At 58.6% G+C, this 230,686-nt stretch carries 207 protein-coding genes and 1 other RNA gene (2 of these 208 cut by a window edge); 91 read left to right on the top strand and 117 right to left on the bottom strand.

Translation table 11 applies throughout. From position 1 onward, the window contains the following. Nucleotides 1-635 carry the 3' portion of a pirin family protein gene (locus ACXAD0_RS05350; RefSeq protein WP_475087328.1) on the top strand. It extends 244 nt beyond the left edge of the window, so the window shows 635 of its 879 coding nt (coding positions 245-879); its start codon lies beyond the left edge, outside the window; it ends in the stop codon at nt 633-635. Nucleotides 636-723: 88 nt separating this feature from the next. Here the strand turns inward: ACXAD0_RS05350 and ACXAD0_RS05345 are convergent, their stop codons facing one another. The 3 genes from ACXAD0_RS05345 to ACXAD0_RS05335 all read right to left on the bottom strand — a co-directional run bounded on the left by ACXAD0_RS05345 (nt 724) and on the right by ACXAD0_RS05335 (nt 3,064). Beyond that, the gene (locus ACXAD0_RS05345) at nt 724-1,446 is read right to left on the bottom strand and encodes a pirin family protein (protein ID WP_475087327.1); all 723 of its coding nucleotides are present in this window, start codon (nt 1,444-1,446) and stop codon (nt 724-726) included. 240 nt (nt 1,447-1,686) lie between these two features. Continuing rightward, nucleotides 1,687-2,007 carry a DUF1330 domain-containing protein gene (locus ACXAD0_RS05340; RefSeq protein WP_475087326.1) on the bottom strand — a complete coding sequence of 107 codons (321 nt, stop codon included), beginning with the start codon at nt 2,005-2,007 and terminating at the stop codon, nt 1,687-1,689. Nucleotides 2,008-2,179: 172 nt separating this feature from the next. After that, nucleotides 2,180-3,064: a fatty acid desaturase family protein gene (locus ACXAD0_RS05335; RefSeq protein ID WP_475087325.1), complete on the bottom strand. Its 885-nt coding sequence runs from the start codon at nt 3,062-3,064 to the stop codon at nt 2,180-2,182. A 148-nt stretch (nt 3,065-3,212) separates the two neighbouring features. On the opposite strand from ACXAD0_RS05335, the gene ACXAD0_RS05330 reads away from it, so the two are divergent. Then, nucleotides 3,213-4,223: an AraC family transcriptional regulator gene (locus ACXAD0_RS05330; protein ID WP_475087324.1), complete on the top strand. Its 1,011-nt coding sequence runs from the start codon at nt 3,213-3,215 to the stop codon at nt 4,221-4,223. A 31-nt stretch (nt 4,224-4,254) separates the two neighbouring features. Here the strand turns inward: ACXAD0_RS05330 and ACXAD0_RS05325 are convergent, their stop codons facing one another. The 12 genes from ACXAD0_RS05325 to ACXAD0_RS05270 form a co-directional block, all read right to left on the bottom strand. Beyond that, nucleotides 4,255-4,722, bottom strand: a complete 468-nt coding sequence (locus ACXAD0_RS05325) for a nuclear transport factor 2 family protein (protein WP_475087323.1) — start codon at nt 4,720-4,722, stop codon at nt 4,255-4,257. A gap of 240 nt (nt 4,723-4,962) precedes the next feature. Further along, nucleotides 4,963-6,849, bottom strand: a complete 1,887-nt coding sequence (gene parE / locus ACXAD0_RS05320) for a DNA topoisomerase IV subunit B (RefSeq protein ID WP_475087322.1) — start codon at nt 6,847-6,849, stop codon at nt 4,963-4,965. A 95-nt stretch (nt 6,850-6,944) separates the two neighbouring features. After that, a complete protein-coding gene (locus ACXAD0_RS05315) occupies nt 6,945-7,616 on the bottom strand; it encodes a YqiA/YcfP family alpha/beta fold hydrolase (protein ID WP_475087321.1) in 672 nt (223 codons plus the stop codon). Nucleotides 7,617-7,669: 53 nt separating this feature from the next. Continuing rightward, nucleotides 7,670-8,350, bottom strand: coding sequence for a hypothetical protein (locus tag ACXAD0_RS05310; RefSeq protein WP_475087320.1), 681 nt, complete (start codon nt 8,348-8,350; stop codon nt 7,670-7,672). 149 nt (nt 8,351-8,499) lie between these two features. Continuing rightward, nucleotides 8,500-9,303, bottom strand: a complete 804-nt coding sequence (locus ACXAD0_RS05305; protein ID WP_475087319.1) for a metallophosphoesterase — start codon at nt 9,301-9,303, stop codon at nt 8,500-8,502. A gap of 58 nt (nt 9,304-9,361) precedes the next feature. Then, a complete protein-coding gene (locus ACXAD0_RS05300) occupies nt 9,362-9,910 on the bottom strand; it encodes a DUF1249 domain-containing protein (protein WP_475087318.1) in 549 nt (182 codons plus the stop codon). Between the two features lie 114 nt (nt 9,911-10,024). Continuing rightward, the gene (locus tag ACXAD0_RS05295) at nt 10,025-10,702 is read right to left on the bottom strand and encodes an NUDIX domain-containing protein (protein WP_475087317.1); all 678 of its coding nucleotides are present in this window, start codon (nt 10,700-10,702) and stop codon (nt 10,025-10,027) included. After that, nucleotides 10,695-11,270 carry a DUF4136 domain-containing protein gene (locus tag ACXAD0_RS05290; protein ID WP_475087316.1) on the bottom strand — a complete coding sequence of 192 codons (576 nt, stop codon included), beginning with the start codon at nt 11,268-11,270 and terminating at the stop codon, nt 10,695-10,697. The genes ACXAD0_RS05295 and ACXAD0_RS05290 overlap by 8 nt, the downstream gene beginning before the upstream one ends. An 87-nt stretch (nt 11,271-11,357) precedes the next feature. Further along, nucleotides 11,358-11,909, bottom strand: a complete 552-nt coding sequence (locus ACXAD0_RS05285; RefSeq protein WP_475087315.1) for a DUF4136 domain-containing protein — start codon at nt 11,907-11,909, stop codon at nt 11,358-11,360. 69 nt (nt 11,910-11,978) lie between these two features. Next, nucleotides 11,979-14,351 (bottom strand): PqiB family protein, encoded by a 2,373-nt coding sequence (locus ACXAD0_RS05280; RefSeq protein ID WP_475087314.1) that lies wholly within the window; start codon nt 14,349-14,351, stop codon nt 11,979-11,981. Then, a complete protein-coding gene (locus ACXAD0_RS05275) occupies nt 14,344-15,036 on the bottom strand; it encodes a paraquat-inducible protein A (protein WP_475087313.1) in 693 nt (230 codons plus the stop codon). Before ACXAD0_RS05275 ends, ACXAD0_RS05280 begins: the two co-directional genes overlap by 8 nt. Then, nucleotides 15,033-15,701, bottom strand: coding sequence for a paraquat-inducible protein A (locus tag ACXAD0_RS05270; protein WP_475087312.1), 669 nt, complete (start codon nt 15,699-15,701; stop codon nt 15,033-15,035). Before ACXAD0_RS05270 ends, ACXAD0_RS05275 begins: the two co-directional genes overlap by 4 nt. A gap of 292 nt (nt 15,702-15,993) precedes the next feature. Here ACXAD0_RS05270 and ACXAD0_RS05265 point away from each other — a divergent pair, with 292 nt between their 5' ends. Beyond that, nucleotides 15,994-17,538 (top strand): TolC family outer membrane protein, encoded by a 1,545-nt coding sequence (locus tag ACXAD0_RS05265; RefSeq protein WP_475087311.1) that lies wholly within the window; start codon nt 15,994-15,996, stop codon nt 17,536-17,538. A 42-nt stretch (nt 17,539-17,580) separates the two neighbouring features. On the opposite strand, the gene waaA is transcribed toward ACXAD0_RS05265, so the two are convergent. Together waaA and ACXAD0_RS05255 are read right to left on the bottom strand one after the other, a co-directional pair. Beyond that, nucleotides 17,581-18,882 carry a lipid IV(A) 3-deoxy-D-manno-octulosonic acid transferase gene (gene waaA / locus ACXAD0_RS05260; protein ID WP_475087310.1) on the bottom strand — a complete coding sequence of 434 codons (1,302 nt, stop codon included), beginning with the start codon at nt 18,880-18,882 and terminating at the stop codon, nt 17,581-17,583. A gap of 113 nt (nt 18,883-18,995) precedes the next feature. Continuing rightward, nucleotides 18,996-19,919: a glycosyltransferase family 2 protein gene (locus ACXAD0_RS05255; RefSeq protein ID WP_475087309.1), complete on the bottom strand. Its 924-nt coding sequence runs from the start codon at nt 19,917-19,919 to the stop codon at nt 18,996-18,998. Between the two features lie 200 nt (nt 19,920-20,119). Between ACXAD0_RS05255 and ACXAD0_RS05250 the strand changes: the two genes are divergently transcribed. Together ACXAD0_RS05250 and ACXAD0_RS05245 are read left to right on the top strand one after the other, a co-directional pair. Next, nucleotides 20,120-21,244: a glycosyltransferase family 4 protein gene (locus tag ACXAD0_RS05250; RefSeq protein WP_475087308.1), complete on the top strand. Its 1,125-nt coding sequence runs from the start codon at nt 20,120-20,122 to the stop codon at nt 21,242-21,244. Nucleotides 21,245-21,246: 2 nt separating this feature from the next. Next, nucleotides 21,247-21,918 carry a YrbL family protein gene (locus tag ACXAD0_RS05245; RefSeq protein WP_475087307.1) on the top strand — a complete coding sequence of 224 codons (672 nt, stop codon included), beginning with the start codon at nt 21,247-21,249 and terminating at the stop codon, nt 21,916-21,918. A 39-nt stretch (nt 21,919-21,957) separates the two neighbouring features. Here the strand turns inward: ACXAD0_RS05245 and ACXAD0_RS05240 are convergent, their stop codons facing one another. Further along, nucleotides 21,958-23,022 (bottom strand): glycosyltransferase, encoded by a 1,065-nt coding sequence (locus tag ACXAD0_RS05240; protein ID WP_475087306.1) that lies wholly within the window; start codon nt 23,020-23,022, stop codon nt 21,958-21,960. Continuing rightward, complete coding sequence (locus tag ACXAD0_RS05235; RefSeq protein ID WP_475087305.1) at nt 22,991-23,914, bottom strand: mitochondrial fission ELM1 family protein; 924 nt, start codon at nt 23,912-23,914, stop codon at nt 22,991-22,993. The genes ACXAD0_RS05240 and ACXAD0_RS05235 overlap by 32 nt, the downstream gene beginning before the upstream one ends. A 231-nt stretch (nt 23,915-24,145) precedes the next feature. Here ACXAD0_RS05235 and ACXAD0_RS05230 point away from each other — a divergent pair, with 231 nt between their 5' ends. Continuing rightward, nucleotides 24,146-25,159 (top strand): glycosyltransferase family protein, encoded by a 1,014-nt coding sequence (locus ACXAD0_RS05230; protein ID WP_475087304.1) that lies wholly within the window; start codon nt 24,146-24,148, stop codon nt 25,157-25,159. 6 nt (nt 25,160-25,165) lie between these two features. After that, the gene (locus ACXAD0_RS05225; RefSeq protein WP_475087303.1) at nt 25,166-26,434 is read left to right on the top strand and encodes an O-antigen ligase family protein; all 1,269 of its coding nucleotides are present in this window, start codon (nt 25,166-25,168) and stop codon (nt 26,432-26,434) included. Nucleotides 26,435-26,631: 197 nt separating this feature from the next. Here ACXAD0_RS05225 and ACXAD0_RS05220 read toward each other — a convergent pair whose 3' ends face one another. The 3 genes from ACXAD0_RS05220 to tfpB form a co-directional block, all read right to left on the bottom strand. After that, nucleotides 26,632-27,582, bottom strand: coding sequence for a branched-chain amino acid transaminase (locus ACXAD0_RS05220; RefSeq protein ID WP_475087302.1), 951 nt, complete (start codon nt 27,580-27,582; stop codon nt 26,632-26,634). Nucleotides 27,583-27,703: 121 nt separating this feature from the next. Next, on the bottom strand, nt 27,704-30,583 hold the full coding sequence (gene glnE, locus ACXAD0_RS05215) for a bifunctional [glutamate--ammonia ligase]-adenylyl-L-tyrosine phosphorylase/[glutamate--ammonia-ligase] adenylyltransferase (protein WP_475087301.1): 2,880 nt from the start codon (nt 30,581-30,583) through the stop codon (nt 27,704-27,706). Between the two features lie 40 nt (nt 30,584-30,623). Continuing rightward, a complete protein-coding gene (tfpB, locus tag ACXAD0_RS05210; protein ID WP_475087300.1) occupies nt 30,624-32,399 on the bottom strand; it encodes a type IV pilus assembly ATPase TfpB in 1,776 nt (591 codons plus the stop codon). Nucleotides 32,400-32,554: 155 nt separating this feature from the next. Between tfpB and ACXAD0_RS05205 the strand changes: the two genes are divergently transcribed. The 3 genes from ACXAD0_RS05205 to ACXAD0_RS05195 all read left to right on the top strand — a co-directional run bounded on the left by ACXAD0_RS05205 (nt 32,555) and on the right by ACXAD0_RS05195 (nt 35,404). Next, nucleotides 32,555-33,232: a TIGR00153 family protein gene (locus ACXAD0_RS05205; RefSeq protein WP_475087299.1), complete on the top strand. Its 678-nt coding sequence runs from the start codon at nt 32,555-32,557 to the stop codon at nt 33,230-33,232. 12 nt (nt 33,233-33,244) lie between these two features. Then, a complete protein-coding gene (locus tag ACXAD0_RS05200; protein WP_475087297.1) occupies nt 33,245-34,519 on the top strand; it encodes an inorganic phosphate transporter in 1,275 nt (424 codons plus the stop codon). A gap of 87 nt (nt 34,520-34,606) precedes the next feature. After that, the gene (locus ACXAD0_RS05195; protein ID WP_475087296.1) at nt 34,607-35,404 is read left to right on the top strand and encodes a PhzF family phenazine biosynthesis protein; all 798 of its coding nucleotides are present in this window, start codon (nt 34,607-34,609) and stop codon (nt 35,402-35,404) included. A gap of 15 nt (nt 35,405-35,419) precedes the next feature. Here the strand turns inward: ACXAD0_RS05195 and ACXAD0_RS05190 are convergent, their stop codons facing one another. Then, complete coding sequence (locus ACXAD0_RS05190; RefSeq protein ID WP_475087295.1) at nt 35,420-35,890, bottom strand: hypothetical protein; 471 nt, start codon at nt 35,888-35,890, stop codon at nt 35,420-35,422. Nucleotides 35,891-36,025: 135 nt separating this feature from the next. Between ACXAD0_RS05190 and argE the strand changes: the two genes are divergently transcribed. The 4 genes from argE to ACXAD0_RS05170 all read left to right on the top strand — a co-directional run bounded on the left by argE (nt 36,026) and on the right by ACXAD0_RS05170 (nt 41,172). Beyond that, nucleotides 36,026-37,189: an acetylornithine deacetylase gene (gene argE, locus ACXAD0_RS05185; RefSeq protein WP_475087294.1), complete on the top strand. Its 1,164-nt coding sequence runs from the start codon at nt 36,026-36,028 to the stop codon at nt 37,187-37,189. Nucleotides 37,190-37,295: 106 nt separating this feature from the next. Continuing rightward, entirely contained in the window at nt 37,296-38,609 is a 1,314-nt protein-coding gene (gene argA, locus ACXAD0_RS05180; RefSeq protein WP_475087293.1) for an amino-acid N-acetyltransferase, read from the top strand. Between the two features lie 142 nt (nt 38,610-38,751). Next, nucleotides 38,752-40,587 (top strand): dihydroxy-acid dehydratase, encoded by a 1,836-nt coding sequence (ilvD, locus tag ACXAD0_RS05175; RefSeq protein WP_475087292.1) that lies wholly within the window; start codon nt 38,752-38,754, stop codon nt 40,585-40,587. Nucleotides 40,588-40,740: 153 nt separating this feature from the next. Further along, nucleotides 40,741-41,172: a PaaI family thioesterase gene (locus ACXAD0_RS05170; RefSeq protein WP_475087291.1), complete on the top strand. Its 432-nt coding sequence runs from the start codon at nt 40,741-40,743 to the stop codon at nt 41,170-41,172. Here the strand turns inward: ACXAD0_RS05170 and ACXAD0_RS05165 are convergent. Further along, a complete protein-coding gene (locus ACXAD0_RS05165; protein WP_475087290.1) occupies nt 41,160-42,056 on the bottom strand; it encodes a LysR substrate-binding domain-containing protein in 897 nt (298 codons plus the stop codon). The genes ACXAD0_RS05170 and ACXAD0_RS05165 overlap by 13 nt on opposite strands. Before the next feature lie 96 nt (nt 42,057-42,152). Between ACXAD0_RS05165 and ACXAD0_RS05160 the strand changes: the two genes are divergently transcribed. Beyond that, nucleotides 42,153-42,821 (top strand): type 1 glutamine amidotransferase domain-containing protein, encoded by a 669-nt coding sequence (locus tag ACXAD0_RS05160; RefSeq protein WP_475087288.1) that lies wholly within the window; start codon nt 42,153-42,155, stop codon nt 42,819-42,821. Nucleotides 42,822-43,006: 185 nt separating this feature from the next. Here ACXAD0_RS05160 and ACXAD0_RS05155 read toward each other — a convergent pair whose 3' ends face one another. Beyond that, on the bottom strand, nt 43,007-43,900 hold the full coding sequence (locus ACXAD0_RS05155) for a LysR family transcriptional regulator (RefSeq protein ID WP_475087287.1): 894 nt from the start codon (nt 43,898-43,900) through the stop codon (nt 43,007-43,009). Between the two features lie 147 nt (nt 43,901-44,047). Here ACXAD0_RS05155 and ACXAD0_RS05150 point away from each other — a divergent pair, with 147 nt between their 5' ends. Then, the gene (locus ACXAD0_RS05150; RefSeq protein ID WP_475087286.1) at nt 44,048-45,439 is read left to right on the top strand and encodes an alpha-amylase family glycosyl hydrolase; all 1,392 of its coding nucleotides are present in this window, start codon (nt 44,048-44,050) and stop codon (nt 45,437-45,439) included. Between the two features lie 197 nt (nt 45,440-45,636). Next, the gene (gene rimO, locus ACXAD0_RS05145) at nt 45,637-46,986 is read left to right on the top strand and encodes a 30S ribosomal protein S12 methylthiotransferase RimO (RefSeq protein WP_475087285.1); all 1,350 of its coding nucleotides are present in this window, start codon (nt 45,637-45,639) and stop codon (nt 46,984-46,986) included. Nucleotides 46,987-47,053: 67 nt separating this feature from the next. Here the strand turns inward: rimO and ACXAD0_RS05140 are convergent, their stop codons facing one another. The 10 genes from ACXAD0_RS05140 to lgt all read right to left on the bottom strand — a co-directional run bounded on the left by ACXAD0_RS05140 (nt 47,054) and on the right by lgt (nt 55,640). Further along, on the bottom strand, nt 47,054-47,836 hold the full coding sequence (locus ACXAD0_RS05140) for an energy transducer TonB (RefSeq protein ID WP_475087284.1): 783 nt from the start codon (nt 47,834-47,836) through the stop codon (nt 47,054-47,056). Between the two features lie 114 nt (nt 47,837-47,950). Further along, complete coding sequence (locus tag ACXAD0_RS05135; RefSeq protein WP_475087283.1) at nt 47,951-49,291, bottom strand: tetratricopeptide repeat protein; 1,341 nt, start codon at nt 49,289-49,291, stop codon at nt 47,951-47,953. An 11-nt stretch (nt 49,292-49,302) separates the two neighbouring features. Beyond that, complete coding sequence (locus tag ACXAD0_RS05130) at nt 49,303-49,926, bottom strand: energy transducer TonB (RefSeq protein WP_475087282.1); 624 nt, start codon at nt 49,924-49,926, stop codon at nt 49,303-49,305. 5 nt (nt 49,927-49,931) lie between these two features. Further along, on the bottom strand, nt 49,932-50,333 hold the full coding sequence (locus ACXAD0_RS05125) for an ExbD/TolR family protein (RefSeq protein ID WP_475087281.1): 402 nt from the start codon (nt 50,331-50,333) through the stop codon (nt 49,932-49,934). Between the two features lie 129 nt (nt 50,334-50,462). Then, nucleotides 50,463-50,990, bottom strand: coding sequence for a MotA/TolQ/ExbB proton channel family protein (locus ACXAD0_RS05120; protein WP_475087280.1), 528 nt, complete (start codon nt 50,988-50,990; stop codon nt 50,463-50,465). Between the two features lie 14 nt (nt 50,991-51,004). Further along, nucleotides 51,005-52,375: a MotA/TolQ/ExbB proton channel family protein gene (locus tag ACXAD0_RS05115; RefSeq protein WP_475087279.1), complete on the bottom strand. Its 1,371-nt coding sequence runs from the start codon at nt 52,373-52,375 to the stop codon at nt 51,005-51,007. Next, on the bottom strand, nt 52,372-53,154 hold the full coding sequence (locus ACXAD0_RS05110) for a DUF3450 domain-containing protein (RefSeq protein WP_475087278.1): 783 nt from the start codon (nt 53,152-53,154) through the stop codon (nt 52,372-52,374). The genes ACXAD0_RS05115 and ACXAD0_RS05110 overlap by 4 nt, the downstream gene beginning before the upstream one ends. Before the next feature lie 272 nt (nt 53,155-53,426). Beyond that, nucleotides 53,427-53,918 carry a dihydrofolate reductase gene (locus ACXAD0_RS05105; protein WP_475090313.1) on the bottom strand — a complete coding sequence of 164 codons (492 nt, stop codon included), beginning with the start codon at nt 53,916-53,918 and terminating at the stop codon, nt 53,427-53,429. A 24-nt stretch (nt 53,919-53,942) separates the two neighbouring features. Further along, nucleotides 53,943-54,776 carry a thymidylate synthase gene (locus tag ACXAD0_RS05100; RefSeq protein WP_475087277.1) on the bottom strand — a complete coding sequence of 278 codons (834 nt, stop codon included), beginning with the start codon at nt 54,774-54,776 and terminating at the stop codon, nt 53,943-53,945. 39 nt (nt 54,777-54,815) lie between these two features. Continuing rightward, complete coding sequence (lgt, locus tag ACXAD0_RS05095; protein WP_475087276.1) at nt 54,816-55,640, bottom strand: prolipoprotein diacylglyceryl transferase; 825 nt, start codon at nt 55,638-55,640, stop codon at nt 54,816-54,818. 90 nt (nt 55,641-55,730) lie between these two features. On the opposite strand from lgt, the gene ACXAD0_RS05090 reads away from it, so the two are divergent. From ACXAD0_RS05090 to mepK, 6 genes are all read left to right on the top strand, one after another. Further along, nucleotides 55,731-56,537, top strand: coding sequence for an NRDE family protein (locus ACXAD0_RS05090; RefSeq protein WP_475087275.1), 807 nt, complete (start codon nt 55,731-55,733; stop codon nt 56,535-56,537). Between the two features lie 318 nt (nt 56,538-56,855). After that, complete coding sequence (locus ACXAD0_RS05085) at nt 56,856-58,505, top strand: L,D-transpeptidase family protein (protein WP_475087274.1); 1,650 nt, start codon at nt 56,856-56,858, stop codon at nt 58,503-58,505. Next, the gene (locus tag ACXAD0_RS05080) at nt 58,502-58,834 is read left to right on the top strand and encodes a L,D-transpeptidase family protein (RefSeq protein ID WP_475087273.1); all 333 of its coding nucleotides are present in this window, start codon (nt 58,502-58,504) and stop codon (nt 58,832-58,834) included. Before ACXAD0_RS05085 ends, ACXAD0_RS05080 begins: the two co-directional genes overlap by 4 nt. 217 nt (nt 58,835-59,051) lie before the next feature. Continuing rightward, nucleotides 59,052-60,311 (top strand): L,D-transpeptidase family protein, encoded by a 1,260-nt coding sequence (locus ACXAD0_RS05075; protein WP_475087272.1) that lies wholly within the window; start codon nt 59,052-59,054, stop codon nt 60,309-60,311. Nucleotides 60,312-60,316: 5 nt separating this feature from the next. Next, on the top strand, nt 60,317-61,483 hold the full coding sequence (locus ACXAD0_RS05070; protein ID WP_475087271.1) for a L,D-transpeptidase family protein: 1,167 nt from the start codon (nt 60,317-60,319) through the stop codon (nt 61,481-61,483). Nucleotides 61,484-61,901: 418 nt separating this feature from the next. Then, on the top strand, nt 61,902-62,435 hold the full coding sequence (gene mepK / locus ACXAD0_RS05065; RefSeq protein WP_475087270.1) for a peptidoglycan L,D-endopeptidase MepK: 534 nt from the start codon (nt 61,902-61,904) through the stop codon (nt 62,433-62,435). A gap of 93 nt (nt 62,436-62,528) precedes the next feature. On the opposite strand, the gene ACXAD0_RS05060 is transcribed toward mepK, so the two are convergent. Together ACXAD0_RS05060 and ACXAD0_RS05055 are read right to left on the bottom strand one after the other, a co-directional pair. Then, complete coding sequence (locus ACXAD0_RS05060) at nt 62,529-63,704, bottom strand: imelysin family protein (protein ID WP_475087269.1); 1,176 nt, start codon at nt 63,702-63,704, stop codon at nt 62,529-62,531. A 41-nt stretch (nt 63,705-63,745) separates the two neighbouring features. Beyond that, complete coding sequence (locus ACXAD0_RS05055) at nt 63,746-64,411, bottom strand: histidinol-phosphatase (protein ID WP_475087268.1); 666 nt, start codon at nt 64,409-64,411, stop codon at nt 63,746-63,748. A gap of 331 nt (nt 64,412-64,742) precedes the next feature. Between ACXAD0_RS05055 and ACXAD0_RS05050 the strand changes: the two genes are divergently transcribed. Then, nucleotides 64,743-65,273, top strand: coding sequence for an RNA pyrophosphohydrolase (locus ACXAD0_RS05050; protein ID WP_475090311.1), 531 nt, complete (start codon nt 64,743-64,745; stop codon nt 65,271-65,273). A 56-nt stretch (nt 65,274-65,329) separates the two neighbouring features. Next, a complete protein-coding gene (gene ptsP / locus ACXAD0_RS05045; RefSeq protein ID WP_475087267.1) occupies nt 65,330-67,597 on the top strand; it encodes a phosphoenolpyruvate--protein phosphotransferase in 2,268 nt (755 codons plus the stop codon). A 126-nt stretch (nt 67,598-67,723) separates the two neighbouring features. Here the strand turns inward: ptsP and gcvH are convergent, their stop codons facing one another. The 8 genes from gcvH to ACXAD0_RS05005 all read right to left on the bottom strand — a co-directional run bounded on the left by gcvH (nt 67,724) and on the right by ACXAD0_RS05005 (nt 76,186). After that, entirely contained in the window at nt 67,724-68,113 is a 390-nt protein-coding gene (gene gcvH / locus ACXAD0_RS05040) for a glycine cleavage system protein GcvH (protein ID WP_475087266.1), read from the bottom strand. Between the two features lie 121 nt (nt 68,114-68,234). Next, entirely contained in the window at nt 68,235-69,323 is a 1,089-nt protein-coding gene (gene gcvT / locus ACXAD0_RS05035) for a glycine cleavage system aminomethyltransferase GcvT (RefSeq protein WP_475087265.1), read from the bottom strand. A 198-nt stretch (nt 69,324-69,521) separates the two neighbouring features. Beyond that, on the bottom strand, nt 69,522-70,688 hold the full coding sequence (locus tag ACXAD0_RS05030) for a CNNM domain-containing protein (RefSeq protein WP_475087264.1): 1,167 nt from the start codon (nt 70,686-70,688) through the stop codon (nt 69,522-69,524). A gap of 36 nt (nt 70,689-70,724) precedes the next feature. Next, nucleotides 70,725-71,714, bottom strand: a complete 990-nt coding sequence (locus ACXAD0_RS05025; RefSeq protein ID WP_475087263.1) for a rhomboid family intramembrane serine protease — start codon at nt 71,712-71,714, stop codon at nt 70,725-70,727. A gap of 45 nt (nt 71,715-71,759) precedes the next feature. Next, nucleotides 71,760-72,992 carry a UbiH/UbiF/VisC/COQ6 family ubiquinone biosynthesis hydroxylase gene (locus ACXAD0_RS05020; RefSeq protein ID WP_475087262.1) on the bottom strand — a complete coding sequence of 411 codons (1,233 nt, stop codon included), beginning with the start codon at nt 72,990-72,992 and terminating at the stop codon, nt 71,760-71,762. A gap of 52 nt (nt 72,993-73,044) precedes the next feature. Then, complete coding sequence (locus tag ACXAD0_RS05015) at nt 73,045-74,298, bottom strand: FAD-dependent monooxygenase (protein ID WP_475087261.1); 1,254 nt, start codon at nt 74,296-74,298, stop codon at nt 73,045-73,047. Continuing rightward, nucleotides 74,295-75,626, bottom strand: a complete 1,332-nt coding sequence (gene pepP, locus ACXAD0_RS05010) for a Xaa-Pro aminopeptidase (protein ID WP_475087260.1) — start codon at nt 75,624-75,626, stop codon at nt 74,295-74,297. Before pepP ends, ACXAD0_RS05015 begins: the two co-directional genes overlap by 4 nt. Continuing rightward, nucleotides 75,626-76,186, bottom strand: a complete 561-nt coding sequence (locus ACXAD0_RS05005; RefSeq protein WP_475087259.1) for a UPF0149 family protein — start codon at nt 76,184-76,186, stop codon at nt 75,626-75,628. The genes pepP and ACXAD0_RS05005 overlap by 1 nt, the downstream gene beginning before the upstream one ends. 231 nt (nt 76,187-76,417) lie before the next feature. On the opposite strand from ACXAD0_RS05005, the gene ACXAD0_RS05000 reads away from it, so the two are divergent. The 4 genes from ACXAD0_RS05000 to ACXAD0_RS04985 all read left to right on the top strand — a co-directional run bounded on the left by ACXAD0_RS05000 (nt 76,418) and on the right by ACXAD0_RS04985 (nt 77,947). Beyond that, entirely contained in the window at nt 76,418-76,621 is a 204-nt protein-coding gene (locus ACXAD0_RS05000) for a TIGR02449 family protein (RefSeq protein WP_475087258.1), read from the top strand. Next, nucleotides 76,621-76,977, top strand: coding sequence for a cell division protein ZapA (locus tag ACXAD0_RS04995; RefSeq protein ID WP_475087257.1), 357 nt, complete (start codon nt 76,621-76,623; stop codon nt 76,975-76,977). The genes ACXAD0_RS05000 and ACXAD0_RS04995 overlap by 1 nt, the downstream gene beginning before the upstream one ends. A gap of 156 nt (nt 76,978-77,133) precedes the next feature. Then, nucleotides 77,134-77,315: non-coding RNA, 6S RNA (gene ssrS, locus ACXAD0_RS04990), on the top strand. A 53-nt stretch (nt 77,316-77,368) separates the two neighbouring features. Then, complete coding sequence (locus ACXAD0_RS04985; protein ID WP_475087256.1) at nt 77,369-77,947, top strand: 5-formyltetrahydrofolate cyclo-ligase; 579 nt, start codon at nt 77,369-77,371, stop codon at nt 77,945-77,947. Nucleotides 77,948-78,154: 207 nt separating this feature from the next. On the opposite strand, the gene ACXAD0_RS04980 is transcribed toward ACXAD0_RS04985, so the two are convergent. Further along, nucleotides 78,155-78,298, bottom strand: coding sequence for a hypothetical protein (locus ACXAD0_RS04980; RefSeq protein ID WP_475087255.1), 144 nt, complete (start codon nt 78,296-78,298; stop codon nt 78,155-78,157). A 255-nt stretch (nt 78,299-78,553) separates the two neighbouring features. Beyond that, nucleotides 78,554-80,104, bottom strand: a complete 1,551-nt coding sequence (ilvA, locus tag ACXAD0_RS04975; protein ID WP_475087254.1) for a threonine ammonia-lyase, biosynthetic — start codon at nt 80,102-80,104, stop codon at nt 78,554-78,556. A 179-nt stretch (nt 80,105-80,283) separates the two neighbouring features. Between ilvA and rpiA the strand changes: the two genes are divergently transcribed. The 3 genes from rpiA (at nt 80,284) to ACXAD0_RS04960 (ending at nt 82,212) form a co-directional block, all read left to right on the top strand. Then, nucleotides 80,284-80,955: a ribose-5-phosphate isomerase RpiA gene (rpiA, locus tag ACXAD0_RS04970; protein ID WP_475087253.1), complete on the top strand. Its 672-nt coding sequence runs from the start codon at nt 80,284-80,286 to the stop codon at nt 80,953-80,955. Between the two features lie 41 nt (nt 80,956-80,996). Next, on the top strand, nt 80,997-81,641 hold the full coding sequence (locus ACXAD0_RS04965) for a transglycosylase SLT domain-containing protein (protein WP_475087252.1): 645 nt from the start codon (nt 80,997-80,999) through the stop codon (nt 81,639-81,641). Nucleotides 81,642-81,834: 193 nt separating this feature from the next. Continuing rightward, the gene (locus tag ACXAD0_RS04960; protein WP_475087251.1) at nt 81,835-82,212 is read left to right on the top strand and encodes a DUF4168 domain-containing protein; all 378 of its coding nucleotides are present in this window, start codon (nt 81,835-81,837) and stop codon (nt 82,210-82,212) included. Nucleotides 82,213-82,232: 20 nt separating this feature from the next. Here the strand turns inward: ACXAD0_RS04960 and ACXAD0_RS04955 are convergent, their stop codons facing one another. Next, nucleotides 82,233-82,559, bottom strand: a complete 327-nt coding sequence (locus ACXAD0_RS04955; RefSeq protein ID WP_475087250.1) for a helix-turn-helix domain-containing protein — start codon at nt 82,557-82,559, stop codon at nt 82,233-82,235. A 219-nt stretch (nt 82,560-82,778) separates the two neighbouring features. Here ACXAD0_RS04955 and ACXAD0_RS04950 point away from each other — a divergent pair, with 219 nt between their 5' ends. After that, entirely contained in the window at nt 82,779-83,813 is a 1,035-nt protein-coding gene (locus ACXAD0_RS04950; RefSeq protein ID WP_475087249.1) for an AraC family transcriptional regulator, read from the top strand. Nucleotides 83,814-83,868: 55 nt separating this feature from the next. Here ACXAD0_RS04950 and ACXAD0_RS04945 read toward each other — a convergent pair whose 3' ends face one another. Beyond that, on the bottom strand, nt 83,869-84,687 hold the full coding sequence (locus ACXAD0_RS04945; RefSeq protein ID WP_475087248.1) for a DUF937 domain-containing protein: 819 nt from the start codon (nt 84,685-84,687) through the stop codon (nt 83,869-83,871). A 542-nt stretch (nt 84,688-85,229) separates the two neighbouring features. Here ACXAD0_RS04945 and ACXAD0_RS04940 point away from each other — a divergent pair. Continuing rightward, on the top strand, nt 85,230-86,108 hold the full coding sequence (locus ACXAD0_RS04940; RefSeq protein ID WP_475087247.1) for a tetratricopeptide repeat protein: 879 nt from the start codon (nt 85,230-85,232) through the stop codon (nt 86,106-86,108). A 202-nt stretch (nt 86,109-86,310) separates the two neighbouring features. Here the strand turns inward: ACXAD0_RS04940 and ACXAD0_RS04935 are convergent, their stop codons facing one another. The 6 genes from ACXAD0_RS04935 to ACXAD0_RS04910 form a co-directional block, all read right to left on the bottom strand. Further along, on the bottom strand, nt 86,311-88,149 hold the full coding sequence (locus tag ACXAD0_RS04935; RefSeq protein ID WP_475087246.1) for a DUF5011 domain-containing protein: 1,839 nt from the start codon (nt 88,147-88,149) through the stop codon (nt 86,311-86,313). A gap of 340 nt (nt 88,150-88,489) precedes the next feature. After that, complete coding sequence (locus tag ACXAD0_RS04930; RefSeq protein WP_475087245.1) at nt 88,490-90,679, bottom strand: MltF family protein; 2,190 nt, start codon at nt 90,677-90,679, stop codon at nt 88,490-88,492. Between the two features lie 279 nt (nt 90,680-90,958). Continuing rightward, complete coding sequence (locus ACXAD0_RS04925; RefSeq protein WP_475087244.1) at nt 90,959-92,533, bottom strand: hypothetical protein; 1,575 nt, start codon at nt 92,531-92,533, stop codon at nt 90,959-90,961. Nucleotides 92,534-92,865: 332 nt separating this feature from the next. Further along, nucleotides 92,866-94,377 (bottom strand): sulfotransferase family protein, encoded by a 1,512-nt coding sequence (locus ACXAD0_RS04920; protein WP_475087243.1) that lies wholly within the window; start codon nt 94,375-94,377, stop codon nt 92,866-92,868. A gap of 91 nt (nt 94,378-94,468) precedes the next feature. Then, the gene (locus ACXAD0_RS04915; RefSeq protein ID WP_475087242.1) at nt 94,469-96,847 is read right to left on the bottom strand and encodes a TonB-dependent receptor; all 2,379 of its coding nucleotides are present in this window, start codon (nt 96,845-96,847) and stop codon (nt 94,469-94,471) included. Between the two features lie 123 nt (nt 96,848-96,970). Then, entirely contained in the window at nt 96,971-97,831 is an 861-nt protein-coding gene (locus ACXAD0_RS04910; RefSeq protein WP_475087241.1) for a carbon-nitrogen hydrolase family protein, read from the bottom strand. A gap of 296 nt (nt 97,832-98,127) precedes the next feature. On the opposite strand from ACXAD0_RS04910, the gene ACXAD0_RS04905 reads away from it, so the two are divergent. Further along, complete coding sequence (locus ACXAD0_RS04905; RefSeq protein WP_475087240.1) at nt 98,128-99,366, top strand: MFS transporter; 1,239 nt, start codon at nt 98,128-98,130, stop codon at nt 99,364-99,366. Nucleotides 99,367-99,409: 43 nt separating this feature from the next. Here ACXAD0_RS04905 and ACXAD0_RS04900 read toward each other — a convergent pair whose 3' ends face one another. The 4 genes from ACXAD0_RS04900 to ACXAD0_RS04885 form a co-directional block, all read right to left on the bottom strand. Continuing rightward, nucleotides 99,410-101,215, bottom strand: coding sequence for an aminotransferase-like domain-containing protein (locus tag ACXAD0_RS04900; protein ID WP_475087239.1), 1,806 nt, complete (start codon nt 101,213-101,215; stop codon nt 99,410-99,412). A 181-nt stretch (nt 101,216-101,396) separates the two neighbouring features. Continuing rightward, nucleotides 101,397-102,017: an HdeD family acid-resistance protein gene (locus ACXAD0_RS04895; protein WP_475087238.1), complete on the bottom strand. Its 621-nt coding sequence runs from the start codon at nt 102,015-102,017 to the stop codon at nt 101,397-101,399. Nucleotides 102,018-102,290: 273 nt separating this feature from the next. Beyond that, nucleotides 102,291-103,604 carry an omega-aminotransferase AptA gene (gene aptA / locus ACXAD0_RS04890; RefSeq protein WP_475087237.1) on the bottom strand — a complete coding sequence of 438 codons (1,314 nt, stop codon included), beginning with the start codon at nt 103,602-103,604 and terminating at the stop codon, nt 102,291-102,293. A gap of 100 nt (nt 103,605-103,704) precedes the next feature. Beyond that, nucleotides 103,705-105,150 (bottom strand): NAD-dependent succinate-semialdehyde dehydrogenase, encoded by a 1,446-nt coding sequence (locus ACXAD0_RS04885; RefSeq protein ID WP_475087235.1) that lies wholly within the window; start codon nt 105,148-105,150, stop codon nt 103,705-103,707. Between the two features lie 176 nt (nt 105,151-105,326). Between ACXAD0_RS04885 and ACXAD0_RS04880 the strand changes: the two genes are divergently transcribed. The 7 genes from ACXAD0_RS04880 (at nt 105,327) to ACXAD0_RS04850 (ending at nt 112,576) form a co-directional block, all read left to right on the top strand. After that, a complete protein-coding gene (locus ACXAD0_RS04880; protein WP_475087234.1) occupies nt 105,327-106,238 on the top strand; it encodes a LysR family transcriptional regulator in 912 nt (303 codons plus the stop codon). An 89-nt stretch (nt 106,239-106,327) separates the two neighbouring features. After that, nucleotides 106,328-107,119, top strand: coding sequence for a DUF6090 family protein (locus ACXAD0_RS04875; RefSeq protein WP_475087233.1), 792 nt, complete (start codon nt 106,328-106,330; stop codon nt 107,117-107,119). 461 nt (nt 107,120-107,580) lie between these two features. Then, nucleotides 107,581-108,168 carry a bactofilin family protein gene (locus ACXAD0_RS04870; protein WP_475087232.1) on the top strand — a complete coding sequence of 196 codons (588 nt, stop codon included), beginning with the start codon at nt 107,581-107,583 and terminating at the stop codon, nt 108,166-108,168. Nucleotides 108,169-108,253: 85 nt separating this feature from the next. Beyond that, nucleotides 108,254-109,471 (top strand): hypothetical protein, encoded by a 1,218-nt coding sequence (locus ACXAD0_RS04865; protein WP_475087231.1) that lies wholly within the window; start codon nt 108,254-108,256, stop codon nt 109,469-109,471. A gap of 9 nt (nt 109,472-109,480) precedes the next feature. Next, nucleotides 109,481-110,812, top strand: coding sequence for a hypothetical protein (locus ACXAD0_RS04860; RefSeq protein WP_475087230.1), 1,332 nt, complete (start codon nt 109,481-109,483; stop codon nt 110,810-110,812). Further along, nucleotides 110,802-111,500 carry an OmpA/MotB family protein gene (locus ACXAD0_RS04855; RefSeq protein ID WP_475087229.1) on the top strand — a complete coding sequence of 233 codons (699 nt, stop codon included), beginning with the start codon at nt 110,802-110,804 and terminating at the stop codon, nt 111,498-111,500. The genes ACXAD0_RS04860 and ACXAD0_RS04855 overlap by 11 nt, the downstream gene beginning before the upstream one ends. After that, nucleotides 111,500-112,576 (top strand): hypothetical protein, encoded by a 1,077-nt coding sequence (locus ACXAD0_RS04850; RefSeq protein WP_475087228.1) that lies wholly within the window; start codon nt 111,500-111,502, stop codon nt 112,574-112,576. Before ACXAD0_RS04855 ends, ACXAD0_RS04850 begins: the two co-directional genes overlap by 1 nt. A gap of 188 nt (nt 112,577-112,764) precedes the next feature. On the opposite strand, the gene ACXAD0_RS04845 is transcribed toward ACXAD0_RS04850, so the two are convergent. After that, nucleotides 112,765-113,199: a hypothetical protein gene (locus ACXAD0_RS04845; protein WP_475087227.1), complete on the bottom strand. Its 435-nt coding sequence runs from the start codon at nt 113,197-113,199 to the stop codon at nt 112,765-112,767. Nucleotides 113,200-113,477: 278 nt separating this feature from the next. On the opposite strand from ACXAD0_RS04845, the gene ACXAD0_RS04840 reads away from it, so the two are divergent. Continuing rightward, entirely contained in the window at nt 113,478-113,921 is a 444-nt protein-coding gene (locus ACXAD0_RS04840; RefSeq protein ID WP_475087226.1) for an HD domain-containing protein, read from the top strand. Nucleotides 113,922-113,934: 13 nt separating this feature from the next. After that, nucleotides 113,935-114,576, top strand: a complete 642-nt coding sequence (locus tag ACXAD0_RS04835) for a nucleotidyltransferase domain-containing protein (protein ID WP_475087225.1) — start codon at nt 113,935-113,937, stop codon at nt 114,574-114,576. 263 nt (nt 114,577-114,839) lie between these two features. Here ACXAD0_RS04835 and ACXAD0_RS04830 read toward each other — a convergent pair whose 3' ends face one another. Beyond that, a complete protein-coding gene (locus ACXAD0_RS04830; protein WP_475087224.1) occupies nt 114,840-117,608 on the bottom strand; it encodes a cytochrome c peroxidase in 2,769 nt (922 codons plus the stop codon). Nucleotides 117,609-118,697: 1,089 nt separating this feature from the next. Here ACXAD0_RS04830 and ACXAD0_RS04825 point away from each other — a divergent pair. The 4 genes from ACXAD0_RS04825 to ACXAD0_RS04810 all read left to right on the top strand — a co-directional run bounded on the left by ACXAD0_RS04825 (nt 118,698) and on the right by ACXAD0_RS04810 (nt 122,019). Next, the gene (locus ACXAD0_RS04825; protein WP_475087223.1) at nt 118,698-119,651 is read left to right on the top strand and encodes a hypothetical protein; all 954 of its coding nucleotides are present in this window, start codon (nt 118,698-118,700) and stop codon (nt 119,649-119,651) included. Between the two features lie 274 nt (nt 119,652-119,925). Continuing rightward, nucleotides 119,926-120,837: an alpha/beta hydrolase gene (locus ACXAD0_RS04820; RefSeq protein WP_475087222.1), complete on the top strand. Its 912-nt coding sequence runs from the start codon at nt 119,926-119,928 to the stop codon at nt 120,835-120,837. A gap of 69 nt (nt 120,838-120,906) precedes the next feature. Further along, nucleotides 120,907-121,461 carry a GNAT family N-acetyltransferase gene (locus tag ACXAD0_RS04815; RefSeq protein WP_475087221.1) on the top strand — a complete coding sequence of 185 codons (555 nt, stop codon included), beginning with the start codon at nt 120,907-120,909 and terminating at the stop codon, nt 121,459-121,461. 60 nt (nt 121,462-121,521) lie between these two features. Beyond that, the gene (locus ACXAD0_RS04810; protein WP_475087220.1) at nt 121,522-122,019 is read left to right on the top strand and encodes a GNAT family N-acetyltransferase; all 498 of its coding nucleotides are present in this window, start codon (nt 121,522-121,524) and stop codon (nt 122,017-122,019) included. Between the two features lie 34 nt (nt 122,020-122,053). On the opposite strand, the gene ACXAD0_RS04805 is transcribed toward ACXAD0_RS04810, so the two are convergent. Both ACXAD0_RS04805 and ACXAD0_RS04800 read right to left on the bottom strand, forming a co-directional pair. Beyond that, complete coding sequence (locus ACXAD0_RS04805; protein WP_475087219.1) at nt 122,054-122,782, bottom strand: CPBP family intramembrane glutamic endopeptidase; 729 nt, start codon at nt 122,780-122,782, stop codon at nt 122,054-122,056. A gap of 13 nt (nt 122,783-122,795) precedes the next feature. Then, nucleotides 122,796-123,395 (bottom strand): TetR/AcrR family transcriptional regulator, encoded by a 600-nt coding sequence (locus tag ACXAD0_RS04800; RefSeq protein ID WP_475087218.1) that lies wholly within the window; start codon nt 123,393-123,395, stop codon nt 122,796-122,798. Nucleotides 123,396-123,735: 340 nt separating this feature from the next. Between ACXAD0_RS04800 and ACXAD0_RS04795 the strand changes: the two genes are divergently transcribed. After that, nucleotides 123,736-126,273, top strand: coding sequence for a choice-of-anchor D domain-containing protein (locus ACXAD0_RS04795; protein WP_475087217.1), 2,538 nt, complete (start codon nt 123,736-123,738; stop codon nt 126,271-126,273). 68 nt (nt 126,274-126,341) lie between these two features. Here the strand turns inward: ACXAD0_RS04795 and ACXAD0_RS04790 are convergent, their stop codons facing one another. The 8 genes from ACXAD0_RS04790 to ACXAD0_RS04755 form a co-directional block, all read right to left on the bottom strand. Continuing rightward, nucleotides 126,342-127,103: a TerC family protein gene (locus ACXAD0_RS04790; RefSeq protein WP_475087216.1), complete on the bottom strand. Its 762-nt coding sequence runs from the start codon at nt 127,101-127,103 to the stop codon at nt 126,342-126,344. Between the two features lie 39 nt (nt 127,104-127,142). Then, nucleotides 127,143-127,529, bottom strand: a complete 387-nt coding sequence (locus tag ACXAD0_RS04785) for a SpoIIAA family protein (protein WP_475087215.1) — start codon at nt 127,527-127,529, stop codon at nt 127,143-127,145. A 158-nt stretch (nt 127,530-127,687) separates the two neighbouring features. Next, nucleotides 127,688-127,873 (bottom strand): hypothetical protein, encoded by a 186-nt coding sequence (locus ACXAD0_RS04780; RefSeq protein ID WP_475087214.1) that lies wholly within the window; start codon nt 127,871-127,873, stop codon nt 127,688-127,690. Between the two features lie 128 nt (nt 127,874-128,001). Then, the gene (locus ACXAD0_RS04775; RefSeq protein ID WP_475087213.1) at nt 128,002-128,718 is read right to left on the bottom strand and encodes an SIMPL domain-containing protein; all 717 of its coding nucleotides are present in this window, start codon (nt 128,716-128,718) and stop codon (nt 128,002-128,004) included. 102 nt (nt 128,719-128,820) lie between these two features. Then, the gene (locus ACXAD0_RS04770; RefSeq protein ID WP_475087212.1) at nt 128,821-129,144 is read right to left on the bottom strand and encodes a putative signal transducing protein; all 324 of its coding nucleotides are present in this window, start codon (nt 129,142-129,144) and stop codon (nt 128,821-128,823) included. Between the two features lie 189 nt (nt 129,145-129,333). Then, nucleotides 129,334-130,842: an aldehyde dehydrogenase gene (locus ACXAD0_RS04765; protein ID WP_475087211.1), complete on the bottom strand. Its 1,509-nt coding sequence runs from the start codon at nt 130,840-130,842 to the stop codon at nt 129,334-129,336. Between the two features lie 182 nt (nt 130,843-131,024). Next, on the bottom strand, nt 131,025-131,561 hold the full coding sequence (locus ACXAD0_RS04760) for an asparaginase (RefSeq protein ID WP_475087210.1): 537 nt from the start codon (nt 131,559-131,561) through the stop codon (nt 131,025-131,027). Between the two features lie 209 nt (nt 131,562-131,770). Beyond that, entirely contained in the window at nt 131,771-132,433 is a 663-nt protein-coding gene (locus tag ACXAD0_RS04755) for a fumarylacetoacetate hydrolase family protein (RefSeq protein WP_475087209.1), read from the bottom strand. Nucleotides 132,434-132,555: 122 nt separating this feature from the next. On the opposite strand from ACXAD0_RS04755, the gene serA reads away from it, so the two are divergent. The 3 genes from serA to ACXAD0_RS04740 all read left to right on the top strand — a co-directional run bounded on the left by serA (nt 132,556) and on the right by ACXAD0_RS04740 (nt 135,634). Beyond that, on the top strand, nt 132,556-133,788 hold the full coding sequence (gene serA, locus ACXAD0_RS04750; RefSeq protein ID WP_475087208.1) for a phosphoglycerate dehydrogenase: 1,233 nt from the start codon (nt 132,556-132,558) through the stop codon (nt 133,786-133,788). A gap of 215 nt (nt 133,789-134,003) precedes the next feature. After that, nucleotides 134,004-134,918, top strand: coding sequence for an EamA family transporter RarD (rarD, locus tag ACXAD0_RS04745; RefSeq protein ID WP_475087207.1), 915 nt, complete (start codon nt 134,004-134,006; stop codon nt 134,916-134,918). Between the two features lie 137 nt (nt 134,919-135,055). Next, nucleotides 135,056-135,634: an MSMEG_1061 family FMN-dependent PPOX-type flavoprotein gene (locus ACXAD0_RS04740; protein WP_475090310.1), complete on the top strand. Its 579-nt coding sequence runs from the start codon at nt 135,056-135,058 to the stop codon at nt 135,632-135,634. Nucleotides 135,635-135,667: 33 nt separating this feature from the next. Here the strand turns inward: ACXAD0_RS04740 and ACXAD0_RS04735 are convergent, their stop codons facing one another. From ACXAD0_RS04735 to ACXAD0_RS04725, 3 genes are all read right to left on the bottom strand, one after another. Further along, nucleotides 135,668-136,648 carry an alpha/beta hydrolase gene (locus ACXAD0_RS04735; protein ID WP_475087206.1) on the bottom strand — a complete coding sequence of 327 codons (981 nt, stop codon included), beginning with the start codon at nt 136,646-136,648 and terminating at the stop codon, nt 135,668-135,670. A gap of 153 nt (nt 136,649-136,801) precedes the next feature. Beyond that, the gene (fba, locus tag ACXAD0_RS04730) at nt 136,802-137,866 is read right to left on the bottom strand and encodes a class II fructose-bisphosphate aldolase (RefSeq protein ID WP_475087205.1); all 1,065 of its coding nucleotides are present in this window, start codon (nt 137,864-137,866) and stop codon (nt 136,802-136,804) included. Nucleotides 137,867-137,964: 98 nt separating this feature from the next. Further along, a complete protein-coding gene (locus ACXAD0_RS04725) occupies nt 137,965-139,128 on the bottom strand; it encodes a phosphoglycerate kinase (protein WP_475087204.1) in 1,164 nt (387 codons plus the stop codon). 215 nt (nt 139,129-139,343) lie between these two features. Between ACXAD0_RS04725 and ACXAD0_RS04720 the strand changes: the two genes are divergently transcribed. The 4 genes from ACXAD0_RS04720 (at nt 139,344) to ACXAD0_RS04705 (ending at nt 142,676) form a co-directional block, all read left to right on the top strand. After that, nucleotides 139,344-140,117 (top strand): alpha/beta hydrolase family protein, encoded by a 774-nt coding sequence (locus ACXAD0_RS04720; protein ID WP_475087203.1) that lies wholly within the window; start codon nt 139,344-139,346, stop codon nt 140,115-140,117. 43 nt (nt 140,118-140,160) lie between these two features. After that, nucleotides 140,161-140,361 carry a zinc ribbon domain-containing protein gene (locus tag ACXAD0_RS04715; RefSeq protein WP_475087202.1) on the top strand — a complete coding sequence of 67 codons (201 nt, stop codon included), beginning with the start codon at nt 140,161-140,163 and terminating at the stop codon, nt 140,359-140,361. Nucleotides 140,362-140,662: 301 nt separating this feature from the next. After that, the gene (locus ACXAD0_RS04710) at nt 140,663-141,481 is read left to right on the top strand and encodes a sulfite exporter TauE/SafE family protein (protein ID WP_475087201.1); all 819 of its coding nucleotides are present in this window, start codon (nt 140,663-140,665) and stop codon (nt 141,479-141,481) included. 37 nt (nt 141,482-141,518) lie between these two features. Then, on the top strand, nt 141,519-142,676 hold the full coding sequence (locus tag ACXAD0_RS04705) for a pyridoxal phosphate-dependent aminotransferase (protein WP_475087200.1): 1,158 nt from the start codon (nt 141,519-141,521) through the stop codon (nt 142,674-142,676). 283 nt (nt 142,677-142,959) lie between these two features. Here the strand turns inward: ACXAD0_RS04705 and ACXAD0_RS04700 are convergent, their stop codons facing one another. The 3 genes from ACXAD0_RS04700 to ACXAD0_RS04690 form a co-directional block, all read right to left on the bottom strand. Next, on the bottom strand, nt 142,960-145,542 hold the full coding sequence (locus tag ACXAD0_RS04700) for a TonB-dependent receptor plug domain-containing protein (RefSeq protein ID WP_475087199.1): 2,583 nt from the start codon (nt 145,540-145,542) through the stop codon (nt 142,960-142,962). Nucleotides 145,543-146,117: 575 nt separating this feature from the next. Then, complete coding sequence (locus ACXAD0_RS04695) at nt 146,118-146,339, bottom strand: helix-turn-helix transcriptional regulator (protein ID WP_475087198.1); 222 nt, start codon at nt 146,337-146,339, stop codon at nt 146,118-146,120. Further along, nucleotides 146,333-146,812, bottom strand: coding sequence for a hypothetical protein (locus ACXAD0_RS04690; protein WP_475087197.1), 480 nt, complete (start codon nt 146,810-146,812; stop codon nt 146,333-146,335). The genes ACXAD0_RS04695 and ACXAD0_RS04690 overlap by 7 nt, the downstream gene beginning before the upstream one ends. A 182-nt stretch (nt 146,813-146,994) precedes the next feature. Between ACXAD0_RS04690 and ACXAD0_RS04685 the strand changes: the two genes are divergently transcribed. From ACXAD0_RS04685 to ACXAD0_RS04675, 3 genes are all read left to right on the top strand, one after another. After that, on the top strand, nt 146,995-147,783 hold the full coding sequence (locus tag ACXAD0_RS04685; RefSeq protein WP_475087196.1) for a DUF2884 family protein: 789 nt from the start codon (nt 146,995-146,997) through the stop codon (nt 147,781-147,783). A 291-nt stretch (nt 147,784-148,074) separates the two neighbouring features. Next, complete coding sequence (locus tag ACXAD0_RS04680) at nt 148,075-148,305, top strand: DUF350 domain-containing protein (RefSeq protein ID WP_475087195.1); 231 nt, start codon at nt 148,075-148,077, stop codon at nt 148,303-148,305. A 10-nt stretch (nt 148,306-148,315) separates the two neighbouring features. Beyond that, complete coding sequence (locus ACXAD0_RS04675; RefSeq protein ID WP_475087194.1) at nt 148,316-149,146, top strand: transglutaminase domain-containing protein; 831 nt, start codon at nt 148,316-148,318, stop codon at nt 149,144-149,146. On the opposite strand, the gene ACXAD0_RS04670 is transcribed toward ACXAD0_RS04675, so the two are convergent. After that, nucleotides 149,143-149,700, bottom strand: coding sequence for a tetratricopeptide repeat protein (locus ACXAD0_RS04670; RefSeq protein WP_475087193.1), 558 nt, complete (start codon nt 149,698-149,700; stop codon nt 149,143-149,145). The genes ACXAD0_RS04675 and ACXAD0_RS04670 overlap by 4 nt on opposite strands. A gap of 445 nt (nt 149,701-150,145) precedes the next feature. Between ACXAD0_RS04670 and ACXAD0_RS04665 the strand changes: the two genes are divergently transcribed. After that, nucleotides 150,146-151,075, top strand: coding sequence for an SGNH/GDSL hydrolase family protein (locus ACXAD0_RS04665; protein ID WP_475087192.1), 930 nt, complete (start codon nt 150,146-150,148; stop codon nt 151,073-151,075). Between the two features lie 61 nt (nt 151,076-151,136). Here ACXAD0_RS04665 and ACXAD0_RS04660 read toward each other — a convergent pair whose 3' ends face one another. Continuing rightward, complete coding sequence (locus tag ACXAD0_RS04660; RefSeq protein ID WP_475087191.1) at nt 151,137-152,843, bottom strand: thioredoxin domain-containing protein; 1,707 nt, start codon at nt 152,841-152,843, stop codon at nt 151,137-151,139. Between the two features lie 176 nt (nt 152,844-153,019). Between ACXAD0_RS04660 and ACXAD0_RS04655 the strand changes: the two genes are divergently transcribed. Then, nucleotides 153,020-154,411 carry a M28 family metallopeptidase gene (locus ACXAD0_RS04655; RefSeq protein WP_475087190.1) on the top strand — a complete coding sequence of 464 codons (1,392 nt, stop codon included), beginning with the start codon at nt 153,020-153,022 and terminating at the stop codon, nt 154,409-154,411. Between the two features lie 19 nt (nt 154,412-154,430). On the opposite strand, the gene ACXAD0_RS04650 is transcribed toward ACXAD0_RS04655, so the two are convergent. Continuing rightward, on the bottom strand, nt 154,431-154,649 hold the full coding sequence (locus ACXAD0_RS04650; protein ID WP_475087189.1) for a DUF3565 domain-containing protein: 219 nt from the start codon (nt 154,647-154,649) through the stop codon (nt 154,431-154,433). Nucleotides 154,650-154,658: 9 nt separating this feature from the next. Further along, the gene (locus tag ACXAD0_RS04645; RefSeq protein ID WP_475087188.1) at nt 154,659-155,588 is read right to left on the bottom strand and encodes a winged helix-turn-helix transcriptional regulator; all 930 of its coding nucleotides are present in this window, start codon (nt 155,586-155,588) and stop codon (nt 154,659-154,661) included. Between the two features lie 201 nt (nt 155,589-155,789). On the opposite strand from ACXAD0_RS04645, the gene ACXAD0_RS04640 reads away from it, so the two are divergent. Genes ACXAD0_RS04640 through ACXAD0_RS04630 form a run of 3 tightly spaced genes read left to right on the top strand, consistent with a single transcriptional unit; the run spans nt 155,790 to nt 159,719 of the window. Continuing rightward, the gene (locus ACXAD0_RS04640) at nt 155,790-157,259 is read left to right on the top strand and encodes a carotenoid oxygenase family protein (RefSeq protein ID WP_475087187.1); all 1,470 of its coding nucleotides are present in this window, start codon (nt 155,790-155,792) and stop codon (nt 157,257-157,259) included. Nucleotides 157,260-157,269: 10 nt separating this feature from the next. Continuing rightward, nucleotides 157,270-158,502, top strand: coding sequence for an acetyl-CoA acetyltransferase (locus ACXAD0_RS04635; RefSeq protein WP_475087186.1), 1,233 nt, complete (start codon nt 157,270-157,272; stop codon nt 158,500-158,502). Between the two features lie 17 nt (nt 158,503-158,519). Further along, nucleotides 158,520-159,719, top strand: coding sequence for an acetyl-CoA C-acyltransferase (locus tag ACXAD0_RS04630; RefSeq protein WP_475087185.1), 1,200 nt, complete (start codon nt 158,520-158,522; stop codon nt 159,717-159,719). 64 nt (nt 159,720-159,783) lie between these two features. Here ACXAD0_RS04630 and ACXAD0_RS04625 read toward each other — a convergent pair whose 3' ends face one another. The 5 genes from ACXAD0_RS04625 to tkt form a co-directional block, all read right to left on the bottom strand. Then, nucleotides 159,784-162,183, bottom strand: a complete 2,400-nt coding sequence (locus ACXAD0_RS04625; RefSeq protein ID WP_475087184.1) for a zinc-dependent metalloprotease — start codon at nt 162,181-162,183, stop codon at nt 159,784-159,786. A gap of 244 nt (nt 162,184-162,427) precedes the next feature. Continuing rightward, the gene (locus tag ACXAD0_RS04620; RefSeq protein ID WP_475087183.1) at nt 162,428-162,889 is read right to left on the bottom strand and encodes a tRNA-uridine aminocarboxypropyltransferase; all 462 of its coding nucleotides are present in this window, start codon (nt 162,887-162,889) and stop codon (nt 162,428-162,430) included. A 73-nt stretch (nt 162,890-162,962) separates the two neighbouring features. After that, on the bottom strand, nt 162,963-164,663 hold the full coding sequence (locus tag ACXAD0_RS04615; protein ID WP_475087182.1) for a sulfatase-like hydrolase/transferase: 1,701 nt from the start codon (nt 164,661-164,663) through the stop codon (nt 162,963-162,965). A 162-nt stretch (nt 164,664-164,825) separates the two neighbouring features. After that, a complete protein-coding gene (gene gap / locus ACXAD0_RS04610; RefSeq protein ID WP_475087181.1) occupies nt 164,826-165,836 on the bottom strand; it encodes a type I glyceraldehyde-3-phosphate dehydrogenase in 1,011 nt (336 codons plus the stop codon). Between the two features lie 175 nt (nt 165,837-166,011). After that, entirely contained in the window at nt 166,012-168,012 is a 2,001-nt protein-coding gene (tkt, locus tag ACXAD0_RS04605; protein ID WP_475087180.1) for a transketolase, read from the bottom strand. Nucleotides 168,013-168,285: 273 nt separating this feature from the next. Here tkt and ACXAD0_RS04600 point away from each other — a divergent pair, with 273 nt between their 5' ends. The 4 genes from ACXAD0_RS04600 to metF all read left to right on the top strand — a co-directional run bounded on the left by ACXAD0_RS04600 (nt 168,286) and on the right by metF (nt 172,945). Beyond that, nucleotides 168,286-169,254, top strand: coding sequence for a metalloregulator ArsR/SmtB family transcription factor (locus tag ACXAD0_RS04600; RefSeq protein ID WP_475087179.1), 969 nt, complete (start codon nt 168,286-168,288; stop codon nt 169,252-169,254). Nucleotides 169,255-169,350: 96 nt separating this feature from the next. Continuing rightward, nucleotides 169,351-170,574 carry a methionine adenosyltransferase gene (metK, locus tag ACXAD0_RS04595; RefSeq protein ID WP_475087178.1) on the top strand — a complete coding sequence of 408 codons (1,224 nt, stop codon included), beginning with the start codon at nt 169,351-169,353 and terminating at the stop codon, nt 170,572-170,574. An 89-nt stretch (nt 170,575-170,663) separates the two neighbouring features. Further along, nucleotides 170,664-172,040 carry an adenosylhomocysteinase gene (ahcY, locus tag ACXAD0_RS04590; RefSeq protein ID WP_475087177.1) on the top strand — a complete coding sequence of 459 codons (1,377 nt, stop codon included), beginning with the start codon at nt 170,664-170,666 and terminating at the stop codon, nt 172,038-172,040. Between the two features lie 62 nt (nt 172,041-172,102). After that, the gene (gene metF, locus ACXAD0_RS04585) at nt 172,103-172,945 is read left to right on the top strand and encodes a methylenetetrahydrofolate reductase [NAD(P)H] (RefSeq protein WP_475087176.1); all 843 of its coding nucleotides are present in this window, start codon (nt 172,103-172,105) and stop codon (nt 172,943-172,945) included. 106 nt (nt 172,946-173,051) lie between these two features. Here metF and ACXAD0_RS04580 read toward each other — a convergent pair whose 3' ends face one another. Together ACXAD0_RS04580 and ACXAD0_RS04575 are read right to left on the bottom strand one after the other, a co-directional pair. After that, nucleotides 173,052-173,789, bottom strand: a complete 738-nt coding sequence (locus tag ACXAD0_RS04580; protein ID WP_475087175.1) for a hypothetical protein — start codon at nt 173,787-173,789, stop codon at nt 173,052-173,054. Nucleotides 173,790-173,974: 185 nt separating this feature from the next. After that, the gene (locus ACXAD0_RS04575) at nt 173,975-174,550 is read right to left on the bottom strand and encodes an OmpA family protein (protein WP_475087174.1); all 576 of its coding nucleotides are present in this window, start codon (nt 174,548-174,550) and stop codon (nt 173,975-173,977) included. Between the two features lie 386 nt (nt 174,551-174,936). Between ACXAD0_RS04575 and ACXAD0_RS04570 the strand changes: the two genes are divergently transcribed. Then, the gene (locus tag ACXAD0_RS04570) at nt 174,937-175,737 is read left to right on the top strand and encodes a hypothetical protein (protein ID WP_475087173.1); all 801 of its coding nucleotides are present in this window, start codon (nt 174,937-174,939) and stop codon (nt 175,735-175,737) included. 13 nt (nt 175,738-175,750) lie between these two features. Here the strand turns inward: ACXAD0_RS04570 and ACXAD0_RS04565 are convergent, their stop codons facing one another. The 5 genes from ACXAD0_RS04565 to ACXAD0_RS04545 all read right to left on the bottom strand — a co-directional run bounded on the left by ACXAD0_RS04565 (nt 175,751) and on the right by ACXAD0_RS04545 (nt 182,145). Further along, on the bottom strand, nt 175,751-176,398 hold the full coding sequence (locus tag ACXAD0_RS04565; RefSeq protein ID WP_475087172.1) for an HAD family hydrolase: 648 nt from the start codon (nt 176,396-176,398) through the stop codon (nt 175,751-175,753). Between the two features lie 135 nt (nt 176,399-176,533). After that, nucleotides 176,534-176,899, bottom strand: coding sequence for a hypothetical protein (locus tag ACXAD0_RS04560; RefSeq protein ID WP_475087171.1), 366 nt, complete (start codon nt 176,897-176,899; stop codon nt 176,534-176,536). Between the two features lie 56 nt (nt 176,900-176,955). Continuing rightward, on the bottom strand, nt 176,956-177,696 hold the full coding sequence (locus tag ACXAD0_RS04555; RefSeq protein ID WP_475087170.1) for a 16S rRNA (uracil(1498)-N(3))-methyltransferase: 741 nt from the start codon (nt 177,694-177,696) through the stop codon (nt 176,956-176,958). 76 nt (nt 177,697-177,772) lie between these two features. Then, a complete protein-coding gene (locus ACXAD0_RS04550; RefSeq protein WP_475087169.1) occupies nt 177,773-180,907 on the bottom strand; it encodes an efflux RND transporter permease subunit in 3,135 nt (1,044 codons plus the stop codon). 2 nt (nt 180,908-180,909) lie between these two features. Next, a complete protein-coding gene (locus tag ACXAD0_RS04545) occupies nt 180,910-182,145 on the bottom strand; it encodes an efflux RND transporter periplasmic adaptor subunit (RefSeq protein ID WP_475087168.1) in 1,236 nt (411 codons plus the stop codon). Between the two features lie 226 nt (nt 182,146-182,371). Between ACXAD0_RS04545 and ACXAD0_RS04540 the strand changes: the two genes are divergently transcribed. Beyond that, the gene (locus ACXAD0_RS04540) at nt 182,372-184,723 is read left to right on the top strand and encodes a Tex family protein (RefSeq protein ID WP_475087167.1); all 2,352 of its coding nucleotides are present in this window, start codon (nt 182,372-182,374) and stop codon (nt 184,721-184,723) included. An 84-nt stretch (nt 184,724-184,807) separates the two neighbouring features. Here the strand turns inward: ACXAD0_RS04540 and ACXAD0_RS04535 are convergent, their stop codons facing one another. The 6 genes from ACXAD0_RS04535 to ACXAD0_RS04510 all read right to left on the bottom strand — a co-directional run bounded on the left by ACXAD0_RS04535 (nt 184,808) and on the right by ACXAD0_RS04510 (nt 190,096). Then, entirely contained in the window at nt 184,808-185,929 is a 1,122-nt protein-coding gene (locus ACXAD0_RS04535; RefSeq protein WP_475087166.1) for an NADH:flavin oxidoreductase, read from the bottom strand. 191 nt (nt 185,930-186,120) lie between these two features. Continuing rightward, the gene (locus ACXAD0_RS04530; RefSeq protein WP_475087165.1) at nt 186,121-186,525 is read right to left on the bottom strand and encodes a hypothetical protein; all 405 of its coding nucleotides are present in this window, start codon (nt 186,523-186,525) and stop codon (nt 186,121-186,123) included. A 34-nt stretch (nt 186,526-186,559) separates the two neighbouring features. Then, nucleotides 186,560-188,272, bottom strand: a complete 1,713-nt coding sequence (locus ACXAD0_RS04525) for a phytoene desaturase family protein (RefSeq protein WP_475087164.1) — start codon at nt 188,270-188,272, stop codon at nt 186,560-186,562. Between the two features lie 124 nt (nt 188,273-188,396). Further along, nucleotides 188,397-188,699 carry a superinfection immunity protein gene (locus tag ACXAD0_RS04520; protein ID WP_475087163.1) on the bottom strand — a complete coding sequence of 101 codons (303 nt, stop codon included), beginning with the start codon at nt 188,697-188,699 and terminating at the stop codon, nt 188,397-188,399. 313 nt (nt 188,700-189,012) lie between these two features. Continuing rightward, on the bottom strand, nt 189,013-189,600 hold the full coding sequence (locus tag ACXAD0_RS04515; protein ID WP_475087162.1) for a hypothetical protein: 588 nt from the start codon (nt 189,598-189,600) through the stop codon (nt 189,013-189,015). Beyond that, nucleotides 189,584-190,096, bottom strand: coding sequence for an RNA polymerase sigma factor (locus ACXAD0_RS04510; RefSeq protein ID WP_475087161.1), 513 nt, complete (start codon nt 190,094-190,096; stop codon nt 189,584-189,586). Before ACXAD0_RS04510 ends, ACXAD0_RS04515 begins: the two co-directional genes overlap by 17 nt. A 245-nt stretch (nt 190,097-190,341) precedes the next feature. On the opposite strand from ACXAD0_RS04510, the gene ACXAD0_RS04505 reads away from it, so the two are divergent. The 4 genes from ACXAD0_RS04505 (at nt 190,342) to ACXAD0_RS04490 (ending at nt 196,246) form a co-directional block, all read left to right on the top strand. Continuing rightward, nucleotides 190,342-191,199 (top strand): hypothetical protein, encoded by an 858-nt coding sequence (locus tag ACXAD0_RS04505; RefSeq protein WP_475087160.1) that lies wholly within the window; start codon nt 190,342-190,344, stop codon nt 191,197-191,199. 47 nt (nt 191,200-191,246) lie between these two features. Next, nucleotides 191,247-192,356, top strand: coding sequence for a hypothetical protein (locus ACXAD0_RS04500; RefSeq protein ID WP_475087159.1), 1,110 nt, complete (start codon nt 191,247-191,249; stop codon nt 192,354-192,356). A gap of 153 nt (nt 192,357-192,509) precedes the next feature. Continuing rightward, nucleotides 192,510-195,041, top strand: a complete 2,532-nt coding sequence (locus tag ACXAD0_RS04495) for a TonB-dependent receptor (RefSeq protein WP_475087158.1) — start codon at nt 192,510-192,512, stop codon at nt 195,039-195,041. 65 nt (nt 195,042-195,106) lie between these two features. After that, nucleotides 195,107-196,246, top strand: coding sequence for a tyrosine-protein phosphatase (locus ACXAD0_RS04490; protein WP_475087157.1), 1,140 nt, complete (start codon nt 195,107-195,109; stop codon nt 196,244-196,246). 40 nt (nt 196,247-196,286) lie between these two features. On the opposite strand, the gene hutG is transcribed toward ACXAD0_RS04490, so the two are convergent. Both hutG and hutI read right to left on the bottom strand, forming a co-directional pair. After that, nucleotides 196,287-197,240, bottom strand: coding sequence for a formimidoylglutamase (gene hutG, locus ACXAD0_RS04485; protein WP_475087156.1), 954 nt, complete (start codon nt 197,238-197,240; stop codon nt 196,287-196,289). Next, nucleotides 197,224-198,453, bottom strand: a complete 1,230-nt coding sequence (gene hutI, locus ACXAD0_RS04480; protein WP_475087155.1) for an imidazolonepropionase — start codon at nt 198,451-198,453, stop codon at nt 197,224-197,226. Before hutI ends, hutG begins: the two co-directional genes overlap by 17 nt. Nucleotides 198,454-198,682: 229 nt before the next feature. Between hutI and hutC the strand changes: the two genes are divergently transcribed. From hutC to ACXAD0_RS04445, 7 genes are all read left to right on the top strand, one after another. Continuing rightward, nucleotides 198,683-199,408 carry a histidine utilization repressor gene (hutC, locus tag ACXAD0_RS04475; protein ID WP_475087154.1) on the top strand — a complete coding sequence of 242 codons (726 nt, stop codon included), beginning with the start codon at nt 198,683-198,685 and terminating at the stop codon, nt 199,406-199,408. A gap of 101 nt (nt 199,409-199,509) precedes the next feature. After that, complete coding sequence (hutU, locus tag ACXAD0_RS04470; RefSeq protein ID WP_475087153.1) at nt 199,510-201,183, top strand: urocanate hydratase; 1,674 nt, start codon at nt 199,510-199,512, stop codon at nt 201,181-201,183. Between the two features lie 72 nt (nt 201,184-201,255). Continuing rightward, on the top strand, nt 201,256-202,815 hold the full coding sequence (hutH, locus tag ACXAD0_RS04465) for a histidine ammonia-lyase (protein WP_475087152.1): 1,560 nt from the start codon (nt 201,256-201,258) through the stop codon (nt 202,813-202,815). Between the two features lie 132 nt (nt 202,816-202,947). Continuing rightward, nucleotides 202,948-203,280 (top strand): hypothetical protein, encoded by a 333-nt coding sequence (locus ACXAD0_RS04460; RefSeq protein ID WP_475087151.1) that lies wholly within the window; start codon nt 202,948-202,950, stop codon nt 203,278-203,280. 136 nt (nt 203,281-203,416) lie between these two features. Beyond that, nucleotides 203,417-203,881 (top strand): hypothetical protein, encoded by a 465-nt coding sequence (locus ACXAD0_RS04455; protein WP_475087150.1) that lies wholly within the window; start codon nt 203,417-203,419, stop codon nt 203,879-203,881. A 142-nt stretch (nt 203,882-204,023) separates the two neighbouring features. Then, entirely contained in the window at nt 204,024-204,815 is a 792-nt protein-coding gene (locus tag ACXAD0_RS04450; protein ID WP_475087148.1) for a 3-hydroxybutyrate dehydrogenase, read from the top strand. A gap of 101 nt (nt 204,816-204,916) precedes the next feature. After that, nucleotides 204,917-205,549 (top strand): response regulator, encoded by a 633-nt coding sequence (locus tag ACXAD0_RS04445; protein WP_475087147.1) that lies wholly within the window; start codon nt 204,917-204,919, stop codon nt 205,547-205,549. A 90-nt stretch (nt 205,550-205,639) separates the two neighbouring features. Here the strand turns inward: ACXAD0_RS04445 and ACXAD0_RS04440 are convergent, their stop codons facing one another. From ACXAD0_RS04440 to ACXAD0_RS04430, 3 genes are all read right to left on the bottom strand, one after another. Then, nucleotides 205,640-206,578: an alpha/beta hydrolase gene (locus ACXAD0_RS04440; protein WP_475087146.1), complete on the bottom strand. Its 939-nt coding sequence runs from the start codon at nt 206,576-206,578 to the stop codon at nt 205,640-205,642. Then, the gene (locus ACXAD0_RS04435) at nt 206,565-207,770 is read right to left on the bottom strand and encodes an MFS transporter (RefSeq protein ID WP_475087145.1); all 1,206 of its coding nucleotides are present in this window, start codon (nt 207,768-207,770) and stop codon (nt 206,565-206,567) included. Before ACXAD0_RS04435 ends, ACXAD0_RS04440 begins: the two co-directional genes overlap by 14 nt. 77 nt (nt 207,771-207,847) lie before the next feature. Continuing rightward, nucleotides 207,848-211,213: a hybrid sensor histidine kinase/response regulator gene (locus tag ACXAD0_RS04430; protein WP_475087144.1), complete on the bottom strand. Its 3,366-nt coding sequence runs from the start codon at nt 211,211-211,213 to the stop codon at nt 207,848-207,850. A 243-nt stretch (nt 211,214-211,456) separates the two neighbouring features. Between ACXAD0_RS04430 and ACXAD0_RS04425 the strand changes: the two genes are divergently transcribed. Together ACXAD0_RS04425 and ACXAD0_RS04420 are read left to right on the top strand one after the other, a co-directional pair. Then, entirely contained in the window at nt 211,457-213,619 is a 2,163-nt protein-coding gene (locus ACXAD0_RS04425; protein WP_475087143.1) for a TonB-dependent receptor, read from the top strand. A gap of 260 nt (nt 213,620-213,879) precedes the next feature. Further along, a complete protein-coding gene (locus ACXAD0_RS04420; RefSeq protein WP_475087142.1) occupies nt 213,880-214,056 on the top strand; it encodes a hypothetical protein in 177 nt (58 codons plus the stop codon). A 6-nt stretch (nt 214,057-214,062) separates the two neighbouring features. Here ACXAD0_RS04420 and pyk read toward each other — a convergent pair whose 3' ends face one another. Beyond that, on the bottom strand, nt 214,063-215,499 hold the full coding sequence (pyk, locus tag ACXAD0_RS04415) for a pyruvate kinase (protein ID WP_475087141.1): 1,437 nt from the start codon (nt 215,497-215,499) through the stop codon (nt 214,063-214,065). 199 nt (nt 215,500-215,698) lie between these two features. On the opposite strand from pyk, the gene ACXAD0_RS04410 reads away from it, so the two are divergent. The 3 genes from ACXAD0_RS04410 (at nt 215,699) to ACXAD0_RS04400 (ending at nt 218,049) form a co-directional block, all read left to right on the top strand. Then, on the top strand, nt 215,699-216,172 hold the full coding sequence (locus ACXAD0_RS04410) for an META domain-containing protein (RefSeq protein WP_475087140.1): 474 nt from the start codon (nt 215,699-215,701) through the stop codon (nt 216,170-216,172). A gap of 80 nt (nt 216,173-216,252) precedes the next feature. Further along, complete coding sequence (locus tag ACXAD0_RS04405) at nt 216,253-216,768, top strand: META domain-containing protein (protein ID WP_475087139.1); 516 nt, start codon at nt 216,253-216,255, stop codon at nt 216,766-216,768. Between the two features lie 336 nt (nt 216,769-217,104). Next, the gene (locus ACXAD0_RS04400) at nt 217,105-218,049 is read left to right on the top strand and encodes a hypothetical protein (RefSeq protein ID WP_475087138.1); all 945 of its coding nucleotides are present in this window, start codon (nt 217,105-217,107) and stop codon (nt 218,047-218,049) included. Between the two features lie 14 nt (nt 218,050-218,063). Here the strand turns inward: ACXAD0_RS04400 and smrA are convergent, their stop codons facing one another. From smrA to ACXAD0_RS04370, 6 genes are all read right to left on the bottom strand, one after another. After that, nucleotides 218,064-218,651: a DNA endonuclease SmrA gene (gene smrA / locus ACXAD0_RS04395; protein WP_475087137.1), complete on the bottom strand. Its 588-nt coding sequence runs from the start codon at nt 218,649-218,651 to the stop codon at nt 218,064-218,066. Between the two features lie 34 nt (nt 218,652-218,685). Beyond that, nucleotides 218,686-219,552, bottom strand: a complete 867-nt coding sequence (locus tag ACXAD0_RS04390) for an SDR family oxidoreductase (protein ID WP_475087136.1) — start codon at nt 219,550-219,552, stop codon at nt 218,686-218,688. A 50-nt stretch (nt 219,553-219,602) separates the two neighbouring features. After that, nucleotides 219,603-220,082 carry an acyl-CoA thioesterase gene (locus ACXAD0_RS04385; RefSeq protein WP_475087135.1) on the bottom strand — a complete coding sequence of 160 codons (480 nt, stop codon included), beginning with the start codon at nt 220,080-220,082 and terminating at the stop codon, nt 219,603-219,605. Between the two features lie 64 nt (nt 220,083-220,146). Further along, nucleotides 220,147-220,662: a protein-export chaperone SecB gene (secB, locus tag ACXAD0_RS04380; RefSeq protein WP_475087133.1), complete on the bottom strand. Its 516-nt coding sequence runs from the start codon at nt 220,660-220,662 to the stop codon at nt 220,147-220,149. A gap of 127 nt (nt 220,663-220,789) precedes the next feature. Then, complete coding sequence (grxC, locus tag ACXAD0_RS04375) at nt 220,790-221,050, bottom strand: glutaredoxin 3 (RefSeq protein ID WP_475087132.1); 261 nt, start codon at nt 221,048-221,050, stop codon at nt 220,790-220,792. A 39-nt stretch (nt 221,051-221,089) separates the two neighbouring features. After that, entirely contained in the window at nt 221,090-221,500 is a 411-nt protein-coding gene (locus ACXAD0_RS04370; protein WP_475087131.1) for a rhodanese-like domain-containing protein, read from the bottom strand. Nucleotides 221,501-221,819: 319 nt separating this feature from the next. On the opposite strand from ACXAD0_RS04370, the gene gpmI reads away from it, so the two are divergent. From gpmI to ACXAD0_RS04350, 4 genes are all read left to right on the top strand, one after another. After that, nucleotides 221,820-223,364, top strand: coding sequence for a 2,3-bisphosphoglycerate-independent phosphoglycerate mutase (gpmI, locus tag ACXAD0_RS04365; RefSeq protein ID WP_475087130.1), 1,545 nt, complete (start codon nt 221,820-221,822; stop codon nt 223,362-223,364). Continuing rightward, the gene (locus ACXAD0_RS04360) at nt 223,361-224,503 is read left to right on the top strand and encodes a murein hydrolase activator EnvC family protein (RefSeq protein ID WP_475087129.1); all 1,143 of its coding nucleotides are present in this window, start codon (nt 223,361-223,363) and stop codon (nt 224,501-224,503) included. Before gpmI ends, ACXAD0_RS04360 begins: the two co-directional genes overlap by 4 nt. 278 nt (nt 224,504-224,781) lie before the next feature. Further along, the gene (locus tag ACXAD0_RS04355; protein ID WP_475087128.1) at nt 224,782-226,131 is read left to right on the top strand and encodes a S41 family peptidase; all 1,350 of its coding nucleotides are present in this window, start codon (nt 224,782-224,784) and stop codon (nt 226,129-226,131) included. 104 nt (nt 226,132-226,235) lie between these two features. Next, on the top strand, nt 226,236-226,493 hold the full coding sequence (locus ACXAD0_RS04350) for a DUF6316 family protein (protein WP_475087127.1): 258 nt from the start codon (nt 226,236-226,238) through the stop codon (nt 226,491-226,493). Nucleotides 226,494-226,552: 59 nt separating this feature from the next. Here the strand turns inward: ACXAD0_RS04350 and hisF are convergent, their stop codons facing one another. From hisF to ACXAD0_RS04320, 6 genes are all read right to left on the bottom strand, one after another. After that, the gene (gene hisF, locus ACXAD0_RS04345) at nt 226,553-227,326 is read right to left on the bottom strand and encodes an imidazole glycerol phosphate synthase subunit HisF (RefSeq protein ID WP_475087126.1); all 774 of its coding nucleotides are present in this window, start codon (nt 227,324-227,326) and stop codon (nt 226,553-226,555) included. A gap of 5 nt (nt 227,327-227,331) precedes the next feature. After that, complete coding sequence (locus tag ACXAD0_RS04340) at nt 227,332-227,541, bottom strand: hypothetical protein (RefSeq protein ID WP_475087125.1); 210 nt, start codon at nt 227,539-227,541, stop codon at nt 227,332-227,334. Nucleotides 227,542-227,575: 34 nt separating this feature from the next. Beyond that, nucleotides 227,576-228,319, bottom strand: coding sequence for a 1-(5-phosphoribosyl)-5-[(5-phosphoribosylamino)methylideneamino]imidazole-4-carboxamide isomerase (gene hisA, locus ACXAD0_RS04335; RefSeq protein WP_475087124.1), 744 nt, complete (start codon nt 228,317-228,319; stop codon nt 227,576-227,578). Between the two features lie 55 nt (nt 228,320-228,374). After that, nucleotides 228,375-229,037 carry an imidazole glycerol phosphate synthase subunit HisH gene (gene hisH, locus ACXAD0_RS04330; RefSeq protein ID WP_475087123.1) on the bottom strand — a complete coding sequence of 221 codons (663 nt, stop codon included), beginning with the start codon at nt 229,035-229,037 and terminating at the stop codon, nt 228,375-228,377. Then, entirely contained in the window at nt 229,038-229,631 is a 594-nt protein-coding gene (hisB, locus tag ACXAD0_RS04325; RefSeq protein WP_475090308.1) for an imidazoleglycerol-phosphate dehydratase HisB, read from the bottom strand. 120 nt (nt 229,632-229,751) lie between these two features. Next, nucleotides 229,752-229,922, bottom strand: coding sequence for a hypothetical protein (locus tag ACXAD0_RS04320; RefSeq protein ID WP_475087122.1), 171 nt, complete (start codon nt 229,920-229,922; stop codon nt 229,752-229,754). Between the two features lie 226 nt (nt 229,923-230,148). Here ACXAD0_RS04320 and ACXAD0_RS04315 point away from each other — a divergent pair, with 226 nt between their 5' ends. Next, nucleotides 230,149-230,686 carry the 5' end (the start) of a TonB-dependent receptor gene (locus ACXAD0_RS04315; RefSeq protein WP_475087121.1) on the top strand. It continues 1,685 nt past the right edge of the window, so only the first 538 of its 2,223 coding nucleotides appear in the window; the start codon lies at nt 230,149-230,151; its stop codon lies beyond the right edge, outside the window.

Below are 230,686 nucleotides of genomic sequence, written 5' to 3'. Positions count from 1 at the left end.
TTTCCCCTGGCGACGTCAACTGGATGACCGCCGGAAAGGGGATTGTCCACTCGGAAAGAGAGACGCTGGAGGTACGCAGTAAAAGCCATAAGATCAGTGGCCTGCAGGCCTGGGTGGCCTTGCCAGAGGAACACGCAGAGGTTGAGCCAAGCTTCGACCATATTTCCAAGGCGGAATTGCCGCATTACCTGTTCGAAGGCACGATGATGCGGCTGATTATTGGCGACGCTTACGGAATGAGCGCCCGCATCAAGACCTATTCGCCGATGTTTTATCTCGACGTGGTAACCCAGGCAGGCAGCACGGTGCCACGCCCGGACCTTTCGAAAAGCGATAAAGATGAAGTCGCGGTCTATGTGATTGATGGCAGTGTGAACATTTCTGGAGTGCGCTATGGGGTTGGCGACTTTGTATTGCTGGAACCAGAGGACGAAGCGTTTATTGCTGAAGAGAATGCGCGCTATATGATTCTTGGCGGCAAGGACTTCGATAAACCCCCTTTTATTGACTGGAACTTTGTCTCTTTTTCTCGTGAACGTATCCAGCAAGCCAGAGAGGACTGGCAGGCCGGTCGCTTCCCCGAGATCCCTGGCGACAACCGCGAGTCCATCCCGCTAAAACCCGCCAGAGCATAATAGTCGACGACGATCTCTACCATCACTGCGGCCCCAAACCAATAAGGCGCAGATCATCTGCGCCTTATTTTTTGGTTTCCGCCCAGGGTCATGCCGGCAGATCAAACCATAGTGCGGCGAAGTCGGTACTCGCCGTTAGCGCCAGCGCGCGCGATCTGACGCTGCCGAGGCCATCTCCCGACCCGAGCTCCAGCATCGTGGCGTCGTTCACGCCGGGCGTATCGGTCTCTATCCCGACACTACCGCTTAACACATGCAGATACCCGTTACGGCGTTTATCCACATTTAATGTCAGGGAACCACCGGCCTCCAGGGCGAGGCGAGACATGCTCGCATCCTGATTCATACTGAGCGATCCATTCGCACCATCTGGTGTCACCAGAGGGGTAAGAGGGCCACTCTGTATTATTTTCTTCTGCGCATAGCTCGGTGCCACACCAAGGTTTTTCGGTTGAATCCAGATCTGTAAAAACCGCAATTCCGCGGTACGTGATGGATTGTATTCCGAATGGGTAATGCCGGTACCTGCGCTCATGCGCTGTACCTCACCAGCGGGAATCACAAAGTGATTCCCCATGCTGTCCTTGTGTTCAATCTGCCCTTCCATGACATAGGAGATGATCTCCATATCCCGATGCCCATGAGCACCGAAACCGCGCCCCGGGGCGACCCGATCATCATTAATGACGCGAAGGCTCGAAACCCCCATATGCTGGGGATGGTAATAGGAGCCAAAGGAAAAGGAGTGCCGGCTGCGGAGCCAACCGAAATTAGCCCGGCCCCGATCACTGTCGAAGCGTATATAATCCATAAATGTCTCCACTGTCCGAACGCCGCCGATGATTTGGCGACTGGTTATGGAGTCAACTTTACAGAGATAGCGGGCTATGAAATATCGGTTAAAAACGATCTAATCGTTCGAATTATTGCCTCGTACACTGCCAGCGTACCGCCGCCCTGCTTACCATTCTGGCACACCAATGGCAGATCACTGGGGCGATCGCTTCGTTAATAACCAACCTCCCCCGGCACGGTTTTACCCGGCAGAACGTCAGTCTTTGAGAATGGGCCGCAGGTCTTCAAGCTTGTCAAACAGGTGCCAGATATAATTCTTTGTGCCTTTTTCCCGATGTGGATGAAGATCCGTGAGCGCAGGGTCCGCGCAATAGTTGTCAAAAGCTTCTTTGCTTTCCCACTCCACCAGCACCATTACCGTCCGCGGCGTGAGATCTCCAAGTGCAGCCTCGCGAAATTTACCCAGCGAAATTACCTTGCCCCCATGGCGTGATACTTCCTTGACAGAGCGACGCGAATAGGCGAGATATTCTTCTTTATCTGCAACATCAAAAAGATTCAGTGCATAGACGGGCATGGTTGGCTCCTGCGCTCGTTAGTATGGGGCGATCACAACCTTCCCCGGGAGCAGACCATCATGGCTGATCGGGGGCGGCGCAGCACTATAAATATCGCAATACCGATCAGCACACAAGATCCACACCCGCAGGCGTCCTAGGCAAGGATTCGCGCTACAGGCTCCGGGGAAATCAGCCATCAACCGATTGGCGATTAAAGATCCCGATAATCGGTGTCCCATGACTACGTAAAACGGACGCGATTTGGCGATGCAACGCATGGTAGCGATAGAAAGGCACCCTGGGGAACAAATGGTGGACTGCGTGCATGTTTTGCCCGAGCCAAAACCACTCAAGCGGTTTCATCCAGGCCGGCACAATCAGGCTGTTGGTATTGGTATATCGCTGGGTGTCGCAATCCGTCAGGTGAGGACGATAGGCAAACCAGTAGGCCGTAAAGTAGCCACCGAGCAGATATCCCACCAACACCACCAACAGCGTACCCGACTGCGGCACTAGCAGAATAAACAGCAAACGCCAGCCGATCGAAAAACTCACCTCGAGACTGTAAATAAAGCGTTCCGTGGTGGAGGCCGGCGCCCATCGGGTACGCACAAAAAAGGTGTTTTGCAGCCACAGGTATTTGAGGATAGTGGCGACTGTCGCTCGCACTCCGCCGCCCAATCCCCGGATCAAATAGTCCGGGTCTTTATCAGGCTGATTGGTATGGCGGTGATGGGCCAGGTGCTCATATCGATGCGAGGTATAGGGCGCCATTATCAACTGAGCAACCGCATACCCGCAGAGGTCGTTCAACCACTTGCAGCGCGTATGGGAACCGTGAATATTGCCATGCACAGCTTCATGCAGCGGCGTATAGGACATATAGGTCAGGATGGCCATGAATACCGTTGCCAGAACAGGCGACAGTATCCCCAGTGCGAACAGCGCCAGATTCATGATGTACAGTGCAACCACCATCCCGGTGAGCCACACTGTCGGCCAGGCCATGTGACCCATATAGGTACGGGCGGTAGCGATCGCACGGGCATTCTGCTGCTTGAGCGTGTCGTTCATGGTTATTCTCGATTGTTTTCCTGAAGCTACTCGCTACCCTAATATGCCGGTGGTTCAACAACAGGATATCTGTGGCCATTCTGATGACCGAAGTGGCCTTTCGGTCGCTGGCTATCATTGCCTCCCACCATACGCTAGGATTTCGTCCATGCTGCCTCAGGACACCTTTCAACATCCCGCCGTCTTCAGCCAGGTGATTGTCAACTTTGCTGGCAGGCTCGGTGTGGACCGGAAGACTTGCCTGGACGGCACGGACATCCGTCCCGGAGAGCTGGAGAGCGGCGACGGGCTCATCTCCCGAGCACAGGAAATCCAGTTAATCGAGAACCTGATTACCGCGCTGCCCGATGAGCCGGCGCTCGGCTTTCAACTGGGTCTGCAATACTCCGTTTCGACGTTCGGCGCCTGGGGCTTTGCATTGCGTACCAGTCAGACGCTGCGCCAGGCAGCCAAGATCGCCTTTCGCTATTTACCCCTCAGTACCGCCTACTGTCGTATTCAGCAATTCGAGGAGTCGGGCAATTTCGGTATTGAGTTTTTCACCGAGTCGATTCCAGCAAACCTTCGCCAGTTTTTGCTCGAGCGGGATATGGCAACAGCTATCCGGTTAATCCATGAGCTCGGATTGGAAGGCGTAAAACTATCCGGATTACATTTTGTAGGTCCGCCACCGGACTATGCCAAAACCATCGAAAATTTGGCTGGGCTGAAGCCCACCTACCACAGCCCGCGCAACGCACTCACACTGCCGCTCGAAGAAGCCAACCGCAAGCTACCGACCTATGATGTCCAGCTGGTTAAGCTCATGAACGCGCAATGCGAAGAACAACTGCGAATTCGACAGCAACACGGCGTCGCCGGCCAGGTACGGCAGGAAATTTTGGGTTCGCTTGGCCTGATGGCGAGCCTGGAAGAGGTGGCGGATACACTGGCACTGTCTGCGCGCAGCCTGCGCCGCAGACTGGAAGAGGAAGGCACCAGTTTCCGCCAGATTCAGGATGAAGAGCGAAAGCAAATCGCTGCGCAACTTCTGAAAGGCAGCAGTATGAAAATAGAGGAAGTCGCCTACCATCTGGGATATGCAGACTCTGCCAGTTTCCAGCGCGCCTTCCGACGCTGGCATGGCTGCTCACCAGGCGCCTTCCGCAAGTCCAGCTGACTGAGGAAGTACTTTTTACATCCCCAGCGGTTTACATCTCCTTAAACGCTACCGATTCAGGCACTTTGTCTGCGTCAATTCGCGTAGAATGCATTTGCTCTATTTTCCATTGGCCATCCTCCTTTACAACCACTGCACTTTCGAGCCATGCACGCTCGACAGATTGATCGCCTTCCGTGATTGCGGCCTTGTTCCAATAATTGATCAGGGCCATGTCGCCGCTTACCGATTTCGAAATCAAACCGATGTAATTCTTTCTCTGGTAGTTGCCCGGCTTGACCGCCTCAATCAGTCTATCCATGTCCCAGACTTCACCATGCTCGAGCAGCACAAAGTCATCGGTTACTGTTTCGCACATGGCATCATGGTCAAATCTGGACAGTGCGGCAAATATCTGGCTGATCGGTAAAAAAGCATCTTCGCTCTCAGCATGAACCAGACAAGGAGCTAGACAAACCACCAGAGTAAACCACAGTGAACGCAGTAAACTTTTTTCCATGAAAATCTCCGGTAAATATTAAAGGGGATGTAAGCCAATTACACTTTAGACGGCAATCTGTGAACGCGGGCGACAAGCTAGAACACCAAAAATGAATAGCACAAACTGGCGAATAATCCCGTCCGAGGCCGCCATAAAGCTTCAGCGCTGTGCAATACGCGAAACGTGAACAAAGTCGCCAACAAAAAGCCCCGCCAGAAATGGCAGGGCTTTTCAAATGGACAGGGCGGAAAGGAAAGATCAGCCGACCTCTGCCAGATTCCCTTTTGTTTCCAGCCACTGTTTGCGGTCACCGGCGCGTTTCTTCGCCAATAACATATCCAGTAGCTGGTTGCTGTCATCACCGGAGTCAATGTATAGCTGCACCAGTCTTCGAGTGTCCGGGTCCATGGTGGTTTCACGCAACTGCAACGGGTTCATCTCACCCAGTCCCTTGAATCGGGTGACCTGGATCTTGCCCTTTTTCTTCTCCGCAGCAATGCGGTCGAGGATGCCCTGCTTCTCGGCCTCATCCAGCGCGTAGTAAACATCCTTGCCGATATCGATGCGGAACAGTGGCGGCATGGCCACATACACGTGGCCATTGGTGACCAGCGGGCGGAAGTGGCGCAGGAACAAAGCGCACAGCAGCGTGGCAATATGCAGGCCGTCAGAATCCGCGTCGGCGAGGATACAAATCTTGTTGTAGCGCAGGCCTTCCAGGTTATCGCTGCCCGGATCGACGCCCAGTGCTACGGCAATATCGTGCACTTCCTGGCTGGCAAGGATTTCGGCGGAGTCCACTTCCCAGGTATTCAGGATCTTGCCGCGCAGCGGCATGATGGCCTGGAATTCGCGGTCGCGGGCCTGCTTGGCAGAACCACCGGCAGAGTCCCCCTCCACCAGGAACAGTTCGGAGCGGGTCGTATCCCCGCTGGAACAGTCCGCCAGTTTGCCGGGCAATGCCGGACCCTGGGTAACCTTCTTACGCGCGACTTTTTTGGCGGAGCGCAGGCGTTTCTGCGCATTGCTGATACACAGCTCGGCAAGCCGGTCACCCTCTTCGGTATGCTGGTTCAGCCACAGGCTGAAAGCATCTTTGGCCACACCGGAGACAAACGCGGTGGCCTCGCGGGAGGACAGGCGCTCTTTGGTCTGCCCGGAAAACTGCGGATCGGCAAGTTTGGCACTCAGTACATAGGAACACTGCGCCCAGATATCTTCCGGCCCGAGTTTGACCCCACGCGGCAACAAGTTGCGGATCTCGCAATAGTCGCGCACCGCGTCGAGCAGCCCTGAACGCAGGCCATTCACGTGGGTACCGCCCTGGGCGGTCGGTATCAGGTTGACGTAGGATTCGGCGGTAATTTCACCACCTTCCGGCAACCACTGTACGGCCCAGTCCGCCGCTTCGGTCTGCGCGGCAAAGCTGCCGATAAACGGTTCAGACGGCAGGACTTCCCAACCCTGGTTAGCGGCGGCGAGGTAGTCCTTCAGGCCATCTTCGTAATACCACTGATCCGACTCGCCATCGATTTCATTGATAAACACCACGGTGAGGCCGGGGCAGAGCACCGCCTTGGCGCGCAGCAGGTGGCGCATATGGCGCACGGCGAACTTGTGCGAATCGAAGTACTGCGGGTCGGGCATGAAGCGCAGGCTGGTACCGGTGGTGCGTTTACCGCAGGTGCCAATCTCTTCCAGGTCAGAGGCTTTCTCGCCATTCTGGAAGCCCATGCGGTAAACCTTGCCATCGCGCTGGATGGTAATTTCCAGCACCTTGGACAGGGCGTTGACGACCGATACACCCACGCCATGCAGACCACCGGAAAACTGGTAGTTCTTGTTGGAGAACTTACCGCCGGCATGCAGGGTAGAAAGAATCACTTCGACACCCGGGCGCCCCTGCTCGGGATGGATGTCCACCGGCATACCGCGACCGTCATCGCTGACCGACAGCGACTGGTCCTTGTGCAGCACCACTTCAATTTTCTTGGCATGCCCCGCCAGAGCCTCATCCACACTGTTGTCGATGACTTCCTGAGCCAGGTGGTTGGGGCGCGTGGTATCGGTATACATACCCGGGCGTTTGCGCACCGGGTCCAGCCCCGTGAGGACTTCAATATCTTCAGCGGAATAATTGGCCATATTGTTATGTACTTCTGATTCAATTCGTGGGGTAAATCTGCCGAAAAATGCGCGCGGCAGCAAGGCCGGCGTGCGTCAGCCGACCAAATAACCGTCTAATGACGGCCGCGCTCGGCAAAAAGAAACTCGATAATGGGCTGGCAAAAGCGGTCAAAGCCCTGGAAACCGTGGTCGCCACCCTCTTCCACGGTCTGCCGCTGGCCGGCATAGAACGTCTCTGCCTCCCGGCAGTCGAGGGTTTCATCGCCGCGCTGGCCCAGTAGCCAATAACGTCCGCGCAACGGCGCCTGCACCTCGGCCTGCAACGCCGACATGCCGTCCACGTCGGCCTGCCCCAAGCGGTATTCACGCATTTCGCCACTATAAGGCGTCAGCGTTTGGCCGACATAGGCGGGCATAAAACGCGCCGGTTGTACCGCCGGATTCACCAGCACGGCTGGCAACTGGTAGCGCTCGGCCAGCCAGGTGGACCAGAAGCCTCCCATGGAGCTTCCCACCAATCCAACCGGGCGATCGTCCGACTGCAGCCTCTCGGCAACCAGAGTATCCAGCTGTTCCGCCACCTCCAGTGGGTGGGGTGACAGTAACGGCGCGACAAACTCAACGTCGGGCGCATGCCCCGTTACCCAGTCCTGCAGCAAGCGACATTTCAGGGATTCAGGCGAAGACAGAAATCCGTGCAGGTACAACAGCACGGGACGACCGGAAACCGATGCGCGCGTTCTGGATGCGATGGAGGACGGGGTAGGGACTTTAGCACTGCTCATAGGGCGGGATTATACCCGCCCGAGGGATCTGGCACAGCGGCGATCCGAGACGGTTAGCGCAGCGCGCGATCGAGACTGGAGAACGCGCGCAACAGGTCCATGCGCATATCGCCCCAGAAGGTCACGTTATTGAAGCGCTGCAGACGCCGGCCCGCTGAGGACTGGTCACCGATATCGCGACGGTCACTAAACTGCATCACCAGCTGTCCATCCCGATCATACAGGTTACCCGCCAGACGGGCGAAGGCAGCCTGTTCGGTGTATACCCGCCAGGTCCAGGAGGTGGGTTCCAGGGGCGCTGCCAGCGCGAGATCCTGCAGCTGCAACACCAGTCGATAGTCTGCTGCGCTGGGAGAATCGACCAGACGGCTGCCACGCGGTGCCAGAAACTGCTCGGCAACGGATTCCGCCATTAGCGCCTGCAATCTCTGCCGATCGCGATCATTCAGCTGATAATCCTTCGCCCGCAATCGCGAAGGTCCCGCCGGCAACTTGCGATAGTCAATTTGCAGGGGGTCGAGATAGACGCTGGCAGCACTCAGGTCAAAGGCAAACACTGCAGAGACACTGTCGAGGCCCGAGCGGCGGGGCAACAGGCCAGATGCGCCGGTCACCGGTGCCGAGTCGCTGCCCGACTGGCCACGCACAGCCTCTCGCTCGTCTACCCGATTCTGCCCCTGCTGCGCACAGGCCGTCAGGACGATCGGCAACAATAAAATAACCAAGCTTCGCACTACCCACTCCTCTTTACGACTATTGGGGCCACTCGATTTTTAATGGCGCACCCGTTCAAGCCACGGGTAAACGCGCGGCCACGCCGTTAAAACATTCAGTAGAAAATAATAAAGTGCGGGCGGAGGCCGGGATAGCCCCCGGACGAAGATCAATATCCAGAGGACGCCAGATCGACGTTGTATTCTGATACGACAACCCGACGCACGTCGGTTGCGTAGGTACCATCGGGATGCAGCTCAAACCAGCGATATCCCGGCATTTGCTCGTCGACAGCAAACGGGCCGCTACCCGGCGTAAACTGCACGGAAGTCGAGGGGGTCGCGTGCAAACCTATCGCACCCAGCTCGCTATCAAACTGCTGGTGCACATGTCCCCACACGAGGGCTTTCACATTGCCGGCGGCCCTGACCAGTGAGAGCAGTTTCTCACGGCCATCTTTGAGCATATGCCGGTCAATCCACTCACTGCCAACCTGTACCGGCTGGTGATGCATAAAGATCATAACCGGGTGATCGCGGCACTCTTCCAACAGTGCCTCGAGACGCAGCAACTGCTGGTCATCCAGACCGCCGCTAATCCGCTGCTCGACGCTGGTGTCGAGCATCAGCAAGCGCCATTCGCCCAGGGTCACAACTTCCGCGCAATATTTGCCACCCAGACGGTGCATCAGGGCCGGCTTGTCATGATTTCCAGGCAGCCAGTGCCAGGGAGTGGGAACATCGCGCATTTTGTGGAGAAAACGGCGGTAGGCGGCATCGGAGCCATTCGCACTGATATCACCGGTGGCCAGCAACATGTCCGCGTTGGGGCATTCGCTCGCAATCGCACGCAGGACCTCGTCCAGCGTATGACCGGTATCCAGCCCCAGCAGATGGTAGTCGGGCCGGCCGCCAATATGCGGATCGGTAAACTGCACCAACTGGTAACTGTTCTGTGCGCCTGCTTTACTCACTTACTCACCTATTTAGACATCCATGTCCGGAAACGACGACCGTGTCCAGAGAGCAGGATTACAACCTCCTGCCATCCAAAATCAATTCAAACTCAGAACGCGCATTGGCCAGACAGTGACCCAGCCACTCGCTGAGAAACCGATTCGCCTGCTGACGTTCGTCGGCACGCTGCATCTTCGCGTTAGGGTATGCCTCTCCCGGCCCCTTTGCGCCGATGTGCCCTTCACCATCCACAGCGACCACTTCCGCCATTCTGGCATCGTGATAGAGGCGGACCCGAATCTCCGGGGGCACAGCCCATGTAGATGACTCAGTCTCACCCTCTGCAACCGCAGACAGCTTCACCTCGGTGGTGTAACGGGAGCGATCCATCACCGTGACATCGAGGCGGCAGTGGGGCATCCGATAGCGCCACTGGTCCTTTTGCTCCAACGCCGGCAAAAGCTTGTGCAGGCGCAGGTAGTTCGCATCGCAATCAGCGTGGTAGGCCGGCAGATCCACCCGGTATGCCGACTTGCCGCCGCGATCAGCATCGCCGCTGATCTTGCGCGTATCGACTTTACGCCGCTGAAGGCCCGTCAGATGGGGCTTGCCCTCTACCGTCATTATCGACACTCCGGTTCCATTATCGCCGTGACTCACCTCTCAGTTTGCGCTCGAAATCGACGATTGCGCAAATTCTGCGGTGACCCGTTATCCCCGATCGGTATTACCAATCAGTCACCCGGCATGCGGCTGTATCCGATGCCGATTCAACTGCAGCCATTGCAGGCAGATGATGGTCGCCGCGTTGTCGGGGCCATCGCGTCCCCGGTCCAGCGCAGCAACCAGATCCTGCAGCGGAAACACGCGCAGGCGGATATCCTCATGTTCATGCGCCAGGCCGAAATAGCCCTCGGCATTGCGCAGGTCCAGGGTTGCGCAATACAGATGCATGCGTTCGCAGGTGCCGCCCGGGCTGGGGAAGTAACTGCTGACCGGGTAGAGCGCGGCTACTTCCTGCCCCGCCTCTTCCCTCACTTCGCGCCTGGCCACATCCTCCAGCGACTCCCCTTCCTCGGCCATACCGGCCACGACTTCGAGACACCAGGGGCTGCCCTCCCGCGGTGCAAAGCGATCCCCCAGCACGGACTGCCCCAGGGCGCCAATGCGGAATTGCTCGGTCAATGCCACGAGCTCATGCTCCGGGTCAAACAACAACACCCCCACGGCGTCACCGCGCACAAACAGTTCGCGTTCAAATGGTGCGCTCCAGCCACCACCAAACAGCTTATGACGCAGACGGACCTTCAGCAGGGAAAAGAAACCGCGATAGGCTTCTTCCTGTGCGGTAACTTCCACACTGTCCGCGCCAAATGGCGGCTTCAGTGCATTGCGGTCTTCAGGTTGATCACTCATAAGTCGTCCGTGTTCTCCGGTATTCCGCATTGAGCGGTGGGAACTGCTCCAGCATGTGCGCGGCCTCTGCGCGAAGCTGCTGGTATTGCTGAAGGGGGTCCCCCGAGCGCATTACCCGCGAGGGAACGCTCGACTGCCAGATAGGCGAGCTGTCGGCGTCCAGGATATCCAGCACCAGCGTATTTTGCCGATACTGCCGCACCCGGGCCGGAGATCGCCAGCCCAACCCAAAGTTCCTATATCCGCCGTATACGCCGAAACCATCGTCATAGACCGCTACTTTTTCCACGGCGACAAAATGCACACGAACCTGAAAGTCGGCAGTTTGTGGATCTTCTGCTTGCCGGTAGTTCACATCGAGCAATTCCTGCACCGCCTGACGGGCGCGCTTCAGTTCCAGTGGCGAGACTGGCCCAGTCGCAAGCGGGTCAAGCAGGTAGTAAGTACGCAGGGAGGAAAAGTCTGCTTGCGGGTCATAATCGACCCAGGGGCTCGGCGTCGAAGCGCAAGCAGTCATCAGTACAACTGAGGCAGCCAGCCAAAGGCGGCGCCACACAACAAGGCCCATTCCCGTCTCCTATGTCATTGAGAGCGGGCCTCCGTGCCAACGGCTCTAGTCTGCCGGATTCTCTCCGGTCCAAGGGGTTCCAGGCGGTCAGTATGCCGCCATTGGCAGGTCGCGTAAAAGTTCTCGAACGGCATCGGTCACGATGGTGCGACGCTGGCCTTTGTCTTCCGGACGGGTCATCAATTTGCTGGCACTGCCCCCCCAGATAGCGGGACCATTCTGGCGACCGATTTCCAGGGTCAGGCTTACCCGCGGCGCATCCGTGCGGGTAGGCAGTTCCACCACGCCGGCCTGGGCATTGCTGTCGAACTGGGCATCCCAGCTGGGACTGTGATCCTCCGACTCAAACGCTTCTTCAACCACCGCAACCTGATAATTCACCAGCATATCTGCCTGCGTGGGATCCATCACTTGCTGGTATCCGCGCGCCGCCATCTCGCCCGCGACGATGCCGCGCATTTCATCATCCAGTTCCACCAATTGCGCGGAGGCCTCCGGCACTTCCGCGAGCGCCGTTACTCCCCAGGCATAGGTAGAGAAACCCACCGGAACCTGCCCGTTATCAATCCGTTCCACTTCGGTGGAGGAGCAAGCGGCCAAGAGCACCAACCCCAAAACAGTGCCGATCAATTTCCACATGGTCATTCCTTTTCGCTAAATTCCGCTGGCTCCCGATCGAGGAGAGCCCTTACCAACGACGCGTCCGGGCTACTTCGAGTAACCGACACCGCTACATATTTCTATTTTAGGACTCCACAACAACCACTCGGGCTTTGCCTTCGGATAAAGTGGGTAGTGGCTCCCGGATTCAACCTCGCGCCCCATATATCCCGCCTCGGGCGTCGCCAACGCGAGTCCCCCGGCGATCAGGGCCTGCGCTGATTCGGTGTTGACTGTGACGCCAGTACGGAGGCCAAAGTTCACATCCACGCCACTGGCATTCCAGAACACCGTATTTTCCCGCACCAGTGGCTGATAACACGGCTCGATATGTACATAGATGTAAACGCGGTCTGCCAGTTCCCCCAACGTAAAGCCGGTCACTTCGCCAATCTGTACCTGGCGGTAATACACCGGGCTCCCTGCCGACAGGGAACCGCGCCGCGGGGCGTCCAGGATAACGGTCAAACCGGGCTGCATCATGGTCTCCGCGAGGTTCTGCTCGGGAGGCTCGGCCAGCGCGGTAAACTCGGTCTGTACCGGGCCATCCCCCGGCTCCAGTGCAAGATAGCGACCGCCAATCAGGGTTTCGAGGTTGGCGACGCCCTCGAGCCCAACTTTTGGCGACACCACCCAAAAACGCGTGCCGTTGCGCGCGAACTTCTCTCCACGCAAATACAGCTTCGCCGTCGCCCGCACGCTGGTCAGGTCAGCCCCCAGTCGCAGGCGTGTAATCTCTCCGACCTGCACGCCCTTGTAGCGCAGGGCAGACCCTTCCCGCAGCCCGGACGCATCCGGCAGGTAAACCCGTATCCGTACGCCTTCCTCCAGCGCCGCTTCACGGCTCGAATACAGGGGATAATTTTCGCCATTCTGTGCGGCCGATCCCCCCTCCTCGCCCCGGGGTACCCCAAAGGCAATGCCCCCGCGCACCAGCGTCAACAAGGAGTCCGCCTCAATTTCGACCCCGCTCAACCCGGCGCTGGCACGCAAACCGCTGATATTCCAAAAACGCGCGCCTCGGGTAACCAGGTGTGCATAGTGGGGCTCGATGACCACATAGACGATGACGCCATCTCCGGTCTCGTTCAACTCCATCCCCTGGACCTTACCCACCTCGATACGCCGATAATACACACCGGCGCCCCGTGTCAGTGAGCCCGAAGAGCGGGCAGTCAGCTGCAAGTGCAGGCCTGGCACCCGCGGGTCCCGCTGCGGTGCCGAGGCGCGTGCGGCATAACTGCGCACTGAGCGATTGCCGCGCCGCAGGTCCACCTCGATCCGGTTGCCCTGCAACAGGCCACCCAGGCCGGAGGAGATATCCAGCGTCGGGGCTGCCATCCAGAACCGTGTGTTCTCACTCAGCAGATCATCGGTAATCGGGTCCATCAGCACATCGACCTGCATGCCCTTGGCCTCCCGGCTTGCCTTGACCCCGGTGACCTTGCCGACCTGCACCCCCTGGTAAACCACCGTCGTGGATCCGGGCTGGACATTGACGCCGCGATCAAAATTCAGCTTCACCTTGATCCCGGCATCTGCATCGGCAAAGCTGTCATAGAGGCGGAACTCAGCACCATCCACCGCCAGGGGCGACTGGCGCTGATTTTCCGGTGTATGGAAACTCACGCCGCCAGCGACGAGGGCCGCCAGGGATTCGAGATTGATGGTCACGCCGCCGATGCCACCCTCCACCGAAAGGCCTGACACATTCCAGAAGCGGCTGCCACGATGCACCAGGTGGGCAAACTCCTGGTGAATAAACAGGTCGACCTCGACCAGATTGTCGTTTGCACTGAGGTGGTAATCTTCGATCTGCCCCACACGCAGCTGTCGGTAGTAAACCGGTGAGCCGCGGTTCAGCGAACCGAGCCGGGGTGCCTTTAACACGACGCGCAAACCCTCGCCACGCACACTGGCGGGTGGCCTTTCGACCGCGACAAACTCCCGCGTACTGGCACCACTGCCCGGCGACATCGCGATATAGTTGCCAGACAACAAGGTCTCCAGACCGCGTACGCCGGTAATCGAAAATTCGGGCTTCACCAGCCAGAACTCCGTGCCTTCCACCAGCAGGTATTCCGCACTGCGATTGAATTCGATCTCCGCCAGCACCCCATCACCGCCATTCAGGCCTTCCGCGGACGGCACCAGCTTAAAGTCCCGGACGACGCCAATTTCCACGCCGGCATATTTGACTACCGTCTTGCCGCGCATCAGGCCCTCACCGGACTGAAACAGGATATGCGCGCGCAGGTCTCCCTCGGTGTATTCCTGGTACAGCAGCCAGGCGGCAATCATTGCGGTGACCAGCGGCAAGATCCAGATCAACGGTAGCCCGCGGCTGCGTCGAATTTCGGCAGCATAGTGGGGCTCACTGGGTCGTTCCGGAGGCCTGGCCTCGGTACCGGATTCAGGCATGCCCGTCTCCACCCGCGGACTGGCGCACGCGTTCCCCGCCCGGGCCAATTCCCTCTTCGACATCCCAGATCAGGCGTGGATCGAAGCTGCGCACTGCCATCATGGTGACCACCACAACTGCGGCAAAGGCCGTACTGCCCGGCCCCGCCTCGACACTGGCAATAAACCCCATATTGACCAGCGCCATGAGGATCGAAATCATGCACAGATCAAGCAGCGACCAGCGTCCGATCGCAGAAACCACCCGATAGAGCTGCATCGACTGGCGCGGATCCATGGGCAGGCCCGTCTGCACCTTGAGCAGCAACAACACCAGCCCCACCAACTTCATCAGCGGCACCGCGAGGCTCGCCACGAACACGATGGCCGCAATCCCCCACAGCCCTACCTCGTACAGCTGCATGATGCCGCTGACGATGGTCGCGGGTTCTCCCGCGCCAAGATAGATCACGTTCATGATGGGCAACAGATTGGCAGGCAGCAGCAACAGAAAACCGGTAATCGTCAGGGCCCAGGTCAAAGCGATACTGCCGGCAATCCGCACATGCACAATGCCGCCACACCGGGGACAGTGACAGCGTCCGGACGGCGGCAGCTTTACCAGGGCGTGACAACTGAGACAGGCCGTACGGCCCTGCAGGCAGGCGACGGGTGGCGCATTTTTCCTTGCATTACCGTCGCTCAAGACAGTGCCTCCCGCACCGAGGCCAGGCGGCGACGCTCCATCCGGTTCCACACCGCCTGCTGATCGAAACTCAGTTGAGTCAGGTTCGACACCAGCATCATCGCCGCGAAACAGTAGAGTCCAGGTTCTATATGCATACGTCCCAGGTCATCCATTTTGACCAGCGCCACGAATAACCCGAGCATGTAGACGTCCAGCATGCCCCATTCCTTCAGATGCTCGTACCACCGCACAGCAAATGACACAGGGCGATCCATTGCCGCCCAGTGGCAACCGGTAGAAATAAAGCCCAGTAAGAGGAATTTCGCCAATGGCGCCAATACGCTGCAAAACAGCACCAGTGACGCCATAAAGTAATAGCCGTCACGGAACAGGGATTGCACACCATTGAACAGCGTAGTTTCTGCACTCACGGCAAAGACGGAAAAACTCAGCAAAGGCAGGGTTGAGGAAGGAATGAACAACAATAAACCCGCCAGGCTCAGCGCTGCGGTATGGCTGGTACCCCGGCGCGGATTGCGGTGCAGGGTGGCCTCGCAGCGCGGACAGCGCAGTTTGTTGCCGGGGGGCGCGAGGGCGATATCCAGCACGAGATCACACTCGTGGCAGGCGCGCTGCCTCAAATGCGGGGGCTGTTTCGGGTCGGAGGAAGGGTGCTGCTGCATGGCCGGAGTACAATCTGCCGAGAAAGCAGCGCTGTTGCTGCATCCATTTACCGACTTGGCCGCGTCAATCAGGGGACTGTCGCTCCGGCCAGGTCCACCGCTGCTGCGAATCGCGGGTCAAATACCAGTAACCGCACATTCGCTTCAGTTTAACGAAGATATACCATATTGCCGCGACCGTCGCCTCGACGCTTCTGTCGCCGTCGCGGTACACTCCCGCGACAACCTAGCCAGTGGGGAGACTGGCGGAGCGGAGCGCCGCTTGAAGACCTGCCTCAGGAAATTGAAACTGATGAAAAACAATGAAGTTGCCCCGTCCGCTCGCAAAGCGGGCCCCCTAAAGAAACTGCTCGCCGCAGCCGTCATTGGCTTCGGTGCCATGCAGGCCCAGGCTGACACGCTGTGGGACATCTATATCCAGGCCCTGGATAACGACCCGCAACTGGCGGCAGACCGCGCCGCCTATGAAGCGGGCCTCGAAGCCAAGAACATTGGTCGCTCTGCCCTGCTGCCACAAATTAACGGCAGCGCCGAACAAAGTAATACGTCTTCCAACCTCAGCACCACCCAGATCAACAATGTGGTAAGTCTGCCGGTTGCCACCACCAACAACGAAGACACCGATCAGCGCACTTACTCCGCTCGCTTGGATCAGGCGCTGTTCGACGTGAGTGCCTGGTTTGGCTATCGCAGCAGCAAGATGGTCAGCGAGCGCGCCGCCGCGGAATTCAGCGCCGACCAGCAGGAAATGATGCTGCGGGTGGCCAACAGTTACTTCGATATTTTGCGCGCCTTCGACGACCTGGAAACCGCCCGGGCGGAAGAACAGGCGCTGGCCAAGCAGCTGGAGCAAACCCAGCAGCGCTTTGAAGTGGGGCTGACCGCGATTACCGATGTGTACGATGCCCGCGCCGCACACGACAGTGCCGTCGCCCGCTTGTATGACGCGCAAGACATCCTGCTGACGTCTTTTGACGCGCTGTCAGTGCTGACCGGTGTCGAGCACGACATGATCTCCCCGCTGGAAAACAATTTCGTGGTTGCCCCGCCGACACCCATTGAACGCGGCGCCTGGGTCGATTTTGCCCTGACCAATAACTTCGACCTGAAAGCCTCGCGCCTGAACTCGGAAGCCGCGCGCTACAATGCACGCTCCGCTGCCGCCGAGCATCTGCCGACCCTGACGGGCTCCGTGAGCTACCAGCGGTTCGACCGCACCGGTGATTCCAAAACCCGCGGACCCGACCCGGACAATCCCAACCTTTTTGAAATCAGCAACAATCCGGTTGATATCGAGTTCGAAACAACGGTCACTGCGGTCACACTGAACGTGCCATTTTTCACTGGCGGCCGCATCAGCGCACAGCGCCGCGAAGCCCGTAACCTGGCCTTCCAGGCTGACGACCTACGCAACCTGACCGAGCGTAACACCATCCAGGACACCCGCGCCCTGCACCGCTCGGTGGTTACGGACGTGTCCCGGGTCAATGCGCGTGAACAGGCAATTATCTCCGCACGCAGTGCACTGGATGCCACCCAGGCCGGCTACGAAGTGGGTACCCGTAACATTGTTGACGTACTGCTGGCCCAGCAGACCCTGTTCCAGGCCCAGCGCGACTATTCCGCGTCCCTGTACAGCTACATCCTCAACACCCTGCGCCTGAAGCGCGTAGCGGGCATCCTCGCCCCGGTCGATCTGCAGGACCTGGATACCCGCCTGAACCAGGGCAAGCCGGTCTCCCGTGACCTGGCCTATCTGGGTGCGGTGATGCAGCCCGGTGGCGGCAATGGCACCACCGAAAGTATTGATATCGAGCGCGTCGACGAAGGCAAATAACGCGCCGGCGTACGGCCCCTTCCTGTCCACATCGGGATGGGGTCAGCGCACCCTCTCCGGGGCAACAACGCCCTCGACTTCCTCGAGCAAGCGCGCCAGCGCGCCACTATTCTCGGTCGCGACCTTTTGTCCGCGGGCACCCGCAGACCGCCGTTCCTCATCATGCTCCAGCCAGTAAGCCACCTGACTCGCCAGCTGGGGGGCATCTTTCACGACGACCATGGCACGGGCGTCAACCAGCATTTCCGCCACACGGGAAAAATTGTGCAGGTGTGGACCGCTGACCACCGGCACGCCCCAGGCCGCCGCCTCAATCATGTTGTGGCCACCGACAGACACCAGGCTGCCACCAACAAATGCCACGTCGGCCGCCCCATAAAACTTCAGGAGCTCTCCCATGGAGTCGCCCAGTACAATCTGGTCACGGGCATCGGGTACCGCGCCATCACTGCGCCGGGATACGCGAAAGCCCGCCTCGCGCGCAATACGGGCGACATCGTCAAAGCGTTGCGGATGACGCGGCACCAGCACCAGCAACAAATCGGGATACTTGGCTAACAGCTGGCGGTGCGCATCCAGAATCAGCGACTCCTCACCCGCATGAGTGCTGGCGGCAAGCCAGACCGGACGCCCACTGTCACCACCACCCCACTGGTGTGCGAGCGCCTGGGCTTCACTGGCAAGGCCGAGCCCAATGGTGAGATCAAACTTGATATTGCCACTGACCGCCACGCGGGATTCCGGCAGCCCCAACTGGACGAACCGCTCCGCGTCAGCCCGATACTGGGCCACCACACGGGTCAGGCGCGACAGCATACTGGCCGTCAGGCGGGCAAAGCGCGCATAACCCCGCGCGGACTTCGCACTCAAGCGCGCGTTGGCGAGAATTACCGGGACCTGTTCGAGTTCACACTGGCGCAACAGGTTCGGCCACAACTCGGTTTCCATCACAATCAGGAACGAGGGACGCTGGCCACGCAAAAAACGTCGCTGGCATTCGGGTAGGTCATACGGCAGGTAGTAGTGCAGCAGGCGACCGCCCAGCATCGGCTTGAGCGTCAGCTCCACGCGCTCAGAGCCCGTGGGTGTTGTTGTGGTCACCAGCCATTGCCAGTCGGGATGACGGGCAGCCAGTTCCTCGATCAAGGGCACTGCGGCAATGGTCTCCCCAACCGATACCGAGTGCACCCAGGCCAAAGGCGCCCTGCTGGCGCGCGCCGGTGCGCGCCCCAGTCGCTCGCGCCAACGCTGGCGGTACTCAGGTTGTTGGCGACCGCGCCACCACTGGCGCAGGAAAACCAACGGTAAGGTCAGGCGCAGTACCCAGGTGTAAATAAACTGCATATCGCGTCTTGGGAATGCTCCGGCTCAGATAAGGTCTTCGGACAGACGGACTCTGCCCCGGGAAGATTCTAACGCAGGAACATCTGTCTCGCAGCGACAGGTGCTACAGAGATTTAGCCCTGGTACTCGGCCGCGCGATAAAAGTCCGACTCTGCGCCGAATACACCGGATAACATCCCCGCCGCTCGACAGAGCCGCATCCAGGCGCGCGTTCGACGTTTGTACCCACCGGGCAACAGGGCAAGGATGCAGATCAATCCGGAGAACAGGATCTGGAATGTCGCCGATGCCGCTACCCCCAGCGCCGGCCTCCCCGCCAGGCACTTTTGCCGGGCGAGAGTAATACCCGCCGAATATTTGCGTCGTGACAGCCACCCCAGGGTCGCCCGATCAGGCGGCACCGTCTCGTAAACAACCGCTTCTGCGCAGTGCACAATTTCCGCACCATTGAGCCCAGCCTCGGTGAAAAACATGACGTCTTCGCCCCCGGCAAACGGACGCGACTCGTCAAAAGACAGGCCCATTTCGTCGACGACACACAGGGGTATCAATACGTTGTTGGTCGCGCAGTACTGCAGCCTTTCACCGGTTTTCCGTCGCTTGCGCGAGAAAAACATTGTGTAGTATTCCGGCACGGCTTCCGGTAACAGACTGATCACACTGCCACAGACAATTGCCCGGCCACCGAGCCCCTGGGCAAAACCAAACAGGTTCAGCAGCCAGTCCGGAGATGCCCATTCGTCATCGTCGAGGAACACCAGATAATCCGCACCGTGCTCCCGCGCCGCACGCAGGGCGCGATTGCGCGCAAACGGAATACCGCGACGAACCTCGTGGACATAGTGCAATGTGAGCGGGAAGGTTCGGGCGATGTCATCAACCACAGCGCGCGCTCTTTGGCCCGGCTCGTTGTCAATGACGGTGACAATAACTCGCGCTGCTTGTGGCAACCCGAGCGCAGACAAACTCACCAATGCGCGGCGAAGCTCTTCAGGCCGCGCACAGGTGCAAATACAGATATCTAGAACTTTTTCCAAATCGAATCCCAACGTCTACAACTTTGCTTCCTGACAGTCGAAGTGCTTCCCAGCACCAAACGTGGCTTTTGTCAGCCTATACCTCCAGTTTGGCGATGTCTATAATGCCGGCGCGCTGGATTGTCACGGCGGCCCGCCGTAGACGGCGCGCCATTGCCCTGCCTACAGCATCTTTTTTCAAGCCCTTCGCGAGTTTAGCTATGAAAATCATGCAGCTGCTCCCCGCGCTGAATTCCGGCGGGGTTGAACGGGGTACCCTGGACCTCGCCCGGGCACTGGTCGAGGCGGGCCATGAGTCACTGGTGGTCTCCAGTGGCGGCGGCCTCGTGTCGCAACTCGAGGCACAAGGGTCTCGCCATATCACCCTGCCCGTACACAAGAAATCCCTGGCAAGCTTGTGGCAAGTGCGTCCCCTCCGTCGCGTGATCGAGGCGGAACGCCCCGACATTCTGCATGTCCGCTCACGCGTGCCGGCATGGCTCACCTACCTCGCCTGGAAAAAGCTCCCGGCCAGTAACCGCCCGCGACTGGTCAGCACTGCGCATGGCCTCTATTCGGTTAATCGCTACAGCGCAATTATGGCGCGAACAGAGCAAGTCATCGCGATTTCAGAGTGCGTGCGTGATTACCTCGAAACCAACTACGCGCCAGACCTGCAAAAGCCCCCGGTCGTCATCTACCGCGGCGTCGACACGTCTGAATTTTTCAGCGGGCTAACGCCGCCCCCCGACTGGCGCAGCACCGTTGAAGCGGAATTCCCATCCCTCGCCGGCAAGCGCTGGCTGCTGTTGCCCGGGCGACTGACGCGCTGGAAAGGACAGGAGGATTTCATTCAGTTGATGCGACGTCTCAAGCAGGCGCGCCACGACATTCAGGGTGTCATCCTCGGCGGGGCGGAGAAAAACAAGGAACACTACGAGAGTGAACTCCACCAGCTTGCTGCAAGCGAGGGAGTTGCCGACCGGATAACCTTTGTCGGGCATCGCAGTGACATCCGCTACTGGTACAAAGCATCCGCGCTGGTGTACAACCTGTCCAAACGGCCGGAACCATTCGGCCGCACCGTAATTGAAGCGGCGGCAATTGGCACGCCAATCATCGGTTATGACGTCGGTGGTCCGGCGGAGTCTTTACGCGCCTGCTTTCCGCGCGGCATTGTCGAAAATGGTAACCAGGAGGCCCTCGCAGAACGCACACTCGAATTACTGGACAGCGATGCGCGCCCCGTACTGGACAGCGAGTTCACCCTCAGTACACTGGTACGCCGAACCATGGAGGTCTACCAGAACCTCCTCGAAAAACCGCAACCCTCCGAGAAGGCCTGAGCGTGATCGACCTGAGTGGCCAGCAACCTTTCGCCAGTGGTGGCAATCGCCTGTGCTTCAGACATCCGCAGGCCAAGCACCTGTGTGTCAAAGTCATGCGCCCGGGTCGCCTGGCAGAGTTGCGCGGTCGTGCGCCCTGGTACAAAAAACTGCTGAATGATCGCCAATTTGACGACAACGAACGCGAAGCGGATGGCTATGCGCAACGTGCGGTCGTCGGCGCGGCAGAAGACAGTCCGGTGTGGCGCCATCTGGCGCGCTGGCACGGCATCCATGAGACCAGCGAGGGCGCCGGCGCGGTGTCCGAGCTCATTCTCGATGAGGCCGGTGAGCCGGCCCCAACACTGGAAACCTATCTCGTCGATAACGGCCTGGACGACACTATTCGCGGTGCCATTGAACGCTTCGCCAGCTGGTTACTGGAAACGCGCGTACTGACCAAGAATATTTTGCCCCACAACCTGGTGGTGCAATGGCGCGAGGGACAGCCGGAGCTGGTGTTGATCGATGGACTCGGCAGCGCGAGCTTCCTGCCCCTGGCAGAGATGTCTGACACGGCGGCCACCAACTACATCCATCGTCGGATCTCCCGCATGTGGCGCCGGGTACATTGGGAAGTATCTGACCGCAGCATCCCCTGGAAAGAAGCGGAACGCCAGAGCCGCGGCGCTTGATGGCGTTCATCACTCGCGGTTGCCGGGCCGCACCGACGTTTATGCGTCCCCGCTGTCCTGGCCCGTAACGCCGTAAACAGCCCAGGTATCCCGCGCCATGGCATCCAGCGTCAGGCGCTGGCCAGCGCGCCGGAATGCCTCCTGATAGCTTTCCCGAAGCGCGTCCGGATTGGCCAGCGCATCACCGAGTACACTGGCGATGCCCGCAACGGTGTTTTCTTTCGTCAGCCAGCGCGCCGGAATATTCTCCGCAACATACCCGACCTCCGTGGAAACGACAGGGCAATCTGCCAGCAGGGCTTCGGCAACCGTATAGGGGCCACCCTCGTAGCGCGAGGCAATCACCAGTAAATCGGCCGCGCGATACCATTCCGGCACTTCTCGCGTAAATCCGACAAACCGCACAGACTTGTCGACACCCAACGTTTCCGCCAGCGCTTCCATTGACGCGCGCTCCGGGCCATCGCCAAGTAAATACAACACGGCCTCGCCGGTATCTGTGCGGGCCCATGCCTCCAGCAGCAAATCGATCCCCTTGGCAGGTACCAGTCGGGCCACGGAGATGACTGCGGGATGCCGCGCATCCAGCGCTTCAGGCCGTTGACCCGTCGGCGCTGGCAGCTCTGTACCATTCGGGATAATGGTCCAGTCCAGCCTGGAAATTTCGACGGCCTTGTGACTGACGGCGATACGCCGGCTGAAATGCTGGGCGATGTTATCTTTTGGGTTGGGCGTGTTGTGACGCGTGATGACGCAGCGCGCGGATATCAGCGGCTGCAGCCAACGCAAAAGGTAAGCCGGCTTGCCACCATGACCGTGAACCACATCAAACCGGCGACGACGGATCTCTCCCAACAGGGCCAAAAATAGCCGCGGGTTACGTCGACCCCGATCGGTATTGAGCGGTAGGAAATGTACCTGCGCGGGGAACAGGTCGCGGTAGCGCGAATGGGCAATGACGAAAATTTCGGCTCCGGTATTGGCCAGCTGCCAGCGGCACTGCTCCTGAACGTGCTTTTCCAGACCACCGGTTTCCTGACTGGTAAACAGATGACAGATGCGCAGGCGCGGCTCACTCATCGCATGCCGCTCCCTCTTGCTCATGATCAATACCCTTGCACAGGCCGCAGCGCCGCAACAGCGCGCGCGCACAAACTACCTGCTGGGAAAGCGGCGGCAACTTTGGCCCCGGCACACCGACACGGTCACTGATGCGCCCCTGGTCCACCAGACGCTGCACCGCGGCCCTCACCTTATTGGTACTCCGGCGACTGGGCAGCGGGATAATGCCCACTCGCGCCTCACTTTGCAGCGCTTCAAACACCATGGAAATACTATCCCCGGTCACCCATACCTGTTCGGCCTCCGACAACTGTTCTGCGATCCAGCCCGGCGGGCAGTCCTCCCAGTGCCATAACTCGGCATCTGCACTGGTGCAGCTGCGCAACGCGCCCTCCGGCGTGCGTCGGCTGTCAGACACCACCCATTGCAGCGGTTGCTGCTGGAGCTTGCTGAGCGCATTGCGCACTGCAATCGGATCCCAGGCGAAGTGCTTGCTGGGCCCACCCAGCAGGATCAATCCGCGACCCGCCCGGACGTTGTCGCGAGGCAGCGGCTCCGTTAACGCGCCCTGACTGAGAATGACATTGGCGAGTGGAGCGGGACGGTCATGCTCCGGAATAATGGCGAAATCAAACCAGGAGACCGGCAGGGAGGGACGCATAATGACAACGGTGCGACCACCAAATGCCCGGCGGGCCATCAACATGGGCCAGTGGCAATGGTGACCGGCGCCGATAATAAACTGCGGGGCGGGTAACTGTCGCAAACGCTTACTGGGGGAGCGCCAGGGCAACATGGTCCACTCGTCGCGGCCAATATCATGGGACACCACCGCGTCTTCGCCAAGGCACTCACGCAATCCGCTCAACAGAGCCGCGCTTTGCTTTTCATGGGCGCGGTTGCCGTCGACAAATCGCCAGATATTCAGCTGCAATGATGCCCCCGCAAACTCTGTGACCCGTTGGTTGAGAGGGCCTGCACCGCAGCCCTCCGGAAAAGTCGCGCCATGCTATCGCATGCTCTGGAGCTATTGAACCCCCGGGGGGGTACCGTATAATCCTGCAGCAGCTTATCACGCTTGCCAGCACGCTTTCGGCACGCCCCGACATCCGCAGATGGCATCTGCCGCGACCAGCCCTACCAGCCCTATCGAAGGTCCCCGCCTATGCGCATTATCCACGTCGACAACCACCAGCAACGTAAGTATGGACACACCCGGGTAAGCTGGGCGATCAAACTGTTCACCGGACTGGTGCGCGCTGGACACAACGTACTGGCGTTCAGTGATCGCGACGTCGCCGCTTTTGAAGCGCCACTGCGCATTCGCGAACTGGGTCGCAAAAAAGCCAATCAGCGCCTGCTGCAAACGGTGGAAGCTTTCGAGCCGGATCTGGTGATCTTTGGACACTGCGACATTATTGGCAATGAAACGTTTGCAGAAATCCGGCGTATGCGCCCCAACACGGTGATCGCCGCCTGCAATAACGATCCACTGTTTATTCCGCGCAATTCCGACAGCATCGCACGGCGCTGCGAGGTAGCAGACGCCATGTTCGTCTCCACCGGCGTGGAAGAGCTCAAGCGCTATGAAGGGAAGCGTGCCTCGCTCTGGCATATGCCCAACCCCGTAGACCCCTCTGTGGAAAGTGCAGACAACAGCGCCAACGCCGACCTCGAGGTAGACCTGTTATTTTGCAGCAAGGCGCTCGACCACACGGATCGCGGCGTACTGGTGAAGCACCTGCGCGACCATCTGCCCGCGGACTTTAATTTCCGCACACCCGGTATGTTTGGACAGCCGACACTGTGGGGGCGGGATTACGACCACATGCTCGCCAAGAGCAAAATGGGGCTCAACCTGAACCGGCAGGAAGGCTACCAGTGGTACTCGTCTGCGCGTATCGCCCAGCTGGCAGGCAACGGGCTCCTGGTATTCACCAACGCCGCCGCCCGCTTCGACGAGTTTATGCCAGACGAAACGCTGGTGTACTTCAAAGACCAGGACGATTTACTCGCCAAGCTGGTCGAGTTCCACGCGGACGATGCGCAGCGCAGGCACTGGGCGTCACGTTCGCGCGCGTTTTTCCACGAAGAAATCAATAACACATTGAATGCGCAATATATCGTGGAATCTGCTATGGGTATTCCATACAGTCACAACTATGTCTGGATGAAATAGGTCACTATGCTCGAATCAAGCAGTACGCCTCTGGACGGTTATCGCCGCGGAGGCGATGCCTGGGTACCGCGACTCTTACGCCTCTATGCCATCAGCAGCATTCTCGTACTGTGCGCTTTTTATCTCGCCCCCAAAGTGGCTGGCGTACAGACCACTTTCTACCTGACCATTCTGCCGTCGACACTGGCGCTGCTGTGCCTTCGCAAGGACTTCTCTTTCTTGCTCAGTGCCCAATTCCTGGCGTTCATATCGCTGCCAGTTGCATTGACACTGTCATCGCTGTGGGGCAACGGTGAAGCCGCCACAGTGACACGCGACCCCACCTTCTATCTGAAGCTCGCACTCTATTTGGCCCTGTTCTATTGCGGCCTGTACCTGGCGCGGGAACAGTTTGGTGCGCAACTATTCAGGGACTGGATCCTGTGCCTGATCCCCGTTGGATTGCTGTCGTGCATCGCTTCCCTTGTGTTATTCGCGCTCGGCGACGCCCCTGGGGGGCAGCGCATCGGCGGCATGTCGCTTGATGGCGATATCGATAAAACGGGGATGCTGTATGGCTTCTATTGCCTGTTCTGTTGCTACGGGCTGACATCATCGCGCGGTCTCTGGCGCGGCCTGTCGTGGGCGGGGCTGATTGTGGCGTGCTGCTATATCCTGCTCTCGCAAACCAAGGTACCCATCGTTATGGCTGCCGTCGCAGTGACTGCCGCCGCATGGATTACCCATTCCCGCCTGCTGAAGCTGCTGGTACTACTGGGGGTATTTGCCCTGTTCCCGCTGGCTTACTTAGTGCTCTTTGGTGACCTGCCGCTGCTGCATCGTTCTGCGGCCTATTCCATTCGGTTGGAACTGTGGAATGAGACCCTGCAGGAGTTCCTGCGCTCACCCTGGATTGGTTCAGGCCTGGTGCACAAGCAATTCCTGCAACTGGATGGCCTGCCCCACCCCCACAACTACCTGTTGGATATTGCCCGCTTCAGCGGTCTGGTCGGCCTGAGTGCGGCTCTCTGGCAAGCGGTGGCGGCATTGCAAGCGGGTTTTGTTCGCGGAAGCCTGCGTGACCCGCTGCATCTGCTGCTGGTCAGCTGGATGGGCTTTGGTGCCCTGGCGATGCTGGTCTACGCACAGCAACCACTGGTCAAGCCCGACTACATTTGGCTGTTCTATTGGATTCCACTGGCAGCGCTCCTGATCAACACGCAGCGCGGTGCTGCCCAGGCACTGTCGAAATCTCACCACAGCAGCCAGAGCCCCGCTGTCGCCAGCGCAAAATAAACCAGCAGCCTCTCAGGGAAATGTCGCCAGGTCAGGCGAAGGGGAAAGTAGAACCCGGAGTGAACATCCTGACCACCCCGGGCGATACCGAATGCGCCCTGTGAGCCGCATTCGGTGCGTGGCGAGGCCCTCCCTGGGCCCCGGCCTGCGGTGAATCCGTACACCGCAATCTGACTGGCCGCAAACGGCCAGGCGAATCAGGCGATGCGCGCCGCTTCAACAGTGTCCGTCACCGGTGACAGCCAACCAGCATGGGCAGCACTGCGCCCCTGCACCACGTCGAAGTAGAGGCTCTGCAGGCGACGGGTAATCGGGCCGCGGCGACCGGCACCGATGGTGCGACCATCGAGCATACGGATTGGCAGCACCTCGGCCGCCGTGCCAGTGAAGAAAGCTTCATCGGCAATATACACTTCGTCGCGCGTAATTCGCTTTTCGACAACTTGATAACCGCACTCCTTGGCCAACTCGATGACCGAATTGCGGGTAATGCCGTCGAGGCACGACGTCAGCTCCGGGGTATACAGTACGCCGTCAGTGACGATAAAGACGTTCTCGCCACTACCCTCGGCCACGTAACCTTCCGGGTCCAGCAATAGCGCTTCCTCACAACCGTTGCGAATCGCTTCCTGCAACGCCAGCATGGAATTGATGTAGTTGCCGTTGGCTTTCGCCTTGCACATGCTGATATTGACATGGTGGCGGGTGTAGGACGACGTGTTGACCTTGATGCCCAGCTCGCGGGCTTCCGGGGTCATGTAGCTCGGCCACTCCCAAGCGGCGACAATCACATGGGTCTGCAGTGCATCGGCACGCAGTCCCATGCCTTCCGATCCGTAAAACACCATCGGGCGAAGGTAAGCTTCACGCAGATTGTTTTCACGCACCACCAGACGCTGTGCTTCATTGAGCTGTTCGGCGTCGTAAGGCATTGCCATGTTCATGATCTTGGCAGACCGGAACAGGCGGCGGGTGTGGTCGTGAAGGCGGAAGATGCTGGCTCCCGCCTCGGTTTCATAGGCGCGGACGCCCTCGAACACACCCATGCCGTAGTGCAGTGTATGGGTCAGCACATGCACGCGCGCATCTCGCCAGGGAACCAGTTCACCATCAAACCAGATCAGGCCGTCGCGATCGGCAAAAGACATGGGGTTTCTCCTACAAAAAATCTATGCCCAGCCAACAGTCGCGCTGTGCCCCCCCTTCGGGGTGCGGGCAGCAGCAGGCGCTGGAGGCGGGGAGCCATGAAAAACTGTTTACTTGTGCAGGTCAGCTCTGCTCGAGGCCCGTCTCGCGGCCAAGCAATTGCTGCCAGTTTGTTTGCACGGTCTTTCTTTCCGCTTTGAAGTGGTCACCGGTTACCACTCCCGGCAGCTGTTGTAATGCCAGGCGGTGACCTTCAGATCGGTAGGCTTTGTAGGCGTCGATCAAATGTCCGGCTTGGTTAGCGGACATCAGGCCTGCCTCACTGAGGCTATCGAGAATGCGGATGTTGTCGGTATAACGCACAATCTCTGGCGCGCTCTGCGCCCAGGCCAAGGCCGCATATTGAACCATAAATTCAATATCGACAATACCACCCGCACCGTGCTTGAGGTCGAATGTTTCCTCATTGCTCTTATCGAGGTGCGCACGCATCTTATTGCGCATCGCCACCACCTCTTGGCGCAAATTTCCCTCATCACGAGGCTCACAAAGCAATGTTCGTCGCAGTGCGGCAAAAGCATCCTGCAACCTGGCACTACCGGCCACCGGCCGCGCACGCACCAATGCCTGATGCTCCCAGGTCCACGCACTTTCCCGCTGGTACTTTTCAAACGCGGCAAGGGATGTCACCAGCAAGCCCGAATTCCCCGAGGGGCGCAAACGGGTGTCCACCTCGTACAGTGGACCACTCAATGTCCGGGTCTGGAGGATATGGATCAGCCGCTGGGCCAGCCTGGTATAAAAAATCTGGCTGTCGATGCTGCGCTCACCGGACGTGGTCCCATGGGGCTGAGCGTCATGCACAAAAACAATGTCCAGGTCGGAGCCATGCCCCAGCTCGAGTCCGCCGAGCTTGCCGTAGGCAATAATGGCAAAGCGAGGATCTTCTGCAGACGCATCCACTGGCATGCCATGCTTTTCCACCATCTGCGCCCAGGCCAGCTGCAACGACTGCTGCAGGATGGCTTCCGCCAGCCAGGTGAGGGAATCACTGACCTTCATCAGTGGCAGCGCACCACTGACCTCCTGCGCGGCGATACGCAATCCCTGGCTTTGCTTGAAGTGACGCAAGCCCTCCATCTGCGCCTCGAGGTCATCCGGTTCAATGCGCAACATCTCGCGGCGCAGCTCGTCGGCAATATCGGCCGGTGTTGCCGGCGCCAGCAAACGGCGGGGGTCGAGCAACTCGTCAAGCAAGATTGGATGGCGCGCCAGCTGATCCGCAATCCATGGGCTGGCACTGCACAGGCGCAACAGCAGGTCCAGCACCGGCGGATTTTCATTGATCAACACCAGGTAGGCGCTGCGCCGCAGAACCGCCCGCACCAGGGGCAATACCCGCTCGAGCGCCAATACCGGTTGCGTGTGCTGTGCTGCGGTGGCCAATAACAGCGGCATAAACTGGTCCAACCGCGCACGCGTATCACTCGGCAAAGCCGCTACGCTGCGCTCGCCGGCGAGGTCGGACAACAGTTTCAGCGCCTGTTCTGCCGGATGGAATCCCGCATGCTGCAGGGTCTGTAGATTGGATTCCTGATTCAGCGCACTGGCACAACTCGCCCAGACGCTATCCCACTCCTCCACAGCCTCCGGTCCGGCAATTTCCTCTGGTGGAGAAATCACCGCGTCAAATTCCCGTGCGATGGAGGCCCGCGCTTCCGCGAGTTCTTCCTCCAGCGCCGGCCAACCGGAGCGGCCCAACGCAAATGCCAACTGCGCGAGGCGCTCAGGCTCTGTCGGCAAATCCTGGGTCTGCTGATCCCGATCTGCCTGCAAGGCGTGTTCCACGCGGCGCAGCAACAGGTAAGCCTGCGCCAACTCATCCGCGACGCCCGAATCCAGATGGGCATCCGCCTCCAACAGCGGCAACAGCTTTAACAAACTGCGCTCGCGCAAAGCCGGCTCGCGTCCGCCGCGAATGAGCTGGAAAGACTGCACGATAAATTCAACTTCGCGGATCCCGCCCCGCCCCAGCTTGATGTTGCCGGTGAGTCCGCGCGCGCGCACCTGGCGCTGAATCAGCGCTTTCATTTCACGCAGGGCATCAATGGCACTGAAGTCGATATAGCGCCGATAGGTAAATGGCCGCAGCATCTCCATCAATTCTGCGGCGTCTTCCTCGTTGCCGGCCAGGGGACGCGCCTTGACCATGGCGAAGCGTTCCCACTCCCGCCCCTGGGTCTGGTAGTAATCCTCGAGGGCGGCGAAGTGGCTGACCAGCGGGCCGCTATCGCCGTAGGGCCGCAGGCGCATATCCACACGAAACACGAAGCCGTCAGCGGTCATCTGGTCGAGGGATTTGATCAGGCGCTGCCCCAGCCGCTGGAAAAAGGCCTGGTTCTCGAGGCTCTTGTCGCCATCGGTGGCACCGGGTTCTGGATAGGCGAAAATCAGGTCGATATCGGAGGAGAGATTCAACTCGTGGGCACCGAGCTTGCCCATGCCCAGTACCAGCAGCGACTGCGCACGCCCGTTGGCATCGCGCGGCTCACCATAGGAAACCGTGAGATTGCGATGATGCCAGGCGAGCGCTTCGCGAATGCAGGTATCCGCCAGGTCACTCAGGCGAGCGCAGACCCGTGGGATATCCCACTGCCCGGCGAAATCGCGCCAGATCACCTCAGCCACCACGCGATTGCGCAACAGGCGCAACTCGCGGTCCAGCTCCTCCTGCGAGGTGCTACTGCGCAAGTCGCCGGGCTCGAGCCCCAGGTCGTCCTGCCGCACCAGTGCCAGCAACAGTGTCGGCTGACGACAGCACTGGGTCACAAAAAACTCCGATCCGATGAACACCCGCGCCAAACGGGAGCGCATCTGCTGATCGTGCTGTGCCAACTCAGCCAGCTCTGCGCACAGCACTTCATCCGCCGCCTCACACCAACGCTGCCAGCGTTCCTGCAACACCGGCAACAGTTCTGCGGGACAATCCTGATCGGTAAACACTCGGGGCTCTTCCTTAACTTCCCAAAAACCAGCGGCGTGGTTAAAACGCAATATCCGGTGGCGGCGCCACCCGCAAGACTTCGGCCACCGTGGTCAGGCCGGCCGCCACTTTGCGTGCGCCCGACAGGCGCAAACTATTCATCCCCTCGCGCATCGCCTGATGGCGCACCTGCTGCAGATCGCAGTCCGCCGTCACCAGCGACTGCACCGCCTCGGTAAACGGCAGTATTTCGTAGATACCCTGCCGACCGCGATAGCCGGTATTGCGGCAATCGAGACAACCTTCCGGACGATAGACGGTTTCGGGGCGCGGCGCCTTCCACGGGCGCGTCAGCGACTGCCAGTCTTCCTCGGAGACCGTATCCGGCTGCTTGCAGGAAGGGCACAGCGTACGTACCAGACGCTGGGCCATCACCCCCAGTACCGTGGACTTCAACAGGTAATGGGGCAGCCCCAGATCCAGCAGGCGCGTCACGGCGGTGGGGGCGTCGTTGGTATGCAGGGTGGAAATCACCAGGTGACCGGTCAGCGCGGCCTGCACCGCCATCTGCGCGGTCTCCAGGTCGCGAATCTCACCCACCATGATGATATCGGGATCCTGACGCATCAGGGTGCGGATGCCCGCCGCGAAATCCAGGCCAATCGAGTGGTGTACCTGGGTCTGGTTAAAGCTGTCCTCGACCATTTCGATCGGGTCTTCGATGGTCGACACATTCACCGCACTGGTGGCCAGCTGCTTGAGGCCGGTGTAAAGCGTGGTGGTTTTACCGGAACCGGTCGGACCGGTGACCAGCACAATGCCATTGGGGCGCGACAACATGGTTTGCCAGCGCGCCAGATCGTCGCCGCCGAGACCGAGATCACTATAGGAACGCGCCAGCACCTCCGGATCGAAAATCCGCATCACCAGCTTTTCACCAAATGCCGTGGGTAAAGTGGAAAGACGCAGCTCTACTTCGCTGCCGTCGGGGCGCTTGGTTTTGATGCGGCCATCCTGTGGCTTGCGCTTCTCCGCGACATTCATACGCCCGAGAATTTTCAGGCGGCTGGTGACCGCCGCATTGACCTCATCGGGCAGTTCATGGATCGGGTGCAACACCCCATCGATCCGGAAGCGGATGCGCGCCAGGCCACGGCGGGGCTCGATATGGATATCACTGGCGCGCTGGTCGAAGGCATGCTGCAACAACCAGTCGACGATATTGACGATATGCTGGTCGTTGGCTTCCGGGTCCTTGATGTTGCCGAGCTCAAGCAACTGCTCGAAGTTGCCGGAGGCGGAAGTGCCACCGCTACCGGATGCGCCGGAGATCGAGTTCGCCAGTGCATAGAACTCGACCCCATAGCGGAGAATATCTGCCGGGTCGGCCACCACCCGCTCCACGCGCCGGCCACTGGTGTGCTCGAGCTGCTCTTCCCAGCCACCACTGAACGGCTGGGCGGTGGCAACTACCAGCGTCTCGGGCCCGGCCTCGACACACAGGATCTGGTGGCGTTTGGCAAACTGGAAACTCATCACCTGGGTGATCGCGGCCACATCCACCTTGAGCGGATCGATATGCACCAGTCGGTGCTCGCTCTGCTCGGCCAGCCACTGACTCAGCGACTCGGCTGTCAGTACTCCACCCGGACCGGACTGGTCCGTCAGCTCGCAGCTGGCGATATAGCTGAGGGGGTGCATCTGCGCCTGTTCGGCGGTGCGCGGCGTGCCAATCAGGCCATTGGCGTCCTCACGGCTGATACGCCCCTGAGACACCAGATCCTCCAGCAAACCGCGCAGATCCAGTACCCGCTCCACTACTTTTCCTGGTGCCATAGGAAGAGTCCTATCATCTATTCTTTTCGTTGTCCGATGGCGCATTGTAGCCCGTTCACCGTCTGGTGAAAGTGCGCCAGTTATCCCGAATTACCCCATTCTGCCTACTTGCGGTACCATGCCGCCAAAATTGCACCCAGACCAAGGAGCTATCCATGCCCCTGTCCAACATTGCCAACCTGTTTGGCCGCTCCCCGATCAAGCCGATCAAGGAGCATATGGCCACGGCCCATGAGGCCTCGGCCGACCTGGTCCCGTTCTTCACTGCGTTGATGAAGGGCGACCTGGAGACCGCCGAACAGGTTCAGCTGCGGATCTCCGCCAGTGAGAACCGCGCGGACGACATCAAACGGGATCTGCGCCTGCACCTGCCGGACAGCCTGTTTATGCCGGTATCCCGCTCTGACCTGCTGGAACTGCTGCACGCCCAGGATGAAGTCGCCAATACCGCCCAGGATATCGCCGGGCTCGCGATTGGCCGCAAGATGGAAATCCCCTCAGCACTCCAGTCGCAGATGGAAACCTTTGTCGCCAGCGCCGTGGCCACCTCGGCCCAGGCACTGCGCGCCATCAACGAGCTGGACGAGCTGCTGGAAAGCGGCTTCGCCGGTCGCGAAGTGGATATCGCCCAGCGCATGACCGAAGAGCTGGACGATCTGGAGCGCCGCTCCGACAAGCTAGAAGTGGAAATCAGGGCGGCACTGTTCGCCATCGAGAAGGACCTCCCACCGGTAGACGTTATGTTCCTCTACCGGGTCATCGAATGGGTCGGTGAACTCGCCGATCGCGCCCACAGCGTGGGCAACCGTTTGCAGTTGTTATTGGCACGCTAAGGGAGCGTCATTGTGGAAATCCTAAACGAATACGGCATGATCCTGCTGATTATGGCCTGCGCCTTCGGCTTCTTCATGGCCTGGGGTGTCGGTGCCAACGACGTGGCCAATGCCATGGGCACCTCGGTGGGCTCCCGCGCACTGACCGTCAAGCAGGCGATCCTGATCGCCATGGTCTTCGAATTTGCCGGTGCTTACCTTGCCGGTGGCGAGGTAACCGCCACTATCCGCAAGGGCATCATCTCCTCGGATATCTTTACCGACCAACCCGAATTACTGGTGTACGGCATGCTTGCCGCACTGCTCGCTGCGGGCACCTGGCTGCTGATCGCCAGTGTCTTTGGCTGGCCGGTTTCCACCACCCACTCGATTGTCGGCGCCATTGTCGGCTTCTCGGCGGTGGGCATTTCTGTGGATGCGGTGGCCTGGGGCAAGGTCGGCACGATCGTGGCAAGCTGGGGGGTGTCGCCGCTGCTGGCGGGTACCATCTCCTTCCTGCTGTTCCGCAGTGTACAGAAGCTGATTCTCAATACGGAAGACCCCTTCATTAACGCCAAGCGCTACATCCCCTTCTACATGTTTGCCGTGGGCTGGATGATCGCCATGGTGACCCTGACCAAGGGCCTGAAGCATGTCTTTAAAGATGCCAATATCCAGCTGTCCTTCCTGCAGGACGCTGGCATCGCGGCGATTGTCGGCCTGATTGTCATGGCGGTTGGTATTGCCCTGATGAAGCGGGTCAAGCGCGATCCGGCGCGGGAGAAAGACAATCGCTTCGCCAATGTGGAGCGCGTGTTTGCCATCCTGATGATCTTCACCGCCTGCGCCATGGCCTTTGCCCACGGCTCCAATGACGTCGCCAATGCCGTCGGCCCGCTGGCGGCAGTCGTCAACACCGTGCAGATGGGGGCGGTGACTGCCAAGGCCACCATGCCTTCCTGGATCCTGCTACTCGGTGGTATCGGTATCGTGGTTGGTCTGGCGACTTACGGCTTCCGCGTGATGGCGACGATCGGCCGTAAAATTACCGAACTGACGCCGAGCCGCGGTTTCGCTGCGGAACTGGGCGCGGCGGCCACCGTCGTTCTGGCCTCCGGTACCGGCCTGCCCATCTCCACCACCCACACCCTCGTGGGCGCTGTTCTGGGTGTCGGCATGGCCCGCGGTATTGGCGCGCTGAACCTGCGCATGATCAGCACCATTGCGGCGTCGTGGGTAGTTACCCTGCCGGCAGGTGCCGGTCTGGCGATCATTTTCTTCTTCCTGTTCAAGGGCATCTTCGGCTGACCCTAGCCAGACAGGCAAGACACTGATAAAAGGGGGAAGCGGGAAACCGCTTCCCCCTTTTTTTCGACCACAAGATAAGGATTGCTCGTGGACCTGCCCATTTATTACGCCGATGCCTTCACCTCAACACTCTTCGGGGGTAATTCTGCCGCACTGGTACCGCTGGATACTTGGCTGCCGGACGACCTGCTACAGGCGATTGCCGCAGAAAATAACCTGGCGGAAACGGCGTATATTGTCGCCGAGGGCGAAGGCTTTGCCCTGCGCTGGTTTACCCCGGCGGTAGAGATTCCCCTGTGTGGCCACGCGACCCTGGCCACAGCCCACCTGCTGTGGACCGAACTGGGATATCAAAAGGATGACATCCGGTTTTCCACCATGAGTGGTGAACTCAAGGTAACCCGCTCGGCCGACATCATCGCGCTCGATTTCCCGGCCCAGCAACTGCAACCGGTCGAGCTGCAGCAAGCCTTCAGCCACGCCATTAACGCCACGCCACTGCGCGCGCTGGAACAGGTGGGGGGCAATGACTTCCTGATGCTGGAATTTGCCAGCGCCGACGAAGTGGCAGCACTGGCACCCGACATGACCGCGGTCGCGGCGCTGCCATACAACGGTGTCATCTGCAGTGCCCCCGGGCAGGGCTTCGACTGTGACATTGTCAGCCGCTTTTTTGCACCCGCCATTGGTATTAACGAGGATCCAGTAACCGGCTCCGCACACACCCTGCTGGTACCTTACTGGGCAGAGAAACTTGATCGGACACACCTGCAGGCGCGCCAGATCTCGGCACGTGGCGGGGAGCTTGACTGTGAGCTGATGGGGGAACGGGTCATCATGCGCGGCAAGGCTGTCACTTATCTGCGCGGCACCATTTCCGTTTAACCCCAGAAGCCTGTGTTACCAGTAATGGTAATGCAGGCATTCGTTGCGACCGGGCCCTCGCAGGCGCCAGATGATTTCCAACTGATCCGCGTGCATGAGCAACTGTACCTGGTAATTTTCTTTCTCTGAACCCGCATTTAGCTGCCCGGCAAAACCCTGTTCGGTCACCGGCACCAACTCGAGGGAGAACGCCGGCAAGCTACCCTGCAAATTTTGCAGGCACAAACCGTTTTCCAACAATGACCACTGATAAACGTTTTGCAGGGATAATTTCTGCCCGGCAGCGTTTTGAAACGACAATTGATCGACCTGGATGATGGCGCTGACATTGGCTTCGGCAGAATCGACAGCGCGCACCTCGACCGAGCCGCGACCATGCCCGCGCCAATCCGTGTCCGACCCGGGACCATTGCTGGCATTCAGCGACACTTCCCGCAGCTTTGCCAGACGCTGCCACAGCTGTGATATGACCCGCGAACCCGCCATGCATCATCCAGTCGACTTTAACGCCAGATCGTTCGTGTTAATTTCCCGGCCCTGACCAAGTGTATGCAACCCCACGGGTCGCTGCCGCACAGGCAAACTGCTACCCTGTTCGCGACCGTCAACAAGGAAGCCGTCATGGTCAGTCGAAGCGTTCCCTCGCTCAAGCAGCAACTACAGCAACTGGTCGCCTCGCCAAGTGTCAGTGCCACCGACCCGAAACTCGATATGGGTAATCGCGGCGTGGTGGAATTACTCGCCGGCTGGCTGGAAACCCTCGGATTTGCCGTCGAGCTACTGCCGCTGCCGGGGGCGCCCGACAAGGTCAACCTGATTGCGACACTGGGTGGTGATGGCGCAGCCGACGGTGGTCTGGTGTTGGCGGGGCACACGGATACGGTGCCCTACGATGACGGTCGCTGGCAGTCGGACCCATTTGCGTTACAGGAGCGGGATAACCGCTTTTATGGGCTCGGCAGTACCGATATGAAGGGCTTCTTCCCGATCGCCATCGAGGCCGCCAAGGCCTTTATCGACAAGCCTCTACGCAACCCCCTGATTATTCTCGCCACTGCCGACGAAGAAACCTCCATGGCGGGCGCGCGGGCACTGGTGGCCGCGGGCAAACCCAAAGCCCGCTACGCAATTGTCGGTGAACCCACCGGACTGCAACCCATCCGCATGCACAAAGGCATGATGATGGAATCACTGCGCATCGTCGGCCAGTCGGGCCACTCCTCCAACCCGGCCTATGGTGCGAGTGCACTGGAGGCCATGTACCGCGCCATGGGCGAGTTGATGGCGATCCGCGCCGAATGGCAAGCGCAATACCAGAATCCGGGTTTCGAAGTCGAAGTGCCCACCATGAACTTTGGCTGTATCCACGGCGGCGACAACCCCAATCGGATTTGCGGCGCCGTGGAACTCCAGTTTGATGTTCGACCGCTACCCGGAATGAAGCTCGAAGACCTGCGGGCAGAGTTGTCCCGCCGCCTGTCTCCACTGCTGACCGACAAAAAAATCCAACTGGAATACAGCCCGATTTTTGCCGGCACCGAAGCATTCCAGCAAGATGCCAGCAGTGAGCTGGTGCGCATTGCCGAGCAGCTCACCGGCAAGCAGTCCGATAGTGTGGCCTTTGCCACCGAAGCGCCGTTTTTCCAGCAGATGGGCATGGACACCATCGTGCTTGGCCCCGGTGATATCGACCAGGCCCACCAGCCCGACGAATATCTGGGGCACGAGCGTATCAACCCGATGGTGGAGATCCTGCAACAAACCATCGCGCGCTTTTGCCTGTAAAGCAGCGACGCGAGGTCGGCGCCGGTTTCACTTACCCGCCAGACTGCGCTAACCTGCGGGTCACTCGGTACATTTGACACTTTCTCCGATCTGACGGAACAGGATCGTGACGCACGATAACGCCTCTCTGAATTGGTTTCGCCACGCTGCGCCTTACATCAATGACCTGCGCGGCCGCACCCTGGTCATTGCCCTGCCCGGCGATGCACTGGCGCATGCAAATTTTCGCAATCTGGTGCACGACCTCGCACTGCTGGCGAGCTTGGGCGTACGCCTGGTCGTCGTGCATGGTGCCCGTCCGCAGGTAAACGCGGCGCTCGACGCACAGGGGCTGAGCAACCAGTTCCACGGCAATGCCCGCATCACCGATCGCGATACGCTGGAAGTCATCAAAGCCGCGGTGGGCAAACTGCGCTTCGATATTGAAGCGGCTTTTTCACAGGGCTTGCCGGACAGTCCCATGGCCCGCTCTGCGCTGAAAGTGATCTCGGGCAATTTCGTTACTGCGCGGCCAAGCGGCGTGCTCGACGGCGTGGACCTGCGCTGGACCGGGCAGGTGCGGCGTATGGAAGTAAACACCATCAATCTGGCGCTGGACCAGGGCGCGCTGGTGCTGTTGTCACCACTGGGGACTTCACTGACTGGCGAACTGTTCAACCTGAATTATCTGGACCTGGCTGAATCCGCGGCACGCTTCCTCGATGCAGAAAAACTTGTGCTGTATCGCGAACCGCCACAGCTGCTCGTCGACGGTGCAGTGGTCAACGAACTCAGCCTGGCACAGGCCGAGCATGCGGCAGAAAAAGTCGACAGTGAATCCCTGCGCTGTGCCGTGCGCGCGTGCAACGCGGGCACCCCGCGTGTGCATCTGCTGAGTTTTGCCCACGACGGAGCGCTGGTGCAGGAGCTGTTCCGCCGCGAGGGTACCGGCACCATGGTGTACCGCGATAGCTACGAAGTGATGCGGCGCGCGCGCATCACCGATGTGGGCGGTATTCTCGGGTTGATCCGGCCGCTGGAGAAACAGGGTATCCTGGTGCGTCGCTCACGGGAGAAGCTCGAGGCAGAGATCGATCATTTCACCCTGGTGGAAGTGGATGGCACACCAGTGGCCTGTGCAGCCCTCTATCCGATTGTCGATGACAACCAGCAAACCGTCGCTGCCGAAATCGCCTGCGTGGCCATCCATCCGGATTTCCGTGGCGGCGGCCGGGGCGCCAAACTGCTGCAACATGTCGAACGGCAGGCACAGGCACTCGGCATCCACGAACTCTACGTACTGACCACCCAGGCAGAGCACTGGTTTATCGAGCTGGGCTTCAGCCAGGTCGATATTGACGCGCTCCCCACCGCGCGCCAGGCCCTGTACAACGTACAACGCAATTCACGGGTTTTGCGCAAGCCACTGAATCCGCAGTAAACCGACTGCGGATTCTGCGGTTTTGCAGCAGGTCCATCCTAACGTCGGTAGCCAGCCGCCGTGATGGCGCGAAACCATCCCGGATTCCGGCATTTTTTGGTAAGCTGTCGCACCTGTTTTATCAGCCTGCCGGATTCCCGCTATGCCCGAGTATCGCTCCCGTACCTCCACTGCTGGCCGCAATATGGCCGGTGCCCGTGCCCTGTGGCGCGCCACCGGCATGAAAGATGAAGACTTCCACAAGCCGATCATCGCCGTAGCCAACTCCTTTACCCAGTTTGTGCCTGGCCATGTGCACCTGAAGGACATGGGGCAGCTGGTGGCGCGCGAAATCGAGAAGGCCGGCGGCGTAGCAAAAGAGTTCAATACCATTGCCGTGGATGACGGCATCGCCATGGGCCACGACGGCATGCTCTACAGCCTGCCCAGCCGTGAAATTATCGCCGACTCAGTGGAATACATGGTGAATGCCCACTGCGCCGATGCCCTGGTCTGTATTTCCAACTGCGACAAGATCACCCCGGGGATGCTGATGGCATCCATGCGCCTGAATATCCCGGTGATCTTCGTATCCGGTGGACCGATGGAAGCCGGCAAGACCAAACTGGCCGAGCACAAGCTCGACCTGGTAGATGCCATGGTCATCGCCGCAACGGATTCCGCCACCGATGAGGAAGTGGCGGAGTACGAGCGCTCCGCCTGCCCGACCTGTGGCTCCTGCTCCGGCATGTTCACCGCCAACTCCATGAACTGCCTGACCGAGGCCCTGGGCCTGTCGTTGCCGGGCAACGGTACCACGCTTGCCACCCACGCCGACCGCGAGGCCCTGTTCCTGCGCGCTGGCCGCGAGATCGTGTCGCTGGCGAAACGTTATTACGAGCAGGATGACGAAACCGCATTGCCGCGCACCATCGCCAACCGCGCCGCCTTCAATAACGCCATGGCGCTCGACATCGCCATGGGGGGCTCCACCAATACCATCCTGCACCTGCTGGCCGCCGCACAGGAAGGCGAGATCGACTTTACCCTGGCGGATATCGATCGCCTGTCGCGCAAAATTCCTCAACTGTGCAAGGTGGCGCCGAACACGCAGAAGTATCACATTGAAGACGTGCACCGGGCGGGTGGCGTGATGGCCATCCTCGGCGAACTGGAAGCCGGGGGCCTGCTGGATGCCTCCCTGCCCACCGTTCACAGTGCAACCATGGCCGACGCCCTGGCGCAATGGGATATCCGTCGCACGGATGACAAAGCGGTACACGAGTTCTTCCGAGCGGGACCCGCTGGCATTCCCACGCAGACCGCGTTCAGCCAGAGCACCCGCTGGGGGACCCTGGATGGCGACCGCGCAAACGGATGTATTCGCTCGGTAGAGCACGCCTATTCCGCCGAGGGTGGACTGGCGGTGCTGTTCGGCAATCTGGCACCGGATGGCTGCGTAGTGAAGACGTCCGGTGTTGAGGAAGAGCTGTGGCAGTTTGAGGGGCCGGCACATGTTGTCGAAAGCCAGGACACGGCGGTAAAAAATATCCTCGATGGCAAGGTCAAAGAAGGCGAAGCCGTGATCGTGCGCTACGAGGGACCCAAAGGGGGACCGGGCATGCAGGAAATGCTGTATCCCACCAGTTACCTGAAATCCAAGGGTCTGGGCAAGTCCTGCGCACTGATTACCGATGGCCGTTTCTCCGGCGGGACATCCGGGCTGTCCATTGGACACGTATCACCGGAAGCGGCCTCCGGTGGCAACATAGGCCTGGTGGAAGACGGCGACCTGATCCGCATCGACATCCCCTCCCGCACCATCGAAGTGGTGATCGACGATGCGGAACTGCATCGCCGTCGTGAACTGATGAATGCCAAGGATGCCCATGGCTGGAAACCGGTAGAGGAGCGTCCACGCAAAGTCAGTACCGCCCTGAAAGCCTATGCACGGCTGGCAACCAGCGCCGACAAGGGTGCGATACGCGAGCTCGACTGACCCACGCACGAAATGTCGGAAAAAGGGGCGCAACTGCGCCCCTTTTTTATTGGTAATTTTCCACCAACCGCAACGCATTTCGTCATTGCCCTCGGCAGACAATCTGGCAAAGTGCTTTTATGCAAACACGCTGAGAACAAAAAGGAACAGGCGATGACTGCCCACTACCGCAAGCTGGAAAACATGTATGCCGCGGCCCCTATCAATGAATTTTATCAGCCGCGACTAACGGTGAGTGAAGGTGTGGCTGAACTGGAAATCGCCGTCGGTGATCACCTGCATCACGCGGCCGGTGCCGTGCATGGCTCGGTCTATTTCAAGATGCTCGACGACGCCGCGTTTTTTGCGGCGAACTCGCTGGAAATGGAAACCTTCGTGTTAACGGCCTCTTTCACCACCTACCTGACCCGCCCAATCAGCGGTGGTGCCATGCGCGCGGTAGGTAAAGTGGTCAACCAGACCCGCACCCAGTTTATTGCCGAGTCGGTCGTGTACGATGAGCAGGGACGGGAACTGGGTCGGGGCAACGGGATTTTCGTGCGCGGCAAAGCCAAACTTGCCGACGTTCCCGGCTACACAGATTGATCCGCCTCACGCCAGTCGGCAAACGTCGCTAACAGGAAGTCGATTGCCGCGCGCACGCGCACCGGCAAATGGCGGTGATCGCTGTATACCAGCCAGGTATTCGGACCCGGTCCCCAGTGAGGCTCTAGTACCGGAAGCAGGCTGCCATCACGGGCAGCCTCGCCAAAACTGGAACGGGGAAGGTACGCAATGCCCAGCCCCGCCTGACACGCCGCAATCACACTGCGGCCGCTGTTCGAGCGCCAGCGCCCCGATACCCGCACCTCGACGTCTTCGCCATCGCGCTTGAAACGCCAGCGATTGTTATTGGCAATAATGCACTGGTGGTAGAGCAGGTCCTGCGGTTGCTGAGGCGTGCCATGTGCAGCCAGGTAATCAGGGCTGGCCATGCACATCAGCGCCCGGGCCACCAGCGGGCGTGCAATCAACTGTGAATCCTGCAGCTCGCCATAGCGCACCGCCAGATCAAAACCCTCCTCGACGAAGTTCACCAGTCGACTGTTGAAATCGACTTCGATTTGCAAGGCGGGGTGCTCAGCGGCGAAGCGCATCAGGGCGGGCGCCACATAGCGTTCGGCAAACTCACCGGCAGCGGAAACCCGCAGGTTCCCCTGCAGGGCCAGGCGTTGGCTGCCAATCTGCTCCTCAACCGCCTCCAGTCCATTCATCAGGTCCCGGCACTCGGCATAGTACTGCTGGCCAACCTCCGTCAGGCGCACCACACGCGTGCTGCGCGCGACCAGAGAAACCCCGAGACGGCCTTCCAACTGCTTTACTTTGCGGGACACGTGCGACGTCGATACGCCGAGCTGCCTGGCGGCTGCGGAGAAACCCTGGGTCTCAGCCACCGCGAGAAACTCGGGCAACCCATCCAACTGGGACATTATTGCCTCACTGCAATAAAGATTTTCAATTTGGCGGGATTATCCCATATCAGCCTTAAGCCTAATATGGGCCCATACAACAAAGGAGAGAAACCGATGACCAAGATTCTTGTGATTGTGACCAACAGCGCGAAATTGGGCGAGGCAGACGACAACGGCACCTATGCGCCGGAGCTCACCCACGCCCTGCACGAATTCAACCAGGCGGGATTTGACTTCGATCTCGCCTCTATCGAGGGTGGCAACGCACCGGTCTACGGGGCCGACATAGACGACCCGGTCAATCAGTCCATGCTCGCCGATGGCAGCCTGCTGGCCGCCATGGGCAACACCCGGAAATTGGCGGACGTCGATGCCAGCGCCTATCAGGGCATCTTCTATCCGGGCGGCTTCGGATTGCTGAATGACCTCGCCCACGACAAGGCGGCCGCCGCGATTACCGCAGCCCGTTATGATGACGGCGCAGTGGTAGGCGCCGTGTGCCACGGCCCGGCCGGCTTGCTGGAAGTTACCCTGGCAGATGGCAGCAACATCATGGCCGGCAAGACCGTGACCTGCTTTACCCGCCGGGAAGAGGAGGAGTTCGGCACCATCAACCAGATTCCCTTTGTATTGCAGGATGCGGTCAGCAGCAAAGCGGGACAATTCCACGAAGTGGATCCCTGGGGAGAAAATGTGCTGGTGCAGGATCGCCTGATCACCGGACAAAACCCGGCATCTGCTGGCGGCGTCGGCAAAGAAATGGTCAAACAACTCAGCGCCTGACGGGCAACAGTAACGGCCATAAAACCGCTAGTTCAAATTGCGCGGATACCGCTCTGCCAGAATGACGGTATCCGCAGGCAGACGGCTCCACGAGCTGACGGCTCCACGGGCTGACGGCTCCACGGGCTGACGGCTCCACGGGCTGACGGCTCCACGGGCTGACGGCTCCACGGGCTGACGCGCCTTCAATCGTCCGCTGGTGGTTCGGGTAGTACAAACGCTTTCTTCAGCTTTTCGAGACACAGCGTGACGCGATACGGACGGCTGCTCATTTGTGGATACAACAGGTAGATATCCCGTTGTTCGGCGGTGTAGTCGGCCAGTACAGGGATTAACGCACCGGATCGCAATTCGTTGCGAATCATGTACTCCGGTAGCCGGGCAACCCCCTGGTGCGCCAGCAACGCTTTTTTCAGCAGGTCATTGTCGGACGCCAGCAATCGCGCCTCGAGATCCACCCGCTGGCTTTTTCCCTCCCGGGTAAACGTCCAGAAGTGCCAGTGCGCCAGCGCCAGACAGGGAAGCCTGGCGAGTTCTTCCGGCACTGTTGGCCGACCGTAGCGGTCAAGAAACTCCGGCGTCGCACAGCACACGTAGTGAAAACGCGCGAGCCGCACCGCCACCATATCCTGCGGTGGGGTATTGGTGATACGCACGGCGAAATCGAAGTCACTGGTGATCAGGTTTTGCGTCTGATTGCCGGACTCCACCAGCAAACGAATCTCCGGATAGTCGGCCATCAACTCGCGCAGGACCGGCCACAGCAGGTGATTCGCCACACCCACCGGGGCCGTACACTTGACCTGGCCGGAAGGTGTGTCTTCCCGCTCATCCAACAGCGCCTTGGTCTCAATCCAGAACGAGGTCAGCTTGTCCGCCTCCCGGAACACGAGTTCACCGGCGGAGGTCAGCCGCATGGTGCGGGTGTTCCGCACCAGCAGCTGCTTATCCAGCTGCTGCTCCAGCTGCTTGATCTGGGTGGATAGATAGCCTTTGGATACGCCCAGATGCTCCGCGGCCCGCGTATAGCTCCCTTGCTTCACCACTTCGGCGAACAGTCGCAGACGTTCGATACTCATCGATCGGCAAACCCCAAGAACACCATTTAAAAACAAAGAATACTATTGTTTATATTTGTGAACGATGTTTTTTTGTCCAGCGGTTGTTCGGCAGCGGGAATCGCCAACAATAGCGCGTTCGATCCAACGCCATCCGGAAATCCAATAATGTTAAACGTGAATACAATGCGCTCCGCACTCGGCATGGCTGCCCTGTGCTTCGCCACCCTGCTCACTCCCGCTCTGGTGAACGCGGAACCAGGCAACTATCAGCCGCGCCCCTACGTCGAGCTGACACACCCGGAGTGGAGCAAGAATGCCACCATCTATGAGGTCAATATTCGCCAGTACACCCCGGAGGGAACCTTCGCCGCTTTCTCCGAGCATTTGCCGCGACTGAAGGCCCTGGGTGTGGACATACTCTGGCTCATGCCGATTCACCCGATCGGAGAAAAGAACCGCAAAGGCAATCGCGGTAGTTACTATGCCGTGAAGGATTACCGCGCGGTTAACCCGGAGTTTGGCACGCTGCAGGATCTGAAAGACCTGGTGAGCCAGGCGCATGATATGGGGATGTACGTGATCCTCGACTGGGTCGCAAACCACTCCGCCTGGGACAACCCGCTGACCGAATCCCATCCGGAGTGGTATACACGGGACCACAACGGCAACTTCCAGCCAACACCCTGGTGGGACTGGAGCGATATTATCGACTTCGATTACAACCAGCCGGGTATGCGCCAGTACATGACCGAGTCGCTCAAGTACTGGGTCGAGGAAGCCAATATCGATGGCTACCGTGCCGACGTTGCCGGCTTTATCCCCACGGATTTCTGGGATAACGCACGCCGCGAGCTCGACCAGATCAAACCCGTCTTTATGCTCGCCGAGTGGGATGCACGCGACCTGCACAAGCGCGCTTTTGACATGAGTTACGCCTGGGGCCTGCACGACGTACTGCACGAGGTGGCCAAAGGCCAAAAGAACGCCGCAGGCGTCTACTCGTATTTCGCACACGCGCTGAGCGCCTGGCCGGACAACGCCATCAAAATGAACTTTGTCGATAACCACGATAAGAACTCGTGGGAAGACACCATGTTCGATCGCTTTGGCGAATATCTGGAGGCGAGCATTGTGTTAACCGCAACCGCCGAGGGCATGCCGTTACTCTACAGCGGACAGGAAGCGGGGCTGGACAGGGTGCTGGCATTTTTCGACAAGGACGAAATTGAGTGGCGCGAACACCCGATTGGGGAACTCTACAAAAAGCTGTTTGAGCTCAAACATGAGAACCAGGCGCTGTGGAATGGCGACTGGGGCGGCAAGATGATTCCGGTCCCCAACAGCAATCCCGACAATGTGTTTTCGTTCGCGCGACAGCAGGGTGAAGACAAAGTCTTCGTGGTGATCAACTTCTCTGACACTGCCCAGCGTGCGACCTTCGCCGAAAATATCCAGCACGGCGACTATCGTGAGTGGTTCACTGGCGCGAGAAAATCGTTCGACCAGGAGACCGAAGAGTCTATCGAAGCCCACGGCTACCGCGTATACGTTCGTTAAACGATTGAACGGCAGGTTCCACGCAACGGTGGAGCCTGCGTAGCCGCCCCTTCCGCGCCCCAACCCAACGGTCTGCCAGCGGCAAAGTACGCGGTAAAACGCTTGTATCAGGCCAGTGCGTGCCGGTGGAATTTTAACCACCCGAAGCTTTCGGTATACTTGCCGCCTTTTCGTTGTTCCCGCACATAGGCCCGCGCATGTCTGATACCCCTGAAACCCAGAAAGTGGGCTTTGTTTCCCTCGGCTGCCCCAAGGCACTGGTGGATTCCGAACGCATCCTGACCAAACTCAAGACCGACGGTTACGAGATTGTTCCCTCGTATGAAGGCGCCGACGTGGTTGTCGTGAATACCTGTGGATTTATCGATTCCGCCAAGCAGGAATCCCTGGATGCGATCAATGAGGCCATGCAGGAAAATGGCAAGGTCATTGTGACCGGCTGCATGGGCAAGGGCAGCGACGCTGACCTGATCAAGCAGATCAACCCGGATGTACTCAGCGTCAGTGGGCCGGCCGATTACGACAGCGTCATGGATGCCGTGCATGAATTCGTGCCTGTCCAGCAGGAAAAACTCAACCCGCATCGTGAGTCCCTGGTACCGCCGGAAGGCATTAAGCTGACGCCCGGCCACTATGCCTACCTGAAAATTTCCGAAGGCTGTAACCACCGTTGTTCCTTTTGCATTATCCCGCATATGCGTGGTGACCTGGTCAGCCGACCTATTTCGGATGTGATCGACGAGGCCAAACAACTGGTGGCGTCCGGCGTGCGCGAGCTACTGGTGATTTCACAGGACACCAGTGCCTATGGCATCGATACCAAATTCAAGCTCGATTTCTACGAGGGGCAGGCACTCGAAACCCGCATGCAGGACCTGGCGGTGGCGCTCGGTGAACTGGGTGTCTGGGTGCGGATGCACTATGTGTACCCGTATCCGCATGTGGACAAAGTCATTCCGCTGATGGCCGACGGCAAGATCCTGCCGTACCTCGACATTCCTTTCCAGCATGCCAGCCCGCGTGTTCTGAAGCTGATGAAGCGACCCGCGCACAGCGAAAAGGTGCTGCACCGAATCAAGAAGTGGCGAGAGATATGTCCGGACCTCACCATCCGATCCACATTTATTGTGGGCTTCCCCGGTGAAACAGAAGAAGATTTCCAACAGCTGCTTGACTTCCTCGAGGAAGCACAACTCGACCGCGTCGGCTGTTTCCAGTATTCCCCGGTAGACGGTGCACCCGCCAATGATCTGCCGGATCAGGTCCCTGACGACGTCAAGCAGGACCGCTGGGAACGTTTTATGCAAACGCAAAAGCGAATCAGCGAAGCACGCCTGCAGCAGAAAATTGGACGTGTACTGGAAGTCCTGATCGACGATGTGGATGAGGAAGGGGCCATCGGCCGCACGCATGGCGACGCACCAGAAATTGACGGCGCCGTGTATCTGAATGGGGAGGATCGCCTGCAGATCGGTGACATTGTTGCGGTGAAAGTCGAGCACGCCGATGAATATGATTTGTGGGGTAGCGTCCTGGATCAGGAATGACTTTGTTTTTGTTTCGCAACAGAAAAAGCCCGGCATCCGCCGGGCTTTTTACTAACTCAACAACACGCTACTGGGCAATTCGATAGCGAATACGATTGCGTACACCGTGACGTGCCTGCGCAACGCCCTCAACCAGTTTGGGTTGAAACTTATAGCGTTTCACCGCGTTTAGCGCGGACTGATTGAAGACTGTTGTCGGGTTTCCGGCATTGTCATAGCCGCCGATAATTCGCGGTGACGTCACCGCACCCGTTTCTGTGATGGTGAATTCCACCACGACATAACCCTCCACTCCGCGCCGCAGCGCGCTAGCGGGATACCTCGCGGCAGGCCGGAATACCGGCACAGGATCCCGGTCGATCACAATACCGCCTTTGCCTTTCCCACTATCAACCACGGGTGGAGCAATCCCTATCCGCGTTGGGCTATCGACAGTTGTTGGCGTCACTTTGGGAACATCCGGTATCGGTTGCGGTCCTGCTGGTGGCGTAGGTTGCGTATAGCGCACCGGATCCGGAACCATCTTGGGCATGTGGATGTTTTCCACCTTGATAGTCGGCGGGGCTTTTGGCTCTTCATATTGCTGTGAAACCAAAGCGGCCATCAAACTCAGCAACAACAACGTCGCCAGGGCAGCCAAACCAAAGGTGCGGGCGAGATTACCAAAAGGAATGGAGGAAAAACGATCGGCAATGAGGACATCGGCTTTTGAGGAATAAGCTCTATCCATAACACCTCTCCTTATTTTTCTGGGTGTTGTATCGGCAGCAATGCCGCCGGGATTTGGAAAAAGCTGATCAGCCTGATTATTGTTATACACCACCTGATCGCGATTGCAAATAATTCGCAATTACAGGCGGCCATTTCATTAAGTTAGCCTGCACAAATCGAGCTTCACGCGAAGTAATAAAAAAGGCCGCGCATTTCTGCGCGGCCTTTTTCGTCTGAAGCAAGGAGCTGGAGATTAGATCGCCAGCTGCTTTTCGCGCTTCTGCTCAGCTTCCACGTAAGTGATCCACTGATTGGCAAAACGCTTGGAGCGATCGTCCTTGCGGGCTTCTTTCAAAGCTTTCAGGGCTGCGTCGTATTTCTTCAGGTTGGCGTTGGCCATACCCATGACGATATACAACTGGTCGGCTCGCTTGAGCTTGCCCTTCTTTTTCAGTGCTTTGTCAGCTGCCTGCAGGGCTTTCTCGTTCTGGTCCAGATCCAGGTAGATACCGGCCAGACGCGAGTAAATGTCACCCTTGTCGGAAAGCTGTGCAGCTGCCTCAAGCTCCGGAATAGACTTCTGCAGCTCCTGCGCCATCTGGTATGCCTGAGCGAGGGTTTCCAGATTCTTGGAAGTGCGCTTGATCTGCTTCTTGTCCATACCCTGCTTGATCACTTTGGCGCCCTTGAAAGGCATCTCGTGACCCATGTAGAGATAAGCCATATTCAACAGCTCTTTCTCTTTTTCCAGGGCACCGGCAACATAGGCCGCTTCTAGCATGTGCAGCTGGTCTTTCTCGCGCTTCTGTTCACCATACATACCGGACAGCTGCTTGTAGTACTCACCTTTCGGGTAGTGCTTTACCAGCTTCTCCAGGATCTGAGTGACTTTCTTGTAGTCATTGCGATCGAAGTACAGGAACCGCTGCAGTCCGTACCAGTTTTCCTTCGGCACCTTGCCGGCTTTCTCATCCATAGAGACCGCGGTGTTGATGTCCTCAAGCGCCTTGGCCTTATTGTCCATGGAGTAGTAAGCCTGACCACGCAACGCGTAGTCATCGGCAGTCACCTTTTCAGAAGCAGCAAACCACTTGTTCAAGTAGTTCAGTGCATTCGGGAAATCTTCGGTGACGAAGTACAGCTGTGCAATCGTCTTCAGGGTTGCCAGCTCAGTACCAACCGGGATGTTTTCAACACCCTGGGCCAGCACTTGCTTATAGGCATTAATCGCGTCGCGATAACGCTCCATGCTGTAGTAAACGAAGCCGTAGAAGTAGTACATCTGCGCAATTTCATACGCATTGTACTTCGCCTTACCGGCTTCCATGTCGCGCAGTGCTTGCAGGGCAGCAGGCCAGTTTTCCGCATCCGCGGCTTCCTGAACCTTACCCAGCTTCTTGAACACGTTCTCGCGCATGGCAGGCACCTTACGCGTCTTCTGGTTGCTCTGTGCTTCAGCCTGAGCGAACGATGCCTTTACGCCGACAGCTTCCAGCACGGTGACACTGACCGCTGGCGCCAACACCAGGGGCAGCGCGACGGACGTGCGCAGGACGAATTTGGACAAGCCTTTCGCCATGGTCGTCAAATTCATAAGCTTCCCCTTTAGTTCTTCGCCATGTTAAAGCTGATCTTGGTACGCACACCGGGTACTTCGATCGGCTGGCCGTCAACAACACGCGGCTTGTACTTGTACTTCAACGCGGACTTCATCGCCGCACTATTGAAGATAGTAGTCGGGTTACCCTTACTGGTGTAAGCCTCGACAACGCGCGGGTCACGTACGGAACCATTCTTGGTCACGGTGTACTCGACAATGGCATACCCTTCGATACCGCGCTGGAGCGCGCGACGAGGGTACTGCGGAGCTACCTTAACGATCGGCAGATAATCCCCTTCACTGGCGAAGCCACCGATGCCACCAACACTGATGCTGGCATTGGCGCGCGGCGCCGACATATTGATGGTGTTATCCAGGTTCGGATCATCGAACTCCGGCTCCGGCATTTCCGGCGGCGGAGTTTCCGGCTCGTCGGGTTTGTCCGGCTTGCTGGTGTCGTACTGGGTTTCGATCTTCTGCTCAGGCATGACGATATCGGCAACCTTGATCTGCTCCTCATCGTCAGGCTCAGTCATGTTTGCTTCAATCAGCAGATGCATGGTGAAGATCAGGCCAAAAGTGGTGGCGACTGCCAACCCCCCGGCCCCTGCTAGTCTTACCGGATTCATAGCTGTTAACTCTTCTCTGTCGCGATCGAAACTTTCTCGATACCAACCTTGCTGGCCGACTCGGCGATCAGCTTGATCTTCTCGATACTCGCCTTCTTATCGGGCTGAATTACCAGCCATCCCTTGGGGTTCTCGGCGAAGAGACGCTCCAGGGTGACTTTTACCAGGCGGTCATCGACCTTTTCCTTGGCAATCCAGATTTCGTCATTGTCGTTAATCGCTACCAGTATAGAGGCGGCCTTGAGTTCAGCGGTTGTCGCTTCCGGCTTCAACACGTCGACACCCGGCTCCTTAATAAAAGTCGCGGTGACGATAAAGAAGATCAGCATGATGAACACAACGTCCAGCATGGGCGTGAGGTCAATCGCGCCGGCTTCTTCTTCTGCCGTAGTTTGTTTCTTGCTCATAGCAACTCTCTTTGCGTACGTCCTCGCGAAGCCTGCGACTTCGCGGGAGTATCTGGCTTGGCTATACCTTCTGGGTCACCACAAAGGTGAGACCGTTCAGTCATCGCCTTCGTGGCAGCCTGTGGCGCCTTAATGATCCATCGTGAGATGGTCTTCCAGCAGCTGAGTCTCGCGTTCAGCCTTCCGGGTCAGGTAGGTGTTGGCAAATACGCCTGACAGAGCAGTTACCATCCCAGCCATTGTAGGGATAGTAGCCATGGATACACCACTGGCCATCTGCTTGGCGTCACCACCACCGGTAATCGCGAGCACCTCAAACACGTTGATCATGCCCCAGACCGTACCCAACAACCCGAACAAGGGGGCGAGGGCAACACAGGCCTGGATCATATCCATGTTGTCTTGGATCTTCTCGGATACCCGGGAGATCATCGCTTCACGGATACGATGGGCACTCCAGGATTTGCGCTCGGAGCGCTCTTCCCACTGGTCCATCACACCCTGAACGTCGGTCTTCAACCCCTTGTTGAAGTAGAAGATGCGTTCAAAGATCAGCGTCCACAATACGAAGGTCAGGCAAGCGATCAGAAGCAGTACTGGCCCGCCCGACGCCATAAAGGCGTTGACGGCGGCCCATGCGTCATTCAATGCGTGCATGTTGCCGCCTCCTGTTACTTACGCTCAGCGTTTTCTGCAACGATACCAGCGCTCTGCTCATCCAGGATGTGCAGGATGCGCTTGGCGCGGCCGTTCACGATGGTGTGCAGCAGAACGGTCGGGATCGCAACACACAGACCCAGAACGGTAGTTACCAGTGCAGAGGAGATACCGCCGGCCATTGCCTTGGGATCGCCCGCGCCGAAAATGGTAATCGCCTGGAAGGTGATGATCATACCGGTCACGGTACCCAGCAGACCCAGCAGCGGAGCTACCATGGCGATGATCTTCAGCAGGTTCAGGCCAGACTCGATCGCCGGGCGCTCTTTCAGAACCGCTTCTTCCATCTTCAGCTCGAGGGTCTCGCCGTCGATACCCTTGTTCTCTTCAGCAATCGCCAGAACACGACCCAGCGGGTTGTTGGTGTTCGGGGTGTCGGAGCGCAGCTGGGCATTAACCTTGCTGTTCACACCGGACAGAACGATCAGACGCCAGATGGCCAGGGCCACAGCAAAGAAACCAACGATGGTGATGATCAGACCAACCGGACCACCTTGCTCCCAACGCTCAAACAGGCTCGGGCTGTTAATCATGGCTTTCAGGTAAGAACCACCGGTCGGGCCAGTCGGGTCGATGCCGAAAGGAGAGAAACCAGAGGCTGCGTTCTGCAGATCCATCGCCATGGACAGGTACTTACCGTCAGGCTGGCGGATCAGCTCGGCCATTTTCTGGGATTCCAGCTTTTCCAGGTACTTGCCGTTGGAAACCAGGTTGAAGTTACCAACACGGACAACTTCCTGCTCAACCTGCTCACCGTCAGGCATGATCACAGTGCCGTTGAACTTGACAACCTTACCGGCTTCAACAGTTTCACGCTGCATTTCGTACCACAGACGCTCGATTTCCTCGATGGTCGGCAGCTTGGTCTGGGAGTTCATCTTGGCGATCAGCTGGTCCAGGAACGCTTCGCGACCCGGGTACTGAGCGGAAACCAGAGAACCCTGCAGGTTGGCACGCAGGTCACTGGCAGTAGAAGTCATGTGACCGAACAGCTCTTTCAGGGAGCCCATACGCTCGTTCAGCTGGTCGCGCTTGTTCTGCACTTCCACTTCCTGCTCCTGGTATTTGGCTTCCAGGCGCGCGGAGCGCTGCTCTTCTGCAGTGCGGGTGTTCTCAGCCTGACGCAGCAGGGACTGCTGGTTGGCCTTCTGACGACGGAAGTCTGCTTCGCGCTTTTTGTGCTCGGCAGATTCGGCGATCTTGGAGCCCTGAACCATCTTCAGCAGCTCGTCCAGGGAAGTGGCCTTGTCCTGGGCAACAGCGGAGACGCTGAACAGGCCAGCGGCCGCGACGGAAATTAGGCGCTTGGCGATAGAGGATTTCATTGCGCAGCCTCCGGAGCCGGGATCGGCATGGTCATGATGTCGGTAGTAGCCTGTTTCTTGGCGATCTTGAGGCCCTGCATGATGGCGCGACGGTACTCACCATCGTCGATCTCAACCCAAGCCTTCTGGTCTTTGTCGTAAGCCAGAGAAACTGTGCTGTCAGTGGTCTGGGCAACCAGCGCGATACGGCCGATCTGCAGTACGTTCACTTCGCGATCCTGGCCACCAAGCGGCAGAGTGGTGCGGTAGGTATCGATCTTACGGGCGTATTCAGCCTCGAAGTTGTACAGCTCCAGAATCTGGCGGAACTTCTCCGCAACAGTGATATCAGAGCGGTCCATGTTGTTCTTGACGTTCTCAAGGTTCGCCATGCGCTCTTCGATCTTGAACGGTGCGTCCAGAGCAATGAACTGCTCCAGGCCTTCGAGCATGCGCAGGATCAGCGGCTGGATCTGGCGCTCGATGACGGTGACGTTTTCAATGGACTCGTTCAGGTCGTTGATCACAGCCAGCTGGTTAGCGAGCTGCTTCTCGAGCTGGCGGTTGTACACGCGCAGGCCGTCGATTTCTTTGTTAACAACTTTGAAGTCCTGCAGCAGGCTGCTGGTTTCTTCAGCGATCTTGTCGATACGCTTCTGAGACGCTTGCGCTGCATTGGTTTTCTGCTGGCCTACGGCGAGCACTTTATCAAGAGTATCCGCAGTGGCTACGCTGCCGTAGAGTGCGCCGGCAGACAGCGCAGTGGTCAGCGCCACAGCCATGAATCGCTTGGTTTTCATTAGACCCCCCAGTGGGTTCGATATTTCACAACATGGTCGCGATGAGTTAGCTGCCACAATGCGGTTGGCTTTGGCTTGAAGACAGCTAAGAGCCGCACATTGTAAACAGCCGATTTGATTATTCAAATGCCGTTTGCCAGCACCCTCTACTCTGTGTAGTCAGGTAACAAGCAAGTAACACTTCCGGGTTATATGCACACAATTATGGCGCGCAATTACAGTTCTCTGACCTGCCCTTCCATGAATTCGTTCAAAAAATAGTCCGTTCGATGTTAATTCAACCTGTCGTACTGGACTAAACAGTAGTTGTATTCATCCTTGTCGGAGCGGGAAAAGGCGTTGCGCTCGGTTTCGGACCACCGGTCATCGATTGACGGGAAGAATGCATCCCCCTCGACTTCAGCATCAACTTCTGTGACGTACAGTCGCTGCGCCAGCGGCATGGCCTGGCGATAGATCTCGGCTCCACCGATCACCATCACCTCCGCGCTCCCCTGTGCAACCGCCGAGGCCATCGCCATATCCAGCGCCTCCTGCAGGCTGGTGGCAGAGCGTACGCCTTCGGCCGACCAGTCGGCGTTGCGCGTGATCACAATATTGTCGCGCCCCGGTAGCGGACGCCCGATGGACTCGAACGTCTTGCGCCCCATGACCACAGGTTTCCCCATGGTCACCCTTTTGAAGAATTGCAGGTCGCCCGACAGGCGCCAGGGCAGTGTATTTTCAATACCGATCGCGCCATTGCGCGCGACAGCGGCGATCATCGCCACAGGGATTGTCTTGCTCACTTAGATGGCCACCGGTGCCGGAATATGCGGATGCGCCTCATAGCCGCGCAGCTCAAAGTCCTCGAACTTGAAGTCAAACAGATCCTTCACATCCGGGTTGAGGTGCATGGTGGGGCTCGACAGCGGCGTGCGCGACAGCTGCTCCTCCACTTGCTCCATATGGTTGGAGTAGAGATGGGCGTCGCCGAACGTGTGGATAAACTCGCCGGGCTCGAGATCGCACACCTGGGCGATCATCAGAGTCAGCAGACTGTATGACGCGATATTAAACGGCACCCCGAGGAAGATGTCGGCACTGCGTTGGTACAATTGACAAGACAGGCGCCCATCCGCCACGTAAAACTGAAACAGCGCATGACAGGGCGCCAGCGCCATTTTGCCGGCCCGGGCATTGTCTGCCGGGGAGACGCCCTCATCCGGCAGGTCGGCAGGATTCCAGGCACTCACCAGCAGGCGGCGGGAATCCGGGCGGGTTTTCAGCTGCTGTAACAGCTCCTTGATCTGGTCGATATGGCGGCCATCGGCAGTAGGCCAGGACCGCCACTGGTGACCATAGACCGGACCCAGGTCGCCTTCTTCCGTAGCCCAGCCATCCCAGATGCTCACACCGTTTTCTTTCAGGTAAGCGATGTTGGTGTCACCATTCAGGAACCACAGCAGCTCATGGATGATGGAGCGCAGGTGGCACTTTTTGGTGGTCACCAGGGGAAACCCCTTGGCGAGGTCAAAACGCATCTGATAGCCGAACACGCTGGTGGTGCCGGTGCCGGTCCGGTCACTTTTGAAAGTGCCGTTGTCACGCACATGGCGCATGAGATCGAGGTATTGCTTCATCTATATATGTGTCTGTGTCAATCTTTTCAGTCAGATAAATCAGGCGCTACTGCCGGCCTGCTGCATCCGGCCACCCGCCAGCGGCTGGGTCCGGTAGCTCCACACCAGAATCGCCAGCCCCGCGAGCACCATCGGAATACTCAGCAACTGACCCCGGGTCATCCAGCCGAACAGGTCAAAACCAATGTGGCCATCCGGCTCGCGCACAAACTCCACCAGGAAGCGGAATACGCCATACAGGGTCAGGAACAGGCCGCCGACCGCCAACCTGGGGCGGGGCTTGCTGGAAAACCACCACAGCACGGCAAACAGCACCACACCCTCGAGGAAGGCCTGGTAAAGCTGCGAGGGATGTCGCGCCAATTGCTCGGGATCCCGCGGAAACACCATGCCCCAGGGGCCATCGGTTTGGCGCCCCCACAATTCCTGGCCAATAAAGTTACCCAGGCGTCCCAGGCCGAGGCCAATCGGTACCAGAGGGGCGACAAAATCGATCAGGTCAGGAAAAGTAGTGCCAATCTTGCGGGCATACAGCACCGTCGCCAGCATCACGCCAATCAGGCCGCCGTGGAAGCTCATGCCACCCTCCCAGACCCGCAGGAAGGAAAGAGGGTCTGACGCAAGTTCCGGCAGGTTATAGAAGAACATGTAACCGACACGCCCACCGATCACCACGCCGAGCGCACAATAGAGAATCAGGTCTTCGACTTCATCCTTGATCACCGGCGTCCACGGTTTCGCAGAACGCCGCACCGCCAGCCACCAGGCCGCGACAAATCCGGCGAGGTACATGAGTCCGTACCAGTGCACCTGTAAAGGTCCCAGTGAAAACGCCACCGGATCGATTTGAGGGTATGTCAGCATGGAAGGCCCGCTAGAATCGACAAAGCGCGTATTATGGTGGCAAAGGCCATGCCGGTGCCACCGTCAGGCTCGCCGAATCGGGAATAAACCATGTGCCTCCTGCTGTTTGCCTACCGGGTCCACCCCCAGTATCCACTGCTGCTCGCCGCCAATCGCGACGAATTCCATCAGCGTCCCACCGAAGCGGCAGCACCCTGGCCGCAAACCGCCATGGTGGCAGGCAAGGACCTGGAGGCCGGAGGTACCTGGGCAGGGGTCGCTCCCGGCAGAGTCGCCGCGGTCACCAATATCCGTGAACCACAGATGCCAGACCCGGCATCGCCTCGCTCACGCGGCGATATTCCCCGGGACTTCCTGCTCGGGGATAGCACCCCGAGTGCGTTCGCAGACAGCCTACCGGCGCAGCGCTTCCGCGGCTTCAATGCCCTGTTGTTTGACTTCCGCCGCTCCGAACTGATGTGCGCCGGCAACCGCCACCAGCCTTTCGCGTTTACCCCCGGAGTGCACGGCATCTCCAACGGAGCCCCCGACGCTCCCTGGCCCAAAGTCCGCAAGGGTTCCGCGAAGCTGGCCGCCCTGGTCAGGGCGATCGACGGCACCGTGACGCCCGGCAATTTTGTCGACCCGGCGCTGGACCTGCTGCGGGACGATGCGCTGGCGCCGCGTTCCGAGCTACCGATGACCGGGGTTCCGCCAGCGCTGGAACGGGCACTCTCACCACTCTTCGTGCACATCCCTGCCAACAGCCACGCGGCCATGCCCACCGGTCCTTACGGAACCCGGGCAAGCACACTGGTCGCGGTCGACCAAAATGGCGGTATCCAGTTCTGGGAGCAGGCCTATACCGCGAACCGACAACCGGGACCCATGCGTCACTTCACCCTCGACGCGCCCTGACGCCCGCAACAGGCCAGATGTCACCTCTAGCGCTGTCACTTACCGTGAAATGATTCTGATGCCAAGCAAATCCCGGATTTGTTGCCATACTTAGTTTCACGGGTGCAGCCATGTTGATATACGCGCAACATCGACAGCTTCACCCCGTCTAAATAAGGAAGGTCGCGCGGGATGCAAGACACGGGAGAACCGTCGATTAGGCACAATCGACGCATAACAGCAGCGGTTCCCCACAGGTTGGGAAGGTATGAACGATCTGGCGTCCTGCGTGCCCAAGATAATGTGGCACGACGGGCCCTGTAGCATCGCTGAGGTACCATGTCGTATTTCAACCCCGAACGTCGTAAACGCAAGTCCATTCTGCCGATGATATTCCTCGGCGGGCTGTGCTTTGCCACCCTGTTTTACGCTTTTACCGCAAACCAGCAAACGGTTCCGGTCCTGCCGGAAAATGCCGTGCGACCGCACCTGGTGCGCTGGCTCGTGGACAACCCGGAATCCTGGCCCGCGCAGGACCCGATCTTTAACCCTGCCGCCGTGCGACGTATCTATGAACGTACGGATTACCGGTTGTTGTGGTTCGACAACTACAGCTTGAGCGATACCGCCAACGACCTGCTGAAACAGCTCACTGCGTCCAGCTCGGGCAACCCCAGCAGCATGGTCGATTACCGCTATCACCTGGGCTATTTCGACCGAACGCTGCGCGACACCCCCCAGCGCCTGCAGATGGCCGCGGTACTCGACGTACTGCTGACCGACGCCTTCGTATCCTACGCACAGGATACCCAGCTGGAGAAAATGGCGCCGAAAGCCCGCCCGAAGCGCAATATCACGCCAGTGCACCACGATGATGGCGGCTTTGCCCTCGCGGGCTACACCCCGGGACGTCAATCGGATTATTCCGGGCGCAAGTACTTCCGCGGGTACAACCGTGACTACAACCGCAACGGTCGCTCGACCTCGAGCCGCGACCTGGCGACCCCGCCGCGCTATTACCGCAGCCAGCAGCAACGCGGCCTGCCGCCCCGCTATAACCTGCGCAACCAGAATCGCAGCAGTTATGGCCGCAACGGCAGCCAGCGCAACAGCTACAACCAGCGCAGTTATCCGCAGCAACGCCACTACTCCCAGCAGCGGGACTATTCGCGGCGGGACTATACGCGGCGCTACTATGGCTCCAACAGCGCCTCGCCCTCCAATGGCAGCGAGGGTCCATACATCCCCGATAACAAGCCATTTGGCAGTGATTCCGCGGCTTTGCGCGAGGAACTGGCACGCTATCGCAACATCGCCGCCAGTGGTCGCTGGCGCCCGCTGCCGGCCGGTCCGGCGATGACCATCGGCGCACGCCACGCCCATGTACCCCTGGTGCGCAATATGCTGGCGCTGTACGGGGATTACCGCACCTATGGTGGCGAGGCCAACAGCAACCGCTTTGACCGTCGCCTGCACGAAGCCGTCGTGCGCTTCCAGCGCCGCCACGGACTGAAACCCGACGGCATCGTCGGGCGCCAGACCCGCGCGCGCATGAACCTGTCTCCTACGGCACGCGCGCTCATCATCGAGAAGAACATCCGCCGCCGCGACAAGCTGCCGGCCAACCTCGGCGACCGATTTATTCAGGTCAATATTCCCGAGTACCGCCTGCACTATGTCGAGCAGGACCGGGTGCGGCTATCGATGAACGTGGTGGTGGGCAAAAAGCAGCACGCCACTCCAGAACTGACCACTCGTGTCAGCCGGGTCGTGTTCAACCCGACCTGGACCGTACCGCGCAGTATTCTGGTCAAGGAGATCCTCCCCAAGGCCCGCAGCAATCCGCACGGTATGGAGCGTATGGGCTATCGGGTCGTGAGCGGCAAGGGTGAGCACCTGCCACTGACCCCGAAGAACCTCTCTGCGGCTCAGGCGGGCTCCTACCTGATGCGCCAGAAAGGGGGGAGGAAAATATCCTCGGCCGGGTGAAGTTTGAAATCCCCAACAAGGACGACATCTACCTGCACGATACCCGCGCGCGTAGCCTGTTTGAGCTGACGGATCGCGGCTATAGCCACGGCTGTGTCCGCCTGGAGAAACCCCGCCACCTGGCTGAAGCACTGTTGAGCCCCCAGGGTGACTGGGACCAGTGGCGCATCAACCAATTGACGGTCGGTGACGAAACGACAGACGTACGCATGGAGCGCAATGTGAAGGTCTATCTCACTTACTGGACTGCCTGGGTAGACGGGGCCGGAGAGCTGCATTTCCGTCCGGATATCTACAGCAAGGATGGCCTGGAGGCGAACCAGTTCTGACCCGAATGATCAGCCATTCTCAACGTGACCCGTGGGGCGCCCGCCTACTCGCGCGCGGCGCCCCGCGACAACCACCCCGCCAAGCCTTGCCAGCCGTGGTTTATACCCTGAAAACAGGTCCCGTCTGACGCCGCATTACCCAATGATATAGGCGCAATCCGCACAGCAAGCTACCAATACGAGAGTTAACCCGCCCAATTGTCTCTCGGGGGTAGTTATGGGTTCCAACCTCGTTCAGCCGCATCATCACAGTCTCGCCAGCGGGCTCGGTCTCGCTACTTTGACGTTTTTCCTCGCCGTTTCGGCGCAATCCTCGCCGATTGTCGCCAAAGCCGCCGCTGCATCGACCACCGGCAAACCGGTCGCCGACGCGGGGACAGCGCCCCCACTCGGTGCAGACCCTTTCCTGCCTTTTGGTCGCCAGCATGTATTGATGCAGGAAGAGCTGACCCGCTACCAGACTCTGGCCGAATCCGATCTCTGGCAGCCTCTCCCCGCCGGCGGCTCACTGGCGCCGGGTGCGCGCGACCCGCGGGTACCCGCCCTGCGCAGCCTGCTCATGCAGTACGGGGACTTCGACATGAGCGATCACACGGATGACGCCGCAGCCCCCGACGCCTACGACGCTCGCCTGGTGGAGGCAGTACGTCGCTTCCAGCGCCGCAACGGGCTGAAAGCCACCGGGCTCGTGGACAATGCGACGCGCGCCCGCCTGAATACACCGCCCGAACGCCATGCGCGGATCCTGTCCGCCAACCTGGCGCGCCTGCAATACATGCCGCGGGAGTTCGGGCCGCGCTTTATCCTGGTGAATGTGCCGGAATATCGTCTGCGCCTGATGGACGATGGTGAAGAGCAATTCAGCATGCGCGTTGTGGTCGGCAAACCCAAACATGCCACCCCGCAAATCGCCACGCGTATGACCCGCATGGTGTTCAACCCCATCTGGCGGGTACCGCCCAGCATTGCTCTCAAAGAGCTGCTGCCCAAAGGCGGCGCCAGCCTGTCCGCCAATGGCTATCACCTGGTCAATCACCGCGGTCGCTCCATTCCCTTCACCCGCGGCAATATTTCTGCCATCCGCCGCGGTAAAGCCATGCTGCAGCAAAAAGGCGGTCCGGGTAATGCACTCGGTCGGGTCAAATTTGTGATCCCCAATCACCATGCCATTTTCCTGCATGACACCAACAGCAAGCATCTGTTTCGCAAGCCGGAGAGGGCCTTCAGCCACGGCTGTATCCGCCTCGAAAAGCCGATGGAGTTCGCCCGCCTGATGCTGGCAGAGCAGAATGCCTGGAGTGACGAGCGCATCGCGCGCTATCTGGGCACGCAGCGCACCCGCAGCGTGTCACTGAAAGAGACGATCCCCGTATACATTGCCTACTGGACCGCCTGGATCGATAGCGATGGCGCGTTGCGCTTCCATACCGATGTGTATGGACGCGACGACAGGGCCTCCATGGCAACCAGGGAGTAACTGCGATGAAGTGCGCCCTGCTCAGACACTTATTGCCCGCACGGGGCACCGGCCCCTGGCTCGCACTGGCGCTGTGCGCCGGCGGCGTCCACGCCACCCCAGTCTCTGATCCCACGAGCCTGGCACAAGCACTGCGACAGGAAGCACAGCGCTACCGTGCGCTCGTGCCTCGCTGGGAACCCCTGCACTTGACACGTTCCTTGCGCCCCGGCGAAAAGAGTGAAGCGGTCGCACAGCTGCGCCGCCAGCTGCAGCTGTACGGTGACTATCGGGGCTTGCCGGGGCCGCTCTCTGCGCCACAACAGGATCTGCTGCGCTATGACGCCGGCTTGCAGCTGGCGGTTGAAAGCTATCAATACCGTCATGGTCTCCCGGTCAACGGTATTGCCGGTACCGAAACCCTGCGGGAGCTGGCCGTTTCCCCGCAGCAACGGGCCCGCCAGCTCGAACTGAACGCCGATCGCTGGCAAAAGCTACCCAGCAAGAAAGAAAGTCGCTACATCCTGGTCAACGTGCCGGAATATCACCTGCACCTGGTGGAAGACGGACAGATCACACTCAGTATGAAGACGGTGGTGGGCAAGACCAGCTCGCGCACACCGGATATGAAAGGCCGCATCACCAATATTGTGTTTAACCCGACCTGGACCGTGCCGCGCAGCATCCTCCTGACCGAACTACTGCCCAAAGCGCGCAACAATCCCGAGGCCATGCACAACCGCGGCTATCGCGTGGTTGCCTATCGCAGTGGCAAAACGGCCCTCATCTCCGACGACAGCCTCTCGCGTGCCGCGCGCGGCAAAGCGACGCTGCGGCAAATCAGTGGCGCCGGCAATTCACTCGGCCGGGTCAAGTTTGTGTTTCCCAACCGCCAGGCCATCTTTCTGCACGATACCCAGGCCCAGAGCCTGTTCTCTCATCCCCGCCGCGCCTACAGCCACGGCTGTGTGCGTCTGGAACAACCTGAAGAGCTCGCCTATGCGCTGCTGGATGAGCAGGGCTGGGACCGCACCCGGGTCGCGCAGGCCACAACCGGCAGTGAACCGGTGAACATTCGTATCGAGAAACCCGTGCGCCTGTTTATCACCTATATGACGGCCTGGCTTGGGCGCGATGGCAAGATTCACTTCCGTCCGGACATCTACCATCGCGACCGGCCCGGCGCAGATTAGTCACACCAAAACGCCCCCATCGGTCCTCAGAGAGGCGCCAAACCGACACACACCACCGGGCTATCGGCCCTCAGCCCCCACCAGCGCCGGGGTCACCCCGGCTACCCGCCGGTTTATGCCCTAAAAACCCGTATTTGGAACTGGCCAGTCGAAGAAAAATAAAGTTTTGGCCGAATTTAACGAATGACAACGCTGTCTTATCCCGGCACCACAAACCGGCTGAAACACGACTGTTTCACGGCGTTTTCCGGTAGCACATTGGGAAATCTTTCCAAGATTGTTTTGCGATTCTTTTGTTATGACGCACTTCGGGTTTGTAACAACTGGTTATTTTTTGTACATTTAATCCCGTGCTCAACGACGCCACGGCGACCGAGAGACACAAAGAGATACACACTACGAGAGGCGGAAATAGGGTATGAAGAATCTTTCTAGACGCCGGTTCCTGGCTGTGACCTGTGCAACTGCAGCTGCTGTGAGCGCCGGCCCGACTTTTGCGAAAGTTGGAAATGCTCGCACTTTGAAAATGCGCAACCTGCACACCGGTGAACGGCTGAACGCCTCTTATTGGTCTGGTGGCGACTATGACAGCGCTGGTCTTAAGCAGTTCAACCGACTGCTGCGTGACCACCGCGCCAACGAAGTGACGCGCATGGACCCGAAGCTGTTTGACATCGTCTACAAGCTGAAGGAAAAACTGAACTATAACGGTGAGGTAGAGATTATCTCCGGTTATCGTTCCCCGAAGACGAACGCCAAGCTGCGTGCAGCTGGCCGCGGTGTAGCCCGCCGCAGTTACCACACCCGTGGTATGGCACTGGATATCCGCATGCCGGGTGTACCGCTGTCTAAACTGCGCAAGGCTGCGCTGGAACTGAAGGCTGGTGGTGTGGGTTACTACCCGAAGAGTAACTTCGTCCACGTAGATACTGGCCCGGTTCGTCGCTGGTAACAGCGGCCTACCGCAACCGATCACAAACCCCGGCCCAGGCCGGGGTTTGTCGTTTCAGGGACAAGCTCATCGTCCCGCCGGCGCCGCGCCCGGTTACCCCTCAACCGGCATAGACACCGGAGTCATATCCTCTTCACTGGCCTGCAGCACCTCCGCACCGGACATCAGACTGGCAATGTCTTCCAGCAGGTCGCGAGCCTGACCAAGCTGCTTGATTTCGGCCAACTCAATCGGATCCTCCATCCCCAGCAGCAGCGCGTCGAGCTGGGCAAACTTACTGGCCAGTAGCTCACCGTGGCGCTCATCCAGCAGCAGCGCTGCCAGTCCAGAGCCCTCCGCAGGCAACCAGCTGTCCTTCAGGGAGGTCAACATCGCCAGAATAGCGACCTTGGAATCACCAGAACGGCTACTCTCCACATCACTTTCCGAGCTCTCCGGTATGCGCCGCAGCAGCTCTTCATCGATTAACGCCAGGTGACTGGCGCGTATTTGCTGCATACGTGCCAGCGGGTCCAGGGCGAGAAAGTAGCGGGAAAGATCGTTGGCGCTGAACGGCAGGCGGCGGGCCAGCCCGTTAAAATCTTCGACCATTCCCTGGGCAATGAGTCGCGTCAGTTCACGGCGACGATTCGCTGACTGCGCCGCCGGCGCCTCACCCCCGGCTTTGGCGACGAACTGGTCGGGCGCACGCTCACTGGTTGGGCCCCACAGCATAATCTCCAGGGCATGGAACCCCGTGCAGGCCTCTTCATGCGCCGTCAGCCGGTGCTGCCGACGCAAGTTAGCCAGGGTCAGCTCGATGGCCGTATCGTTGACGATCCCGCTATCGGAATAGCCCGGTACCGTATCCAGATAGCCTGGCTGGACCGGCCAGCTATTCAGGGCCAGCAGCCACCCGCGCCCCTCGTCGGCGAGTTCCGGCGGCGCAAACGCGAGCTTCACCGCGGGTAACGCGGCAGAGAAAGCGCGATGCGCATCGAGCCAGGCCAGCTTGGCCGATTCCAGGGTGTCTTCGCTGGGCTGCTGCATGAGGGTCGCCACGGCGCGATCGAGACTTTCGACCGCCGCGCGGGCATCCGCCACCTGGGCTTCTCCGACCTGCCAGACCTGCTTGGAAAACGCCTCCGCTGCGGCGCGATCAATCTTTGCCGCAGGCATCGTGCGTTCCCGCTCCGGCTGCGCGGCTTTTTCCTGTTCACAGCCCGCCAGCGCCAAGACCGCGCAAGCGCCAATGAATACCCGGCGCGCCATACCCAATACTGACTTCACTCTCGCCCCCAATTCTGCCCCAAAGGTACGTTCCGACACTGTCAGGCCTCTTCCCGCAAACTGATCACCGGCCACCCACGGGTCTGCGCTTCCACACGGAGCCGATCGTCGGGATCTACCGCGACGGGATACTGCACCAGCTCCAACAGCGGCAGGTCATTAATCGAATCACTGTAGAACCACTTGTCCATCGCGCTGAAACCGGGGTTGTGTGCCAGCCACTGGCGCAGCCTCAGCACTTTGCCCGCCTGAAAACAGGGTTCCCCGGAAACACGTCCGGTGAACCGGCCATCCACTTCCTCGGGCTCTGTCGCCAGCAGGGTGTCTACGCCCAGACGCGCGGCAATCGGTTCCACCACAAAGCGATTGGTGGCGGTGATAATCATGATGTGGTGCCCCTGGCGACGGTGCTTGTCGATCAGGGATTCCGCGGCAGGCAACCAGATCTCTTCAATCACGTCCTGCATAAACTCACGCTGCAGCGCGTTCAGCTGGCCCCGGGAAATCTGCGCCAGCGGCTCGAGCGCAAAATCAAGATAGGCGAAGATATCCAGCTCACCGCGCTTGTACTCTTCGTAGAAGCGGTCATTGGCAGAGCGAAAGCGCTCACCGTCCACATGCTCACGGGCCACCAGAAACTCGCCCCAGGCGTGGTCACTGTCACCGCCAATCAACGTGTTGTCCAAGTCAAAAATCGCCAGCTGCACTGCTATCTCCCTGATTAACTATAGGTGCCCAACGAAACTTTTGCCGCCAATGCCACCGGAATTCGGCCCACATTATGCGGCGCCCAATTTTACCCTGCCGGGAACTCCTTCACAGGATCCGGTTCACTGAATTGCCGTGACACCCTCCACTGTGGAACAATGCCAGCAAGCGTGCGCGGCAACAGGCCGCGCAACCAAAGCATATGAGGACGGCATTTTGGGCGACGGCAAGGTTACACCTGCCGGGCGTAAAAATCGCCGCCGATCCGCCAAACAGTCCAACCGTGGCAACAGCGACAAGCGCAAAGGCCGCGGTGACAACAGCAGTAATATCGACGCAGAGGGCTTTCGCCCCAACGTCGGCATCATTGTCCTGAACGCCCGCGGGCAGGCCCTGTGGGCGCGGCGCATCGGCGGCAAAGACGCCTGGCAGTTCCCCCAGGGGGGTATTAATCCCGGCGAGTCTCCGGAACAGGCCCTGTATCGCGAGCTGTACGAAGAGGTCGGGCTGACCCGCGATCAGGTCAGCATGATCGCCTGCACCCGCGGCTGGCTGCGCTACCGTTTACCGCAGCGACTCGTTCGTGTGCGCTCTGAGCCCCTGTGTATTGGCCAGAAACAAAAGTGGTACCTGCTCAAGCTGGAAGCGCCGGAGAGCGCCATCAGTTTTGATAACGGTTATAAACCCGAGTTTGATCACTGGCGCTGGGTCAGCTACTGGCACCCGCTGGAGAAAGTGGTCAACTTCAAGCGCGAAGTCTACCGGCGCGCGCTGACCGAACTGGCGCCGCAGCAAATCCAGATGGAAAAACGCTGGCTGCGTGCACAGCAGGCAGGTGGCGATCCCGTTTCGTCCCAGTGACAGCGGGAAATCAGTGAAGCAGGCGGTAATTGGCCGCCCAAGGAGAGGAAGGCCTTTTGCTCGGATCTCTGCGCAGTATCGTTCAGGAAGTTAACGCCGCGCGCGACTTGCCCGCCGCTCTCGACATTATTGTGAGCCGTGTCCGCGAGTTTATGCACACGCGCGTTTGCTCGGTTTATCTGCGCGACAACCAGAGTGACTCCTTTGTACTGATGGCCACCCGCGGCCTCAATGAAGATGCCGTCGGGCAGGTCCACCTTGCCCTCGGGGAAGGGCTGGTTGGCAGCGTGGCCAACCGCGAAGAACCCATCAACCTGGAACGGGCCGAAGCCCACCCCGCCTACCAGTATTTCCCCGCCACCGGCGAAGAGCGCTTCAGCGCCTTCCTCGGCACGCCGATTATCCACCACCGAAAAGTACTGGGTGTCCTGGTAGTACAGCAGGCCGAGCAGCGTCGCTTTGACGAGGGCGAAGAGGCCTTCCTGGTGACACTGTCGGCGCAGCTGGCGGGGGTCATCGCCCACGCCGAGGCCACCGGCGCGCTCGCCGCCATCGGCCAGCAGCGCCACGAGGCCAAATTTACCGGGCAGGCGGCCTCACCCGGTGTCGCCATCGGTCGCGCCCACATCGTCGCACCAACCGCCAGCCTGGCTACCGTACCCTACACCTGCTGCATGGATGTCGATGCGGAACTGGCGCTGTTTCATCAGGCACTCGCCAATGCTCGGGACGAAATTCGCGCTGTTGGTGAGCGCCTCAAGAATGACCTGAACCGCGAGGAGCGGGCGCTGTTCGACGCCTATATCAGCATGCTCGACGATACCTCCGTCGCCGTTGAGGTCTGCGAGCGTATTCGCAACCAGCAATTGTCTGCGGGACGCGCCTGGGCGGAAGTCATGCTGGAACACGTGCGTCGGTTTGAGGCCATGTCAGACCCTTACTTCCGCGAACGCGCTGCGGATGTGCGCGACCTGGGTTCGCGTGTACTCACTCACCTGCATCAGAAGCAGCACAGCGAGCGGGATTTTTCTGACAACACCATTCTGGTGGGCGAGGAACTCACCGCGGCCATGCTCGCCGAAGTACCCCGGGAGAAATTGATCGGCCTCGCATCGGTCAAAGGTTCCGGCAACAGCCACGTTTCCATTATCGCCCGGGCCATGGGCCTGCCCGCGGTGATGGGTGCGCAGGAATTTCCCTACGAGCGAATCGATGGGGCCGACCTGGTGCTGGACGGATATCGCGGCGAACTCTATGTGCATCCCGGTGCCGAACTTCGCAAACGCTACGACAGCATCGTCGAAGAAGAGCGCGAGCTCGCCAGAAACCTCGATCACCTGACCGACCTGCCGGCAGAAACCGCCGACGGACATCGCGTGCGCCTGTGGGTGAATACCGGACTGATGGCCGATGTTGTGCGCTCGCTGGAGCGCGGCGCCGAAGGGGTGGGCCTCTACCGTACCGAAGTCCCCTTCCTGCTACGCGACCGCTTTCCCTCCGAAGAAGAGCAGCGGGAAATCTACCGCGAACAGCTCGAGGCCTTCGCACCGCGACCGGTCACCATGCGCACCCTCGACATTGGCGGCGACAAGGCGCTGGCCTACTTCCCCATTGAGGAAACCAACCCGTTCCTCGGCTGGCGCGGTATCCGCGTGACGCTGGACCACCCGGAGATTTTTCTCGGCCAGGTGCGGGCCATGATGAAAGCCAGTGTCGGGCTGGACAACCTGCGCATCATGCTGCCCATGATCAGCGGCGTGGGCGAGGTAATCGCCGCCCGCAATCTGGTGGAACGCGCTCACTCTGAACTGCTCGACGAGGGCTACCAGATCGGCATGCCACCGCTCGGTGTCATGATCGAAGTGCCCTCGGCGGTGTACCAGGCCCGCGAGCTGTCCGCGCTGGTGGATTTCATTTCCGTGGGCAGCAATGACCTGACCCAGTACCTGCTTGCCGTGGACCGCAATAACAGCCGCGTGGCGGACATCTACCACTCCCTGCATCCGGCCGTATTACGCGCGCTTAAAGAAGTCGTGGATGCGAGCCACGCGAGCCGGACCAAAGTGGGGATCTGCGGTGAACTGGCGGGAGACCCGGGTGGCGCCCTGTTGCTGGTTGCCATGGGCTACGACGTCCTGTCGATGAGCGCGACCAACCTGTTGCGGGTCAAGGCGGCCTTACGCGCGGTCAGCAAAGCCGATACCGATCAGCTGCTGGATCAGGTGCTGCAGATGCAAAGCCCCGAAGATATCGAGGAAACCCTGCGCAATTACCTGAAAAATGCCGGGCTCAAGTCTCTGCTGCAACCGACTGAGCACAGCTGACCACTCGCGCAGATCTCCCCTGCATACTTTTCCCGGCATAAAAAAACCGCGCGGTTGAAACGCGCGGTTTTCTCATTCCAAGCCGCGACAAGCAGCTTGCGAAAGCACTCAGCTCCCTGAACCCAATCAGCCTTCGTCGGCTTCCGCCTGGTAGGCCTCTGCATCCAGCATCGCGTCCAGCTCGCTGACGTCGCTGGGCTTCACGCGGAAAAACCAGCCATCGTCATACGGTGAGGAGTTGACGGTTTCCGGCGCATCTTCCAGCGCTTCGTTCACCGCCACGACTTCACCGGAAACCGGAGAATAAATGTCACTGGCCGCTTTAACGGACTCAACGACACCCGCCTCTTCACCGGCGGCAACGCTGGCACCCACTTCCGGAGTCTCGACATACACAACGTCACCCAGGGCTTCCTGAGCGTGATCACTGATACCGACTGTGACGGTGCCATCTGCTTCCAATCGCGCCCACTCGTGACTGGAAAGGTACTTCATCTCTTTGCGAACTTCGCTCATTCTGGAATCCCTCGATCTAAGCTTCTGAATTTGTTGAGCTGCCCCTGGGCTGGCGCGCGATGATAGCGCCTAAAGCCCCCTGCATGCCAATGGCATCGGCACCCGCTGACTGACGCCAAAGTCAGACCAGGGATTTACCGTTGCGTACGAAACTGGGCTTGGTCACTCTGACCGGCACCTGCTTCTTGCGAATTTCCACCTGGGCGGTTTCTGCCACCGTGGCCGGCACCCGTGCCATGGCAATGGAAAAGCCCAGCGTCGGAGAAAAGGTGCCACTGGTGATGATTCCGGGGGTATCGCTGCCATCGACGGTAACCGGCTGGCCCGCGCGTAACACGCCGCGCTCTTCCAGTACCAGGCCGACGAGCTTTTCGGCGACGCCCGCCGCTTTCTGTGCTTCGAGTGCACTGCGACCGATAAAGTCGCGATCTTCCGGCTGCCATGCCACCGTCCAGGCCATATTGGCGGCCAGTGGTGAGGTCTCATCGTCCATTTCATGGCCGTAGAGGTTCATACCGGCTTCCAGTCGCAACGTATCGCGGGCTCCCAGACCACACGGGGCGACCCCGGCCTCCGCCAGTGCCTGCCAGAACCCTTCGGCATCATCGGCGGGCAGCATGATTTCCACCCCGTCTTCTCCGGTATAACCGGTACGCGCCACAAACCAGTCTCCGCGCGCGACGCTCTGAAAGGGGGTCAGGCCGTCGATCAGGGCCGTCCAGTCAAGCCCCAGCACTTCCTTGACCTTGTCCATGGCCTCGGGCCCCTGGATCGCCACCATCGCCAGTTCGGGACGCTCTTCCAGCGTCACACCAAATTCCGCCGCCTGACGGTTCATCCAGACCAGGTCCTTTTCGCGGGTCGCGCAGTTCACAACCACGCGATAACCCGGGTCAAGCAGGTAAACGATCAGGTCATCGATGACCCCACCCTGCTCATTCAACATCCCGGTGTACAGCGCCTTGCCGGGCTTGCCATCCAGCTTGGCCACATCATTGGCGAGCAGCTTGCGCAGGTAATCCCGCGCGCGCTCACCAACAACATCCACGACGGTCATATGGGAAACATCAAACATTCCCGCGGCGGTACGCACCTTGTTGTGCTCTTCCAACTGCGAACCATAATGCAGCGGCATATCCCAGCCACCAAAGTCCACCATCTTGCCACCCATGGCAACGTGCGCGTCATACAGAGCGGTTTTGTTTCCCATCACCCATTCTCATTTCAGCAATTCGAAAGCGGCGTATTCTAACGAGCGCACCGCCACACTGACCAGATGCCGATCTCCTGCAAGCCTAGCAGCCTGCGAGATGAAACACTGCTTCGCTCTCGCTCCGCCGACAAAGATGCGGAAGACTCGCTTTGGTCGACACCAACTGACGGCCACCACCCTGTGCGGGCGGGGTTCTCAACCTTCCTTATCGGGCTTGTCCGGCTTCTCTGGCTTTTCCTGCTGCGCCGTCCCCTCTGCGGTGCGGGGATCCGACTCCTCGCCGCCATCTGCGATGGTGTCCGCCGATTCATCGTGTACTTTGAGTCCGTAGCGCTTTGATCGCCAGCGCCACAGGCGCTTGGCCAGCTCCTGACGGTCTGGCGTCTTGTCCGCCTCGTCGACGATCTCTTCCCCCAACAGGGTTTCGAGCAAATCTTCCAGAGTGACCAGTCCCTCCAGACGCCCATATTCATCGATCACCGCACTGATCTGCACGCGCCGGGCCAGCATCTTCTGGAACGCCTGATAAATTGTGGCGGTTTCCGGCAACATCAACATGTCTCGACGGAAACTGGACAGGCGCTCGTCGGTAGCGCCGCGCGCATAGGCCAGCATCAAATCTGCCTTGAGCACAAAACCGACAACGCAATCGGGGTCCTGCCGCTCGTAAATGGGAATCCGGGAAAAACGGCTTTTTTCCAGTTCCTCATAAGCGTTGCCGAGCGTGTCCTCCTGGGAGAGGGAAAACACTACCGTCCGCGGTGTCATCACTTCCCGGACGGAGTGATCGCGCAGGGTAAAGAACAGGTTGCGCAGGATGCTCGATTCCCGCTGTTCGAGCTGTCCCTCTTCCTCGCCCAGCTGTGCCATGACCGCAAACTCTTCGCGGCTGAAGCCCGTCAGGGTCGGGCCGTGGGCGAGCCCCTTGGTCATCCACTCGGACATCTTTACGAAGGGGTACAGAATCCAGACCAGAAAGCGCAATACGTAAGCGGTTGGCGGCGCCAGCTGACGCCAGTAAACCGCGCCGAGGGTCTTCGGAATGATTTCGGAGAAAATCAGAATAAGCAGGGTCAGAATGGCGGAAATCAGGGTGATGTACTGATTGCCAAAAACGGCCTGTGCCTGCGCGCCGGCCCCCGCCGCACCGGCCGTATGCGCCACCGTATTGAGCGTGAGGATCGCCGCCAGCGGCGCATTGATATCGTCTTTCAGTTTGCGCAGCAATGGACCCGCGCGATGTCCCTCCCGCTCCATCAGGCTCACATAGGGTCGCGTCACACTGAGAATGACCGACTCAGCGATCGAGCACAAAAAGGAAAAGCCCAGCGCGATCAGGACATAAATAATCAGCATTACCATGACGGGTATGCCCTCTGTGTATCGATAATCATTATTTTATTCCGCCCTCTTTTGCCGATGTGCCGGTGAGAAACGACGGCGCCCGCCACACGCGACATAGAACACCGCCATTAACATTCCAGCGATAAAACCACCCACATGCGCCGCGTTCGCCACCCCCACTCCAAACACCAGGGTGATCAACCCACTGGCACAGAGCAGCAGCCAGCCAACGGCAACCAGCACGAGGCCCTGCGGGATGTCATGCCAATCCTGGCAACTGCGCTGCATCACAAATACCGCCCCCACCAGCGCATACACCACACCGGACATGCCGCCAAAAGGGGTATTGGGCTCCCACGCGTACTGCAGCAAATTGGACGCAATGCCACCGACCAGCACCAGCAGGGCAAACGCCAGGGTGCCCGCGCGCGCCTCCAGGGGCCGCCCCAGAATCCACACCCCCAGGGCATTGAATAGTGCATGCGGCAACGAGAAGTGCACCAGTGCCGGCGTCCACAAACGCCAGTATTCCCCCTGGCCCAGATGCCAGGCCAGCGAAGAATTTGCCCAGCTAAAATCGGCAGCCCGATTGGGGAAAATCATCACCAGCTCCCGAAACCCCTCCTGTCGCAACAACAGGAACCCGACAATGCACGACACTGCCAATAGCAGTGAAAGCGGCGTGCGCATTAAAGGCCAGCTGGGAGGTAAGTAGGCCCTTACATTTTTTGCGGAGGGGGATTCAGCGGCGGCCGCTGGATGCGACGCATCCCCCGCTGCACCACCAGTACTGATATGGACATCGTCCCCCTGATTGACCGCCCGGGGTTCGATACGCAACGCAGACAACTCAAGCTCACCGGCAAGCCAGCTATCCAGCAGGGACTGCATGACCTGTGCAAGACGCGGATCCGGTGTCGACAAGCGCTGACAGTTGCGCTCTTCAGTAATGCGCATGGGCAACTGGCAACGCTGAATAAACTGCGCCAGCTCGCCGAGATCCTTGGCAAGGGGAAATTCCCGAATGGTAATCCAGTCAGTCACGGTGGTTTTCTTAACTTGTACTCGGGCGCTTGCCGGAGGAGGGCCTCAAATGGCCATGGCCCGCAGGATAATACGTTTTTTCAACAGGGGACTGGCATCCACCACACTCAGACCGGTATTGCGCAACCAGCGCCAGTGCAGCTGGCCAGCACCAAACAACGATTTGAAAGTACTCATGGCTTTCAGGGTTGCGGCATTATCCCCACGACGGCGGCGTTGATAGCGCGCCAGTACCGAGGCATCCGCCGGCTCCAGGCCCCGCTTTAGCGCCCGGGTAATTTCCTCGGTGAGGATACGCACATCCTGCAGTCCCAGATTGGCGCCCTGGCCCGCCAGTGGATGGATACTGTGTGCTGCATCACCGATCAAAGCGGCACCCGGCCCGTGATAACTCTCCGCATGACGCGCGCGCAGCGGAAAGGCAAAGCGTTCGCCGACACTCTCTACCGCACCCAGGCGTCCCTCGAATGCTTTCTCCAGATTCAATGCAAAGGCGGCATCGTCGAGCATCATCAACTCGCGCGCCAGAGGCTCGTCTGCAGACCAAACCACTGCACAGTGCTGCTCATCTCCCAGCCCCTCGAGCGGGAGGAAGGCCAGCGGGCCCTCTTTCAGGAAGCGCTGACGTGCGGTATGCCCATGCACCTCTGCGCAGCGCGCGACACAGACAATAGCGGTCTGGTGATAATCGGTTTCTGTACAGCGAATATGCAGGAGATCGCGCACCTTGGAACGCACGCCATCGGCACCGATCAACAGGCGGGTTTGTAAAACTTCCGGATTGCGCTCGGCGCCTTCCACATCGTTAATGCGATCCGTGCGCGGCTGCAGATGCCATAAACCACAGTCCCGCCACCAGCTCTCGAGGCGGAATCCGGTCAACAACTCCACGTTCGGCAAAGATGCCACACAACGCTGCAACGCACGATTCACGACGCTGTTTTCGACAATGTGGCCAAGGTTGGGCTGCTGCACATCGCGACTGGAAAAATGCACCGATCCGGTACCGTCGGCATCCCAGACCTGCATGTCGGTATAGGGACAGGCGCGTGCGCCAATTTCATCCCACGCACCCACCTCTTCCAGCATCTCGCGGGAGGCCTGGGTCAATGCCACAACCCGGGGGTCATACAGATTTTCTTTTACCTGGGGCAGGTCAGGGGCAGCCTCCAGTACGGCAATCTGCAATTGCGGATGCCGAACCGCGAGCAGTGATGCCTGCGCGAGGCCAATCATTCCGGCGCCAACAATCGCTATGTCCAGTCGCTGTCTGTTCATACTGTGCAGATCCCGTGCAGTTACCGACGTCGCGCGTCAGCTGTGCGCTCAATTAAAGCCCAAATCCCGCCGCCTGGCCGGCAAACCCCGATCGCAACGCCGGCGACAACGCCAGACCGAGTAATCCCAACTGGCGCGCTCCCTGCAAAGGGACCGCCGCGGACGAGAACAGTGCCGGCACCCGGTTGCTGAATTCTACGGTGAGCAACTGGTCGTTCTCGCGCTGCTCACCGTAAGCTTGCATCAGGGCCAACCGCTCCGCGGCGGAATCCGGCAAACCACGCTGTTCAATCAAACGCGCCAATCCGTAGCAGTCGCGCAACGTCAGGTTAAAGCCCTGCCCGGCGACCGGATGCAGAAAGTGGGCGGCATTTCCCAGCAGCACCAAATCTCTGCGCCACTGCTCCCGTGCCAGCGACAGGCTCAACGGATAGCTTTGCACGGCGGCACATCGTTCAAAGCGCCCCGCGCGCCAGCCAAAGGTTTTCTGCAGGCGCTGCAGAAATTCCGCCTCTGGCAGAGACTGGAGATGGGGCGCATCCGCACTGGGACAGGTCCACACCAGCGCCATCCGATGCTGGCCATCGCGGGGCGGCAAGGGCAACAACGCCATGGGACCGTCGGGCGTAAAGCGCTCATAAGCCACACCGCCGTGATCGCGCTGAAGGCCTATGGTAGTGACCAGCGCATGCTGATCGTACTCAATTTTGTCGGTGTGGATCCCGAGTGTCTGGCACAGGCTGGAATCCGCACCATCGGCAATCACCAGCAAGCGGGCCCTCAGGCTATCCGGGACAGGCTCTGACGACTTTTCCGCGCACGCCAATTGCAGGCTGACCTCTCCGGGCGCAATATCCACACGCGTGACCGCCGCCGGTGCCAGCACGGTGACGGCGGTCTGCATCAGCGCCTGATACAGGACCGGCCCCAGCGCGGCATTCTCAATCACCGCCCCCAACATGCCATCGAAGTTTGCGCGAGGCTGCTCTTCGGCGTTCAGCGAGACACCCAGGCTGTGTCCGCGATCACTCACGGCAACACGGGATATGGGCGACGCAAATTGCTGCAGTGCTGACCACACCCCCATCTGTTCGAGCATCTGCAGACTGCCGGCGGATAGTGCGGTTGCCCGGGTATCGAAGCTCGGCAGCACCACACTGGCACCAGGCTCCGGCAGCGCACGCCGCTCCAGAAGTGCGACCGACAGTGCCGGACAATAGTGCGCCAACATCAATGCGAAACTGGCACCCGCCATCCCGCCACCGACAATGGCAATATCCACCGATTGTGGCTGTGTGGCTGTCACAATAGCGCCTCCTGAATTTCACCGCGGCGAATCGCGTATTCCACATCTGTTACCGACTTGGGAGCGCCGGCGGATAACACGCGACACCCGTCCCGGGTCAGGGCCACATCATCTTCGATGCGAATGCCAATTCCACGGAATTTTTCCGGGACACGATCATCTTCTGCGCCAATATAAATACCGGGTTCCACGGTCATGACCATCCCCGCTTCCAGCTGTCGCCACTGTCCGTGCACGCGGTAATCTCCCACATCGTGCACATCCATACCCAGCCAGTGGCCCGCTCGATGCATATAAAACCGCCGATATTCCCCGGCCTCTATCAGCCCTTCGACGTCACCTTGCAACAACCCCAGATCGACTAGCCCCTGGGTCGTCACCCGCACGCTGGCAAGGTGCGGAGCATTCCAGTCGTTGCCGATGCAAACTGCATCAATGGCCGCCTGCTGCGCGGCAAGCACGACTTCATACAGGGCTTTCTGCACACCACTGAAGCGCCCATTCACCGGGAAAGTGCGCGTCACATCCGCGGCATAACCGCGATACTCACAGCCGGCATCGATCAGTACGAGGTCACCATTTCGCAGCGGCGCATTATTGCTGCAGTAATGCATCACCAACGCGTTTTCCCCACCGGCAACAATACTGGGATAAGCTGGCTCGCGTGCGCCGGCATGGGCAAAGGTATGCAAAATCTCCGCTTCCAACTGGTACTCGTATTTGCCCGGCCGACAGGCCGCCATGGCCCGCGTATGGGCATGCGCGGTTATCTCTGCGGCACGTTCCAGCAGACGCAGTTCCTGCGCACTCTTGAACAGGCGCAAGTCGTGCAACAGGCGATCGAGATCCACCAGCTCCGGCGCACCGGAACTTCCCGGCGCCCGCTCGATTCTCTGCAAGTAACTTTGTAGGCGACGGTCGAGCTGGGGGAACCTGCCCATGGTGTAATAAATTGAGCTCCGTCCTTCCAGGAGCCCGGGGAGAATATCGTCCAGATCACTGATCGGAAAAGCGTCGCACAAGCCACATTGCTCTGTCGCACGCTCCGGCCCCAGGCGGGGACCATCCCACATTTCTTTTTCGGCATCGCGCTCGCGACAGAACAGCAACTCCTGCCCCTGACTGCGTCCGGGTGCCAGCAGCAACAGGGCCTCCGGCTCCTCGAATCCCGTCAGGTAAAGAAAGTCACTATCCTGCCGGAACGGAAAATAGGTATCGCGCGAACGCAACTGCTCGCACGCTGCAGGCACAATGGCAACACTCCCTTCATCGAGCGCGTCGATAAGACGTGCGCGGCGGCGTGCAAATTCAGCCCGACTAATCCCCATCAGTGCACCGTGCGCCCACCTGCAGCGGCATCTTTCGGAGCACTCACTTCGGTGTAAATCGTCAGCACTGCCACACGCACGTATTCTTCGACCTGCAGCAGCTGTTCTTCACCTTGCTCGACGTCACCGGCGGACTCGGCGTCGATCTGCGCGATGGCGCCAAGATCAGACAGCGCCTCTTCACTTTCGGCCCGCAATTTCACTTTGCTGTCCCCAACGCCGAAGCCGTGCAAAAAGCCGCTGCACCACTGCCCCAGAGACTGGGCTCTCACGCCGATATCATCTTCCTCCGCCAGGAGTAGCTGAAAACCAAAATCACTGTCGGAGAGGGATTTCTGCGCATCGTCCGCCATAGTTTTCAGTTGGCTGAGTAAATCTGCTGGGAGTGCATCCAGGTCCAGAACCTCGGAAAACTCACGCTCCCAGCGGGCAGCGTCGGGCTTTGCGCCGGCACATAACAGTCCACAGGCGAGACCATGCAATTCGCTGGGGCTGGCATCACCGCCGGCGGCTAAAATTGCATTGGCGAGCTTATCGAATAGGTCGGTAGAGAAAGTCATGGATACTGTTCAATAACAAGGCACACTGTTTGAGGAATGCACAGACTGATGATAAATAAGCCGCCCCAGGTCAGAGCATGCAAACTGCACCGTTTTGTCCTGCAATTTTGTGATGGGCTGTGACCGCCGAGAATTGACCCGCCGCCGCAACCGGCAATATAGTAGCGGAATAACTTGCGGTGTGTCGTGCTGTATAGGGAAATCCCAGCCGCTGATTAGAATTCAGGAATTATGGACAAGTTACAAGCGCTGGAAAACACTGTGGATTCGCTGATTGCCCGCTGCGAACAACTGGCAGTGCAAAACCGCGAATTGCGCGAGCTGGAAAGTGAATGGCAGCATGAGCGCCAGCGTCTGATACAGAATAATGAGGCCGCCCGTACCCGGGTCGAGGCCATGATCAACCGCCTCAAGGGGCTGACAAAAGATTCCTGATGGATGATTCAGTTGCAACGCAGCAAGCGGTCACAGTCTCGATCCTCGATAAAGAGTATCGGGTAGCCTGTACCGACGATGAGCAAGCGGAATTGCAGGCTTCTGCACGCCTGCTGCACGAGCGCATGTCAAACATTCGCGCCAGTGGTTCTGTCATCGGCCTGGAACGTATTGCCGTGATGGCCGCCCTGAATATCGCCCACGAACTCATCCAGGCAAAGGCGGAACTCACCCGGGTCCCTCTCGAGCAGGAAATGCTCAGCCGACTGCAGGACAAGGTCGAGTCAGCCCTGAAAGACATTGAGCTCCCGCCCGACGTTTCAGTCGAGGCTGCAGAAAGCGATCCTGTCGACTAAGTATTTCCTGGCACGTTTTTCGCGCGCAGGCTGGTCTGTGACCAGAGGTCGCGAGCGGTCCGCACTCCCCCACAGTTCAGATCGCGATCGGCAGCGCCTCCTGCAATTTTACGACCCACAGCTTTCGCCTTTTCCGCGCTGGCGAGTTATAATTTTCATACCCTGGGCTTGTTGGCCAGATGACTATGTCCTCGAGCCGATAATGTTACCCTGGGAGTTTCCAGCGGATGCTGGTGTGCAAGTCCGCCGCGTAGCGGAAAGCCTAATGTATCCCGGCGACCCCCACCTTGAACCCTACGGTTCAAGGCTACGTCTTCAGCCACATGCTCGGGGCTCTTAACTTCTCTTCCCGCTTTCGGGACTTACCCTCTGTCTGGAACCGTGTCGTCTGATGAGCTTCAGCAAGGCAGAATTACGTCGCAAGATGCGTAGCGCCCGTCGCCAGCTCTCCCATAATCAGCAACGCCTCGCGGCCCGTTCGGCAACTCAGCGACTCGCTCGTCACCGTTACCTGCGCACGGCGCGGCACATCGGCATCTATTGGCCAATGGAAGGTGAGCTCGACGTCCGCGGTCTGGCCGGCCTGCTCCCCGGTAAACATTTCTACCTGCCGCTGCTGCCCGCAGAACCCCGCCCGCACCTGCGTTTTCGCCGCTGGCATGGGGGCACACTCGAGTTCCGCAACCGCTTCGGCATCCCTGAACCGCTCAAGGGACACAGCCTGTCGCCCATGCAGCTCGATCTCGTGCTGGTGCCCCTGGTGGCATTCGATCGCCAGGGCGGGAGACTGGGTATGGGCGCAGGGTTTTACGACCGGACATTCGCGTTCAAACGTGCCCTGCCGGGCGCCGGGCCATTGATGGTGGGCGTGGCGCACGAGTTACAGTGCGTGGCAGACCTCCCCACAGACAGCTGGGATATTCCGCTCGCCGCCGTCGCGACAGACCGGTCCTTTTACCAGTGCCGCTGACCCACGCTGTCGTAAGACCATAGAAGCTGTCGCGAGACCATAAAAAAGGCCGAACACTCGCGTGTTCGGCCTTTTTCAAATCTTTTTGCGGGCGGAGCGGTATCACCCCCGACAGCTCCAGTCACCTGTACCACTGCGAACTTCACAGCGCATTCAGGCTCCTGAACCTGACAACCACACTGACGGGACCTGTTACATCGGCCTTGATCAGCGCGTTACCACTCCCTGTTGTAGCGCCGCTGGAGGTCGTTCCGACTCCTCGGACTGAAAAACGTCCGTAATTCCGGAACTACTCAGCAACACCCCCGCAACAAAGACAATCACGGCGATCGTCATTGCATCGGGTTTCATGGGACCATCCTGTTGGACTTATATTCTTGTTATCTGTGGCCACGGGGACCACTGGATCTGCAACTCACCGCGCGTTGGACTCCGCTCAACGCAAAAGTTCATTGCTTGGTGAAGATACTGTATTAGCGTCCAAATAGTAACCGGCGACCGGTCACTTTTTGCGAATTTTGTCGCAATTTCGCGCAAAAAAATTCGACATGCCAGTCACTCTGGTCTACCCATCACGCCAAAATGGCCCACACCTCGTAAATACCTTTACTTTTCCCCGCCCGCTACTGGCGCCGTATCACTCGACAAGAAGAAGCGATAGGCGACATTGTCCGTTTCATCCCAATACCGAAACTGCAGCTGGTCCAGTAGCGCCGCCAGCTGGGGCCGCTCATCAGGGCGCACCTGCATGCCCACCAGCACCCGACCGAAGGCCGCACCATGGTTGCGATAGTGAAACAGGGTGATATTCCAGCGTCCGGCCAGCCGTTCCAGAAATTTGCGCAGGGCCCCAGGACGCTCGGGAAACTCGAATCGGTAAACCACTTCATCCGCAAGGCCGGGTGCACGTCCTCCCACCAGGTGACGGATATGCAGTTTGGCCATCTCGTTTTCGGTCAGGTCTGCCACTTCATAGCCAAGGGCCTGCAGTCCGGCTACCAGCTGGCCGCGATCGTCATCGGAACTGACCTGCAGACCGACAAAAATATGCGCCTCTCCACTGTTGGCATAGCGGTAGTTGAACTCGGTAATCGCGCGATCGCCGAGGTCCCGGCAAAACTGCAGGTAGCTGCCGGGTTTCTCCGGGATGGTGACCGCGAGGACGGCTTCACGCTTCTCACCAATCTCGGTGCGCTCGCTGATATAACGCAGGCGGTCAAAATTCGTATTGGCACCACTGCAAACTGTTGCGAGTACCGCATTGCGGCTGCCCGTCTGCTCGACATACTTTTTCAACCCGGCCAGCCCCACGGCGCCCGCGGGCTCAGCGATTGAACGGGTATCCTCGAAAATATCCTTGATCGCCGCACAGATCTCATCGGTGCTGACTGTAATCACACCGTCGATGGTCTCCCGCAGCACCCGGAAGGTTTCCTCACCAATCTGGGCCACGGCGACGCCGTCTGCGAACAGCCCCACTTCGGGCAGCCGCGCCCGGGTATCTCCATCACCAGCCAACGCTGCCTCAAGACAGGCCGCATCTTCTGGCTCAACCGCGTACACCTTGATCTCGGGGCGCACATATTTGATATAGGCAGCCATGCCGGCGGCGAGCCCACCACCACCTACCGGGATAAACACCGCATCCAGATGCCCTGAGTGCTGGCGAAGCAGCTCCATCGCCACCGTACCCTGCCCGGCGATCACGTCAGGATCGTCGTATGGATGAACGAACACCAGCCCACGCTCTTCCACCAGCTGCCTGGCGCGCGCCGCTGCCTCATCAAAGGTATCGCCGTGTAGCACCACCTCGGCGCCGCGCATCCGCACCGCGTTTACCTTGATCTGGGGCGTGGTCTTGGGCATCACGATGGTGGCCCGCACCCCCAGTTGCGCTGCACCGAGCGCCAGCCCCTGGGCATGGTTGCCCGCAGACGCCGCAATAACGCCCCGTGCACGCTGCTCCGGCGGCAGCTGCAGTAATTTGTTGTAGGCGCCACGTATCTTGAAAGAGAACACCGGTTGCAGGTCTTCACGCTTCAACAGAATACGGTTGTTAAAGCGATGGGACAGCTGCCGCATCGGTTCTACGGGGGTTTCGATGGCGACATCGTAAATGCGCGCGTTTAGAATGCGCTTGATATAGGACTTCGGCATTGGGTGAACAGACGATGCTGGCGACTAGGTGTTACGACCCCGCCCCAATCAGGGCGGTACAGGAACGTCAGTCTAATCTGCCAGCAGCATAATTACCACCAAATTGCCCCGATAGCGCGAATTACTGCCTCGCAAATTACTGCAAGGCGAAAATCATTGCACAGGAACCCGCTCGGCATATGACTCAGGACGAACTCAAGCAGGCGACCGCCAAAGCCGCCATTGATTACATCACCCCAAAACTGGAACCCAGCTCCATCGTGGGTGTGGGCACAGGCTCCACCGCCAACTACTTCATCGATTACCTTGCGGACATCAAGGGCCTGTTCGATGGTACGGTTGCCAGCTCTGAGGCCTCTGCGGAGCGACTCAAGTCCCACGGGATACCGGTGTACGACCTGAACAGTGTCGATGGCATCCTGGTCTACGTCGATGGCGCGGATGAAACCAACCCGGCGCTGAAGCTCATCAAAGGGGGCGGTGCCGCACTGACCCGCGAAAAAATTGTTGCTGCCTGCTCAGATGAATTCGTCTGTATCGCTGATGAGAGCAAGTGGGTACAGGTGCTGGGTGCATTCCCCCTGCCGGTGGAAGTGATTCCAATGGCACGATCGCTGGTCGCTCGGGAACTGGTCAAACTGGGCGGGGATCCCATTTACCGCCAGGGCGTGAAGACTGACAATGGCAATGTGATCCTGGACGTCCATAACCTGAGCATTACCGACCCGGTCGCACTGGAACAGGCCATCAACAATATCACCGGGGTGGTCACCAACGGCCTCTTTGCCATGCGTCCGGCCGACATCCTGCTGCTTGGCACTGCCGATGGCGTTAAAACGATCACTGCATAATAAATCCAATAATTCGCTTTTGAGGGAGACCGTCGTACCCCATGCACAGCCTGTCTTATTCCGCAGCATCCAAGTCTGCCATCCGTCTTGTCACCGGACTGCTGTTTGCCATCGCCGTCAGTGGATGCGCCACCACACCGCCGAATGATCCCGGTGATATCTGCAGTATTTTCCAGGAGAAAAAGGGCTGGTATGACGCAGCCAAAGATGCGGAGGAGAAGTGGGGCTCTTCGGTGCCGACCATGATGGCATTCCTGCATCAGGAGTCCCGTTTTGTGCACGACGCTCGCCCTCCGCGCCGCAAAATTCTCGGCTTTATCCCCGGGCCGCGCCCATCGGATGCCTATGGCTACCCACAAGCCCTGAGCACCACTTGGCGCGCCTATCAACGGTCGAGCTTTAACTATGGCGGGGATCGCGATGACTTCCGCGATGCAATCGATTTTGTGGGGTGGTACAACAAAGCCAGCGAGTCGCAGTGCAAAATTCGCCGCAACGATGCCTACCATCTCTACCTCGCCTACCACGAGGGACATGGCGGCTTTAACCGGCGCACTTTTAACAGCAAACCCTGGCTTAAGGAGGTCGCCAAAAAGGTCTCTCGCCAGGCGAGCGTCTACCAGCGCCAGCTAAGCCGTTGCGAATCCTCGCTACAGCGCAGAAAAAAATTCCTGGGCATTTTTTGACGGATCAGGGGTGCGCGTTTATCCAAGACGTTTGGCGCCCCAGTTCTCATCACCAAACCAGCAGAGTCTAAACTGAGCGAACTAAGACGCGCTTCGCGCTCTGCGCAAGTCCCGCCTCAGTAGCCCTTATGCGACGCTGGGCGCCTCCCTTTTTGCAGCAAAAGCGTCCCCACTCAATGCGCCCGAGGTGCCCATGAAATTTTCCGCAATCGCCCTGGCTGCGCTCGCCCTGATCGCTGCCGCTCCGCTGGCGTCAGCCCAGACAGATGCCGCGCCAACCGCCACTGTAGCCAAGGCCAACTTCTCCGAGCCACAATTGCAGAGTTTCGCCAATGCTTATCGATCGATTGTTGCCCTCAGCCAGGAATATCTCCCCAAGCTGAAGGCTGCTGCCGATGCCAAGGAAGCTGAGGCGATTAATCAGGAGGCTCAGGGTAAGATGGTCGCGGCGATCAAACAGGCCGGCCTCACCAAAGAAAAGTATCAGGAGATCGCGGCAAGCCTGCGTGACAATCCCGCGCTAGTGGAAAAGATCAACGGGATGCTGCAAGAGAAACCCAAGCAGCAATAAATTCCTCTGCGTTCCTGCGCTCAGTCCAGCCGCACGCCCAGCGTGCGGCAGATTTCCCCCAGGTGTCGATGCACCCAGTCCCGATCGAACGAGCCCCAGTCATTCAAGCGGTAGTAACCATCGTTGTTACGCACCCCTTCCTGAACGAATTCCACCAACGTGCCATGTCCGGGTAATCCCTTCGCAATGATGTCCTGAACCGTGCGTCGCGGCCAGCCAGTAGATTCTTCCAGTGCCGGATTATTGGGTTTGGATAAAGACTCAATCAGATAGGCCACCAGCATGCGACGGCAGATCGTCGGATTGAGCTGTAAGCCGGCCTCTGGCGCTTTTGTTTCGCTTGTCATATCGGGCTTCCGTCCACTCTTACGCTCTTTGTACCACACCGACGGCAAACCCTCACCCCGATCATTCCAGCGGACAACACTGGCGGTAAAGCCCAAGTTCGCTGTCAATCACAACCAACTTTGGCCCGTCAGCTAGCTTTCCCCCGGTCTTTACGCATAATCGGTCGTCTCAACCGGTAACCATACCCGGCTATCCAGTGACAGGCAGGGAGCTGAACAATGGACAACACCCCGTCCCCTCTCCTCGATAATGATGTCGGCATTCCTGCGGCGGCAATTCGAGCGCATCTCGCCGGTGCCCAGTCCGCCGGGCTCGACTGTGCACGACTGTTGATCGATGCCGGCATTCCGGAATCGTTGCTGGAGTCCCCCAGGGGCTACGTTCGACGCGACCTTGTCGCCCGACTGCTGCGCCGTCAATGGGACCTGCTGGGCGACGAATCCGGTGGATTCCTCGCCCGCCCCTGGAAACCCGGCACTTTCGCGATGATGGGTCATGCCTGCATCAGCACGCCAAACTTGCGTCGTGCCCTGCTGCGCTCGGCACGATTTATGGCCCTGATGAGCGACGACCTGCACATTCGCCTGGTGGAGGATGGAGAGGAAGCGCGACTGCTTTTTCATCACGAAAATATTCGCCAACTCCCAGACCAGATCTTCGTTGAGTCCATCGCGGTCATCTGGCTGCGCTTTTTCAGCTGGCTTATTGACCGCACCATCTTGCTCGAGCGGGTGAACCTGGCGTACCCGCCTCCCGACTACAACGAAGATTACAGTGAGATGTTTCCCTGTCGGCACTACTTTGACCAGCGGGAAACAAGCCTCGTGTTCAATACGCGCTATCTGAACCTGCCGCTGCGCCGCGACGCGCGCCAACTTGCGGATTTTCTCGCCCAGGCACCCGAGTGCCTGCTCACGCAATATAAATCGGATAACAGCTTCACCGGGCGCATACGGCGAATGCTGTTACAGCAAGACGGCATCGAAAATCTTTCACTGGATGATGTGGCAGCCAGGCTATATATCTCGCCGCAAACTTTGCGTCGCCGCCTGAAAGAAGAAGGGAACAGCTGGCAGGATATCAAAGACTCGGTGCGCCGGGATATTGCGGTCTACCAGCTCCGCCAGCGTGAAGCAGCCGTTGCCGATATTGCGACCAGTCTCGGTTTCTCCGAGCCCAGCGCCTTCAACCGCGCCTTTAAAAAATGGACTGGCCTGGCACCTGGCGCCTACCGGGACAAATATCGTACCTGATGGCATCGCCAGACCGGCTACGCGGACGTCGCACGCCCGCATAGCCGATATGGTATTAAAAGTTCGGGGTTTCCGGCTGGGGTTCTTCCGGCTTGTCGGTCTCTTCAGGTACTGGGGGAATCGGCTCCACCACTTCCGGCGTCGCTGGCGTTTCTTCAATGATGATATCGGTGGTCTCCTGGTCCCGTTGCGCACACATACTCAGCGCGTATAGCACCGCCAGAGCAATCAACAACGGCCAGAACCACTTGGCAAAGCCCCCGCGCTTGGGTGCTGTTTCTCTCACCGACTGCGGCTCATTGTGACCATGGGTCTCCAGGTGTTGCCCCAGATCCTCGAAATCATGCACCCCCATCGTCGACAGTAATCCGTCGGGCAATATGCCTTTCAGAAACTGGCGCTGGCCAAACAATGCCTTTGCCAAGCCACTCATATCGAGCCCCTTGGCCTTCACCAGACGATTGAAAAGCGTCATGACGATAGGCGCAACCGTCTTGAGAAGACTGCCCCCTTTATCGCCCCCGAGCCCCAGCGCACTGGCGACCACATTCCCTACACCACCGGCTTTTGGGCCGAACAGAGAATCCAGTATGGTGCCACCTTGGGTTTGTAAATTGCCCATGCGCGTCGCATCGCCAAACAGGTCACCAATTGAAGAAAAATCGAGATCATCGCTTTTGGTGATCATATTGAACAGGGAGGCCAAGCCGGTCTTACTACTGCCTTTGTTCAGCATGCCGGCCAACACTGATGCCATCCCGGTCGTGACGGCCGACTGGCCCTGCCCCTCATCCAACCCCAGCGACTTGCCGAGTGCACCGATACCAGCGGAACCGAGTTCTTTTAAAGCTATTTCCAGGAAATTGTCCGACATAGTGCAACCTCGTCGCGTAAAACATTAATCCACTGCAATGAGTTTATGGCAAAGAGGGCGCCACATTAGTCTGAATTCGAATATGCGCCGCACACCTTGCATACTCGGACTTATGGTCACTTACTGCCTGCCCGGTCAGAGTCATACGCGACACTCGCGCCATTAATAGACACCCCACAGACAACGCATACGGCACGCTCCCCGCGCGGAGAATGAGAATAAAACCGCGTCTATATACAGCTGCCGTTGGGCTCCATTAATCTGCGATGAGCGCCTTAAACAGCGTCATGGCAGTTATCTGCCGCTAGGCAAAAAACTCTCCCGATGCGCGCCGCATTCGATAAGCCGCCTGAAAAAAAAGTCGAGCAGAATTGGTTGCAGAAGTTACGATTTCGAGTCATCGCAGACGAAGCGAATCGACTCAACCCCTCAAGCAACTCGCCGCTGAATCTCTAACTCTGGTCGCAAGCACGCAACTATTTCCCCCTGGTTCGCACTCATACTTTTGAGCGATCGGCGAACCACCAGTGAGGAAATGAAAAATGAAACGGAGTTTGATCGGGGCCATGTTGCTAATTCAGGCCGGCTGCGCCAGTCAGTTTGTGGACCAACATATCGAACAGCACCCATTCAACCCTGAACTGGTGGCGTCGCCTTACCTCGATGACGCTGCGCGTTCGAAAAGTGCGGAACAAGCCTCTCAAGAGTTAATGGAGATTTCCGCGGAGCTCAGACAATACCTCGACGAGTGGGCCGTCGGCGAGACACCGGAACAGCGCTTCAGCAATGTTTTAAAAAGCCTGCGGAAGCATGACTTCCAACTGAGTTATGATCTCGATGATACGCTGACCGCTTCGGATGCCTTTACGCAGCGGAGAGGCAATTGTATTTCCTTCGCCGCGTTAATCGTGACAGTGGCGAGAGATGTCGGTCTCGAGGCGAACTTCAATCGCGTGCAGTTCCCAATCGAACGCTTTAGTCGAAAGGGGCCCGGCGGAGGGACCTATGTGCAGAACGTACTCCATGTGAACACCATAGTTCACTATGAAAATCGCAAAGACATTATCGAGCTGAACTTTCTCAAGCCGGTGAGTGAGCGCATCAAGGAAATGTCTGATGATGAAGCAACGGCAATGTACCTGAACAACCTGGCGATGCATGCGATGTCTAGTAATCGTGTGAGCGAAGCGTTTCACTTTAGCCGCACTGCGCTGGAGCTGGACGAAGATGCGAGCTACCTGTGGTCCGGACTTGGATCAGTTTATCGTCGCGCCGGGGATCTCGGCAAGGCAGAAGAAAGCTATAGCCATGCGCTCCGGCTGGATAAGCGAAATGGGGTGGCGCTGCGCAACTTGAAACGTGTACATGACGCCCTGGGCGACGATCACGCGAGAGAACTTGCCAACAGGACATCTATTTAAAAGGAGTGAAACCAGGGCAGCAGAGCGTGCGTTAGTTTAACCGAAGGCACCATATTGTGGCAGTTGTTGCAGGTAGCACTTTAGCCTAAGTTGCTCAGCTAAAGTGCATCCCACTGGCTCTCGACTGGAGACATTGAGGGTTTTCGTCATCTATGCAGTGCTATGCGATAGCGAACCCCGCAGCGCTGTTACTCTTCTCCGCTCAGGGTTCACAGTTCCCTTGCCCGCCTCCATCGCCAGAACCTCCCGATGGAACCGGCGCCTCCGGGATGGCCAATTCACGCGAGAGATTGTCGCTGCAGTCACCAAGATCAGTAAAGACCCTTGCACTATCAAGGTACTCACTGCCGTCCGGATAAGAGGCATCCAGTCGACAGGAAACCGAGCCCTCATGATATCGATTCTGATAGGTCACAAGGTTGACGCCACCCAAACGTATCTGGGCTGGGCTCGGATCCACATCATCGATAAAAAACGTATTATTAAAAATTCCGGAGTATCGATGGCTCGCAGCCATTTCGACCATCGACGCACTGTCGTGTGAGGACAGCTGATCAGCATCATTAAAGTAGCTGTCGACGACAAAATTGAACTGAGGCGCCCAGTAGTCTGCTTCCTGAGTAGACCGATATTGCGCGCCATCAGCGAAGTTTTCCGGATCACTACCTTGCAGGGTTCCGCCACCGAAAGCGTTACGAAGCGCAAGACGGTGCTTTCCTCCTCTTCCACCTATGTGATTCCCCCGCATCCAGACATTGGACACCACGAGGCCCCAGGCACCCATGAAACGGGCATTGTGTTCAATGGCCGTTTTCGCCTCAACACCAACGATGCCGCCGTTCACCACCTGGCAGCTATTGACACAGGCGATATTCACATTGGGCAGATTATCCTCCTGCGCCATCAATTTCGTGTCGGACAAAAAGATACCGTAGGGCCATGGGATCAGCTCACAATCAAGGCTACCGGGATTTTTCAGACAATACTTTGTCGAGGCACTGAAGGCGAATCCACCGGTAAACCTGCCTGACGTCGACCAGTCCATATCCACATCGTGAACGGTCAACAGCGTCGAAGACATTCCCGCAGAGATCATGCCGGCCTTGATACCGGTCACGGCAACACCGTAAGCCCATCCATCCACCACCTCATCGTGTTTGTTCTTGCTCAGCACGGGATAAGATTGCGCCTGCGCATTAGTCGGGACCCGTTTGCCGCACGCGGCGACAACACCGATCTGTACAGAACCAACGACCGGCCGCTCACCCGCCCCAAACCGATCGAGAGTGACATTCTTATCCTGGTAGTCAGTGCAGAAACTGGAAAACTCCTCACCAGCGCGGAGTAATATCCGTTTCTCTGACAGGGTGCCCGGCAACGGCACGCTCTGCCGCTGGACAGCGCCCGAAGGGCAGCCATCAAAATTTTCCTGTGCGGAGACACAAATCGTACTCTCGCCCGGGTAATAGTCCTCTTGTGCTGCGACATCCACCAGGACGAAGGCATCTTCAAACTCACCATCCGGATTTTTTACGCGCACGCCAACGTTGTAAGTGCAGACGCCTTTGTCATACCGGCTGCTGGAGGCATCGCATACGAACGTGTGAATCGCCCTTGGGCTTGGGCCGATTTGCTGATTCTTCGATCGTGAGGTCGTCAAGAACTCACCCGATTCAGGGTCATCAAAGTTGAAGTGATAGGACAGCCACTGTCCCGAATTGCATGCCGCCTGATCAGCACCTCCAGACAGGTCGACGCAATGACTATCCTGAGAATCACCGGCGGAGAAATAGATGGTTTCCGGTGATATTCCGGCACGCCGCGTCAGTACCTTTATCGACGCATGTAACGTCTTTGACGGCTTATTTTGTCGACCATTGCCGAGTCGACCACGCTTGAAATGGGCCGTTCGCCCACTTGCGCCTTGCTTGATCGCCGCAGACATGCCTGCCATGGCGACACCACCATCAGCAGCTTGCGCGGCGTGAAAGGTCGATAGCAAAAGAAACGAAAAGCTAAACCAAGCAAACTTCTTGTACATCCCTGTTTCCTCAAATGACGACATAATTATCGGCAAATTCAGTCTAAGCATGCCCGCCTCACCGGACCGATTTCATCGAGAAAGTGTGCTCTGTCGACGATTCAGGTCGCGCGAAACGTCTCGCGCCCTGGCAGCAAGGCGGAGGATTACTTTGCCGGGCAGCATTTTTCGGGTTTTGCTTATGATTTCATCTTCGACTCATTGAGACTTATTTAAATGAGAAAAAGCCACTTAACATCTATTCGCTATATTCACGAAGCATGGCGACTGCTGATCGAAAAGACGTTGCTGTCGCCACTGTGCATTCTTGGAGTAGAGATCGATTGATCATTCATCGGATTTAAATACTCGATTGCTCTATCGCAAGGTATCCCATATAGCGCGCCCGAATTTCCCTGACATAGTTAACTGGCTCCTTTCCACGCACATAACCGAATCTGGACTGGCGATAGTATTTGGGCTGTGCGAGCAGTAGCATCGCATCCTCAACATGGCCAAACCAGCGATTGGGATCTTTACCCAGTTTACGTGCGAGGGCGCGTGCGTCGCGCACATGTCCATGGCCTGCATTGTAAGCTGCCAGGGTAAAGTAAATCCGCTCGTCAAAATCCAGCTCCGCGGGGAAACGCTGCTCGAGCCAGCCCAGATATTCAACACCCGCTCGAATACTGCTTTCTGGATCATAGAGATCCCCGATCCCCATTTGCGCCGCAGTGCGCGGCATGACCTGCATTAAACCCCGCGCCCCGGCAAAGGACTTTGCCTTCGGGTCAAATCGACTCTCCTGATACATCTGTGCGACAACCATTCGCCAGTCCCGGCCTGCAGCATCGGCATATTGTTGCACCAGGTCATCATAGGGCGACAAATCGGTAGCACTCTTCAGGCGCTGCCCCTGATGTCGGCGGATGCGTTTTTTCTCACGAAAGTACTTGTTGTAGGTAACATTGAAAAACAGGCCGCGATATTTCTTTTTCAGAAATGTGTCCAGCTGCTCGAGTAGGACAGGCTGGTCCTGACGTACTGCCCAGGCGATATCCTGCACTTCAGGCAGTTCAGCGACCACCGAGAAGTCCTCGCGGTAGGTCTGTTCAATCTTGAGCAAGTGGGAGTCTGCGACCGTCATTGGGTAGCGCCCTTCGGCGACCGCATCAATCAACTCTTCGGTTCTCGCGCCTTCGACCGGCACAATATCAGCAGATACATCGAGCTGATCCATGAGTGCGTTCAGGCTGGTAAAGAAACTGCTCTGCGGATTCACAGCGATCTGCTGTCCGGCCAACAGGTCACCGAGGGGCTGAGCCATTTCGCCAGACCACGCCGTGCTACCTATCAGCTGCTCACTGACCTGGAGATATGGCCGGGTAAACACCAGCCCTTGGTCCCGGCGCGCTTGCGTTACCGACATTGAAGCGGCAATAAGGTCGCCTTCGCCGGACTCCAGTGCTTCAGCCAGATCCACTGCGGGATCGGGCACGACCATACTCAGGCGGAGGCCGTGTTCGCGCGCGAACTCACGCAGCAGCTCGTACTCAAAGCCCATCAACTCGCCGCGCCAGATAAAATAGGAAGCGGGGTGATTACGGGTCAGCACGCGCAATGTCCCCGAGTCGCGAATATCCTGCCAATCTCTCCGGGATGCGCGTTGCGCGCGTGCCTCCAACAAATGTTCCGCGGTCAGGAACTCATTCAATGCGCGACGCAGCTGGTCCGCGTCGCTACGCACTCCCCACGCGATCGGACGCACACTGTCAAAAGCGTCGTTTACCGTGAGCGCCGGGTAGTGCGGCATCAGCGCTTCAGCCAGGTTACTGTCGAGCACAGTCGCGCGATAGCGCCCCTCTTCGACGCCCTGCAGCAGCAGATCATGGTCGGCAGGCTCTGCTACCAGCTCGACACTAAACTCCGAAAACTCCTGTTTGCGCAGGGTTTTTGCATAGGCGCTGCCTTCACGCACCGCGACCGGCAGACCGATAGAGGGCGAACCGGCGCCGGCCGGGTCGTCGCCAACAGGATTATCGGCCCGCGTCACCAGCAATTCGCGCACATGCTGGATGGGTCGACTGAAGGCGATCTGTTGCTCTCGCTCCGCGGTTACGGAAAAATTCGTGGCGATGAGATCCCCATCACCCGAGACCAGGGCGGGTATTAAATCCGCAAACGAGTCCACATAGACCCACTGCGGTTCAAGCCCCAGACCGGCAGCAAACTTCTCGGCCATTTCACTCCAGCCCTGCTGTGGCAACCCTTCACGGGGGAGTTCACTATCTTCGGCTCCACGTGGCAGCAGCAAGCGCAACACGCCCCGCTCCTGCAGTGCGGGAAGATCTCCGGTTTCGACATAGTTGACGAACTGGGGAGGGGACGGTTCGCGGGGCTGGTCGACCTCCGGGACTTCGACCGCATCGACCTGTGAGGCCGCGGCTTCAGGGCCGGGGTCTTGCTGTGTATCCCCACAGCCGCCCAGCACCAGCGCGACACAGACCAGCAGTACCCATTGCCACCCACCTCGGCCCGCGCTCAATTTCATGTGTTCATCCATCCGTATCATCGTCCTGATCTCTCCCCCGTTATGACATGCTCTCGGCGCGCTCTTCCTGAGCTGCCTTCACCCCCTGTTGAGCCGCGACACCTGGCCGCCAGACGCCTTCGCGGTCGCACATGGGCCTGTCGCGCATCGCCTTATGATGATTGAAGCCGCCGCAATTCGCTACTCTGCGGCCACAGGGCATGGCGCTATCCCGCTGCCTGACGGACAGGCAATAAAAAACCCGGCCAATGGCCGGGTTTTTTAAACTACTGGCAGCGATTAGCCTTTGCTTCGTCCCTGAGCCTGCTGCACCAGCTGCTTCTTGTCACCTTTCTTGGTTTGCTCCGGCTTCAACTTGGCCAGCATCAGCTTAATTTGCTGGTAATCATCCTCGTTGTTGAGCTCCAGCAGCAGCGGCTGGGCAACTTCAGCAAAGTACTCCGCATCCTGTCGGTTATACAACTCCTGGGCCATCCACTGGGCGATATGTACCTGACGGGGAGCGCGCAAGTAAGCCTGCTCCAGCATTTCCAGGTATTTCTCCTGCGGGTAACCCAGCATTTCCATACTCATCGCCAGTCCATACCAATGAGAGGCAACTTTGTCATCCTTATTCACCAGCTTAACGAACTGATCGCGAACCTGTTTCAGCGCCTTGGTATCTCGAGACTGACCCAGCATGCTGGTCTGACGAGTGAGACCAAGCCACGCCTGAGTGCTCATATACCAAACTTCATCACGCTGCCGGTTAGGAATACTTTCAAGCAGCTCTTTGGCGATCTCGAAGTTACCAATACGGGTTTCAGCATCAGCCTGAACCGCCGTCAGTTTGTGACTGTGCACACCATGGCTATGGGCATAGTGCAGCAGAGGTTCCAGACCCTGCATGTTATAGCCAGACAACACGAGGAACTGACCAACTTCTGCAATGGCATTCTGCTGGGACAGCTGGCGAACGTCCGGATTCACCTCGCGGAAATCCTGCGGGATAACACCACCCGCCATGCGGAATGAACCTTCACTAAATAAAGCCTCGTAACGCTTTTCAACATCTGCAAGTTTCACTTTCATGGTACGCTCCATCGCTTCGATGGGATCCGCACCATTGTTGTACTCACGCACGAACTGCTTGAACTCTTCGGTCTTGCCGCTCTCCATGATCAACCAGTGAGCCAGCATCCAGCCACTCGCATATACCTGCGCTTTCTCATCGTTGCTGGTATTGGATACGGTTGCACGCAGCAACTGCTCCAAAGGCATCGGGCTGGTATACAGTAAGGTCATGGCACGCTCTTCCGGAATCGCACCCAGCTGATAGCGGCCAGGCACCGGGAAGGTCATGGTAGACATGAACTCGGCGAAGCCCTCACTGTACCAATACGGGTAGTGAATGGTGTTGCCGCTGTAACTCAGGAAGTGCGTGTACTCGTGGAACAGAAACTCACGGGCCTGCAACTGACGCTCACCATTACGGCCATCCAGGTTCACCAGGGCATAACTACCCTGTGCGGTGGTATCAAACAGGCCATTGGTCATCTCCGCCAGCTCGGGACCAACCAGGCCGGAATAGGCCTGCCGATCAGCAGCGGCATAGATGGTCAGCTTCTGGCGCGGCGGCTCAGCATCAAGCAACTTCAGTGCAACAGAGCGATAACGCTCCAGATCGGCTGCCAGCGTCTTCACGGCAACCGGATCGCCATTGGTGACGATACGGAAGTTGGGGCTGTCCACCTGGAACCAGGTGTCTTCACCCAAGTTATGCGGGGCACTGCAGGCAGAAACGGCTACTGCAGAAAGAATTACTAACGTAGCAAGTGCGCGTGCGAACATATTCCTATCACCATGTGGGTTCATGTCGAGCCCTCCATGGCGAAATGTGAAGCACACACAATACCGGTTTTAGCTGTACAAAAAAAGAACAATTTTAGACAAGAACCCGGAAGACACCGGATTATTTGGGACCCCGAAGGAGATCCCGGTCAGAAAGACGTATGGACGCCTGGACAGCCAATTCGCGGAGCTTTCTTTCGACAAAACCACGGGATTACGCCGGATACTGGCCAGTCATACTAAATAAGTAGCAGAGTTCGGCAGCACGGAGTGGTGGTTTCCCCATCTGAAAAAGCGATTTTTCGCAGACGGCACTGCTAGCGCGACCAGTCGGTTTCGGCCTATATGGCGGACCATCAAAGCGCAATGCCGGCACGCTGCAGCTTCTCAGCGAGGGGGGCGAGCTGATTTTCATAATGACGCCAGTGCGCCACTGCCCGGGTATACAGGGGTTGCCGCACCTGGGCGGAACTGGCTGTACTCACAGCGCTGCGGTTGCGATGGAATTCGCCGCAGGCAGCCTCCCATTCAAGACCGGTACAGGCAACCAACTCAGCGGCTTGCCGATCGAAGTCATGCACCAGATCCTCATAGGACTGGAATCGGATGTACTCGCCCAAAGCGTCACGCCAGACCGCCTTCAGCTTGTCATACGCAATGTAGTAATCCGCGAGGTCATCGAGACTGTATGAGAAGGGGTATCCCATTTTGAACAGCGTCTTGAACATCGCGAAACAGGCGTCCAATGGATGACGCTCCATCCAGATCATCGAAGCCGCGGGCATCGACCTGGCAATCAGCGCCGCATAAAGAAAATTCAGCGGCGTCTTGTCGATATGTTTGCGTGTACCGGATCCTAACTGGGCGATACGCCCCAGATAGGCATCGGAGATTGTCGGTGGCGACCAGCTGGCGGTCTGCCTGACCAGAGCGTCCTTGGGCAGGCTTTTCCCGGCAGCTACCATCAACGCCAGCGGAAAGTCTGTGATTTCACCAAAACTGTCGCACTGGCTGTGACTGGAAAGAATCCGGTCGACCAGCGTAGTGCCCGATCTCGGCAAACCAAAAACGAAAACCACTTCATCGCCTGTTTGCGTCGAACAATTCCGCGCGTCGATCTGCCCATGATGTTCAGCGAGCAACCCCAGTACTTGCGAATCGGACTCGACCTGATACCGCAGCCCCGCTCGCCGAAGTGAAGCCCCCGCATGAAAATGCTGATAGGCCTGCTCGTATTCCCCCAGGTCTTCCAATTCCTTTCCCAGGGCATAGTGCAACTGGACCTGATCCATCGGCCGCAGCCCCGGTGATGCCAGCGCCTTGCGCAGCCTGTCGATATGATTGGCTTCATGGGTCACGCGGCGGATGCCACTCAGGACTTGATGCGCTTGCCCGTCATCGGGAAACTGCTGTAGCAGTGCCTCCAAAACTGACTCGGCCTCTTCCAGCGCACCCTGCGCCAGCAGGTTGGCGCCTAGATTGTAGCGGGCATCCCTGTCACCACCGCGCGCCAGTTCGCGATAGACCCCCACCGCGTCGGCAACCTTCTGACATTGTGACAGCAGCTCTGCGCAAGTCGCCAGATGCGCCGGATGCTTTTGCGCGCGCATTCGATATTCCTGTAGCAGAGCACTGACACTTTTGTGCTGGCCGAGAAAAATACGACAGCGAATTTGTATGGGAAAGAGAGCAAGGACATCGGGAAACCGTGTGCGCAAGCGATCTATCTCGGCATTCGCATCCGCAAAGCGTCCCTGGGACAGGCGTTGATTGACCGCATTCACCCCGGTACGCACAGTGCTATCATCTCTATTCAGCGGCTCTCCCGCCCGGCCCTTCGGAGTCGAACCTCTCACTGCCTGATCCACACACATTGCTCCTGCAAAAAAAATGGGGCGCACAGCGCCCCATTAAAACAACAAGCTACACATTTCTAAAGGTACTTCGCCTCAAGTTGGCTTAAAACGCCGCTTTGAAGTTGGCACCGATAGTGCGAGGCTGAACCATGAAAGTTTTGGAGCCGTTGCCAAAATACTGCTGCGACGGATCGGTCCCCATGTACTCCTCCTTGAACAGGCCGGTAGCGCCCTCCTCGTTCGTGATATTTTTCGCAAAGAGGGTCGCAGTCCACCAGTCACCGGATACACCGATATGCCCGTCAACCAGCGAGAAACCATCCAGCTCTGTGGCGAACCGGACACTGTCGCTGGCCGCATTGCTGGCATCCGACTGGTAATAAGCGGCCATGCGTGCCACCAGGTCGAGGCCATCAATACCGGTTGAAGTTCGATAATCAAACGCAGCAGTAAAGGTGTTTTCCGGCGTTCCGGGCAGACGCGTTCCGGCGCTTGCCAGAGCGCCGGAGTAACCGGGCGCGGTCAAATCGGAATCTAGTTCTGCCTGCACATGGGCATAACCCAGGGTATAGGCGAGGTTGTCACTGAGGTTACCCTGCAACTCAAGTTCTACACCGGATGTAGAGGCCTTGTCACCATTGGCGACCGCATAGAAACCCCACCAGGGTGTAGCAGTATTGACCTGTACGTTATCCCAGTCGACCGCAAACGCGGCGGCACTATAACGCATTCCCGCAACGGTGCCTTTCAGGCCAATCTCGTAGTTGATGACGCTATCCGACTCGTACTGTGCCCAGGCAGCGTCCTCGGCAAAGAACCCTGACGTGGGCGCAGCGTTAGAACCGCCGCGACGATAACCTTCCGAGATGGTGGCATACGCCATGGTTTCATCAGAAATATCGTAGGCCGCATTAACCTTGAAGAGCACACCATCATCTTCGGTCTTGCGGCTGTCATTCAGTACCGGGAAGATCGCACCGGATCCATAGGCCGGGAAGTCCATGTACACCGCTGACTCATACTCATTGTCGAACTGGCGTGCACCCAAGGTCAGGTGGAACTGATCCAGGTTCCAGGTGACTTCACCATAAAAGGCGAGTTCGGTGAAGTTGTCGTCGCGGGCATAGTCCCAGTCCATGTCACTGGCCACAATACCGGGCCCCCAGGCGGCGTCGGCCCACTGCTGGAAGCCTCGCACATAGCTCTGCTGCGCACCGGCGGTCTCCTGGTCGATATAGAATGCACCGACAATCCAGTCGAGGGATTCTGAGCCATTGGAGACGAGCCGCAGCTCCTGAATCAATGCGCTGTCTTCATACTGCCGTACCGCCTGAGCCATCGGACGGTTGTAGTTGTAATAGAAGGCACCAATCCAACCGTTCTGCGCGTAAAAGCCGGTGTTTTCGGAGATGGAATCACCGCTGTGATCGTAATCAGACGTGGAGGAGGTCAGGGTCGCAAAGCCCAGATCAATTTCCACTTCCAGGCTGGAAAGGTCTGCCTCACGACTAGATGGCTCAAGCTGGATCGAGCCATTTTCATACTCGTCGTACGCCTGGCCGAAACCGTCCAGGCCCTGAGTCTGCTGACGACGTCCGCCGATGTCGTCCTCCTGGGTCATGTGGGTAAACAGCACCTCAACATTGTCACTCGGCTGCCAGAGGGCCGCGAATTTCCCATAGGTAATTTCGACCGTATCCGCATCCTCAACACTGCGATAAGCAGCCGCCGGATCGAGCACGCCATTGGGCGCTTCCGGCACACCGGCGTTATCCAGGCGATAGACATTGACGTAATCCACCACACCGGCATTGTCGATAGTGCCGGCGGCAAGACGCACAGCGAAGGTGTCCGACATCGCAAGGTTCAGCACGGCATCGGTGCTGTAGTTCAAATCACCTGAGCCGTCAGTCGAGGAAATTCCCGCAGAAAAGTCAGCCTCGAATCCTTCTGTGCTCGGTTTGCGGGTGATATAGCGTACCGTGCCGCCCAGTGACCCGGAGCCATACAGGGTTCCCTGCGGGCCGCGCAGAACCTCGACACGCTCGAGATCTTTAAGGACGAAATTCGCATATACCGGCGTGCTGTTCACGTAGGTCGATACGGTTGGTGCAGCCGCAACGGAGTAATCCCCCAATGCCGCGCTATCCACATTCAAACCACGAATCATGATGCCGTTAATGACCCCGGAATTTCGGTTGCCACGATCGACTACCGCAACGCCCGGTATATTCCGCATCAACTCTGCCTGATCAACAATTTGTGCTTCGGCCACAGCGTCGCCGGAGACAGCAGAAATGTTGTACGGCACATCCTGCAACGTGGTTTCACGTGCAGTCGCCGTAACAACGATTTCTTCAATGGCCTGGCCATCCTGTGAAAACGCGTTTGCAGACCACGCAAACGAGCATCCAGCCGACACGGCGGCTACCGCGACGGCCAGTGATTTCCGATGGAAACTCTGGGTTTGGTTATGGTTCATGGTTCCCTCTGCTCTTGTCATAGTTATCGGCCAAACCGCGCCTGTCAATTGGGTAGTGTTTCGGGAGCACTGGCCACCACCGCAGCCGATTACGTCAAACCGCGCCCCATCGTTGTTGCTACATCAATCCGGAACCTTGAGTGGCCCCAGTTCCCCATAGGCCGGCGAAACTGCCCCGGCCTCATACTGTGGAAATTGAATACGCGTGTCGCGGAAGCTCTTCAGCACCTGTCCCAGCCCCTTCATGCCACGCTCGCGGACTCTTGCTACCTTTTCCAGGTTGATCTCGAAGGCGATCACTTCTTCCTCCACCGAGGCTTCGTGCAGGGTTTCACCCTCGGGCCCCACAATGATCGAACGGCCAACCCCCTGACCGCCCGCTGCGTTCACATCGACGATGTAGCATTGGTTGGTCACCGCGCTGGCGCGGACAATGGCCAGCTCATCTTCACGATCGATGGTGTCGGTCTTGGTAGGATGGATAATCACTTCCGCCCCGAGCCAACTGAGGGCCCGGGTGGTTTCGGGAAACCACATGTCGTAGCAGATCGATACGCCGAAACGCCCCACCTGCGGGATATCGAACACGAAAAACTGATCACCGCCGGTGACTCCTTTTTCGTAGGGCAGGAACGGATACATTTTCCGGTAGCGCCCGACAACTTCGCCATCGGGGTTGATCACCGGCGTGGTATTAAATACCGCGCTGCCACGCTTCTCATACATGGAGCCTGGCACCAACCAGATACCCAGCTCGCGAGCGCTGCGGCAAAAGGCCTCTTCTTCTGCTGAGGGCAGTTCGCGGGCATGCTGTACGCCGACACCGCGCAGTGCCAGTTCGCTGAGCACAATCATGCGTACCCAGGGGAAGCGCAGCTTGGTGCGCTGGATCCGCTGCAGCAATACCTCCAGGTTATCGGCTTCCTCCAGTTTCAGCTGCAGTGCCGCGATACCGAAAAGCCTGTTGTCCTGCGTCTGTTCCATAGCTCCGCGATGTCCGCTTTTGGGTCCGGCGAAAGGCCGAACGCTCAATCTGGATGTATCTTGGGAGAATCAGGACAGGCTCGATAGGTCCAGATTCGCAGATGCTGTGGGTCCAACGGGGCCAAAACCCCAAAATTTGCCCATAACCTCGTAATGTGGCACCACCCCGTGCAACGAACTGGCCCTATGACAGGAGGGCGGATGCTTTAGCTTTAGCACTGATTCGCCGTACACTGTGATTTCGAGTAATCCGCACGGCGGCCACACCCAGCAATCGCCAACCCGCGGGAGAGCGCATGAGTCAGCAAGCCATACAGAGTGCAGCCGTCGAGGGAGCCAACCGACCTGCAGCCCTCAGCGAGACCGGCTTTTTCCCAACGGTGGCATCCACAAGCTGGGCAGCCAGCCTGCTGCTCGCATTCCTGTCTTCAGCAGGGCTGTATTACGTCAATATTTTCCCGGTGATTGTGGATTCATTGATGGCGGGCGCGGGCCTCTCCAATGCCCAGGCCGGCGAAATCACCTTTGCAAATACCATCGGCGCGGTGATTGGGGCTTTCGTCATTTCCTTGCTGGTTAAGCATATTCCGCGCTGGAAACTGGCGGCGACGCTGCTATTGGTCGCTTCAATCTCGATGGATCTGCTAACCATCAGCCTGGCCAATATTGAGTGGTTGAAACCGCTGCGGCTGGTGCACGGCATTTTGGGTGGGGCGTTGGTCGGCCTGGGGTTTGCCGCGATTGCCCGCAGCGGTATCGCCGGCCGAAGTTACAGTATGGTCTTGCTGGTGCAGTACACCGGCGGCGCCATTGGCTTGCTGGTGTTACCCGGTATGGTCGCGCAGCACGGTACCTATGTACCGTTTTATGCACTGGTGGTATTCAGTACCGTGACCTTGCTGATGCTGCCCTTTGTCCCGGACTATCCCTTACCTCAAAACGCAGAAGAGACGCCCGCGCAGACCGCGGCACCGTCGCCAATCCGTGTCACCCCCATGCTAATCACACTACTGGCGCTATTCTGCTTCCAGTTTGCCAACATGGCCTTGTTTGCGTTTATTTTTGACCTGGGCAAATCCTATGGTCTGTCACTGGAATTTATCAGTGGCACACTGTTCTGGGCCAACCTGATTGCCATAAGCGGTGCGGCACTGGCAGCGATCACCGGGCAGCGCTACGCACTGGCAGGACCGCTCGCCATTGCACTGGCGGTGACCTTTGCAGGACTGGCCCTGTTTGCGCTCAGCAACATCCCCCTGATGTTTATTGTCGCCAACGTGGTGACCGGGATTACCTGGGCGTTCTGCGTCCCGTACTTACTCACGATGGCCTCGCGATTTGATGTCGCCGGACAAATGGGGGCTTTCGGTGGTTTTGCCTCGAAGATGGGACTGGCGTGTGGACCGCTCGTGGCCGGATATTTTATTTCCGGGGGCGGCAACTACCCGCAGATGATCGCGATCGCCTGTGCGCTGATCGCCCTCAGTGCCGCAGCGCTGCCTGCCGCTGCCAAGCTCGATCGGCAACAAGCCTGATGACGGGAAGATCGCACTGCGCCGACCAGAACGGTTCGATAAGCTATTCGCGCGAAAGAATGCCAGTGTCGATCAGCTGACCATCTTCGCTAAACCATTTGATCCGGTGCGCCTCAGCCACGACATAGAATGCCGCCTGACGACCGTATGACCAGGTGCGCCACTGGCGCACCCACATGTCGCCCTGTAGCCACCAGCGTCCGGTATCCGTCTCATCGACATCCACATCATTGCGGGCATAACCCAGCAGCGTACCGTCTTCCATCACCTGTACCCGGTAGGATTCTCCCAGGGCATTGGTACCCAACAACACTGCGCCGGTAAATTCCCGCTGGATGTCCGCGGCGCTGAGACGACGCCCGATGGCGCTCGCCAGCGTTTCCTCGCCCTGTGACAGTTCACCGTTAATCAATTGCGCCAGCATGCGGACACCCGCTTCGATACGATCGGTCTCGATGGCAGCAAAACCAATCCGCAAAGCGTTGTAGCCGCGAACGGTTTCCAGCAGCAGGCCGCGGCCCTCTGCCTGTTTCTGCAGTTGATCCGCATCGACTTTATCGGGCAACTCCAGCCAACACGCGGTACCGCAACTGGCGCGCCGCACCGTGAGTTTCGGCAGGTGGTGCATCAGAGCTTCACCCAGTGCACTCCAGCGTTCCCGCAGCTGCCGGGTAATACGGAAAGTCGCCGCATCGAGATGGCCAGCGCCGATAAACTTCGCCAGCAGCCGCTGGTTTACCGCAGGCACCCTTTCACGCAGGTTATAGCGCAATGCGCGCAGACGCTGAATCACGGGTTTGGGCGCCACGACAAATGCCAGCTGCAAGCCCGGATCAATCGCTCGGGGAAACTGGTAGAGATAAATCACAGACTCGCCGCCGGTTAAACTCTTCAGCGGCGGCAGTGGACTGCCGTGATAGCAGAACTCATGCTCGCAGTCGTTTTCAATGATCACCGCCCCGCGCTCACCAGCACGCTGTAACAAACGACGACGGCGTTCCAGACTTGTGGTGACGGCAGTGGGGTTATGGGCATTAGGCTGCAGATACCAGGTGTCACTGGCATCGAGTGCCGCATCAACAACAGGCCCGTCGCTGTCATGGGACAGCGCATGAATACCCGCACCCGTGCGTCGAAAAACCTCCTCGGTATTGGCGCAGGCGGGAATAACCATCGACAGGTTGCGTTCACTGCCAAGAAACAATTGCCCGAGCAGGTAGCAGGCTTGCTGAAGCCCGCTGGCCAGCAAAACCTGTCCGGGCTCTACATATATGCCGCGCCGCGGCAGCAATCGCGTGCAAATCTGTTCAATCAGTTGACGGTCGTCCTCGTTATCGCCCTGCGTTGCCCACTGCGCGACTTCGCGCGCACTATAGATATCGCGCGAGCAATCCCGCCATTCGCCACTGGCAAACAATCGCGGATCATACTCGTTGCTGACAAAGGGAAATGGATACTGGAGCCAGTTCGCGGGGCGGGCATGCAGCGCCCGACGGCTCACCGACACCGGATTACAGCGCTCACGCCAAAACGATTTATCCGCATCTTCCGGAACACTGCCAACCGCAGGGTCCGCATGACTGATGACGCCCTGGGCCTGTACCGTCTCGTTCACATAAAACCCGCTGCGCTCGCGGGTCATCAGAAAACCGTCGTCGACGAGCTGCTGGTAGGAAAGTACCACGGTGTTACGGGCAACGCCGAGCTGCTCCGCCATACGTCTGGACGAGGGCATTTTGTGGCCCGCAGGGATACTGCCAGAGAGAATCCCCTGGATAATTTTTTCGCGGATCTGTGACTGCAGGCTCTTGTCGGCCTGCGGGTCGAGAACGATCAGGGACTCCACCATAACGGGCTCGCTTTATTGGTATCTTTAGCCTGCAGGAAGACTGCAATTATCGTGCGAGTTAGCCAAATGATGATGCCCCCGCAGGGGCGTTGGATGCAAGTGCCAGCGCAACGGTTGGCGCCGACAGCATGAGAAAAGCGTGCCGGGGTGGTGCCGGACAACCCCGGCACCACCCCGATCGTCAGGTGGTGCTTGCCGGCTCGCCACGTAATTTGCGCATCCGGAACGCGAGTAAGATCAGGGGGATACCAAAAATGATGGCGTAAAAGCCGATCAGCCACACCAGTGCCAGTGCACCGGCCTCCGGCCGGAACAGAATCATCAAACCAAAGATAATGGAGATAATTCCGGCCAGAATGAGCCACCACTCGTGGTCAATCTCATTGCGCAGGCGTATTGCGCCGATCACTTCGAAAATGCCACGCACCAGCGCCCAGGCACCGATGAAAATGACCAGTACCAGCCCTGTCACTTGCGGGTACATAAAAGTCACCACGCCCGCGGCAATACTCACCAGACCCGCGACAATCAGCCACCACACCGGCAGCGACGAATGGCGGCCCTTTATCGCGGTCACAATTGCGAGGACCCCGTCGATCAGCGCATACACACCAAACAGCACGATCAGCGTGAGCAGGGTCAGGCCCGGCCACGCAAACGCGAGAATGCCGAATATCACCGCACAGACACCGCGCAGTAACACCAGCCACCAGTTATCGCCGAGCACTTCGAGAATCGGGCGATAGCCCTCAGGCAGATTATCGGGCGCTCCGCCCGGGGAAGAGGATTGTTCCTGAGCCATACAGCAGACTCCAATATGGTTAAGCCTGCCCTCAGTGTAGACGGTTATTTCAACCTGAAGCCAAGGAGCAGCAATCCATACCGCACTGCACCCCCCTAGCCCCAATCGATTGAAACCCCCAAGAAAAAAGCGACCCGTCACCACGGCTAAGGCCAACTCTGCAAAGCCTTTCACCGCGGCAACGGGCCGCTTGTTTTCAGTGTAGACGTTTACCGCGCCAGCACCGGGCGCGGCCGGGGAAATTACTGACGCGCCAGTCTATTCTGCTCGCCGTTATGCCAGCGCGCGAATGACCCCGCGCAACTGCTCAACGATCATATCGATCTCATGCTTCTCGATAATCAGCGGTGGGGACATACACAGCGCGTCGCCGATACCGCGGGCCATCACGCCCGCATCCCAGGCCGCCAGCGCCGCTTTGCCACCGAAGCGTCCTTTCAGGGACTCCGGTGCGCGCAGCTCGATGGCACCAACCAGGCCGTAATTGCGCACGTCGATGACATTGTCCAGGTCGGCGAGGCTGTGCAGCGCATCTTCCCAGTACTGGCCAATTTCTCCCCCGGCACGGGTCAGCAGCCCCTCGCGCTCATAAATATCCAGGGTCGCCATGCCCGCCGCACAAGCAACCGGATGCGCGGAGTAGGTGTAGCCGTGATAAAACTCCACCGCACCTTCCGGGGCAGCGCTGGCGACAGTCTTGTAAATTTCATCGTTGACGAACACGGCGCTCAGGGGAACGGTGGCATTGGTGATGCCTTTGGCCGAGGTGATCATGTCCGGTGTCACGTCCCACTCGGTGGCAGCAAACGCGGAGCCGGTGCGTCCCCAGCCGGAAATGACCTCATCAAAAATCAGCAGCAGGTCATGCTGATCGCAAATTTCGCGGATGCGCTTCAGGTACCCCTTGGGCGGCAACACCACACCACCGGCCCCGGAGAACGGCTCGATAATGACCGCCGCAATCTGGTCCGCACCGTGGAAGGCAACCAGGCGCTCGAGGTCTTCAGCCAGTTCGACACCGTGCTCGGGCAAACCGCGGCTGAACGCGTTGCGCTCAATATCCAGGGTATGGCGCATGTGATTGGCTTTTACCGGCTGGCCGAAGCTCTGGTAGTTGGCGGCGATACCACCGACAGAAATACCACCGAAGTTCACACCGTGGTAACCCTTCTCGCGGCCGATAAACATGGTGCGCGAAGACTTGCCCCGAGCACGCTGATACTGCAGGGCAATTTTCAGTGCGGATTCGACCGCCTCGGAGCCCGAGTTACCAAAAAATACCTTGTTCAGTCCGTCCGGCGTGTACTGCACCAGACGCTCCGCGTACTGGAAACTCAACTCGTGACCAAAATTGAAGATGGAGCTGTAATCGAGGGTCTTGGCCTGCTGATGGATCGCGTCGGCAATTTCCGAGCGACAATGGCCGGCATTGCTGCACCAGAGGCCTGCGGTCGCATCAATAATCTTGCGACCGGATTTCTCCATCAGGTAAATGCCCTCGGCGCGTTCGACAATACGCGGCGCCGCTTTAAAGCTCCGGTTGGGAGTAAAAGGCATCCAGAAGGCATCAGTGTTCAGTTCGGACATGTGTGTTCTCCAGGTTTCCCCGTTTTTCCGGTATTGCCCGTACGACAGTATGGCTACCGCCGCACGGGAAAAACGTATTTTCGGTTGGCGCTGAATCTAATCAGGCACCGAAGCAGCAGTACTTGGTTTCGTAGAATTCGGCCATGCCTTCGATCCCGCCCTCGCGCCCGATCCCGGACTCCTTGCAACCACCAAAGGGCGCCACTGTGGTGGAGAAAACACCGGCGTTACAGGCCACCATGCCATAGTCCAGGGCCTCAACCACGCGATTGGCACGGCGAATGTTTTCACTCATGACATAAGCGGCCAGCCCGTAAGGGGTATCGTTGGCCCGGCGGATTACGTCAGCTTCATCGGTAAACTTTTGCACTGGCGCCAACGGCCCGAAGATTTCCTCGCGGGCAATGCGCATGTCGTCATGTACATTAACCAATACGGTAGGTGCATAAAAGTTTTCACCGTGGGACAGGAAATCCCCACCCTGAATCACTTCCGCACCGGCCGCGACCGCATCAGTAACCAGTGCCTGCACGCGCTCCACCGCACGGCGGTGAATCAGCGGGCCAACCTGTACACCGGTATCCACGCCATTACCCACTGGTAACGCGGCCACCGCAGCGCGCAGTTTTTCCACAAATTCATCATGCACCGCTTCATGCACGTAAATGCGATTGGTGGAAACACAGGTCTGGCCAGCGTTGCGCATCTTGGTCGCAACACAGGACTGCACTGCGGTATCCAGGTCGGCGTCATCAAATACGATAAAGGGCGCATTCCCGCCGAGCTCCATCGACATTTTTTTCACACCAGCGGCGCACTGCGCCATCAGGATTTTGCCCACCGCCGTCGACCCGGTGAAGGTAAACTTGGCCACACGCGGATCCTGCGTCAGCACTTTGCCGATCCCGGCCGAGTCACTGCCCACCACCATATTGAGGGTGCCTGCCGGCAGCCCCGCTTCTTCGCCCAGCTGACACAGCGCCAGCGCAGACAATGGGGTTTCCGCCGCCGGCTTGATCACCACGGTACAGCCCGCTGCCAGTGCCGGCGCTGCCTTGCGGGTAATCATCGCGTTGGGGAAGTTCCATGGGGTGATACAGGTCACCACACCCACTGGCTGGCGGATGGTGTGCAAACGCATCGCCGGGTTGTGGGTCGGAATCGTCTGACCGTAGGCGCGGCGACATTCCTCCGCATACCACTCGATATAAGAGGCGCCATAGAGAATCTCGCCCTTTGCTTCCGCGACCGGCTTGCCCTGTTCCAGGGTCAGCAAGTACGCCAGGTCATCGGCGTTATCCACAATCAGCTGGTACCAGCGCTTGAGGACCGCCGCACGCTCGGCGGCGGTCAGCGCCTGCCAGGCCGGCATGGCCGCCTCTGCCGAAGCAATCGCGGCCTCGGCGTCTGCGGCCGAGCCGTTGGCGACCTGCGCCAGCAATTCGCCGGTGGCGGGGTTGCGCACATCCAGGGTTCCCGCTCCCTCGCGCCACTCTCCGGCAATATAATTCTGTTTCTTCAACAGGCTGGAATTGATGTTATCCATCGCCTAACTCCTTGCAAAATCGGCCTATCAAATGAATTTTGTCGATTCTGCCGGGCACCAGAGAGGATAAATAGTCAATTCTTTCGATATTAAATTCGGTATTATCAAACTTTAACTGATCGCGCCCGGACCAAAAGCGAACCAATAGTCACAAAACAAATGTGGAAAGACTGCGTATGAGCAAGACCAAGGCCCTGGGCGGCCGTATTGCCGATATCGACCTGCGCCTGCTGCGGGTATTTCGCGAAGTGGTGCGTGCCGGCGGACTGGCGCCCGCGGAAGTGGCACTCAACATCGGCCGATCCACCATCAGTCAGCACTTGTCCGATCTGGAAGCGAGACTAGGGATGCGCCTGTGCCTCCGCTCGCGTGGACGCTCAGACTTCAAACTGACACCTGAGGGCGAAGCCCTGTTTTCCGCCATTGGCGAGCTGGACAGCCACCTCGCGGCTTTCAAGAGCCAGGTCAATGCCATCCAGTCGCAGCTCACCGGCAGCCTACGCATCGTGTTGCCCGATGATGTTCTGGAAATGCCACAGCTTGATCTCCCTGCCACACTGGCAACCCTGCGTGAGCAGGCGCCACAGCTACAGGTAGATATCCAGCTGGCCGCCCCGCAGGAACTCGAACTGGAAATTCTCGCCGACCGCGCCGATGTGGGCATTAACCCGGTGCATACGCAGCGCCCGGGTCTGGATTACCAACCCCTGTTCAGCCATCAATCCCTTCTATTTTGTGGACACCAGCACCCTCTGGCGCAGAGCGCGCCACTGCGCGAAGAACAGCTCACGGAACAGGAGCTGGCCGCACCCAGCCATGCGGTCCTCTCGGGCGCCGCCCACCTTTACAGGCTGTTTCCCAGACGCTCAATCGCAAACCATATGGCGGCACGACTGGCGATGCTGCTGTCCGGGCACTTTATCGGCTTCCTGCCGGACTATCTGGCGCAACGTTATGTGGACAGCGGTCAGCTGGTGCCGCTGCTGCCCGAGCGTTTCCGCTATGAAATACAAAACGCCGCCACGTATAAGAGCAATTCGGCGCGCAACCCTGCGATCCGCCTGTTTCTCGACGCCCTGTCGACCTGACCCGGTCAACCGGGCAGAAGGCCCGGCCTATACTTGTGGTTCACAGAGGACGACCGGCGTTCGCGGTCGTTTCCGCAATAGGACCCACCATGAAGTTCAAGAAGCTGCGCTACTCCTTCTTACTGCAGCGCAAATTCAAGAACTACCTGTTTTACGCCTTCGGTGAAACCCTGCTCATCGTGCTCGGTATTCTCATCGCCCTGCAGATCAATGACTGGCACGACCGCCATAAGGACCGCGAGCTGGCGGGCAGCATCCTCAAAAGCATCCTTCGCGACCTGGAAGACGACCGTCAACAACTCCAGCAGATCATCGATCTGCAAGTCGCAAAAAAAGAGACGCTGACATCCATTCTCAACAGCGCCGCCAGCGGTGATGTCGGTAGTTCCGCGCTGGCCCGGTCCCTGTCGAACGAAACCCTGCAGCTGAACCCGACCTTCTTCCCGAGTATCGGTGCCTATCGCAGCGCCTCGACGTCCGGCACCATCAGCGCCGTCAAAAGCCAGACCCTCAAGCAGGCGCTTACCAGCCTGTATGGCAGGTATTACGAGCAACTGATCCATAACGGTAAACTGTACGACGCCTGGGTAGACCGGGTCGGGTGGGAAGGGCTCAAGGCCCGCGCGCTGGCCGCGCAGCAGCAAGCCGTTAGTCAGGCGGAACCAGACCCGACGGAGCCACCCAATGCAGTGCCCGATACCGCACGGCCGGTATACATTGATGGCACCGAAGTTCGCTATCCGCTGATCGCCGCTGCTGCGAAGTATCTGATCGCCCAAAACGATATATATTCAACCCGCGCCCAACAGACCCTCGATCGAATCCATCGTCTTGAAGCCCTGATTGAACAAGAGCTGGGACACTTGCGCCAGCGGGAATAAACGATGACTGCGTCATTACGCAGCAGGGATACTCTTCGGCAGCACTAAAGCGGTGCGATAAAAACTGAAAAGCTGTACACAAGTACTTTTGAGACCTGCATCACAAAAAGAGGTTTTCACGGGATTTTTTGTTCGGAATTGATGACACGGTTTTTAATTTAATTTGACAGCGCACCTCCGAAAATATTAAACGCGCGCACGAACAACTGACTAATCGACTCCTTCCAGCAAATTCCCTTCAATATTTCCTGCCTGCGACGACCAACCCTCTAGCTTGACGGCAAAAACCACCTTACTATCTATCGCGCGGTGTCCCCACCAAACAGATTTCTCCCTCACAGGATGGATCGATAGGTAACGCTGCTGTTACGAAGCCCAGCGAAAATGGGTGTGACCAAGTCCCAGAAGAACTCCCCGATGTTTGCGGAGCCAGCCAGCAATAGCCCCTGGAGGAATAGAGAATGGCTATCGACGATATCATTGAAAACAAGGACGAAAATGCAAAGTCTTTTATGGACAGCATAATCGAACAACCGCGTGCGCAGGGCAGCGCCACCGGTGCGGACCAGGACAATTCGGTTATCGGCAAGAACATCAAGTTCCGCGGCGAACTGATCGGTAACGAAAACCTGCACATCGAAGGTACCATCGAAGGCACCGTGATCATGGAAGGTCACAATCTTTCCGTCGGCGCCGGCGGCGAACTGAACGCAAACATTCACGCGAAGAACATCGTGGTCGAAGGCAAGCTGACCGGCGACGCGCTGGCAGACGAGCTGATCGAGATTCGTCGCACTGCGGCCGTTAAAGGCAACCTGATCGCACCGCGTATCAAACTGGATGATGGCGGTAAGTTCCGCGGCTCCATGGATATGGTCGATACCGAGTCCGAAATGAAAGAACGCCACAAGGAGTTCAAGGACAAGCTGGTACACCCCAGCCTGCCGCCAGCGACCGAAGCGGCCCCGGCCGCCAGCAAGCCCAAGTTCACCGCGCCGGCCAGCACGCCTGCAGCGGATAAAAACGACGGCAAAAACAAGGGCGAATAAGCCCGTCAGCAGTCGCTGATGATCTGGCGATCTTCCCAGGGAGGTCGCCAGAGCAATCAGCGCAGCCAGCGTTACGCAAGATCACATGCAGCATCACTCTTTCGGGCTCGCGGCCCTTGTCGACGAGGTCGTCTTACCCTGCTACCGCATTCTCGATCTCGGCCCACTCGCGACCGGCACTACGGAAGCGTTTCTGGAGCTGAATTGCTCCTGCCATATTGAAGACCTGGTCGAGTATCTCGAGGAGTCTCAGGGCGCCGAGGATCCGTGGCGACTGCTTCGCGAGCATCTGGTCCCCAAACCCGCGACGCGCAAATTTGACGTGGTACTGTGCTGGGACCTGTTCAACTTCTTTGAGCCCGAGGGCCTGAATTACCTGCTCGAACTGCTCGCGCCCAACCTGAAAGAAGGCACAATTTTCCATACCATGATGTATACGGGCAGCGTCTTGCCCGAACGCCCGGCGCGCTTTCGACATCTTGGTAAGTTTACCTTCGAGACCGTGGACGACCCCGACTACCCGCGGGCCACCGCACACCGCTATTCGACACTTTCCCTGACCCAGGCGCTGGACAAGGTCTCATTACGCTCGTCCGTATTGCAGCGGGAGGGCATGCGCAAGGATGTGGTGGAGCATATGTTCGAGTATGGACAGGCCACCACACAGGCAACGATTAAATCTGGCGGCGCCTCAGATGCCAGTGCCTATTTTTCCTCCGCCAATGGCACACCGGTATCTCTACCCGGGGTCGGTGAAGCACTGGAGAAAGCGCGCAAGTCCCCCTTCAGCAATGTGCTCGACTGCGGACCACGCAATGGGCGCAATGTCGATGCCCTGCAGCGCCAGGTGGGCGAACTGTTTGTGCAAGACCTCTACACCGCGATTGACTGGCAACGCCAGCGCGGCAGTAATTTTGCCGATGCTGTCACCACCGCCTTGCGCCAGTGCAGCCCGCCGTCCGGACTGGATACCATCCTGCTGTGGGACCTGGCGAACTTTTTCACACCGACTGAAATCACCGAGCTGAGCCATCAGCTGGTACAGCGCCTGAAACAAGGCGGCCGCCTGCATGTGGTGGTGTTGAAAAAAGAGCAACTACCAATGCGCCCGGCAAAGTTTGAAATCCAGGCGGATGGCAGTGTGCACATGGCAGCATCTTCTGTCGGCGCGTCTGCGCCCAATGTGCGCAACGTGACTGAGCTGATCCGGGCCATGCCGCCGATGAAACTGGTGGCCCAGGGACACGGCAAAATGCCCGATAGCAGTTTTTTCCATGAACTCACACTCCAGAAAATCGGTTAGGGTGGAGCAATGTCAGACATCCTTTACCTGTTCTTCTCACGACTGACGCCGGGTCAGGCTACTGAATTTTTTATCATTCTGATGCTTTGCCTGGCAGGAGCCAGCCTTGTGTGCCGCGTGGTCGGCAGAGGTCGCGGCTTTGTCGAGCAAACACCTGGTTTACTCACTTCTCTCGGGATCCTCGGTACGTTTGTCGGCATTATTATCGGCCTGTTCGATTTCTCCCTCGAGGATATCGATCGAAGTATCGCCATTTTGATGGGCGGCCTGAAAACCGCTTTTTTGACCAGCGTGGTGGGCCTGTCGCTGTCGTTGCTGGTGCGGGTTGTGACCCGCCTCATCCCCAGCGCTGGAGACCCGAAGCCGACGACTACCACCATTGACGATTTGAACCAGTCGATGGTGCGCCTGGGCGAGCGAATGGAGGCCGCGCTGGATCGTCTCGCCAGCGAGACCTCCACTGCACTGGTCAGGGAACTGTCCCGGGTTGTGGAGTCCTTCAACCAGAAGCTGCAAGTCCAGTTTGGTGAAAACCTGAATCGCTTTGCCAGCCAGCTGGGAGAACTCGCGCCGATGCTCGAGCAATCTTCCGCTCAGTATCGCGAACAGGCAGACCGGGTAGTGGACTGGGTGGCCCAGTGTGAGGCACAGCTGGGGATGCTGCAGGCTGAACAGGCAAACCTGCTGGCCCTGCACGACCGCATCGGTTTACTGCCATCGCTTTGCGAGGGGATCGCCCAACTTTCTGAAATGCAGAAAGCGCAGATCACCGAGGCGGCCCAATTACTGGACGCCCAACACAAAACTGCCGAGGCCATTGGCCAGCTGCTGCCTGCCCAGCAGCAAACGCTCGCCGACCTGGGGGCGCAGCTTGGCGCCACGCAGAAAGCGATCGACAATAACCTGGCAGCCACCCACAAGGTATTCAGCACCCAGGTCGATGCGATCGAGCAACGCTTTGCAGCCCTGGAGCAGCTGACCCAGCGACTCAGCCTGCTGGATCCCGCGCGCCTACAGGCGATGCTGGAGGAAGGCGCCGGCACACATCGTCAGGCGATGCAGGAGCTGGCACAGTCGATGGCGACCACCCATCGCGAGATGCAGCAGGCACTGGCCGAAACCATCCGTCAGGATATTGCCAACACCGCTCAATCCCTGCGTCAGCATTACGGTGCACTGGATGGCAAGGTCCGTGAGGAAATGGACCTGGCACTCTCGGGGATGGGCGAGGCACTGGCCAGTATCAGCGGCCAGTTTACCCGTGACTACCATCAGCTGATCGCACAAATGCAACGTATCCTGGCGGTGCCACTGCCAGAGGAAAATCGTCATGCAAGCTGACGCCGCACTCGGCAGCAACAGCGAGGATAGCGAGTGGCTGAGCCTCTCGGACCTGATGGCCGGGCTGATGATGGTGTTTCTGTGCATCGCTGTGGTCATGATGCGCTCGGTAATGGAAGAGCGCGAAAAAATCCGTGCACTGGCCATCGCCTACCGGGACAACCAGCTGGCGATCTATGAATCCCTGCTTGCAGAGTTTCGCGACGACCTGCCACGCTGGGGCGCTACTATCGACAAAGAGCATTTGGTCATTGCCTTCAATGATGCGGGTATGTTCGATACGGGTGCCACCGACATGAATGCGCAGGCGACCGACATGATGCGCGCGTTCTTCCCCCGCTATCTGAAGGCCATCGAGCCCTATCAGTACACCATCAGCGCCATTCACATTGAGGGCCATACCAGCTCCGAGTGGGGCGACGGCCAGGATCGCAACCGCAGCTACTTCAACAATTTGTCGCTGTCGCAACAGCGCGCCCGCGCGGTACTGGAGTTTGTACACACGCTGATTCCGGAGTCTGACGCCGCGCGAATGCGCGCGCAGGTGGCCGCTGTCGGCTACTCTTCCGCGCGCCCGGTGCGGACCGCCAATGGTAGCGAGGACGCAGAAAAGTCCCGGCGGGTCGCCTTCCGTGTGATCACCAACTCTGAAGCCCATATTAACCAGATACTCGAGGAGGCCCTCTAGTGGCCATGTGGAAAAAAGCCCTCGCCAGCCTGCGCGGCAGCACCAGTGAAATGCACCCGCAGGATGATCAGACAGTCGTCACAGCGATAGCAAACGAGACGCCAGAAGCGGCTCAAGCGGACACAACACCCCGGGCTTCCCTGGCGATTGAGTTGACGCAAGGTGTGCAGGTGACGATCGGGGATCTCGAGGAGCGGGGCCCGGGCTGGGTCTACCGTGGCCATCCGGTGATGTTGTTTGGTGCCGAAGTGCCAGAGGTTGCCGACGAAAGCGCACGGGAAGATTTCTGGCTGCGCGCCCATTTATTCTCCTGCTGCACTGCGCTCGACTCCGCCGACAGAACCGTATGGGCCGGGAACGATTTACAGCAGATTCGCACCGCGTTTCCCGGTAAGGACATCCGCCCCTGTCAATCATGCCTGACTACCGCCAACGTCGACGGCTACCGTCGAGCCAGCGCGCACGAGCGCCGCACCATCGAAGACCGCTTTGAGTTTACCGCCCATGTGCGCAGCTTCAGTCATGCCTACTTCGGCGAGCCAGCCACGCTCTGGCGCCCCGGCGATGAACCCACGGCTGTCCATGACCTGACCGCTGACACCGGTGAAGCCATGGCCTGCCCCAAGTGTGGCTTCCAGTCAGAAGACCAACCGTTCCAACTCTCTCCTGCTGCCGGAGAGCAGTGTGATATTCCGCCGGGTACCTGCCTGTCCTGTGCGCAGCAAAGCATCACCGGCTGCCTGTCAGTGGATAACTTCACTGAAATGGCCGGATCAGAGGCGCGCTTCCATTTTTTCCGGGAACGCTACGGCGAACGCCTGGAGCCGTCCTGGCAACTGACGGAAACACTATTACCGAACAGCTGGCGCCCGCTGGTGCAGGGGATTCAGGACCTGCTGGATCCACCACACTTGTTCCACGCCTTCAGCGAGGGGATGCCGCGCGCGGTAATGGCCTGGCCCGATATGCAGCGGGCCATCTTCGAAGACAACACCCCACTGGAAAACATCCCGACGGGCTGGACCTGCTGGACACGCGCGGAGATTTTGCGGGAGTTCGGCCTCAAGTCATTCTGAGCGGGTGCGCTATCCACAGCCAATGTGAACAGCAGGTTACCAACAGATTACATGGAAAGGGTTGTGTATAACGTTGGGATATCCGGCGGCGAACGGCACAGGTGGCCAGCTTGAGCGGGCGGGGCAAAAAATGTGCAGTGCCATTCGACGCAGTCAGCCGACCGTTTGATCGAAACCGCCAGCCAGAATCAAGGGCTCACAAAGTAGACGAGCCGTAATGTTGGCAACGACTCATCCAGGGACAAACGAAAACGCTCCCGGGTAAGCCTGGCGCGTGAGTCCCGATACGCCAACTCCAGCAGCTGGCCGTCCAACTGGCCGCACGTTTGGCCAACCCCAAACGCCTCGCCGCGCTTCAGACGATCCAGCGAGAGAATGCGCTGTGGCTGCGCGCCACCGTCCGCACCGACAATGCTGATGCCAACAATCCGCTCAGCATCCTCCAGTGACCGCAGGACAATTTCGGCCTCGCTGCCTTTTGATTGCCACGGGATAACAGGGGGCATAGGGACCACTGGAAACAACATCATCGATACCATCCTGCCATGACAGCGGAACGCAACGGACTGATCGTAAGCCCCTCCTGTCACGTCCAGCGTCTGATCACGTACCAGGCTGGTCAATGCACATCCCTGCAGCAATAGGATCGTGAAGGCCAATAAGAGCAGGCCTGCCCTTTTGGCCAATTTCCTGATCGTCCAGAGCTTCCGGACCATTGTGCGCCAGTCATCCCTGTCACGCTCGAACTCTTCCATGTTGCACCTCGGCACCCAGATCATCCACCCGCACGCGCTATAAGCATAGGAGAGCTTGCCGACATTTCATGGTGGGCATAGACTTTAGATTCCGGCATACAAGCGATGCTCTAATTCCCGGACAGCCAGCATCGACTGGATTCCTATTGCAAGACTACCTTCTCTCCCTGCTTTACGACCTCGACGGTGTGCAGCAGAACCCCAAATACCATCCGGAGGGCGATGCCCTTTTTCACTCTTTACAGGCCTTTGAACTGGCCCACCAACAATCTCCCGATCCACGACTGTGGGCTGCCGCCCTGATGCATGACGTGGGCAAGGCGGTGGAGAGCCGTGGCCACGAAACCATTGGGGCGGAGATGCTCCAGGGTGTGGTGTGCGAGGAAATTCTCTGGCTGGTCCGCCATCACCTGGACCTGATGACGGCACCACGCCGCACCCGACAGCGCTACGGCAACCAACCTCGGTTCATCCAGCTGCAGCAGCTGCGTCGCTTTGATGTACTCGGGCGCGACCCACTGGCCCGCGTCATGGAACCGGAGCAGGCCCTGCACATCCTCAAGCCCTATCAACACCTGATCGCGGCCTGAAACCGCCAGACCAATGAACAAGGAACAACGATTTCGCCACCTCATCATGCAGGAGGCCGCCCGACTCATGGTGCATGAGGGCGTGAAGCAGTACTTCGATGCCAAGCGTATTGCCGCCCGCCGTATTATTGGCAAGCAATACAAATACAACCCCAAGTACCTCCCGTCCAATGGGGAGATCTCTGACGCCGTGCATGCCCTCGGGCAACTGCCGGATCCGCAAAGCCACCAGCAGCGCCTGTTTCGCATGCGCCTGCTGGCACTGGACGTGATGGAAAACTTGCAGCCATTCTCACCGCGGCTGATCGGCTCCGTGAGCACCGGCAGGATTCGTGAGGGTAGCGACATTGACCTGCATGTCTTTACCGACGATATCGAGGTACTCGAGCAACACCTGCAGGCTCTCGACTGGATCTTTAGCCGGGATACCGTGTGCATCCGCGCGGGCAGCAAGCTGATTGAATACCAGCACATCCACCTGGACTTTGAGTACCCCGTGGAACTGTCGGTCTATCCCGAGCGGGAGATCCGCGTCAGGGGCCGGTCGAGTACCGACGGCAAACCCATCCTGCGTTTGAACGCCGGCAAAGTCCGACAGTTGATCATGGAAGAGCACTGGGAAGCCTACCTGCGCCGGAATGGCGAGCTCGACTAAGGGTGACGTCCCTTTATCCGCCTGTGAATAAAGCTGCACTCGGTGCACCAGGGGATTTACTAACAGAAAAAATGGAAAGAGCTGTGCATAACTTCGGGATAGTCATGGTGGTGTCATACGCCGCGCCGCCTGCAGCAAACTGCGTAGAAACTGGTCGGGCTACTATTTCGGCAAATAACACCCGCTCCGTGTGAGTTTCCACGGCGCAACAAAAAAGGCCCGCTGCACTGCAGCGGGCCCGGGTCTGCAAAGGTGCAGAGAAGTTAAGGAGCTAACGGAACGTCAACCTTCGATCTGCCATTGGGCTTGGCCACGCTGGGCATATCACAAGGCGCCGTCAGGTCGTTGGCCAGACCGGTCACCCCTTCCAGAATTTCCTGGAAGGTAATGATGCGCTTGTCGCTGCCACTGGCACCTACGGCCGGGATATCCACCAGCTTGGTCTTACCGTTGCTGGCGTGCCCGTTCGGCACACAGATCTGCGGATGGTCAAACTTACCCTGCTGGTAGGCAGCGCCCCAGTCGGTCAGTCCGGTTTCCATCATTTCGATCATGGCCGCCTCACGGTCTGCACCCACATCGACGATACGCAGGTCCGCATCGAGGTTATGCAGGTTCAGGTTAGCGAAGCCAAAGCGCTTATCCGCGTCCGCATCGAAGTCTACAACGGTCTTGTAGAACTCCAGCACCTGACGCAGGTTCATCTTGGCACCGTTATGCATGAAAGGACCGGTAAATTTGGTCATTCGCACAGAAGGCGTCTTGAAGAAACCATTGCGCAAGGCCAGCTCATCCAGGTCGACTTCGTCGTCGCAGATAAAGCCCGGTTCCGCCTGCAGCTCCGGATCACACGCCAGGCTCATCCAGAACGGTTTCGCGGTGAGATCATCCGGAGCGGTCGGCAGTTGCAGTCCACCGATCGTAACACCCGCACCAATCTCATCAGCAATCGCCTGAACGGCAGCCTTGCTGTCCGCATTATCGAACGGTGCCGGCAGGTCATTGGGCAGAATCGCGATCAACTGCGCCAACTGCGCCTTGGACAGCGGAATCAGAGCACCACTGGATGTGGTAATCGTCGCACCGAGACTCAGATCCTCAGGCGTCGGTCGCACGGCGATATTGTAGAAGCCAGCATCATAAACACCCTGATTTTCGAAAGTGTTCATCCGCTCGAGAATCGCCGGGGGCTCTTCGCCGGGCTCTGCATCTTCACCGCCAAAGCCCAGTGTGGCACTGACCGTAGCACCGGTAAACTCCGCTGAGGAGTGGCAAGCTGCGCAGCGCGTCGCACCTGCCTGGAAACGGCCCATCCCTTCATCGATATTCTCGATGGTGGCTGCGGCCGCCTCACAAACCCGGGAGGTATACGGAGGTGTACACCCACCGATTGGCTCACCTGCGGCAAGGGTTCCACTCTCGGGCTGATTAGGCGCATAGGGCGCTTCGTCACCAGTTTCCGCATAAGGATGGATGAACTCTGCAAACTTCATCGCACAGGCATGCTTTGCATCGTGCTCATCCTGCTCTTTGTTGCCGATCTTCGCCATCTCGGAGCAGTCTTCAAACGATACAGAATCGTCATCCGGCTGCAGTCCGGTCCAGTCCATCACCGTCACAAAGCGACCATTCACAATCTGGAAGCTCTGTTGCGGGGCACCGGCGGGTGGACGTCCCTTACCCACATCAAGGCGCACCAGCACACGACCATTGCTGTGTTCCATGATGGTTTCCGGGCCGTCGTTGCCATTCGGGTCGGAATCCAACATATCGCCAGCCAGCAGGTCGACAATGGTATTGCCTGTAGTCAGGGTCGCCTCATAGGCCTGTACCGCAAAGCCCCAGAAGAGATTAAAGTTCACTTCCATCAGAGTACGGTTAGGTGAATCAAAGTCATCACACTGATTCAGCGGAATCTTGGTGGTGAAATCCGGGGCCTGCAGGCAAATGTCGTTGCCGTTGCCATCACCCCAGAATTTCTCGACGAAGATGTCTTTGATGAGCTCGCCATACATCACGTCAGCGCCGCGCTTCTGGGTTTCTCCACCACCACAATTGACGTAGTCACCCAACAGTGAATCTTCACAGCTGATGTACTGGCCGTATAATGGCTGAGTATTCAGCAGCTTATGACCCAACTGATGGTTCGGCCCACCACCGCCCCCGCGGTGGATAAATTCCATCTCGAAATCGCTACCAATGGGACCCACTGCCTGCGAAGCAAGTGAAGACATGGGCCACAAACGGCGAACCTTCTCGACGTAGTCCCCTCCGGTATACACCAATATTTTTGCATCCGGATCGCGGAAGCCAAGGTTATTCACACCGTTGAAGAACAGGTCGGCGCGGCCATCCCAGAAGTTACGCTGATTAAAAATCGCGTTGTAGGTTGTCGGTGCATTGCGCGGTTCGACACGACGTACGGTGTTTTCCAAGCCTGCCGCCAGATTCGGGAATCCGTCGAAGGTGTCACCCAGATCACTGTCATCGAAGCCGTCGTCATCGATCAGCAGCGTACCGGCCTCGGAGACTTCAAACTCCACCAGCCCACCGAACAATGTCCCGCGCACACCTTGTGACGAGACCACGTCATTCACATCCTCGCTGGCATCTGGTAAGGAACCCAGCGGAACCGGATTACCGGGAGTACCATCCGACTGGTCAGGGGTACCCCCCGCGGCAATTACCGCTTGCTCGCTGACAGGTAGGCCGCGATTGGATCCTGCCCCACCGAAGTCACTGACGCTCAGCGTCGCATTCGGCCCCAGTAGCTGGTGCTTGGTATCCGGTCCGGTCGCCCGTCGCAGACCTGGGCTCATGCTATTGACCTTGCGAATATCAGCACCGGAATTGAAATGACAGGTCGCACAAGACTGGATGCCGTCACTGCCTACCTGCATGTCAAAGAAGAATAGTTTTCCCAGTGCCTGCAGTGCTTTGATATTGCCGGGCTCAGTAACTTGCTCCCATTCTGCCGGGTTAAACCCAGGCCCAGTACCGTCGAGCAGACCGAGCTCATTCACATCGGGCACTGTAATTTTACTGAGCGATGGCGGGGTAGCCGCGAGGGCTGGACCTGCGGCTATCGATAGGGATAACCCCCAAGCACCACCTCTTTGCATAAAAGTTCGAATACTCCGTCGCAACAGGCTCGGGCGTCGTTTGAAAGCGTCTGGAGGAGACGCTTCTAGCGAATCCACCGCTCTCTCTGATTTACCTTTACAGCTCGGCATAGCCAGCTCCCTCTAACTTCTCAACATCAAGTTACTCAAACCGCCGCGCCACGCTCTTCTTTCAAATGGAAAAATTCCCATGTAGAGAATTTTTCCTTTCCCGAAAAGGAAAAGAAAATTTGGGCCGACTAATAAAAACATAGGAGCTGACTAACAAAACACAACAACCCAGAATTAATCTCTTCTGAAAATGGGAATTTCGTGAGAAAACACTGAAAAAAATTGAGAAATATCTCTTACATAAAAACAGCGACGTTATTCAGCCTATCAAGAGAACACTTGAAAAATTATTTCTGAATACAGCAAAGAAAACTCAGATAGAAAAATGGAAACTCGTAATTTTCTCTCTAAAATTTTCGTCGCTATGATTTCGAAAAATTGAAAACTGGAAAAAACTCTCATAGCGTTTTCCAAAAACTTGCCAAACAAAATATTTCGGTAATAACTCAAATATTATTGCGCCAAAATTTTGCGAACCAATTCAGCCTTTTATCGCCAAGGACCTCTTTTAACCGTCCCCGAGGCAGAAAAATCCTGTATTTAAAATTTTTGGGCGCCATCGCGATATTCACGACTCTCTCGTGCACCGCTGCTAACACTTCCTTCCTATGGCGGAGGTTCGATATCGAACCAATAATGAGACGCATCTGATCGATTTATGCTCACCATGAATGTTTTACGATCAGATTTTGGCGGAAGTGGCAGGTATTGCATCGCTGATGGCATAGAGTGTTCCCTCTCCGATGGCTCCTATCCTGCTACTCCACGCCAACGCAGCGTGCCTGCTGGCGCTGAATCTTGTTTTTGACAGGGATAAGTCGTACTGCAAATACCGGATTCCTCCGCCTGGCATGTTGTTATGTAATTGCAGTTCTCGTGCTCTATTGCGTGCGCACATCAAAATGCCTTGCAGATTTCATTCTGAATTCGCAGGCCCAAACGTCGGAAGTAAAGGAGTTATTTCATGAAGACGTTTTCTTCGATCACAGTCGCTACTCTGGTTGCCTTCAGTGGCGCTGCCTTCGCAGCCAACAACACCGCGGTGCAAAGCAGGTTGGTGTTGCCAACCATGCGACTGCAGACCAGTCTGACCCCCTGACGGATGGCAATAACATCCTTCAGCTCCAGATTGGCGTTGGCAACAAGGCAACCGCCGTGCAAGAAGGCGCGCTCTACGGCAGCACGATCCATCAGGTCCAGCTGGGCTTCGGCAACAAAACCGATTCCACCCAAAACGGTGGCTATGGCAATACCGCAACGACTTATCAAGTGGGCCTGGGTAACAAGGCGTACACCTTCCAGATGGATACCATCAGCAACCATGCCAAAGTCGAACAGTACGGTATTGGCAACTACGGTGGCGTGACCCAAACCTGGGGTGAATATAACTACGGTAAGGTCGTACAGGACGGCAAGGCGAACAAAGGCCATGTTTTCCAGGGCTTTAGTGTTGGCTCGTACAGCTTGATCGATCAGGATGGTTTCTCTAACCGCGCATGGTCCGATCAGTACGGTATCGGTCTGGAATCCGAGATTTATCAGGACGGTGTCTACAACAAGGCATGGGTCACCCAGGCAGGCTGGTTCAACGACTCGCTGGTGATGCAAGACGGCGTTGGCAACAGGGCCACGGTTGGCCAGTATGGTGTTGGCCTGAGCCAGGTCACCTTCCAGTACGGTATCGGCAACAAAGCGGATACCCTGCAGGATGGTTTTGGCCACAACTCCTACACCATGCAGATTGGTATCCAGAACAAGCACACCACCATGCAGACTGGCTACTATGAGACTGCAATTGCGACTCAGGTCGGCATCGGCAACGTCGGCTTTATCTTCCAGTAAGTCCATTGGAAGTCGCGCTGGCTAGCCATTAGCCAGACCGCCAAAAGGGACGGGCCTAACGGTTCGTCCCTTTTTTTGACCGAAATAGCGGCGCTGGCCGAGAGTCCTTCTGCCATTTTTCGCGTCCTATCTACCCTTCACCAGCGACTTTCGGGTCAGCCCGGGAAATTTCCCGTTGAGCGCAGTGCGCAACTCACCCCCTCGGCAGGGGGATCCCCACCAGAATTGCCGTACGATAGGATTCCAGTAAGACACACCAGCTCTGGATATGACCATGCTTTCGAGAACGTTCGTGCTTTTAATGTCGCTGCTACTCGCGCCCCTCACCCAGGCAATGCAGGTCTCTGCCGGTAAACTGGTGACCTTGCCCGACCTCGGTTCAAAATATATCAAGCCACGCCCGGTGCATGTCTGGCTACCAGATGGATACCCCGATGGCGGCCCCTATGAAGTCCTGTATATGCATGATGGGCAAATGCTGTTTGACGATAAGACGACCTGGAACGGCCAGGAATGGGGTGTCGACGAGGTTGCAGCCAAACTGATCGGCGATGGCGATGCGCGGCCCTTTATCGTGGTGGCGATTGAGAATATCAGCGAGATCCGCCATGCCGAGTATTTCCCGCAGAAAGCCCGCGCGATGATGCCCGCCGATGCACGAGCCCAGGCGCACCCTTTCAACGACGCCAAACTCACAGCCGATAACTACCTCAAATTTATCGTCGAAGAGCTGAAACCCTATGTCGATGCAAACTTTACGGTTCACGATGGCCGCGAACACACGCACATCGCGGGCTCCAGTATGGGCGGCCTGATCTCCCTGTACGCGGTACTCGAGCATCCGAAGGTATTCGGATCCACTGCGGCAATCTCTACCCATTGGCCCGGGATCAAGCCCGGAGATGCCCTACCGGTTGCCGAGAGCATCCGTGCCTATCTGCGGGCGAACCTGCCCAAGCCCGGGACACATCGTTTCTACTTCGACCATGGTGATAAGACCCTGGACGCGCATTATCCCGCCCACCAGAAAAAGGTCGATGCGATTATGCGGGAAAAGGGCTATACCGATGCCGACTGGGCAACCCGTGCGTTTGAGGGTCACGCCCATGACGAGACGTCCTGGCAATCCCGCCTGGCGATCCCGCTTCTGTTCCTGTTCGCAGCAGACGCCAGCGCCCACCACTAACGGGACTTGTCGCGCGCCCCATTTGTGATATGTTCTGGGCTCCAGGTACCCACACCCCAGAACATATCCATGTCTTTTGACTATACGCCTGATCTCAGCGATGGTGTCGTGCGCCTTGAGCGACTGGCACCGGAAGATTTCCACGATCTGTATGCCGTTGCTGCCGACCCGCTCCTCTGGGCCGACCACCCCTGCAAAAACCGCTATGAGCATGCAGAGTTCGAGCACTGGTTTTCTGCTGCACTGGCGACTCCCGGTGTCATCAAATTTATTGAAGTGGCCTCCGGCCGGGTTATCGGCTCATCACGCTATTATGATTTTTCCCGTGACGCTGGAGAGGTGGCGATCGGATACACCTTCCTCGCCCGGGATCTGTGGGGTGGTGAATTCAATGCGCGGATCAAGCGATTGATGCTTGCACACGCTTTTCAGAGCGTCGGGCGAGTCTGGTTCCATATCGCCATGACCAATACCCGCTCGCGCAAAGCCATCGCAAAAATTGGTGCCGAGCTGGTGCATACAGAAGAGAAGTCCCTCGCAGGCCAGAGTGAACTGTATGGCTGCTTTGCGCTGCACCGGGACCAGTGGGCCTCCCTTCAGGCAGAATCCTCCATTGCCACCTGAGCAGGGGATAAGCGCAATACCATATTATTAAAACCGTCAGCCACATTGGGAGAGACCCCGTTGTCCACACCAGAGCCCGTCACTACCTACTATCTCGAATTGACCGCGGCGGACGCGATTCATGCAAAGCCCCAACCGGCCGGGCTAGAGGTCATTGAGGCAGAGGAAAAGGAGTTCCGCTTTAATCGCTACCTGTACCAGCTCGTCGGCGAGCAATGGCAGTGGGCCGATAAGCTAACGCTGCCCGACAGCGAATGGCAAGCCTACGCAGAAGCCGACACCCTGCGCACCTGGGCGGCGTATTACCGCGGCAGTATTGCCGGCTATTACGAGCTCGAACAACAGGCCGACGGTAATGTACAGATTGCCTACTTTGGTCTGGCACCCAAATTTATTGGAAAGGGCTTTGGTGGCTACCTGCTTTCCCATGCTCTGCAATCTGCCTTTTCCTGGGGCCAGACCCGGCGGGTATGGGTTCACACCTGCACTCTGGATCATCCCGGCGCACTGACAAACTATCAGAGCCGGGGCATGAAAATTTACCACAGTGAGACGTAGCGTCCTTTAAGCGACCCCGGATAAAAACCACTCCTTATGCAAGTGCACTGGAGCCGCCTGTCGGACTCTTTCCGCTACTTTTCATCAACCGATAACTGACCAGCCCGGCATACATATCGACCCAAACATGGAATAGTATCGGTAACAGCAGGCTATCTGTCAGGAGATAGACAAGCGTCAACAGAGCACCGACTATGCTGGTCCGCAAAATACCCAGGACACCCTGATACCAGTGCATAAGGCCGAAAGCAGCGATCGATAAACATATGCCCGCTGCAAAACCCAGCCACTGCGAAAAGAGGTTCATCAGATAACCGCGAAACAGAATTTCCTCTGTTACTCCCGCAGTCATAGACACACCGACACAAAACCATCGTGTCTCTCTCTGTGTTCGCGGCAGCAACCAGCCCAACTCCTGCATATGAACAGCTAACTTTTCCCGGTATTCGGAATCCGCAGACACTCTCCGAAGGTCGAAACAGCAATAGCCGATATAAGCGAGCAAAAGAACCAAAAATGCCGCATTGGGCCAGTCAACTTTCAAACTCAATCCTATATCGGGCACAGACAACATTCCGCCATAGTAGAGCGCAAGCGCCAGGACAGCGGGACACCATAGAGTGAGCATCGTGAACTGGTAATTGGCAACCTTCTTGGCAGGATTTTTCTTAAGGAGCTCCCTTTCCCGGGCGCCGAATACAGCCTCATAGACAGGCAATACGACTAACAAAAAAGCCAACAGGCTCATTTCCAAAAAATGCATAAACCCCTCGAAATCATGTAAGTGCGCAATGGATTAACCGGCGTTGCTCTTCAATAAACTGCTCTTCGTCACAATCCAAAACTGTTGCCTCATACAGATAGAAGCCCTGCATCGACAGGCAGAGGTTGAAGATACAAATCGCACTGCGACGCCGCAGCGCATTGCTACCCTCTGACTCACGCTCTCCCATCAGCCAACTGGCCAGCTTTTCCTGCAAGATCAGTGAGAAATCCTGTTGATAAGCTTTCCTGTCTTTCTCAGACAAATAGTCAAAGATATTTCTCACAAGCTGTTTATGCTCTCGGTAAGACAATCTTAGCAAGTTGATCAACTGTTCTATCCGACTTGCCAGATCAAATTCTACTGATGAAAACGCTCTCATAAACTCATTCAGACCCTGCGCTTCCTGCTCCTTAAGCAACTCCAGAATTGCGGGCAGGAGCGCCATCTTGCTGGAGAATCGCTTGTAAAAAGCACCAACCGAGCAGTTGGCGGAGATGACAATATCCTCCACGCTAATCTGCTCAAACGGCTCATTGGATAACAGTTCAATGGCCGATTGCAGTATGCGTTCGGAAGTTGCCCGGCTTCTCGCCTGTTTAGTTGCCCGCATGCCTCACTGTCCTCCGCGACTTCTGCACGAATTCTCCTTGCTGAAAAAGAGAATCGCAATCTACATTTGTCGATGATTCATTCCATTCTGGCACCACTCCCTCAAACGTTCTGGCACTATTTAGACGCCATTTTCCACCTACCATTGAATCTGGACCAATGCCGGCGCACTGGCTGGTGCTATACCGATTTCTCGCTTCGGCGCAAGGTTTATGGGCTAGATCGTTTTCGCGATCCCTTTTGGCGGCTTCGTTACCGGTGATCCCCACCAGACCGGCAAAGCTTGATCGCAGGCTTCGTTATAAAAAATCACGCGAAAATAACTCCAGGATACCACCCTCATGAACAGGCCCTACCACGCAACGCGCTATCGCTTGCCCGTCTTACTCACTTTGGGAGCCGGGCTGTTGCTGAGCTCCCAGCTGCACGCCGCGACCATTTTCTCCGACGACTTTTCCGATGGAGATGTCAGTGACTGGAGCAATAGTGGAAACGTCACCGCGTATAACAACGAATCTATCCGGCTACGTGCCACATCAACGGCATCCAAGGCCGTCTCGACTGCGGGCTATTCTGCGGTAAGTGCCAGTTTCGTGATGTCCGCGAGCTCACTGGAGAACGGCGAAAACTGTTTCGCAGAGATTTCTACCGATGGGGGTAGCAGTTGGTCAACAACGCTGACCATTTCCAACGGGCAGGACAACGGCACAAACTTCAGCGCAAGTGGATCACCTGCGGGTATCGACAACAATCCGCAGGTGCAGGTGCGCTTTCGTAGTAACGGCGGCACCACCGGAGACTATTGCTATGGCAAATCCGTAACCGTCAGTGGCACCGCCGGCGCCCAGACCGAGCCGGATATCGACGCACCAGCGTCGCTTTCCTTCAGTAACCTGACAACCGGGGCAAGTAATACGCTCAATGCGGTAATCAGTAATACCGGTAGCGCGGACCTGCAAATCAGCAGTGTCAGCAGCCCCAGCGCACCGTTTAGCCTGTTGGCTAATACCTGCAGTACGGTGAGTGCCGGGAATAGCTGTCAGCTCACCATTGAGTTTTCGCCCACTGTCGATGGTAACTTTAGTTCGTCCGTGACCGTGACCTCCAACGACCCGGATACGCCCAGCACACAGATCAATTTAACCGGCTCAGCCAGTACCAGTGGCGGTGGTGGCACCGTGACAAACTTCGATCCGCTCAGCGGTAGCGGCAATGTCTCCCGCACTGCGCTGACTGCCAATACGCTGCAAAACGGCAGTGATCCTGGCAGTCTGGTGAATTACACCCACTATGCGTTACCTGCCCAAGCGGCGATGCCGACGAATAATTTCGAGGGCAGCCTGGAACTGTTCGGGGAGGCCAGCGGTGGTGCCTTTGATGAGCAGAAGGATACCTTCCGCTACACAGGCAGTCGTGACACCACGCGCAAGCACCTGCCGGAATTCGATTTCGAACTGGTGCAGACCGGCAGTCATATTTTTCCGGTCCAGCGCGGCTCCATCACCAGCAACCATCCCGAATGGGAGTATGTACTGTCACCCGGACGTGTTTGGGACGAAAATGGAGATAATGGCTACAGCCGTGTAGCCCTGCCATTTGCCCTGCAGCAGAAGAACGCCAACTGTATCCACAACGGCGTCATGACCTTCCTGTTCAAGGATGACGGCTCGGTGTCGGACGTGGCCTACCAGATTGCCGGCGAGACTTGCCTGTATTTCCAGGTGGATATGTGGGGACAACTGGATGCCAGCTATACGCCAGACAGCGTAACCAATTCCGCTGGCCTGACCGCGGACTATCAGGCCGAGGTCAGTGGCCGTATGCCGGTCAAACCGCTGGCAGACCTGGCGACTGATTACCCCGGTACGGATCCACAGAAGTTTGCAGCGCCGTCTGGCAAGGACCCGGCGGCCCTGTCTCTGGTGGGCTTCGTCATCGATGGAACGCACTATACCGGTGGCTGCGCCACACGCCAGGGAACTTATCCGTTCTGTGAAGTGTTGGCGGTACCCTCTTATTCGGCTGCCAAGTCTGTTTTTGCTGGCAGTGCGCTGATGCGCCTGGAACAGAAATACAGCGGTAGCTTCAACCAGATAATCAGCAACTATGTGCCGGACTGTAATGCCAACGGCAACTGGGATGATGTCAGCTTCAACAACGTGCTGGACATGGGCACCGGTAACTACAAGCTCACCGGCTACATGAGCGATGAAGGGGCAAGTCATACCAATGATCTGTTCCTGCCCGAAGACCATGCGTCAAAAATCAGCTATAGCTGCACTGAGTATCCACGCAAAGCTACTCCTGGCACCAACTGGGTCTACCACACGTCGGATACCTATATCCTTGGTCGGGCGATGAACAATTATGTGAAGGGAATCGAAGGCAGCAATACCGACATCTTCACTGACATCGTTCTCGGTGAAGTGCTCGCACCACTCGGCGTCAGCCCCACGGCTGCCTTCACCCGCCGCACTTACGACTCAGCGCAACAACCGTTTGCAGGCTGGGGCCTGATGTGGCTGCGCGATGATGTCGCCAAGATTGGCAGCTTCTTTGCCAATGCCGGTGCCGGCAATAGCCAGTCTGTACTCGACAGCGCCGAGCTGGATGCGGCACTTCAACGCGACACAGGTGATCGAGGCCTCGACCCACTGGCAGACTATAAATACAATAATGGCTTCTGGGCCCATGAAATCAGCAGTAACTTAAGCGGCTGCAGCAATGACGTATGGCTGCCATTCATGTCAGGTTATGGTGGCATCTCGGTATTGATCTTGCCTAATAATAGTGTGTACTACTACTTTGCTGACGACGACGCCTATACCTGGATGGACGCAGCGGTAGAGTCGCATAGCATTCGCAGCCTCTGCCAGTAGTTCAACAACATCACATCCATAAAAAAGGCGATCCTTGTGGATCGCCTTTTTATTTTCAGCGCCAACCGTCAGCTGGCCCGCTTGGTATCGTCCACCAGGGCCTTGTGCAAATGCACTGGTTCGGCCTTTTTCGTGCGCAAGCGCAAGTTGAGCATTTCCACTGCCATTGAGAATGCCATCGCAAAGTAAATATAGCCTTTGGGCACATGTACCTCGAAGCCTTCGAGTATCAGGGTAAAGCCCACCATAATCAGAAACGACAACGCCAGCATTTTTACGGTAGGGTGGCGATCAACAAAATCCCCGATGGGCTTGGCTGCGATCAACATAACGATCACCGCCAGAATGATGGCAATGGCCATAATGGAAATCTGGTCAACCAGGCCTACAGCGGTAATCACCGAGTCAAGAGAAAACACAATATCGAGTATCGCGATCTGCACCAGTACCATCCCAAAGCTGGCTGCCACAACATTGCTGCCGCTCTCTTCTGGCCCCTCCAAACTGTTGTGAATTTCATGGGTCGCTTTCGCCAACAGGAACAGGCCGCCGCCAACCAGTATCACATCTCTGCCCGAAATTTCCTGCCCGAACAGAGTGAACCAGGGCTCGACCAGTCCCATGATCCAGACAATGGAAAACAACAGGACCAGCCGGGAAATCATGGCGAGCGCCAAGCCGATAAAACGCGCCGGTTCGCGCTGGTGTGCAGGCAAACGACCGACGAGGATGGAGATGAAGATAATATTATCGATACCGAGCACAATCTCGAGTGCCGCCAGTGTCGCCAGCGCCACCCAGGCTTCGGGGCTCGCAATCCATTCGAACATGCGAAGAGTCCTTGTTGATTATTTTTTCGTGCCGGTATTCTACGGCGCCTGTCCCAGCCAAACCATGGCAGCATCCTCTTCCTCGAAGAAATGGGCTTCGCCACCAATAAACCAGCTGCCCGCCTTTGCGGCAAACTCCTGCCATCGACGGTTACCCACAATGGCAATCCGTCGAAACTGGCGTCCGTGCTTTACGCCGAGCTTGAAGTCATCCCACGCAGCCCGCGGTTCCCAGCCCTCCATGTGCCTGGCGTCAAAAAACACATCTATCTGCGGATGATCGACGCCGGCAATGGCAGATTCCAGCATCGGCACCAGGATCTCGTAATCCTCATGTCGTAACTTGCCACTCGCGCGCAGGGTCAAAAAGAAATCACCGTCGATACGCTCCAACCCGATTGCCAGGCCGTGCCGTTGACTGCTCATTGGGGTCTCCTGAAAGCAACAGGGAAAAAGCCGCGACCAGTCAATGCATCTTTTGGTCGCGGGCCAGAGACGATCTGGCTACAAGCTATCAGGGAGTATAAAAGGGAGAGAGGACTTTGAAGGGGAACGGGCGACCTATATTCGCATCCGCTCCCAACTCACCTGAGAATTTCGACTATTTCGCGGGAGTGGTGCATCAGACGCACCAGCTCACCTTCGATGCTAATGGTCACCAGGCCATGCTTGTCCACTGGCTTGACGATCACGCCGTGGCGGTAGATATCTGCCTCGAGAATAGCGCCGGGCTGTAGCTTCTTTTGCCACCCCGGGGGGCAGTTCTCCACCGCGTGCCATCTTTTTCTGCAGGCCCGGAGGTACATCATCCTTGGGCTTGGCGGACACTGTGGCGGTGCCAATCGCGAGGGCCACCGCCGTGGCGACGACGAGTGATTGCTTGATCATGCTGCGATCCTTAATCAGACAGGTAGTACTCGATCGTGGAAACCACGCGCACCTTTTTGACATGGGGATTGTTCTTGTCCCGATCGCGGATACTGAACTGCCCCTGCGAAGCACGCTTGATCTTGCCCAACACACTATCGGAGTCCTCGGCGAATTTCTGTGCGACCTGTCGCGCCTGTAATGTCGCCTGTTCCACCATTTCCGGTTTGATAGCGTTGAGACCGGTAAACAGGTATTCCGTCTGTCCCTGATAATTGCCGGCACTAAAGGCGATTCCCTCCCGCCCCAGTTGCGCGAGTCCAGACATTGCCTGTCTGACGGTATCCACCGCCTCGGAATACACGGTTACTGTCTGCAACGCGGTATAACGGAATTCCGCCCGCTGGTTGCCACCATATTGCTGTGCCAACTTGTCGGTGACAGCGGGTGGCGACACGGTGATTGCCGTATCAGGGATCCCCTGATCGCCAAGAAACTTTTCGATCCGCGCACTGCGGGAGGCAATATCGCGGTACAATTGCGGCAGGTCATTGCCGGCAACGGTAAACTGGATCGGCCAGATAACGACGTCGGCAACCACTTCACGTTCTGCCAGGCCTTTGGCGGTGACCGTGCGATCATATGCCTTGAACCGATCCACCGCGCCGAGCAAACTCAGGCCGACAACGGCCAGTCCCACGGCGATCCAGAGTGGCAAGCCAAATAGTCGCAGCACTGCGTCGCGCATCGCTGATCTCCAAGGGGTGACTGACGGAATGAAGTGACTCTAGCAAATCAGGCTGAATCTTTGCTGAACCACCGCCGAAGTGAGCCCTCGCCGGCCCCAAAGCTAGGCCGCGGGCGGAATATTCCCCGGACGGGGAGTGCCGCAGTGCCAGCAAAAATCGAAGGCCTGTCCATTGGCTTCGCCGCACTGGGGGCACGGCCAGTCCACACCCGCGAGCTCCTCCTCGAGCAGACGCTCCGCCCTGTCAAAATCGCTCGCCTTCTCCACCCAAAGTTCGAGCCAGGCCTGGTGAGGGGCAATCTCACCGGTGGCGCCCTGGGCAAATTCATTGCGCAACCGCACGGGGATACCCGCCAGCTCCAGGCGGCTTTTCGCCAGCTCAACCAGCAGGCGATTTTCATGGGTGAACACCAGTTTGCCTTGCATCTGCATCGCCAGGTCATTCGCTGAGGGTTTCCCAGCCTCTCACTCTCGGGGAAAAGTTTCAAACTGGCTTTCGCCCTGCGTCAATGCCCCACACGTAACTGCCACCTTCGCATTCCTGCGTTCCAACTGCCGACAGCCATAAAAAAAGGCCGCACAAGCGGCCTTTCCAGAATCGACGAGCTGATCACATCAGGAAATGTCGATCCAGGTGGATTTCAGTTCGCAGTACTTGTCGAGGGCGTGCAGTGACTTGTCGCGGCCATTGCCGGACTGCTTGAAGCCGCCAAAGGGCACGGTGATGTCACCCCCAAAGTAATTGTTCACCCACACGGAGCCGGAACGGATATCGCGGGCCACGCGGTGGGCGCGGCCCAGGTTATTGGTCCAGATACCCGCGGCCAGGCCGTAGATGGAGTCGTTGCCAATCCGCACCGCTTCCTCTTCGCCTTCAAATTCAATCACCACCAGCACCGGGCCGAAAATCTCTTCCTGGGCAACGGTCATCTCTGTGGTTACGCCACGGAGAATCGTCGGCTCATAGTAGAGGCCGCCATCTGCCACCTGTGCCGGCTTGCCACCACACACCAATTGCGCACCTTCCTCCAGCCCCTTGGCCACGTAGTGCTCGACCGTGTCGAACTGGCCGCGATCAATCAACGCGCCCATCACCGTATTCGGGTCCTGCGGATGGCCGGGCATAAAGCGCTCGCTGGCTTTTTTGACCTTGGCAATAAACTCGTCGGCGATGGATTTTTCCACGAGCAGACGTGAACCTGCCGTGCAGGTCTCCCCCTGGTTGTAGAAGATGGCCAGGGCCGCTGCTTCTGCCGCCTTATTCAGGTCCGCATCGGCAAACACGATATTCGGGCTCTTGCCGCCCAGCTCCAGGAATGTCCGCTTCAGGTTGGACTGGCCGGAGTACTCGGTCAGGGTTTTGCCCACTTCGGTGGAACCGGTAAAAGTCAGGCAATCGATATCCATATGCAGGCCCAGCGACTTGCCCAGACTGCTGCCCGGCCCCGGCAATACATTGAGAACGCCATCGGGCAGGCCCGCGGCTTTTGCCAGCCCCGCCAGTTTGATCGCGGTCAGCGGTGTATTGGAGGCGGGTTTCAGGATCACACTGTTGCCGGTAGCCAGTGCCGGGCCCAGTTTCCAGGCGGTGGTCGACAGCGGGAAGTTCCACGGCACGATGGCCGCCACCACCCCGAGGGGCATACGGGTCACCAGACCGAGTTCGGACGGACCGGTAGGGGCAACCTCGTCGTAGACCTTGTCGGTGGCCTCACCATTCCAGCGAATGGTGGTCACTGCGCTGGGGACATCCACATTCATGGTGTCGCTGATCGGCTTGCCCGCATCGAGGCTCTCCAGCAGGGCAATTTCCACACGATGCGCTTCGATCAGCTCGGCAAAGCGCACCAGGATTTTCTTGCGCTCCATTGGTGGCATATCGGACCACACACCGGACTCAAAGGTCTCGCGCGCGATCTTGACCGCCAGCTCCGCATCTTCCGGTCCACAGCTGGCGATCTGCGCCAGTTCGCGGCCATCCGCAGGGCTATAGGTGGCGCGCGTAGCGCCGGAGAGGGCATCGACATACTCACCGTTAATAAAGGCGCGACCCTCGATCTCGAGGCTGTCTGCAAGCTCCAGCCATTCTTGTTGTGTTTGTGGGATCTTGTTCGTGTCCGACATGGCACACCTCAATAAAGTTGAATCATTATTCGGTTTATACCGAAAATGTGATCACAAATCAAAGGGCCATCGCCCGCAATGTTGCCAATGGTAGTACCGGCTCCGGATTTTGGCGCAGAGTCACCATTCCAGCGGGACCAGGTCATGTGCGCAGGCGCCGGTGTAAGTACCCGCTCACGCGCTCAATCCAGCCGGGCGACCGCCTCGAAAGTCCCGGTCTCCCGGTTTTTCTGCGCGCCCGGGATCGGGAAGACCCGGTTGTGGAACGCGATGTAGAACCCCGGTGACATCACACGCGCGGCCAGGAGCGCCTCGGTCACATTCTGCCGGGCATCCGAATCAATAAACCCCATGGGTTTCATCGCGCCGGTAAACACCACCGCCACCGGCGGCGTACCGAGTTTTTCGAAACAGAAGTCAGCGGTCACTGACATGGTATCGGTGCCGTGCAGGATCACGATGGGGTCGCCACTGGCGGCAGTGCGCTCGATCGCTTCGGCAATCAGGGCGCGGTCGCTGTCGTCCATTTCCAGCGAGTCCTTATTCAGCACACTCTCCAGCTCCAGGTGGGTATAGGGCAGGCGCAGACTGGAGATCAGCCCCTCGCGAATAATGGAGGCGCGGTTCTTGAGGGTGCCTTCCTCCTCACAGTAGCTCTTTTCGATGGTGCCACCGGTGGTAAGGATGCGGACGGTAGTGACGGGGTTGAGATCGGTCATCACGGTTCCCTGTTGGTGCTGAATGCTTGCCGGACAGGCAGGGCCTTATGGGCACTGCCGGAGTTATTGTGTGGGCCGGTAGGCCTGTCGGCGGCATCATAGTGCGGGCGGCGCACGCGGACAATGTTAGTCTGCGCCCCGTCTGCACGCCTCGCGCCCCTCACGTCCCTCGCGCCAGACCATGCAGAGCGGCGATGCCCCTTGCAGGGTTACTGCACTTCGGTCTCCACCCGCAGCCAGTCCTCTTCCAGTTGCAGCGCCAGCCGGTCACCGCTGTGCAGGGGACCGACACCGGCGGGGGTACCGGTCAGCACGACATCCCCCGGCAGCAGGCTGAAATAACCACTGATATAGGCCACCAGGTCCAGGATCGGCGTGATCATGTGCTTGGTCTTGCCGCGCTGGCGCAACGCATCATTCAGCCACAGCGAGTAACTGAGGTTGTCCCAGTCCGGCAACCAGTCGAGCTGTAAAAAGGGTGACAGGGGACAGGCACCATCAAAACCCTTGGCTTTTTCCCAGGGGTGCCCCGCCGCTTTCAATTCGGCCTGCAGGTCACGCAACGTCAGGTCCAGCGCCAGGCCCAAGCCGGCGATCGCCGCCGGTACCTCTGCGACATTGGCATCACACAGGGGCTGCCCGATCAGCAGGGCCAACTCTCCCTCGAAGTGACACGCGCCGCGGCCAACGGGCAGGTGCACAGGCTCGGCCAGATCCACCGCCGCGGTGGCGGGCTTGATAAACAGCAGTGGCTCTCGCGGCACCGGATTATCCAGTTCGGCGGCATGTTCCGCGTAGTTACGCCCCACACAGACAATTTTGCCCTGGGGTAGGTCGCATGTGCTGCCGCAGGTAAATCGATGTTGATACATTTTGGCTCTAGTAGGATGAATATTGCGTATAAAGCTTTTCAGGCCGCATGTGTTATGATCGCGCCCTCGCCGGATCCCGGTCTTCCCAATTGTATCCCGTTGCCATCGTCGAGAGAGTATTTATGGCTCCGCAAATCTCTTTGCAAAAAGACAAAATCCGTATTCTGCTGCTGGAAGGCGTACACCAGTCCGCCGTCGAACTGCTCGCTTCGCGCGGCTACACCAATGTGGAATACCTGAAAACGGCCCTGCCGGAAGACCAGCTGATTGAAAAAATCGCAGATGCCCACTTTGTCGGCATCCGCTCCCGCACCCAGCTGACCCGCAAGGTGCTGGAACAGGCCAACAAGCTGGTTGCCATCGGCTGCTTCTGCATTGGCACCAACCAGGTCGACCTGGATGCCGCCACTGAATTCGGCATCGCGGTGTTCAACGCCCCTTACTCCAACACCCGTAGTGTGGCGGAACTGATCATCGCTGAAACCATCCTGATGCTGCGTGGCATCCCGGAGAAGAATGCCGTGTGCCACCGCGGTGGCTGGCTTAAATCCGCGGTTGGCTCTTATGAAGCGCGCGGCAAAACGCTGGGTATCATCGGCTACGGCGCCATCGGCTCACAGCTGTCCGTGATGGCCGAGGCCATTGGTATGCGCGTGATCTTCTTTGACGTGGTCACCAAGCTGCCTCTGGGCAATGCCACTCAGGTGACCAGCATGGACGACCTGCTGGCACAATCTGATGTGGTCTCCCTGCACGTCCCCGAACTGCCCTCCACCAAGATGATGATGGGCGCGGAGCAGATCGCCAAGATGAAGCCCGGCGCAATCCTGCTGAATGCATCCCGTGGCACGGTAGTGGAAATTGAATCCCTGGCCGAAGCCCTGAAGAGCGGCCACCTGGCCGGCGCTGCCATCGATGTATTCCCGGTTGAGCCCCGCGGTAACGACGATGAATTCCTGTCACCACTGCGCGGTATCGACAACGCGCTGCTGACCCCACACATTGGTGGTTCCACCATGGAAGCCCAGGCCAATATCGGCGTGGAAGTCGCGGAGAAGCTCGCGCTCTATTCCGACAACGGCACCACCACCAGCTCGGTGAATTTCCCCGAGGTTGCCCTGCCCGGCCACGCCGGCGCCCACCGCCTGCTGCACATCCACAAGAATGTGCCCGGGGTACTCAGTGCGATCAACCAGGTCTTCTCGGAAAACGCCATCAACATTTCCTCCCAGTTCCTGCAGACCAATGAGTCGGTCGGTTATGTGGTCGTGGACGTGAATGCGGAGTACTCCGACCTGGCCCTGGAACAGCTGAAAAACATCCCCGGCACCCTGCGCTGCCGCGTGCTGTTTTAAATCACAACAGCGCCTGCGGGGCCGGTCTCTACTGGCCCACTCGCCATTTCTGCAAACTGTCGCGTGCGGCTGGCACAGCGAACAGTACAGCGTTAGAATCCGCCGCGCCGGGCCGCTTCATGCGGCCCGCGGTTTTTCTCCCTGCGCCCGACTCCTGTAGCCATTGTTCACGGCCAGTCTCGGGCCACTAACCGGCCTCGCGCCAAGGTTCACTCGTGCCGCAAAAAGATTCCGCTGCTACCGGCCTGCTGGCTGCCATTACCGCGTTCCTGATCTGGGGACTGGCTCCACTGTATTTCAAAGCCCTGGACGGTATTGCCCCACTGGAAATCCTCGCGCACCGCAGTATCTGGTCACTGGTGCTGGCGCTGATCATCATGATTGCCCTCGGCAAGCTATCGGGTATCTGGGCCACCCTGAAAAACAAAAAACACATGGCGATTCTGGCCCTGTCGACGGTACTGGTCGCCGCCAACTGGCTGATCTTTATCTGGGCGATTGCCAACGACCAGCTGCTCGACGCGAGTCTCGGCTATTACATCAACCCGCTGCTCAACGTCCTGCTCGGACTGATCTTCCTGGGCGAACGCTTCCGCCCGCTGCAGTGGCTGGCCGTCGCTGCCGCCTCCATTGGAATCGCGTATGAGCTGTGGCAGTTCGGCAAATTGCCCGTGGTCGCCCTGGCCCTGGCCCTGACCTTTGGCTTCTATGGGCTGGTGCGCAAGCGTGCCCCGATCGACAGCCTGACCGGCCTGGGCGTGGAAACCCTGCTGATGTTCCCCTTCGCGGTGGGCTACCTGATCTGGAGCACCAGCCCCACCAGTGACCTGATGAACAACAGCCTGTCCCTGAATGCCCTGCTGCTCTTCGCCGGCCCCCTGACATTGGTGCCGCTGCTGCTGTTTACCATTGCGGCCCGCCGGTTGAATCTGTCGACGGTCGGATTCCTGCAATACATTGGTCCGACGCTGATGCTGCTGGTGGCGACGTTTATCTTCCACGAGCCGTTCAACCAGGCCAAGCTGGTCACCTTCGGCTTCGTCTGGCTGGGCCTGACGCTCTACTCGATTGATGCCGTCATGCAGCGGCGCAAGCAGCGCCTGGCTGCGCCCGCCACAGCGGGCGCTTGACTCTGGTGCAGGGGTCATTCAGGCTCAGGTAATGCGTCCGGTGCGTATGCCCGGTCAATCCAAAACAGGGCTACCCGGAGGGACTGCAGTGACTCCATTCAAAGATGTTGTGACAGACCAGGGAAGCGTTTCGCGCGATCATGGGGGAACCCAGTGAGAAGGTGACGCGAAAGACACTGGACCATCTGGATAAACACTGCTTCAAGTTCATCGCCTCCTCCCCTTTCCTGCTGCTCGCATCCGCTGATGCAGCAGGCAATGCCGACGTATCCCCCAAAGGCGATCCGGCGGGATTTGTCCGGGTCCTCAATGAGCACTATCTCGCCATCCCCGACCGCCTTGGCAATCGCCGGGCCGACACCATCGAAAATATCCTGCAAAACCCCAAAGTGGGCATTATCTTTCTGGTCCCGGGCAAAACCGAAACGCTCCGCGTGAGTGGTACCGCACAAATCGTGCGCGACGAGGACCTGCGCCAGTCCATGGCAGTGAACGAGCGGGCGCCGGACTTCGCGTTTGTGATCCGTGTGGAGGAGGCCTTCTTTCACTGCTCCAAGTGCATGATCCGCTCGAAGCTCTGGGATGCACCGCATTGGGCGGAATTGGATGGACTGCCCAGCCTGGCCGAAACCATGGTGGATGCGGGCAAACTGGACCTCACCGTGGCAGAGATGCACGACATCGTCATCAACGACGAGAAAACCCGCCTCTACTGATACTCACCTGCCCCGGGCAAGCGCTGGCAGCCCCTAGCGATTCAGCCAATCATCTAAGGCGGTGAGGATCTGGTGGCGATAGGGCTGGGTCTCGTTGATCATCTGGTGACGGGCCCCGCGGATGATCACCCGTTTACTGTTGGGGAAGCGCGAGCGGATCGCGCGCATGTTGTAGCGCCACGACACGGTCTGATCTCCGGTTCCCTGAATCACCAGGATTTCCTTGTCGTTGCGCGCGGTGCGCGGGAAGGTTTTCAGCCAGTCCACCATGGCGCCCAGCCAGCGCATGGAAATGACAGGCGACTGCAGCGGGTCGCGATGGGCCTGGCGACGCGAGAACTCCACGTCGTGGGTGTTGATATTGAAGGCCCGGTTGGGCGCGAGACGCAGGAATTGCGCCAGATAAAACTGGTATTTGCGATAATTCCAGCCAGCCGGCCGCACCAATGGCGCCAGCAAAAAGACCTTGTCGAAGGGTTGCCAGCGACTGTACTGCATATGTGCCAACAGCGCGGCACCGCCAGTGCTCTGCCCGAGGGCATGCCAGGGTTCCGGTAATTTCCCGCGCGCCCTGCGCAACAGGGCCTCCATCACTTCCCGGTATTGCAGGAAGGTGTCGATGGCCACCTGCTCGCCACTGGACAGCCCATGCCCGGGAAAATCGAAAATGACCACATTCAAGTGGCGCTCCAGGCCAAAGCGGATCGCGGCACCATAGATACCGGTGTGATCGAAATACCCATGGCAGATAAACAGGGTGCCGCGCGGCTTTTCCACCAGCCAGTACTGGGCAACCAGCTCGAATCCGGCCGCGGCAAAGGTACCCACGCCGGTGCTCTGCGCCTGGGGAAACTGCAAATGGTAATACTGGCGGTATTCCTGCAGCGCCTGCGGCAGCGGCGCACGCGCATCAAAGTCGAGCTCGGGTAGCTCACGGCGTAACGCGGAAAAGTCTGGCCGGCGCAGCACAGGGCTGTGGGGCGCAACAGCGGAAAATTCTTGCAGTAGATCCATGACCCTATGGTACTGCATTTTGGGCGATTGGGAGCTTTTCTGCGCGCGGGATCTGTTGCGTGATCAGCGCCATGATCCCCCGCCAGATCGAATACCGCCAGCCCCCAACAAAAAGGGCACCCGCAGGTGCCCTTTTTTTACAGCGTTGCCCGATCAGTTGATCTTGGGCGCCAGCTCCCCGGAGTCATAGCGTGCAACCATGGCATCCAGGCTCAGCGGCCTGATCTTGCTGGCATTGCCAGCCGCACCGAAGGCCTCGTAACGCGCGATACAGATCTCGGTCATCGCCTTGGTCGCCACCGCGTAAAATTTACGCGGGTCGAATTCGGACGGGTTCTGGGCCAGGAAACGACGCGTCGCGCCGGTAGAGGCCAGACGCAGGTCGGTGTCGATATTGACCTTGCGCACACCGTGCTTGATGCCTTCGCAGATCTGCTCTACCGGTACCCCGTAGGTTTCCGGGATTTCACCACCAAACTCGTTGATCACCGCGAGCCATTCCTGCGGCACGGAAGAGGAACCGTGCATCACCAGATGGGTGTTGGGGATACGCTCGTGAATCTCCTTGATGCGATCGATCGCCAGAATATCGCCAGTCGGCGGACGCGTGAATTTGTACGCGCCGTGGCTGGTACCACAGGCGATTGCCAGTGCGTCGACCTTGGTTTTGGCAACGAAATCTGCCGCTTCTTCCGGGTCAGTCAGCAGCTGGTCGTGAGACAGCTTGCCCTCTGCACCTACGCCGTCTTCCTCGCCGGCCATACCGGTTTCGAGGGAGCCCAGGCAGCCCAGCTCACCTTCAACGGAGACGCCACAGGCATGCGCCATTTCAACGGTGCGTCTGGTGACGTCTACGTTGTACTCATAGGAGGCCGGGGTCTTGCCGTCTTCCTCGAGGGAACCATCCATCATCACGGAGCTGAAACCCAGCTGGATGGAGCGCTGGCAAACCGCCGGGCTGGTGCCGTGGTCCTGGTGCATTACCACCGGGATTTCCGGGAACTCCTCAATCGCCGCGAGGATCAGGTGACGCAGGAACGGCGCACCGGCATATTTCCGCGCACCGGCAGAGGCCTGCACGATTACCGGGGAGTCCGTCTGACGCGCCGCTTCCATGATGGCGCGCATCTGCTCGAGGTTATTCACATTGAAAGCCGGAACCCCGTAGCCGTGCTCGGCCGCGTGGTCCAGCATCTGGCGCATGCTGATTAAAGCCATGAATGTATCCCTTAGATTCTAATAGTTTCACGTCGTTTTACTGTAAGTGGTCACCCCGATCTCCGCCGGGGTTGACGCGAATGCGCTGACGCTCGTCGCTAGCCGTCAGCGCGGCTCTCCAGCATTACCACCGCAGGCAGAGGCTTGCCCTCTACGTACTCCAGGAAAGCACCGCCCCCGGTGGAAATATAGGAAACCTTGTCGGCGATACCATACTTGTCCACCGCCGCCAGCGTGTCACCACCGCCGGCAATGGAGAAGGCCTCGCTGTCGGCAATCGCACGAGAGAGTCGCTCGGTGCCACCACCGAACTGGTCAAACTCGAACACACCCACGGGGCCATTCCAGATAATGGTTTTCGCCTCCGCCAGGATCTCCGCCAGCTGCGCTGAGGATTCCGGGCCAATATCAAAAATCATGTCGTCTTCGGTCACTGCGTCGGCGGGCTTGGTCTCGGCCGCAGCAGACTCACTGAAAGCCTTACCGGTTACTACGTCAGCGGGCAGTGGAATATCGCACTGCTCCATCAAAGCCTTGGCGGTACCTACCAGGTCATGTTCGCACAGGGATTTGCCCACCGGCTTGCCGCTGGCGGCGAGGAAAGTATTGGCAATGCCGCCACCCACGATCAACTGATCGACTTTGTCCGCCAGTGTTTCCAGCACAGTCAGCTTGGTGGAGACTTTGGAGCCGCCGACAATCGCCACCATCGGGCGCGCTGGTTCGGCCAGGGCCTTTTCCAGTGCATCGAGTTCCGCCGCCAGTAGCGGACCCGCACAGGCAACCGGTGCAAATTTGGCAACACCGTGGGTCGATGCCTGGGCGCGGTGCGCGGTACCGAAGGCATCCATCACAAAGATGTCGCACAGCGCGGCATAGGCTTTGGCCAGCGCCTCGTCATCCTTCTTCTCACCCGGATTAAAGCGCACGTTTTCCAGCAGGGCGACTTCGCCGTCCGCTAGCTCGACGCCATCGCGCCATTCTTTCAACAGCGGCACTTCACGTCCCAGCAGCTTGCCCAGGTATGAGGCAACTGGCGCCAGCGAGAACTCTTCCGCGTACTCACCTTCGGTCGGGCGCCCCAGGTGGGACATCAGCAGCACCTTGGCGCCGCCCTTGATCGCCGCCTCGATAGTCGGCAGGGCCGCACGGATGCGCGCATCCGAGGTCACCGCACCCTCCTTGACCGGTACATTCAGGTCTTCCCGAATCAGTACCCGCTTACCCTGCAGGTCCAGGTCTGTCATCAATTTGACGGCCATCGCCAATCCCCTTCGCGTGAGTTGTGAAATCTTGTGCTTAAGCATGGAAAAGTGGGCGCGGATTATAACAACAGCGCTTGTAAACTGCTTACAAAACTGAGAATTACCGCGCTAAATCCAGCCCGTCCCGGTAGGTAGCTTTCCAAACATTGCCGCACCAGAGTCGAATACCTACCATGGTTGGGTAAACCCTATGCAACCAGCGCGCCGCCGCCATGACCAAACGTACCCGAATTCACTTTGAGGGCAGCCAGAAAGCGCTGCTCGTCGGTATCCTCGAGACCCCCAAAGACCAGCCACCCAGTCATCACGTGCTGTTCGCCCCCTGCTTTACCTGCGGCAAAGACATACTGGCGGCCTCCCGCATCAGCCGCCGGCTGGCCGAACTGGGCATGGCCGTGTTGCGCTTTGACTTCACCGGGCTGGGCGAGAGCGAGGGTAATTTCGCCGATACCAACTTCTCGTCCAATGTGGAGGACCTGGTTGCTGCGGCCGACTACCTGCGCAACCATCACCAGACCGTGGATCTCCTGATCGGCCACAGCCTCGGGGGGGCCGCGGTGCTGGCCGCCGCGAGTGAAATACCGGAGGCCCGGGCAATCGCCACCATTGCGGCACCGGCGGACCCCGAGCATGTCACCGGCCAGTTCGCCTGCGCGGTCGACACAATCGAAAGCAAAGGTCAGGCCGAAGTAGAGCTCGCCGGGCGGCCGTTTGTCATCAAGAAACAATTTCTCGATGACCTGGATCAGCAGCAAGCAGGCTATATCCATCACCTGCATCGGCCACTATTGATCTTCCACTCTCCCGCCGACCAGACCGTATCAATCGATGAGGCCGCAGACATCTACAATCAGGCGATGCACCCCAAAAGTTTTATCAGCCTCGACGACGCCGACCACCTGCTGACCGAACGCAAAGACGCGATCTATGTTGCGGAAACACTGTTCGCCTGGTCACAGCGTTATTTGCAGGTTGCCGACGAATAACCCCCCAGGCCATACCAATCCTCAAACGACGGGTAAACGTTCGATGGAAGCTTTGCAGGAAATCTCCGCACTGTGCCCCTACTGTAATGCCCCCATTTCACTACTGGTGGACACGACGATCAGCGAGCAGGTGTACACGGAAGACTGTGAGGTCTGCTGCCAGCCGATGGTTGTGCGTACGACAGTTTCACCCCAGGGCCATGTCGACCTTTCTGTCGTACGCGAAGACGATGACTACAGCTAAGCGCCACCGCCGATAACGCGGATATTTCTCGCCCGCCAGTCCCGTACTCCCAGGAGAAATCTGGCAGCCTATCCCCGGTAGCCTTCCCCGATAACTTACCCCGGCAGCTTTCCCCGGCAACTTACTCAGACCACTCTACCCGGGCCCGTCCGTTGAGTACGACAAATAGGCCGATGGGGTTTGGCATCGTGGCGTATGCCATTTGTCGCAACCGGCACTGCAATCCGGCCGAAATCTTTGATTTGGCATATTTAATGCTTTGTCCCCACTGACAATCCAAATATTTGGCAAAGGGGCCGGCATGAGCATTGAAGAAGTTTCTCTATTCATTCTTTTACTGTGTTTTGCCGGACTGGTTGCGGGCATGACGGCAGGATTGTTTGGCAATGGCGGCGGTTTCGTTGTCGTACCGGCACTATTGGCGGTTTTTCCGTTCCTGCCAAATACTTCAGAGGAATTAATGCGCGTGGCGGTGGGCACCTCGCTCGCCTCAATCGTCGTCTCTTCCGCACGCGCGGTGCAGGCACACCGAAAGCGGGGTGCCGTTGATTTTCAGGTACTGAGAGACTGGTCCCTGTGGATTTTGATGGGCGTCGCCGGGGGATTGGTCGTCGCCTCATTCACGGAAAGTGGCAGCCTGGTCTACATCTTCGCTACCGGTGTCCTGCTCTATTCCATTTACTTCCTGTTCCCCACACTGTTCGATGGGCTCAAAGGGAGAATCACCATGCCCACCGGAGTCGCGCGGGCCTCGCTGGCGAGCTTTCTCGGTGGATTTTCTTCGCTGCTGGGCATCGGCGGCGGCACCATAACGGTGATGACCATGGTGCTCTGCAACAGGCCGGTGCACCAGGCCGTCGCAACGGCGTCAGGTATCGGCTTTTTAATCGGACTACCTGGCGCCATCGGTTTTTTGATTATGGGACTGGGCAAAGAAGACCTGCCATTTGGATCAATCGGCTACATCAATATCCCGGCACTCATCGCGATATCCATTTTCTCCATTATCTCCGCCCCGATTGGCGCAAAACTTGCGCATAGTCTGGACGATTTTCACCTGAAAAGACTTTTCGGTGTTTACCTGGTCATTGTTGCTCTCGCCATGTACGCCAAAACCTGAGCCTTTGCTCCCTGCATAACCAGAAGAGGATACGATAATGAAAAACCGCATCAGCAGGCGACTGTTTCTTGGGGGAACCACCGCAACCATTGCCGCGGCAGCTACCGGCGGACTGAGCACCGCTGCCGTTGCTGCGTCGACGCAGCCAGCCAGACCAATACCGCTGTACGGACCCGCACCGGGCATTGCCAAATTGAATGCGAATGAAAATCCCTATGGGCCAAGCCCGGCCGCCGTACAGGCAATGGAAGCGGCCTCCAAGAAGGGCGCTTACTACGTATTCGATACTGCGCTACGCCTGCGCACCATGATTGCCGAGTTCCATGGTGTCACACCGGAACATGTCACCCTCGGTTCCGGTTCCAGTGCCTGCCTGGCGTCTGCCGCAATCGCGGCATCCAAGACAGGGGCAATCCTCGGCCCCGATTTATTCTGGGATACCACCGCACGCGTGGTTGAGGTGCAGGGTATCGGCGAGATCAAACGACTCCCCAAGCTTGAATCCCTCAAGATCGACCTCGACGCCATGTACAGTGCCATTGATGACTCCATCTCGATGGTACAGATTACCAACCCGAATAACCCCACCGGACTGCTGATTGATCCGGACGCCATGCGCAACTTCTGTATCAAAGCATCCAAGAAAACCATGGTGCTGGCAGACGAGGCCTACAATGAGCTGACTGACAACCCGGCCGCCAATACCATGGTCGACCTGGTTAAACAGGGTCACAACATTATCGTTGCGCGCACCTTCTCCAAAATCTATGGGCTCGCTGGCATGCGTGTGGGCTACCTGATTGGCGCTCCGGAAAAGATTGCCGAAATCGAGCGCTATGGCATGGGCTGGTATGGACTAAACCAGGCTGGCCTGGCAGCGGCCATCGCCTGCTATGAAGATCAGCAATTTATGGATTTTGCACGCAGCAAAGTAAAAGAAGCCCGTGAGATGGTCAGCGCCGCCCTGCAGGAAAACGGGCTGAGCGCACTGCCCAGCGTAACCAACTTTATGTTCGTCAACCTGGGAGATCTCAACGCAGAGACGTTCCGCCAGGAGATGGCCAAGGAAAACGTCTTAATTCGCGGCATCTATCGGGACTATACCAACTGGTCCCGTGTGAGCATGGGCTACCTGGAGGATGTCGAGAAGTACACGATGGCATTACCCAAGGTTCTGCACCGGATGCGCAGCTAACGCTTCTCTTTTCCTGTAATGCCGTAATGGTTTGCCAGCTGTCTTTACAGCTGGCTTTTTTATGCCTGCACATCATCCGTTTGGACAACGCCTGTCAACAACGTGCCCACCAGCAAGAATCCATCTCCTCGCCAGCGGCCGCCACACCCGAATCGGCGGACGCACATTAGCCGGACACGCGAACACTGGGCACCAGCCCAAGCCAAATAATCTCGTTGCATTTTTCACAAAAAAATCCCCGCCGTGGCGGGGACTTCTTGAGCATTAGTCTCTAAAACTTATTTTAGAAACTATAGTTCGCACGCACATAGTAGAAAGCGCCCTGCCAGTCCACCATCGATGCCGAAGAATAGATTCGGCCACAGCAGTAATCGCCGATCTCATCTTCTTCCGGGTATTCATCAAAGATATTGCGACCGCCGACAGTCACCGACGCACTCTCTGAGAATCGATATTTACCCTCAATGTCGACCATAACCAGCGGGTCGAACTCCTGGGTTTCGCCGGCATTGTAGTTCTCATAGGATCCATACCAGTTCGCTCGCGCCATGAATGAAAGGTCACCCATATAATGCATCGCACTGAGCACGGAGCGGAATTCCGGATTGAAATTCTCGAAATCGAACTCATCTTCCGCATTGAGATAGGCACTGGGATCGGAGGTAAATTCAGACTTGTTGTAGTTGAAGGATGCCGTCAACTCGGTGCTGCTACCGTCCCATTCGAGCCCGCCACTCAGCACAAGGTCAACGCCCTTGGTAGAAGTATCGAACGCGTTGGTAAAGTAAAAAACACCCCCGATCGATTCAGCACCCACCACACCGGCATCCACCAGCGCGAGGTAATTATCATATGCAGAACCACTGCCCATATCCGTGGAGACATCCAGGGTAGAGATGGCGTACGTCCTGTCCTCCACATCAATCTGGTACAGATCGATGGTCAGGCTCATCACGTCCAGATCTGCGGTCATCCCCAAAGTGAAGTTCGTCGACAGCTCGGGCTTAAGGGGTTCCGCGCCCAGAGCGGCGGCCACCGAACTACTGGCAGGAAACAGACCGGTCGCCACAGGGAAACCATTTGGCAGGCGCGTGGAGACATTAGTGGTGCCTTGCTGACCCGGGGTCGGCGCACGGAACCCGGTTCCCACAGAGGCTCGCAACCCAATCACATCCGACGCATCGAACTGACCCGCCAGCTTCCAGACCAGTTCGGAATCAAAATCGTCGTAGTCTTCATATCGCAGCGCCGCCTGCATAAACAACGATTCGGTCAAATCGGCACTCAGGTCACCATAGGCAGCATAGGAACGACGCTCATAGGTGCCGGAATACTCTGGTGAATATCCCGGAAAACCATTTGAACCAACGCCCACCACGGTATACACCGGATCATCAGGATTCGCGCAGTCCAGAGAAGACCCCTGGGCAATCACTGCGAGACCCGCTGACGTCGGCGTCATATCATCGGCACAAAAATCCCACGGATCCTGCGTCGCATAGGGTCCGGCCAGATAGGACTCTTCATTGCCACCGGTAATATCATAGGCCTCATCCATCATGCTGAAGCCAAATGCCGAAACCACATCGAGACCGGCAACTTCAATCTCCCGCGAGAAATCCGCCTGCAGCTGCATTTCTTCATTGGACAGCACACCGGGATTAAAAGAGGTTGGACTGTCCGGCCCCATCGACGGGTTGATGGTATTTGCCAGCACGTAGTCGATTTCGCTGTTGCCATAACGGGCGCTGAAGTCATAGGCGATGCCATTCAGCCATTCACCGCGAATTCCGCCGACGGCAGAATAGTCTGTCACCGCACCATTGAAACGCGGGGTAAAACCACCCGGGAATTTTTCCAGCGGGGTGTAGATACTGCCATCCGCCTCACGAAGATCCTCGATCGTGCCATTACCCGGATAGCGGTAGAAAAAGCTACCATCGGCCTCACTCTCCGAATAATTGCCAAACGCATACAGTTCCGAGCCATTCGCCAGCGCGTAGCCGGCATTGACGAACAGACGTGTCGCCTCCGCATTGGGCTGACCCCATGGCTGTACCACATCCCCCTCCAGCGAGGCGTTTTCAGTCGCAGCCACAAACGCGTCGTCTTCTGTGTAAACGGCATATCCTGCGGTCGGATCATAGATGGGGTTGTTCTTGTCGAGACAGAACCAGCTACCACAGTACTGTTCTGAACGGGAAGTAAAATCGGACTTGGCATATTCTGAAGAGATGCTGACAAAACCGTCGCTACCGAGGGGCATGCCGACGTTACCAGTGAAGGTGGTCTGGAAACCATCGCCCTCGATGTACTCGCCCATCTGAATACTGGCGTCACCACCTTCGGCATTGTCCTTGAGAATAAAGTTAATCACCCCGGCTATGGCATCCGAACCGTACTGTGCTGCGGCACCGTCACGAAGGACCTCAACAGTTTTAATCGCCGAACTGGGAATAGTCGCGATATCCGGACCCTGCGTGCCTGAACCGCCAATCTCGACCAGTGCTGCGCGATGGCGGCGCTTTGAATTGACCAGCACTAGAGTCTTGTCTGTAGGCATACCGCGCAGCTGAGCCGGACGAACAAAGGTTCCGCCATCACTGATCGGCTGGCGGGAGACATTGTAGGAGGGGACAAGTGTTTTCAGGACATCATTGGTATCGGTATAGGAAACGGATTCGATGGTGTCGATATTGAACACGTCGACAGGCACCGGCGAGTCCGACACCGAGCGCGGCTGTCCCCGCGTCCCTGTCACCGCCACTTCTTCAATTTCCTCCGCGGCATTGATCGCCGCCGGGAAGCCGACCGCCCCCATCGCGGTGATGATTGCGCAACTCAGAGTTTTCATTTTCAGGTTCATTGCCATATCCCCTTTGATTTTCTGTTCGAAAAACGGATCGCCTGCCATCCATTGCCATCCGGCAACGCAACTGGCCACTGTGTTTTTTAAAGCGCTGTTTACTGCGGGCAACACTCACCCCTCCCATGCACAGGATTGGAGCAAACAGGCTGCTTTCTTAGGTCACTGGAATGCGAGCGACTCGATGAATGTCGCTATCAGGAAAGGAGCAATTAGTGTGCCATTGCGATGGCGATGACTAGATGGGGACGCGTATTAAACGTGAAAATTGATTTGACCGAAGACGGGAAACGATCCTAAACCGTTAATTTATTTCATTTTTTATCACCTTGCCCTGAGTGCACTGAAAAATTGAATTCCGCAAAAAAATTTTAAAAAATGCTTTCCCGGAAAAATACATCACCGGCAGTTACTATCTGCCTACTAACGATTTTGCACGTCCGATGGCAAATCATGCGCTTTGTGCAATTTCAACAACGCCTATATTTAGTGCAGGAAAAAAAGCGAAACTGTGCGAAAGAGGACGGGAGAGGGATACGACCTGCATTACCCTGCCAGGTAATACACCCCTCCCTTTACTGAGCGCCGGCTATTTCATAAGAAAATACCACGTCAATGTCCCGCCGGAATGCGGCGGCAATCCGAAATGCCAGATCCAGGCTGGGAGAATAGCGATCGGCTTCCAGTGCAGAAATAGTCTGCCGTGTAACGGCAACGGCACGCGCAAGATCTGCCTGGGTCATGCCCGTCTCCGCGCGTAATTCACGCACGCGATTGCGTATTTGCCCTTTTACCATTCGCCGACACCACGTCGATAGAGAAACATCTGAACACCCGCCCGCGCGAGGCTGGCCAGCAGCAAGGCGGCGATCAACACATTCACTACCGCCAGCGCCGAGACCTTGCCACTCTGGTGATCGAACAGCGCCGCCACCGGATCCTGCTGGCTGTTGACCAGGAAACAAACGACGATAATCCCGACGGATAACAGGTAGTAAGCCACCCGATTGGCCACCGCGTCGATACGGTAGTCCCGCTCATCCATCAACTCCGCTTCGCTGGTGAGCGCGATGCCGCCGAACAGAATCGAGGCGACAATCACTACCGAGATAATGAGCCCAATCAATTCCGGGAGAAACGCCGCCAGGTCCCTGGGCGCGCCGCCAGCAAGTAACTGCGCGTAGTAGGTCGCGGCGACCAGCGTCACCACGAGTTCCGCCCAGATGTTTTTCTCCCGCGTGGACACTTCTGACCAAAATTTAACCAGCATCACCCTCTCCATGTAAAAAATACCCGACATATTTAAGCTGGGAATGAGCATGATGTAAACTATTTCTTACATAGAAAGGTCGAGCCGACTAAAAAATTTTTTTTCCGGGTGCATCCATCCCACCAGATGGCTGCGTCATAACAGGAAAGCAACATTGCAAACTCTACAAACAGGACCCCAACATGTGGAAACCCCTCGCGCTAGCCGCCGCCGTCGTATTCGCCTCCCCGGCAGCGCTCGCCGGCAATACCATCCACTTCGGTGATGACGACTCCTGCAACATCGACCTTCATCATGTGGTGCGTATTGGCCCCGGTTTCTTCGAAGCCCGTGAAGACAGTCTTGAGGGCGATCGCCTGTTCCACTACGCCGCCCCCGAGCTGCTCTATGTGGCCGGTGAAGGCGTGACACTGGACGAAGCCCAACAGGAAGTGATGGTGCGCTATTACGGACAGCTTCACGAAGCGAGCCGCAATGTCAGCCTGTTATCGATTGCCGCGGTGGATATTGCCCTGCAGGGCGTTTCCATCGCCATCACCGCGCTGGCAGGCACCGATCACCCCGACTCTATCGAGCTCAAGCAAACCATGGCGGATATCCGCCAACGCGCCATCGCACGCTACGACCAACAGGACGAGGTTTACGTATTGGGTGGTCCCGGTGTCGAAGACTTCGTTGAGCAGACCATCGGCGAGGAGCTGGAGCCCCGTATCGAAGAGATCGCCAAGAATTCCGCAGGCACTCTGGTATGGCACGCCCTGAAGGCCGCAGTGACCGGCGGTCGCAGCATCGAAAGGCAGGCAGAAGAGGCAGCGGAAGCCGCCGCAGAAGATATCGAACGCTCCGCCATGGATATTGAAGAACTGGCCAACACCCTGTGCAAACAGCTCGAGGCCATCGATGAAACCGAGCGCGCGGTGCACAAAGCCATTCCCGCACTGGCCCCATTCGACCTGGTATCACTGCCCTGAACCGACTTCTCTTGATCCCCTGGATCAGCCCCCCGCCTGGGCCGCCAATGTGCGGCCTTTTTTTTTGCGCGGCGTTTGCCAAGCGTTCGCCGCCGGCCGCAGACAATATGCTGTGGTGAGCCGCTGTCCAAGCATGAAGTCCTCCGGCGCCTGCGCGGCGGATGCAGACCACCGAATACGCCCGGGGCGTTTTTACGCGTCCGATGGATTTGTGTTCTAATCCGAATCCAACCATCGAATCCGCTGATATTTGCAGTCGGCATCGCAGCACGAGACCAGAGCACCCAAACTATGGAAATACAGTTTCTTTTCGCGACCCTGTTTAATCTCGGCATTAACCTGGTTTACACACTGCTCTCGCTACTGATTGGCATGGCGGCGTTGCTGGCGGTGGATAAAAAGCTGCTGAAGCATGTGAATATCGAAGAAGAGCTCAAGAATGGCAACATGGCAGTCGCCGTGTTCGCGTCAACGATTCTGATTTTTGTCGCCATTATCATCTCTTTCGGATTGAAGACCTGAGGTCAAAGCTGTGCGTACGTGGTTTCTGTTAGGGCTGGTGAGTATCGCGATGATGGCGCCCCATCTGGCGCTGCAATTGGGTGGCTTTTACGACAACACCACCCGACCGGTGAGTCGAGCGACACCGCCGGTCACCACAACCCCGCCCGAAATCAAAGCACTGACGTCACCAGCGAACAGCCAGCGAGGTGTAGTGCGCGTCACAGGCAGCAGCCAACCACTGACGGAAGAGCTGGTACGCAAAATGGTGGCGACCCGCTCTGACTACGACAGTGCTTTCGTCTCGATCTGGAACTGGCAGGGCATTGACGCCGCGACGGCTTCCGCCCGCGGCCTGGACGCGCAACATCACTTTGCCAACAGCTTTCTGGTGGGTTTCCAGCCGTTTGAAACCAAAGAGCTGTGGATCCCGCTCTACACCCTGGCGACACGCAAACAGTATCAGTACGACCACCAGCAGTACGGTGGACTGCAGGACATCTGGCAGACCTCAAGGCAGGCCTACTTCCTGCAGCGCGGCGATTGCGAGGACCATGCATTGTTACTGGCCGACTGGCTGATCAGCCTCGGCGTGGATGCCAGGGTCGCCCTGGGCACCCACAATGGCGAAGGCCATGCGTGGGTGGTGGCAATTATTGACGGTACAGAGTACCTGCTGGAAGCCACCAGCAAGCGGCGTGTGCGCAGCTGGCAGGCGATGCCGCTCGCCGCCATGGCGGAGGGCTATGAGGTCGAATTTCAGTTCAATCGGGATTTCTTCTGGGCCAAACGCGACAAGGCGTCAACCCGAAATTATCGCGGCGACCACTGGGTACAGAAGTCCCGTTTTATTCGCAGCTAGACCTCAGCCGCGCGAGCATCTGCCGATCGACCCAGGGCCCGCAGGGCTTGGCGCGCTTTCACCTGCAGACTCATCATCGCCATGGTACAACGCCGCGCTTCAGGCAGACGAAAGATCGACTGCAGTGTCTGTTCATGTGCAGCCAAAGCCAGTCCCCGCTCACCGGCCATCTCGAGTATTTCGGCGTGACGGAATCGCCAATAGGGTGAATCCCTGACAGACTCAGGCAGTCGTTGCAAATGGTCCACAGCTTCACTGTAAGCATCGGCTGCGAGCGCCCCCCCGATAAGCTCCTCGATGAGAACAGCCAGAGGACCATGACGCCCCACCCCCTCCAACAACACACATTCAATTTCTTTCAGAGGTATCGGCTGGAGTGCACGCAAGTTACGCGCCCGCATCAGGAAACGATCCGCTGAAGGATTCGGATCCAGTGTGAGCGCGCGGAAAAAAAACTGGTCGGCCAGCGCATGCTTTGCCCGCCCCTCCAGGTAACGCCCGATCAAGTACAGCTCCATCACCACGCCTGCACTGCGACTCTTTTGCTGCGCCATTGTTATCACGGGCTGTATCCCTTTACTGTCAGGGCGTGGTGCCAACCCGCGGAAGTAAAACAGCTTACTGACTTCAGGCCTCAATTGAACCTCCTGCTCTTCGAGTACCCGCCCAAACTTTTTTCTTTGCGCCCTGCGTTCCATCGGCACAACGGGCACTCTGGGCCTGAGCAATGACGCGGACATGGTGAATCCGTGAAGTTGTAGTGACGGCCAAGATCATTGATACGCCTCAATCAACGGCCGCTTGACGCGTGTTTTTACCCGACGGTTTTTCCGCGAAACGAAGGGGGCGACCAACATGGGACCGGTGTCGCAAATGTAAATGACGACTATTGGGTCAGCAGTCACGGAATGGCAAAACGCGCACCCCTGCACAACAATTCCTCCGTTCACCGATAAATGAAACTAATAACCCATAAAAACCACGATCGGAGAAATAATCATGCAGAAACCAACCCTGCTTGCTTCACTCCTGTTGTCTTCTCTCTTATCAGCGACCACTGCATTTGCCACCCCCGCCAAAGGGACCGCGGCCGGCGACAGCATCACCATGGGATTTGCCGCAGACTGTACCGGCAATACCTTTTTCACAGGCGGATTCTTCTGCCTGTTAGGCGGAGACCAACCAGAACACAGCTGGTTTGATGGCTGGGATTCCAGTGTCAACAGCGTGCACGACAAATACAAAGCGCTCGACCCCAATGTGGCTGCCAATAAAATCGCAGCGCGCTCCGGTGCGGAATTACGCGGTGGCGGGGACAGCTTTAGCGTTCAGGCCGACCGCATCCTTGCCGATACCGTTGTTGCTGATCACGTCGAAGTGGTACTGGGCGGCAACGACATTTGTAACCGGGATTGCGTCGATCCGGCGAACTGCGCAGATCCACTGTACTCCGATGCCGAGTGGCGCAGCTCGGTTCAGGCCGGCATGGACAAACTCGTCAATGGCCTGCCTGCCGGGTCTACCGTGGTACTGGGTTCGGTGCCCCGTATTCAGGACCTGCGCGGTGCCGGCCTGGCGAAGCAGAGTGGTAACTGGCGGGTAAATTGTGAAAGCGCCTGGTCGACTTTTGGCATCTGCCGTATTGCCACCGATGGCGGCACATTGAATGGCGAGAGTTTTGCAACGCGCAGCGCCGGCATCGCTGCCGCACAGCAACGCTACAATGAAATCCTCCAGGAAGAAGCCGCGGCTTACAATGGCACTAACGGAATCGAAGTTGTGGCCGAATATGCCGGACAGTCGCAAGCCAGTGTCGGTACTTTCCAGTTCGGCAAGAACGATATCGATGGCGGCGACTGTTTTCACCCGAGTGTCGGCGGGCAAAACAAACTGGCCGACCTGATGTGGAGTGGTAACCCCGACAAATAATTACCACATCACTTTTTTGCAGCAGTTACGGTGAACAGGCGGGCCTTGCGGCCCGCTTTCTCTAGCGAGCCTCTGGCTCAACTTCGCCTTCACTCCCCTCATCAGAGTTGTCACTATCATCCTCCGAATCGTTTTCCCCTGAGGCATCCGGGTCGCCACTGTTGTTCTCCGAGTCGCCCCCACTATCGGATTCTCCCGCGCCTTCAAAATAACCGCTTTCTTCCACCGTGTACTGCAAACGATTCGGCAGGCCGTTGCGCATAAAGGTCACATCGGTGACTTCGCCACTGGCCAGCGCATCGAGTAGATTATTCTGTCCGGCGTGCACCCATTCGTCGTTCACCCGCACCACCACATCGCCCTCTTCGAAGCCCAGTGCAGCAAAAAACTCATCATTTTCGATGCCTTCCAGCCGCAACAGGTTATGCCCATCGATCTGGTGCTCCGCGAGGACAAAGCGGGCTTCCAGGGCGGCGCGGTTCATCAGCTGCTGATGCAACCAGGCCTGCCCGAGCGGCAATACACCATCCGCGGGAATCAGCTTGCGAGACTCGCCATCGGGCTGTTCGATACGGCGCATGGTTTCGGCATCCCGCGCCCCCTTGCGGGTCAGGCGCGGCAAGTCCAGCGACTCTCCCTCGACGCCCTGCAATCGCAGTCGCTCCCGCTTTTGTTGGTTGAGCAGGATAACCAGATCGCGCTGTATGCTGACAAGCCGCACACCATTGAGAATTTCGTCACCGGGTTTCATTCGAACGGCATCTCCGCCATCGACACGAATCAATGCGGAGGAATTTTTAGCGATGGAGGACAGGCTGGTTCCTTCCAGCAACAGCGGCAGCCGGGTATCCGCAATCTGGTCAGCGCCAGACAGATAACGCGCCGCATCCACATGGCGACTGGCAGGATCAATACCGAGCCGTGTCAGCTCCTGCTCTATCCACATCGCATAGTGATCAAATGACTGTGGGCCACGAACATACAGTCCATTCACCAGGACAATCGGAACATTGTTAAAGCCGAACTGCTCCGCAATCGCGACGTCAGCCTTAATTGCCTCGGTCACTTCGCGATCTTCCATACAGCGCGAAAATGCCGTATCCCCAATGGAGAGCTGCGTGGCGAGCGTGGGATATACATCCGGCTGCAGGCCCTTTGATCGCGCATAGAGCCCATCATAATAGGGCCAGCGGACACCCTGCCTGGCAGCACAGCGCGCGGCCTGCGCCGCGGCATAGCCCTCGCGATGGAAGTGCATGGGGCGATCAAACGGTACCAGCGATACCCACCCCGGGAACGTGTCCAGCAGGCGGCGCAGTACGGTATGCGCATTGGCACAATGCAACGACTGGAACGAGCAGAATACCGCGAGCTTGACCGGCGCCTCGGGGTTACCCCTTGCGGATCTTCCCTCCAGTGCAAGCTGCACTCGCGGCGGGCGCGGATATTCCAGTAACCACTCTACCGGCGCGCCCGCAGGCATAGTTTCCTGTGCCTCCGCGACGAGGCGCTGCAGTTGCGCGAAACGCAGCTGATACTCGGCAACCGCCAGATCATGGCGCTGCAAACGGAGATGTGCATCCAGCTCTGCGAGCGTGATCGTCTCACCCCCAACTTGGGCCACCACTGAACTGCCACTGGCAGACACCTTCGGGCCAGAAACATCCCCCTGGTCGGACTGACTGCAACCCAGCAAGCCGGAAAGGATGACGATGAGTAAGACACGCAGTGCACGCGGAACTCGACACTGACAGACGATGTTTTTCATGACGCGCAGATCCATTATTGTTGTTCTGCGATCGAGTTTAGACGAACCTGACGGCAAGGCGCAGATCGTTGCGCCTTACAGTTGATAACCCCGACACAAATACAGGGAACTTCTTGCGCCACTGGGTTACAGTAATGGCCCGTGCAATCCAGACCGATCATCCGGTGAGACCAATAATGAACTTATCCCGCTGCAATCTTCTTTCCACGGTATCTCTCGCTTCTGTGCTGGCCCTGCCCGCTGCGGTTCAAGCGAACAACGAACCGGGGATCGACTCCGAACTGTTACGGACCATTCAAAGCGAAGTATCCGCAGATCGTATCGAGCGCGATATCGCTACCCTGGTGGGTTTTGGTACCCGACATACCCTGTCAGAAACCCAGTCTGCCACCCGCGGTATTGGTGCGGCCCGCCGCTGGGTCCACGACGAGTTCAATCGGATCAGCAAAGACTGTGGTGGCTGTCTCGAGGTTTACTACCAGTCGGATTTTTTTGAAGGAGAAGCGCGCATTCCCAACCGCACGGAAGTGGTCAATGTGATTGCGATCCAGCGCGGCCAGACCGATCCCGGACGCTACGTGATTATGTCCGGCGATATCGATTCACGCGTGACCGATGTCATGGATTTTACGTCCGATTCACCCGGGGCCAATGACAACGCTTCCGGCCTCGCCGGCGCACTCGAGGCGGCCCGGGTCCTGAGCAAACACCAGTTTGCCGGCTCTATTGTTTACGCGGGCCTTTCGGGCGAGGAGCAGGGGCTGTTCGGCGGCAAGGTCATGGCCGCCGAGGCGCGGGATAAAGGCTGGCGGATTACCGGTGTCCTCAATAATGACATGATCGGTAACATCTCCGGCATTAACGGCGTGATCGACAACACCACTGCACGGGTATTTATGGAAGGCACGCGCATGAATGAAAGCGCGGATGAAGCGCGTGCGCGGCGTTTTCGTGGCGGCGAACTGGATGCACCCTCCCGCAACCTGGGACGCTACATCGACCGAATCGCAGAAGACTATATGCCAAACCTGGATGTGATGATGATCTATCGCCTCGACCGTTTCGGTCGCGGCGGGCATCACCGTCCGTTCAATGATCTTGGCTTTCCCGGTGTGCGCATCATGGAGACCAACGAAAACTACAATCGCCAGCATCAGGATCTGCGCACCGAGAACGGCATTGAGTACGGTGATGTGATCGAAGGGGTCAATTTCGATTACGCAGCCAAACTCACCGCTTTGAACGCCCTGTCACTGGCGGCACTTTCCCGCGCACCGGCACCACCCCGCGACGTCACCATTGAAGGTGCCGTCTCTGCCGATACGACACTGAAATGGCAAAAAGGCAGTGCGGAAGACCAGAAGGTACTTGCCGGTTATCGGATTTACTGGCGCCTGACCGATGCACCCCAGTGGACCAACAGCGTGTACGTCGGTGACGTCAGCGAGTTCACCCTGAAAAATGTCGTCATCGACAATTATTTCTTCGGTGTGGCCGCGGTCAGCCAGGACGGCTTCGAAAGCCCGGTGGTTTTCCCCGGACCGGCAGGTAGCTTCTACCTCGACTGATCCCCCAACCCGGGCGCGCCTAGCCGGAATCCACCGACAGTTCCCGCGGCGCGCCCTGGTCGCACTTGAGGCAATTCAGCTCCACGCCCAGCATCTGCGCACGCCCTTCGGGTGTTTGTGTCCAGGTACGCACTTGCCAGGGCGGATCATGGCGCACATGCTGGCAGTGGCCACAGGCCAGTTCCGCCACCCAGTGCTGCTCTTCATCCAGGTGATATCCAGTGATGGGCTGCTGCATTGATGCTTCCTATCCCCCGGCAGGCGCGATACGTTCAATATCCCGCGGCCAGGGTTTTTGCCCACACTCACCACAGGTCACATCAATCACCAGCGCTGCGCCACAGGTCTTGTGGTGCAGTACCAGTGGACGCTCCGCCGGCGGCAGCTGCTGCTCCACCCACTGTCGCATCACCATCACCAACGGGTAGAGGGCACGGCCACGCGGCGCCAGCCGATACTCCCAGCGCGGCGGGTTGTCCTGATACGCCACCCGATCCAGCACTTCCGCTTCCACCAGAAAGCGCAAACGCTGGGTCAGGATATTGGAAGCAATCGACAGATGTCGGGAAAAATCATCGTAGCGGCGAATACCAAAGAACGCGGCAATCAGGATCAGCAAGGTCCAGCGATCACCGATCAGATTGCTTACGGTGACCAGGTCGCGGTCGACACCCGCCGCAGAGTCGCTGCGCCCGCGGCGCTGACCACCGACCGAGCGCAACTCATCGAACTGGGGCTGGAGTCCGCTGGCGAGGGATTGCCATTCGACCTCTTCCAGCCGCAATACATCACCACAGGAGCGGCACTGCGCGCGCGGGTGCAGTGCGTGCCCGCAAACCGTATGGTGCAGATTCGCGGGCAACTGCGCATCCTCCACCCAACGCGACTCCCAGGCCCACGCCAGTAGCGAAGCACCGAACAATTCCTGCCCCCTTGCCGTCAGCCGATATTCGACCCGGGCGCCGCTGCCATAGGCGCGCCGGTACAGCACATCCGCCTCAACCAGTGCGTTCAGGCGACGGGTCAGCGTAGCGCGGCTGGCGCCGGTATGCGCGCGAATGTCCTCGAACCGCCGCCGGCCGAGAAAAGCATCTCGCAGGATCAACAGGGACCAGCGGTCCCCAATCACGTCCAGGCCTTCGGCAACAGCGCGATTGATCAATAGTCCAGATTTCATGGCGCGATATTAGCGCATCCGCCGACGTTCGACACCGCCGGCCATTTGGTCTTTTAAATCATGCGACCCGACTGCCCCTCAATTGATAAAAAATGCGCCAATCGAAGTAGCAATTGGCCTATGGATCTTTTCAAAAGAATCTGTTTGTATTATTAGTCTCATAACGCAAGTAACTATTTGATCACACAGGGCAGCATCGGCATGGATATCAAATACAAGAACACGGTTCGCAATAGCCTCCAGCCCAGCATGCACCCGTACCTGAACGGGGCCTGGACGCCCAATTTCACCGAAGTGACGGCGACTGACCTGGAAGTCATTGGTGAGATCCCCCGGGATATTGACGGCGTGTATATCCGCAACACGGAAAACCCGGTCCATGAGGCCATCGGTGTCTATCACCCCTTTGATGGCGACGGCATGTTGCACGCCATGAGTTTTCGCGACGGCAAGGCCGAATATCGCAACCGCTTCGTACGCACCAAGGGCTTTGAAGCGGAACAGGAGGCGGGGGAGTCCATCTGGGCCGGCATCGCCAATAGCGTGCACAAGTCCAAGCGACCGGGCTGGGGAGCTCAGGGTTTTGTGAAAGATGCATCCTCCACCGATGTGGTCGTACATGGCGGCAAGATACTGTCGACGTTCTGGCAGTGCGGTGACGGCTATCGCCTGGACCCCTACACGCTCGAGCAGGAAGGTATCGCCGGCTGGGCACCGGTGGATGGTATTTCCGCGCACCCCAAAGTGGATGAACGCACTGGCGAGTTGCTGTTCTTCAATTACTCCAAGTATCCGCCCTACCAGCACTACGGGGTTGTGGATAAAAACAACAAGCTGGTGCACTACACACCCGTACCCACGCCCGGTCCACGCCTGCCCCACGACATGGCATTTACAGAAAACTATTCCATTCTGGTCGACCTGCCCCTTTACTGGGATGAGAACCTGCTGAAAGACAATATCCATCGCGCCGGCTATCACCCGGACCAGCCCACCCGTTTTGCCATTTTGCCCCGCTATGGCAACACCGAAGATATTCGCTGGTTCGAAGCGGCCCCCACTTACGTCCTGCACTGGATGAACGCCTATGAAGAAGGGGATGAGATCATTCTCGATGGCTATTTCCAGGATCAGCCTGTGCCACCCCCACTACCCGGCCTGCCAGAAAAAGTGAGCCGTATGATGGCCGGCATCGATATGCATTCGTTCCGGTCACACCTGCACCGCTGGCGCTTTAACCTGAAGACCGGCGAAACCCGTGAAGAACGCCTCGATGATCGCGTACTGGAATTCGGCATGTTTAACCAGCGCTATGCCGGAAGGAAGTCCCGCTATCTGTATTCTGTCTGGGGAGAGCCGGGTTGGTTCCTGTTTTCCGGCATGGTGAAACACGATCTGGAAACGGGAGAAAGCTGGAGCCTGCCGTTCGGTGAGCAACGCTACGGCAGTGAGTCTCCGTTCGCGCCGAGAGTCAACGCGCAGGATGAGGACGACGGCTATCTGGTGAGTTTTATCACCGATATGAAGGAAGATCGCTCCGAGTGTATTCTCATCGACGCGAAGGATATTGAGGCAGGACCAGTATGCCGGATACTCCTGCCCCACCGGATCTGTAGTGGCACTCATGCCACCTGGGCCGATGGAACAACTTTGCGCAGCGTTGATCAGTAGGAGCTTCTCCTTGGCCAGTGAACCAATCTATATTCTCGGTGGTTCCCAGAGCGACTTTGCCCGCAACTGGGCGCGCGAAGGGGACTCGCTCTACGACGTCTTTGCGCAAACGCTGCTGGCGGGACTCGAGAAAACCAAACTGGACCCCGCTGAGATTGAAGTGGGCCACGTGGGTAATTTTGTCGGCGAACTGTTTGCCGGCCAGGCTCACCTTGGTGGTTACTTTGGTGAGGTAGATCCGGGCCTGCGCTACCTGCCCGCGTCCCGCCACGAAGCGGCCTGCGCTTCGGGCACTATGGCACTGCTCGCCGCCATGGCTGACTTACAGTCGAAACGCTATGACCTGGCCGCCGTTATCGGCATTGAGCAGATGCGCAATGTGCCCGGACACACCGCCGCTGCCAACCTGGCGCCGGCGGCCTGGAACGGTCGCGAGTGGAGCGACGCCGAGTACCTGTGGCCCTGTGCCTTTGCCGAACTGATTGATATCTACCAGAAACGCCACGGACTCGACAAAGCGCATCTCGCGGCAATCTCGGCCAAAAATTTCGCCAATGCCAGGCACAACCCCAATGCCCAGTCCCGCCGCTGGCAATTGAGCGACCACAGCTTTTCTGAGGACGACAGCGCCAACCCTCCTGTCAGCGGCGCCATTCGCCGACATGACTGCGGACAGATTACCGACGGTGCGGCGGTGGTGTTTCTCGCCACGCAATCGCGCGCGCAGGCGTATGCCAATGCGCGGGGCCTGCGCATCGCAGATATCCCGCACATCAAGGGATGGGGCCATATCAATGCCCCCATGCTGTTTGCCCACAAACTGGAGCTGGCAGATCCGCAGGGCTACCTGTTTCCCCATGTGCACCAGCTGTTCGAACAAACACTCGCGCGCGCCGGCCTGCACAGCGTCCGCGATGTCGATGGGCTGGAAGTGCACGACTGCTTCAACATCACCGAATATATGATTCTCGACCATTGTGGGCTGCTGCCACCGGGCGAGGTTCACCGCCTGATCGAGGAGGATACGTTTTCTCCGGGTGGCACCCTGCCAGTCAACGCCAGTGGTGGCCTGATCGGTCTCGGCCATCCCGTCGGCGCGACGGGCGTGCGTATGGCACTGGATGGCTTCCGGCAGGTCATTGGCGACGCCGGGGAAAACCAGATCCCCAATGCGCGCAACCTGATGACCTTTAACCTCGGTGGCAGTACCACCACCTGCGCGAGCCTGATTATCGGGCGCTGAACAATAAAGAGATCCCTATGACGCACGCCAATATTATCGATACTGTGCGTATCCCCCGCGCCCGCAGCCACGCAGAAAACGGCGCGTACGCAACCGTCAAACCTGTTGCCCTGCTCGCGCCACTGTTCCACGCACTGGCGGAGCGCAATGCCCTCGACCCGCGACATGTCGACGATGTGTTGCTGGGTTGCTCCACCCAGAGCGGCGAGCAGGGTTCCAACATCGCCAAAATGGCGACCATGTTCGCAGACTGGCCCGACAGTGTCCCGGCAGCCACGATCAGCCGCTTTTGCTGTTCCGGTCTGGATGCAGTCAACAATGCCGCCGCACAGATTGCCGCCAACACCGCATCCGTCATGGTGGCGGGCGGCGTCGAGCACCTCAGTCGCGCACCCATGTTTTCCGACCAGGGCCCCTGGTACTCCGACAAGGAGGTCATGCGGGCAACACGGTTCATGCATATGGGCCTGTCTGCCGACCTCATCGCCAATCGTGAAGGATACAGCCGCAGCCAGCTCGATGAAGTCGCCCTGCAGTCCCAGCAGCGCGCGGCAGAAGCCAGCCAGGCCGGCCATTTCCGCGACTCGCTCATACCGCTGGCCGATGCCGCCGGCGGCGCGATTCTGTCCGCCGACAACAGCGTACGCGCTACCAGTATGGAGAAACTGTCTGCCCTGCCAGCAAGCTTTAGCGCAGCCGCGCCGCTCGGTCAGAAACTGGTGGACCGGCATTACCCGGGCACCCAACTCGACTGCCGGCATACCGCCGGTAACTCGCCGGCCCTGGTTGACGGTGCCTCACTGGTGCTCCTCGCCAGCGGCGACGCCTGTGCGACACTCGGACTCAAGCCCCGCGCCAGAGTGTGGCACTTTGCCAGCGCCAGCGACGAACCGGTGCAGATGCTCACCGGCCACCTGCGGGCCACGGAAAAGCTGCTGCGTGCCACCAGCCTGACCACCCGCGATATCGACCTGTGGGAAATCAATGAATCTTTCGCGGCGAGTGTGCTGAAATTTCGACAGCACTTTGACATCGCGTTCGAGCAGTTGAATGTGAATGGCGGTGCCATTGCCCTCGGACACCCGCTGGGCGCGACCGGCGGCATCCTCATTGGCACACTACTGGACGAGCTGGAGAGAAGAGACCTGCAGCGCGGACTGGTCGCCATTTGTGGCGGTGCCGGCGTCGGCGTTGCGACACTGATCGAACGTCACTGAACAAACCACACTTGCCAAAAAAAAGGACCGGCCGTAGCCAGTCCTTTTGCAGTGTTCGGCACCCTTAGATCGGTGACCCCGGCGGCATCGACTTGAGTTCGTCAGCCGTCGGGGCATAGTCGCCCGACAGGAACGCCGCAATGCGCTGTGCCTGATGATAGTAGTGTGCGTTGTAGCCCTGGGGGTCACGCCCGAACAGGCGCATTGCCCCAATCTCCTGCTGGATACGCGCCAGCTGCATATTGGCTTTCGCCCGCACGGACTCCGCGGCTTTCTGGTCGGCCGCCAGCAACATCAGTCGCTGTACATAGACATGGTTTACTCGCTGGTGCACGGAGGCCTCCAGCCCCTCATAGCGCACGCGCCCCAGAGCCATATCCGTGAGACTGTCGAGCACGCTGGCAAAACCCGGCTTGTCACCACGACGTGCAGACTGCTCATCCAGACGCGCGGCACGACCCGGCTCGAGCAAAATCGACAGCGTGTGATTTGCCGCTGCCTCACCGGCTGATACCGCATCAAATGCGACGCCGGTATTGGACGGGAAGCTTTCCCGGCTGCGACGGTACCCGTAGGCCTTTGGCGCCATCAGATTCAGGACCGATTCCGGCAGGGTCAGGAATCCCGGCTCCAGTGTCGCCAACAGGGCCTCAATCGCCTGCTGCTGGCGACCCGCTGGCACCACGGTGTAACTGGCACCCGCCTCGCCGTTATACAGGTAGTCATAATCCAGGCCGCCGATCAGTTTACCCACGGCTTCCGCCTGGTAGCGGTGGCCGTAATAGACAGGCACCAGGACTTCTTCAAGGTCAGACCGCGGTGCTTCCGGGGCAAGCGCATTTTGCGAGAAGCGCTCGAGGGCAAACTGGCGCAGCTCTACCATGCGCGCAAATTCCGCCAGCGGCTCTGCGCCGTTGTCCCACAAATGCGAGCCGGCGTGGGCATGGAGAATCTGGCGCGAGTCGGGATCGGAAATAAAGCGGATACCGCGCTCTTCGGCTTCGTTGATCACCGACGCCAGGAACTGTTCCTCACCTTCCTCACCGGCAATGCCATAGCCATAACGCACGGCGAGCTTGTCCCACTCTCCCATACCGGTGGCATAGGCCTGCTCGGGATGCAGCGTACTATTGGCGAGACTCACCAGCGGTGCCGGATAATCCATCACGGAAGCGCGGTCTTTTGTGCTGGCAATAAAGTTATGCGCGATGCCGAGGGTATGGCCCACCTCATGCGCGCTCAGTTGCCGGATACGTGCCAGAGCCAGAGCTTCCAGCGCAGAGGTATCCACCGTCTCCTCACCAAACGGCTGCAGAAGTCCCTGGGCAATCAGGAAGTCCTGGCGCACACGCAGCGAACCGAGGGTGACATTTCCCTTGATGATTTCACCAGTGCGTGGATCGACAATGGATCCTCCATAAGACCAGCCGCGCGTAGAGCGATGCACCCAGCTGATCACGTTGTAACGCACATCCATCGGATCCGCATCCGCAGGCAGCAGCTCCACCCGATACGCATCTTCAAAACCGGCAGCGGCAAATGCCTGCTCCCACCAGCGGGCACCATCCAGCAACGCGCTGCGCACCGGCTCCGGTACACCCGGATCCACGTAGTAAACAATAGGCTCGACAACCTTGTTGCTGCCGGCCTGCTTCTCCAGGCGATGGCGGTAGATCAACCGTTGATCCAGCGGCTCGTCAATAGCCGTGGCGTAGTCACGAAACACCAGAGGGAAATAACCACTGCGGCTGTGGAAAGCACGCGGCTGGTAACCCGTATCCGGCAGCGCAACCAGGGAAATATGCTGGCGCAGGGAGACCAGGGTAGGGGTCGGCACGACTTCGCGCAGGTAGTTACCCGGCTTGCTGCCGGTCAGGGTCAACTGGACTTCGAATTCACTGTTGTTGGGGAAGTTCCTGGTTCGCGGCAGGTACACCGCCGACTTGGATTTGTCGATGCTGTAACTGCCCTGCTCGGTCGCCTGCAGGCGCGCGGCAATGCCATGCTGGTCGCTCAACAGAAACGGGGTAAAGTCGATCAGCAGACGATCCCCGTCCCGGGCAACCGCTTCAAAGCCCCACAGCACGGAAGAGGCAAACGCTTCCCGCACCGCCTGACGCTCCGCCGCGTTGTCGGACTCGGCGCGATACTTCAGGTTCAGCTGGTGCAACAGCACCTTGTTACCCACACGCTCGAACTGAACCACCCGGTTGTCTCCGGCCTGATTGCGATCCAGTCCGACCGGGTTGGATCCCAGCCCCTGGGGCAGGCCACTGAGCAGCAGGAACTCGCGTTCGTACTGATCCACTTCCAGCAGGATTTTGCCACTGGCGTCATCCCAGTAGAAATCATAAAAGCCGGTTTGCTTCTGCATACCGCTGGTGTAGTCGGCAATGCTGCCCGCGTGCGCAGCCACGCTGAACAACACAATCAAAAGGGTACAAAGCCCCTGGCGAATTGACATATAGCCCCCTGCTTTATGGTGGGTGGTCGATTGTTATGGGATCAAGGCAATTATCAAGCCAGTGCTGCGGCGTGGACACCGCAACACGAATGCGCCAAGAGTACCAGCGACGCGGCATGGCGCGAAGCCACAATGGCGCTGAACCCGCGGTTGGAGAGCAAAAGCCTCTGAATCCCCGTTCCCGCGCGACAAAGTTCCGACCAAAGGGGCCAGGGCAGATCCCCGCAAGACCGGACCGCGCGAGTCAGCGGAGGGAATTGAATAGCGCGAATGCCTGCTCCAGGGATTCCGCAGCATCACTGCACCCCTTCTCCCGGAGAATCAGCGCGACGCTCTCGGCAGTGCACAGGCCACCCGCCACCTGATTGCGTCGGCGGACAAATTCAGAGGCACGGACAGGTTGCAGCAATACTTTGCGGGCGGTGTGCAGGTAGGGACTGCGGTTATACATCTTGCGCGCCTCCTGCCAGGTGGCATCAAGCAACACAAAGTGTTCGATCTCAGCGATGTCCGCGCAAACCGCATCGGGGGCGGGATATACCAGGGCGGTCGAAGTGAACTGGAAGGCCTGCACGAGCTCCGGATCGGGATTGGTGCGCTCCCAGAGCACACGCTCGACCTGCGCCTCCTGCATCGCCAGCACCAGCTGGCCGGTGTTATTGGGCTTGTCGAGCTCGCGGCGATGAGTCAGCAGGGTAATCTTCATACCGCGCATAAGACACTGAAAGCCCAACCGGCGCAATGCGGCATCGGCAAATTACCCTGTGCAGGCGTACGGCCTAAAGATCACTCTCGGTAAATGGCAAGGGCTGCTTGCTGACCTCCTGCGGATCAAACGGCAGATTTTTCTTGTCCACCGGCGCAGTATAAATTTTTATGGTTTCGGGCCGGACATTCTCCAGCCCGGTCAGGGCAGGCCCCGGCGTCGCGTCGGGACGGTTGGGATACTTCTTGATCCACAGCTCGTGACGCTGACGCTGGCGATTGAACATACTTTTCACGTGGAACTGCTCAATCATCTCGCCGTGCATTTCCCGGGGATCGGTAAACAGGTCATAGAACTCGTTTTTGGACAGACCCGGTTCGGCGTTTTTCCAGTCGCGCTTGAACCGGCCTTTCACGCCGGCAGCGAGATGAGGGCCCTGATAAATCATCACATAGTCACGTCGGCTGTAGCCGTCGCCATTCAGGAATAGTGCGGTCTGGTCAATACCGTCAATAATGCGATCGCGCGGAATATATTGTTTGGCACCGGCCAGGTTGGCGAACGTGGTATACAGATCGGTGACATGCAGGATATCGCCGACAATTTGTCCCGGCTTGATGACGCCGGGCCAGGTCGCCAACATCGGCACCCGCACCCCCCCTTCCGTAAAATCCCCCTTACCGCCGCGATACAGAGTCTCCACCATGCCCCGTGGCCCGTGATGAATAAAAGGACCATTGTCCGCCATTACGATCACCAGCGTATTTTCCGCTATGCCCTGCTGCTTCAGATGCGTAAATAGCCGGCCCATAAACGCATCAATTTTAACCAGCGCCTCGGCCATGACATTTTTATTGGCGGTAATCCGCTTTGCCTCCCGGGGATCAGGAAAGAAGGCCGTGGCAATAGGCTGATAGGAAATAAAAAACGGCTTTTTCTCTGCCACGCTTTTGTCGATAAAGGCGAGCGTCCGACTCTGTGACTCAGTTTCTATATCCCAGTAGTTTTTGATATCCGGTGGCGGCCCCCACTCCCGACTCGGGCCATTTTTAGTCCCTTCAATAGTCCACACAACCCCACGGGGCTGATGCGACTGGTCCAGGTCATACGGGTCTTCACCATGCAGCTCCGGAAACATACCTGTGATGATATTGGCCACCTCAGCTTGCGGAATCCACATACTGGGCACCTGGTTATACGGCGTGAAGAGCGCTTCGTCATAGCCCTGCTTATGGGCATAACTGAATTCCGTATCGCCAAGATGCCACTTGCCAAAAAAAGCCGTGTTATAGCCAGCTTTCCCCAGCACTTCTGCGATCGTCACTTCACCACTATCCATGCCGGAGTATTCGACCGGGAACGACACCGTATGCATACCGCTGCGTACGGCATAACGTCCAGTCTGGAAAGCCGCGCGCGTCGGCGTACAGGCTGGCTCGGTGTACATCCGCATAAAATTGATGCCGTCATTGGCCATCTGGTTGATGTTGGGCGTCTCAAAACCCCGCACGCGCTGGATCGCGGGAATCCCCACCTCGCCCAGTGCGGTATCGTCCCACATGATATGAATGATATTCGGCGGCCGCCCGTGCTGGCGCTTCAGTTCAGCCAGACGGGTATTCAGCTGCTCGTCTTCCTGTTGCCATTTCTCTCCAAACTGTGCTTCCAGGATATAGTGTTCCGCATCATGAATAATGGGTTCCGCAGCCACGGCGGCGCCCAGCAAGGCGCACATCAACCCCAGCAATAGAGAGTTCAACACAGAGAATGGCATAACGATCCACCCGAAGAGACAAAGCCGTTGGGGTGAATATAGAAGTGGGAGAAGGGTTTGCAACAGGATTGGGCGCCCGTCCCGTCACACGCAAAAAAACAGGCTGGCGCGAAGTTTATGGCCGGGTGCCGGCGCCGACCGACCTTATAGAAAAGGCGCCTGCTAGCGCCCCATCACCTGGACAACATCCAGCATTCGGTTGGCAAAACCCCATTCGTTATCGAACCAGATCAGGATCTTGACCAGCTTGCCGCCCGCCACCCGCGTCTGACTGGCGTCGACAATGCCCGAGCGCGGGTCGTGAATATAGTCACAAGACGCAAGAGGCTCCTCGGTGTAGCCGAGCACACCTTTAAAATCGTTCTGCGCAGCAGCGCTCAAGACGGCATTCACTTCTGACTGGGTAACGTCGCGGTGTAATTGCACGGACAGGTCAATCGCGGATACATTGACGGTGGGCACCCGCATGGCCTGCGCTTCAAAACGCCCCGCCAGGCTTGGCAAGATACGCTCGATGCCACGGGCAAGGCCCGTATCAACAGGAATAATGGAAGTGACCGCACTGCGGGTCTTGCGCAGGTCCGTGTGGTGATAGGCGTCGCTAACCGGCTGATCATTCATGGCCGAATGAATTGTCGTAATCACCCCGGCATCGATACCAAAGGCCTTATCCAAAGCCGCAATCACCGGCACGCTGCAGTTGGTGGTGCATGATGCTGCCGACACGATCGACTCTGACCCATCCAGCACGCCATCATTCACTCCGTACACGATGGTTGCATCCACATCGCGACTGGCCGGCTGAGAAAACAGTACCTTCGTAGCGCCCGCGTGCAGGTGAAGCTCAGCGCGGGCGCGCTCCGCAAAGCTCCCGGTACACTCGAGCACGATATCCGCCTGGTTGGCGCGCCAGTCAAGCGCCTCGAGCTGTTCGTGATGGGTGACCGCAATCGCGTCACCATTGACCAGTAAGGTGTCGTCTTTTACTGATACTTCACCGCCAAAACGACCATGTACGGAATCGTACTTGGTGAGATGGGCAATGGTGGCGCAGTCCGCGAGCTCGTTGATAGCCACAATTTGCAGATGATCACGGGCGCCGGTTTCATACAGAGCGCGCAGCACGGAGCGACCGATACGGCCATAGCCATTGATAGCAATTCTGGTGGGCATAATTTTCGCGGCCTCGAACAGCGATACCGTCAACTTCCTGGGTGCAGCATTCTAGCACTGGTTATGATCTGCGCGCGGAACAAGTGGTATACGGCGACAGGGCATATTGACGGGACCAATGAAAACAAAAAGCCCCGGTTTCACCGGGGCTTTCGTAAGGCTACACCGGAGTGCTTTACAGTAGCTTCTCGACGGTTTCCACAACATTGTCGACGGTAAAGCCGAAGTGCTTCATCAGCTCGCCACCGGGCGCAGATTCGCCGAAGCTGCTCATGCCAATGATGGCCCCATCAAAGCCGACGAACTTGTACCAGTAGTCCTGATGCGAAGCTTCAACAGCAACACGCTTGCGCACCGCAGCGGGTAATACCGCCTCACGATAGGCAGCGTCCTGCTCCATAAAGGCCTCGGCACAGGGCATAGAAACCACACGGATCTTGCGGTTGCTCAGCAGGCGCTGGGCTTCTGTGGCCAGCTCGACCTCGGAGCCAGTGGCAATAATGATCGCCTCCGGTGTGCCGTCACAGTCAGACAGGATGTAGCCGCCTTTTGCCACGTCAGCGAGCTGTGCTTCAGTGCGCGGTTGCGGCTGCAGGCCCTGGCGGGAGAATACCAGTGACGCCGGACCGTCTTTGCGTTCGATCGCAGCTTTCCAGGCAACCGCAGACTCGGTGGCATCACAGGGGCGCCAGGTGTGCAGGTTAGGCGTGGAGCGCAGGGCCGCCAGCTGCTCGACCGGCTGGTGAGTCGGGCCGTCTTCACCCAGACCAATAGAGTCGTGGGTATAGACAAAGATAACGCGCTGCTTCATCAGTGCGGCCATGCGCACCGCGTTGCGGGCATATTCCATAAACATCAGGAAGGTCGCACCGTAGGGCACGAAGCCACCGTGCAGGGCAACGCCATTCATGATGGCGCTCATACCGAATTCACGCACACCGTAGTAGAGATAGTTGCCGGATGCGTCGTCCGCGGTAATACCCTTGCAGCCAGACCACAGGGTGAGGTTGGAACCGGCCAGGTCGGCAGAGCCGCCGAGGAATTCCGGCAGCAGCGGGCCGAAGGCGTTCAGCGCATTCTGGCTGGCCTTGCGCGAGGCAATTTTCTCACCCTTTTCCTGGCACTCCTTGATGTATTCGGCGGCTTTTTCGGAGAAGTCTGCCGGCAGGTCACCCTGCATACGACGGGTGAACTCGGCCGCTTCTTCGGGGAACGCTTCCGCGTAGTCGGCAAAAATATCGTTCCACTCGTCTTCCTGTTCGGCGCCTTTGGCTTTCGCGTCCCAGCCCGCGTAGTGCGCATCGGGGACCTGGAAAGGCTCATGCGACCAGCCCAGGTTCTCGCGCACCAGCGCGATTTCATCGTGCCCCAGCGGAGCACCGTGGCACTCTTCGCGACCCTGCTTGTTCGGGGAACCGAAACCAATCACGGTCTTGCAGCAAATCAGCGTCGGCTTGTCAGTCTCGGCGCGGGCCGCTTCGATGGCCGCCTTGATGGCGACCGGATCGTGCCCATCCACCGCGGGAATCACATGCCAACCATAGGATTCGAAGCGCTTGGGGGTATCGTCGGTAAACCAGCCCTCAACTTCACCGTCAATGGAAATGCCATTGTCGTCGTAGAACGCAATCAACTTACCCAGACCGAGCGTGCCCGCGAGGGAGCAGGCCTCGTGGGAGATGCCTTCCATCAGGCAGCCATCGCCGAGGAAGCAGTAAGTGTTGTGGTCCACCAGCTCGTAGCCGGGGCGATTGAACTGCGCGGCGAGCACCTTTTCTGCAACGGCAAAACCAACAGCATTGGTAATGCCCTGGCCCAGCGGGCCGGTGGTGGTCTCCACACCCGGGGCGTAACCGTACTCCGGGTGGCCCGGCGTCTTGGAGTGCATCTGGCGGAAGTTCTGCAGCTCTTCGATCGGCAGGTCATAGCCGGTCAGGTGGAGCAGAGAATAGAGCAGCATGGAGCCGTGACCATTGGACAGGACGAAGCGGTCACGGTCGGCCCAGTTCGGGTTGGCCGGATTGTGCTTCAGATAGTCGTTCCACAGCACCTCGGCGATATCGGCCATCCCCATGGGGGCGCCGGGGTGGCCACTATTGGCTTTTTGCACGGCATCCATGGACAGGGCTCGAACGGCATTGGCCAGCTCGGTGCGGGACGGGTTAGGAGAAGTCATAGCGCTCTGCTCTCTAGGCTCGGTTTATTGACTCGGTTCAGGCCGGGTCTCGGGGAAACGGCCCACTGCGGATGGGCTGTCTTCAAAAGGAGGCGTATTTTCCCGTATCACGCGCTCTCACGCAAAGGGCGTCGGGCTGAAATCCACTATTCACGACAACTATTTTACTCGCGGGCGATCAAGTGCAAATTCAGTACAACCCCACCCAAAAATCTTTACACGACTATATCAAAATATTTTGATATTGCACTGACAACTGCTAGACTGCCCGCCATGTCAACGCAGGATCAGGAAACCACCACCCTCGCCGAAGAGGGCATTGCCGGACTCGCCGCCACTCTCAAGGCCGCGGGCGACCCCCTGCGTCTGGAGATCCTGCGCCTGCTGAGCCAGGACTCCTACAGTGTGCTGGAGCTGTGCCGCATCTTTGACCTGCGTCAACCGGCGCTCAGCCACCACCTCAAGGTATTGGCCCAGGCCGGCCTGGTGAGCAAACGCCGCGAGGGCAACAACCTGTTTTACCGGCGCAACGGCGGCGGCCAGGCACTGCGCGGGCTGTTCACCAGCCTCGACCAGCTGCCGCTGTCGGAAGGTCGTGCAGAGACCATCGCCGCCGTGAGCCAGGAGCGCGCCGAAGCCTCCAAGCGCTTTTTTGCCGATTACGGCAACCGTTTCCGCGAGCAGCAGGAACTGATTGCCGGCTATGACGTTTATGGCCCCCAGGTAGCCCAATTGCTGAATCCGGGGAAGTCCGCCCTGGAAGTGGGCCCAGGTGAGGGAGAGTTCCTCGCCGAACTGGCCCCGGTTTTCGACATGGTTGTGGCGCTGGATCTTTCCAGCACCATGCTGGAACGGGCACGCGAGTTCTCGCAGCGCCAGGGCCTGAAGAACATCGAGTTTGCCTGCGGCGATACCCGCGTGGCGGCTGAGCGCGCGGAGGGCGCCGACGCCATTGTGGTGAATATGGTCCTGCACCATACCCCCGAGCCCGAACAGATATTCCGCGACCTGGCGCAGGCTTTGCGCCCGGGCGGACAACTGCTGATTGCCGAGCTGCAGCAACACCAGCAGGACTGGGCACGCGAAGCCTGTGGCGACTTATGGCTCGGCTTCTCGCCGGAACAGCTGCAGCGCTGGGCCGAAGATGCCGGCCTGGAAGATGGCCGCAGCGTCTACAGCGCACTGCGCAATGGCTTCCAGATCCAGATTCGCGAATTTACCAAGCCGGCCAACCGCCGCTGATTTTTCTTTTAGATTTCGGGCAATCCCATCGATCTGCCCGGGCGTAACAGCCAGGAACAATTGCGCCGCGGGAGCGGCTTCAAAGGAGAGTTTCACATGAGTGAATACAGACTGTTTACCTCTGAGTCCGTATCAGAAGGTCACCCGGACAAAATCGCCGACCAGATTTCCGACGCGGTACTGGATGCACTGCTCGCCCGCGACAAGCATGCCCGCGTGGCCTGCGAAACCCTGGTGAAGACCGGCATCGCAGTCATTGCCGGTGAAATCAGCACCAGCGCCTGGGTGGACCTGGAAGACCTGGTACGCAAGGTGATCACCGATATCGGCTACACCTCTTCCGAGGTGGGCTACGACGGTGATACCTGTGGCGTACTCAACGTGATTGGCAAACAGTCGGTGGATATCGCTCAGGGCGTGGACCGGGCCAAGCCGGAAGACCAGGGCGCTGGCGACCAGGGCCTGATGTTCGGCTATGCCACCAATGAAACCCCGACCTTTATGCCAGCGCCGGTGTACTACGCCCACCGCCTGGTGGAGCGTCAGGCAGAGGCGCGCAAGTCCGGCCTGCTGCCGTGGCTGCGCCCGGATGCCAAGAGCCAGGTCACCTTCCGCTACGACGAACATGGCAAGCCCGCCGCGATCGACGCCGTTGTCCTCTCCACCCAGCACAACCCGGAAGTTACCCAGGAAGACCTGCGCGAGGCCGTGCTGGAGCTGATCGTGCATCACGTGCTGCCGGCGGAATTGCTGCACGAGGGCACCCAGTACCATATCAACCCGACCGGTAAGTTTGTGATTGGTGGCCCGGTGGGCGACTGTGGCCTGACCGGGCGCAAGATTATTGTCGATACCTACGGTGGCTCCGCCCGTCATGGCGGCGGCGCTTTCTCGGGCAAGGACCCGTCCAAGGTGGATCGCTCGGCAGCCTACGCCGGCCGCTATGTCGCCAAGAACATCGTGGCGGCAGGTCTCGCCGACCGCTGTGAGATTCAGGTGTCTTATGCCATTGGCGTGGCGGAACCGACCTCTGTCGCGATCGATACTTTCGGTACCGGCAAGGTCAGCGAAGAGAAGTTGATCGAACTGGTGCGCGAGAATTTCGACCTGCGCCCCTATGCAATCTCCAATGCCCTGGACCTGCTGCATCCGATGTATCAGCTGACTGCGGCCTACGGTCACTTTGGCCGCGAGCCCTTCGAGCACACCTACGAGTGGACCGACAGCGAAGGCGTACAGCGCAGCGAAACCTTTACCGCCTTCCCGTGGGAAAAGACTGACAAGGCCGAGGCCCTGCGCCAACAGGCCGACCTGGCTTAATTGCCGCGCCCGCCAGGGACCGGCAACCGAATTATCGCGGCACCCACAACAACCGGGTGTCGCAAAAAAGAGATCAAGAGATGAACCAGATGAGCACTGAATTCAAAGACTTTAAAGTGGCCGACATCGCCCTGGCCGACTGGGGCCGCCGCGAAATTGAAATTGCCGAAGGCGAAATGCCGGCACTGATGGCACTGCGTGAAAAGTATCACGCGGACCAGCCGCTGAAAGACGCCCGCATCATGGGCTGCATTCACATGACCATCCAGACTGCGGTATTGATCGAGACCCTGGTGGCTCTCGGTGCCGAGGTACGCTGGTCTTCCTGCAACATTTTCTCCACCCAGGACCACGCGGCCGCTGCGATCGCCGCGCGCGATATCCCGGTGTTTGCCTGGAAGGGCGAGACCGAGGAAGAGTACGAGTGGTGCCTCGAGCGCACTGTGGGTGCCGATGTTGCCGGCTGGCAACCGAACATGATTCTCGATGACGGCGGTGACCTGACCGAACTGCTGCATCGCAAGTACCCGGAAATCCTCGATGCCTGCCACGGCATCAGCGAAGAGACCACCACCGGCGTGCACCGTCTACAGGAAATGCTGCAGAAAGGCACCCTCAAGGTACCGGCGATCAACGTCAACGACGCCGTCACCAAGAGCAAGAACGACAACAAGTACGGCTGTCGCCACAGCCTGAACGACGCCATCAAGCGCGCCACCGACCACCTGCTGTCCGGCAAGCAGGCGCTGGTCATCGGCTACGGTGATGTGGGCAAGGGTTCTGCCGCTTCCCTGCGCCAGGAAGGCATGATTGTGCGCGTTTCTGAAGTCGACCCGATCTGTGCCATGCAGGCCTGCATGGACGGTTTTGAACTGGTCTCCCCGTACATCGATGGAATCAATACCGGTGAAGCGTCCGCTATCAACCGCGAGCTGCTGGCCAAGACCGACCTGCTGGTAACCACCACCGGCAACGTCAACGTGTGCGACGCACACATGCTGGCCGCGCTGAAAAATGGTGCGGTTGTGTGCAACATCGGCCACTTCGATAACGAAATCGACACCGCATTTATGCGCAAGAACTGGGAATGGCAGGAAATAAAACCGCAGGTCCACAAGATCGTGCGCGACGCCGCCAGCAACGACCACCTGCTGCTGCTCTCCGAAGGCCGCCTGGTCAACCTGGGCAATGCGACCGGCCACCCGAGCCGCATCATGGACGGCTCTTTCGCCAACCAGGTACTGGCGCAGATTCACCTGTACCAGGAGAAGTTCGCCGACCTGCCCGCCGACCAGAAAGTTTCTGCCCTGTACGTGAAAGTACTGCCGAAGAAACTCGATGAGGAAGTGGCCCAGTATATGGTTGAGGGTTTCGGCGGCGTCATCACCCGCATGACCGAAGACCAGGCCAATTACATCGGCGTTGATGTAGCAGGCCCATTCAAGCCCGAAAGCTACAAGTATTAATTGAACCCTTGCCCGGTTCCTGAACAGGAACCGGGCGACCAAGGGACTGGAATGACAGCGTTATGACCGACACCCCAAGAATCAGCTTCGAGTTTTTCCCACCCAAGACCCCCGAGGGCCGCGAAAAGCTGCACAAAACCCGTGAAACCCTGCAGGCGTTCCAGCCTGAGTTTTTCTCCGTCACTTACGGTGCCGGCGGCACCACCCGCGAAACAACTGCCGATATCGTTACCGGCCTGAGCCGTGACGGCATTTCAATTGCGCCGCACCTGTCGTTCGGTGGCGATAATGAGGAGATCGTACTCCGCCTGCTCAAGCAGTATCGTGAGGCGGGTGTTCACCGTATCGTCGCATTGCGCGGTGATATGCCATCCGGCATGGGTGCGGTGGCACAAATGGTGTATGCCAATGAGCTGGTGGCGTTTATCCGTCGCCACACGGGTGACCATTTCCATCTGGAAGTGGCCGCGTACCCTGAAATCCATCCGGAAGCGGAAAGCTATACCGCTGATATCGGCTACCTGAAGGGCAAGTTCGATGCGGGTGCTGACAGCGCGCTGACCCAGTACTTTTACAACCCCGACGCGTACTTCTATTTCCTCGACCAGTGTGAGAAAGCCGGCATCGATGCACCGATTTATCCGGGCATTATGCCTATTACCAACTTCACCAACCTGGCCAGGTTTTCCCGTAACTGTGGCGCCGAGATTCCACGCTGGCTACAACAGCGCATGGAAAGCTTCAGCAACCCGGAAGATGTGAAGAAACTCGGGCTGGAAGTGGTTACCGACCTCTGCGAAACCCTGCTTGAGGGCGGGGCACCCGGTCTGCATTTCTACACCATGAACCAGGTGGAGCCCACGGCAACGATCTTGCGCGCGCTCGAGCTGGGGTCGGCCGAGTAACGCTTCACTCGACACATAAAAAACGCGGGCAAGCCCGCGTTTTTTATTGTCTGCACTCCCGTTAAGGGCAGGTCAAACCCATCCTGGCGGCAGCCGTCCCATGTGGCTACGTCTTGGTCACGCGGGCCCAGACTTTACCCAGACCCACCGTCTTCACTTCATGCACTTCCAGCTGTGCACCGTGCTCCACCTTGTGTTGCACATCACCAAAATCATAACGGAACCCCTCGAGCTTCGGCGACTGGCTCATCAATGGCCGGCCCACATGGGAATCCACCTCTATCATATCGCCCGCCGCCGGCATGCCGCCGCTAAAGTGCTTGGTGGTCCAGCCACCAAAAGCAGACTTATGGCCCAGGTAAATCCAGCCGGTTTGCGGGCTTTCCACCTCCGCTAGTTCCAGGTCCTGGGCATCGTTGATGGCAATCGGCTGCAACGCATCACGCTGTGCCACCTGCGTCGGCAGCGCGATGGCCTGATTGCCGGCTGGCGGAGTCACCTGCGCTTCCGGGTTAACAGGATCCGCCGTTGCGCCCGGTGCGAACTGCTGAGCCGCATCCGGGTTCGCCATCCACAGCACGAGAATCATGATGGCCAACGGCCCGCCGGCTTTCAGATACGGTAAGGAAATCTGCACGAACCCCTGAAAACAGGCAGTAATCAGTGCGGCACCGAGGGCAAGCAAAATAGACAGGGGTAACTGCGCTTCGGCGTACTTGTCACCGAACTGGACCAGGAAGACCAGAGGAATACAACAGAGGACAATACCGGCAAAAAACAGAAAATAGGTATTGGGCGGCCGAACATGCGCTTCCTGATGCGGAGGCTGGGCGGGAGGGGTCATCGGCGGCTCCTTGCTGCGAGTCGATGCGGGTTTTTTCTTCAAGTAAACGGTATCGCAGCCCCCAACCGCTGCTACGACAACACAAGATCAAGGAGGATAAACGAATCGGCGCGCCTTCCACAAACCGGAAACAGGTCACGCCGCCCTGGCTGGCGGCGCGACACCAGGTGTGCCGACGACTGACATCACTCTTCCTGCAGCACACGCACCACGAGCCGGCGATTCTTTTTCTGCCCCTCCGGCGTGCTGTTATCGGCAATGGGGTCGGTATCCCCATAGCCCTGCGCCTGTACACGCTCCGGGTCGATACCGCGCTCAATCAGGAACTGGCGCACCCATTCCGCACGCCACTGGGACAGTTTCTGGTTTTTCTCCGGCTCACCTTCACTGTCAGTATGCCCCTCGAGCATGACGCGGATAGACGGATAATCGCGCAGTATGACCAACAGCGCCTCAACATCCGCAATCGTATCCATTTTCGGCGCGAACCCGCCCGGGTTGAACAGCACGCGCAAGATAAAGATGCCGTCGCTGGCATCACCGCTCAGATAGCGAACCATGGCATCGCCGAAAGGCGCCGCCTGTCGCGCCGCCTGCTCGCCTTCACTGTTAGTGACATTGGACAGCGGCTCGAGTGAATACTTTTTGTGGGGATCCTGACACCCACCGAGTATCGCCAGCGGCAGGGTAAACAGACCCACTCTCAATGGTTTGAGCCAGGGGGTGATTTTCCGCTGGGGATGAGTATCTGCATGATGCATTGTTGCCTCCAGATACGACGGTTCGATCGAAAGGGGCAGGGAAGGTCAAAAGAGGAACCCTACCAGGGCTCAACACATAGACACTCACTACCCTCCGGTTGAGCGCGACCCGACCCAACGATCCTGTCACGCTCGAGTCCGTTCTACCGATCGCTCTCCCTGCAAATCCCTATCGTAGTGTCGCCGCCCGGGCCGTCACCAGCCCGCGCCCACATCCAACCGCTGCACTGCACTTAGCCACGCGGCTTGCAACTGGAATCTGGTCAGTCACCATTTTGCGGCGCGGCAATCGATCCCTACGGGTACCTCACCGCCCACCCTAGACTTCCATGCTGATCGGTCTGCATCAGCGACAGACCGAAGGCAAAAACCTGTCGGAGGCGGTAATGGCACATCCCGAAGCCCGCTCAAACAGAAAAATATCGACGAGGCGCTGGTTCCTGGCACTGCTCTGCCTGGGGGTACCGGCAGCCGTGCTTGCCGGCCTTGCCCAGGCGCCCCGCGCAGAGAGCACGCAATTGCTGTCGGTGGCGCCAGACCAGATTCCCTTCGTTCCCGGAGAAAATATCCGCACCGAAATTACCTGGCGGGTTGCGAGTCCGGGCGGCGCGCAGTCGCCGCGCGGAGAATTCGTAAATCTGGCCAACAACACGGTGCTTGGCACGGGCGGTGCCAACCTGGTGCTATCCCGCGATACCGGCGTTCTCAGTGAGCGTCTCGAACTCAAAGCGGAACAGGCACGGGTATGGCAGCAACAAGGCATCAAGCGCGTGGGGTTCCGGCGGACGTTCAGTGGAGCGGCAGGGCGGATTTCCAGCAAGGTTGTGATCGAGCTGGGTCAACAGGGCAAACTGAAACAGCTCAGCGCAGTGCCCATCGAGCAGACCATTACGCCGAGTACGCGCCGGGTCATGCTGAAGTGGCAATTGATCGGTGACACCGACGATATTGAAGCGAGCTCCAATGTCGGCCAGTTTATGCTGGGCGACCGCACCATTCTCGCCAACGGCACCCCGCTGGTGAGTGGCGGCCGCACACTCGTCAACGAGACCGTCACCATTCCCGAAGGTCTGGTGCGCGACCTGTTAAGCCGGGGCGCTTCAGAGGTGCAGTACAGCCGAACGTTTGTCGACAGCGATAATCACCGTCGCAGTGCCACAGTGACATTCCGTCTGTTGGATCAATAAGCAGCGTGGTTTTTTACAGGAAGTCGACAACCGCCAGCAAATCACTGACCACCCGCGCACCCTCGGCCGCAAGCTGCGGAGCGCGATTAGGATGCGGGCTGTAGCCGACCACCGGCATACCCGCAGCTACCGCGGCACGGACACCCGCAATGGAGTCTTCCACAACCAGGCAGCGCTGCGGCTCAACCCCCATCGTCTGGGCAGCGTGGAGAAACAGGTCCGGAGCGGGCTTGCCACGACCAACATCATCCGCACTAAAGATGCGCCCGTTGAAATACTCAAACAGGCCGGTCTTGTTGAGGGTTAACTGCATTTTTTCGTGGGAGCCCGACGAGGCCACACAGCTGGCCAGATTCACCTGCAGCAAGTGATCCAACAGCCCCTCGATACCCGCAACCGGCAGCAATTCCTTGTGAAAGGACTCGCGGATACGCCGCTCGGTATTATCAAAGTAGCTGGCCGGCAGTGGGCCACCGAAGCGGGTCTCGATCTCCAGCAGGCAGTCCTGTGCGGGCCGACCACTGAATTGCTCATCGAGCTCCTCCGCCGTGACATTCATGCCCAGCTTATTCATTTCCTCTGCCACTATTCGACTGACAATAGTTTCGCTATCTACCAGAACGCCATCGCAGTCAAATATCACCAGCTCAGTGGCAAACATAGCAACCCTTCCACAATATTCTTTTACGCGACAAAGTCGGTACTCAAGTTTAGCTGCCCGCCCTGACCCATGACGCGCATAAATGGATATTCACGTCAGGACGGCGCGAAAGTGAAAACCCTGCGAGGCAACGCCTCAGTTCGCTGACAGCAACAGAATACCGACCAGTACACCCACGACAGCCATCAGCCGCACAAAGGTCTCATTGCCGTGGGCAATGCGGATTGCCAGCGCCTTGCTGCGCTCAAATCCGATAAACATCATGTAGGCGCCAGCCAACACCAACAAGACGCCAAGCACATTCAGCAGCATATAAAGGGAGCGGCCATCGGCAATCAATAACACAAACAAGCCGATCAGCACTCGCGCCCAGGCCGCGAAGGCAAACCCCGTCTCCGTGAGGCGTTCACTCAGATTGCGAGCGAGTTCGGGCTTGAAGGCCGTCGCCAACGAAAGTCCGATAATTGCCAGTCCCAGCAACCAGATGATTAATTTGATCATACGCTCCCCAACCCCCTGTCAGTTTGATACCGAAATACACTGCGCCGCCTGCGCAACTAAAAGTCACCCCACTGGTGCTGCAACACCGAAATCGCCGCAACGGGTGCCGTCTCGGTCCGCAACACACGCGGCCCCAGGCGCAGCGGTTGAAACTGGCGATCCATGGCCACGGCAATTTCATCTGCCGATAAACCGCCTTCCGGGCCGACCAGCAATAGCGCGGAATCGGGACGCCCGTGACGCTGCTCCAACTGTTCCAGGGTGACGTCAGTACGATGATGCAAGACCAGGGGCAGGTCGGCCTGTTGCGCCGCCTCCGGTAGATAATGCGCGAGCTTCTGTGGATCGGCAATTTCCGGCACCAGGTTGCGCGCACACTGCTCGCAGGCACTGATGGCGATCTGACGCCAGTGGCCGAGCTTTTTCTGCAGCCGTTCACCACTGAGCTTGACCTCGCAACGCTCGGTAAACAACGGCTGGATCCGCTGCACCCCCAACTCTGTCGCTTTCTGAATCACCCAGTCGAATCGATCGCCACGGGAAATGCCAATGGCCAGGGTCAGTGCGAGCGGCGACTCTCTTTCCGGTGTCGAGTAGGCCCCCAGACGTGCGCGCGCACGCTTGCCGGAAGACAGCAGCTCGGCGGCATACTCTCCACCCATACCGTCAAATAGCACCAGCGGACGCCCCGGCGCCAACCGCAGTACTTTGACGAGGTGACGGCTCGCGCCTTCATCCAGCTCGACTTCATCGAGCCCCGCCAGTGACTGGCGGCAATAGATACGCGGTATGCGCATGGCGTCTTTCCTCCCGACTGCAGATACAAAAACGCCGACTGGACGTCGGCGTTTTCATTGGATCGAAGCGGCTAGTTTAGGCCTTTTCGAGTGTCACAGGCAATTCGTCAGTGGGGGAACCGCGACGCAATTTCCCGCGCAGCACTTCAATCACCTTGTACAGGTTCGGTACCAGGATCAGGGTGACCGTTGTTGCAAACAGAACACCAAAGGCCAGGCTGATCACCATCGGGATCAGGAACTGCGCCTGAATCGACCGCTCGAACATGATGGGAATCAGGCCTGCAAAGGTCGTGATAGAAGTCAGGATAATCGGACGGAAACGATCCCGTCCTGCCTGCACTACCGCTTCCATCACCGCCATACCCCTCGCACGCAGCTGATTGATCCGGTCCATCAGTACCAGGTTATCGTTCACCACAACACCCGCCGCCGCGAGGAAGCCCAGCATCGACATGATGCTGATGTCATATCCGAGCAGCAGATGGCCGACGATGGCACCGAAGAAACCAAACGGTACGGCGGTCAGAATCAACAGCGGCTGGGAATACGAGCGGAACGCAATGGCCAGCAGCGCATAGATGGTAAAGATCGACAGGATAAAGAACGCGACAATCGCCCCGCCAAACTCTTCCTCTTCCTGCATCTCACCGGCAGTCTTCAGCGAGAAGCCCGGGAACTTTTGCTCCCACTCCGGCACCTGGTTTTCACGCAGCTGCTTGAGGATCTCATGGGCCGAGGCCGCACCCGGAGTCAGCTCCGCGCTGATGCGAACGGTACGCTCTCGGTCGTGACGACGGATTGTGGTATAACCCGGCACATACACCGCATCGGCAACCGCGCTGAACGGGATTTCGCCCTCATTGGTGCGAATGCGAATACGGTCGATCTGTTCTTCGCTGGCACGCTCCTCCTGCGGATACCGCACCATCACCCGCACGTCTTCACGACCGCGGGGAATGCGCTGAACTTCCTCACCATAGAAACCCTGACGCACCTGCTTGGCCACCTGCGAGAGCTCGATACCCATATTGGTGGCGTGGGGCTTCAGCTGGATCTCGATGTCCTGGCGCGCGCTGATCAGGTTGTCGCGCACGTCGTAGACGCCGGCAAAGCCGTCCAGCTGCTTCTTCACCGCATCGGCAGCGGCACGCAGTTCGGCCATGTCGCCGGACGATGTGCTGAGGTTAAGCGACATACCAGAGCCACCATCATTGATGGTGTGGGTAATCCGCATTTCCTCCACGCTGGCGGGCAGCTCACCAATGTATTCGCGCCAGCGCAGGGACAGGTCCTTGGAGGTCACGTCGCGCTGCTCGCCATCCACCAGCTGCAACAACACAGTGACGTTGCCGCGCCACAGGAAGGCCATGGTGTTCTCGACGAACGGCTGGCCGCCATTGAGCTTGAGCATTTCAGGGTCTTCAGCGACGCGTTCGGCAGCCCGCTCGAACTGCTCCATCACCCGCTGGGTCTCCTCAAAGGATTCACCCGGCGCCATGGTGGTCCGCAATTCCAGCAGGTCGGAAGGCACCTGCGGTGAGAACTGCGAGCCGATATAGCCACCCTTGAATACCGCAAAGGACAGGAACAGCGCCATCGTGAAGACCATCACCGTGGCACGACTGTTACTCAGCGATTTCTCCAGCAGCGGCAGGTAGTACTTGTCACCGGCCACTTTCATGCTATTGGCAAAGCGCGAACGCAGGTTCTGCAGCTTGAGCCCCAGGCCAGAAGTGGCTTTCTTTTCCGGCTTCATGCCCACCAGGTGCGCCGGCAGAATCAGCAGCGACTCCACCAATGAGAACAACAGGCACAGCAGCACCACCACCGGCAGGGACAACATCATCTGCGAGGTGACGCCCGGCAGGAACAGCATGGGCAGGAAGAACACCATGGTGGAGACCACGGCGAAAATTACCGGGGAAGCCACCTGCTTCACACCCTCTTCCGCCGCCTCGAGCCCCTCGACACCGCGGTCGTGGGCCGCATGCACCGCCTCGCCGACAATGATCGCATCATCGACCACGATCCCGAGAATCAGCAGGAAGGCAAACAGCGAGAGCATGTTGAGTGTCACACCGGTGATCGGCAGCAGCCAGAAGGCCCCCATAAAGGCGGTCGCGATACCAATGGTTACCCACATGGCCAGCGCCGGACGCAGGAACAGCATCAACAGGACGAAAACCAGCGCGAGTCCGCCCAGGGCGTTGCCGGCCAGCAGTTCCATACGGCCTTCATAGGCCTTGGAGAAGTCGAACCAGACCTCGAACTCCATCCCCGGCGGCAATTGCTTGCGCGCCTCAACCATAAAGTTATTGATGGCTTCGGCCGTGGCAACCACATCCAGCGGTTCACCCTGCAGCACGCGCAGGTTCATCGCCGGCTTGCCATTGAAGCGAATGACCGAGCCCTCTTCTTCAAAGCCGTCGCGAATCTCCGCCACATCACCGAGCAGGAGACGCGTACCGTCGGCACGGCTCATCAGGGGAATTTGAGCGAAATCATCGGCCGTGTAGGCCTGCCCACGGGTCTGCACCTGAATATCGCCACGGTCTGAACGCACCATACCGGCGGGCAGATCCAGCGACGAGCGACGCACCGCATTGGCCACATCGTCGAAGCTCAGGTTGTAGCGACGCAGGTCCAGCTCGGAGACCTCGATGGAGAGCTCATCGGCACGGTCACCCCAGACATCGACCCGGCGCACGCCGGGCAACAACATGATTTTGTCGCGCAGGTCGAGCGCGGTGTCCTTCAACTGCTTGGGAGACACCGGACCGCCGATGGCGATCATCATCATCTGCTGCTGCCACTCTTCCAGCGCCACTACCGGGCGCTCGATGTCCGAGGGGAAGGTATTGATGCTGTCCACCTGGACCTTGATGTCGTTCAGCAGGCGCAGCTCGTCATAACCATCAACGGCCTTGACCTGAACCGAGCTGCGGCCGCGGGCGGACCAGGAATTCACCTCCTTGATGCCCTTCACTTCAGAGATGGCCTGCTCGACCCGCTGGGTTATCTGCTGCTCGACCTCTGCCGGACCGGCGCCCGGGTAGCTGATGTTGACCTCGACAATGCCGGGGCTCAGGGTCGGGAATACTTCTCGGCCAATACCAGAGATCCCGAACAGGCCGCCGATGAGAATCATGATCATCAGCAAATTGGCGGCCTTGCTGTTCCTAACGAACCATCCGATTACGCCGTGCATAATTACTGTGCTCCCTGAGCCGCGCTGCCGACACTGGCCGCTGCGGGCTGTCCGTTACCAGACTCGCCGTCACCCAGCATCAGGCCAGCCGGCTTTTCATTGAGTGGGTTGGCAGAGATCGACATACCCTCGCGGGAATATCCGAGGCTGGAGACAATCACGCGCTCACCTGGCGCAACATCGCCAACCAGCCACACTTCGGTGTCCACTGCCTGCAGCAGCTCCACTTCTTTGAAGCGCAGCTTGTTCTCCGCATCCAGAACCATCAGGTGGGACCCCTCATGCAGCGCCTGGCGCGGCAGACGGATCACGTTATCGAGCGTCTTGCCGGCAATCTGGGCTTCCACGAACAGGCCATTGACCAGAGGGGCGTCGCCGCCGTAGGGGTCGCTGATCTGCGCCACCGCGTAAACAAAACGACTGTTGGGATCGATATTGGCCTCGGTACGGACCAGCTTGCCGAGCCACTCGCGCTGCTGGCTGGCGATCTGGGCAGTCAAACGCACCGCGGGGCCATTCTCGATGGACTGGCCCAACGGCAGGTCGAGCAACGCCAGCTGACGGTCAGTCAGCGGCAAACGCACTTCGGCGATACCGGTGCTGTGAATCTTGGCAAGGCGGGTACCCGGTGTAATGTACTGGCCGAGGTCCACGTAAGTCTCTACCACACGGCCGGCGAACGGCGCCCGGACCCGGGTGCGCTCCAGATCCAGCTTCGCCTGGTCGCGGTCGGCTCGCGCGGCGGAGACGGCAGCTTCAGCAGCGGCCAGCTGCGGCTTGCGCAGAAACAGCGCATTGGCCTCCTCACTGCCCAGGTTGCGCCACTCGCGCTTGGCCTGCTTGGCGCGACCCTTCTCCTGGGCCAGGGTGGATCTGGCGTTTGCCAGCTGGGATTCGGATCGGGCCAGCTGGAACTGGTAGTCGGCGGACTCAATCTGCAACAGCGACTGCTCCGCAGAGAAGAAACCACCGGCCACGAAGGCATTGTCGACCTTTTCAATGGAACCGCCGACTCGGGCGATCACATCGATCTCATGGCGCGCCCTGACGCTCCCCTGGCTGGGCACCAGCAGGGTTTCCCGTGAGGGGGTCACATACAGCACATCGGCGGTGGGCGGCAGGGCCGCCTTTGCCTCTTTCTCCTTCGGCTTTGGCGCCATGCTCAGCACGCCGGCGATGGTGGTCGCCCCGACGAGAAAAACTATACACAGCAGCTTGTTCTTACTTGAGATTTTCACTGACTATCCCATTGTTCAAAAAATATCTGGTTGCGCATTTTACGCGAGTTCGATCCTAAAAGATCAGATTGATCGGACAGGCCATCGCAGAGAACTGCGTCTCGCCGCAAACCTTCCGCACTGGCCCCCGGTCGCGCATAATGCGCATCCGGATTTTTGCTGGCGGCTGGCACTCTGATTCAGCCGTCCCTCGAAGTACACCCCGCTGAACGGATGTAAAAATAAGATGTTGGATATCAACGCCAGAATCGCCGAAGAACTCAATGTACGGGCCCAACAGGTCATTGCCGCCGTCAACCTGCTGGACGAAGGTGCCACCGTGCCGTTTATCGCCCGTTACCGGAAAGAAGTGACCGGCGAGCTGGATGACAGTCAGCTTCGTACCCTGGAAGAACGCCTCCGTTACCTGCGCGAGCTGGAAGACCGCCGCGCGGCCATCCTCAAAAGCATCGACGAGCAGGGCAAGCTCACACCGGAACTTTCCGGTCAGATCAATTCAGCCGACACCAAAAACCGGCTCGAAGATCTTTACCTGCCCTACAAACCCAAGCGCCGCACCAAGGGCCAGATCGCCATCGAGGCGGGCCTGGAGCCACTCGCGGACGCCCTGTTGGCGGACCCAACCCTCAACCCGGAGGAAGAGGGCGCCAAGTATACCAATACCGATCAAAAAATAGACACCCCTAAAGACGCCTTGGATGGAGCAAAGTTCATCCTGATGGAGCGTTTCGCCGAAGATGCCGAGCTTTTGGGTAAATTACGCGACTTTCTCAAGCGTGACGGCCAGGTCAAAGCCAAATTAATGGACGGCAAAGAGGAAGAGGGCGCCAAGTTCCGCGACTATTTCGAATACGCGGAAGACTGGTCCAAGGTCCCCTCCCATCGCGCGCTGGCGATTTTCCGCGGCCGCAACGAGGGTATCCTGAGCCTCAATATCGGCCTGGAAGACGACGATGAACGTCCGGCCACCGCTGGTCACCCCTGTGAAACCATGGTGGCCCGCCAGTTCGATATCGAAAACCATGGCCGCCCGGCGGACAAATGGCTGGGCGAGGTGGTGCGCTGGACCTGGCGTATCAAGCTGCTGACCTCCCTCGAAACCGACCTGATGGGCGAACTGCGCGAGAAAGCCGAAGAAGAAGCTATCAAGGTCTTCTCCCGCAACCTGAAAGACCTGCTGCTGGCCGCGCCGGCCGGCCAGAAAGCCACCATCGGCCTGGATCCGGGCCTGCGTACCGGGGTGAAAGTGGCCGTCGTGGACGCCACCGGCAAGGTGCTGGACCACACTGCCATCTACCCCAACCCGCCGCAAAACCGCCTGCAGGAATCCGCCGCCGTCATCGCGGCACTGTGCACCAAGTACGACGTGGGCCTGATTGCCATCGGTAACGGCACCGCCAGCCGTGAAACCGACAAGTTCGTTGGGGAAACCATCAAGCAGTACAAACTGACCGCGCAGAAAGTCATGGTGAACGAGGCCGGTGCCTCAGTGTACTCCGCGTCCGAATTTGCCGCGCGCGAGTTCCCCGACCTGGACGTGACCATCCGCGGCGCCATCTCCATCGCGCGCCGCCTGCAGGACCCGCTGGCGGAGCTGGTAAAAATCGAACCCAAATCCATCGGTGTCGGCCAGTACCAGCACGATGTTTCCCAGACCCAGCTGGCGCGCTCCCTCGACGCCGTCGTGGAAGACTGTGTAAACGGCGTGGGCGCCGAACTGAATTCCGCCTCTGCCCCGCTGCTCGCCCGCGTCTCCGGCCTGACCGCCTCGATCGCCGCTAACATCGTGACCTATCGCGACCAGAACGGCGCATTTAAGAATCGCGATGCCCTGAAGGAAGTCCCGCGTCTTGGGCCCAAGGCCTTTGAGCAGGCCGCCGGCTTCCTGCGCATCAACAAGGGCGAAAACCCGCTGGACCGCTCCGGGGTACACCCGGAAGCCTACGTGGTGGTCCGCCGCATTGCGGAGAAAAACGGGCGCGAGATCAACAGCCTGATTGGCGACTCCGCGTTCCTGCGCCGCCTGAACCCGGCGGACTACACCGATGAGCAGTTCGGTGTACCGACCGTCACCGATATCATTGCCGAGCTGGAAAAGCCGGGCCGCGACCCGCGTCCGGAGTTCAAGACTGCCAAGTTTGAGGAAGGTGTTGAACAGATCAAGGACCTGCGCCCATCCATGGTGCTCGAAGGCACGGTCACCAACGTCACCAACTTCGGGGCTTTTGTCGATATCGGCGTTCACCAGGATGGACTGGTGCACATCTCCGCGCTATCCGACAAGTTCGTCAAGGACCCACACGAAGTGGTGAAAGCCGGCGATATCGTCAAGGTGAAGGTGATGGAAGTCGACGTGGCGCGCAAGCGTATCGGCCTGTCCATGCGCCTCACTGACGAGCCCGGTGAGCAGGGCAGTGGTGGCGTCAAGAAAGGCGATCATCGCGAGAGCCGTCAGGCACAACGCCACAACCGCCAGAACCAGAACAGCCGTGGCCGCCAGCAAGGTGGTCAGGGTGGTGGGCGCGGCAGCATGGGCGACCTGCTGGCAGCAGCGATGAACAAGGGCAACAAGAAATAATTCGCCGGCCATCGGCACACGCCAATCATGCAATAAAAAAGGGCAATCCGTGGATTGCCCTTTTTTGTGCCTGTCGTACTGGAGTTACACCAGCTGCGCCAGCGCCTTTTTCTCGAAGGGCACCAGACTATCGGCGTCGGCGTTTACCACCTTGTGTACCCAGTCCGGGTTCGCAATCAGCGCTCGCCCAACCGCCACCAGGTCAAACTCCTCGCGCTCGAGTCGCTCCAGCAGGTTCTCGATAGAGGCAGGCGCGGCGTGTTCGCTCATATCGCGGGCGTCCTCATCAATAAAGTCTGCATCCAGACCGACACTGCCCACCGTAATGGTCGGCTTGCCCGTCAGCTTTTTGGTCCAGCCGGCCAGGTTCAGGTCGGATCCCTCAAATTCCGGCTCCCAGAAACGCCTTGTGGAACAGTGAAAAATATCCACACCGGCTTCCGCCATCGGCTGCAGGAACGCCTGCAACTCCTCCGGGGTGTTTGCCAGGCGCGCGGTATATTCCTGCTGCTTCCACTGGCTGAATCGCAGGATGATCGGGAAACCTTCGCCCACACGCGCGCGAACCGCGCGAATAATGTCCAGCGCAAAGCGGCTGCGGTTTTCCATGCTGCCACCATACTCGTCGGTGCGCTGGTTAGTGCCTTCCCAGAAAAACTGATCGATCAGGTAGCCGTGTGCACCATGAATCTCCACGCCATCAAAACCGATACGTTTTGCGTCCTCGGCCGCCTGGGCAAACGCTTCAACGGTTGCCGCGATCTCTTCTTTGCTCATCGCCACACCCAGTTCGGAACCGGGACGCACCAGGCCGGAGGGACTCATCGCCGGCACCGTGGCATCCGGGGCCAGCGCCCCCTCGCCTTTGGCCAGGCCGCGAATCGCACCCACATGCCACAGCTGCGGCACGATTTTGCCACCCGCGGCATGCACAGCGTCGACCACGTTCTTCCAGCCTGCCAGCGCTTCTTCACCATAGAAAAACGGCACATTGGCGTAGCCACCGGCTGCGGGACGCCCGACATAGGTTCCCTCGGTAATGATCAGGCCGACGCCCCCTTCCGCGCGGCGACGGTAGTAATCCACCACCTGCGGACCCGGGACATTACCCGGCGAATACTGGCGCGTCATCGGCGCCATGGCCACGCGCGTGGGCAGGGTCAGAGGTCCGAGAACGGTCGGCTGAATCAGGTCGGAAAGCGGCATAATCACTCCGGTTTCTGGTTGGCGCGCGCGTAAGATCGCGCGAGCTGGAAATCTGCAAAGCGGGGCATTTTACCAAAGCCCCCCGATTGGAGTTGGCCAAAGCGCGAACCCCGAGTCTCTAGGAAATTATCCCACGCGGCCAGACAGCAGGCTGACCGCGGGACATACGTACTGAATGGGATGGCGGACCACTACAAGCTTTTCAATCGATTGAAACGCAGACCGAAGAAACCACCCACCACCAGGGCGAGCGCAACATAACCCAGCTTGAACCACTGCTTCTGAGTCAGGCTGTCGAGGTCCAGTGGATTGATGTCAGTGGCTAGGAACAGCAGAGGCAGGGACAACAGTACTGCCAGCAACACCTTGCCGGAAAAACTCTGCCGGGTGCGGTTAACAAATCCCATCCCCACGTAGGCACCGAACAGCGCGCAGACAAACATGGCGACATCCAGCAGGTCCGACATGCGACGCATGTTCCGCAAATCGGACAAAACATGCTCCTGGATAAGCTCCACCGCGACCAGCATCAGCAGCGTGTAAAGACCCACCGCGGTAGCGGCACCCAGTGCGGTTTTCTTGGCGTCCTGAATCATCGTATTGCCCCCTGTCTACTCATGTTGCCGCCTACTAGGATGTCGCGGTATCCAGGCTTTCTGCACGCTGCCTGCTTGACCGCTTGCCCGAAAAAATATCGCGCAGTAAAGGCAGGCCACGCCGCAGGCCCAGTATGCTCTGTGCGGTGATGACGCCGCCAAACATGGCACCGCCCACGCCACAGCTCACAATATCCTGGCCCGTCAGATACAACCCCTTGATACGGGTCTTGGGCCGCAGCCAGCTCTGATCCCAGCGAGAGGGATCATGCTGCAGTCCGTAAATTTCGCCACGATCGTACGCACAAAAATATTTGGTCGACAGCGGCGTGGACAATTCGTAATAGTCGATCTTGTCGCGCAGGTGTGGGAAGTGTGCAAACAGTTTTTCTAGTAATCGCTGGCTGAACTGTTCTTTCAGCGCGTCATAGTCTTCACCGCGCTTACCCCAGGTTTCATTTTCCCACTGCTTGAACCACTCGTAACGTGCCGGCGCCACAATCTCGATGGTGGCACGCCCGGGATAGCGGCGCAGAAAATCGGGGTCCTTGGCAGAGGGGAATGAAATATACGCGAGCGGGAAATCCGCTTCCATATCCTCGAGGAAGGCCTGCACATCCCGATCGTAATCGGCACTGCTGTACAACCAGTAATTGGTCTTGGGTAGACCGAGCTCTTCCGCCGTATGCTGCAAACCAATGTAGAGACACAAGTGTGACATCGACGGCTCAACATTCTGCAGGTCGCGGTGATAACCTGCACGCTCGGCCGCACTCTGGGGCAGCAACCGTTCAAAGGTATTGAACACACCGGCGCCGGAAATCACGATCGGCGCCGTGATCTCGGTGCCGTCTTTCATACGCACGCCGCAGGCGCGGTTATTTTCCAGCAGAATGGTTTCCACTTCCGCATAAGTGAACACTTCGCCACCGGCGGACTGGATTTGCGGAATGATGGTTTCGGCAAAGCGGCTGGAACCACCGACGGGATAGTAGCCCCCGTGCAGGTAGTGTCGAGCAATCATCGCGTGAATGATAAAACTGCTCTCGGAGGGCGTCATGCCATTGTCGCCCCACTGTCCAGTCAACACGGCAATCAGTTCTTCGTTGTCTGTCAGCTCGAGCAGGACTTCACGGGTGGTTTTGAATACATAGCTGGGCAGGCGCAGGCGGCGCAACGCTTTCATCAACGGGCCGCACCAGCGCGGCAATACCTTCTCGGTGACCAGCATCGGCATAAACCGTGCGGCCTGGGCCAGACGTTGCAAATATTCTCGCAGCGCGGCCTCTTCACCGGGGAACCGCTTGAGCAGTTCCTGCACGAAGGCTTCGCGACCGGCGACCAGGTCGCAGTGTTGGTCACCATGGAATATCCGGTCATACACCGGATCCATCGGCGCCCATTCCAGGGTGCCCGCAGACAGGAAGTCGTACAGGTGACGGCTCATGGTGGGATGTTCACCCACATCGCCAATGTAGTGCACCCCCACATCCCACTCATAGCCATTGCGATCATAGGCGTGGGTCATGCCGCCCGCGGTGTAATGCTGCTCCAGTACCAGAACCTTCTTACCGGTATCGCTGAGTAATACACCGGTGGTCAGTCCGCCGATGCCGGAACCGATGATGATGGCATCATACGGGCCATCGAGACGGCTCGGGCGATAGCGCCGCCCGATTCGCAGGCGGCTCGGGCTCGGGGAGGATTTCTTCGTCGCGGGAGTCGGGCGGTCCGCAGGGGATTCCACAGTGATACACCTCGTGAATTATTGTTATTCGTCCCCCACCTTAGTCATTGCGCTCACGAACTGCAATGTACCCTTTGTATCAGCGGAGTTGTCTAAACCGCTCCGACCTGCCCAGCTGCACCCGTTACGCTCTGGTGGTGCCCTCGGACTCGGACTGGGGAGCCGCCGCGCCCTTATCCTGACCCTTCCATACGCGACCGGTCACCGCCCACCCGAGCAACGCAAACCAGGCAATCCAGGAGGCAATCGCCGGGACACACGCAAGGAAAATTTTTCCGGCATGCTGGCGATTGAAGATAAGTGCCAGCAAGGCCGGCAGGAACCAGATGACAAGGAAAAGCAACGCAAATACTGCCCCCCTGACAACACCCATCGTCTGAAATGCATTTAGCAGGTTCACCCACAATTGTTCGAGATCAGTCAACATAAAAATTTCCTTTTTGAAATACCGTCAGGCGCTCAGGAAAACAGAGAGAATCTGCTCACCAGGCTGCGCCGACTGAGCGACTTTAATCGGCGCGCAATGCGGATTGGGCAAATCGCAAACTGCCTCCCCACAGCCCACAATCAGCACAGCGAGTGAAACAAGCACTACCGGATAAATAACGAAAAATTTCGGTTCAGTTATTCGATTCCACACAGGTTCGTCTCCCGAGCACCTTTAACGTTTGATTTTTTGCCGCGGAATATTCAATTTTCCGTCAGCGCTCATCTGTGTAGTACCGGGGCGAAAAAAATCCTTACAGGTTTTTTTCCATTTCTTTTTGCAAGGCGTGCATTTTTTTTGTTTGGCGCGTGACATCCAACAGGACAGCCATACTCCAGATCGCCAAAATTCCAGTGGCACCCAGAATCATCCACAGGGTGCGCGCACCGAGAATATCGAAATGCGGTTCCAGCCAGCCGAGGCGCCCACCCAGATCCCACAGAACGAAGAACACGATCTCCACCGCAAATAAGATCCAGGTAAACCTGACCGTGCGCGCCCGCCCCCGCAGGCGACCTTCTGTCACCGCAAGGTAGCCGCGCACCGACTCTTCTGCCGGCTGCCAGAGTCCCTCGCGATTGCGCCACGAGAACATCAGCGCCCAGATCAGCAGCATCACGACAAAACCGAGCAACAGATACCCATCGACCGAGCGCAAACTGAACGAGAACCATCCCGCAAAAACCAGCAACCCCAGGGCCACCAGCCATTCCAGCGCCCAACCCACGCGCAGCAGCATCGCCTGGCGCCGGACTTTGGTCACCAGGGCTGTGGGTATGGGTGTCTCTGACTGCGCCTGCCACAGGCTCTCCAACTGATTCCAGTCATCCGGTTTCTGCATGATCTCCTCCCAATCGGGCGCTGAGCTTTTCCCGGCTGCGATTCAAACGCACCGCAACATTGGATTCGCTGATTCCCAGCACTTCTGCAATTTCTTCGTAACTTAACCCTTCGAGGCGCAGACTGACTGCCTGGCGCATTCCCAGGGGAAGCGCCTGCACGGCGCGCTGAAGGGCTTCCGCGCGACGCGAGGTCGCCAGGCGGTCGGCCGGCCCCGGCGCGCTGTCCACAATTTCCTCCAATGCGGCATCGTCATCCGCGCCCGGCCTGCGCCGCGTCAACTCGGTCACACTGCGGTTATGGGCAATTCGATACGCAAACGTCTTCAGGCTGGCCTCACCGCGAAAGCCGGGGAGTGCGCGCCAGATCGCCAGCCAGATATCCTGCAGCAGATCGTCGCGCTCAGCTTCATTGCGCACATAAGTGCCCGCGACCCGGGCAATGCCCTGGCCGAACTCGTCGACAAGTTGCTGAAATTGCTGGTCTCGCTGGCGCACCACGATGCCCTAACCCCCCTTTAATACCTAACAGTATCTGATTCAGCGAAAACCTTACAAAAAAGTTTCTGTATGCCTGCTGCCGCCCAGATCCGGCAGATACCGATGCTAAGTAGACACAACAATTATTCCTGTATCAGCCTCGTGCGCTGAGATATGACTATGCGGTGACATGTTAAAAAACCGTCACAAAGGGACGCTAGTATGGGGAGATATCTCGCCTAGAGAACCGCCGGATACACCCCGTGACCACACCAGAGCTCTTCACTAAGCGCAGGGCATTGATAGCCGTATTGATTAGCGCATTCATAGCGGTGGAGCTACTTCTGTTTCTCCCTGAAGTAGAGGTGCCGGGTGTACACCATTACAACGCCTATCGCTGTAGCTACAGCGCCACAACATCCAATAACAACGGCCTGACTTTTAGGGTATTCACCGTGACATCTGGCAATGTCAAAACCCTCGGTGATGCCCTGTGTTCATCCAGCGCGCTGGGTAAGCTGTACAACTACGTAGAGGTCAGTTGGAATGCGCGGGATTACCTCACCGCACCGATGCTGCTCGGCGAACACTACGACCTGATTTGGAGCCGACGCAGCCAACTAGAGGGCCTAGTTCCTGAGCTCGCAACCTATTACGAAGCAATTTGGGAGCCACCGAGTTACCCTGTGTACTGGGTTTCGGTCACAGAAAAACCTGTCGCTACCAAGGCCTACTTCACCGGAAAACGTATTGGCCTAATGCATGACGAACGCAGTCATAGCCACTATCTGGTGCCACACCATGCACTGAAGGTGCTGGGCCTGACTCCGGAGCCGCAGCAAATCCAGCAGTTCTCCAGTGTCGCGGAACTGTATAACGCTCTCGAAAATGGGACCGTTGACCTGATCAGCGATGGACCGTGGATCTCACGGACGTATGACGGCGGCCCCGTCCACAGGTTATTGATCGACGCAAACGTCGGATCCGGCTCCTGGTTCCTGCGCCGACAAAATCTATCCGGGCCCGCGCGCTGTGACATCGGTCGGGCACTAGCGACCTACTCTCGCGTTTTCAAGCAATTGGATCTTGACTGGCAGGAGCCTCAGTTATGCGACTCCTGAGGGGACTTGGGTGGGTAACCACTATTCTGCTCGGAACCGGATATACTGTGCTGTGGCTGATCCATTGGCAAGTTGCCGCGCAGATAGGGGAAATCGGCACACTTGAGCTGGCACCGCGCGTGGAACATGCTCACCGCTATGTAATTGAGAGCGACGGCACCAGTGAGCTTGTGCGCCAGAGCATGAACGAAAGCCTGCAAAGCCTCAGAGTATATAGCCACCTGCTCGAGCTTGGTCGCTGCGCGCTGTGGGTACCAAGATTGACAGAAAGCAACAAAAATACGGCGGTGCATTCTGTCAGCATCCCCTGGTCGGCCGGAGAAAAAATCCACGAATTCACCCTGAACTACAACTACACCTTTGACACGCCACACTATTGGATGATTCAGGCTGGCATTGTGCTGGTCTTTCTTTTTTTATGGGAGCAGCTACCAAAACCAGTACCGGATGCCCAGCGTAAGTGGCTTGCCGAGCTAGAAGCGGCTGGCGTGCCCCAAAAGCAAGCGCAATTATTTGTCTCGCAAGCCCCCCTATTTAATCAGAGGCAGGCTGAAGTCGTACGCGGGCTACTGGTCGCCGGCTACGATCTCGAGAAAATATCGCAATGGATCGATGAGTTTGGCACCGATATTCATCGCAAGGATTCCTTCGAACTAAACTGGCTCCTGCACTCATTGCAACTGACCAACAATTTTGCACAGAGTATGCAAGTGGCGGCATCCCCAGCAGTGATGCAACTATCTGCTACCAGTCAAGAGGTCACCGTACACGGGTTACCGATACCTCTGGCCAAGACTCCCTTTTTCTATCTCTATTGGTATGCCAAGCGCCGGGCACTCGCCTCTCCAGGGGAAGATGCGGACAGTAGCTGGATGGTCAACCCTTCTTCACACAGGCCGGAACTGAAGGTCGCCGAAGAGCTGGTGACTCTAATGGAGGAGTTTGGCGGCCATCGCAAGGCCATCAATGACCTGAAAGAAAACGGCCTGCGTGCAAAAATCCTTGATCAAAACCGGAATAAAATAAAGGAAGAGTTCCGACGCACATTGGGTGAGGCGCTGTCTGCCGACTTTTTATTCGAAGTGCAACGCGATAGTGCTAGCGGCAGGTCCCGCTACCGTTTGCGGTGCCCCGCGACACAGATTGTCCTGAGCTGACCAGCTTTTGGATGAGTTTTCCCATTTAGAGATATCTCATTCCTCTCCTGAGAGGTTTTTTTAACCTTTTCGTCACACCTGCAGCAAAAAATATCCCCCTGATTTTCATCGCGGCCAGTTGCTGGGCCGCGCAGCTTACCAAGGGGAACCATCGTGAAGCTCTCAAATTCTGCCAATCTATCTGCTCTGATTTCGATCAGTCTGGCCTCTTGTGCCAGTCCTGTGGTCATTGCTCAGGCCACACAGGAAAATTCGGAACTGGTCGAAGAAGTCGTCGTGCTGGGCAAGCCCATCCGAGATAGCCAGAAAGCGGCAATTGATGCCAAGCGCGACTCTGACAATTATGTCGATGTGATTTCTGCGGATACAATCGGCCGCTTTCCTGACCAGAACCTGGCAGATGCATTGGGTCGCGTCCCCGGGCTCGCCATCGAGCGCGATCAGGGGCAGGCACGCTACATTAACTTTCGCGGAGCGCCATTCCGTTATACCGCCATTGCGGTCGACGGCATCGACCTCCCCGGTGCCGAGAACGGGCGTATCCCGCGCTTCGACAGCTTCCCGGCAGTGATCACCAGCCGGGTTTCCGCCAACAAGGCGATTTTGCCGAATATGCCGGGTGAATCTGTCGCTGGCTTTATTGATATTGAAACGGCCAGCCCTTTCGATCGTGAGGGGTGGACTCTGTCCGCCGATATTGGTACCGGCACCCAACAGTTGGGAGACGGCGATATCCAGAAGTACTCAATGAAAACCTCCTGGTCCAACGAACAGTTCGGTTTCTCGCTGTTTACTTCCCATAACAGCCGTGCACAAATCACCGACAACCGCGAATACGATCTGGCAATTGACGAGGCCAGCGGTGAGCTACTGGTATACGAACTGGATTTCCGCAGCTACCGCATTGAGCGCGAAGACAATGCCTACGGCGGCCAGCTGGAATATCGTTTTGCCGAGGATACCGGGCGGGTATTTGTCTCAACCCTTTACAGCGAGTTTATCGACAGTGAGGAGCGCAACCAGTACTTGTTCGAGATTGGGGCTGGTGCCAGCGCAATCAACAGCCAGGTGGCGCCGGGGAGCAACGGCTATCAACCTCTGGCACTGGTCAGCCGTTTACTCGAAGACGGTGAATACAGCAACTCTACCGCCGCACATACTCTGGGACTGGACCTTGAACTGGGTAGCTGGTCGCTATCGTCGCGCCTGAACCTCAGTAACACCGAAAACAGCATCTTCCTGCCGATCCCCTACTCCGCCGGAGGCATGGCAGCGGTCAGCTATGACATGCGCGATTTGGAAGACCCGCAGCTGCAAGTGTTCGCGCCGTTCACTCAGGATGCCATGCCCCTGTCTGCCATTGAATATGCAGCGGACCTCGGCCTCGCCCTTCAGCAATCCCTCGACAATGACACCGTCAAATTCAAGCTGGATGCAGAAACAGAACTTGCCCTGTTTGACCTGGATGGTGAACTTGGGTTGGGCATACAACTGGATCGACGCGAGGCGAGTGGCGTAGGTTCCGCACTCAGTTTTGGAGCCTTCCCGGCAGACACCGTGGACATCACCAGTTTCGATACTGGCCGCACATGGGATACCGGCTTGAATAATTCCATCGGCGGTACTTACTACGACAATGCGGGCCTGTTCCAGGCGTGGAGTAATGCGGTCGGCGACGTTACCGCACCGGTAACACCTGACCAGATCATCGAAATTGACGAAGACATTGCCGCCGCCTATGCCATGCATACCACCGAGTTTACCTGGGGTAATCTGGTTGTTGGTGCACGTGTGGAAGCCACCGACTATGCCAGCGCCGGCATCGAAGGTAGTGTGAGCGACGACTTTATCAATGTGCTGCCAAGCGCCCATGCCAATATCGACCTCAGTGATGATCTCAAACTACGCCTGTCGGCCAGTTCCGGCATCAGCCGCCCGACCTACACGGAGTGGCGTGCGTCCGCTCGGGTCGACCCGACCAACCGCACTGTAGAGGGTGGCAACCCCTACCTGGAAGCCGAAGAAGCCTGGGGCGGCGACGCTTCGCTGGAATGGTACTTTGCTGATGCCAGTCTGTTTTCTGTTGGTGCCTTCTTCCGCAACGTTGAGAACGTCATCTATGCGGACAGCACCACCATTGACGGTGGTGACTACCTCGCCAGCGCTGCTGGTGAGAGCTGGATCTATACCGGCTTTGTCAATGGCAACAACGGGAACCTGCAAGGACTGGAACTGAATTTGGTTGGCCAGGCCGACAGCTTCCTGCCAGATGCCTTCAGCGGATTCGGTTTTAGCGGCAACATTACGGTACTCGATAGTGAATTTGATACGTTAAGTGGTACCAGCTTCAGCCTGCCGGGCACCTCCGACCTGATTTACAACGCCTCGGTATTTTACGAGACCAGCGACCTGTCGATCCGCCTGAACCATATGTATCGCGACGACTGGCTGTCGACTACCGAGAACGACGCCATGGCAGAGTACTGGGCCGGGCAGAGCCGTTACGACCTTTCCGCCAGTTACACCCTGCCACTCGAAGTCAACGGTGCACAACTGTCGATCTACGCCCAGGCCAACAACCTCACCGACGAAGTCGATGTACGTTATGAAGGTGACGCCCGCACGCCCAACCAGGTCGAGGGCTATGGCCGTCGCTATCTGGTGGGTTTCCGTATTAATTACTAACTGACATCGGGCGGCCCGGGCACTGATTGCCCGGGACCGCTACCATTCCCGCAAGGAGATTTACTGTGAAATTTTCAACCCTCGGCAGAACTGTTTCACTTCTTGCCGCCGGACTGATCCTGCCTCTTGCCAGCGGCTGTAGTCCTGAACAGGAGCAAGCTGTTGCTGCTGCCAAACCGAAAGCGGTGCAAGCCGTATCTGTGAGCGACTTACAGGTAAGCTATAAAAACGGCGCCTACCAACTCAACTGGCAAACCAGTGAGCCCCAGACCCCGGTAAAAATCAGCGTTATTGCCGGCAATGGTGAGCCGCGCCTGTTGAGCGAAAGTATCGACACCACCGAACTGTCCTGGCCCGCCACAGCCACTCAGCGCCACCAGTTTGTGGTCGAGAGCGCACAGAGCCGCTCTTCTGCTGCCACCCGCCTGCTACCCCTCGACGGGGGACGCAATTTCCGCGATCTGGGCGGCTATGAGACAGAATCTGGCCAGCGCGTTAAATGGGGCAAATTATTCCGCTCCGGGGTACTCGCCAACCTAACCGAAGAGGACTACCAGTACCTGACCAGTGTTGGCATCAATACGGTAGTCGACTTTCGCTCTACCACTGAGCAGCACGATGAACCCACCAGCTGGCAGGCCGGCGATATCAACCAGCTGCAATGGGATTATGAATTGGATATGGATATCGAAGCCATTGCCGGTATCCTGATGAGCCCGGGCGCAACCCCCGAATCTGTAAAGCAGATTTTTCAGGTAGGGTACTTATCTCTACTGGAGCAGCAGAAACCTGCCTACACGGAAATGTTTGATCGGCTCGCAAACGATGATGGCCCCCTTCTGTTCCATTGCTCCGCAGGTAAGGACCGCACCGGCATGGCCGCAGCCCTGCTGCTGACTGCACTCGGTGTCGAGCGCGATATCGTCATGGCAGATTATATGGCCTCGCAGAAGTACCTTAACTTCGAAGAAATGATGCAGCCACCGGAAAACCTGACGCCGGAACGCCAACGTCAACTGGAATTCTTCCAGCAAGTACCAGAAGAGTTGATTCGACCGCTGATGGGCGTTGACGAGACTTTTCTGCAATCGGCCATCGACCAAATGGAACAACAATCAGGATCTGTGCTGGCCTACATCCAGCAAGAGCTGCAAGTAAGCGACGAAGAGTTGCAGAAACTGCGTGAGCTTTACCTGGAAGGCTAAGCGAAAGCGTTATTGCCCGGGAATATGCCCGGGCAATACTCTAAGCCATACGTCCATTGGCAATCTGGAACAGCACTCGCGCCGCTGTACGCGCGCCGTGGTCTTCCACATCGAAGTACGGATTGAATTCCGCCATATCCGCCAGGCAGACTTTGCCGGATTCGAGTACCGCATCGAGCAAGGGCTCGAACAGCTCCATCGGCACGCCGCGGCCTGCGGGGGCGCTTACTGCCGGCATCACTGCCGCGGGAAACACATCCAGGCAGACGGTGAGGTACACCATGTCCACACTGCCCGCAAAACCCGCGATCCGCTCACGCACCGCGTCGATATTCCAACTGGTGATCTCACGATCCCGAATCACCCGCACCCCGAGCTCCGCCGCCCGGTTATACAGCGCAGGGGTATTGGCGTTGTCCGCGGCACCAACGCACATATAGTGAAATGGCTTGCCGTTGATTTCACACTGCTCGGCGATCTGGAAAAACGGCGTACCCGAGGAACCTTTCGGCGCGGGCACGCGCAAGTCCAGATGGGCGTCAAAGTTGATAATGCCCAGCTTCTTGTCGCGGTGCTGCTCGCGCATCCAGCGGGCAATCCCCTGGTAACTGCCAAACGCGATTTCATGACCGCCGCCCAGTACCAGCGGAAAATGTCCGCCGTCGAGCAGTTCGTTCACCCGCGCACCCAACAATGCCTGCGCGGACTCCAGGTCTTCTTTCTCGACCCGCACATTGCCCGCATCGTACAGCGGCGCATCGAATGTTGCCGGCAGGTTAGCCATCGCCAGACGCAGGATGCGCGGCCCCTTGGCAGCACCAATCCGGCCCTTGTTGCGGCGCACCCCCTCGTCGGAAGCAAACCCCAATACCGCCAGCCCCGGCGCACTGTCCTGCTGCAGGGGCGAAATGCGCTGATGCCAGCGCTCTCCCGCGCGGCCGTCCTCACTATCGGTACGGCCACTCCACAGGCGCATATCAGCCAGCTGTAACATCTTTGCCTCCAAAGAAAACCGTCTGCGGCTTGAGACCACCGACTTCATAGGCGAGTTGGTCCGGCGTATCCATTGGCCACAGGACCATATCGGCGCGCAGACCTGCGCGCAGCACGCCGCGGCTACAACAGAGTCCCAGCGCGCGCGCAGCAGAACGGGTCACCCCGGCCAGCGCTTCCGCCGGTGTCATGCCGAACAGATTGCAGCCCATATTCATCATCAGCCGCAGCGAAGCGATGGGACAACTGCCGGGATTCAGGTCAGTGGAAAGCGCCATGCACACACCGGCATCGCGCAACGCCTGGATCGGCGGCACCCGGGTTTCGCGCAGCGTATAGAACGCGCCCGGCAACAACACGGCGACGGTACCGCTTTCGGCCATCGCCGCAACATCCGCATCGGTAATGTATTCCACATGATCCGCTGACAATGCGCCGGCGTGGGCGGCCATTTCGGTGGCGCCGGAGCGGGTCAGCTGCTCCGCGTGCACCTTGACCGGCAGATCCAGTGCCTGCGCCGCCTTGATCACCCGTTCACACTGCGCCACCGTAAAGCCGATAGATTCGCAGAACATATCCACTGCGTCGGCCAATTGTTCACGGGCAACGGCGGGCAAAATTTCCACGCACACCAGATCAATGTACTCATCCGCGCGCCCTTCAAATTCCGGTGGCAGCGCATGGGCAGCGAGACAAGTGGTATTCACGGTGACCGGATTGTGCTGGGCCAGCCGGCGCGCCACCCGCAACTGCTTCAGCTCCGTATCCAGGTCCAGTCCGTAACCGGATTTGATCTCGACCGTGGTCACCCCTTCGGCCAGCAAGGCCTGCAGGCGATGTTCTGCCGTGCGGTAGAGTTCCTCCGCCGTCGCCGCGCGGGTCGCGCGCACCGTCGACAAAATGCCCCCGCCGGCGCGGGCCACCTCCTCATAGCTCTCGCCACCCAGGCGACGGGCAAACTCGCTGGCGCGGTGCCCGCCGTAAACCAGGTGGGTGTGGCAGTCGATTAACCCGGGGGTCAGCCACTGGCCCTCACCATCCACTACCCGGTCGCCGACGCAATCCGGCAGCTCGCGACGCGGACCAATCCACACGATGCGATCCCCGGTCACTGCCACCGCGGCGTCTTCAACCGCGCCGTAGCCGCCGACGATAGACGGGTCCATCGTCGCGGCATTTACATTGGTGATCAGCAGGTCGCAGCGCTCTGTCATAACTTTTCCGGCGGTAAATTCCCTATAACGATAGTTCGATCTCGGCACCTTGGCGCCAATTGCCTCCAATAACCGCAACCGGTACCGGAGGGTCCGGCGCCATAGGCCTGCAGGGCACACCACGCCTTGACAGGCTACCGCGAGATCACCATAGTATTATCTTGTATATACAAGCATATACAAGTGAAAATTTCTCAGAGTTCTCTTAGAGAGTGTGATTGGCGCAGTCATGAGTAGCCCAGCCAACCCCGGCGCCCAGGAGCCCCGCTACCTGGCCATCAAACGGCACATTCGCCAGCAGATCGAGGCTGGCGACTGGCCGGTGCATTCGCGTGTGCCCTCCGAGAACCAGCTGGCCCAGCAATTCGGGGTCAGCCGTATGACCGCACGACGCGCGCTGAGCGAGCTCACCGATGAAAAAGTGCTGGTACGCTCCCAGGGGCTGGGGACGTTTGTCGCCGAACCGGTACCCGCCGGCTCGTTGCTGGAGGTACGCAATATCGCCGATGAGGTATCCGCCCGCGGCCACGCGTACAGCAACCAGATCCTGCAGCTGGACGCACTGACCGCGCCGGCCAATGTCGCGCTGGCGCTGGGGCTGCAGGACGGCAGCCAGGTGTACCACTCGGTCATCGTGCACTGTGACAACGATGTCCCGATCCAGTGGGAAGAGCGCTTCACCAATCCGGCGCTGGCGCCGGAATATCTGCAGCAGGATTTTTCCCAAGGCACCCCCAATGCCTACCTGACACGGGTGGCGCCATTGACCGAAGCGGACACTACCGTTGAGGCCATCAGCGCGGAGGCCGACGTTGCCGCAGCGCTGGATATCGCCCCCGGCAGCGCCTGCCTGCAGGTCTGGCGCCGCACGATGAGCCAGAGCGGCATAGTCAGCTTTGCGCGCCTGGTACACCCGGGCAGCCGCTACCGGCTGGGCGCTCAGCTGCGCTTTTAACCATGAAAAATTGATCGACGCCGGGCACAACCCGGCATCGTTTTGACAACAAGGCTGACCGGCGACCCCGGCCAGCCACCGTCCATTTTGACGAGGTGACCATGACCGATAAACGCCACGACCCGAGCCGCGTGATCCGCGCCCCACGCGGCACGACCCTGAATGCCAAGAGCTGGCTGACCGAAGCCCCGCTGCGCATGCTGATGAACAATCTGGATCCGGATGTGGCCGAGCGCCCGGAAGACCTGGTGGTCTACGGCGGTATCGGTCGCGCCGCGCGCGACTGGGAGTGCTACGACAAGATCGTCGAAGTGCTGAAGCGCCTCGAGGACGACGAGACCCTGCTGGTGCAGTCCGGCAAACCGGTCGGCGTCTTCAAGACCCACGCCGACGCACCCCGGGTACTGCTGGCCAACTCCAATCTGGTCCCGCACTGGGCGACCTGGGAACACTTTAACGAGCTGGATAAAAAGGGCCTGGCGATGTACGGCCAGATGACCGCCGGCTCGTGGATTTATATCGGCTCCCAGGGCATCGTGCAGGGTACCTACGAAACCTTTGCGGCGGTCGCGCGCAAACACTTTGGTGGTGACCCCAAAGGCAAATGGATCCTGACCGGCGGTCTCGGTGGCATGGGCGGCGCCCAGCCACTGGCGGCCACCATGGCCGGCTTCTGCATGATCGCCGTGGAGTGCGATGAGACCCGCATCGACTTCCGCCTGCGCACTGGCTACGTCGACAAGAAAGCCACCAGCCTCGACGAAGCCATGGACATCATCAACAGCGCGATGGAAAAAGGCGAAGCGGTATCCGTCGGCCTGCTCGGCAACGCCGCCGATGTATTCCCGGAACTCGTCGCGCGCAACATCACCCCGGACTGCGTCACTGACCAGACCTCCGCCCACGATCCGCTGAATGGCTACCTGCCCAAAGGCTGGACCATGGAACAGGCCGCCGAGATGCGCCAGCGCGATGAGGCACTGGTCGTCAAGGAAGCCAAAAAATCCATGGCCATCCAGGTGCAGGCCATGCTCGACCTGCAGTCCCGCGGTGCCGCCACCCTCGACTACGGCAACAACATTCGCCAAATGGCCTTTGAGGAAGGCGTCGAGAACGCGTTCGATTTTCCCGGATTTGTACCCGCCTACATTCGCCCACTGTTCTGCGAGGGCATCGGCCCGTTCCGCTGGGCGGCGCTGTCCGGCAACCCGGAAGATATCTACAAGACCGACGCCAAGGTAAAAGAGCTGATCCCGGATAACCCGCAGCTGCACAACTGGCTGGACATGGCGCGCGAGCGCATCCAGTTCCAGGGCCTGCCCGCACGTATCTGCTGGGTTGGCCTGAAGGACCGCGCGCGCCTGGCACTGGCGTTTAACGAAATGGTGGCGAATGGCGAACTGGAAGCACCGGTGGTGATCGGTCGCGACCATCTCGACTCCGGTTCTGTCGCCAGTCCCAACCGCGAAACGGAATCCATGATGGACGGTTCCGATGCGGTTTCCGACTGGCCACTGCTCAACGCGCTGCTGAATACCGCCGGTGGCGCCACCTGGGTTTCGCTGCACCACGGTGGCGGTGTGGGCATGGGCTTTAGCCAGCACTCCGGCGTGGTCATTGTGTGCGACGGCACCGAAGCCGCGCGCAAGCGGATCGAGCGCGTACTCTGGAATGACCCGGCAACCGGCGTCATGCGCCACGCCGATGCGGGTTACGACATCGCCAAGAACTGTGCCCGCGAGCAGGGCCTCGACCTGCCGATGCTGAAGGACTGATAGAAAACGCTGTTCGACGACTGCGAATAAGCCGCCCCCGTTTTCGCATAACTATTTTTGGTGAAGAGAACTATGTACCAACTGGAAATTACCCCCGGCCAGCTCAGCCTGGCGCAGCTGCGTCGCGTCGCACGCGAACCTGTACAGCTGTCGCTTGCACAGAGTGCTTACCCGGCCATCGAGGCCTCCGCCCGAACGGTGGCGCAGGTCATCAATGAGGGGCGTACCGTCTACGGCATCAACACCGGATTTGGCCTGCTGGCCAATACCCGTATTGAGCAACACGACCTCGAGAACCTGCAGCGCGCGATTGTCCTGAGCCACGCGGCCGGCACCGGTAACTTTATGGATGCGGCCACCGTGCGCCTGCTGATGGTGCTGAAAATCAACTCCCTCGCGCGCGGGTTTTCCGGCATACGTCCGCTGGTGGTCGAAGCCCTGATGAAACTGGTCAATGCCGGCGTGTTCCCGGCGATTCCCGAGAAAGGCTCCGTCGGCGCTTCCGGTGACCTGGCCCCGCTGGCGCATATGAGTGTGGTACTGCTCGGCGAAGGCGAGTGTTTTGTCGACGGCGAACGCAAGCCCGCAGCCGAAGGCCTGGCCAGGGCCGGGCTCGAGCCCATCGTGCTCGCGCCCAAAGAGGGCCTCGCTTTGCTGAACGGCACCCAGGCGTCTACGGCCTTTGCCCTGCTGGGTATGTTTGCCGCCGAGGATTTGTTTGCCGGTGGCGTGGTAACCGGCGCACTGACACTCGAGGCCGCCAAAGGCTCGCGCCGCCCGTTTGACGATCGCATTCACGACGTGCGCGGCCAGAAAGCCCAGCGCGACGTGGCCGCCACGTATCGCGACCTGCTCGGTGAGGGCAGTGAAATCGGGGCCTCCCACGAGCACTGCGAGAAAGTCCAGGATCCGTACTCCCTGCGCTGCCAACCACAGGTAATGGGCGCCTGCCTGCAGCAGATCCGCTTTGCGGCCGAAGTGCTGCTGGCGGAGGCCAACGGCGTGTCCGACAACCCGCTGGTCTTTACCGATCCGGAGCACCCCGGCAATTCCGACATTATTTCCGGCGGTAACTTCCATGCGGAGCCGGTCGCCATGGTCGCGGACAATATTGCCCTGGCACTGGCCGAGATCGGCTCGCTGTCGGAGCGCCGCATGGCGCTGTTGATCGATTCCAACCTGTCTGGGCTGCCGCCCTTCCTGGTGGACAACGGCGGGGTGAACTCGGGCTTTATGATCGCCCAGGTCACCTCCGCGGCCCTGGCCAGCGAGAACAAGTCCCTGGCCCATCCGGCCAGTGTCGACTCGCTGCCAACTTCCGCCAACCAGGAAGACCATGTGTCGATGGCGACCTTTGCCGGACGCCGCCTGCGGGACATGGCCGACAACACCTGCGGCATCCTCGCGGTGGAGCTGCTGGCCGCCTGCCAGGGGTTGGATTTCCGCGCGCCGCTGAAGTCCACCGGCAAGCTGGAGGAAGCCAAGGCCGCCCTGCGCGCCCGTGTGCCCTTCTACGATAAAGACCGCTACTTTGCCCCGGATATCGAGCATGCCAAGCAGGTGCTCGCCGAGGCGGGCTATCTCAACCTGGTCGCCAACAGCCTGCTACCCAGCACCAGCGAGCAAGCCTGATCCGCTCCCACACACCGGCACCGGCGCAACCCGCGCCGGTGACCGGAAATCCCCAGATAAAAATGAAAAGTGCGCCACAGCTGCTAGGCTCATTAAAGACGTTTTACCCGCCAAAGGCGCGGAGGTCTTACAATGAAGCCGCTCATCGCTTCGACTGCCGGCAGGCGAGCTGCTGGCATGGCCGTTATTGTTGTTTGCACGGCAGTGCTATCCGCCTGTAGCAACCAGACCAGCTACACGAGTTACAGTGGCAGCAGCTACAGCAGCACCCACCATCCCAGTAGCTACTACCGGTCCAGCGGGGTCTACTACCACTGCCACCGCGGTGGCCACTGCCACAACACCCGTCACCCCAATTACTACTGGCAGGGCGGTCTCTATCGGCCCTACCCGTCCCATCGCCATATGGCGCCGCAATACCATTATCGCGAGCCCTATCCGCATACCTCACCGCGGCCGCGATAAGCGGGACGCCTTCACCAATCGATTTCACGATCAAAATGGGGCACCGCTCGATGCCCCGCTTTGAAACCCACTGGCGAGCGGCACTGGAGGCCGCACGGAATGCCATCCCGGACGTTCTAAAACTGGAGATATTGTCATGAGCAGACTCCTGAGAACCGGGCTTATTGCAGTCACGGTTTGTGCAGCACTCACCCTGGGTGCCTGTGCAACCGACGGCTACTACTCGTCCGGTGGTTACTATTCAAGTTCACCCTACGTTTATCCATCCAGCTCGGTATACCTGCGGTATTCCTCGCCGCGCTATTATCGCTATGGTGGCTACTACCCGCGCTACCGTTACTACGGTTATGCGCCGCGCTATCGCTACTATCGCCATAATCGCTACTATGGCGGGCACCGTTATCATCGCGGTGGTCACCGTTATCACCGCGGCGGGCACCGTTACCACCGTGGCGGGCATCGCTACCATCGTGGCGGTGGGCACCGTTACCATCGCGGCGGCGGTCATCGCTACCGCGGCGGAGCACATCGCTCCCATCGTGCAGGAGGACATCGCGGAGGACGTCACCATGGTGGCGGTCATCGCGGACGGCGCCGTTAATCAGCAATCCTCATACTTTGGTCATACAGACCACGACTCCCGTCGCTGCTAGGATTTTGCAAAATCGAGCAAGGAAGCTCTGCAGTCAGCCGGTCCAAACCAACTGGCTGCAGAGTTTGCAAAACAGCCGCGGGAGTTATTTGTGCAGCGGGACAATAATAAAAAGCCAGCGTTGATTACCGGTTCCACCAGTGGTATCGGTCTGTCCATCGCCCATGCGCTTGCCGCCAACGGTCACCCGATCATGCTGCATGGCCTGATCAGTGAAGCCGAGGGCAGCGCACTCCAGCAGGATTTCAGCCAAACCCACGGGGTACCCTGTGGCTTCAGCCGCGCTGATGTGTCCTCTGAAGAGGGCTGTACCCAGCTGGTTGCCGAAACCCGCGAAGCGGTCGGCAACCCGTCCATCCTGGTGAACAATGCCGGCATCCAGTTCACAGCCAGCCTGCACGACTTTCCCAGCGCCCAGTGGAACAATATTCTGGCGATTAACCTGAGCTCCGCGTTTTTCCTCAGCCGCGAGCTGATCCCGGCGATGCGGGAGGCGGGCTGGGGACGCATTGTGAATATTTCCTCGGTACACGGCCTGGTCGCGTCCGAACAGAAAGCCGCTTACTGCGCTGCCAAGCACGGCCTGATTGGGCTGACCAAAGTCACTGCGCTCGAAAACGCCAGAAGTGGCATCACCGCCAATGCCATTTGCCCTGGCTGGGTGGAGACACCGCTCATCGAGCCGCAAATCGAGCAGCTCGCGCGGGATCACAACGAAGATCTCGACAGTGCCCGCGCACGTCTGGTCGGCGCCAAGCAACCAATGCCCACCGCCACCTCACCGCAGGCCATTGGCGAGCTGGTACTTTACTTGTGTGGCGACTTTGCCAGCACCATCACAGGCACATCGATGCCGATCGATGGCGGCTGGACCGCTCAATGATTGCTGAACCGCGCTGTCCTTGCGTTCACAGTTGACTGGTCACAAGCATGACAGGAAACGCTACACTGTCCCCCGATAAAAAAAGTGACATGTGGTGCGCTGTGAGCTACCGACTTCTGATTGCCGACGACCATCCCCTCTATCGCGATGCACTCGCGACCACTCTGCAACAGTTCTTCAACCAGTCCGGCGAACCCGGTGAGCTGCTGCAAAGCGAAGACCTTGCCTCAACCCTGGCACAGCTGCGCAGTGCGGAAGTGGACTTGCTGCTTCTCGACCTGAACATGCCCGGCACCGAGGGATTCAACGGGCTGGCGCAAATCCGCAATGACTTTCCGGGCGTGCCGGTTGTGGTGGTTTCCGGCAGTGATCGCACCGCGGTTATCCAGCAGGCGGCCGCTTTCGGCGCCAGCGGGTTCCTCTCCAAAACCGCTCGCCCGGAAGAAATTACCGAATGCATCCAGTCGGTGCTGGCCGGCGAGCAATGGTTCAGCGCCGAAGCCCTGGAAGACACCTCTGCGGGCGCACTGGAAAGTCGCCTTGCCCTGCTTACCCCGCAGCAGCTGCGTATTTTTCATATGATTGCGCAGGGACAACTCAATAAACAGATCGCCTACGACCTGCAAATTACTGAGCCAACGGTGAAGAGCCATGTGACGGCGATTCTGCGCAAACTGGAATTACGCGATCGCAAGCAGCTGATCCGCGAGGCCCAGACCCTGGTGCAGACCTGACCCACGTCGGACCACGCCGCCAGGAAATACTCCACCGCAAACCTGCATCTTCAGGAAAAGACGGCCCCGGATGTGCTCCGGGGCCAACGATTATTCTACGCCCGCAACAAACTCTGCGACGTGACGATAGAAGCGCGCACAGGCCTCGGGCACCATGGACTCCATGTTCACAAATGCGTGCACCATATCATCGAAATGCAGGCTATCCACCGGCACACCGGCGTGCTGCAATTTTTCAACGTATTGCAGCCCCTCATCCCGCAACGGGCAGAATTCTGCCGTCACCATCAGGGTCTTTGGCATCTGCGCAGTGAAGTCCCAGTACAGCGGCGACGCTTCCCGGCGATTTTCCGCGCCCTGAAAATAGTTATCGAAATACCAGGCAATCTTGCCCTTTTCGAGCAGGTAGCCACTGCCGTTCTCTTCGATAGAGGGCTGCAACATGGTGTAGTCGAGACTGGGGTAAACCAGAACCTGTGCCGCAATCGTGTGCAGCTGGTGCTGCAGCAGTCCACAGGCGCTCGCGGTCATGGCGCCGCCGCCGGAATCCCCCATGAGGATCCAGCGGTCTTCCTGCTCGATCCCCTTGTTTTTTAGTACCGCGCCCAAACCACGGACCACGGCCAGTAAATCCTCTAGGCCAGCGGGGTACGGATTTTCCGGCGCCAGTCGATAATCGATGGAAATCACCCGCCGCCCACACTGCGCGGCAATGCGTCGGCAAATCGGGTCGTAGACCGTGACACTGCCCGCCATGTGACCGCCACCGTGGCTGTAAATAATCGACGGTCCCGCAGTCAAAGTGTCCGGTGTGTACACGCGCACCGGCACGGCATACTGGTGACCGGGCACCACCGTTTCAAACGCTGTGACACCTTCCTGCACCGCGGTCACAAAACCCGCGGTCAAATTGGCCAGCCCTTCGCGGGCGGTAATCGGGGTCGGCTCGACGCCAGCGGCCTTCGCCTGCGCCACCAGCGCATTTACCCCCTCCAGCCACTCGGCGAGATTTGGATCAAGCTGTCGCATTTTCTGCCTCCGCACTTTCCGGTTTCACGTCCGCTTTCTTACCGCTTTCCGGTAGCAGGAACGAGAAGATAAACAGCGTGGAAGAACAGGCAACCGCGAGGTAAGCCGCCCATGCAGGGTTGCCCGTGCTGTCGGCCAGGGTGCCGGCAACCTGATTCAGGACCGTGGCAATACAGTAGGAAATCGACCAGAACATGGCGAAGGTAACGGTGATTCGTGCCGGCGTCATACCCGGCAGCTCTTGCGGCAAGGTCACCAGCGCAGTCATCGGCAGGAACATAAAGAAGCCCGCCAGGGCAGCCGCACTGTAAGCCATCAACGGATTCGTGGTGACCACCATCAGAGACGCAAACAGCACCAGTGCCAGGCCCGCGTAACGCAGCACCGGCAGACGCAGCGGATAGCGCTTGGTCAGCATAATGCCCGCAACCGTACCGGCCATGCCCGCGGCAATCATCACCGCCGACAGATGATGCGAAGCCACCGCGAAGCCATCGATCAGCGGGAACAGGGCAAACACGGCGATATAACAGAACAGGATGCCGCTGTAGGCGAGCGGCAGCCACCAGTTGATGGATTCGGAGAAACCCTGCTTCATGGTATAGGTTTCGCCTTCCTGCGCAGCGCCGCCACCCAGTTCAAAGTTTTCGGCGGACAGCCACCACAGCACCAGCAGCGCAATCACCATCACACCATACAGCGCCACCACCGAAGACCAGCTGCCCAGCCAGGCAGTCAACACGGTGGTACTCAGTAGCGCGAGCAGGTTACCCGTATTGAACGCCGCGGCATTGATGCCATTAATCAGCGGGCGCTCCTCGGCGGAGAAGTAATGCAGGACCACCGGGTTGAAGTACACGATCGCCAGCGCACCACCCAGACCCAGCGCCAGGCGTGAGAGCAGCCAGCCGGTGTAATCACCCGCCAGTGCACCCAGACCGCCCGCGGCGATCAGCACCAGTGACAAGCTGAAGGCACGCTTGATACCGAGCCGCGTCAGCACCAGGGCGGCGGCCAGGTTACCGATAATTTTAGCGGCGGTAATCAGGCTGCTGCCGATCGAGGCATTGGCCATCCCGGACTCGCCAAAAGAGGACTGAATGGTGGGGGTTAACATCGCCCCGGAGACCCAGGACGCGGCGAACAGCGCATAGGCGCTGAACATCAGGATTTCGAGAATATATTTCTTCATTATTTTCTCAGCTTGATCATCGCTAATTTGGTTTTATCGGACGTTACCCACAGGGTGCGACGGGGTGCCTCCCCCCGCTATACGACCTTGGTCGCAGTTGCGACCTGTTCTTTTTCGGCCACGCGGTTCTGGCTGGCCTGCAGCAGGGCGCGCAGCGCTGCCGGACGCAGCGGCTTTTGCAGGAACTGCCAGCCGCGATCCAGGGCACGGCGCTTGACCTGGTCAGTGTTCTCCGCAGAAATGATGATGCAGGGCACTTCGCGCCCCCATCCGGCCATCAACTCCTCGGCAAGCTCGATGCCATCCTGGTTATCGTCCAGGTGAAAATCCATCAGCAACAGATCGGGCTGGGCAAACTGCCGGGCCTGATCGCGACCGCCGGCACACTGCACCCGACACCCCCAGCCGGCCATCAGCACCTGCATGGCCTCGAGAATGGCGGGTTCATTATCGACACACACGACATCGAGCTTGAGCGCCCGTTGCGCGCGGGTTGGCAGGCGCGTCGGCAATGCGGCGCGGTCTCGCTCCGCAATCGCGGGCAAACGCACCCGGAAGACACTGCCCTGTCCAGGCTGGGAAGCCAGGCTGATGGGAGAATCCAGCAAGCGGCACAGGCGCTCCACCGTTGCCAGGCCCAGTCCATAACCGTGCTCACGCTCGGCAGAGCCAAGCCGACAGAATTCGCGGAAAATATTCTGCTGCTGCTCACCTTCGATCCCGATACCGGTATCCCAGACCTCGAGTGATACGGCCCCACGGCGCTGACGCGCGACCACGAGCACGCCACCTCCACGGGTGTACTTCACTGCATTGTCGAGCAGGTTCTGCATCACCCGCCGCAGCATTTTTTCATCGGACATCACCCAGGCGTTGCTGGGCCGGTAGCGAATCTCAATGCCCTTGGCCTCGGCCGCAAGGCGCGCCTGCGCCACAACGTCGTCGAGCACGCTGTCCAGTGCCAGCGGCTGCAGGTTCGGGCGAATATCACCGGCATCCATGCGGGCAATCTGCAGCATGTCGGTGATCAGCTGCTCCGCCGCAGCCAGTGCGCGATCGGCACGGCCCAGCAAGTGGCGGCTGTCTTCATCCAGCGGGCGTCCACCCAGTGCGTCGAGGAAAAGTCGCCCGGCATTCAGCGGCTGTACCAGGTCGTGGCTCGCCGCGGCGAGGAAACGGGTCTTGCCGGCGCTCGCCGCATGCAGCTCACTATTCAGCTGCTGCAGTTCTGCGGTGCGCCGCGCTACTTTATGTTCGAGCGAGTCACGCACATCGGTCAGCTCGGCCAGCGCACGCTGGTAGTCGGACACATCGGTATACGTAGTAACAAAGCCACCGCCGGGCATCGGGTTACCGCGAATCTCCAGTACGGTGCCGTCGGTGCGGTGACGCTGCACCCGATAGGCCGTACCTGCGCGCAGGTGCTCCACGCGCTTCTGCACATGCATTTCCACCTCGCCCGGGCCGCACTCTCCGCGACCTGCGTTGTACCGCACCAGTTCGGCTACCGGCTGGCCGACATAAATCAGTTCTTTGGGGTAATTGAACAACTCGATATAACGTCGGTTCCAGGCCACCAGGTTGAGGTTCGCATCAACCACCGAAATACCCGGGTCAATATTATCGATGCTGCTCTGCAGCAGGCCGCGGCCAAACTGGTAGATGGCCGACGCCTGCTCGAGGGTTTGCGCACTGGCGTCCGCGCCGCTGTACTGGCGCACCAGCCGGCGTGCGGTGGTCGACCCGACAATACCGGCGAGGACTTTCTCGACCGTTTCGCGGTAGCTGGTCGCCGGCATCTCGGAACCGCTACCGGTTTTTTCTTCCAGTGCCTGCAGGGCACGACCGGCCGCCTCCTCACCAATAAAGCGCGCCAGCAGTTCGCGCAGCTGCGCCCGATCCACCGGGCCTTCGTCTTCAGAGCCCGACTGCGGGCGCAAGCGATTTTGCAGCAGGGAAACCACAAGCAGTGCCAGCATGTTGGCACCGAGGCCAAACACACAGGTGATCGACAGAGCACTCCACTCCAGCTGCAGGGCAAGTGCAATCTGGTCGGTGGTATTCAGGGCATCCGGCAGCGCCGACAGCGCCCACACGGAGGAACCGGCGAAGAGCCCTGCAAGCACCCCGCTGGCGCGCAGGCGCATCCAGTGCTTGGGCCAGAAAATGGCCGCAACCATGGCCGGCGCCAGTTGCGCCACCAGTGCCAGCGACAGCAAGCCGAAGGTACCCAACCGGACCCCCGCGCCAATCCACTCATTCACCGCAAACGCCGCCAGCATCACCATGGCTATAATCACCCGGCGTACACGACGCAGGTCGGAGCCGAGCATCTGGCTCTGCGGGCGCGCCTGCAGGCGCTGCACCCACCAGGGCACGATCATGGTATTGGCAATCATGGTCGACAGCGCGATGGTGGCGATGATCACCATGCTCGAGCCCGCCGACAGCCCGCCCACAAAGGCCAGCAACGCAAGGGTGGGTGAACCACTCTCTAACGGAATCCCGAGAACAAAACGCTCCGGATTGCCATAAGAGTCCGGCAGCCACAGCAGGCCGCCATAGCCCACCACCACGATGGCCGCCGCGAGAATGCCCAGGTATACCGGGATTAGCTTGCGGACGGTGCCGATATCCTTTTCACCATCGCTCTCAATCATCAGGATATGGAACTGGCGCGGCAGGCAGAACATCGCCGCCATGCCCAGTACCACCACCGCCAGGAAGCCGGTGTCGGCGGGCCGGCTCGCCGCGAGCTGCTCGACCCGCTCACTGGCCAGCACGGCGCGGGCGAAATCCGCTCCGCCATCAAACGCACCGTTCATGACGAACCAGCCAACCGCCACAAAGGCGCCGATTTTGATCAGCGCCTCGAACGCCACCGCGAGCAACATGCCATTGCGGTGGGCACTGCTATCAATATGGCGGGTGCCAAACAGCAGGGCGAACAGTCCCAGGGTCACACTGACTACCGCCGTGAGTAGTGAAGAACTGATTTCTACACTATTGGATAAAAGAAGGAATCCATCCGCGACAGCACGCAACTGCAAGGCGAGATAGGGCAACACTGCGACGAGCGCGAGCACGGCAACGGCGCCTGCCAGCCACTGCGAGCCACCGTACTGTGCGCTGATAAAATCGGCGATCGATGTAGAACCCTGCTGTTTGGCGCGGCGCACGAAACGGGCCAGCAGCGGCGCACCCACAACGAGCATCAGGGTGGCACCGACAAAGGTGGGCGGCACCAGCCAGCCCTCTTCAATGGCCTGGGCCGGTGTTCCGAAAAACATCCACGCGCTGGTATAGGTGCCGGCCAGCGCGAGCAGCAGCGGCTTGACAGGGCGCAGGCGCACGGCGGGCACCCGGTCGCCCCAGAAGGCAATGGCAAAAAGCAGCAGCAGATACGCCAGCCCAACTACAGCCAGCGACGTCAAGCTAAACAATTGAGTTCACCTTCGTTATTCTTGTGCCCAGCCGGGCAGTTGCTGGCTGAGGTACATCTCTCGATGCGACCCCTCTCCAGAGTCGCCATCCCACAATACCCCAGCGGTTGTTTTTTGTCCCCTGTCCCGGCGGGCCATAGCGTCATACCTTGGTCTAACAGGCAGGGTTTTCCAAAGTGGCTACAGTGGGTACCCAGCGATACCTATATAAAAACCATAATTTGGTGAATGGAGAGAACCGTTATGAAACCAATCAAGTTCCACCCCCTCGCTGCCGGCGTCCTCGCTGCATGCGGAACCACTTTTGCCTATGGCGATGCGGCCCTCGAAGAGATCACCGTGACCGCCCAGAAACGTGAGCAGTCTTTGCAGGAAGTACCGGTAGCCGTGACCGCCATCGGTGAATCCGCCCTGACAGAGAACGGTATCGTCGACATGACCGATATCCAGAAGCTCTCTCCCAACACCACGCTGCAGGTGAGCCGCGGCACCAACTCCACCCTGACCGCCTTTATCCGCGGTATCGGCCAGCAGGATCCGCTGTGGGGCTACGAGCCGGGTGTTGGTATCTATATTGATGACGTCTACATCGCTCGCCCGCAGGGTGCAGTGATGGATGTGTTCGATGTGGAGCGCATCGAAGTGCTGCGCGGCCCGCAGGGTACCCTGTACGGCAAGAACACCATTGGCGGCGCAGTAAAATATGTCACCAAGAAAATGACCGGCGACACTGAAGTGTCCATCGGTTCCAGCCTGGGTAGCTACAACCAGCGCGACCTCAAGATCAAGGCCTCCACCGGCCTGACCGAAAACCTGAACATCGGTGCGGCGATCGCCAGCTTTAACCGCGACGGTTTCGGTGAAAACCTGGTGACCGGCGAAGACCAGTACAACAAAGATATCCTCGCGGCACGCGTCAGCCTGGAATACTCCCCGAACGCCGACCTGTTCATCCGCTTCGCGGCTGACCAGACCACCGACGACTCCGCGTCCAAGCACGGTCATCGCTTCGGCACCGGTTTTGGCGGTGAGGCCGTACTCGACAGTGTCTACGATACCCAGTCCAACCTGCCTGCGGACAACCTGGTAGAAACCAGTGGCATGTCCCTGACCGCGGAATGGCAGCTGTCCGACAGCATCACCGTCAAGTCTGTCACTGCCAGCCGTGAAGGCGAAACCGAAACCGTGATCGATTTCGACAGCGTACAGGCAGCGGGCTTCGACGTGCCGGCGTACTACGACGACGAGCAGTTCACCCAGGAATTCCAGCTGATCTGGCAGGGTGAGAACGCGGATCTGGTGAGCGGCATTTACTACTACGACGGCACCGCCGCCGGTGGTTACGATGCGGTTCTGGAAGGCAATGGCATCACTGTGAATGTTCTGGGTGCGGTAGACACCGAAAGCATGTCTGCCTACGCGCACTACAACTGGCAGTTCGCCGACCAGTGGAACCTGAACCTGGGCGGCCGCTATACCCGCGACGAAAAATCTGCAGACGTTTACAACGCAGTGCTGCTGGGCCTCGGTAGCGAGCTGTCCCACGACAAGTACTACGCCGATACCCCGGACCCCGTTGTCCTGGCCGTACGTACCGACTACACCAACAGCGATTCCTGGGGTGAGTTCAGCCCGCGCATTGGCGTCGACTACCAGATCAGTGAAGACGCAATGATGTACGCCGCGTACAGCACTGGCTTCAAGAGCGGCGGCTTCGACATGCGCGGTGTTGCCACCAGCAACCCGCTCACCACCGAAGGCTACGCGCCGGAAACCGTACGCACCGCAGAACTGGGCTGGAAACTGGACGCACTGGATAATCGCCTGCGCCTCAACGGTGCCCTGTTCCGTGCCGACTACACCGACATGCAGCTGACCACCCAGCGCCTGCTGGACGACGGCACTACCGCCGGTGACGTACTCAACGCAGGTAAGTCCCGCATTCAGGGCATCGAGCTGGAACTCTCCCTGGCGATGACTGACAACCTGTCTGCCAATGCCAACCTGGGCTGGGTCGACGCGGAGTTTGTCGAGTTTATCTCCGGCGGTATGGATATCTCCGATACCCGCGACATGCAGAACACGCCGGACACCACTGCGATGGTTCAGCTGAACTGGTCCATGCCGGTCGCCGGTGGCGAAATGGTGGTAGTACCTTCGGTTTCCTACCGTTCCGATACCCAGATCTTCGAACAGCCGAGCATTCTCGATCAGGACGCCTACACCCTGGTGGACCTGACCGCGACTTACTACAGCCCGGACGGCAACTGGAACATCGGCCTGCAGGGTAAGAACCTGGCAGATGAGGAATATCGTATCGCTGGCTACAACTTCGGTGGCCCATTCGATACGGCGTTCTACGGTGCGCCGCGCACCATCGCGCTGACCGGTAACTACACCTTCTAAGTTCTCTCAGAAATTGCATCAAGCGGGAGTTCCTCGGCTCCCATCGCTTTGAGCAAAACCTTTGCCGCGGCCAGTAATGACCGCGGCTTTTTTGTTTCTGCGTCACGGGTTTTCCACGCCGTCCTCAGGGAGGGCCGGCGCATAACCGCACAAATTGGCGCGCCAAGCCTCATCCTGTCAGCTGATTCCCCTAGTCTGAAGAAAAGGCAATCAACAAGTGGCGCCCACCGGGTCGCCCGCCCACCAATGAGGTAAGCGACGTGCAGAAGTTATGCTGTATTCTGCTGGTTGCGGCCTTGGCGACAGGAGTTGCCGGTTGTGCCACCACAACCGAGCCCGCAGGAATTCCCAGTACCCTTTCCCTGAACGGCAAAGAGTTCCATTGCATGGAGCAGGAGCTGGAGAGCAAGATATTGGTGCGCTGCGTACGCTCCTGAACGGGGTTATTCTACCTCGACAATGCGCAGGGTATCGGTACTGCCGCCAATATCCTGATGGTAACCGCGACTGATCAGCACCGAATCCCCACGCTGTATCAGTTCGTGCTCCATCAGGTAGGCAATCGCCTGTCGATCCCGGGCGACGGCATCCATCCCTTCAACCGATTTCAGTACCGGGTGTACGCCGCGGTATAGCGCCACGCGGTTGCAGGTGGCGGGATGGCGACAGAAGGCGAAAATCGGGATGCCCGCACGTACGCGAGACATCAAGCGTGCGGTATTGCCGGTTTCCGTCTGGCAGATGATCGCGCGAATATCGCGGCAGTGGTTGGCGATGGTCATCGCCGCCATGGCGATGCAGGCATCACCCGCGGGGTAATTGTCCTGCATCGCCCTGGGCGGGCGCCGGCGGATACGATGCTTTTCTGCACCGACAATCACGTCGGCCATATGCGCAACGGTTTCCACCGGATAATCCCCGGCCGCTGTCTCCGCCGACAGCATGACTGCGTCGGTGCCATCCAGTACCGCGTTGGCGACATCACACACTTCTGCGCGCGTGGGCACCGGGCTGGAGATCATCGACTCCATCATTTGGGTGGCGGTGATGACCACTCGATTCAAATGGCGCGCACGCTTGATCAGATACTTCTGCACGCCCATCAGTTCGGCGTCGCCAATCTCCACGGCGAGGTCACCGCGCGCCACCATGATGATGTCACTGGCGCGAATCAGCGCATCCAGATGCGCTTCATCTGCGACCGCCTCGGCGCGCTCGATCTTTGCCACCAGGTGGGCGGTGCCACCGGCGTTACGCAGCAGGGTGCGTGCATGTTCCATGTCCGCGGCATCACGGGGAAACGACACCGCCAGGTAGTCGAGTTCCAGCTCGGCGGCGACCTTGATATCCCGCAGATCCTTGGCGGTCAGCGCCGGCGCAGTCAGGCCACCGCCTTTTTTGTTGATACCCTTGTTGTTCGAAAGCCAGCCGCCCACTTCCACGCGGGTATGCAGCGCGTCGCCGGCAACGCGTTCGACGCGCAACCGCAGGCGACCGTCATCCAGCAGCAGGAGGTCCCCGGATTTGCAGTCCCTGGACAGATCGGGATAGTCGACCGACACGCCCTCCACGTTGCCACCACCGGCAGTCCAGTGGGGATCCAGCACAAATTCTGCGCCGGGCTCCAGCTGCACCCGCCCCTCACTGAATTTACCCACGCGAATTTTGGGGCCCTGCAGGTCACCGAGAATCGCCACATGGCGGCGCTGACGGGCGGCCTCACTGCGCACCCGCTCTGCGCGGCGGCGATGATCGTCCGCGTCACCGTGGGAGAAATTGAGGCGAACGGTATCCACCCCCTCACCGATAAGCTGCTCGAGCACGCCAGCTTTGTCCGTTGCCGGCCCCAGCGTGGCGACAATTTTGGTGCGTCTGAGCATGTGACCCTTTCCCTGTGGCGACAAACGGCGAAAACACTCCCAAAGCATAGCTTGGCGCCAAAAGCGTCTTGAGGGCACCTGCGAACTACTAAGCTTCAATCAGGCCCCGCTGGAAGTGGCGGGCGCATTGTCGTGACGCGCGATCGGCAAACAGTCACCCCAGGGAACGGGGATAGCAGAGACAGGGAGCAGTGTGGGCATGAGCAAGGTAGTGCAGCTGTGGCTGGCAGGGCTGGCCATCGTAATCAGTGGCTGTATTGGCGTGGGCAATGACGAACCCCAGCTAACCCAGTCAGCGGGGAACATCAGTAGCGTGTGCGGCAATCAATGGGAGCTGAAGCGCCTGCGCCTCAATGGTGAGGTAGTGGGCATTGAGCGACTGAGCGATTTTACATTCCTCTGCAACAACGAAGGCAGAGTGATGGGCAAAAGTGGCATCAATACCTATGGTGGTGCGCTGCAGGTGACCGAGAATGGTTTGTTGCTCTGGGATACGGCGAGCTTTGTCTCCACCAAGATGGCGGGGCCGCCGCCACTGATGGAGCAGGAGACGACCTATTTGCGCGCCCTGTCCGGCACGCGCCAGGCGTTCACCAAATCGGGCGATTCGCGACTGATCCTGCGCGATCCGTCTGGCAACATTTACCTCGAGTATGTAAAGTCGTCGCCGTAAAAGTTTCCACAGCTTGAACCCCGCCACAGATTGCTGGGCGACAATGGGGTTAAATCTCTTGCAGTAAAAGAGATAACGCTATGTCATTCGAGAGAATTTCGCTGGTTGCGCTATCCCTGGCCGCCAGCCTTTTCGTACAGGGATGCGGCATGTTGGGTGCGGACTCTGCGGACCCACAAAATATGCGCGCGGACACCGACGAGGTGGCCGCTTCCACCCTGTGTGAATATCCGTGGATGCTCCACAGTCTTACCGTCGATGGCCGTGAGCACGATACCGGCCTGTTCTGGCGCAAACTCTGGCGCGACCGCCCCTACCTGACCTGTGATGATCGCGGCATTGTGCGTGGCAGCGCAGGCGCCAACCCGTTTACCGGTCGCTTCCTGCTGTCAGATGATGGCGCCTTGCGCTGGCCAAAGTCACCGCGGGTATCGAGCATGGGCGGGCCCCGCGACAGCAGCGAGCTGGAAAAAGATTTCCTGCGCGCACTGCCGCAAACCGATCAGCTGAAAATCCGCGGCGATACGCTGATTCTCACCGGAGACGCCGGTGCGATTCAGATCGAATTCCACCGCGCGGAAGAAATGCCCAAGTAAACACTTAGGCCGCAGCGGAACACTACCGACAAGCGACACCTTCGTATTTGGCCGTGACGGCCTTGCGACCCGCCTTTCAGCTCGCGTATCGCTCCGCGCACCCATAAAAAAAGCGGCCCCAGGGGCCGCTGTCATTCAGCGATTCAAAGAACGAAATTCAAAAGAGAAGAATGATTTCGGGACAAGCGCGTCTCCGTAATCTGCGTGCAGTTTAACGATGCAATATTGCAAGTCGATGACACCGATACCCTCACTGTAATTTGCTGTAATGACCGAAGGCTGTAAGTCAGCCACACCTTTCCGTACATTCGCAATAAACGGGAAGGAGCCCACAACGTGCCAAAGCCTGCACTCATTATCCCTGTGATCGCGGTAGCGATCACTTCGTTATGCGTTGCCAGCCTCGCCTATCCGAACGACGCCACGTCAGATAATTTCTGCCGCGAAATCGCAATCGGCTATACCGATGGGGACATCAATGGCGTCATCGGCGTGCGCCCAGACCAGCCCTTCGGCGGCCCTCCAATCAATTCCTTTTCCGCCCTTGGGGAAGACGATTTCGACCAGTACAACCTGCGTGGCCGCTATGACTATCGCCACCATCGTTTTTCTTTTGGGTATGATCGTACACGTCTGGATGGCAACACCACTGACCTCTGGCAAGGACGCTACCCCTCGAATCTCGCCACCGCACCCTCCAATATTTTTGCTGCGCCCATTGCGATACCCGCCCACTCTGAAACAGATCTGGATCTATATCGCTTCGGTTACCAATACGTGTTGGACACCGACATTGCCGGCAAGCGCCTGCAATTGGCACCGGGCGTCGAAGTGGCGGTCGTGGATGTAGAGTTTGATCTGGAAGTCTTGCCACCAGTTGCCATGCCATCGCTCAATGATCCTGCGATCCAGCCAACGTTTACAGGACAGATCGACGGGATATTTACCGGCGATGTACCCGCGGGCGTCATCGCCGTCGAGACAAAACTGGGTAGCAGCTACAACCAACCCGCATTGCGTTTTGGCGGCACTGCGGAGTTATGGTTGAGCGACAGGTTCTCCGTGGCGGCCGAGGTGTATGAGTCTATCGACACCAATGACTGGGCCCAGGTCAGCTCGCTCATGGCAAGCCTGCGCTTTTCTGCGCTGCGCAACCACAGAGGAGAAGTCTTGCTGGAACTGGGTGTCGGCCAGGAAACCCTGGACTATAACGAAGGCCGCGATGTTTTGCGGGCCGAGTATCGGGAACTGGTGCAGGGCAATTTGATCGTGCGCTTCTGAACCAATTTAAGGCGCTACCAGCGACGCTGGTGACGCTCCAGGTTTTCCTGTCGCTTGCGCTCACTCTTGCGCAGCAGTACGTAAGTGGCTCCGAGGCCGCCGTGGGGTTTCTGCGCACTGTGAAAGGCCAGCACTTCGTCGAGCTGGGGCAACCAGGCATTCACACAACTTTTCAGCAGAGCAGGCTGCTTGCGTCCTTCGCCCTTGCCGTGGGTAATCAACGCACAGCGAATGTCCGCCTCGACACAATCGCGGATAAATTCAAACACCGCACGGCGCGCCGCTTCGACCGTATGCCGGTGCAAATCGAGCCGCGCCTCCAGCGCATACTTGCCAAGCCGCAAGTTGCGGTAGACGCCGTTCTGCACTCCATCGCGTTTAAACTCCAGCGGATCGCGTGGATCCACTGGCTCGACAAATTCACCGCCGAGCGGATTCAATTCCGCCTGGGTCTCGGCCGTGGCGGCCTCGCGCCGCGCGCGCAGGTTCAGCTTGTCACTGGCATCTTCTTTCTTCAGCGCGACTTTGCGCTCACGCACCAGTGGTTTTACATCACCGAGTTCACCCAGCGCATTCTGGAACTCGTTCCGGTCATCACTCATGGCTTTCCCCCCGGTCAGCCTGTACTGCAAATCTTCAAGGGTCGACGAACAGGTCCACCATCAATGCTTCGGCATTGTCTGGATTGTGCGCGTAGCCCTTAAACTCTTCGACGCCGCGCTCGCGCAACAGATCCTCATCGAGGATCTGGCGGCCGGTGAGTTCGCCACCGAAGGTCGAGAGAATCTCATACGCCGCATCGGCCATAATCGCCGGCGTGCGGCTCTGTTCAAACATATCGCGGTTGCCCACCGCAAACTCGATCGCGGCCGTGGCCACAATGGTGCGCGGCCACAAGGTGGTCACGCTAACACCATCTTCCTTCAGCTCTTCCGCCAGGCCCATACTCAGCAGGGTCATACCAAACTTGGACAACGCGTAGGGGGCAAAGGGTCCCACCCAGCGGGGTTCAATATTGAGCGGCGGCGACAGGCTCAGGATATGCCCGTTATCGGACTGTTTCAGGTACGGCATGGCCAGATGCGCCGTCAGATAGACCGCACGGCTGTTCACACTTTGCATCAGGTCGTAGCGCTTCGGGGGCGTCGCAGCCACATTGGTCAGGTTGATCGCGCCGGCATTGTTCACCACTGCATCGATACCGCCAAATGTCTCGGCCGCCTTGGCCAGGGCATCCGACACCTGCTGCTCGTCCCTCACATCCACCTTGAGCGCCAGCGCCTTGCCGCCCTTGCATTCCACCTCTTTCGCCACCGAGTGGATCGTACCCGGCAGTTTCGGGTGCGGCTCATCAGACTTGGCCGCAATCACGATATTGGCCCCGTCTTCAGCGCACTTGAGCGCAATCGCCCGGCCAATGCCGCGGCTGGCGCCGGTAATAAAAATCGTGCGCCCCTCGAGGGCACCGGTATTGCGCGTCAGGGTTTCAAAGGATTCGCTCATGGTTATCCAACCTCGGTTTTGTGCTGCCCCGCGTACGGGAGCCCAACAGATTACGACGTCGATGTCGCCGTCGGTTCACTCACCACTGCCGCGCCATAGGTCTCGCGGAAGATGGGCGGCATGCGCCGCGGGCGGCCGCTGGAAAGCTCGATACACACCAGTTGCCACTTTGCGCGCAGGATCAACGCACCATCGGACTCACGAAACACCTGAAAACGCCGGGTGATATTGAGGCGACCATCCACCTCGGTGAGCCAGGTGCCGAACACCAGCGCATCCCCCTCCCTCGCGGCCAGTATATAGTCGTACTCGGCGTGACGGATTGCCATGCCACGGTCGAGCTCCTGATAGGCGGGCAGGTCCATGCCCAGCGCGACACTGTGCCCCCAACCCGTCTGCTCGCACCAGCGCACATACTCGATGTTATTGGCGTGATGCAGCCCATCCACATGCTCGGGCCCGACGATGACACGCTGGGTAAACGGCTGCGGCAAGTCCCATTTCAGGACCGATTCCGGACGATCTGACAAAACTCCCCTCCCTGAACGCAAAAAGGCCCCATAAAGGGGCCTTTGAGATCAGCGCGCCGAAAGATCAGGCGTCGCTGTTTTCCTGCTGGCCCTCGGCCTGCTGAGCGGCCTGCTGCAGGGCAGCGGCAAACAGCGCGTCGAAATTAATCGGCGGCAGCATCAGGGCAGGGAAAGAACCCTTGGTCACGACATTGTCGACCACTTCACGGGCGTACGGGAACAGCATGTTCGGGCAGGCGGTGTTGAGTACCTGCGCCAGCTGCTGGCCTTCGAGGCCCTGAATAGCGAACAGACCGGCCTGCTTCACTTCTACCAGGAACGCAGTCTCTTCACCCAGGTTAACGGTGATGGTGAGGGTCAGGCTGACCTCGTACAGGTCCTCGTCTACCTTCTCGGTCTTGGTGTTCAGCTCCTGGTTAACCTGGGGCTGCCACTGCTTCTTGAAAACCTCTGCGCCCATCGGGGTCTCGAAAGAGAGGTCTTTCAGGTAGATTCGCTGCATTGCGAACTGGACTTGGGGGGCTTCTGCGCCAGCTGCTGCTGCGCCGTTCTGTTCTTCAGCCATGTTACTGCCTGTCATTGATATTCGTTGAATTATGTATGCCTTCCCTGAGAAAGACTCCCTGTATGCTTAAGCAGATGGGGCCGCCCCAAACCATTTCAAGGGGCCGCGCGCGCAAATTGCCGCTTTTGTTGCCCGGGCCCAGTCAGGCCTGCTCTTTGAGCAACTGGTCGAGCTTGCCGCTGCGCTCGTGCGCCATCAGCTGGTCACAGCCGCCCACATGATAGTCGCCAATCCAGATCTGCGGGACGGTGCGCGCCCGCGCTTTGGCGGTCATCTCCGCGCGCAATGCCGGATTGCCGTCGACGGATATCTCCGTGTACTTCACCTTCTTCTTGTCGAGCAGGTATTTGGCCCGCACACAGAAGGGGCAGAAACGGGTCGTATAAATGACTACTTCAGGCATAGCGGGTACCACTCTTTCCCCGGACCAGCGGTCCGGTAATTAGCCCTTGACCAGCGGCAGGTTCTGGCCGCTCCACTCGGTCATGCCACCCTGCAGGCGACGCACCTCGAAGCCCTTGCTTTTCAGCAGGCGCCCGACCGCACCGGCATGCTGGCCCATCTTGTCGGCGACGATGACAGTCTTGTCCTTGTGTGGCTCCAGTTCGCCCAGGCGATCGGCAACCTCTCCATGGGGGATATTCACCGCGTCGACGATGTGGCCAGCACGGAAATCGTTCTTGTCGCGCACGTCCAGCACACAGGCGCCATCGCTGTTGATCATGCGAGTGACCTCGTGCACACCGGCGGGCACCCCTGCCTTGAAACGCTCAAGAAACACAAATGCATAGAGCAGGATGACCAACAGACTCACCAGCATCCACTGTTCACTCATAAAGACGAAAAAGTCCACTTCGCCCCCTTCTTTATATGGTTAGCGACCGGCGGATCCTATCGGCCAGGCATCTGCTGCCCGTTCAACCGGGCTGCTGCCAGCCAGATCCGTACATTATCCTTCGGACTTGGCGCGCAAAGGCTGCCGAGTCGGGAAAGGGCGGCAGTATACACGATCACAGCTGCGTCCGAGCCCACCGGGCACCCGCCAGCTCCGGCAGAATATGACCCGACATTCATTTGCTGAAATGCCCCGCTGACGATAGGGGACGAACAGGTTAAAATGCGCCACTCTCCGACACCCCGGTTTTACCAATCTCGCTACAGGACCCCGCGCCATGGCCGCTGAGCACACCAAACGCCCCCTCGTTCTGCTGATCCTCGATGGCTTCGGCCACAGTGACAGTCCGGAGCACAACGCCATCCACGCGGCCAACTCCCCGGTGTGGGACAGCATCTGGGCCAACAACCCCAAGACCCTGATCCAGACCTCGGGGATGGCGGTAGGACTTCCGGAAGGGCAGATGGGCAACTCCGAAGTGGGCCATATGACCCTCGGCGCGGGCCGCGTGGTGTACCAGAACTTCACCCGCATCAATAAAGCCATCAAGGACGGCGAGTTCTTCCGCAACCCGGCCTACACCAATGCCGTAGACCAGGCCATCGCCAGCAATGGCGCGGTACATATCATGGGCCTGCTGTCGGAAGGTGGCGTACACAGCCATGAAGACCACATCGTTGCTATGGTCACCCTGGCGGCGCAGCGCGGCGCCAGGGCGGTGTACCTGCACGCGTTCCTCGACGGTCGCGATACCCCACCGCGCAGCGCCGAGCCTTCCCTCGATCGCCTGACCCAGGTCTGCGACGCGGTGGGCAACGCGCGCATCGCCACCCTGGCCGGCCGCTACTTCGCCATGGACCGCGACCAGCGCTGGGACCGCGTGCAGCCGGTCTACGACCTGCTCACCCTCGGTGAAACCGACTACCAGGCCGAGTCCGCCGTGGCGGGCCTCGAAGCGGCCTATGCCCGCGACGAGAACGACGAATTTGTTGCGCCGACCCGTATCGGTGACGCAGCACCGATTGCCGATGGCGACGCGGTGATCTTTATGAACTTCCGCCCGGACCGCGCGCGCCAGCTGACCCGCGCCTTTACCGAGCCGGGCTTCGATGGCTTCGAGCGCCGCGCCACCCCCAAGCTGGCCGACTTTGTGATGACCACTGAGTACGCGGCGAACTTTGAAGCCAGCTGCGCCTTCCCCCCCGAGCCGCTGGTCAATTCCTTTGGCGAATACCTGTCTGGCATCGGCAAGACCCAGCTGCGCATTGCCGAAACCGAAAAATATGCCCACGTCACCTTCTTCTTCAGTGGCGGCCGTGAAGAACCGTACAGCGGTGAAGTCCGCGAACTGATCAAGTCACCGGACGTGGCCACCTACGACCTGCAGCCGGAAATGAGCGCGCCGGAAGTCACCGACAAACTGGTGGCCGCAATCGAGAGCGGCGAGTACGACGCCATCATCTGTAACTACGCCAACGGCGACATGGTCGGCCACACCGGTGTGTTCGACGCCGCGGTAAAGGCGGTGGAAGCGCTGGACGGCTGCGTCGATCGCGTAGTGAAGGCCGCTTTGAATGCCGGCGGCGAAGTACTGATCACCGCTGACCACGGCAACGTCGAAGAGATGTTCGATGCCGGATCCGGCCAGGTGAGCACCCAGCACTCGACTCTGCCGGTACCTTTCGTCTATGTTGGTAAGCGCCAGCTCAACCTGCTCGACGGCGGCAGCCTCGCCGACGTTGCGCCGACCATGCTGGCACTGATGGGCATTGAACAGCCCGCCGAAATGACTGGTAAAAGCCTGGTACAACTCGAATCATGAAGCGTTTTTTGATCGCGCTGGCCGCCGCCCTGGCCACCAGCCTGCTGACCCTGCCCGCATCGGCCCAGACCGATGCAGAGCAACAAGCCCGCCTGGAAGAGATCCGCCAGCGTATCGCCACGCTGCAGCAGGAACTCAACCAGGTACGCAGTGAGCGCGATCAACTGCTGAAAGATCTCGAGAACAACGAGCGCAGTATTTCCGAGCTGCACGAGCGCATCGACAAGATCAAGCGCGACATGCATAGCCGCACCAAGAAGCTGCAGGAGCTCAAGCACGAGCAGGAGCAGCTGGAAGAATCGCGGCGAAGTATGCAGCGGCGGGTCGAGCAGGAGATCGCCGCCGCTTACCGCCTCGGGAGACAGGAGCAGGTCAAACTGCTCCTCAACCAGCAAGACCCCCACCAGATCGCCCGCCAGCTCCGCTACCACGAATACTTCCTCAAAGAACGCAGCCGCGTTATCGACGACTACCTCGAGACCATCACTTCCCTCGATACCGTCAGCACCAGCATCGAGCGCGAACGCAATACCCTGGCAACGGAACGCAATCAGCTGGAAGAACGCCAGCAGCAACTGACCGGTGCGCAACGTTCCCGCCAGGCCACCCTGGATCGCCTGGCCGCGCGCCTCGCCGACAAAAGCGGAGAACTGAAGCAATTACAGGGGGACCGCAACCGCCTGCAGCGCCTGGTGGATGAAGTGGGCCGGGCACTGGCAACACTGGTCAATCCCGCAAGCGATCAGCCGTTTGCGAAACAGCGGGGACGCATGGAGTGGCCCACCAAAGGACGCAAGGCCAATGCGTTCGGTCAGCGGCGCAGCAACGGCATCACCTGGACCGGCGTTACCATTCGCGCCAATGCCGGCGATCGGGTACGCGCCATCCATCGCGGACGCGTGGTTTTTTCTGACTACCTGCGCGGCCAGGGCATGCTGGTGATCGTCGACCATGGTGATGGCTACATGAGCCTCTATGCCCACAACCAGTCACTCACGCGAAATATCGGTGAGTGGGTCGAACGCGGTGACACTATCGCCCGGGTCGGCAACAGTGGCGGCGTTGAATACAACGGGGTGTATTTCGAAATCCGCCGCAACGGCAAACCCATCGATCCCTCCGTCTGGTGCCGCCGCTAATCATCGCCGCGCTCCCCGGCACGCCACGGCCCACCCCGGGCTACACTGCTCCAAAGCGTGCGCCACTTCCCTCGTGGCGCACAGTGCGTCATCCAAACGCTACCCACTCGGCGTAAAGCAAAAGAACAGGGCGCCACATCGCTGGAGCCGAATCCCGCGACAGACAGCCGTCCTCCACGCTAGCCTGTAGAATTCACCGCCAAGTTGAAAACTTGCTGATGGGCTGCGGTCTACACTTTGCGAAAGAAGCGAAGAAATAAGGCAGAGGTTTCCACTCCATGTTCTCCCCCAAGGCGTTAACCACTTTTATTGGCGCAGTTGCCCTCTCCACACTGCCGATCATGGGACTCGGTGAAGGTAATGCGGCGTCAGAATCTGCCGAAGTTGCCGAGGGTCGCCTGCCGCTCGAAGACCTGCGCAGTTTCGCCAAGGTGTTCGAACAGATCCGCCAGGGATACGTGAATGAAGTGGACGACCGCACCCTGCTCGAGTACGCCATCAAGGGCATGCTCGAGGGCCTGGACCCGCACTCGTCCTATCTCGACCGCAAGTCTTTCGATGTACTGCAGTCGAACACTACCGGGGAATTTGCCGGCCTGGGTCTCGAGGTGGGCATCGAGAACAACCATATCACCGTGGTCACCCCGATGGATGACACCCCCGCTGCGCGCGCAGGCCTGAAAGCTGGTGATGTCATCCTGCGCCTGTCGGGCAAGTCGCTCAAAGGGGTCACCCTCGATGAAGCGGTGGAGCGCATGCGCGGCCCCCGCGGCACCAGCGTCACCCTGACCATCGCGCGCAAGGGCATGCGCGAACCCTTTGATGTCACCCTCAAGCGCGACACCGTGCGCGTGCGCAGTGTGCGCAGCAAAATCCTCGACGACGGCTACGGCTACCTGCGCATCAGCCAGTTCCAGGTGGGCACCGGCAGCGATGTCGCCCACGAGGTGAAAAAACTGCAGAAGAATGGCCAGCTGAAGGGCCTGATCCTCGACCTGCGCAACAATCCCGGTGGTGTCTTGCAGGCATCAGTGGAAGTTGCTGACGCGTTCCTCGAAGATGGACTGGTGGTGTATACCGAGGGCCGCAACGAGAGTTCCAACCTGAGTTACGCCGCCGAGCCCGGCGACCTGACTTCCGGCACCCCCATCGTGGTGCTGATTAACGACGGCTCTGCCTCCGCAGCAGAAATCGTTGCCGGTGCACTGCAGGACCACCGCCGCGCCGTGGTGATGGGTACCGAGAGCTTCGGCAAGGGCTCGGTGCAAACCGTGATTCCGATCAATAACGAGCGCGCAATAAAACTCACCACCGCGCTGTACTTCACCCCCAACGGCCGCTCGATCCAGGCGCAGGGCATCAAGCCCGACATCGTGGTAGAACGGGTCAAGGTCACCCGTCCGGAACGCCGCGCGCGCTCGACGGAAGCAGATCTGGCCGGCCACCTGAACAATGGTAACGGCGGCGCAGACAGCACCGCGGAAGATCGCCAGAAAGCGCGTGAACAGCGCAATGACTGGTACAGCGACGACAACCAGATTTTCGAAGCACTGAACGTATTGAAGGGCCTGAACCTGTACGCACTGCAGCAGCAGATGCGTCAGCAAAAAGTGGCCCGCACCGACTGAGAGCTGACCAGTCGCCCCCGGGCAGGGCCCGGTGTCCGGCAGTATCGATAGGACAGCAGTAGTTGACCGCAGGTGTGCAGTTCTGTGGTCTAGGGAAGGTGGTTATGCAGCAGTATCGCAGTGGCGAAGAGGGCTACAAGCTCCCTCTGCGCTCAGACCGTTTCTTCAAACTCCAGGACGACTGGTACTTCCAGGTCCGCGGCGGCGCCTGCTTCGGGCCCTATTGTTGCCGCGGCGAAGCCGCCCGTGCCGCGCGCCAGCTGTTTGGTACCAAGCCCAAACCCAAGCCCGTCGGCGGGGCAGAGATCCATCCTTTTGGCAGTCTGCGCGCGCGACGTTGGCGACAGCAGTTTCGCAACTGAGACCGGCGTTGATTGATCCCGATTGGCGCTTGAGCTAAACCTCTGGCGCCCGCCGAAAATCACACCCGCATTTCAATACCGGCAGATTGCATAGCGTCTTTGGCTTCGGCGATGGTGTATTCACCGAAGTGGAAAATGCTCGCTGCCAGTACCGCATCGGCACCGCCTTCGAGCACGCCGTCGGTCAGGTGCTGTAAGTTGCCCACACCACCAGAGGCGATCACCGGTACGTTCACGGCATCGGACACGGCGCGAGTCAGCGCCAGATCAAAACCATTTTTGGTACCGTCGCGATCCATGCTGGTGAGCAGGATTTCTCCCGCGCCCAGGTCGGCCATTTTCTTCGCCCACTCGACGGCATTGATGCCAGTTGGCTTGCGGCCACCGTGGGTGAAAATTTCCCAGCGCGGCTCGCCGTCGACATCCTCGACGCGCTTGGCATCAATGGCGACCACAATGCACTGACTGCCGAAACGCTCGGCGGCTTCACGCACGAACTCGGGATTTTTTACCGCTGCGGAATTGATCGCGGTTTTATCGGCACCGGCATTCAGCAGGTTGCGGATATCCTGCAGCGTGCGCACACCACCGCCAACGGTGAGCGGGATAAACACTTCTGCGGCCATCTTCTCGACGGTGTGCAGGGTGGTATCGCGGTCTTCGTGGGTCGCGGTGATATCGAGAAAAGTAATTTCGTCCGCACCGGCTTCGTTGTAGCGGCGGGCGATTTCCACCGGGTCACCGGCATCGCGGATATCGACAAAGTTCACGCCCTTGACCACACGGCCGGCGTCGACGTCGAGACAGGGGATAATGCGTTTGGCGAGACCCATAATAATTACGCTGCTCTGATGGTTCGTTCTGGTTCAGCCTGAACTTCGATCTGGACTTTAGTCAGTACTTCGGCCAGCACTTCGCAATTGGTGTAGTGGCGCCGGGCCACCGAAGCAGGCCTTTCGAAATCGCGTGCATACATCCCTGTAGCTCCGGCCGCGCCGTCCATGGCGCGGACGGTTTCGAAAGGGTGCTGCCGGTACTCAGGCTTCAATTTAACCTGCCGGAAAATAACCGGTGAAAATGTCTTAGCTTTTCCAGCTATCGCACAGCTTTTGCGCTTCAGCCAGGTCGAGCTTGTCTTCGTAAATCGCGCGACCGGTGATAGCTCCCGCTATTTTGCGGGAAGAGTCCCCGGCTTCCAGCAGCTTCTGGATATCTTCGATACAGCTGACACCACCGGAGGCAATAATCGGGACCTGTACCGCGTGTGCCATCTCCAGCGTGGCCGGGATATTCACACCCTGCATCATGCCGTCGCGGGCGATGTCGGTGTAGACGATGGAGCTCACACCGCAGTCTTCGAAGCGCTTGGCCAGTTCGGTGGCTTTCTGGTCGGACACTTCCGCCCAGCCTTCCGTTGCCACCAGTCCGTCTTTTGCGTCCAGGCCGACAATAATGTGGCCTTCAAACTCGCGGCAGGCTTCCTTGACCAGCTGCGGGTCTTTCACCGCGGCGGTGCCAATAATGGCCCAGGTCACGCCGGAATCGAGATAGCGCTCGATGGTCTTCAGGTCGCGAATGCCACCGCCGATCTGCACCGGCAGGTCCGGGAATTCTTTTGCGATCGCGGTTACGGCTTCACCGTTCACCGGGTTGCCGGCGAAGGCACCGTTCAGGTCTACCAGATGCAGACGCTTGGTACCCTGCTCCACCCAGTGGCGGGCAGTTGCCAGTGGGTCATCGGAAAATACGGTGGCATCGTCCATCTCGCCCTGGCGCAGGCGCACGCACTGGCCGTCTTTCAAATCGATCGCGGGGATAACAATCATGGTCAGGTTTTCTTAACGCTTGATTCAGAATTCTCTGGATATCGACAAGGCGTTGTTACGCCTTGCCATCCCAGTACACAAAATTTTTCAGCAGCTGCAGGCCGGCGTCGGAACTCTTTTCCGGATGGAACTGGGTAGCGAACAGGTTATTGCGGGCCACCGCTGCGGCGAGCGGCACACCGTATTCGGTGCGCCCGGCAATATCATCGCTGTTGTCTGCAGGTACATAAAAAGAATGCACGAAGTAAAAGCGACTGCCGTCTTCGATGCCCTGCCACAGCGGATGGTTGCGCTGCTGGCGTACCTGGTTCCAGCCCATATGCGGAACCTTTAACCTGGAAGCACCGGCAGTACGCTCACTGCCCTCTGTCAGATCACTGCCAAAAAACTTCACCGGCTCCGGAAAAATCCCGAGGCAATCCACCCCGTCATTTTCCTCACTGTGCGCCATCATGATCTGCATACCCACGCAGATACCCAGCACCGGCATACCGGCATCGATGGACTTGCGCAACAAGGGTTCAAATCCGGCCTCGACGAAGCCCGCCATACAATCGCGGATGGCGCCCACACCGGGGACTACCAGACGCTCGGCATCTTCGGCCTGCGCCGGCGTGGTCGCCAGCACCACCTCGGCCTCGGGCGCGACCTTGTGCAGCGCACTGGCAACCGAGTGCAAGTTGCCCATGCCGTAATCGAGGATCGCAATCTTGGTCACTTACAAAACACCCTTGGTGGAGGGCATGGTGCCAGCCATTCTGGGATCCGGGGTCAGCGCCATTCGCAGCGCGCGGCCGAAGGCCTTGAATACCGTCTCTACCTGGTGGTGGGCGTTGTGACCCTTGAGGCAGTCGATATGTAGGGTCACCAGCGCGTGGTTCACGAAGCCCTGGAAGAATTCGTAGAACAGCTCGGTATCGAAGTTGCCGATGCGCTTCTGGGTGAAGGGCACGCTCATCTCCAGGCCCGGGCGGCCGGAGAAGTCCACCACCACGCGGGACAGCGCCTCGTCCAGCGGCACATAGCTGTGGCCATAACGGGTCATGCCTTTCTTGTCACCCACCGCCTCGGTGATCGCCTTGCCGAGGGTGATGCCGATATCTTCCACCGTGTGGTGATCATCAATATGCACATCGCCCTTGCAGGTGATGTCCAGGTCGATCATGCCGTGACGGGCAATCTGGTCGAGCATATGCTCGAGGAATGGAACCCCGGTATCGAACTTGCCCTTGCCCTCGCCATCGAGGTTGAGGCTGACGCTGATCTGGGTTTCGAGGGTATCGCGATTGACGCTGGCCTTGCGCATAAGCAGTGCCGTCCTTCTGGTCTTGGGTTTGTGCACCCCTTCCGGGGGCCAATGCGGTAAGAGGCGCGAATTATACGGCCAAAATTCCTGAATGTGGCCCGATAGTGACACTTGAAACTTGATTCGTCACACGGTGCCCATATCATACGCACTATGGTACAGCTCACCCCCACTCATTCCCGCTTCTGGGCCAGCGTCGCGCTGCTGCTTGCGCTGCTTGTCGCCCAGCCGGTGTGGGCGGAGCATATCCACCTGGAGGCAGGCGAGTCCGAGCTGTGCGACCTGTGCTTCAACCATACCCCGGGCGCCACCGGCTCAGAGCTTCAGCTGCTGCCGCCTCAACCCCAATCCTGTCACGCGTTGGCCCTCAGCCCGCTCCCACTGGATTGCCAGCCGGAGCGACAAAGCGCCCGTGGGCCACCCCACCCCCTGTCACCGCAGTAATTACAACAATTGAAAATTTGAATTCGGCGTATAGCGCAGGCCAGTTGCCGTGCGCATGCCTCCGTGACAGGAACACACAATGTATAAGTCCAACCGACTGGCGCTGGCCATTGCCGGCACCCTGACCATTTCTGCAACTTCTGTAATCGCCCAGGAAAACGAGCGCCTGGAGCAGGTGTATGTCACCTCTTCCCCGCTGGAAAAGCCCGCCGATGCGGTTGCCGCGCCGGTCTCCGTACTGGCAGGTGAAGAGCTGCGCCAGCAGGCTGCGGGCACCCTGGGCCAGACCCTGAACAACCAGCTGGGCGTCGCCAATGCCTCGTTCGGCAGCGGTGTAGGCCTGCCGATCATTCGCGGCCAGGGCACCAACCGCGTCAAGGTTCTGACCGACAACATGGATGTGGCGGACGCGTCCAACACCTCCTCTGACCACGCCGCCAGTATCGAACCCCTGCTGGCCGAGCGCATCGAAATCCTGCGTGGCCCGGCCACCCTGCGTTACGGCAGCGGCGCCATCGGCGGTGTCGTGAACGTGATCGACGGCCGCATCCCCACCAGCCTGTCCGAGGAAACCGAGGGTGCCTTTGAACTGCGCCACGATTCCGGCAACAGCCAGG

The sequence above is a fragment of the Microbulbifer sp. ABF4_148 genome (genome assembly GCF_056158985.1).
The sequence above is the reverse complement of the archived record's forward strand: the minus strand, read 5'-3'. Positions and strand labels throughout refer to the sequence as shown.

Bases quoted from the DNA above. Each gene is read 5' to 3' on its own strand.
- ACXAD0_RS04700 (WP_475087199.1), bottom strand. From the start codon at position 145,542: ATGAACCTGAAAATGAAAACTCTGAGTTGCGCAATCATCACCGCGATG.
- ACXAD0_RS04985 (WP_475087256.1), top strand. From the start codon at position 77,369: ATGAGCTTCAGCAAGGCAGAATTACGTCGCAAGATGCGTAGCGCCCGT.
- argE (WP_475087294.1), top strand. From the start codon at position 36,026: ATGGTCAGTCGAAGCGTTCCCTCGCTCAAGCAGCAACTACAGCAACTG.
- ACXAD0_RS04560 (WP_475087171.1), bottom strand. From the start codon at position 176,899: ATGATCAAATTAATCATCTGGTTGCTGGGACTGGCAATTATCGGACTT.
- ACXAD0_RS04805 (WP_475087219.1), bottom strand. From the start codon at position 122,782: ATGCATTTTTTGGAAATGAGCCTGTTGGCTTTTTTGTTAGTCGTATTG.
- ACXAD0_RS04955 (WP_475087250.1), bottom strand. From the start codon at position 82,559: ATGACAAGCGAAACAAAAGCGCCAGAGGCCGGCTTACAGCTCAATCCG.
- ACXAD0_RS05225 (WP_475087303.1), top strand. From the start codon at position 25,166: ATGCTCGAATCAAGCAGTACGCCTCTGGACGGTTATCGCCGCGGAGGC.
- ACXAD0_RS04670 (WP_475087193.1), bottom strand. From the start codon at position 149,700: ATGGCGCAGCAAAAGAGTCGCAGTGCAGGCGTGGTGATGGAGCTGTAC.
- ACXAD0_RS04640 (WP_475087187.1), top strand. From the start codon at position 155,790: ATGGATATCAAATACAAGAACACGGTTCGCAATAGCCTCCAGCCCAGC.
- ACXAD0_RS04705 (WP_475087200.1), top strand. From the start codon at position 141,519: ATGAAAAACCGCATCAGCAGGCGACTGTTTCTTGGGGGAACCACCGCA.
- ACXAD0_RS04715 (WP_475087202.1), top strand. From the start codon at position 140,161: ATGGAAGCTTTGCAGGAAATCTCCGCACTGTGCCCCTACTGTAATGCC.
- hutC (WP_475087154.1), top strand. From the start codon at position 198,683: ATGAGTAGCCCAGCCAACCCCGGCGCCCAGGAGCCCCGCTACCTGGCC.
- hisA (WP_475087124.1), bottom strand. From the start codon at position 228,319: ATGATTGTTATCCCCGCGATCGATTTGAAAGACGGCCAGTGCGTGCGC.
- grxC (WP_475087132.1), bottom strand. From the start codon at position 221,050: ATGCCTGAAGTAGTCATTTATACGACCCGTTTCTGCCCCTTCTGTGTG.
- ACXAD0_RS04870 (WP_475087232.1), top strand. From the start codon at position 107,581: ATGGCTATCGACGATATCATTGAAAACAAGGACGAAAATGCAAAGTCT.
- ACXAD0_RS04760 (WP_475087210.1), bottom strand. From the start codon at position 131,561: ATGACCGATCTCAACCCCGTCACTACCGTCCGCATCCTTACCACCGGT.
- ACXAD0_RS04425 (WP_475087143.1), top strand. From the start codon at position 211,457: ATGAAACCAATCAAGTTCCACCCCCTCGCTGCCGGCGTCCTCGCTGCA.
- ACXAD0_RS04885 (WP_475087235.1), bottom strand. From the start codon at position 105,150: ATGGATAACATCAATTCCAGCCTGTTGAAGAAACAGAATTATATTGCC.
- ACXAD0_RS04695 (WP_475087198.1), bottom strand. From the start codon at position 146,339: ATGGTAAAAGGGCAAATACGCAATCGCGTGCGTGAATTACGCGCGGAG.
- ACXAD0_RS04765 (WP_475087211.1), bottom strand. From the start codon at position 130,842: ATGTCGGACACGAACAAGATCCCACAAACACAACAAGAATGGCTGGAG.
- rimO (WP_475087285.1), top strand. From the start codon at position 45,637: ATGTCTGATACCCCTGAAACCCAGAAAGTGGGCTTTGTTTCCCTCGGC.
- ACXAD0_RS05300 (WP_475087318.1), bottom strand. From the start codon at position 9,910: ATGACGGTAGAGGGCAAGCCCCATCTGACGGGCCTTCAGCGGCGTAAA.
- gcvT (WP_475087265.1), bottom strand. From the start codon at position 69,323: ATGGGAAACAAAACCGCTCTGTATGACGCGCACGTTGCCATGGGTGGC.
- ACXAD0_RS04625 (WP_475087184.1), bottom strand. From the start codon at position 162,183: ATGTCAATTCGCCAGGGGCTTTGTACCCTTTTGATTGTGTTGTTCAGC.
- ACXAD0_RS05070 (WP_475087271.1), top strand. From the start codon at position 60,317: ATGAAGTGCGCCCTGCTCAGACACTTATTGCCCGCACGGGGCACCGGC.
- ACXAD0_RS04910 (WP_475087241.1), bottom strand. From the start codon at position 97,831: ATGGAACAGACGCAGGACAACAGGCTTTTCGGTATCGCGGCACTGCAG.
- ACXAD0_RS04710 (WP_475087201.1), top strand. From the start codon at position 140,663: ATGAGCATTGAAGAAGTTTCTCTATTCATTCTTTTACTGTGTTTTGCC.
- ACXAD0_RS04725 (WP_475087204.1), bottom strand. From the start codon at position 139,128: ATGGCCGTCAAATTGATGACAGACCTGGACCTGCAGGGTAAGCGGGTA.
- ACXAD0_RS05315 (WP_475087321.1), bottom strand. From the start codon at position 7,616: ATGAGCAGTGCTAAAGTCCCTACCCCGTCCTCCATCGCATCCAGAACG.
- ACXAD0_RS04655 (WP_475087190.1), top strand. From the start codon at position 153,020: ATGAACTTATCCCGCTGCAATCTTCTTTCCACGGTATCTCTCGCTTCT.
- hutG (WP_475087156.1), bottom strand. From the start codon at position 197,240: ATGTTACAGCTGGCTGATATGCGCCTGTGGAGTGGCCGTACCGATAGT.
- ACXAD0_RS04645 (WP_475087188.1), bottom strand. From the start codon at position 155,588: ATGAAATCTGGACTATTGATCAATCGCGCTGTTGCCGAAGGCCTGGAC.
- ACXAD0_RS04570 (WP_475087173.1), top strand. From the start codon at position 174,937: ATGGCACATCCCGAAGCCCGCTCAAACAGAAAAATATCGACGAGGCGC.
- ACXAD0_RS04520 (WP_475087163.1), bottom strand. From the start codon at position 188,699: ATGTTGACTGATCTCGAACAATTGTGGGTGAACCTGCTAAATGCATTT.
- ACXAD0_RS04615 (WP_475087182.1), bottom strand. From the start codon at position 164,663: ATGCCATTCTCTGTGTTGAACTCTCTATTGCTGGGGTTGATGTGCGCC.
- ACXAD0_RS04405 (WP_475087139.1), top strand. From the start codon at position 216,253: ATGTCATTCGAGAGAATTTCGCTGGTTGCGCTATCCCTGGCCGCCAGC.
- ACXAD0_RS04980 (WP_475087255.1), bottom strand. From the start codon at position 78,298: ATGAAACCCGATGCAATGACGATCGCCGTGATTGTCTTTGTTGCGGGG.
- ACXAD0_RS04785 (WP_475087215.1), bottom strand. From the start codon at position 127,529: ATGAGCAGTCAACGGCACGGCCTGGCAATCGGGTTGGAGCGTATCGAC.
- ACXAD0_RS04650 (WP_475087189.1), bottom strand. From the start codon at position 154,649: ATGCAGCAGCCCATCACTGGATATCACCTGGATGAAGAGCAGCACTGG.
- ACXAD0_RS05090 (WP_475087275.1), top strand. From the start codon at position 55,731: ATGTGCCTCCTGCTGTTTGCCTACCGGGTCCACCCCCAGTATCCACTG.
- pepP (WP_475087260.1), bottom strand. From the start codon at position 75,626: ATGGGGATTAGTCGGGCTGAATTTGCACGCCGCCGCGCACGTCTTATC.
- rpiA (WP_475087253.1), top strand. From the start codon at position 80,284: ATGACTCAGGACGAACTCAAGCAGGCGACCGCCAAAGCCGCCATTGAT.
- ACXAD0_RS05085 (WP_475087274.1), top strand. From the start codon at position 56,856: ATGTCGTATTTCAACCCCGAACGTCGTAAACGCAAGTCCATTCTGCCG.
- gpmI (WP_475087130.1), top strand. From the start codon at position 221,820: ATGGCCGCTGAGCACACCAAACGCCCCCTCGTTCTGCTGATCCTCGAT.
- ACXAD0_RS04860 (WP_475087230.1), top strand. From the start codon at position 109,481: ATGTCAGACATCCTTTACCTGTTCTTCTCACGACTGACGCCGGGTCAG.
- ACXAD0_RS04800 (WP_475087218.1), bottom strand. From the start codon at position 123,395: ATGCGGGCAACTAAACAGGCGAGAAGCCGGGCAACTTCCGAACGCATA.
- ACXAD0_RS05190 (WP_475087295.1), bottom strand. From the start codon at position 35,890: ATGGCGGGTTCGCGGGTCATATCACAGCTGTGGCAGCGTCTGGCAAAG.
- ACXAD0_RS04755 (WP_475087209.1), bottom strand. From the start codon at position 132,433: ATGTATCAACATCGATTTACCTGCGGCAGCACATGCGACCTACCCCAG.
- ACXAD0_RS05280 (WP_475087314.1), bottom strand. From the start codon at position 14,351: ATGCCTGAATCCGGTACCGAGGCCAGGCCTCCGGAACGACCCAGTGAG.
- ACXAD0_RS04900 (WP_475087239.1), bottom strand. From the start codon at position 101,215: ATGGTGGAGTCCCTGATCGTTCTCGACCCGCAGGCCGACAAGAGCCTG.
- ACXAD0_RS05230 (WP_475087304.1), top strand. From the start codon at position 24,146: ATGCGCATTATCCACGTCGACAACCACCAGCAACGTAAGTATGGACAC.
- ACXAD0_RS04950 (WP_475087249.1), top strand. From the start codon at position 82,779: ATGGACAACACCCCGTCCCCTCTCCTCGATAATGATGTCGGCATTCCT.
- ACXAD0_RS04855 (WP_475087229.1), top strand. From the start codon at position 110,802: ATGCAAGCTGACGCCGCACTCGGCAGCAACAGCGAGGATAGCGAGTGG.
- waaA (WP_475087310.1), bottom strand. From the start codon at position 18,882: ATGCAGTTTATTTACACCTGGGTACTGCGCCTGACCTTACCGTTGGTT.
- ACXAD0_RS04575 (WP_475087174.1), bottom strand. From the start codon at position 174,550: ATGCATCATGCAGATACTCATCCCCAGCGGAAAATCACCCCCTGGCTC.
- ACXAD0_RS04350 (WP_475087127.1), top strand. From the start codon at position 226,236: ATGCAGCAGTATCGCAGTGGCGAAGAGGGCTACAAGCTCCCTCTGCGC.
- ACXAD0_RS05105 (WP_475090313.1), bottom strand. From the start codon at position 53,918: ATGATCGCCGCTGTCGCGCGCAATGGCGCGATCGGTATTGAAAATACA.
- ACXAD0_RS04795 (WP_475087217.1), top strand. From the start codon at position 123,736: ATGAACAGGCCCTACCACGCAACGCGCTATCGCTTGCCCGTCTTACTC.
- ACXAD0_RS04835 (WP_475087225.1), top strand. From the start codon at position 113,935: ATGAACAAGGAACAACGATTTCGCCACCTCATCATGCAGGAGGCCGCC.
- ACXAD0_RS04460 (WP_475087151.1), top strand. From the start codon at position 202,948: ATGAAGCCGCTCATCGCTTCGACTGCCGGCAGGCGAGCTGCTGGCATG.
- ACXAD0_RS04515 (WP_475087162.1), bottom strand. From the start codon at position 189,600: ATGCAGAAACCGGATGACTGGAATCAGTTGGAGAGCCTGTGGCAGGCG.
- ACXAD0_RS04905 (WP_475087240.1), top strand. From the start codon at position 98,128: ATGAGTCAGCAAGCCATACAGAGTGCAGCCGTCGAGGGAGCCAACCGA.
- ACXAD0_RS04915 (WP_475087242.1), bottom strand. From the start codon at position 96,847: ATGAACCATAACCAAACCCAGAGTTTCCATCGGAAATCACTGGCCGTC.
- ACXAD0_RS04815 (WP_475087221.1), top strand. From the start codon at position 120,907: ATGTCTTTTGACTATACGCCTGATCTCAGCGATGGTGTCGTGCGCCTT.
- ACXAD0_RS04940 (WP_475087247.1), top strand. From the start codon at position 85,230: ATGAAACGGAGTTTGATCGGGGCCATGTTGCTAATTCAGGCCGGCTGC.
- ACXAD0_RS04390 (WP_475087136.1), bottom strand. From the start codon at position 219,552: ATGAGCGAATCCTTTGAAACCCTGACGCGCAATACCGGTGCCCTCGAG.
- ACXAD0_RS05020 (WP_475087262.1), bottom strand. From the start codon at position 72,992: ATGAACAGACAGCGACTGGACATAGCGATTGTTGGCGCCGGAATGATT.
- ACXAD0_RS04875 (WP_475087233.1), top strand. From the start codon at position 106,328: ATGAAGTTCAAGAAGCTGCGCTACTCCTTCTTACTGCAGCGCAAATTC.
- ACXAD0_RS05220 (WP_475087302.1), bottom strand. From the start codon at position 27,582: ATGTCTTTTGCCGATCGCGACGGCCTGATCTGGTTTGATGGTGAACTG.
- ACXAD0_RS04320 (WP_475087122.1), bottom strand. From the start codon at position 229,922: ATGGTTGAAGCACAGGTCGCACAGCTCGGACTCGCCTGCCTCCAGGTG.
- lgt (WP_475087276.1), bottom strand. From the start codon at position 55,640: ATGCTGACATACCCTCAAATCGATCCGGTGGCGTTTTCACTGGGACCT.
- ACXAD0_RS04935 (WP_475087246.1), bottom strand. From the start codon at position 88,149: ATGTACAAGAAGTTTGCTTGGTTTAGCTTTTCGTTTCTTTTGCTATCG.
- ACXAD0_RS04620 (WP_475087183.1), bottom strand. From the start codon at position 162,889: ATGAAGATTACCCTGCTGACTCATCGCCGCGAGCTCGACAAGCCCAAT.
- ACXAD0_RS04770 (WP_475087212.1), bottom strand. From the start codon at position 129,144: ATGCAAGGCAAACTGGTGTTCACCCATGAAAATCGCCTGCTGGTTGAG.
- ACXAD0_RS04540 (WP_475087167.1), top strand. From the start codon at position 182,372: ATGTTGGATATCAACGCCAGAATCGCCGAAGAACTCAATGTACGGGCC.
- pyk (WP_475087141.1), bottom strand. From the start codon at position 215,499: ATGCTCAGACGCACCAAAATTGTCGCCACGCTGGGGCCGGCAACGGAC.
- ahcY (WP_475087177.1), top strand. From the start codon at position 170,664: ATGAGCACTGAATTCAAAGACTTTAAAGTGGCCGACATCGCCCTGGCC.
- mepK (WP_475087270.1), top strand. From the start codon at position 61,902: ATGAAGAATCTTTCTAGACGCCGGTTCCTGGCTGTGACCTGTGCAACT.
- ACXAD0_RS05130 (WP_475087282.1), bottom strand. From the start codon at position 49,926: ATGAATCCGGTAAGACTAGCAGGGGCCGGGGGGTTGGCAGTCGCCACC.
- ACXAD0_RS05075 (WP_475087272.1), top strand. From the start codon at position 59,052: ATGGGTTCCAACCTCGTTCAGCCGCATCATCACAGTCTCGCCAGCGGG.
- hutI (WP_475087155.1), bottom strand. From the start codon at position 198,453: ATGACAGAGCGCTGCGACCTGCTGATCACCAATGTAAATGCCGCGACG.
- ACXAD0_RS05325 (WP_475087323.1), bottom strand. From the start codon at position 4,722: ATGGAAAAAAGTTTACTGCGTTCACTGTGGTTTACTCTGGTGGTTTGT.
- ACXAD0_RS04550 (WP_475087169.1), bottom strand. From the start codon at position 180,907: ATGCACGGCGTAATCGGATGGTTCGTTAGGAACAGCAAGGCCGCCAAT.
- serA (WP_475087208.1), top strand. From the start codon at position 132,556: ATGGCTCCGCAAATCTCTTTGCAAAAAGACAAAATCCGTATTCTGCTG.
- ACXAD0_RS04735 (WP_475087206.1), bottom strand. From the start codon at position 136,648: ATGGATCTACTGCAAGAATTTTCCGCTGTTGCGCCCCACAGCCCTGTG.
- ACXAD0_RS04580 (WP_475087175.1), bottom strand. From the start codon at position 173,789: ATGACCCCTCCCGCCCAGCCTCCGCATCAGGAAGCGCATGTTCGGCCG.
- ACXAD0_RS05285 (WP_475087315.1), bottom strand. From the start codon at position 11,909: ATGTGGAAATTGATCGGCACTGTTTTGGGGTTGGTGCTCTTGGCCGCT.
- ilvA (WP_475087254.1), bottom strand. From the start codon at position 80,104: ATGCCGAAGTCCTATATCAAGCGCATTCTAAACGCGCGCATTTACGAT.
- ACXAD0_RS04435 (WP_475087145.1), bottom strand. From the start codon at position 207,770: ATGAAGAAATATATTCTCGAAATCCTGATGTTCAGCGCCTATGCGCTG.
- gcvH (WP_475087266.1), bottom strand. From the start codon at position 68,113: ATGAGCGAAGTTCGCAAAGAGATGAAGTACCTTTCCAGTCACGAGTGG.
- gap (WP_475087181.1), bottom strand. From the start codon at position 165,836: ATGCCCACCAGAATTGCTATCAATGGCTATGGCCGTATCGGTCGCTCC.
- ACXAD0_RS04685 (WP_475087196.1), top strand. From the start codon at position 146,995: ATGTGGAAACCCCTCGCGCTAGCCGCCGCCGTCGTATTCGCCTCCCCG.
- ACXAD0_RS05135 (WP_475087283.1), bottom strand. From the start codon at position 49,291: ATGAATTTGACGACCATGGCGAAAGGCTTGTCCAAATTCGTCCTGCGC.
- ACXAD0_RS04360 (WP_475087129.1), top strand. From the start codon at position 223,361: ATGAAGCGTTTTTTGATCGCGCTGGCCGCCGCCCTGGCCACCAGCCTG.
- ACXAD0_RS05165 (WP_475087290.1), bottom strand. From the start codon at position 42,056: ATGTCCCAGTTGGATGGGTTGCCCGAGTTTCTCGCGGTGGCTGAGACC.
- ACXAD0_RS05250 (WP_475087308.1), top strand. From the start codon at position 20,120: ATGAAAATCATGCAGCTGCTCCCCGCGCTGAATTCCGGCGGGGTTGAA.
- ACXAD0_RS05265 (WP_475087311.1), top strand. From the start codon at position 15,994: ATGAAAAACAATGAAGTTGCCCCGTCCGCTCGCAAAGCGGGCCCCCTA.
- ilvD (WP_475087292.1), top strand. From the start codon at position 38,752: ATGCCCGAGTATCGCTCCCGTACCTCCACTGCTGGCCGCAATATGGCC.
- hutU (WP_475087153.1), top strand. From the start codon at position 199,510: ATGACCGATAAACGCCACGACCCGAGCCGCGTGATCCGCGCCCCACGC.
- ACXAD0_RS04930 (WP_475087245.1), bottom strand. From the start codon at position 90,679: ATGAAATTGAGCGCGGGCCGAGGTGGGTGGCAATGGGTACTGCTGGTC.
- ACXAD0_RS05340 (WP_475087326.1), bottom strand. From the start codon at position 2,007: ATGCCCGTCTATGCACTGAATCTTTTTGATGTTGCAGATAAAGAAGAA.
- ACXAD0_RS05150 (WP_475087286.1), top strand. From the start codon at position 44,048: ATGTTAAACGTGAATACAATGCGCTCCGCACTCGGCATGGCTGCCCTG.
- ACXAD0_RS05295 (WP_475087317.1), bottom strand. From the start codon at position 10,702: ATGAGTGATCAACCTGAAGACCGCAATGCACTGAAGCCGCCATTTGGC.
- ACXAD0_RS05125 (WP_475087281.1), bottom strand. From the start codon at position 50,333: ATGAGCAAGAAACAAACTACGGCAGAAGAAGAAGCCGGCGCGATTGAC.
- ACXAD0_RS04455 (WP_475087150.1), top strand. From the start codon at position 203,417: ATGAGCAGACTCCTGAGAACCGGGCTTATTGCAGTCACGGTTTGTGCA.
- ACXAD0_RS04790 (WP_475087216.1), bottom strand. From the start codon at position 127,103: ATGTTCGAATGGATTGCGAGCCCCGAAGCCTGGGTGGCGCTGGCGACA.
- ACXAD0_RS05110 (WP_475087278.1), bottom strand. From the start codon at position 53,154: ATGAAAACCAAGCGATTCATGGCTGTGGCGCTGACCACTGCGCTGTCT.
- ACXAD0_RS04555 (WP_475087170.1), bottom strand. From the start codon at position 177,696: ATGCGCATACCGCGTATCTATTGCCGCCAGTCACTGGCGGGGCTCGAT.
- ACXAD0_RS04865 (WP_475087231.1), top strand. From the start codon at position 108,254: ATGCAGCATCACTCTTTCGGGCTCGCGGCCCTTGTCGACGAGGTCGTC.
- ACXAD0_RS04440 (WP_475087146.1), bottom strand. From the start codon at position 206,578: ATGCGACAGCTTGATCCAAATCTCGCCGAGTGGCTGGAGGGGGTAAAT.
- ACXAD0_RS04775 (WP_475087213.1), bottom strand. From the start codon at position 128,718: ATGCGCGACGCAGTGCTGCGACTATTTGGCTTGCCACTCTGGATCGCC.
- metF (WP_475087176.1), top strand. From the start codon at position 172,103: ATGACCGACACCCCAAGAATCAGCTTCGAGTTTTTCCCACCCAAGACC.
- ACXAD0_RS04945 (WP_475087248.1), bottom strand. From the start codon at position 84,687: ATGTCGGACAATTTCCTGGAAATAGCTTTAAAAGAACTCGGTTCCGCT.
- ACXAD0_RS04720 (WP_475087203.1), top strand. From the start codon at position 139,344: ATGACCAAACGTACCCGAATTCACTTTGAGGGCAGCCAGAAAGCGCTG.
- ACXAD0_RS04995 (WP_475087257.1), top strand. From the start codon at position 76,621: ATGGATGATTCAGTTGCAACGCAGCAAGCGGTCACAGTCTCGATCCTC.
- ACXAD0_RS05290 (WP_475087316.1), bottom strand. From the start codon at position 11,270: ATGGGCCTTGTTGTGTGGCGCCGCCTTTGGCTGGCTGCCTCAGTTGTA.
- ACXAD0_RS05270 (WP_475087312.1), bottom strand. From the start codon at position 15,701: ATGCAGCAGCACCCTTCCTCCGACCCGAAACAGCCCCCGCATTTGAGG.
- aptA (WP_475087237.1), bottom strand. From the start codon at position 103,604: ATGTCCGAACTGAACACTGATGCCTTCTGGATGCCTTTTACTCCCAAC.
- ACXAD0_RS04820 (WP_475087222.1), top strand. From the start codon at position 119,926: ATGCTTTCGAGAACGTTCGTGCTTTTAATGTCGCTGCTACTCGCGCCC.
- tkt (WP_475087180.1), bottom strand. From the start codon at position 168,012: ATGACTTCTCCTAACCCGTCCCGCACCGAGCTGGCCAATGCCGTTCGA.
- ACXAD0_RS05100 (WP_475087277.1), bottom strand. From the start codon at position 54,776: ATGAAGCAATACCTCGATCTCATGCGCCATGTGCGTGACAACGGCACT.
- ACXAD0_RS05330 (WP_475087324.1), top strand. From the start codon at position 3,213: ATGCTGCCTCAGGACACCTTTCAACATCCCGCCGTCTTCAGCCAGGTG.
- ACXAD0_RS05205 (WP_475087299.1), top strand. From the start codon at position 32,555: ATGCCCCTGTCCAACATTGCCAACCTGTTTGGCCGCTCCCCGATCAAG.
- ACXAD0_RS04880 (WP_475087234.1), top strand. From the start codon at position 105,327: ATGAGCAAGACCAAGGCCCTGGGCGGCCGTATTGCCGATATCGACCTG.
- ACXAD0_RS04895 (WP_475087238.1), bottom strand. From the start codon at position 102,017: ATGGCTCAGGAACAATCCTCTTCCCCGGGCGGAGCGCCCGATAATCTG.
- ACXAD0_RS05335 (WP_475087325.1), bottom strand. From the start codon at position 3,064: ATGAACGACACGCTCAAGCAGCAGAATGCCCGTGCGATCGCTACCGCC.
- ACXAD0_RS04965 (WP_475087252.1), top strand. From the start codon at position 80,997: ATGCACAGCCTGTCTTATTCCGCAGCATCCAAGTCTGCCATCCGTCTT.
- ACXAD0_RS04600 (WP_475087179.1), top strand. From the start codon at position 168,286: ATGTCAACGCAGGATCAGGAAACCACCACCCTCGCCGAAGAGGGCATT.
- ACXAD0_RS04565 (WP_475087172.1), bottom strand. From the start codon at position 176,398: ATGTTTGCCACTGAGCTGGTGATATTTGACTGCGATGGCGTTCTGGTA.
- ACXAD0_RS04660 (WP_475087191.1), bottom strand. From the start codon at position 152,843: ATGAAAAACATCGTCTGTCAGTGTCGAGTTCCGCGTGCACTGCGTGTC.
- ACXAD0_RS04680 (WP_475087195.1), top strand. From the start codon at position 148,075: ATGGAAATACAGTTTCTTTTCGCGACCCTGTTTAATCTCGGCATTAAC.
- fba (WP_475087205.1), bottom strand. From the start codon at position 137,866: ATGGCTTTAATCAGCATGCGCCAGATGCTGGACCACGCGGCCGAGCAC.
- ACXAD0_RS04960 (WP_475087251.1), top strand. From the start codon at position 81,835: ATGAAATTTTCCGCAATCGCCCTGGCTGCGCTCGCCCTGATCGCTGCC.
- ACXAD0_RS05155 (WP_475087287.1), bottom strand. From the start codon at position 43,900: ATGAGTATCGAACGTCTGCGACTGTTCGCCGAAGTGGTGAAGCAAGGG.
- secB (WP_475087133.1), bottom strand. From the start codon at position 220,662: ATGACAGGCAGTAACATGGCTGAAGAACAGAACGGCGCAGCAGCAGCT.
- ACXAD0_RS04925 (WP_475087244.1), bottom strand. From the start codon at position 92,533: ATGAACCCACATGGTGATAGGAATATGTTCGCACGCGCACTTGCTACG.
- ACXAD0_RS04630 (WP_475087185.1), top strand. From the start codon at position 158,520: ATGACGCACGCCAATATTATCGATACTGTGCGTATCCCCCGCGCCCGC.
- hutH (WP_475087152.1), top strand. From the start codon at position 201,256: ATGTACCAACTGGAAATTACCCCCGGCCAGCTCAGCCTGGCGCAGCTG.
- ACXAD0_RS05030 (WP_475087264.1), bottom strand. From the start codon at position 70,688: ATGGTAATGCTGATTATTTATGTCCTGATCGCGCTGGGCTTTTCCTTT.
- ACXAD0_RS04410 (WP_475087140.1), top strand. From the start codon at position 215,699: ATGAGCAAGGTAGTGCAGCTGTGGCTGGCAGGGCTGGCCATCGTAATC.
- ACXAD0_RS05240 (WP_475087306.1), bottom strand. From the start codon at position 23,022: ATGAGCAAGAGGGAGCGGCATGCGATGAGTGAGCCGCGCCTGCGCATC.
- parE (WP_475087322.1), bottom strand. From the start codon at position 6,849: ATGGCCAATTATTCCGCTGAAGATATTGAAGTCCTCACGGGGCTGGAC.
- ACXAD0_RS04535 (WP_475087166.1), bottom strand. From the start codon at position 185,929: ATGCCGCTTTCCGACCTGATTCAGCCGACCGTTCTCGGACCTCTGACC.
- smrA (WP_475087137.1), bottom strand. From the start codon at position 218,651: ATGAGTGATGACCGGAACGAGTTCCAGAATGCGCTGGGTGAACTCGGT.
- ACXAD0_RS04355 (WP_475087128.1), top strand. From the start codon at position 224,782: ATGTTCTCCCCCAAGGCGTTAACCACTTTTATTGGCGCAGTTGCCCTC.
- ACXAD0_RS05160 (WP_475087288.1), top strand. From the start codon at position 42,153: ATGACCAAGATTCTTGTGATTGTGACCAACAGCGCGAAATTGGGCGAG.
- ACXAD0_RS05005 (WP_475087259.1), bottom strand. From the start codon at position 76,186: ATGACTTTCTCTACCGACCTATTCGATAAGCTCGCCAATGCAATTTTA.
- ACXAD0_RS05120 (WP_475087280.1), bottom strand. From the start codon at position 50,990: ATGCACGCATTGAATGACGCATGGGCCGCCGTCAACGCCTTTATGGCG.
- ACXAD0_RS04690 (WP_475087197.1), bottom strand. From the start codon at position 146,812: ATGCTGGTTAAATTTTGGTCAGAAGTGTCCACGCGGGAGAAAAACATC.
- ACXAD0_RS05345 (WP_475087327.1), bottom strand. From the start codon at position 1,446: ATGGATTATATACGCTTCGACAGTGATCGGGGCCGGGCTAATTTCGGT.
- metK (WP_475087178.1), top strand. From the start codon at position 169,351: ATGAGTGAATACAGACTGTTTACCTCTGAGTCCGTATCAGAAGGTCAC.
- ACXAD0_RS04665 (WP_475087192.1), top strand. From the start codon at position 150,146: ATGCAGAAACCAACCCTGCTTGCTTCACTCCTGTTGTCTTCTCTCTTA.
- ACXAD0_RS05000 (WP_475087258.1), top strand. From the start codon at position 76,418: ATGGACAAGTTACAAGCGCTGGAAAACACTGTGGATTCGCTGATTGCC.
- ACXAD0_RS05115 (WP_475087279.1), bottom strand. From the start codon at position 52,375: ATGAAATCCTCTATCGCCAAGCGCCTAATTTCCGTCGCGGCCGCTGGC.
- ACXAD0_RS05170 (WP_475087291.1), top strand. From the start codon at position 40,741: ATGACTGCCCACTACCGCAAGCTGGAAAACATGTATGCCGCGGCCCCT.
- tfpB (WP_475087300.1), bottom strand. From the start codon at position 32,399: ATGGCACCAGGAAAAGTAGTGGAGCGGGTACTGGATCTGCGCGGTTTG.
- ACXAD0_RS04530 (WP_475087165.1), bottom strand. From the start codon at position 186,525: ATGATTCAGGACGCCAAGAAAACCGCACTGGGTGCCGCTACCGCGGTG.
- hisF (WP_475087126.1), bottom strand. From the start codon at position 227,326: ATGGGTCTCGCCAAACGCATTATCCCCTGTCTCGACGTCGACGCCGGC.